This window comes from Bacillus smithii, assembly GCF_001050115.1.
GTDB classification, from domain to species: Bacteria; Bacillota; Bacilli; order Bacillales; family DSM-4216; genus Bacillus_O; species Bacillus_O smithii.
This window is the reverse complement of the sequence record NZ_CP012024.1, coordinates 1,306,275-1,536,960: the sequence shown is the minus strand read 5'-3', so window position 1 is coordinate 1,536,960 and position 230,686 is coordinate 1,306,275. Positions and strand designations below refer to the sequence as shown.

213 protein-coding genes and 2 pseudogenes (1 of these 215 running past the window's edge) are annotated in these 230,686 nt (G+C 41.4%); 29 read left to right on the top strand and 186 right to left on the bottom strand.

Features of this window, described 5'->3' with window-relative positions:
* Positions 1-147: 147 nt before the first annotated feature.
* Positions 148-774 carry a LysE/ArgO family amino acid transporter gene (locus BSM4216_RS07265; RefSeq protein WP_048623265.1) on the bottom strand — a complete coding sequence of 209 codons (627 nt, stop codon included), beginning with the start codon at positions 772-774 and terminating at the stop codon, positions 148-150.
* 131 nt (positions 775-905) lie between these two features.
* On the opposite strand from BSM4216_RS07265, the gene BSM4216_RS07260 reads away from it, so the two are divergent.
* Positions 906-1,691 carry a PhzF family phenazine biosynthesis protein gene (locus BSM4216_RS07260; protein ID WP_048623264.1) on the top strand — a complete coding sequence of 262 codons (786 nt, stop codon included), beginning with the start codon at positions 906-908 and terminating at the stop codon, positions 1,689-1,691.
* A 70-nt stretch (positions 1,692-1,761) separates the two neighbouring features.
* Positions 1,762-3,213 (top strand): MocR-like pyridoxine biosynthesis transcription factor PdxR, encoded by a 1,452-nt coding sequence (pdxR, locus tag BSM4216_RS07255; RefSeq protein WP_048623263.1) that lies wholly within the window; start codon positions 1,762-1,764, stop codon positions 3,211-3,213.
* Between the two features lie 114 nt (positions 3,214-3,327).
* Here the strand turns inward: pdxR and BSM4216_RS07250 are convergent, their stop codons facing one another.
* From BSM4216_RS07250 to glsA, 9 genes are all read right to left on the bottom strand, one after another.
* Positions 3,328-3,810: a GyrI-like domain-containing protein gene (locus BSM4216_RS07250; RefSeq protein WP_048624434.1), complete on the bottom strand. Its 483-nt coding sequence runs from the start codon at positions 3,808-3,810 to the stop codon at positions 3,328-3,330.
* A gap of 296 nt (positions 3,811-4,106) precedes the next feature.
* The gene (arsC, locus tag BSM4216_RS07245) at positions 4,107-4,526 is read right to left on the bottom strand and encodes an arsenate reductase (thioredoxin) (protein ID WP_048623262.1); all 420 of its coding nucleotides are present in this window, start codon (positions 4,524-4,526) and stop codon (positions 4,107-4,109) included.
* A gap of 17 nt (positions 4,527-4,543) precedes the next feature.
* Entirely contained in the window at positions 4,544-5,839 is a 1,296-nt protein-coding gene (locus tag BSM4216_RS07240) for an arsenical efflux pump membrane protein ArsB (protein WP_048623261.1), read from the bottom strand.
* 16 nt (positions 5,840-5,855) lie between these two features.
* The gene (locus BSM4216_RS07235; protein WP_003352816.1) at positions 5,856-6,200 is read right to left on the bottom strand and encodes an ArsR/SmtB family transcription factor; all 345 of its coding nucleotides are present in this window, start codon (positions 6,198-6,200) and stop codon (positions 5,856-5,858) included.
* A gap of 198 nt (positions 6,201-6,398) precedes the next feature.
* Positions 6,399-7,307, bottom strand: a complete 909-nt coding sequence (locus BSM4216_RS07230; RefSeq protein WP_048623260.1) for a cation diffusion facilitator family transporter — start codon at positions 7,305-7,307, stop codon at positions 6,399-6,401.
* 1,044 nt (positions 7,308-8,351) lie between these two features.
* Complete coding sequence (locus BSM4216_RS07225) at positions 8,352-9,230, bottom strand: energy-coupling factor ABC transporter ATP-binding protein (protein ID WP_048623259.1); 879 nt, start codon at positions 9,228-9,230, stop codon at positions 8,352-8,354.
* Positions 9,230-9,790: an energy-coupling factor transporter transmembrane component T family protein gene (locus tag BSM4216_RS15900; RefSeq protein ID WP_053083231.1), complete on the bottom strand. Its 561-nt coding sequence runs from the start codon at positions 9,788-9,790 to the stop codon at positions 9,230-9,232. Before BSM4216_RS15900 ends, BSM4216_RS07225 begins: the two co-directional genes overlap by 1 nt.
* Before the next feature lie 55 nt (positions 9,791-9,845).
* The gene (locus BSM4216_RS07215; RefSeq protein ID WP_174521038.1) at positions 9,846-10,943 is read right to left on the bottom strand and encodes an NAD(P)H-dependent flavin oxidoreductase; all 1,098 of its coding nucleotides are present in this window, start codon (positions 10,941-10,943) and stop codon (positions 9,846-9,848) included.
* An 895-nt stretch (positions 10,944-11,838) separates the two neighbouring features.
* Complete coding sequence (glsA, locus tag BSM4216_RS07210) at positions 11,839-12,768, bottom strand: glutaminase A (RefSeq protein ID WP_048623257.1); 930 nt, start codon at positions 12,766-12,768, stop codon at positions 11,839-11,841.
* A gap of 284 nt (positions 12,769-13,052) precedes the next feature.
* Here glsA and BSM4216_RS07205 point away from each other — a divergent pair, with 284 nt between their 5' ends.
* A complete protein-coding gene (locus tag BSM4216_RS07205) occupies positions 13,053-13,349 on the top strand; it encodes a hypothetical protein (RefSeq protein ID WP_082142278.1) in 297 nt (98 codons plus the stop codon).
* A gap of 186 nt (positions 13,350-13,535) precedes the next feature.
* Here the strand turns inward: BSM4216_RS07205 and BSM4216_RS07200 are convergent, their stop codons facing one another.
* Positions 13,536-14,369: a pirin family protein gene (locus BSM4216_RS07200; protein ID WP_048623255.1), complete on the bottom strand. Its 834-nt coding sequence runs from the start codon at positions 14,367-14,369 to the stop codon at positions 13,536-13,538.
* A 205-nt stretch (positions 14,370-14,574) separates the two neighbouring features.
* Positions 14,575-15,339, bottom strand: a complete 765-nt coding sequence (locus BSM4216_RS07195) for an exodeoxyribonuclease III (RefSeq protein ID WP_048623254.1) — start codon at positions 15,337-15,339, stop codon at positions 14,575-14,577.
* Positions 15,340-15,695: 356 nt separating this feature from the next.
* On the opposite strand from BSM4216_RS07195, the gene BSM4216_RS07190 reads away from it, so the two are divergent.
* Entirely contained in the window at positions 15,696-17,057 is a 1,362-nt protein-coding gene (locus tag BSM4216_RS07190; protein WP_048622333.1) for an IS1182 family transposase, read from the top strand.
* Positions 17,058-17,212: 155 nt separating this feature from the next.
* On the opposite strand, the gene BSM4216_RS07185 is transcribed toward BSM4216_RS07190, so the two are convergent.
* The 4 genes from BSM4216_RS07185 to BSM4216_RS07165 all read right to left on the bottom strand — a co-directional run bounded on the left by BSM4216_RS07185 (position 17,213) and on the right by BSM4216_RS07165 (position 20,346).
* Positions 17,213-17,641: a cell wall hydrolase gene (locus BSM4216_RS07185; protein ID WP_048623253.1), complete on the bottom strand. Its 429-nt coding sequence runs from the start codon at positions 17,639-17,641 to the stop codon at positions 17,213-17,215.
* A gap of 439 nt (positions 17,642-18,080) precedes the next feature.
* On the bottom strand, positions 18,081-18,890 hold the full coding sequence (locus BSM4216_RS07175; protein ID WP_048623251.1) for a formate/nitrite transporter family protein: 810 nt from the start codon (positions 18,888-18,890) through the stop codon (positions 18,081-18,083).
* Positions 18,891-19,182: 292 nt separating this feature from the next.
* Positions 19,183-19,983 carry a formate dehydrogenase accessory sulfurtransferase FdhD gene (gene fdhD, locus BSM4216_RS07170; protein ID WP_048623250.1) on the bottom strand — a complete coding sequence of 267 codons (801 nt, stop codon included), beginning with the start codon at positions 19,981-19,983 and terminating at the stop codon, positions 19,183-19,185.
* 18 nt (positions 19,984-20,001) lie between these two features.
* Complete coding sequence (locus BSM4216_RS07165; RefSeq protein WP_048623249.1) at positions 20,002-20,346, bottom strand: Na-translocating system protein MpsC family protein; 345 nt, start codon at positions 20,344-20,346, stop codon at positions 20,002-20,004.
* A gap of 329 nt (positions 20,347-20,675) precedes the next feature.
* Between BSM4216_RS07165 and fdhF the strand changes: the two genes are divergently transcribed.
* The 3 genes from fdhF (at position 20,676) to BSM4216_RS07150 (ending at position 26,091) form a co-directional block, all read left to right on the top strand.
* Complete coding sequence (fdhF, locus tag BSM4216_RS07160; protein ID WP_048623248.1) at positions 20,676-23,612, top strand: formate dehydrogenase subunit alpha; 2,937 nt, start codon at positions 20,676-20,678, stop codon at positions 23,610-23,612.
* Between the two features lie 21 nt (positions 23,613-23,633).
* Complete coding sequence (locus tag BSM4216_RS07155) at positions 23,634-24,119, top strand: helical membrane plugin domain-containing protein (RefSeq protein WP_048623247.1); 486 nt, start codon at positions 23,634-23,636, stop codon at positions 24,117-24,119.
* A 277-nt stretch (positions 24,120-24,396) separates the two neighbouring features.
* Positions 24,397-26,091, top strand: coding sequence for a methyl-accepting chemotaxis protein (locus BSM4216_RS07150; RefSeq protein ID WP_048623246.1), 1,695 nt, complete (start codon positions 24,397-24,399; stop codon positions 26,089-26,091).
* A gap of 312 nt (positions 26,092-26,403) precedes the next feature.
* Here BSM4216_RS07150 and BSM4216_RS07145 read toward each other — a convergent pair whose 3' ends face one another.
* From BSM4216_RS07145 to BSM4216_RS07100, 11 genes are all read right to left on the bottom strand, one after another.
* Positions 26,404-27,054 (bottom strand): NUDIX hydrolase, encoded by a 651-nt coding sequence (locus BSM4216_RS07145; protein ID WP_048623245.1) that lies wholly within the window; start codon positions 27,052-27,054, stop codon positions 26,404-26,406.
* A gap of 196 nt (positions 27,055-27,250) precedes the next feature.
* Positions 27,251-27,388, bottom strand: coding sequence for a hypothetical protein (locus tag BSM4216_RS16690; protein WP_155814569.1), 138 nt, complete (start codon positions 27,386-27,388; stop codon positions 27,251-27,253).
* Between the two features lie 269 nt (positions 27,389-27,657).
* Entirely contained in the window at positions 27,658-29,001 is a 1,344-nt protein-coding gene (locus tag BSM4216_RS07140; RefSeq protein ID WP_048623244.1) for an MATE family efflux transporter, read from the bottom strand.
* Positions 29,002-29,256: 255 nt separating this feature from the next.
* Entirely contained in the window at positions 29,257-29,481 is a 225-nt protein-coding gene (locus BSM4216_RS07135) for a hypothetical protein (protein ID WP_048623243.1), read from the bottom strand.
* 90 nt (positions 29,482-29,571) lie between these two features.
* Positions 29,572-30,879: an MFS transporter gene (locus BSM4216_RS07130; RefSeq protein ID WP_048623242.1), complete on the bottom strand. Its 1,308-nt coding sequence runs from the start codon at positions 30,877-30,879 to the stop codon at positions 29,572-29,574.
* Between the two features lie 265 nt (positions 30,880-31,144).
* Complete coding sequence (locus BSM4216_RS07125) at positions 31,145-32,311, bottom strand: IS256 family transposase (RefSeq protein ID WP_048622577.1); 1,167 nt, start codon at positions 32,309-32,311, stop codon at positions 31,145-31,147.
* A 594-nt stretch (positions 32,312-32,905) separates the two neighbouring features.
* Positions 32,906-33,223 carry an iron-sulfur cluster assembly accessory protein gene (locus BSM4216_RS07120; RefSeq protein ID WP_048623241.1) on the bottom strand — a complete coding sequence of 106 codons (318 nt, stop codon included), beginning with the start codon at positions 33,221-33,223 and terminating at the stop codon, positions 32,906-32,908.
* A 205-nt stretch (positions 33,224-33,428) separates the two neighbouring features.
* A complete protein-coding gene (locus BSM4216_RS07115) occupies positions 33,429-34,265 on the bottom strand; it encodes a uroporphyrinogen-III synthase (RefSeq protein ID WP_048623240.1) in 837 nt (278 codons plus the stop codon).
* Positions 34,266-34,299: 34 nt separating this feature from the next.
* A complete protein-coding gene (locus BSM4216_RS07110; protein WP_048624432.1) occupies positions 34,300-35,265 on the bottom strand; it encodes an MBL fold metallo-hydrolase in 966 nt (321 codons plus the stop codon).
* Positions 35,266-35,526: 261 nt separating this feature from the next.
* A complete protein-coding gene (locus tag BSM4216_RS07105) occupies positions 35,527-37,533 on the bottom strand; it encodes a molybdopterin-containing oxidoreductase family protein (RefSeq protein WP_048624431.1) in 2,007 nt (668 codons plus the stop codon).
* A gap of 323 nt (positions 37,534-37,856) precedes the next feature.
* Positions 37,857-38,063, bottom strand: coding sequence for a hypothetical protein (locus tag BSM4216_RS07100; RefSeq protein WP_048623239.1), 207 nt, complete (start codon positions 38,061-38,063; stop codon positions 37,857-37,859).
* Positions 38,064-38,476: 413 nt separating this feature from the next.
* Here BSM4216_RS07100 and BSM4216_RS07095 point away from each other — a divergent pair, with 413 nt between their 5' ends.
* Positions 38,477-39,112: a LysE family transporter gene (locus BSM4216_RS07095; RefSeq protein WP_048623238.1), complete on the top strand. Its 636-nt coding sequence runs from the start codon at positions 38,477-38,479 to the stop codon at positions 39,110-39,112.
* Here BSM4216_RS07095 and BSM4216_RS07090 read toward each other — a convergent pair.
* Entirely contained in the window at positions 39,109-40,452 is a 1,344-nt protein-coding gene (locus tag BSM4216_RS07090; RefSeq protein ID WP_048623237.1) for an amino acid permease, read from the bottom strand. The genes BSM4216_RS07095 and BSM4216_RS07090 overlap by 4 nt on opposite strands.
* Before the next feature lie 216 nt (positions 40,453-40,668).
* Here BSM4216_RS07090 and BSM4216_RS07085 point away from each other — a divergent pair, with 216 nt between their 5' ends.
* Positions 40,669-41,385, top strand: coding sequence for a metallophosphoesterase family protein (locus BSM4216_RS07085; protein WP_048623236.1), 717 nt, complete (start codon positions 40,669-40,671; stop codon positions 41,383-41,385).
* Between the two features lie 165 nt (positions 41,386-41,550).
* Here the strand turns inward: BSM4216_RS07085 and BSM4216_RS07080 are convergent, their stop codons facing one another.
* Positions 41,551-41,757 carry a YbxH family protein gene (locus BSM4216_RS07080; RefSeq protein WP_003352780.1) on the bottom strand — a complete coding sequence of 69 codons (207 nt, stop codon included), beginning with the start codon at positions 41,755-41,757 and terminating at the stop codon, positions 41,551-41,553.
* Positions 41,758-41,985: 228 nt separating this feature from the next.
* On the bottom strand, positions 41,986-42,120 hold the full coding sequence (locus BSM4216_RS17230) for a hypothetical protein (RefSeq protein ID WP_255287995.1): 135 nt from the start codon (positions 42,118-42,120) through the stop codon (positions 41,986-41,988).
* 411 nt (positions 42,121-42,531) lie between these two features.
* Between BSM4216_RS17230 and BSM4216_RS07070 the strand changes: the two genes are divergently transcribed.
* The 3 genes from BSM4216_RS07070 (at position 42,532) to msrA (ending at position 45,993) form a co-directional block, all read left to right on the top strand.
* The gene (locus BSM4216_RS07070) at positions 42,532-44,418 is read left to right on the top strand and encodes an electron transport protein (protein WP_156179227.1); all 1,887 of its coding nucleotides are present in this window, start codon (positions 42,532-42,534) and stop codon (positions 44,416-44,418) included.
* Between the two features lie 273 nt (positions 44,419-44,691).
* The gene (locus BSM4216_RS07065; RefSeq protein ID WP_048623234.1) at positions 44,692-45,024 is read left to right on the top strand and encodes a winged helix-turn-helix transcriptional regulator; all 333 of its coding nucleotides are present in this window, start codon (positions 44,692-44,694) and stop codon (positions 45,022-45,024) included.
* Between the two features lie 438 nt (positions 45,025-45,462).
* Positions 45,463-45,993, top strand: coding sequence for a peptide-methionine (S)-S-oxide reductase MsrA (gene msrA, locus BSM4216_RS07060; RefSeq protein WP_048623233.1), 531 nt, complete (start codon positions 45,463-45,465; stop codon positions 45,991-45,993).
* Positions 45,994-46,417: 424 nt separating this feature from the next.
* Here the strand turns inward: msrA and BSM4216_RS07055 are convergent, their stop codons facing one another.
* From BSM4216_RS07055 to BSM4216_RS07045, 3 genes are all read right to left on the bottom strand, one after another.
* The gene (locus BSM4216_RS07055; protein ID WP_048623232.1) at positions 46,418-47,086 is read right to left on the bottom strand and encodes a hypothetical protein; all 669 of its coding nucleotides are present in this window, start codon (positions 47,084-47,086) and stop codon (positions 46,418-46,420) included.
* Positions 47,087-47,322: 236 nt separating this feature from the next.
* Positions 47,323-48,213, bottom strand: coding sequence for a DUF2642 domain-containing protein (locus BSM4216_RS07050; protein ID WP_048623231.1), 891 nt, complete (start codon positions 48,211-48,213; stop codon positions 47,323-47,325).
* A gap of 109 nt (positions 48,214-48,322) precedes the next feature.
* Positions 48,323-49,411, bottom strand: a complete 1,089-nt coding sequence (locus BSM4216_RS07045) for a CotH kinase family protein (protein WP_048623230.1) — start codon at positions 49,409-49,411, stop codon at positions 48,323-48,325.
* A gap of 205 nt (positions 49,412-49,616) precedes the next feature.
* Here BSM4216_RS07045 and BSM4216_RS17310 point away from each other — a divergent pair, with 205 nt between their 5' ends.
* Positions 49,617-50,279 carry a CotG/ExsB N-terminal domain-containing protein gene (locus tag BSM4216_RS17310; RefSeq protein ID WP_082142277.1) on the top strand — a complete coding sequence of 221 codons (663 nt, stop codon included), beginning with the start codon at positions 49,617-49,619 and terminating at the stop codon, positions 50,277-50,279.
* Positions 50,280-50,602: 323 nt separating this feature from the next.
* Here the strand turns inward: BSM4216_RS17310 and BSM4216_RS07040 are convergent, their stop codons facing one another.
* Both BSM4216_RS07040 and BSM4216_RS07035 read right to left on the bottom strand, forming a co-directional pair.
* Positions 50,603-50,896 (bottom strand): YxcD family protein, encoded by a 294-nt coding sequence (locus BSM4216_RS07040; RefSeq protein WP_003352768.1) that lies wholly within the window; start codon positions 50,894-50,896, stop codon positions 50,603-50,605.
* Entirely contained in the window at positions 50,884-51,324 is a 441-nt protein-coding gene (locus tag BSM4216_RS07035) for a hypothetical protein (RefSeq protein WP_048623229.1), read from the bottom strand. The genes BSM4216_RS07040 and BSM4216_RS07035 overlap by 13 nt, the downstream gene beginning before the upstream one ends.
* Positions 51,325-51,557: 233 nt before the next feature.
* Between BSM4216_RS07035 and BSM4216_RS07030 the strand changes: the two genes are divergently transcribed.
* Positions 51,558-52,325, top strand: coding sequence for a DUF1836 domain-containing protein (locus tag BSM4216_RS07030; protein ID WP_003352766.1), 768 nt, complete (start codon positions 51,558-51,560; stop codon positions 52,323-52,325).
* A gap of 442 nt (positions 52,326-52,767) precedes the next feature.
* Here BSM4216_RS07030 and yhfH (BSM4216_RS16255) read toward each other — a convergent pair whose 3' ends face one another.
* Together yhfH (BSM4216_RS16255) and yhfH (BSM4216_RS16250) are read right to left on the bottom strand one after the other, a co-directional pair.
* Complete coding sequence (yhfH, locus tag BSM4216_RS16255; RefSeq protein ID WP_003352759.1) at positions 52,768-52,902, bottom strand: protein YhfH; 135 nt, start codon at positions 52,900-52,902, stop codon at positions 52,768-52,770.
* Positions 52,903-53,002: 100 nt separating this feature from the next.
* Positions 53,003-53,137 (bottom strand): protein YhfH, encoded by a 135-nt coding sequence (gene yhfH / locus BSM4216_RS16250; RefSeq protein ID WP_082142276.1) that lies wholly within the window; start codon positions 53,135-53,137, stop codon positions 53,003-53,005.
* A 528-nt stretch (positions 53,138-53,665) separates the two neighbouring features.
* Here yhfH (BSM4216_RS16250) and BSM4216_RS07020 point away from each other — a divergent pair.
* The 3 genes from BSM4216_RS07020 to BSM4216_RS07010 all read left to right on the top strand — a co-directional run bounded on the left by BSM4216_RS07020 (position 53,666) and on the right by BSM4216_RS07010 (position 56,213).
* Positions 53,666-54,847 (top strand): NupC/NupG family nucleoside CNT transporter, encoded by a 1,182-nt coding sequence (locus BSM4216_RS07020; RefSeq protein WP_048623227.1) that lies wholly within the window; start codon positions 53,666-53,668, stop codon positions 54,845-54,847.
* A gap of 228 nt (positions 54,848-55,075) precedes the next feature.
* Positions 55,076-55,732, top strand: coding sequence for a deoxyribose-phosphate aldolase (gene deoC, locus BSM4216_RS07015; RefSeq protein WP_048623226.1), 657 nt, complete (start codon positions 55,076-55,078; stop codon positions 55,730-55,732).
* 85 nt (positions 55,733-55,817) lie between these two features.
* A complete protein-coding gene (locus tag BSM4216_RS07010; RefSeq protein ID WP_048623225.1) occupies positions 55,818-56,213 on the top strand; it encodes a cytidine deaminase in 396 nt (131 codons plus the stop codon).
* A gap of 756 nt (positions 56,214-56,969) precedes the next feature.
* On the opposite strand, the gene BSM4216_RS07005 is transcribed toward BSM4216_RS07010, so the two are convergent.
* On the bottom strand, positions 56,970-57,296 hold the full coding sequence (locus BSM4216_RS07005; protein WP_003352756.1) for an AzlD domain-containing protein: 327 nt from the start codon (positions 57,294-57,296) through the stop codon (positions 56,970-56,972).
* Positions 57,287-58,018, bottom strand: a complete 732-nt coding sequence (locus BSM4216_RS07000) for an AzlC family ABC transporter permease (RefSeq protein WP_048623224.1) — start codon at positions 58,016-58,018, stop codon at positions 57,287-57,289. Before BSM4216_RS07000 ends, BSM4216_RS07005 begins: the two co-directional genes overlap by 10 nt.
* Positions 58,019-58,347: 329 nt before the next feature.
* Between BSM4216_RS07000 and BSM4216_RS06995 the strand changes: the two genes are divergently transcribed.
* Both BSM4216_RS06995 and BSM4216_RS06990 read left to right on the top strand, forming a co-directional pair.
* Positions 58,348-59,352: a transposase gene (locus tag BSM4216_RS06995; protein WP_156179197.1), complete on the top strand. Its 1,005-nt coding sequence runs from the start codon at positions 58,348-58,350 to the stop codon at positions 59,350-59,352.
* A gap of 97 nt (positions 59,353-59,449) precedes the next feature.
* Positions 59,450-59,932 (top strand): hypothetical protein, encoded by a 483-nt coding sequence (locus tag BSM4216_RS06990; RefSeq protein ID WP_156179199.1) that lies wholly within the window; start codon positions 59,450-59,452, stop codon positions 59,930-59,932.
* A gap of 252 nt (positions 59,933-60,184) precedes the next feature.
* Here the strand turns inward: BSM4216_RS06990 and BSM4216_RS06985 are convergent, their stop codons facing one another.
* The 3 genes from BSM4216_RS06985 to BSM4216_RS06975 form a co-directional block, all read right to left on the bottom strand.
* Entirely contained in the window at positions 60,185-61,720 is a 1,536-nt protein-coding gene (locus BSM4216_RS06985) for an FAD-dependent oxidoreductase (RefSeq protein WP_082142275.1), read from the bottom strand.
* 164 nt (positions 61,721-61,884) lie between these two features.
* Positions 61,885-62,070 (bottom strand): cold-inducible protein YdjO-related protein, encoded by a 186-nt coding sequence (locus BSM4216_RS06980; protein ID WP_040340877.1) that lies wholly within the window; start codon positions 62,068-62,070, stop codon positions 61,885-61,887.
* Between the two features lie 343 nt (positions 62,071-62,413).
* Entirely contained in the window at positions 62,414-63,781 is a 1,368-nt protein-coding gene (locus BSM4216_RS06975) for an ISLre2 family transposase (RefSeq protein ID WP_003355652.1), read from the bottom strand.
* A 724-nt stretch (positions 63,782-64,505) separates the two neighbouring features.
* On the opposite strand from BSM4216_RS06975, the gene BSM4216_RS06970 reads away from it, so the two are divergent.
* From BSM4216_RS06970 to BSM4216_RS17080, 3 genes are all read left to right on the top strand, one after another.
* Positions 64,506-66,068, top strand: coding sequence for an amino acid permease (locus BSM4216_RS06970; RefSeq protein WP_244878051.1), 1,563 nt, complete (start codon positions 64,506-64,508; stop codon positions 66,066-66,068).
* A gap of 225 nt (positions 66,069-66,293) precedes the next feature.
* The gene (locus tag BSM4216_RS17085; protein ID WP_244878050.1) at positions 66,294-66,998 is read left to right on the top strand and encodes an MFS transporter; all 705 of its coding nucleotides are present in this window, start codon (positions 66,294-66,296) and stop codon (positions 66,996-66,998) included.
* Complete coding sequence (locus BSM4216_RS17080) at positions 66,961-67,509, top strand: MFS transporter (protein WP_244878049.1); 549 nt, start codon at positions 66,961-66,963, stop codon at positions 67,507-67,509. Before BSM4216_RS17085 ends, BSM4216_RS17080 begins: the two co-directional genes overlap by 38 nt.
* 687 nt (positions 67,510-68,196) lie before the next feature.
* On the opposite strand, the gene map is transcribed toward BSM4216_RS17080, so the two are convergent.
* Together map and BSM4216_RS06955 are read right to left on the bottom strand one after the other, a co-directional pair.
* Entirely contained in the window at positions 68,197-68,940 is a 744-nt protein-coding gene (gene map, locus BSM4216_RS06960; RefSeq protein ID WP_003352749.1) for a type I methionyl aminopeptidase, read from the bottom strand.
* A gap of 399 nt (positions 68,941-69,339) precedes the next feature.
* On the bottom strand, positions 69,340-71,787 hold the full coding sequence (locus BSM4216_RS06955) for an S-layer homology domain-containing protein (protein WP_048623223.1): 2,448 nt from the start codon (positions 71,785-71,787) through the stop codon (positions 69,340-69,342).
* A gap of 264 nt (positions 71,788-72,051) precedes the next feature.
* Between BSM4216_RS06955 and trhA the strand changes: the two genes are divergently transcribed.
* Positions 72,052-72,693 carry a PAQR family membrane homeostasis protein TrhA gene (trhA, locus tag BSM4216_RS06950; RefSeq protein ID WP_048623222.1) on the top strand — a complete coding sequence of 214 codons (642 nt, stop codon included), beginning with the start codon at positions 72,052-72,054 and terminating at the stop codon, positions 72,691-72,693.
* A gap of 704 nt (positions 72,694-73,397) precedes the next feature.
* Here the strand turns inward: trhA and BSM4216_RS06945 are convergent.
* The 6 genes from BSM4216_RS06945 to BSM4216_RS06920 all read right to left on the bottom strand — a co-directional run bounded on the left by BSM4216_RS06945 (position 73,398) and on the right by BSM4216_RS06920 (position 79,341).
* Entirely contained in the window at positions 73,398-74,654 is a 1,257-nt protein-coding gene (locus tag BSM4216_RS06945) for an MFS transporter (protein WP_048623221.1), read from the bottom strand.
* A 341-nt stretch (positions 74,655-74,995) separates the two neighbouring features.
* Positions 74,996-75,481, bottom strand: a complete 486-nt coding sequence (locus BSM4216_RS06940) for a DUF6884 domain-containing protein (protein ID WP_003354669.1) — start codon at positions 75,479-75,481, stop codon at positions 74,996-74,998.
* Between the two features lie 90 nt (positions 75,482-75,571).
* Positions 75,572-76,018 (bottom strand): YkvA family protein, encoded by a 447-nt coding sequence (locus BSM4216_RS06935; protein WP_244878067.1) that lies wholly within the window; start codon positions 76,016-76,018, stop codon positions 75,572-75,574.
* A 234-nt stretch (positions 76,019-76,252) separates the two neighbouring features.
* Positions 76,253-77,479 carry a YeeE/YedE family protein gene (locus BSM4216_RS06930; RefSeq protein ID WP_048623219.1) on the bottom strand — a complete coding sequence of 409 codons (1,227 nt, stop codon included), beginning with the start codon at positions 77,477-77,479 and terminating at the stop codon, positions 76,253-76,255.
* Between the two features lie 233 nt (positions 77,480-77,712).
* Positions 77,713-78,960, bottom strand: coding sequence for an MFS transporter (locus BSM4216_RS06925; protein WP_048623218.1), 1,248 nt, complete (start codon positions 78,958-78,960; stop codon positions 77,713-77,715).
* A gap of 156 nt (positions 78,961-79,116) precedes the next feature.
* Positions 79,117-79,341 carry a hypothetical protein gene (locus tag BSM4216_RS06920; RefSeq protein ID WP_048623217.1) on the bottom strand — a complete coding sequence of 75 codons (225 nt, stop codon included), beginning with the start codon at positions 79,339-79,341 and terminating at the stop codon, positions 79,117-79,119.
* A 390-nt stretch (positions 79,342-79,731) separates the two neighbouring features.
* Between BSM4216_RS06920 and BSM4216_RS06915 the strand changes: the two genes are divergently transcribed.
* Together BSM4216_RS06915 and BSM4216_RS06910 are read left to right on the top strand one after the other, a co-directional pair.
* Positions 79,732-80,604, top strand: a complete 873-nt coding sequence (locus BSM4216_RS06915; protein WP_048623216.1) for a cation diffusion facilitator family transporter — start codon at positions 79,732-79,734, stop codon at positions 80,602-80,604.
* 436 nt (positions 80,605-81,040) lie between these two features.
* The gene (locus BSM4216_RS06910) at positions 81,041-81,478 is read left to right on the top strand and encodes an Hsp20/alpha crystallin family protein (RefSeq protein ID WP_234395484.1); all 438 of its coding nucleotides are present in this window, start codon (positions 81,041-81,043) and stop codon (positions 81,476-81,478) included.
* Between the two features lie 112 nt (positions 81,479-81,590).
* On the opposite strand, the gene BSM4216_RS06905 is transcribed toward BSM4216_RS06910, so the two are convergent.
* Both BSM4216_RS06905 and BSM4216_RS06900 read right to left on the bottom strand, forming a co-directional pair.
* On the bottom strand, positions 81,591-82,739 hold the full coding sequence (locus tag BSM4216_RS06905; RefSeq protein ID WP_048623215.1) for an acyl-CoA dehydrogenase family protein: 1,149 nt from the start codon (positions 82,737-82,739) through the stop codon (positions 81,591-81,593).
* A 456-nt stretch (positions 82,740-83,195) separates the two neighbouring features.
* Positions 83,196-84,638, bottom strand: a complete 1,443-nt coding sequence (locus BSM4216_RS06900; RefSeq protein WP_053083229.1) for a PAS domain-containing sensor histidine kinase — start codon at positions 84,636-84,638, stop codon at positions 83,196-83,198.
* Between the two features lie 348 nt (positions 84,639-84,986).
* Between BSM4216_RS06900 and BSM4216_RS06895 the strand changes: the two genes are divergently transcribed.
* Complete coding sequence (locus BSM4216_RS06895) at positions 84,987-86,471, top strand: aldehyde dehydrogenase family protein (RefSeq protein WP_048623214.1); 1,485 nt, start codon at positions 84,987-84,989, stop codon at positions 86,469-86,471.
* 419 nt (positions 86,472-86,890) lie between these two features.
* Here the strand turns inward: BSM4216_RS06895 and BSM4216_RS06885 are convergent, their stop codons facing one another.
* The 14 genes and pseudogenes from BSM4216_RS06885 to BSM4216_RS06825 all read right to left on the bottom strand — a co-directional run bounded on the left by BSM4216_RS06885 (position 86,891) and on the right by BSM4216_RS06825 (position 99,569).
* Positions 86,891-88,570, bottom strand: coding sequence for a long-chain fatty acid--CoA ligase (locus tag BSM4216_RS06885; RefSeq protein ID WP_048623212.1), 1,680 nt, complete (start codon positions 88,568-88,570; stop codon positions 86,891-86,893).
* Positions 88,571-88,786: 216 nt separating this feature from the next.
* On the bottom strand, positions 88,787-89,563 hold the full coding sequence (locus BSM4216_RS06880) for an enoyl-CoA hydratase/isomerase family protein (RefSeq protein WP_048623211.1): 777 nt from the start codon (positions 89,561-89,563) through the stop codon (positions 88,787-88,789).
* A 211-nt stretch (positions 89,564-89,774) separates the two neighbouring features.
* Positions 89,775-90,527: a 2-phosphosulfolactate phosphatase gene (locus BSM4216_RS06875; RefSeq protein WP_048623210.1), complete on the bottom strand. Its 753-nt coding sequence runs from the start codon at positions 90,525-90,527 to the stop codon at positions 89,775-89,777.
* Entirely contained in the window at positions 90,524-91,594 is a 1,071-nt protein-coding gene (locus BSM4216_RS06870; protein WP_048623209.1) for a phosphotransferase family protein, read from the bottom strand. Before BSM4216_RS06870 ends, BSM4216_RS06875 begins: the two co-directional genes overlap by 4 nt.
* A 6-nt stretch (positions 91,595-91,600) precedes the next feature.
* Positions 91,601-92,005: an acyl-CoA thioesterase gene (locus BSM4216_RS06865; RefSeq protein ID WP_003354652.1), complete on the bottom strand. Its 405-nt coding sequence runs from the start codon at positions 92,003-92,005 to the stop codon at positions 91,601-91,603.
* A 13-nt stretch (positions 92,006-92,018) separates the two neighbouring features.
* Positions 92,019-92,794: pseudogene (locus tag BSM4216_RS06860) on the bottom strand (enoyl-CoA hydratase).
* A 2-nt stretch (positions 92,795-92,796) separates the two neighbouring features.
* Positions 92,797-93,678: a 3-hydroxyacyl-CoA dehydrogenase family protein gene (locus tag BSM4216_RS06855; RefSeq protein WP_048623208.1), complete on the bottom strand. Its 882-nt coding sequence runs from the start codon at positions 93,676-93,678 to the stop codon at positions 92,797-92,799.
* A 54-nt stretch (positions 93,679-93,732) separates the two neighbouring features.
* Entirely contained in the window at positions 93,733-94,302 is a 570-nt protein-coding gene (locus BSM4216_RS06850; protein ID WP_048623207.1) for a TetR/AcrR family transcriptional regulator, read from the bottom strand.
* 68 nt (positions 94,303-94,370) lie between these two features.
* Entirely contained in the window at positions 94,371-95,981 is a 1,611-nt protein-coding gene (locus BSM4216_RS06845) for a long-chain-fatty-acid--CoA ligase (RefSeq protein WP_048623206.1), read from the bottom strand.
* 38 nt (positions 95,982-96,019) lie between these two features.
* Positions 96,020-96,802, bottom strand: a complete 783-nt coding sequence (locus BSM4216_RS06840; RefSeq protein ID WP_048623205.1) for an SDR family oxidoreductase — start codon at positions 96,800-96,802, stop codon at positions 96,020-96,022.
* Entirely contained in the window at positions 96,790-98,025 is a 1,236-nt protein-coding gene (locus BSM4216_RS06835; RefSeq protein ID WP_048623204.1) for an acyl-CoA dehydrogenase family protein, read from the bottom strand. The genes BSM4216_RS06840 and BSM4216_RS06835 overlap by 13 nt, the downstream gene beginning before the upstream one ends.
* Positions 98,026-98,267: 242 nt before the next feature.
* On the bottom strand, positions 98,268-98,405 hold the full coding sequence (locus tag BSM4216_RS16680; protein ID WP_147542796.1) for a YuzL family protein: 138 nt from the start codon (positions 98,403-98,405) through the stop codon (positions 98,268-98,270).
* Positions 98,406-98,515: 110 nt separating this feature from the next.
* Entirely contained in the window at positions 98,516-99,202 is a 687-nt protein-coding gene (locus tag BSM4216_RS06830) for an LrgB family protein (RefSeq protein ID WP_048623203.1), read from the bottom strand.
* A complete protein-coding gene (locus BSM4216_RS06825) occupies positions 99,177-99,569 on the bottom strand; it encodes a CidA/LrgA family protein (RefSeq protein ID WP_003354647.1) in 393 nt (130 codons plus the stop codon). Before BSM4216_RS06825 ends, BSM4216_RS06830 begins: the two co-directional genes overlap by 26 nt.
* A gap of 172 nt (positions 99,570-99,741) precedes the next feature.
* On the opposite strand from BSM4216_RS06825, the pseudogene BSM4216_RS06820 reads away from it, so the two are divergent.
* A pseudogene (locus BSM4216_RS06820) lies at positions 99,742-99,981 on the top strand (YkuS family protein); the annotation flags it as partial.
* Between the two features lie 936 nt (positions 99,982-100,917).
* Here the strand turns inward: BSM4216_RS06820 and mobB are convergent.
* From mobB to BSM4216_RS06340, 95 genes are all read right to left on the bottom strand, one after another.
* Entirely contained in the window at positions 100,918-101,418 is a 501-nt protein-coding gene (mobB, locus tag BSM4216_RS06815; protein ID WP_048623202.1) for a molybdopterin-guanine dinucleotide biosynthesis protein B, read from the bottom strand.
* Complete coding sequence (locus BSM4216_RS06810) at positions 101,388-102,680, bottom strand: molybdopterin molybdotransferase MoeA (RefSeq protein ID WP_048623201.1); 1,293 nt, start codon at positions 102,678-102,680, stop codon at positions 101,388-101,390. Before BSM4216_RS06810 ends, mobB begins: the two co-directional genes overlap by 31 nt.
* A gap of 434 nt (positions 102,681-103,114) precedes the next feature.
* Complete coding sequence (moaA, locus tag BSM4216_RS06805; RefSeq protein ID WP_048623200.1) at positions 103,115-104,128, bottom strand: GTP 3',8-cyclase MoaA; 1,014 nt, start codon at positions 104,126-104,128, stop codon at positions 103,115-103,117.
* A 324-nt stretch (positions 104,129-104,452) separates the two neighbouring features.
* The gene (locus BSM4216_RS06800; protein WP_048623199.1) at positions 104,453-106,045 is read right to left on the bottom strand and encodes a long-chain-fatty-acid--CoA ligase; all 1,593 of its coding nucleotides are present in this window, start codon (positions 106,043-106,045) and stop codon (positions 104,453-104,455) included.
* A gap of 243 nt (positions 106,046-106,288) precedes the next feature.
* Positions 106,289-106,459 (bottom strand): type II toxin-antitoxin system antitoxin, encoded by a 171-nt coding sequence (locus BSM4216_RS16220; protein ID WP_003354639.1) that lies wholly within the window; start codon positions 106,457-106,459, stop codon positions 106,289-106,291.
* A 15-nt stretch (positions 106,460-106,474) separates the two neighbouring features.
* Positions 106,475-107,317 carry an SPFH domain-containing protein gene (locus BSM4216_RS06790; protein ID WP_048623198.1) on the bottom strand — a complete coding sequence of 281 codons (843 nt, stop codon included), beginning with the start codon at positions 107,315-107,317 and terminating at the stop codon, positions 106,475-106,477.
* Between the two features lie 324 nt (positions 107,318-107,641).
* A complete protein-coding gene (gene bioB / locus BSM4216_RS06785; RefSeq protein WP_048623197.1) occupies positions 107,642-108,637 on the bottom strand; it encodes a biotin synthase BioB in 996 nt (331 codons plus the stop codon).
* A gap of 14 nt (positions 108,638-108,651) precedes the next feature.
* The gene (locus BSM4216_RS06780; protein WP_371836612.1) at positions 108,652-109,245 is read right to left on the bottom strand and encodes a biotin transporter BioY; all 594 of its coding nucleotides are present in this window, start codon (positions 109,243-109,245) and stop codon (positions 108,652-108,654) included.
* Between the two features lie 485 nt (positions 109,246-109,730).
* On the bottom strand, positions 109,731-110,969 hold the full coding sequence (locus tag BSM4216_RS06770) for a M16 family metallopeptidase (protein ID WP_048623195.1): 1,239 nt from the start codon (positions 110,967-110,969) through the stop codon (positions 109,731-109,733).
* Positions 110,970-111,000: 31 nt separating this feature from the next.
* Complete coding sequence (locus BSM4216_RS06765; protein ID WP_003354634.1) at positions 111,001-111,981, bottom strand: polysaccharide deacetylase family protein; 981 nt, start codon at positions 111,979-111,981, stop codon at positions 111,001-111,003.
* A 159-nt stretch (positions 111,982-112,140) separates the two neighbouring features.
* Entirely contained in the window at positions 112,141-114,258 is a 2,118-nt protein-coding gene (pnp, locus tag BSM4216_RS06760) for a polyribonucleotide nucleotidyltransferase (RefSeq protein WP_003354633.1), read from the bottom strand.
* 325 nt (positions 114,259-114,583) lie between these two features.
* Positions 114,584-114,853, bottom strand: coding sequence for a 30S ribosomal protein S15 (rpsO, locus tag BSM4216_RS06755; RefSeq protein WP_003354630.1), 270 nt, complete (start codon positions 114,851-114,853; stop codon positions 114,584-114,586).
* 125 nt (positions 114,854-114,978) lie between these two features.
* Entirely contained in the window at positions 114,979-115,929 is a 951-nt protein-coding gene (gene ribF / locus BSM4216_RS06750) for a bifunctional riboflavin kinase/FAD synthetase (RefSeq protein WP_048623194.1), read from the bottom strand.
* Positions 115,930-116,039: 110 nt separating this feature from the next.
* Complete coding sequence (gene truB, locus BSM4216_RS06745; RefSeq protein ID WP_048623193.1) at positions 116,040-116,948, bottom strand: tRNA pseudouridine(55) synthase TruB; 909 nt, start codon at positions 116,946-116,948, stop codon at positions 116,040-116,042.
* Positions 116,949-117,168: 220 nt separating this feature from the next.
* Positions 117,169-117,528, bottom strand: coding sequence for a 30S ribosome-binding factor RbfA (gene rbfA, locus BSM4216_RS06740; RefSeq protein ID WP_048623192.1), 360 nt, complete (start codon positions 117,526-117,528; stop codon positions 117,169-117,171).
* A 17-nt stretch (positions 117,529-117,545) separates the two neighbouring features.
* Complete coding sequence (locus BSM4216_RS06735; protein ID WP_003354626.1) at positions 117,546-117,827, bottom strand: DUF503 domain-containing protein; 282 nt, start codon at positions 117,825-117,827, stop codon at positions 117,546-117,548.
* Entirely contained in the window at positions 117,827-120,052 is a 2,226-nt protein-coding gene (gene infB / locus BSM4216_RS06730; RefSeq protein ID WP_048623191.1) for a translation initiation factor IF-2, read from the bottom strand. Before infB ends, BSM4216_RS06735 begins: the two co-directional genes overlap by 1 nt.
* Positions 120,053-120,056: 4 nt before the next feature.
* A complete protein-coding gene (locus BSM4216_RS06725; protein WP_048623190.1) occupies positions 120,057-120,374 on the bottom strand; it encodes a YlxQ family RNA-binding protein in 318 nt (105 codons plus the stop codon).
* The gene (gene rnpM, locus BSM4216_RS06720) at positions 120,375-120,650 is read right to left on the bottom strand and encodes an RNase P modulator RnpM (RefSeq protein WP_003354622.1); all 276 of its coding nucleotides are present in this window, start codon (positions 120,648-120,650) and stop codon (positions 120,375-120,377) included.
* A 12-nt stretch (positions 120,651-120,662) separates the two neighbouring features.
* The gene (gene nusA, locus BSM4216_RS06715; RefSeq protein WP_048623189.1) at positions 120,663-121,856 is read right to left on the bottom strand and encodes a transcription termination factor NusA; all 1,194 of its coding nucleotides are present in this window, start codon (positions 121,854-121,856) and stop codon (positions 120,663-120,665) included.
* A gap of 124 nt (positions 121,857-121,980) precedes the next feature.
* Positions 121,981-122,451, bottom strand: coding sequence for a ribosome maturation factor RimP (gene rimP, locus BSM4216_RS06710; protein ID WP_003354620.1), 471 nt, complete (start codon positions 122,449-122,451; stop codon positions 121,981-121,983).
* 160 nt (positions 122,452-122,611) lie between these two features.
* Positions 122,612-126,943: a PolC-type DNA polymerase III gene (locus tag BSM4216_RS06705; RefSeq protein WP_048623188.1), complete on the bottom strand. Its 4,332-nt coding sequence runs from the start codon at positions 126,941-126,943 to the stop codon at positions 122,612-122,614.
* Between the two features lie 182 nt (positions 126,944-127,125).
* Positions 127,126-128,832 (bottom strand): proline--tRNA ligase, encoded by a 1,707-nt coding sequence (locus tag BSM4216_RS06700; protein ID WP_048623187.1) that lies wholly within the window; start codon positions 128,830-128,832, stop codon positions 127,126-127,128.
* 205 nt (positions 128,833-129,037) lie between these two features.
* Positions 129,038-130,294, bottom strand: a complete 1,257-nt coding sequence (rseP, locus tag BSM4216_RS06695) for an RIP metalloprotease RseP (protein WP_048623186.1) — start codon at positions 130,292-130,294, stop codon at positions 129,038-129,040.
* 16 nt (positions 130,295-130,310) lie between these two features.
* The gene (gene dxr / locus BSM4216_RS06690; RefSeq protein WP_040341512.1) at positions 130,311-131,453 is read right to left on the bottom strand and encodes a 1-deoxy-D-xylulose-5-phosphate reductoisomerase; all 1,143 of its coding nucleotides are present in this window, start codon (positions 131,451-131,453) and stop codon (positions 130,311-130,313) included.
* A 33-nt stretch (positions 131,454-131,486) separates the two neighbouring features.
* The gene (locus BSM4216_RS06685; RefSeq protein WP_048623185.1) at positions 131,487-132,275 is read right to left on the bottom strand and encodes a phosphatidate cytidylyltransferase; all 789 of its coding nucleotides are present in this window, start codon (positions 132,273-132,275) and stop codon (positions 131,487-131,489) included.
* Positions 132,276-132,497: 222 nt separating this feature from the next.
* Complete coding sequence (locus BSM4216_RS06680) at positions 132,498-133,274, bottom strand: undecaprenyl pyrophosphate synthase (RefSeq protein ID WP_048623184.1); 777 nt, start codon at positions 133,272-133,274, stop codon at positions 132,498-132,500.
* Between the two features lie 242 nt (positions 133,275-133,516).
* On the bottom strand, positions 133,517-134,074 hold the full coding sequence (frr, locus tag BSM4216_RS06675; RefSeq protein WP_003354612.1) for a ribosome recycling factor: 558 nt from the start codon (positions 134,072-134,074) through the stop codon (positions 133,517-133,519).
* Positions 134,071-134,799, bottom strand: coding sequence for a UMP kinase (gene pyrH, locus BSM4216_RS06670; RefSeq protein ID WP_048623183.1), 729 nt, complete (start codon positions 134,797-134,799; stop codon positions 134,071-134,073). The genes frr and pyrH overlap by 4 nt, the downstream gene beginning before the upstream one ends.
* A 201-nt stretch (positions 134,800-135,000) precedes the next feature.
* Entirely contained in the window at positions 135,001-135,882 is an 882-nt protein-coding gene (tsf, locus tag BSM4216_RS06665; protein ID WP_003354610.1) for a translation elongation factor Ts, read from the bottom strand.
* Between the two features lie 151 nt (positions 135,883-136,033).
* Entirely contained in the window at positions 136,034-136,762 is a 729-nt protein-coding gene (rpsB, locus tag BSM4216_RS06660) for a 30S ribosomal protein S2 (RefSeq protein ID WP_003354609.1), read from the bottom strand.
* Positions 136,763-136,912: 150 nt separating this feature from the next.
* Complete coding sequence (locus BSM4216_RS06655; protein ID WP_048623182.1) at positions 136,913-137,446, bottom strand: hypothetical protein; 534 nt, start codon at positions 137,444-137,446, stop codon at positions 136,913-136,915.
* Between the two features lie 25 nt (positions 137,447-137,471).
* The gene (locus tag BSM4216_RS06650; protein ID WP_048623181.1) at positions 137,472-138,254 is read right to left on the bottom strand and encodes a FliA/WhiG family RNA polymerase sigma factor; all 783 of its coding nucleotides are present in this window, start codon (positions 138,252-138,254) and stop codon (positions 137,472-137,474) included.
* A gap of 355 nt (positions 138,255-138,609) precedes the next feature.
* Complete coding sequence (locus BSM4216_RS06645) at positions 138,610-139,107, bottom strand: chemotaxis protein CheD (RefSeq protein ID WP_003354605.1); 498 nt, start codon at positions 139,105-139,107, stop codon at positions 138,610-138,612.
* Positions 139,100-139,741 (bottom strand): chemotaxis protein CheC, encoded by a 642-nt coding sequence (locus BSM4216_RS06640; protein ID WP_048623180.1) that lies wholly within the window; start codon positions 139,739-139,741, stop codon positions 139,100-139,102. Before BSM4216_RS06640 ends, BSM4216_RS06645 begins: the two co-directional genes overlap by 8 nt.
* A gap of 12 nt (positions 139,742-139,753) precedes the next feature.
* The gene (locus BSM4216_RS06635; protein ID WP_048623179.1) at positions 139,754-140,194 is read right to left on the bottom strand and encodes a chemotaxis protein CheW; all 441 of its coding nucleotides are present in this window, start codon (positions 140,192-140,194) and stop codon (positions 139,754-139,756) included.
* 17 nt (positions 140,195-140,211) lie between these two features.
* Positions 140,212-142,251: a chemotaxis protein CheA gene (locus tag BSM4216_RS06630; RefSeq protein WP_048623178.1), complete on the bottom strand. Its 2,040-nt coding sequence runs from the start codon at positions 142,249-142,251 to the stop codon at positions 140,212-140,214.
* 15 nt (positions 142,252-142,266) lie between these two features.
* Positions 142,267-143,346, bottom strand: a complete 1,080-nt coding sequence (locus BSM4216_RS06625; RefSeq protein ID WP_048623177.1) for a protein-glutamate methylesterase/protein-glutamine glutaminase — start codon at positions 143,344-143,346, stop codon at positions 142,267-142,269.
* A complete protein-coding gene (locus tag BSM4216_RS06620; protein ID WP_048623176.1) occupies positions 143,339-144,214 on the bottom strand; it encodes a MinD/ParA family protein in 876 nt (291 codons plus the stop codon). Before BSM4216_RS06620 ends, BSM4216_RS06625 begins: the two co-directional genes overlap by 8 nt.
* Positions 144,215-144,218: 4 nt before the next feature.
* Positions 144,219-145,340, bottom strand: coding sequence for a flagellar biosynthesis GTPase FlhF (flhF, locus tag BSM4216_RS06615; protein ID WP_048623175.1), 1,122 nt, complete (start codon positions 145,338-145,340; stop codon positions 144,219-144,221).
* Positions 145,337-147,625 carry a flagellar biosynthesis protein FlhA gene (gene flhA / locus BSM4216_RS06610; RefSeq protein ID WP_048623174.1) on the bottom strand — a complete coding sequence of 763 codons (2,289 nt, stop codon included), beginning with the start codon at positions 147,623-147,625 and terminating at the stop codon, positions 145,337-145,339. Before flhA ends, flhF begins: the two co-directional genes overlap by 4 nt.
* 28 nt (positions 147,626-147,653) lie before the next feature.
* A complete protein-coding gene (gene flhB / locus BSM4216_RS06605) occupies positions 147,654-148,736 on the bottom strand; it encodes a flagellar biosynthesis protein FlhB (protein WP_048623173.1) in 1,083 nt (360 codons plus the stop codon).
* A gap of 1 nt (position 148,737) precedes the next feature.
* Complete coding sequence (fliR, locus tag BSM4216_RS06600) at positions 148,738-149,514, bottom strand: flagellar biosynthetic protein FliR (protein WP_048623172.1); 777 nt, start codon at positions 149,512-149,514, stop codon at positions 148,738-148,740.
* Positions 149,515-149,518: 4 nt separating this feature from the next.
* Positions 149,519-149,788 carry a flagellar biosynthesis protein FliQ gene (gene fliQ / locus BSM4216_RS06595; RefSeq protein WP_003354594.1) on the bottom strand — a complete coding sequence of 90 codons (270 nt, stop codon included), beginning with the start codon at positions 149,786-149,788 and terminating at the stop codon, positions 149,519-149,521.
* 11 nt (positions 149,789-149,799) lie between these two features.
* On the bottom strand, positions 149,800-150,468 hold the full coding sequence (fliP, locus tag BSM4216_RS06590) for a flagellar type III secretion system pore protein FliP (protein ID WP_003354593.1): 669 nt from the start codon (positions 150,466-150,468) through the stop codon (positions 149,800-149,802).
* On the bottom strand, positions 150,461-151,135 hold the full coding sequence (locus tag BSM4216_RS06585; RefSeq protein WP_048623171.1) for a flagellar biosynthetic protein FliO: 675 nt from the start codon (positions 151,133-151,135) through the stop codon (positions 150,461-150,463). The genes fliP and BSM4216_RS06585 overlap by 8 nt, the downstream gene beginning before the upstream one ends.
* Before the next feature lie 20 nt (positions 151,136-151,155).
* A complete protein-coding gene (locus tag BSM4216_RS06580) occupies positions 151,156-151,518 on the bottom strand; it encodes a response regulator (RefSeq protein ID WP_048623170.1) in 363 nt (120 codons plus the stop codon).
* Between the two features lie 20 nt (positions 151,519-151,538).
* Positions 151,539-152,765 (bottom strand): flagellar motor switch phosphatase FliY, encoded by a 1,227-nt coding sequence (gene fliY, locus BSM4216_RS06575; protein ID WP_048623169.1) that lies wholly within the window; start codon positions 152,763-152,765, stop codon positions 151,539-151,541.
* On the bottom strand, positions 152,755-153,756 hold the full coding sequence (gene fliM, locus BSM4216_RS06570) for a flagellar motor switch protein FliM (RefSeq protein ID WP_003354587.1): 1,002 nt from the start codon (positions 153,754-153,756) through the stop codon (positions 152,755-152,757). The genes fliY and fliM overlap by 11 nt, the downstream gene beginning before the upstream one ends.
* Before the next feature lie 25 nt (positions 153,757-153,781).
* A complete protein-coding gene (fliL, locus tag BSM4216_RS06565; protein ID WP_048623168.1) occupies positions 153,782-154,237 on the bottom strand; it encodes a flagellar basal body-associated protein FliL in 456 nt (151 codons plus the stop codon).
* Complete coding sequence (locus tag BSM4216_RS06560; RefSeq protein WP_040341507.1) at positions 154,227-154,448, bottom strand: flagellar FlbD family protein; 222 nt, start codon at positions 154,446-154,448, stop codon at positions 154,227-154,229. The genes fliL and BSM4216_RS06560 overlap by 11 nt, the downstream gene beginning before the upstream one ends.
* 60 nt (positions 154,449-154,508) lie before the next feature.
* Positions 154,509-155,303 carry a flagellar basal body rod protein FlgG gene (flgG, locus tag BSM4216_RS06555; protein WP_048623167.1) on the bottom strand — a complete coding sequence of 265 codons (795 nt, stop codon included), beginning with the start codon at positions 155,301-155,303 and terminating at the stop codon, positions 154,509-154,511.
* A 146-nt stretch (positions 155,304-155,449) separates the two neighbouring features.
* Positions 155,450-155,938 carry a flagellar hook capping FlgD N-terminal domain-containing protein gene (locus BSM4216_RS06550; protein ID WP_048623166.1) on the bottom strand — a complete coding sequence of 163 codons (489 nt, stop codon included), beginning with the start codon at positions 155,936-155,938 and terminating at the stop codon, positions 155,450-155,452.
* An 8-nt stretch (positions 155,939-155,946) separates the two neighbouring features.
* Positions 155,947-157,311: a flagellar hook-length control protein FliK gene (locus BSM4216_RS06545; protein ID WP_048623165.1), complete on the bottom strand. Its 1,365-nt coding sequence runs from the start codon at positions 157,309-157,311 to the stop codon at positions 155,947-155,949.
* Between the two features lie 45 nt (positions 157,312-157,356).
* Positions 157,357-157,965 (bottom strand): MotE family protein, encoded by a 609-nt coding sequence (locus tag BSM4216_RS06540; protein WP_048623164.1) that lies wholly within the window; start codon positions 157,963-157,965, stop codon positions 157,357-157,359.
* A 5-nt stretch (positions 157,966-157,970) separates the two neighbouring features.
* On the bottom strand, positions 157,971-158,417 hold the full coding sequence (fliJ, locus tag BSM4216_RS06535) for a flagellar export protein FliJ (RefSeq protein WP_048623163.1): 447 nt from the start codon (positions 158,415-158,417) through the stop codon (positions 157,971-157,973).
* Positions 158,417-159,742 (bottom strand): flagellar protein export ATPase FliI, encoded by a 1,326-nt coding sequence (gene fliI / locus BSM4216_RS06530; protein ID WP_048623162.1) that lies wholly within the window; start codon positions 159,740-159,742, stop codon positions 158,417-158,419. The genes fliJ and fliI overlap by 1 nt, the downstream gene beginning before the upstream one ends.
* On the bottom strand, positions 159,739-160,500 hold the full coding sequence (gene fliH, locus BSM4216_RS06525) for a flagellar assembly protein FliH (protein ID WP_048623161.1): 762 nt from the start codon (positions 160,498-160,500) through the stop codon (positions 159,739-159,741). The genes fliI and fliH overlap by 4 nt, the downstream gene beginning before the upstream one ends.
* A complete protein-coding gene (fliG, locus tag BSM4216_RS06520; protein WP_048623160.1) occupies positions 160,493-161,506 on the bottom strand; it encodes a flagellar motor switch protein FliG in 1,014 nt (337 codons plus the stop codon). The genes fliH and fliG overlap by 8 nt, the downstream gene beginning before the upstream one ends.
* Positions 161,507-161,517: 11 nt before the next feature.
* Positions 161,518-163,110 carry a flagellar basal-body MS-ring/collar protein FliF gene (gene fliF, locus BSM4216_RS06515; protein WP_048623159.1) on the bottom strand — a complete coding sequence of 531 codons (1,593 nt, stop codon included), beginning with the start codon at positions 163,108-163,110 and terminating at the stop codon, positions 161,518-161,520.
* Between the two features lie 47 nt (positions 163,111-163,157).
* Positions 163,158-163,469 (bottom strand): flagellar hook-basal body complex protein FliE, encoded by a 312-nt coding sequence (fliE, locus tag BSM4216_RS06510; RefSeq protein ID WP_048623158.1) that lies wholly within the window; start codon positions 163,467-163,469, stop codon positions 163,158-163,160.
* Between the two features lie 41 nt (positions 163,470-163,510).
* Positions 163,511-163,972 (bottom strand): flagellar basal body rod protein FlgC, encoded by a 462-nt coding sequence (flgC, locus tag BSM4216_RS06505; protein ID WP_048623157.1) that lies wholly within the window; start codon positions 163,970-163,972, stop codon positions 163,511-163,513.
* 2 nt (positions 163,973-163,974) lie between these two features.
* Complete coding sequence (gene flgB / locus BSM4216_RS06500; RefSeq protein ID WP_048623156.1) at positions 163,975-164,367, bottom strand: flagellar basal body rod protein FlgB; 393 nt, start codon at positions 164,365-164,367, stop codon at positions 163,975-163,977.
* A gap of 594 nt (positions 164,368-164,961) precedes the next feature.
* Positions 164,962-165,741: a GTP-sensing pleiotropic transcriptional regulator CodY gene (gene codY, locus BSM4216_RS06495; protein ID WP_048623155.1), complete on the bottom strand. Its 780-nt coding sequence runs from the start codon at positions 165,739-165,741 to the stop codon at positions 164,962-164,964.
* Positions 165,742-165,829: 88 nt separating this feature from the next.
* The gene (gene hslU / locus BSM4216_RS06490) at positions 165,830-167,242 is read right to left on the bottom strand and encodes an ATP-dependent protease ATPase subunit HslU (RefSeq protein ID WP_003354570.1); all 1,413 of its coding nucleotides are present in this window, start codon (positions 167,240-167,242) and stop codon (positions 165,830-165,832) included.
* Positions 167,243-167,256: 14 nt separating this feature from the next.
* Positions 167,257-167,799 carry an ATP-dependent protease subunit HslV gene (gene hslV, locus BSM4216_RS06485; RefSeq protein WP_003354569.1) on the bottom strand — a complete coding sequence of 181 codons (543 nt, stop codon included), beginning with the start codon at positions 167,797-167,799 and terminating at the stop codon, positions 167,257-167,259.
* A gap of 21 nt (positions 167,800-167,820) precedes the next feature.
* On the bottom strand, positions 167,821-168,714 hold the full coding sequence (xerC, locus tag BSM4216_RS06480) for a tyrosine recombinase XerC (protein WP_003354568.1): 894 nt from the start codon (positions 168,712-168,714) through the stop codon (positions 167,821-167,823).
* 59 nt (positions 168,715-168,773) lie between these two features.
* Positions 168,774-170,078 carry an FADH(2)-oxidizing methylenetetrahydrofolate--tRNA-(uracil(54)-C(5))-methyltransferase TrmFO gene (trmFO, locus tag BSM4216_RS06475; protein ID WP_048623154.1) on the bottom strand — a complete coding sequence of 435 codons (1,305 nt, stop codon included), beginning with the start codon at positions 170,076-170,078 and terminating at the stop codon, positions 168,774-168,776.
* Between the two features lie 264 nt (positions 170,079-170,342).
* Positions 170,343-172,418 (bottom strand): type I DNA topoisomerase, encoded by a 2,076-nt coding sequence (gene topA, locus BSM4216_RS06470; protein ID WP_048623153.1) that lies wholly within the window; start codon positions 172,416-172,418, stop codon positions 170,343-170,345.
* A 274-nt stretch (positions 172,419-172,692) separates the two neighbouring features.
* The gene (dprA, locus tag BSM4216_RS06465) at positions 172,693-173,562 is read right to left on the bottom strand and encodes a DNA-processing protein DprA (protein WP_048623152.1); all 870 of its coding nucleotides are present in this window, start codon (positions 173,560-173,562) and stop codon (positions 172,693-172,695) included.
* A gap of 414 nt (positions 173,563-173,976) precedes the next feature.
* Positions 173,977-174,879 (bottom strand): succinate--CoA ligase subunit alpha, encoded by a 903-nt coding sequence (gene sucD, locus BSM4216_RS06460; RefSeq protein WP_048623151.1) that lies wholly within the window; start codon positions 174,877-174,879, stop codon positions 173,977-173,979.
* A gap of 16 nt (positions 174,880-174,895) precedes the next feature.
* Positions 174,896-176,056 (bottom strand): ADP-forming succinate--CoA ligase subunit beta, encoded by a 1,161-nt coding sequence (gene sucC / locus BSM4216_RS06455; protein ID WP_048623150.1) that lies wholly within the window; start codon positions 176,054-176,056, stop codon positions 174,896-174,898.
* A gap of 183 nt (positions 176,057-176,239) precedes the next feature.
* Positions 176,240-176,533: an EscU/YscU/HrcU family type III secretion system export apparatus switch protein gene (locus BSM4216_RS06450; protein WP_048623149.1), complete on the bottom strand. Its 294-nt coding sequence runs from the start codon at positions 176,531-176,533 to the stop codon at positions 176,240-176,242.
* Positions 176,530-178,344 carry a hypothetical protein gene (locus BSM4216_RS06445; RefSeq protein WP_048623148.1) on the bottom strand — a complete coding sequence of 605 codons (1,815 nt, stop codon included), beginning with the start codon at positions 178,342-178,344 and terminating at the stop codon, positions 176,530-176,532. The genes BSM4216_RS06450 and BSM4216_RS06445 overlap by 4 nt, the downstream gene beginning before the upstream one ends.
* The gene (locus tag BSM4216_RS06440; protein ID WP_048623147.1) at positions 178,341-179,129 is read right to left on the bottom strand and encodes a ribonuclease HII; all 789 of its coding nucleotides are present in this window, start codon (positions 179,127-179,129) and stop codon (positions 178,341-178,343) included. The genes BSM4216_RS06445 and BSM4216_RS06440 overlap by 4 nt, the downstream gene beginning before the upstream one ends.
* A 370-nt stretch (positions 179,130-179,499) precedes the next feature.
* Complete coding sequence (gene ylqF / locus BSM4216_RS06435) at positions 179,500-180,354, bottom strand: ribosome biogenesis GTPase YlqF (protein ID WP_048623146.1); 855 nt, start codon at positions 180,352-180,354, stop codon at positions 179,500-179,502.
* A 166-nt stretch (positions 180,355-180,520) separates the two neighbouring features.
* Entirely contained in the window at positions 180,521-181,060 is a 540-nt protein-coding gene (lepB, locus tag BSM4216_RS06430) for a signal peptidase I (protein WP_040341500.1), read from the bottom strand.
* A gap of 361 nt (positions 181,061-181,421) precedes the next feature.
* A complete protein-coding gene (rplS, locus tag BSM4216_RS06425; protein ID WP_003354556.1) occupies positions 181,422-181,766 on the bottom strand; it encodes a 50S ribosomal protein L19 in 345 nt (114 codons plus the stop codon).
* A gap of 164 nt (positions 181,767-181,930) precedes the next feature.
* Entirely contained in the window at positions 181,931-182,683 is a 753-nt protein-coding gene (gene trmD, locus BSM4216_RS06420) for a tRNA (guanosine(37)-N1)-methyltransferase TrmD (RefSeq protein ID WP_048623145.1), read from the bottom strand.
* Positions 182,680-183,198, bottom strand: a complete 519-nt coding sequence (gene rimM / locus BSM4216_RS06415) for a ribosome maturation factor RimM (RefSeq protein WP_048623144.1) — start codon at positions 183,196-183,198, stop codon at positions 182,680-182,682. Before rimM ends, trmD begins: the two co-directional genes overlap by 4 nt.
* A gap of 4 nt (positions 183,199-183,202) precedes the next feature.
* Positions 183,203-183,595, bottom strand: coding sequence for a YlqD family protein (locus BSM4216_RS06410; protein ID WP_048623143.1), 393 nt, complete (start codon positions 183,593-183,595; stop codon positions 183,203-183,205).
* A gap of 293 nt (positions 183,596-183,888) precedes the next feature.
* Positions 183,889-184,161 (bottom strand): 30S ribosomal protein S16, encoded by a 273-nt coding sequence (gene rpsP, locus BSM4216_RS06405; protein WP_003354551.1) that lies wholly within the window; start codon positions 184,159-184,161, stop codon positions 183,889-183,891.
* 200 nt (positions 184,162-184,361) lie between these two features.
* Positions 184,362-185,702: a signal recognition particle protein gene (gene ffh, locus BSM4216_RS06400; RefSeq protein WP_003354550.1), complete on the bottom strand. Its 1,341-nt coding sequence runs from the start codon at positions 185,700-185,702 to the stop codon at positions 184,362-184,364.
* Positions 185,703-185,731: 29 nt separating this feature from the next.
* Positions 185,732-186,064, bottom strand: coding sequence for a putative DNA-binding protein (locus BSM4216_RS06395; RefSeq protein WP_003354549.1), 333 nt, complete (start codon positions 186,062-186,064; stop codon positions 185,732-185,734).
* Positions 186,065-186,344: 280 nt separating this feature from the next.
* Positions 186,345-187,337 carry a signal recognition particle-docking protein FtsY gene (gene ftsY, locus BSM4216_RS06390; protein ID WP_048623142.1) on the bottom strand — a complete coding sequence of 331 codons (993 nt, stop codon included), beginning with the start codon at positions 187,335-187,337 and terminating at the stop codon, positions 186,345-186,347.
* Positions 187,338-187,499: 162 nt separating this feature from the next.
* Complete coding sequence (gene smc / locus BSM4216_RS06385) at positions 187,500-191,066, bottom strand: chromosome segregation protein SMC (RefSeq protein WP_048623141.1); 3,567 nt, start codon at positions 191,064-191,066, stop codon at positions 187,500-187,502.
* A gap of 14 nt (positions 191,067-191,080) precedes the next feature.
* Entirely contained in the window at positions 191,081-191,812 is a 732-nt protein-coding gene (rnc, locus tag BSM4216_RS06380; protein ID WP_048623140.1) for a ribonuclease III, read from the bottom strand.
* A gap of 458 nt (positions 191,813-192,270) precedes the next feature.
* Positions 192,271-192,504 carry an acyl carrier protein gene (gene acpP, locus BSM4216_RS06375; protein ID WP_003354545.1) on the bottom strand — a complete coding sequence of 78 codons (234 nt, stop codon included), beginning with the start codon at positions 192,502-192,504 and terminating at the stop codon, positions 192,271-192,273.
* 41 nt (positions 192,505-192,545) lie between these two features.
* The gene (fabG, locus tag BSM4216_RS06370; protein WP_048623139.1) at positions 192,546-193,289 is read right to left on the bottom strand and encodes a 3-oxoacyl-[acyl-carrier-protein] reductase; all 744 of its coding nucleotides are present in this window, start codon (positions 193,287-193,289) and stop codon (positions 192,546-192,548) included.
* Positions 193,286-194,233, bottom strand: coding sequence for an ACP S-malonyltransferase (gene fabD / locus BSM4216_RS06365; RefSeq protein ID WP_003354542.1), 948 nt, complete (start codon positions 194,231-194,233; stop codon positions 193,286-193,288). The genes fabG and fabD overlap by 4 nt, the downstream gene beginning before the upstream one ends.
* 12 nt (positions 194,234-194,245) lie before the next feature.
* A complete protein-coding gene (gene plsX / locus BSM4216_RS06360) occupies positions 194,246-195,244 on the bottom strand; it encodes a phosphate acyltransferase PlsX (RefSeq protein ID WP_048623138.1) in 999 nt (332 codons plus the stop codon).
* Positions 195,241-195,825 carry a transcription factor FapR gene (gene fapR / locus BSM4216_RS06355; protein WP_048623137.1) on the bottom strand — a complete coding sequence of 195 codons (585 nt, stop codon included), beginning with the start codon at positions 195,823-195,825 and terminating at the stop codon, positions 195,241-195,243. Before fapR ends, plsX begins: the two co-directional genes overlap by 4 nt.
* Before the next feature lie 194 nt (positions 195,826-196,019).
* Positions 196,020-198,068 carry an ATP-dependent DNA helicase RecG gene (recG, locus tag BSM4216_RS06350; RefSeq protein WP_048623136.1) on the bottom strand — a complete coding sequence of 683 codons (2,049 nt, stop codon included), beginning with the start codon at positions 198,066-198,068 and terminating at the stop codon, positions 196,020-196,022.
* A 328-nt stretch (positions 198,069-198,396) separates the two neighbouring features.
* A complete protein-coding gene (locus BSM4216_RS06345) occupies positions 198,397-200,070 on the bottom strand; it encodes a DAK2 domain-containing protein (protein ID WP_048623135.1) in 1,674 nt (557 codons plus the stop codon).
* Positions 200,071-200,087: 17 nt separating this feature from the next.
* Positions 200,088-200,450 carry an Asp23/Gls24 family envelope stress response protein gene (locus tag BSM4216_RS06340; RefSeq protein WP_003354537.1) on the bottom strand — a complete coding sequence of 121 codons (363 nt, stop codon included), beginning with the start codon at positions 200,448-200,450 and terminating at the stop codon, positions 200,088-200,090.
* A 597-nt stretch (positions 200,451-201,047) separates the two neighbouring features.
* Here BSM4216_RS06340 and rpmB point away from each other — a divergent pair.
* A complete protein-coding gene (gene rpmB, locus BSM4216_RS06335) occupies positions 201,048-201,236 on the top strand; it encodes a 50S ribosomal protein L28 (RefSeq protein ID WP_003354536.1) in 189 nt (62 codons plus the stop codon).
* Positions 201,237-201,532: 296 nt separating this feature from the next.
* On the opposite strand, the gene spoVM is transcribed toward rpmB, so the two are convergent.
* From spoVM to BSM4216_RS06250, 17 genes are all read right to left on the bottom strand, one after another.
* The gene (gene spoVM, locus BSM4216_RS06330; RefSeq protein ID WP_040341495.1) at positions 201,533-201,613 is read right to left on the bottom strand and encodes a stage V sporulation protein SpoVM; all 81 of its coding nucleotides are present in this window, start codon (positions 201,611-201,613) and stop codon (positions 201,533-201,535) included.
* 86 nt (positions 201,614-201,699) lie between these two features.
* A complete protein-coding gene (locus BSM4216_RS06325; protein ID WP_048623134.1) occupies positions 201,700-202,371 on the bottom strand; it encodes a thiamine diphosphokinase in 672 nt (223 codons plus the stop codon).
* Positions 202,372-202,583: 212 nt separating this feature from the next.
* The gene (rpe, locus tag BSM4216_RS06320) at positions 202,584-203,240 is read right to left on the bottom strand and encodes a ribulose-phosphate 3-epimerase (RefSeq protein WP_048623133.1); all 657 of its coding nucleotides are present in this window, start codon (positions 203,238-203,240) and stop codon (positions 202,584-202,586) included.
* Positions 203,241-203,246: 6 nt separating this feature from the next.
* Positions 203,247-204,128, bottom strand: coding sequence for a ribosome small subunit-dependent GTPase A (gene rsgA / locus BSM4216_RS06315; RefSeq protein WP_003354533.1), 882 nt, complete (start codon positions 204,126-204,128; stop codon positions 203,247-203,249).
* Between the two features lie 99 nt (positions 204,129-204,227).
* Positions 204,228-206,180, bottom strand: a complete 1,953-nt coding sequence (pknB, locus tag BSM4216_RS06310; RefSeq protein ID WP_048624423.1) for a Stk1 family PASTA domain-containing Ser/Thr kinase — start codon at positions 206,178-206,180, stop codon at positions 204,228-204,230.
* Positions 206,181-206,185: 5 nt separating this feature from the next.
* Complete coding sequence (locus BSM4216_RS06305) at positions 206,186-206,935, bottom strand: Stp1/IreP family PP2C-type Ser/Thr phosphatase (RefSeq protein WP_003354530.1); 750 nt, start codon at positions 206,933-206,935, stop codon at positions 206,186-206,188.
* 6 nt (positions 206,936-206,941) lie between these two features.
* On the bottom strand, positions 206,942-208,021 hold the full coding sequence (gene rlmN / locus BSM4216_RS06300) for a dual-specificity RNA methyltransferase RlmN (protein ID WP_371836613.1): 1,080 nt from the start codon (positions 208,019-208,021) through the stop codon (positions 206,942-206,944).
* Positions 208,022-208,041: 20 nt separating this feature from the next.
* Positions 208,042-209,382 carry a 16S rRNA (cytosine(967)-C(5))-methyltransferase RsmB gene (gene rsmB / locus BSM4216_RS06295; protein WP_048623132.1) on the bottom strand — a complete coding sequence of 447 codons (1,341 nt, stop codon included), beginning with the start codon at positions 209,380-209,382 and terminating at the stop codon, positions 208,042-208,044.
* A gap of 1 nt (position 209,383) precedes the next feature.
* The gene (fmt, locus tag BSM4216_RS06290; protein ID WP_048623131.1) at positions 209,384-210,325 is read right to left on the bottom strand and encodes a methionyl-tRNA formyltransferase; all 942 of its coding nucleotides are present in this window, start codon (positions 210,323-210,325) and stop codon (positions 209,384-209,386) included.
* Positions 210,322-210,807, bottom strand: coding sequence for a peptide deformylase (gene def / locus BSM4216_RS06285; protein WP_048623130.1), 486 nt, complete (start codon positions 210,805-210,807; stop codon positions 210,322-210,324). The genes fmt and def overlap by 4 nt, the downstream gene beginning before the upstream one ends.
* Before the next feature lie 16 nt (positions 210,808-210,823).
* A complete protein-coding gene (gene priA, locus BSM4216_RS06280) occupies positions 210,824-213,235 on the bottom strand; it encodes a primosomal protein N' (protein ID WP_048623129.1) in 2,412 nt (803 codons plus the stop codon).
* Positions 213,232-214,446 carry a bifunctional phosphopantothenoylcysteine decarboxylase/phosphopantothenate--cysteine ligase CoaBC gene (gene coaBC / locus BSM4216_RS06275; protein ID WP_048623128.1) on the bottom strand — a complete coding sequence of 405 codons (1,215 nt, stop codon included), beginning with the start codon at positions 214,444-214,446 and terminating at the stop codon, positions 213,232-213,234. Before coaBC ends, priA begins: the two co-directional genes overlap by 4 nt.
* Before the next feature lie 287 nt (positions 214,447-214,733).
* Complete coding sequence (rpoZ, locus tag BSM4216_RS06270) at positions 214,734-214,961, bottom strand: DNA-directed RNA polymerase subunit omega (RefSeq protein ID WP_003354523.1); 228 nt, start codon at positions 214,959-214,961, stop codon at positions 214,734-214,736.
* Between the two features lies 1 nt (position 214,962).
* Complete coding sequence (gene gmk, locus BSM4216_RS06265; RefSeq protein ID WP_048623127.1) at positions 214,963-215,580, bottom strand: guanylate kinase; 618 nt, start codon at positions 215,578-215,580, stop codon at positions 214,963-214,965.
* 4 nt (positions 215,581-215,584) lie between these two features.
* Positions 215,585-215,845 carry an extracellular matrix/biofilm regulator RemA gene (remA, locus tag BSM4216_RS06260; protein WP_003354521.1) on the bottom strand — a complete coding sequence of 87 codons (261 nt, stop codon included), beginning with the start codon at positions 215,843-215,845 and terminating at the stop codon, positions 215,585-215,587.
* 49 nt (positions 215,846-215,894) lie between these two features.
* The gene (locus tag BSM4216_RS06255) at positions 215,895-216,773 is read right to left on the bottom strand and encodes a YicC/YloC family endoribonuclease (RefSeq protein ID WP_048623126.1); all 879 of its coding nucleotides are present in this window, start codon (positions 216,771-216,773) and stop codon (positions 215,895-215,897) included.
* Between the two features lie 290 nt (positions 216,774-217,063).
* Positions 217,064-219,745 carry a calcium-translocating P-type ATPase, SERCA-type gene (locus tag BSM4216_RS06250; protein WP_048623125.1) on the bottom strand — a complete coding sequence of 894 codons (2,682 nt, stop codon included), beginning with the start codon at positions 219,743-219,745 and terminating at the stop codon, positions 217,064-217,066.
* Positions 219,746-220,029: 284 nt separating this feature from the next.
* Here BSM4216_RS06250 and BSM4216_RS06245 point away from each other — a divergent pair, with 284 nt between their 5' ends.
* Positions 220,030-221,736 carry an Rqc2 family fibronectin-binding protein gene (locus BSM4216_RS06245; RefSeq protein ID WP_048623124.1) on the top strand — a complete coding sequence of 569 codons (1,707 nt, stop codon included), beginning with the start codon at positions 220,030-220,032 and terminating at the stop codon, positions 221,734-221,736.
* 38 nt (positions 221,737-221,774) lie between these two features.
* Here BSM4216_RS06245 and pyrE read toward each other — a convergent pair whose 3' ends face one another.
* The 8 genes in view from pyrE to BSM4216_RS06205 are tightly spaced (at most 51 nt apart) and all read right to left on the bottom strand, a layout consistent with a single transcriptional unit that may run on beyond the window.
* Entirely contained in the window at positions 221,775-222,425 is a 651-nt protein-coding gene (gene pyrE / locus BSM4216_RS06240; RefSeq protein ID WP_048623123.1) for an orotate phosphoribosyltransferase, read from the bottom strand.
* A gap of 51 nt (positions 222,426-222,476) precedes the next feature.
* A complete protein-coding gene (gene pyrF / locus BSM4216_RS06235) occupies positions 222,477-223,217 on the bottom strand; it encodes an orotidine-5'-phosphate decarboxylase (RefSeq protein WP_048623122.1) in 741 nt (246 codons plus the stop codon).
* Positions 223,189-224,130, bottom strand: coding sequence for a dihydroorotate dehydrogenase (locus tag BSM4216_RS06230; RefSeq protein WP_048623121.1), 942 nt, complete (start codon positions 224,128-224,130; stop codon positions 223,189-223,191). The genes pyrF and BSM4216_RS06230 overlap by 29 nt, the downstream gene beginning before the upstream one ends.
* Positions 224,127-224,906 (bottom strand): dihydroorotate dehydrogenase electron transfer subunit, encoded by a 780-nt coding sequence (locus BSM4216_RS06225; RefSeq protein WP_048623120.1) that lies wholly within the window; start codon positions 224,904-224,906, stop codon positions 224,127-224,129. Before BSM4216_RS06225 ends, BSM4216_RS06230 begins: the two co-directional genes overlap by 4 nt.
* A complete protein-coding gene (gene carB / locus BSM4216_RS06220) occupies positions 224,903-228,121 on the bottom strand; it encodes a carbamoyl-phosphate synthase large subunit (RefSeq protein ID WP_048623119.1) in 3,219 nt (1,072 codons plus the stop codon). Before carB ends, BSM4216_RS06225 begins: the two co-directional genes overlap by 4 nt.
* The gene (locus BSM4216_RS06215) at positions 228,114-229,211 is read right to left on the bottom strand and encodes a carbamoyl phosphate synthase small subunit (RefSeq protein ID WP_048623118.1); all 1,098 of its coding nucleotides are present in this window, start codon (positions 229,209-229,211) and stop codon (positions 228,114-228,116) included. Before BSM4216_RS06215 ends, carB begins: the two co-directional genes overlap by 8 nt.
* Positions 229,208-230,494, bottom strand: a complete 1,287-nt coding sequence (locus BSM4216_RS06210) for a dihydroorotase (RefSeq protein WP_048623117.1) — start codon at positions 230,492-230,494, stop codon at positions 229,208-229,210. Before BSM4216_RS06210 ends, BSM4216_RS06215 begins: the two co-directional genes overlap by 4 nt.
* Positions 230,457-230,686: the end of an aspartate carbamoyltransferase catalytic subunit gene (locus BSM4216_RS06205; RefSeq protein WP_048623116.1), read on the bottom strand. It continues 703 nt past the right edge of the window; only the last 230 of its 933 coding nucleotides appear in the window; its start codon lies off the right edge, out of view; the stop codon is at positions 230,457-230,459. The genes BSM4216_RS06210 and BSM4216_RS06205 overlap by 38 nt, the downstream gene beginning before the upstream one ends.

The following is a 230,686-nucleotide window of genomic DNA, read 5'->3' as shown; positions in this document are numbered from 1 at the left end:
CAGTAACTGGATTCACTTTTAGACTATTACTATGTTTAATAGACTTACAAGAGTTTTTAATCTTAGTATTGATAGTTCAATCATTGGCGAGGAAAATGAAACCTCGTTACGAATGATTTCCACCACTGTGATCCAGAAACCCGGCTTTTATATTATCAGCGTGAATCCAATATATATGGCTGCTCCCCACATTACCAATGCTGAAATTTTGTTGAAAATCCTCATCAAGCGTCCAGATTTATCTATCTCCCCTGTTATCCGGCCAGCCACTGCCAGTCCCGCAAACCAGATCCAAGAAACCAGAATACAAGCAAGTGAGAAGGCCATTTTTTCAGACCCATTGTATTGAAGTGAACTCGTTCCGATCACTCCAACCGTATCCATGATCGCATGAGGATTCAGCAACGAGACCGATGCCGAAAACACAACTTGTTTTAAAGGAGTAAAAGTTTCTTTGGCAGTATTTTCGTTCTTTCCTTTTTCAGCAGCAGGAGTGCTTTTCCAAGTACTCCACCCCATATAGAACAAAAACACCATTCCAGTGGTTAATAGGATCGTTTTGATCCAAAAAGAACCCAAAACCATAAGAGATACACCCAAAACAGCAAGGGTGATTAAAAGTGTATCGCATATTGAAGCCGTTAAAACGACCGGGAAAGCATGGATAAAGCGTTTCTGAAGGGCCCCCTGATTAAAAACAAAAACGTTTTGGACGCCAAGAGGAAGGATTAGTCCAAATGCGAGAATAAGTCCGTGAATGAAGGCTTCTGTCATTCAAATCCCCCCTATTGCTATCGTATGAATACCATTTTACTCGAATATCAATCGTTGTCTCCAACCAATTGGTTGGATTCGATACCAACTAAGTTGTATAATCAAAACAAGCATTATGGGGAGAGGACGAAATGAACATTTTTCTAATAAATGCGTTTACGGATCAACCATTTGCGGGAAACGCTGCTGCTGTTTGTTTTTTACCGGAATCAAAAGATGCGGGATGGATGCAAAAGGTAGCGAAGGAGATCCATTTGCCAACAACTGCTTTTATCAAACATACAAATGGCAAATTCAGCTTGCGTTGGTTTACTCCGTCTATGGAAATCCCCCTCTGTGGTCATGGAACTTTGGCTAGCGCCTACGTTTTATGGGAGATGGGATACATAAAAGCGGAAAATCCAGTAAGTTTTAGCACAAAAAGCGGAGTACTGACTGCCACCGTAAAGAATGGCTGGATTGAACTTGATTTTCCATCCGCTCCGGACCACGAAATCAATGCTCCGGACAGACTGATTCAAGCATTGGGAGTTGTACCAAAATACGTAGGAAAAAATCAGCTTGATTATATCGTCGAAGTCGAGTCAGACGATGTAGTAAAAAATCTCATACCTGATATCGATTCCATTGCCCAACTCCCAATTCGTGGAGTCATCGTGACAAGCCGATCAAGTTCCGGAAGGTTTGATTTCATTTCTCGGTTATTTTCTCCCGCACAAGGGATTGTCGAAGACGCCGTTACCGGTTCGGCACATTGTTGTTTGGGCCCTTATTGGAAGCGCCGATTAAACAAAGACGAGTTTATTGCCTATCAAGCCTCAGCCAGAGGAGGAATGATAAAGGTCAAAATGGCAAACAACCGTGTCCTATTATCCGGTAAAGCTGTCACAGTTATAAAAGGAGAGCTTTTTGTTTAATGCCCTATCTTCTCTAAAGACTCATCCAAATAGATGAATTCAAAAATTTTTTATGGGAGAGAATTTTTTCATGATCGAATTGGATTGGAAACCCGACAAATCATCTCCAACTCCCCTCTACATCCAAATCAAAGAGTATATAAAAGAAAAAATTGAAACAGGAGAATGGACTGTAGGGATGAAAATCCCTCCTCAACGTACATTAGCCCAAGCATGGGAAGTGAACCGCAGTACGATCGTGGCGGCTGTGGAAGAATTGATTGCTGATGGATTGCTGGAAGGAAAAAGCGGGAGCGGTACCAAGATTATTAATAATACATGGTCCTTGATGGACTCTGCCCCGCCCCCAGATTGGAATTCCTATGTGCAAGCAGGGAGCCATTATCCTAATTTGCCTACGATACAGGAAATCAATCAAGCAGAATTTGCTCCAAATATCATCCGGCTGGGAACAGGAGAGCTTTCGCCTGATTTATTTCCTCGTGAGATGATGAAAGAAGTCTTTAAACGACTGCCGGACCGCATCAATTCACTAGGCTACGAAGAGCCTAAAGGGCTGCTGTTTCTTAGGGAACAGCTTAGCGGATATTTAAAAACCATAGGAATTGAGGCTTCCCCTTCTTCCATTTTGATTGTGTCCGGAGCTTTACAAGCATTGCAATTGATTTCAATGGGCCTCTTGCAGCGAGGGTCTACGATCTTTCTAGAAAAACCATCATACCTGTATTCCCTGCATGTGTTTCAATCTGCCGGGATGCGATTATTTGGACTTCCTATAGATGAAGATGGAGTTCAAATAAAAAAGATTACGGAACAAAAAAAGCGGCAAAACGCTGCGTTGCTTTATACGATCCCGTCCTTCCATAATCCAACAGGAATTTTGATGTCTGAAGAAAGACGAAGAGAATTGATGGATGTATGTGAACAGGAGCGACTGCCGATTATTGAAGATGACGTATATAGGGAACTTTGGCTCGATTCTCCGCCTCCCCCGCCTTTGAAAGCCATCGATAAAAATGGACTTGTTCTGTATCTCGGGAGCATGTCGAAAACATTGAGTCCCGGCTTGAGAATCGGCTGGGTAGTTGGGCCGATCCCTGTCATTGAGCGATTGGCGGATATTAAAATGCAAACCGATTACGGATCCAGTTCCTTGTCCCAGTGGGCGGTTGCGGAATGGCTTTCAAGCGGATTATACCATCGCCATTTGGATGAGGTCAGAAAAGCATTGAAGGTGCGAAGAGAGGTCATGAATGATTCATTGCAAAGGTATTTTTCCGACATTGCGACCTGGTCTGTTCCAAAAGGCGGTTTTTATATATGGCTTCGCTTATTACCTTCACTCTCTATACGTGAACTTTTTGAAAAAGCATTAGAACACGGAATTCTATTGAATCCAGGAAATGTCTACGATCAACATGCGACTCAGTATCTTCGACTTTCTTATTCCTATGCTTCTATAGCTGATTTGAATAGAGGAATGGTTCTTCTTTCGAAAGTGATCCGTGAGCTAACCACTTAACTCTCGATTGAGCCAAAAAAGTCACTGAAGTTCACAACGGCTTTTTTGGCTATAGGGAGTGTTCAAAAACTTGAAGACTAGCGACAGTTGGCAGGGCAGAAAATGACGAGCAGGTCAATTGACTGGCACCCAAATTTTCGAATAAAAATCAGGGCTGGCGGGATCTTCATTTGTATACACTTCTAACGCTGGTGTTCCTGCGTGCTTATAGCCACTAGATGGGAACCATTCTGAAAAAATTTGTACCCATGCTTTCTGAATAGCTTCAGGCATCGGTCCGTGAACTTCAAATACAGCCCATTTTGATGCAGGTATTTTCAAATTACATAGTCCGTCAGGTGTTTTGCCATCATATTCAGTTGCTACCCAATAATCCATTACTTGCTTCGATTGAGTATGACTGTTAGCGGCACATACACCTAATACACCTTTTATTTCACCATTGTTCAACTTAAATAATAAATCAACTGCCCCATCCTTCTTCCATTGATCCCATAATTTTGGAATACTCTCAAAATTCTCATTATTGACAAACGAAATTTCTCTCTTTATTCCAACTACTTGAAAATGATCTCTTTCAACTAGTGTGTATTTCATTAGTGCTACTCCTTTCAGACCCATGTGTGAATTTAGTCGGGATAAGATTTGTGAACTTCCAAGTTCCTTAAGACTGTCTTGTTGTCCCTTTTTCACTTCATCGCGGTTTTTGTTAATGAAGATTGATGTTTTGAACCCATTTACTCGTAGGTTCACACATTGCTTGGTTGATCTTTTTCACACAATATACCTTCCTTACTGTAGAATAGTAGCCGAGAGAACACTCTCTCGGCTGCAAGTGACGGCTATAAATTGATGTTAATAATATTGATTTTTCTGTATAGACAATAATACTTTTATTCACCCGTCTCTGCAAATCGCTTAATTCTTTCCCCGATCTCATCGCGAACACGCTGGAATACAGCCCAATTTTCTTCTTCTGTCCCTTCCGCTTTTGCAGGATCGTCAAATCCCCAGTGTACGCGCTTCACATGCGGCGATGTTACTGGACAGTTATCAGCAGCATGCCCGCATAATGTTACCACCATATCCGCATTGTTTAACAAGTCAGGATCAATGACATCCGATGTTTGGTTCGCAATGTCAATCCCCACTTCTTTCATGGCTTTTACTGCATTCGGATTTAATCCGTGGGCCTCAATGCCGGCACTATATATTTCCCACTCATCACCAAGATATTTTTTGGCCCAACCTTCTGCCATCTGACTGCGGCAAGAGTTTCCGGTGCATAAAAAGTAAATGGTTTTCTTCTTCATTTTCACATGCTCCTTTATTAGATGATAAGCAACCATAAATAAAGTCCAATCAGTGTAATGAGTATGGTTGGTACGGTTAAAATAATCCCGTTTTTAAAGTAGGTTCCCCAAGTAATTTTGACTCCTTTCGTCGATAATACATGCAGCCAAAGGAGGGTGGCCAAAGAACCGATTGGGGTAATTTTAGGCCCTAAATCAGAACCAATCACATTCGCATAAATGAGTCCTTCACGAATGATTCCGGTTGTGTTTGTATTAGCTATGGCTAAAGCATCAATCATTACGGTCGGCATGTTATTCATAATCGATGAAAGAATCGCTGCGATAAACCCCATTGAAATGGTTCCTACAAGTAAACCTTTATTTGCCGCGGCTTGAATCACATCAGATAATACATTCGTCAATCCTACGTTTCTTAATCCGTAGACGACGACATACATACCAATAGAGAAAAAGACAATTTCCCATGGTGCACCTTTTAGTATTTGTTTAACGTGAACAGCTGGGGTTCTTCTACCAATGGACAAGAAAACAAGTGCGACCACTCCCGCAATGATAGACACAGGAATTTTAGTAAATTGACTGATAAAATAGCCTACTAATAAAATACTTAATACACTCCAAGCTATCTTAAACATTTTTTGATCCTTAATGGCTTCAATTGGTTTCTTTAAATGAGACACATCATATTGTTTTGGTATATTTTTTTGAAAATACAAATATAAAACCAAAATACTGGCTCCAAACGAGAAAACGGTAGGAATGATCATGCGCGTTGCATACTCAACAAACTTAATATGAAAATAATCGGCGGAAACAATGTTTACTAGGTTACTAACCACAAACGGTAATGAGGTTGTATCTGCGATAAAACCACTTGCCAGAATAAAAGGCAGTACTTTCTTTTCATCAAATTGTAAAGCTCGTACCATGGCAAGAACAATGGGAGTTAAAATGAGGGCTGCCCCATCATTCGCAAAAAAGGCGGCTACTATGGCTCCTAAAATAGAAACAAAGATAAACATCTTTACTCCGTTTCCTTTTGCCGCTTTTGCCATATGTAATGCGGCCCATTCAAAAAATCCAATTTCATCTAAAATCATTGATATGATAATAATAAAAATAAAAGCAAGAGTCGCATTCCACACAATTCCTGTCACAGTTAGGACATCTTGAAAATCTACTACACCTACCATAATAGAAAGCAGAGCGCCCCCGCATGCAGACCATCCAATAGATAAGTTTTTGGGTTGCCAAATCACAAATATTAAAGTTGCGAGGAAAATCAATGATGCTAGTAGGACGGAAAGCAAAAAATCACCTCTATCGTTATTCACATAAAATTCTTGTGCCTTTTTCTTCAAGTTCTTTTAATTTTTCTTGCTGGTCAGGAACATGAGCCAATATATCTTGAATGAGCGAATACATTTCATGTTCCTTATTGACAGAATAAAAAACCCATTGGGCTTTCTTGGTTTCATTTAGTAAACCTGCATCTTTTAACTTCCTGAGATGTTGGCTAATGGCGGGTTGACTCATCTGAAAAAATTCAACCAACTCACATACGCAACAATTTTTATTGTCTAATAACGCCATCATGGTAAGTCTAGTTTTATCGCCTAATAACTTTAATATTGTCGCGACGTCGTCTATATTCGTAACCACTCGATTCATTTTACCACTCCTCCATTCATATATCATAATATAACAATATGCTTATATAAGCAAATAAAAATAGGATGATATAGTATCGCTTCAAATGTCTTAATAGCCATAAAAAAAGTCGTATTCTAGCCGTATATTTGATCTTTTTACGACTATAATTGTTGCTGTAAAAAATAAAATGAAAAATCTCCCTCGTTTAAAGGGAGATTAATTGCAAATATCTACTTCCGTGCATTTTTTCGTTTCTTCTATTTGTATAGTGGAATGATGAATGCCAAACTGCTTCTGCAGCTTTTCTCTTGCCTCATATAATACTTGATCCCGATCAATTTGAGAATGAACGACAAGATGACAGCTTAAAGCCGGAAAATCTGAAGTAATGGACCAAACATGTAAATCATGAACATTGGTGACTCCTGCCAAAGACAATAATTGATTTTTTACTTCTTGCAAATCAATATTCGATGGTCTCCCTTCCATCAGAATATGGATAGAATCCTTCACTATGCGCCAACCACTGATCATAATTAAAACAGAAACCAATACACTGGCTATCGGATCGGCAATATTCCAACCAAAAAGCCATATCAGCAAGCCGGCAACAATGGCCCCGATGGATCCAAGCAAATCGCCCAGCACGTGTAAAAAGGCGCTTTTTATGTTGAGATTGTCGTTCTTATCCCCTTTCATCAAAATCCAAGCGGCTAAAATATTGACGATCAGCCCGATTCCTGCGACTGTCAACATTCCCGAACTCATTACTTTAGGTGGATAATAAAAACGTTGGTATGCTTCATAGAAAATCAAGACCGAAATAAGCAATAGTGTCAGTCCATTCAACAATGCGGCTAAAATTTCAAATCGTTTATATCCGTATGTTTTCGTTTCACTTGCTTGCTTTTCCCCTATTTTCAAAGCTAATAGGCTGAAACCTAATGCCGCTGCATCACTTAACATATGCCCAGTATCAGATAGCAACGCAAGGCTGTTCGCCATGATTCCACCGATCAGTTCCACTATTAGAAAAGATAAAATTAGACAAAAGCTATATAGCAATGCTCTTCGATTTGCATGATGTGCATGTGAATGACTTCCATGACTGTGATGATGTCCCATACCGAAGACTCCTTTAAGCCATAATTCTGTTTATCAAATTTATTTCTTTAAATGTCTACTTAATTCATTATATACGAGTTTCCCCTTTAAGTTGATTCCATCGGAAAAAACAATCCCAATGAATAAATAGACACTTCACTCGAAAGATGAAAAGTGTTGGCCATCTACAAATGATCCCCATTTATCAAGTTCATTTTACCACACTTATTCAGTAAATTGTGGTACGTTTCACCTTGTATTCGTCATTATTTGATACTTATCTAAACAAGCATGGAAAATCTTTACTTTCCCGTTAAAATCCTTTAATAGATCAATTTCTTTCTAAAACGGTAAAAAGGTTGGAACCTATAAGCACATTGCGAAAGGATATTACACGGGTGCATAAGTTTACAGATTGTTATGGTCTTGTTTAATAAACTGACCAGGAGAATGAACGGGTAGAAGCACTTTATGAGAAGGATTTTGATTCGTCTTCAATATTTTTGAGGAAATGGAAGTTTCTTTTTCTTGCAAGATAAATGATGTCTGTCGACTCCTTTGTCCAATATGAACACCTATTTCATACGAAGCCGTTCTTCGTTAGAGTTTCTGACGGTTGTTGCGCCTTCTCATTAATCATGATGGTTTGATACCTTCTTTCATTTATACTCATAAAAAGTGGCAGTGGTTTAACTTGCTTTGGATCAAATGATCAACCGTATTCCGCTCAATCGATGTTCGTTGATATGGTATCTAGCATAATCGAGATTGTTTCCGGGAACCATTATCGCTTGTACAAACATATCGACCTTTTTTGATCGATATTCTAAACCAACTTGAGACGTTTTGCGATCTGTCATCAATAGTTATAAACACACTTCGTTTCTTTCCCGCACTAGGGACAACAATGATGTTTTATCCTATTTCAACATAATTGAAAACGCCTCCCGATCTCACCCTCTTCTCTGAACAGTTTTTACTCCGGATTCTTCGCAGTACTTTTCAAAGTAAACATAAGCCATTCGTTGATTCTGACTAATTCCCATATAAAGGGCGTGAGTTTTTTCATCCGGAAATTTTGCCTGAATTCCAACTTTTTATAGAGCTTTTTATAGAGCTAATCTTTTGAAACAATTCTTCTTTGATTTGAGGGATCGCTTCATTTGCAGAAAAAAATTTTTCTTGTACGAGAAATTGGAAGGTTTCCATAACCCATGGTGCATCTAAATGAGCTTTTCTTATCAAATGAGCTTGTTCAAATACGGTGACCGGATCGCCATAACACAAGATTTCTCCATCATGCATGATGATAATTTCATCAGCCCACTGGTAGGCTAGATTCACATCATGGGTAGACAAAATAATGGTTTTTCCCTGTTTTTGGATGTGATCTAATACCTTCATGATTTGTTTTGAAAAATAAGAATCGAGTCCTGCTGTAGGTTCATCTAGAATGATGATTTCAGGATCCATGGCGAGCACCCCTGCTATGGCGACACGTTTTTTTTGTCCTAAGCTTAAAAAATGGGTCGGCTTATCGCTAAATTCTGTCGTTTCTGTCTGCTCCATGGCCCATTCCACTTTTCGCGACACTTCTTCCTTTGGCAGACCCAAATTTTGCGGGCCAAAAGCAATATCTTGAATGACATTAGCCGAGAACAATTGAGAATCCGGATCTTGAAAGACAATTCCCACATGCTTGCGTAATGAAAGAAGCGATTTTCGATCATATTTCACTTCTTTGCCTTTAAAACGAATGGTTCCGTTTGTCGGCTGCAGAATACCATTCAAATGCAGCAGCAATGTAGATTTCCCGGCTCCGTTATTGCCTAATATGGCTATTTTCTTTCCCTGCTTAACCGTAATGGAGAGGTTTCTTAAAGCGATAGTGCCATCCGCATAACAATGAGTTAAATTTTCGATGTCAAAAAGAATTGGCTGCATTATAAAATTCCTCCAAACTGTACATAGATAAAGGCCATTCCTGCCAATATAAGTAAAATGATAAACCAATTGACAAGGGAATAACGATAAGATGGATCAAAAAACAAAATTTCATCCCCGTAGCCTCTGGAATTCATGGCAATGGATAATTGTTTCGTCCGTTCAAACACTTTTAAAAACAGGACAGAAATCAACAGTACAAGAGATTTCATCCCTTGTCGTATCGTGATATATCCTAGCCGGGAAGACTGTGATTGATAAATATTGATCGATTCTTCCATGATGACGAAAATGAATCGATACGTTAAGGTAATCAACTCAATAAATATAGAATGGATTGGATGGCATACAGGAAAGAGAAAGTCATCGAACCGTGCGTGACTTGGGGCAGGTATTTCCTTCATTGCTACTGAGGTTGCACAAGCTTCATCATCCGCTCTCTCGTCATCCTCTTTGCGGTGAAAGTTTGAGGCAAGCTTGTGCAACATGTAGTCATGATAATCTCGGATATAACGAATCAAACAACCGGCTTCATAACGTAATAACGCCAATTTCACCATCAGGCCTATTCATCACATATTGGATTCAGATGCTTTGAAAACAAAAATACGAAAACTATTTTTCACTGTTTACTTTTTGGAACTCTATTGATTTAAGGCTTTTTTCTACTTGATCGACCACCGAATGGATCAATTCTGCTGCCGTTACATGTTGGCTAAGACGTGGATTTTGTCCACACCAGAGTGACATCCATTCTCTTTTTCCTTGCTTGGCTGCTTCTTTACGAATGGTTTGGGTGAGGTTATTTTGAATAGGATACGGCGGCAATTCCCTCTCATAGTCTTTCATCATCCTTATAAATTCATTGTTCACTCCTCTTGCCGGCTTGCCACTGAAGGCCGACGTGATCGCTGTTTGCTCTTCGCTGCTGTTTAAAATCGCTTTTTTGTGCAGTTCATGAGCTCCGCTTTCCTTGCAGGTCACAAAAGCTGTTCCCATCTGAACGGCTTGCGCTCCTAATATTAGCGATGCCAGCACACCTCTCCCGTCCATAATCCCGCCGGCCGCGATCACCGGAATCTTCACCCGATCGGATACTTGCGGTATTAACGCTATGGTTCCAATCATCGCTTGGTCAAATGATTCCGCAAAACTTCCTCTATGTCCACCCGCTTCACTTCCTTGGACGACAATCATATCCATCCCGGCGTCTTCATTTTGTATGGCTTCGTTTACGGTTGTAGCCGTTCCGATTACCACAATATCGTTTTGTTTTAATTGCTCGATCACATTTCTCGGCGGGATGCCAAATGTAAAGCTTGCGACGGGAATTTTGTTTTTTATAACAATTTGAATCTGTTCTTCAAAAGTGGAGTTGTTCAGTATCGGATCTTCTTTTTTCTTTTCGATCCCCAACTTTTGGCGAATGGGTTCCAACAATTGATTTGCTCTTTCTATTTCCTCTTGAACAACAACCGGATTTTCAGGGACGAACAAATTCACCCCAAATGGTTGGTCAGTCCACTCCTTTACTTTTTGAATGGATAATTCCAAATCTTTCGGAGTCATATAACCGGCCCCGATCATCCCCAAACCTCCTGCATTCGATACAGCCGCAACCAGTTCAGGCGTGGTAATTCCGCCAGCCATCCCGGCTTGAATGATGGGATACTTTAACGATAATCTTTTCGTCACTTCCGTTTCATGCCACATCATGATAAACCTTCTTTCTTTAGGAATATACTGACTTTTCTTTATATTAAGTTTATTATTTGCCATCCCCAATGTAAATACAAAATCCATCGGCTGAAAATCGTAAACAAACAGGAAGAGTTTCGACAGAAATAAATGATTTCAAAATGTCAACGGCTTGAATCTTTTCTGGCAAATCTTTTACCCATAATGGAACTGAAGACCGACAAAATTGTTTCAATTTGATGGATTTTGCAACATAGTGATTGTGAAAATACGAAAGTCTTATATAATAATAGTAGCAAGATGTTTTGACTAATTGTTTTTCAAAACAAAAAACAGCGGGAATAATAAAAGTCCCCCTGCTTATTAAGTATGGGTGATGATCTTTAACGATTCAAAGCAACGAATTTTAGATGGATAACAGCCACACGTGAGAAAAGGAATCATACATTTACAAATCAATAGCGCAGTTCTTCATTTTTCTTTGAATGGCTGCTCCTTTCAACCTTCATTCGTTGCCCTTATCATTGGAATTCGAGGAAAGGAGAGAATGACCGTGTATTTTGCTCTTATGACTTTGTTGTATATTGCCTCGGTTGTAATACTATTTGTCGGGGGATATCAAATTATCAAACATGAAGAAAAATAAAAACGCCACCATTGCGTTTGAGTTTTCCCCTCTTCTTTTTTCTCTTTCTGTTTGACGGAAGAGGGGGAATTGCTTTAAGAACCGAACCTTCTTTTATCTTTTCATTTCATTTATAACCATCTTTCGGTCGAAAAACTTATCACAGGTGAAATGTTGCTGTTTCTAAATAATTCGCCGTTTTGCGATCACAAAAGAAAAGCGGGTTGTTTGACCGTTTCTCTCCTTTTTTGAGTATCTGCTCGAAATGACGCGAATAGGAGAGTGTTAAAACATACTCCAAGAATACTTCTTAGACAGCATTTCCAACAATTTCACTCCCGCGATGCTGTTTCCTTTACGATCTAAAGCCGGGCCGAATACTCCGATTCCCAATCGATTAGGCACCGCTCCCAAAATTCCGCCCGAAACCCCGCTTTTTGCCGGAATCCCTACTTTAGAAGCAAATTCACCGGAAGCGTTATACATACCGCATGTTACCATAAACGTTTTGCAAAGTCTCGCTATATCGGCCGGCAGGAGTCTTTTTCCAGTCATTGGTTCTACCCCGTCCATCGCGAAAACAACCCCTATTCTGGCCAAGTCAAAACAATCTAATTCAATAGCGCACTGTTTTGTATAAAGACAGATCAGTTCTTCCACATCTTCTGTGATAATTCCATCCTGCTTCATGTAATAGCAAAGAGAACGATTGATAAAAGAAGTTTCAAACTCCGATTTCGCCACTTCTTGAGAATAAGTAATTTTTGAATTTCCGGTTAATTCATGTACAAAGTGCAAAATGCGTTGAAATCGTTCTTCGATGTTTTTTCCTTTAATCATATGAGTCACAGCTAAAGCCCCGGCATTAATCATCGGATTTAAAGGTTTGGATGGGTTGTTTATTTCCAATTTTAAAATAGAATGGAAAGGATCTCCTGTTGGTTCATATCCGACCTTATGAAACACGGATTCTTCCCCGCAATCCATCAGTGCCAATGCAAGAGTGAGTACTTTCGAAATGCTTTGCAATGTCATTTTTTGTTGTATGTCCCCTGCCGATAGGCACGTTCCGTCGGGGTAGTATATAGTGGCTGATAAGTCATGAGGATTCGCTTTTTTTAAAGCGGGAATATAATCAGCTACCGTACCGTATTTTGTATAATGTTTCGCTTCCAATAATAATTCATTTAACTCCTCGCTTGATTGACAAGACAATGTTCGTCACCCGCTTTATCATTTGAATCTTAAAGAAGAGACACATCAGTTCTAGTATAGGTCAAAAGGAGAATCTCTAATCTTGTATCTTCAAACCGTTTTTTATCAATGCATCAGATCTTGTTGCAATCTTTTTGCCATCTAATACATACGACGCCATTCCGAAACTTCTTTTATATGATAACGGAAAGATCTATATGGAGAAGGGGATAAGTTCCGCATGGTTAATTGTTCTTTGGATATACTTCTAAAGAGGCATTTTTAGTGAAAAGGGAGGAATTCAGTTGGCAAAAGAAAATTTTTCAACGAATACGACAACTCCTCATTTTGTCCAAAAAACGATGGAAGAGATTTGGAGTTCGACATGCGGATCGTGGCAAAATTGTAATAACGCGAACATTTCGTCTTTCTTATCTCAATGCTTGGAACACAACATCGATCCACAGTTCTGCTTCGATTGGATTTCCCAACACAGCGACGAAATCCCCAACTGGTCTACTATTTCGAATACCGCTCGTGAATGGGTCAATCAACATACTTCTACTGGTTCACCCCTCTCTTCTGAGAACAGCATTTCTTAAAGGCCGTCACCTGTTGAAGTAGGGATCATCGAATAAGAATAAAAAAAGGAAAGGGCAATATGAAAAACCTCTTTCCTCTTGTGAACACTCATCCAAGTTCATTTTTTCATCTGCTTTATAAGGCCATGGGGTGAGGAAATGATGCAACCATTCCCTCACTCTTTCAATGCCGGATGACGGAAAAAATCACTGTTGATGAAATTTTCCGTTTTGGAAATCCAATATTGCTTGGCGAATCTCTTCTTGTGTTGTCATCACAAACGGTCCGTACGCCACCACCGGTTCATTGATCGGTTCACCGGCATACAATAACACCCGCATCTTTTCTTTCGCTGTTATTTTAATGATACTATCTGAATCTTCGTTATCCCTAGTTAAAAAGAGCACTTGTCCGGCACGGCCTTCCGTTTCATCCACGCCAAAAAATCCGCTTCCTTCCAAAACATAAAGAAATCCGTTATAGCTGCCCGGAAGATCCTGAACTATGCTAGCTTTCGGTTCCAAGTCGATCTCTACCATCGTGATAGGCACATGGTTCAGGGTTTTTGCTTTTACACCTTGAGAAGAGCCTGAAAAAACACGTATGACGGCCCCCTCCTCTTTCCGTACCGGTACGCTTTCTCTTTTCAAGTTTTGATAACGCGGTTCAGTCATTTTCTTTGTTTTTGGCAAATTAATCCATAGCTGCAAGCTGTGAACGGTGGAACCAGGCGCCGGATCTTCTTTATGAATAACCCCTCTTCCTGCCGTCATCCATTGAACATCTCCTGCTTCCAATTTTCCTTTACCCGCTTGATTGTCTTCATGTTCTAATGTTCCGTCGATCACATATGTCACTGTTTCAATGCCGCGGTGAGGATGAAAATCAAAAGCTCCTTTTTGGAAAACATCTTCCATCAACATCAAAAATGGATCATATTCTTTCCAATTTCCTGGTTCTAATACATATCCATTTTGATGGATGGGACTGTTTTGTTTTAAGTTTACTGATTGAATACGGCGAATGCCTCGTTCATTCATCTTTGACCCCTCCTAATGTCAAAATTGAATCTAACCGATATTGAACGGTTTGAATAAATCTATCCACCTAGGATATTTTTTTGGCGAATTTCAAAACGCATGAATACACGGGACAAATCATCAAGCTCCGAATCGCCGCGATTTATCATTCTCTCTACGGTTCTTTTATTTCCTTTGCAAAATGCAGTACTTGCATTGCATCCTTTTATAATCTCGAGAAATCAATCTCCAAGACAATCGGACAATGATCGCTCCCCATCACATGAGAGTGAATATCAGCCGTTTTTAAAAAACTGGATAATCTGTTGGATGCAATAAAATAGTCGATTCGCCAGCCAATATTGCGCTCTCTTGCTTTATTGATATAGGACCACCATGTATAAGCCCCTTCTTTTTCGGGATAAAAATATCGAAACGTATCGATAAAGCCCGCATTCAGCAATTCCGACATTTTCGCCCTTTCTTCTTTTGTAAAACCTGAATTTCCTTGATTGGATTTCGGATTCCTTAAATCGATTTCTTGGTGAGCGACATTGAGATCCCCGCATAAAAGAACAGGCTTGTCCTTATCTAAATCGATGAGATAACTTCGGATTCGATCTTCCCATTCCAAACGATAAGGAAGCCTTGCCAGATCCCTTTGTGAATTAGGGGTGTACACATTCACCAAATAAAACTTTGGAAACTCCAATGTTATTATTCTTCCTTCGGGCTCGTTTTCAACGTCGCCCAGTCCGTAATGAACGGATAAGGGCTCTTCTTTCGTGAATACAGCGGTACCGGAATACCCCTTCTTCTCTGCATAATTCCAATATTGATGGTAGCCTTTTAAATCCAATTCAATTTGTCCGGATTGCAATTTCGTCTCTTGAACACAAAAGATATCTGCATCCACTTCTTGAAAATAATCGAGAAATCCCTTGCGTACACAAGCCCGAAGGCCGTTGACATTCCACGATACAAGTCTCATTTGCTGATCCTCTTCTCCTTACTTGTAAATGCATCGTTTCTTATACTATACTACGAAAATAGTTGATAAACACCCAATAAGACTTTGCTGGCCTGAATTCATCTTAAATGTTTCACTATGCGGAAAAAACAAGTTACTTTCATTCGTTTCATACAAATAGACCAAATCCATTAAATCAATGCCATTTGAAAGAATATTGTGTTTCAACCAAAGATTCTCCATTTTTGTCCATCACAACGAAAAAAGCCGTCCTAAGAAAGGACGGTTTCAGACTGTCGACAAATCCGAAAAAACCGGATTTGCCGACAGTCTTTTTTTGTATAATTAAGATACCGTAATGAATTGAGGTGGATGAAGTGCTAACAAAAAATACACAGATGAATCGTGATCAAATAGAAATGATAGCTTTAGACCAACTTGTACCTGCAGATCATTTGGTTCGTAAAATCGACGCTGCTATTGATTTTTCATTTATCTATTCGCTTGTTCAAGACATGTATTCATCGGAAAGAGGTCGACCAAGTATTGATCCAGTTGTATTGATTAAAATGGCTTTCATCCAATATACCTTCGGTATTCGTTCCATGCGAAAAACTATAGAGGAAATCGAAACGAATCTGGCTTACCGTTGGTTTCTTGGATTTGGTTTTTATGATAAGGTACCTCACTTTTCAACGTTTGGGAAAAACTACGAGCGACGCTTTAAGGATACAGACTTATTTGAACAGATATTCTATCGCATTTTGAAAGAAGCTGCAGATAAGAAGCTGATAAGCAGTGAGCATGTCTTTATTGATTCTACTCATGTCAAAGCGAGTGCGAATAAGCATAAATTTGAGAAGAAAGTGGTTCGAAAAGAAACGAAAGCCTATCAAGCACGTCTACAAGATGAGATAAATGCTGATCGAGAAGCACATGGAAAAAAGCCATTTCCTCCAGATAAATTTGGGAAAGAAGAATATAAAGAAATAAAAGAAAGTACCACTGATCCGGAAAGTGGTTACTACGTAAAAGACGAGCGAACAAAACAGTTTGCTTACTCATTCCATGCTGCTGCGGATCGAAATGGCTTTGTTTTGGGGGCTATTGTAACGCCAGGGAATATTCATGACAGTTCCGTATTGGAGCCACTTCTTGAAAAAGTCATAGAAAAACATGGAAAACCGGTTGTAGTTGCTGCTGACGCTGGATATAAAACTCCCGCCGTTGCCCAATACATATTTGAAAATGATATGACCCCTGCTTTACCTTATACTCGCCCTCGTACAAAGGATGGTTATTTCAAAAAACATGAGTATGTTTACGATGAATACTACGATTGTTATCTTTGTCCGCAAGGACAAGTGTTAAAATATGCAACTACGACGAAGGAAGGCTATCGTCAATATTTTTCTGATCCAGTCCAGTGTAAAGATTGTCCATTCCTTTCGAAGTGCACCCAAAGTAAGGAGCATAAAAAACTGATTCAGCGACATGTATGGGAATTTTATTTAGAGGAAGCTGATCATCTTCGGCATACACAAGAGAATAAGAGCATTTATGCAAGACGGAAAGAAACCATTGAACGTGTTTTTGCTGATGCAAAGGAAAAGCATGGTATGCGTTGGACAACCTTAAGAGGTCTAAAAAAATTGTCCATGCAGGCGATGCTAACTTTTGCTGCAATGAATTTGAAAAAGATGGCTTGCTGGACATGGAAAAGTCCAGCAATAACATAAAATAGACCCCTGGAGGGGTCTATTCCAAACATTTGAAAGCATAAAAGTGACAAAAGGCATCCGAAAGCGCACATTCGGATGCCTTTTGTCTACACTCTGAAGCCGTCCTAAGAAAGGACGGTTTTTTCAATGAGAAGTTTTTTCTCCCAGACGAATTAAAAGGTTGTATAAACATTGACGCATGTTTCTGCTGTTGGTTCATAAAAACAGTGTAGTTTGTACCGACCTACAAAAGGCTGATTGTACCAACGATCAGGGCAGTCTCCCTGTGGCCTAAAATACCATAAACTGTATTTGGCCGGCCAATACCGTTCGCCATTTACCACTCTTCTCGCTAATCGTTTTTCATTTTCTCTTGCTCTTTGATAAAAATATCCATATAACACGGCTTCAAATGCATGTGGTTGAAATATCATTTGCGGAATGGTTCGGATCCCTACAAAATCTGAACAATTGGCCCTGACGCGATTAATGCCGACATTCCCAACGAGCAGCATACCAAGTGTCCCTTCTCCTTCAGCCTCGGCTCTCATCAATCTTGCTAAAAGGGCGATGTCTGATTCTCTCGCTTTCACTACGGCCATATGACCACCTCCGTTTCTTCCTCTTTATCATATTGCTTGATTGGGTGAATGATGACGACTTAGGCGGGAAAATGTTTGAACAAACAGCAAGAAATGCCTCATACCATATTTTTCGCAAATACATACATCTTCTGAAAGAATTATTTGACTATCTCCTTTTGAATGGTCCAAAAGTTGACGATTCAAAAATGGAGCACAAAAGATTATGTCGCCTTTTGACCAATTTCAAAAAAACGTCCAATGTCTTTTAAGGCGAGGAACGATGATCTTTCGCTAATTTTTATGAACACCAATAGCGAGAAACATCGCAGTGAAAATTTCGCATGAAGAATAAAGTATGAAGAAGAAAATTGGCAGTCAAAGTACGAGAAAGAAGTCGTTTGGAAGGTAAAAGAAGAATTTTCCATCACTTGTGTTGAAGAAAGCAAAAAGGGCATGACTATGAAGCCTGCCCTTTTGAATCATTCTTCTCCCACAGCTGGCTTTGTTTATGATAGGCAAGAAAATAAGCAAGTCCTACAAAAACCGCTCCTCCAATCACATTGCCGATAAAAGTGGGAATAACATTACTAATAAAATCAGCCCATGAAAAATGTCCCGCAAAAATGGCAGCAGGAATCACAAACATATTGGCCACAACGTGTTGAAAGCCAATAGCAACAAAGCCCATAATCGGGAACCAAATGCCGATGATTTTTCCGATAAAATCGTCAGCTCCGTAAGAAAGCCAAACGGCTAAACAAACAAGCCAATTACAGCCAATTCCAGATACGAGTGTTTGCCAGAACGATTCGTCGAGTTTTCCTTGTGCAATGGCTACCGTTTTAGTCAAAAACGATCCCGTTTCTGTAAGTCCTACAACATGGCCAAAGAAATATGCAACAAAAATGGCTCCAATAAAATTGGTAATGGTAATGACAATCCAGTTGACCAACAGTTTTGACAAGGTGACTTTTCCTGCATAAAAAGCCATGGCTACTGACATGATATTACCTGTCACTAATTCTGAACCAGCCAATAATACTAAAATCAGTCCCAACGGGAAAACCGCAGCCCCCAGCAAATTGCCAAAACTTCCCCATTCCGGCGGCAGATTCCCGCTCACTCGAATATCAAGCAAAAAACCAAGCGCAATAAAGGCTCCTCCAAAAAACCCCAAAATGAGAATTGAGGATAGAGGCAGCTGTGTTTTTTTCACCCCTGCATCGATCGCGATACTTGCAATTTTGTCCGGCTTGTAAAACGCCATCCCCATCATCCCTTTCTTCAAAAAATATCAACAACCACACAACCCTTCACCCCATGCAAAGGGCAAGATGGCTGCTTCCTTTACCATACCAAGACAAGATATTTTCTATGAATTTGATAATCTACAAAACATGTACACCATATCCATATTTACCTATATTTTTATGGTTCATGAAAACGATGGTAATTATAACAAAACAGATGGCAGCATGCAAACTCTTTTGAAAATGAGAGTCAAAAGCCGACCTCCCCGTCCTGTCTCTCGAAACTTACACGGAATGAAATCGATATGCCTATTTTTCCAGATCGATGATGCGTTCCGGATGGGTATAGACATTAAGCGAACGATTGCGAATAAAACCGACTGCCGTAATTCCCAAATCCTCCGCTAGCTGAAGAGCCAATTCCGTAGGTGCTGATTTGGATAAAATGACTTCGCAGCCAATTTTCGCTACTTTAAGCAAGATTTCCGAAGAAATCCGTCCGCTAAATACGATAATTTTATCTCCTATTGGAATACTATGTTTTAGGCAATAGCCATATATTTTATCCAACGCATTGTGGCGCCCGATGTCCATTCGACTTAATATTATTTGATGAACATCACATAGCGCCGCATTATGAACGCCGCCGGTTTCGCGAAACGTTTCAGCTGATTCCTGCATGGTATTCATCAATCGAAAACAATCGTCTATGGACACTTTGACTCGAATATCCTTCATTTTTTTGGCCGTTAAAGCATCGTTGACGAATACGAAACCTTGTCTGCTCACTCCGCAGCATGAAGTGATATATCGCTTGTTTTGAAAATTCCGGTAATAAGGGTTGATATTCTCCGTCTGGACATGGACAAATCCTTCTTTCTCCTGCACCCATATATCTTGGATATCCTCATATCGACGTATCACCCCTTCTGAAGCTAAAAATCCTATAACCATATCTTCTATAAATTCCGGAGTGCATACCATCGTCACGAATTCTTGTCCGTTTACTTTCACTGTCACCGGGAATTCTGTTACGACTTTGTCTTCTTTTTCTTCTACACAACCGTTCTCAAAACGAAAAATGTTTCGGCTCACTTCGATCGGCTTCATGATCCGAGCCTCCTTTTTTCAAGTAATGTTTTGATCAAAAATAAAAACCGAAACTGCTATATCCTCTTCCACTTTGATATCAGAAAATAAGTACAAAAGCTTAGCTCCTATCACTTCTTCCATACCATCAGGAGGATGAATCGAATATAATTCCTGAATCATTCTTGTCCTCGCCGTATGGACCATTTCTTTTCCTTCCTGCGTGTTGGCGATAAATTTTTCCGTTGGCGTCAAATTGCCGTACAATGTGGAGACCGCCATATTCTCCACAAACACCGTATGAATTCTCTCCGGCCCTTTCCCAAACAGCTCTTTACGAAGTTTGCGGATAATATCATTGAATTCGTGTATCTTTTTAGACATCCCTTCCCCTTCTTTCATGAAATTCCATAAATTTTACATGTCCTATCATAAAACATCCCTTTTAAAAAGAAAAGCTAGCTTGGAAAAAGAATTAGAAAATGGAAGTTTCATTGTAAAGTATTGTCTATTTTTCAATTTAGCACTATAATAACAGTTGAATTTAAAGATGGAATCATAACAAGGTCTGTTATGATTCTATCGACTCACATATCAATGGATGGTTTGTTAGCAAGTTCTGCTAATAAACTAATCCACCATGAAAGCGGCCTGTCAGTAGGCGTTGCTTTTCATGGTGGATTTTTTTGTGTTTGAAAAAAGGAGGTAACAAGATGGATAATCAAATGATCCACGTCACGATTAACGGTCAGATATTTGAGGCCGATCCGGGATCAACCATATTAGAAATCATCAATGCCAACGGGATTGAACATCCTCAAATATGCTATGTACCGGAAGTGGATCCTATTCAAACGTGCGACACATGTATCGTCGAAGCGGATGGAAAGCTTGTACGTTCTTGCTCGACACCTGCTGTGGACGGCATGAATATTGAACTATCATCCAATCGTGCCAAAGAGGCGCAAACTGAAGCAATGGACCGTCTTTTAGAAAATCACTTGTTATACTGCACAGTTTGTGATAACAATAACGGAAACTGCAAACTGCATAATACGGCCGAACTAATGGGAATTGAGCATCAAAAATATCCGTACCGACCAAAAGTGGATAAATCCGAAGTAGATATGTCCCACCCGTTTTATCGTTATGACCCTAATCAATGTATTGCTTGCGGTCAATGCGTAGAGGTCTGTCAAAACCTTCAAGTGAATGAAACACTCTCCATCGACTGGGAAGCTGAACGTCCACGAGTCATTTGGGATGACGGCGTACCGATCAATGAATCATCGTGCGTCGGCTGCGGCCAATGTGTTACCATCTGCCCTTGCAACGCCTTAATGGAAAAATCCATGCTGGGCGAAGCTGGATTTATGACGGGGTTGAAAGAAGACATGTTGGAGCCCATGATCGATCTTGTGAAAGAAGTGGAACCTGGATACAGTGGTATTTTCGCTATTTCTGAAGTAGAAGCCGCTATGCGGGAAACCCGAACGAAAAAAACGAAAACGGTTTGTACTTTCTGCGGTGTCGGTTGTACGTTTGAAGTCTGGACGAAAGGACGCAAAATTTTAAAAGTACAGCCTAGTCACAATGCTCCTGTCAACGCCATTTCTACATGTGTAAAAGGAAAATTCGGCTGGGATTTTGTCAACTCCGAAGATCGGTTGACCAAACCATTAATCCGTAAAAACGGTGAATTTGTGGAATCCACTTGGGAAGAAGCTCTTGATTTAGTAGCAAGCCGACTGGGATCGATCAAACAACAATATGGTTCAGGAGCTTTAGGTTTCATCTCATCTTCCAAAACCACTAATGAAGAAAACTATCTCATGCAAAAATTGGCCCGGCAAGTATTTGAAACAAACAATGTGGATAACTGTTCCCGCTACTGTCAATCCCCTGCAACAGACGGTTTGTTCAAAACTGTTGGGATGGGAGGCGACTCTGGAACGATTAAAGACATTGCAAAAGCAGGACTTGTTATTATTGTCGGAGCCAACCCAGCAGAAGGGCATCCGGTGCTTGCGACTCGCGTAAAACGTGCTCATAAGCTCCACGGACAAAAGCTGATTGTAGCTGATCTCCGTAAAAATGAAATGGCAGAACGCGCAGACATTTTTATCAGTCCAAAACAAGGCACAGACCAAGTATGGTTGATGGCCGTTACGAAATATATCATTGATCAAGGTTGGCATGACCAAGCGTTTATTGATGAAAACGTTAAATATTTTGATGAATTTAAAGAACTGCTTGAAAAATATACGCTTGAATACGCAGAAGAAATCACAGGCATTTCAAAAGAAACGCTCATTCAAGTGGCACAAATGATTCATGAAGCGGACGGTACTTGTATTTTATGGGGTATGGGAGTTACCCAAAACGTAGGAGGTTCTGAAACGTCTGCAGCCATCTCCAATTTGTTGCTCGCCACCGGAAACTACCGCCGTCCTGGTGCCGGCGCCTATCCTCTCCGCGGTCATAACAATGTTCAAGGAGCTTGCGATATGGGAAGCCTTCCTGGCTGGCTGCCTGGATATCAACATATTACCGATGATGTGGCTCGTGCAAAGTTTGAAAAAGCGTACGGCGTTAAAATTGATGGTAAACCAGGACTTGACAATATCCAAATGCTTCATGCAATCGAAGAAGGCAAATTGAAAGGCATGTACATTGTTGGCGAAGACATGGCTCTTGTCGACTCCAACGCCAATTATGTTCATGAAATGCTTTCAAAGCTTGATTTCTTAGTTGTTCAAGATATCTTTCTTTCAAGAACGGCTCAATATGCGGACGTTGTTTTGCCGGGAGCTCCTTCTCTTGAAAAAGATGGAACGTTTACCAATACTGAACGTCGTGTTCAAAGATTATATCAAGCACTTCCTACACTGGGAGACTCCAAACCGGATTGGTGGATTATTCAAGAAATTGCCAATCGTCTAGGAGCCGGTTGGAATTACAGTCACCCAAGCGAAATTTTTGCAGAAATGGCTAGTTTGTCTCCGCTCTTCTCCGGTGCAAGCTATGAAGTTCTGGAAGGCTGGAACAGCTTTTTATGGGGAAGCCTTGACGGCAAAAATACTCCGCTTCTTTACGTTGACGGTTTTAACTTTCCTGATAAAAAAGCGCGTTTTGCCTTGTCTGATTGGGTTCCTCCCGTTGAGTTTCCTGAAGAATACGATCTTCACATCAACAACGGTCGGCTTTTAGAACATTTCCATGAAGGAAACTTGACCAATCGATCCAAAGGTATCCGTTCTAAAGTGCCGGATGTCTTCGTGGAAGTATCGCCTGAATTAGCAAAAGAGCGAGGAATTAAGGACGGATCAATAGTTCGTTTAGTTTCTCCATTTGGAGCGTTGAAATTGCCTGCACTGGTTACCGACCGAGTAAAAGGCAATGAGCTCTTCTTGCCTATGAACTCAACGTCAAAAGAGTCAGCCATTAACTTTTTAACAGGGACAGCGGTCGACGGTCGTACCCATACACCAGCATATAAACAAGCGAAAGTACGGTTGGAAGTATTGGATGTAGATGGGAAGAGTCCGCTACCGAAAACCAATCCACGCAACAAAAAGCGCCATCCACAAAATGGTGTAGAGGTATATCGCAAGTGGAAGCGGCGTGATTTCGTTCAATTAACAGATTAATAGAAAGGAGGAATTCTAAAAATGGCGGAACCCATTACCTTTATTCGCAAAAAGGAAATGACGAAAGAAGAGCAAATCCAGCAAAAGTTGGATGAACTGAAATCCCTTCTGGCAGATCATGATGATGATTTGACGAATTTGCTTAAGATAATCGGCGAATTGAATCAAGCAGGATTGCTGGAAGCCGCAAATGCTATGCTTCAAGCGCGGGAAAAAATCGCCAAAATTGCTCTTGGTCAGGTGTCACGTGAACCGGTAACCAATTTGATCAACAACTTAATGGGTGCAGCAGGTGCCGTTTCCAATATAGATCCCGACTTCACCGCAAAACTAATGAATAGCATCACGAACGGTATAAAGGAAGGAAATCATCATCTGCAAAACGGCGATAAAGTAAAATTCCGAGATTTATTGAAAGTCCTGAACGATCCGGATATTAATCGTGCGATTGGCTTTGGGCTCCACTTTCTAAAAGGAATGGGGCAAGGATTAAAAGAAAATGGATGACATCCATCCCTCTTATTTATAAAAAGAGGCTGAGCGGAATAGCCCCTATTTTCTGCTCAGCCTTTTTTCGATTTGGTGCGGAGAAAGGACGTTCCATTCGCCTTTGTGCTGTTCTATTCTTTTTTCGTTTTTGCCCGAATTTTTGAACTGATTTTCCGATCGCTTTCATCGCTGTGAACGTCCCCTCCCATCCTTACATACATGCCAGCCATTATTCGGCAGAAATATCGTTGCTTAAAAATATAATCAAAAGATAACAGGAATATGAAGGTGAAGAATGTTGAAGTTAAATGCAAAAATTAATGTACTAGTCATAAGCATTATTCTTTTTATTTCGTTTACCGTTTGTATTGCAGCTATGGAAAAAGTTTCTACCAGCATTAAAGATTTTGCGATTCATAAAGCCAAAAGTGATTTACGTTTAAGCTATCACTATATTGATTCTAAATACGAAGGCGATTGGGCCATTAAAAATGGAAAATTGTACAAAGGGTCCACTTTAATGAATAATAATGAAAAAATCGTGGATCAAATAGGAAAGGACACAAATGATACCATTACCATTTTCCAGGGAGATACCCGGGTTGCCACAAATGTTTGGAAACAAGGACAACGAGTCATCGGAACAAAAGTTTCGCCCGTTGTAGAACGGACCGTTCTTAAAGAAGGACGAAATTACTACGGGGAAGCAAACGTTGCAGGGAAAATGCACCAAACCGCTTATATGCCGCTGCATGATAAAAATGGAAAGATTATCGGCATTTTATATGTAGGAGCTGATCAAAGCATCATCGATCGCACCATTCATTCATTTCTTATCGTCTTTTCCGTTGTTTTAATCGTTGCCGTTCTCCTATCTCTGACGGTTGCGTTCTGGTTTACAAACTCACTGAAAAAACGTTTGCATGTTTTAGCGGAAGCACTGGAGCATTCAGGAAAAGGAGACTTTACGGTTTCAGTCCACGATTCTTCCCGTGATGAATTAGGACAATTGTCCAAAAGCTATAATGATATGAAAGAAAATTTACGAATCATGATCCAACATGTACTGGAAACGTCTGAACAAGTAGCTGCCTCCTCTCAACAGTTAACAGCCAGTGCAGAACAAACCAGCAGCACCGCTGAACAAATCACGGAAACCATACAGGAAGTATCCCAGGCAGTCGAAAATCAAACCATGAGTGTGGAAAAAAGCGAAAAAGCCATTGAGACAATGTCGAAAGCCATCCAAAACGTATCAATGAACTCGGAAAAAATGGCGGAAAAAGGAATAGACGCAAAAGAAAAAGCAAGACAAGGCGGGTTATACGTACAGCAGACTTCTAAACAAATGAATGAAATCCATAAATCCGTTCAAGAAAGTGGCGAAGCTATTAAAATGCTTGGTCATAAATCACGGGAAATCGACATGATCACAAAGGTTATTTCGGATATAGCGGATCAAACCAATTTGTTGGCGCTAAATGCCGCAATTGAAGCAGCCAGAGCGGGAGAACACGGGAAAGGTTTTGCGGTTGTAGCGGAGGAAGTAAGAAAACTCGCAGTACAATCTCAAGAATCTTCTAAGCAAATTGCGGGTCTCATAAAAGAAATCCAAGAGGAAATGGCTCGTTCCACTGATTCCATTGAACGAGTCAAGGACGATGTTCAAAACGGATTAGGCATCGTAAAAAATACGAAGGAAAACTTTGAAGAAATTGTCCATTCGGTTACGGATATCGAATCCGAACTTCAATCGCTGTCTGCAAATATCCAAGAAATGTCTGGAAAAATCCAAATGATTTCAGACGCGATGTTTGAACTAGCTTCCGCCTCTAAACAGACATCCAGCCATTCACAAACAGTCGTGGCTTCAACGGAAGAACAACTGGCCTCAATGGAAGAAATTTCAGCAGCAGCCGCTTCTCTATCCGAACTAGCACTCAGTCTGCAAGAGCGTATGGCAACATTTAAAATCACTCAGGAACAATAACGATAATATAAAACTTCATACTGCAATGGAGTGTTTTTGTCTTACGGATCTGCTGTTCAACCGGTATGGTATCATGAATCGATTATCCATATTGTATTTGAGTATATTTATATGATTTTCCCCTGCCTGATCACAAAGGCAGGGGTTTTAAAATCCTGATTACAAAAAATATTCATAACGAAATAATCGTGATGATAAAATGAAAAGCTTTCCTGAAATAAGAACCCTTAAGTTTCCGCTTCTTTAATCTGTAATATCCAATAGTAATGTAAGGAGCAACAAACGAATTGTTCCCCTTGTCTTGATTGGCGACTATTCTGTAAAACGATCTTGTTCTTTGGCTGATTTCGCAGTCAAATCCAAAAAATGTTTCAATATACTGGCTGTCAATCCCCAAATCACATAGTCTTTGTAGTAGTAAAAGTACTCATCCATTTGTTTGATTTGCCAATTATAATTTTTTCCGCCGGGGATCAAATGTAATGGGAAATTTTTTTCAGGAGCTATTTTAAAATTGATTTTATAACACTCAGGCTCCACAGATTGAAGATACGAGAGCGGTACTGTAAATATAGTTTCAACTTCTTGAGGATTTGGCCGGATTTCCGTGCCCTGTTCAATAAGACCCACATACGGATATATGATCCTTTTCCCAAAACCGGGTATAACGTAATCCAAGGGATACACTTCCGATAAGGAAGTGATGGGTATTCCCAACTCTTCTGACGTTTCTCTCATAGCCGTCTCTTTCGCCGTTCGATCATCAGGCTCCATTCTTCCTCCCGGAAAACAAATTTCGCCCGGCTGATGCCTCAGCTGCATGGAGCGCACTTCAAATAAAAGATGATATTCATTATTCATTTTAAGCAGCGGTAAAAAAACAGCAAATTTTGAAAAATGTTCGCTACCCATTATGGCAGGTTTCCGATCGCCCAATCCTTTTAAAAATCGTTTCACGTCCATACGTTTCACCTTCCACTAAATCCTGTTAAACAAAACAAGAGGTTAAGCTAATTTATGTCCCCCCTACCCTCTATTTCGAAACAACACGTACCCGGAAACACCAAGCTTTTGGTCCTATATTATCACTCATGCTTTCGACCACAACGTACCAGTGACAAACTTGCAATATATATCGGGTTAACAAACTCCCTTTTTCTTAGGTGCGAAGAGCCGCTGAATCAACAGTTTCAGAACGCTGAATCCCAAAATCAAAATGCCGCTTTTCATCATTTTCTTTCGACGTTTTATTAAGTTGAACGGTTTCATCATCATTCGAACATCCATTTGCCGGCACAAAAAACCCTCCTGATCCAATGATGGATAGGAGGCAGCGCTTCTCATGCAATGAAACCGAGAATCTCCTCAATAAGCCTATTCCACAAATAGAACTATGACGTTTTTAAATGATGTCGTTTTCACGAAATAGGTTTCCGATCACTTTAAAGTATTGCATTTCTCCGAATGATTTTCATTACTTTCATCATATCGTGTTTCAAGCAATCGTTCAAGATATTGATTCAAAATCACTTAGGAATCGTGATTCTGCTTCTGTATTACTCCATTTTATTCTCTTTCCGTAAATAATTGTTTTTTCCTCCATGTTCCATAACGATAATAAAGGAAAGCGATGATGCTGCTTATAACAAAACTGGCTCCCATTCCAAAAGCAATTCCCTTTTCGCCTATGTAAGAAGCCGACAATTCTGTTAAAGGATATCGGAGAATCCATAAAGATACGATATTGAGAACCAGCACTTGAAACATCGCACCTGAAGCCCGCACAATTCCGTTTAAAATAAAATTAATTCCCAAAAACGGATAGAAAAATGCGATGATTCCTAAATATTCAGCTCCAAACGAGACGGATGATTCAGGCTGCTGGATGAATAGCTTGACGATTCTGTCTGCAAGCAAAGCAACGAAAAACGCGATGACCAACATAATGGAAATATTATAGAGGACTCCGTTTACAGCGATTTGACGAACGCGAGTCCATTGATTGGCTCCAATGTTTTGTCCGGCCATGCTGTTGACAGCCGTTCCCAGCGCCTGTGCCGGCAGCATCAAAAGACTGTCAATCCGTTGAGCAGCGCCGAACCCAGCGACAACATGTCCCCCAAAGGAAGTGACGACACTCATAATAGCAGCCGTTCCTGCTGAAATCACCATCATTTGCAGCCCGGCCGGTATCCCGAGTTTTAAAATCATGGAAACTTCTTTTCTATGAGGCCATCTCGGAACTGAAAAGGGAATCAGATGTTTCCGTAAACTGTAGTACAATCCGTATAGAAATGAAACTCCTTGGGAAAGAATCGTTGCATAAGCCGCTCCATTTAAACCAAGTCCCCACACTTCAATAAAAAGTGGATCTAACACAGCGTTCAGCACTACGGCAAAGAAAACAAATCGAATCGGCGTCCGGCTGTCGCCTAGAGCACGAAACACTGTTCCGATAAAATTATAACCAAATAAAAACAAAATTCCGGCAAAATTGATTTCTAAATAGCTTTTCGCTTCAGGAACCATCGTCGACGGAGTTCCAAGAAACTTCAAAATGGGAACGGCTAACATCATTCCCATCGCCCCGAGTGTAAGAGAAATAAACGTTAATATCACAACAAAAGCATTCACATATCGTTTTAGGCCGATCTCGTCATTTTTCCCTTTCAGCTGGGATAATATGGTTAATGTAGCATTATTAATACCGATAATAAATGACAAGACGGTAAAAATCACCGTTCCAGAAACGGCAACAGCTCCTAAAGCGTTAGAACCGAGCAAATTGCCAACCCATAAGCTATCGATTAATTGAAAAGAGGTTTGCAGAAAATTAGTCAGCAGAATCGGTGTCGAAAACATCACCAGCTGCTTCATAATATTTCCACTTGTAAAATCATACTGCTTCATATGCTAACTCCTTTTTTCGGATCGAGTCTTTGTTAACCCCATTTAGATAAGAAGGAATGACGTTTTCGGAAGTAGAGTATTCGATTCTGGAATATCAAAACTAGTCGATTCTTATTTTACCGAAACGATAGAAAATTGCCTATTCCCATCTCTTCAAATATAGCAAACATCTTCTATTTTGGATATTTCTACGATTTCATCAAACTTCCTTGTATTGGGTATTGGAATGACCTTGCCGTTTGCAATCTTCATCTTTCATGCCATCCCGGACACCCTTGCGTTAATCGAGCCGTTACTTCTGTCTTCATACTTGACGATTGTCATCTTTATCAAGTCCACATAAAAAGGCAGGCCGTTTAACGACCTGTGCCGTTTAACGACCTGTCCTTTCCCATGTTCGCTTTGTTCATTTTGTTGTACAACAGGCATCATCATATCGATGTCTGTTCTTTCCATTCTCGTTCTATAATCATCAAGCAATCTATAAAGGCTCCAGCAAATCGTGTAGACCGTGATAGCTAACCCACAGCTTGTCGCTTACCCTATTTCAGAGTACCAGACGACGATGATCTAGCTTGCATCCTGTTCAGCTTCAATGCGGGAAGACTTCGAAGACTCACCCATACGCCAATAGACGATCAAACTCACCGCAATGCAGAGAGCCACGTAGAAGAAAAAGAGCGACTCTTCTCCGATGCTCTTCAGCCATAATGCAACGAATTCCGCTGTTCCTCCGAACACCGCAACGGTAAGGCCGTAGGGAAATCCTACTCCTAGGGCGCGGATTTCGGTCGGGAATAGTTCCGCTTTCACGATGGCATTAATGGAAGTGTAACCGGTGACAATAATGAGTCCAACCATCATAAGAAAGAAGGCAGCGAAAGGGTTCTTCGTCTGCTCCATCAAAAGGAACAGCGGCACTGTCAGCAATGTTCCCAGAATACCGAAACCCATCAATAGCGTGCGACGACCGATCCGGTCAGATAGCATCCCGGCGAGCGGTTGAAGTATGACAAATATTAACAAAGCAATAAAATTAATCCAACTGACGATCTCCTTTTGAATGCCCACCGTGTTCACCATAAACTTTTGTAAGTACGTCGTGTAAGTATAAAAGGCGACGGTTCCGCCGAGTGTTAGCCCGACCACTGTCAGCACTGCCTTGGGATATTTCATCAGCGCTCGAATGGTTCCGGCACTTGCCCTGCTTTCAGAATCCAATTTTGAAAACTGTTCCGATTCGTCCATCGTTCGTCGCAGCCACAACACGGCCAAAGCTCCCAATGCACCGATGACGAAAGGAATACGCCAGCCCCAGGACTTCATTTCGGGTTCGCTGATGATTTGTTGAAGAATAATCTGAACACCCAGTGCCACTAACTGTCCGGAAACGAGTGTGACATACTGGAAGCTCGAGTAGAACCCGCGTCGACCGCTTTTTGCCATCTCGGACAAGTACGTGGCCGATGTTCCATACTCCCCGCCTACCGATATCCCTTGGAGCAGACGTGCGAGAACTAGAATAATAGGCGCCAACACGCCAATCGTGCTGTAGCTCGGAGTAACGGCAATGATCAGGGAACCACCGGCCATGAGGCTGATGGAAAGCGTCAGCGCTGCACGTCGGCCGTGACGATCAGCGTATCGACCCATCAATAGGCTTCCGATTGGGCGCATCAGAAAGCCGACGGCGAAGATAGCAGCCGTATTGAGCAGTTGGCTGGTGGAATCCCCCTCAGGAAAGAACTCCGCAGAGAAATATACAGCGAAAGCAGAATAGACGTACCAGTCGTACCATTCAATCAGATTGCCGACGGATCCTTTAAAGATGTTGCTTGTGATGCGTCGCGTTTTTGCCGAATCAAATGATTGAGTCATCGTCATAACCTCCTTGTCCATATTCCCATTTTACATACCGATTTACAAATATTTTTAGAATAGTATATCGATTGTACAAGTTTTATATTTTCTTCAAACAAATTCGGTACCGTCAAGAATTTTGTGTTATGTAAGATAGATAGGGTATCTCTGAAATGGATTTGGAATGGATAGGGGTTCGATTTCCTCCACACAGGAGACTGAATATTCAGTCTCCTGTGTGGAAAGGGAGAATCCCTTTATTTTGTTCGTTTACAATATTTGGTTAGTTATAACGTTTTTCAAACATTTGTTGAAGGGTTTCATAGGCTTCAGCAAATCCTCGTAATTTTCGTCCTGCCCATTTCTCATTAAAATCTTGGATGGTCAAATACACGACTTTTTCAGCGGCTTCTAAACTACTCAAACTGTTCATCGGCTTTAGACGTTTCCGAATCTCTTTGATCGTTCGTTCAATGGCATTGGTCGTGTAAATCACACTTCGAATACTGCTTGGATAATCCATAAATGTAAGGAGGACATCCAACTCATTGGCCCAAGATTGAACTTCTCTCGGATACTTGTTCGACCATTTCGACTCAAACTGTTGAAACATCTGTAACGCAATCTCCTTATTCGGTGCGCGATAAATCAGTTTGAGATCCTCTGCCACTTCAAATTGATCTTTTTTCCGAACACGATTTAAGGTATTACGTACTTTGTGAACGACACAGCGCTGCACATCGGCTTTCGGATAAACAGCCTTAAAGGCTTCCTCTAGCCCCGGAAGGCCATCAAATACGCCCAGAAGCACTTCCTGTACGCCTCTTTTGTAGAGCTGTTGAAGAATCTCTTGCCATCCATAGGCACTCTCCTGTCCTCCTACGAAAAAATCAAGAATTTCGCGATATCCTTCTTCGTTGACCCCCAACACCACATAAATCACTTCTTTCTCCACGGTATCGCGACGAAGTTTTACATACAATCCGTCTAAATATAAGACAGAATAACGTTTGTTCAGGGGACGTTTGTGCCATTTCTCAATGTCTTCTTTCACGATATCGGTCATACGACTGATCGTTGAAGGAGAATAGGCCTTGCCTAAAATTCGTTCAATAAACTTGCCAATTTCACGCGTACTCATACCACTTTGATACATCTTGATGATGGCTTCCTCGAGCCAGCCCGTATGGCGTTGGTAAGGGGTGAACAGCTGCGTTTGAAATTCCCCCTTTCGGTCTCTTGGAACAGAAAGTCCTTCGATACGACCATACTGCGTGTCTAGGTTTCGATGGTAATAGCCGTTTCTTCTATTCGACGTTCCCTCTTGTTCCATTTCGAGGAAAGTCTGGATTTCTTCCTTCATGATCAGCTCTAATTTTTCCTTTACAAACTCACGAATAACGTTTTCCAGTTGATTCATCCAATCTATATTCGATATACTCTTAGACATAGGTAGGGTACTCCTTTCTCTAGATGATTGGTCAAATCAGAGAATACCCTACCTTTTTCTTTTGGTCTAACTAAATGCTTGACACAAAATTTTATACATCATCACAAATTCATACATTACACTTTTTGAAAGCGCTATTAAAATTTATTATTTGAACTTATAAGAAGGATCATATAATGAAATTATACAATTACAATAAATATAATTCAATATATTAAAAAAATTAATAATATTATATCAATAAACAATATAATGATAAAAATATTTCCCGGACGTTAAGCAGAACGGAACTGGATCGGTCTTTTCCGCGCGAAAAAACGGCATATAAAAAATGAAGATAATATCTGTTCACGGTTTTAGCCAAGTTGCCATATTTCCTGCTTCATACTTTACGATGTCACACTCCTCATAAAATAAAACCTTTGTTCAATCATTTCTTTTGCAGTCACATAGAACAATAAAAAAGCAAGATTTAGCATTTTTCAACACCAGCCAGAATATGTTTAAAATGGACAGAAAAAGAGCTGATCCTTTTGCCTTTTGAACAAAAGACAAGCGCTAAAGGATGGCTTGTCTTTTGTGAATGATTAATTATTAATGATGATGGTGATGCTGGTGAGCTTCTTTCTCTTTCCATGGGTTTGTAATGACGAATTCTTCCTGAGGTACGTAGAAATATTGGACCCAAACTCCGTCTAAAAACTCTTCGCGTCGATCTAATAAGATATCGATATCTTTATCCGTATTCACGATTTCATCATGTTCTGTTGGAGTATCAAGCTTAATTCCATAATGAGCATGATCACCGTGAATTTCCGTAATATATACTCGAATCATTTTTCCTTCCGCTTCCGGGCTTTCCAGCATTTTTTTTAATACTTTCGCTGCATTACGATTTAGTTTGCATTTCATCAAAATCACTCCTCTTTCAAACAAATACCTTACCATTATCCCCTTTTTTTGATAAAAATGAAACTAATGTGCTTAATGTTTGAAAAAGAAATTGATTCAATCCTCGATGAAAGAAAAGACAAGGCGGATCACTTGATTGTTCGTTTAGGGAAAACGCCAAAAAGCTGGCAAACGCAGAGGAAAAAACCGCTTCGTGAAAGCGACTTCAAACATTGTCTTCGACTTTTTCTGATTGTTGCTGATAATAACGGGATAGTTCTATAATCATCGCTCCCATACGTTCGTTTTCCGGAACGAGATAACGGTCAATCCCTTCCTCTTGCAAAGCTTCTGCCGTTACTTTCCCCACGGCGACAGGCAAAACTGTATTACGAAATGCCCTGACCAGTTCTTCATCCAATCTTTGTGATTTAGCAAACGAAAATAAAGAGTGAACTTGTATCGCGCTCGTGAAACAAACGGCATCCACGTCATGCTGCAAAATTTCCTGACATAATGTATCCACTGTTTCCCGTTTCGGCGGAATATGCTGATAAGGAAGAATCTCTAAAATATCCGAAACGCCTTGATCTTGAAAAAATTGCTTCAATCGAGGAGCTTTTTCTCCATGCAGCTGTATCGTAACCTTCTTTCCTGAAAAATCGGTTCCTTGTAGCGCTCGTATCAGTCCTCTTGTCGTACCATCTTCATCAACGACGACCGGTTGAATTCCGATCTTTTTAAGAGCAGCGATCGTCTTATAGCCTCTTGCGGCAACACTCGTGGTTCGGATCCTATGTAAAAATTTTTCTTGTATTCCGATCTTTTCTGCCAAGTCCAAAAGCGTTTGTACTCCCGCTCCGGTTGTAAACACGGTCCAGTCCGATCCTTCATCAACAAATTTCCGCAAATCCGGCTCCACTTCCTTTTCTGCTTTGAAAACGGTTCCTTGAAGTGGACGGACGATCGGTGTTCCGCCTTGTTTTTCGATTAATGTGCTCATCTCTTCTGTTTTTCGCGAACCGCCAATCACGATTCGCTTACCTGATAGACCTTTACTCAATGTGACCCCTCCTTGTTGAAAGCCGCTCGAACGATTATTTCTCAGATTCAGCCATTCTTTTTTGAAAATAATCAACAATTCCCATCGAGCAGATCGTTAAATCTAAATCGAGTATTTCATAAACGTTTGAAGTGCGTGGCACCTTTCGTTCATCCAAATATCGAGTAACTTTTTTCTTTAATGTTTGATAAACGGCCTCCGTCTTTTTTTCAAAAGAAAGGTTGCTGTCGGCCACTTGCTGTCCTGCTTCTACAAATATAGGAAGCCAAAATCGTAATTGCCGGAAAGCAGCGGATGGATCTTCACTCATTCCAAAATGGCCAAAATAAATCCGGCTAATCCCTAGTTTCTCAATTCGATCAGCAGATTGGAGCATTGCTTCCGGATTAAAATGATTCGGAGAAGTTGTAGGCAAATAAAAATCCAGTCCATTTTCCAAAAGCGGAGTATAGATAATCCCAACTGTATCTCCCGTAAAGATACCGTTGCTTTTCGGGTCATAAATAGAAAAATGATGATAAGCATGGCCTGGTGTATCCAAAAACGTAAGTATACGGTCATGACCAATTTCCAGCGTTTCCCCATCCCGTTTCACGATTAAACGATCTTCCGGAACAGGCACAACAGGTTCAAAAAACTCTTCGAATTTTTCGCCATATACAGCCTTTGCCCCTTGGATCAATCTCGATGGATCGATAAGATGTCGTTTCCCCTTTGGATGTACAATCACTTTTGCTTTCGGGCATTTTTCCAAAAGCAGTCCTGCTCCTCCAGCGTGATCGAGATGAATATGTGTCACAATGATGTATTGAATGTCAGCAGCCTTTAGCCCCAACTGTTCCAATCCCTGCAGAATATAAGGGATAGATGGACTTCCACTTGTTTCAATAATCGTCAATTTTTCTTCTTGAATTACATATGTTCCCGTTCTTTTTTCACGTCCTAAATCCCGTACGTCCAATAACGAAATCCCGTGGCCCAAATATTGCGCACTTGGCATTGTATCCCCTCTTTCCAAATGATTCTCCCTCCCTAATACTACTAGTTTAACAGTTTGCGGAAGTAATGGAAAGTTCGGAAAAATGTTTCATTTTATTTGCATGAAAAAAATCCGTTTTGAATATATAAGTCGCAAAGGCTGACACTCCAGCATACATTTAGGCTTGCAGCAACCTTTTCAAACGTATTTGCTCTAAAATACTTTGCATTTCCTTTTTTTACAAGCGAAAAAACTGACGATCCTTTCATCGTCAGCTAAAACTTACTGGCTCTCTTTTTGAACTTCTACAAAAGTAGAAAAAAAGCAAGCTCCTCCTCCCATGTCTGCCAATTGCTGCGACGTTAAAACATTGACGGATTGGAATCCGGATTGTTCGTCATCCCACCAAAGTCCTTGAATTACGGCGGTTCCTTTTAAACAATCTTCTGTGACGTTTGCGAACAAACGGCAGCGCCCCCTCTGATTGTAAACAATGACCATATCGTCTGTTTTGATTCCGCGTTGTATAGCATCTTTTGGATGGATTTGCAGCCGAGGTTTTCCTTCAAATTTTTTTAATGCAGCTATATTTCCAAAAGTAGAATTTAAGAATTGATGATTGGGTCCAGAAATCAACATGAGAGGGAATTTTTTCTCCATTGGTTGAATAGGAGTAAATACAGGGACAGGCGGCAACCCCTCTTTTTTCATCCTTTCCGAGTAAAATTCCACTTTTTTGGATGGAGTGGGAAAGTACTGCGGAAAAGTATTGTTTGCAGCGCCTATTTTGACATAGCCCTTTTTCTTTAATTCGTCATAATCGATGCCGATATCCTCTACAATTTCTTTTATCATCTCTTCTTCAGTAACACGAAATGCCACATCATCAAATCCCATACGCTCCGCTAGTTCCTTAAACAAGGTAAAATTCGATTTTGCTTCTCCTTGAGGAGGAATGACCGGCTCGTGAAGCTGCAAATACAGATGCCAGTATGATTTATACAGGTCCCAATTTTCGAAATGAGTGGTTGCAGGAAGAACGATATCTGCATAACGGCAAGTATCCGTAAGAAACTGATCATGAACAACGGTAAATAAATCGTCCCGCAACAATCCGGCTCTTACCTTTTGTTGATCAGGTGCTACTTGCGCCGGATTACTGTTATACACAAACAACACTTTAATCGGGCGAGACCGATCAAGCAGAGCATTTCCGAGCTGATTCATGTTAATGGTGTAGGCGCGAGGATTTTGATGGAGATCAGGACGTTGGATTTTATAATGATGAAAAGGAAAAAAACCACTGTTTCCTTTTAAAGCACCTCCACCACGAATTCCCCACTGTCCGGTTAAAGCCGGCAAACATGCGATGGCACGGACGGCCATCCCGCCATTTTCATGATGCTGCAAGCCATTTCCAATTCTAATAAAAGAAGGAGTGGTTTGACCGTATAATCTCGCCAATGAAAGAATCTCTTCCTCAGAAAGGCCTGTCCATTTTGCCGTGATGGAAGGAGTATAAGCTAAAGCCTCCTTTTTTAATTCTTCAAAGCCGATTGTATATTTTTGAATAAAATCTGTATCAATCAAGTTTTCTTGAATCAGTACATGCATCAAGCCAATCGCTAACGCTGCATCCGTTCCGGGTCGGATCTGCAAAAAACAATCAGCCCATTTTGCAGTACGGTTGCGATGCGTATCGATGACAACAATTTTCGCTCCACGTTTTTTGGCTTCATTGGCATAGAGTACTTGATGCAAATTAGTGCTCACGGCATTGCAGCCCCAAATCAAAATGAGCTTAGAATAAATCGTTTCTTCTGGATCAATGCCTTTGTTTGCCCCCATCGTGTATCGAAATCCTTGCGCTCCGGCCGAATTGCAAATCGTCCGATCCAAAAAACTGGCGCCTAATTTATGAAAAAATCTCCGATCCATCCCTTCGCTGTTTAATATCCCCATATTTCCATAAAAGCTGTAAGGCAAAATGGCTTCACTGCCATAAGTTTGGATCACCCGCTGAAATCGTGTAACGATTTCATCATAAGCTTCCTCCCAAGATATCCTTTGAAAAGTCATCGTCCCCTTTTTTCCCGTTCTTTTTAACGGATAAAGAACACGCTCTTTGTGATAGGTTCTTTCCGGGAATTTTCGAACTTTATGGCAAATGACCCCTTTTGTCACGGGATGATCTTTGTTCCCCTCCACTTTTACAATTCTTCCATTTCGTTTTTCCACCATTAAACTGCAAGCATCCGGACAATCCAGCGGACAAACAGATCGGACCATTGTCACCTTGTCTTCCAACAGTATCTCCCTCCCACGATGAAAGCTTACTAGTGATTATAACAAATGTGGCATGTATGTTCACTTTCATTATATAAAAGTTTACTTATCAAATATCATGATGAAAAATCACCTTACATCAAAAAAACAAACATGATTTAAAGAATTTTCACTGATCGCTTTTCAATCAAAAAACTGCTCGTCCCAAATTTCAAAAACAATTGCTTCCTTGAACTCTAATGAACGAATCCATTCTTTTTTAGTACATACTTTTTAAAATTCTCCATTAAAAAAGACCCTTGGATTCATCCAAGGGCCAGCGACTTCTAAAAATTGACGGGTCGTTTTTTTCTCTTCCGAACAGAGAGTTTGTATTTTTCCATCTGTTCATTCCATTTGTCCCATTTCTCTTGCTCTTCCAATTGCTTAAAATATTTGGCCAAATAAAACGGGACTATCAAAAACACGATGTAAACGCTTCCAATCAAAAATTTAATAATGGATAGCATATGCTCACCCAAAAATGCCCACATCCTTTACGCCTCCCTTTCTATTGGTATCTTATGAAATTTTTGTCTATTTTATGAATTTTATTTGTCTATTTCGTGGCAAAATAAAAAAATCCTGCATAAGCACCATATTTTTATTGAAAATTCAGAATATTTTCATGATATTCCTTCCAGCCTTATTGCTTCGATATGGATCGTCTCCAATAATTTTTTTACACAAAAGAGACTTTTCGTTTTCATGCTTACGGTCATTATCCATCCGCATCCGCCTTTTTCTATTTTGGGTTGATCTTTTGTCAAACTCCCTCCACGCATTTACATCACATTTCATCATTTTTCTATTAACTGGATATTATCTTTTTTCCAAAAGCTTGAGTTATACAAGTCTTTCTTTTGGAATAGAATCTTACGAGCAAAGAACGTGGAGGGTAGACTCAATGAGCGTCAGTTTATTTGTCAGTTATCTTCTTTTAGGATTATCGTTGGCGGCACCGATCGGACCGATTAATGCCGCTCAATTGGACAAAGGAATCAAAAACGGTTTTATGCACGCCTGGCTTGTCGGCGTCGGCGCTCTCATTGCAGACGCGTTTTATATGATGCTTGTTTATCTTGGTTTTGTCCGTTTTCTTGACGCTCCTTTCATCCAAGCCTTTCTTTGGTTGTTCGGATTTTTTGTACTTGTTTACACTGGCGTTGAAAGTCTTTTAACGGCCGGAAAAATTTCTGCAAATGTTCACCGAAGCAGCCAACCGCTTTTTAAAACGTTTATTTCCGGTTTTTTTATGTCTTTGTCCAATCCGTTAACCATTTTATTTTGGTTGGGGATTTACGGTTCGGTGCTGGCTAAAACAGCCACTACTTACGGAAAAGAGCAATTGTTCTTTTTGAGCGGAACCATCTTCGCGGGTATTTTTTTATGGGATCTAACGATGGCATTTATCGCTAGCAGTTTTCGCAAACTTTTGTCCACCAACTTTTTGTATTTGACTTCTTTTCTATCCGGTCTGTCGCTCGTCGGTTTTGGCTTTTATTTCGGTTTTCAAGGTATTATGACTCTCATCGCCCATTAAACAGGAGCCGGTTTTTGCTCCTTTTTCCAATTGGATCGTATTTTCAGCACTACAATGGCAACGATTCCGACAAACAATAAGCTGCCGAAAAAACCAAATCGACTCGTTTTTTCCAATAAAGTACCGCTAACCGCCAAAATGATGAGCACCATCCCTGACCATCTCTTTGTTTTGCCCCATGCGTTTAATTCGATCAGCCGCCTTGAATAGAGAAGAATAAAAAACCAATTATACAAAAGCATTAAACCGGCGGCAGTTGTAATATATTCATACACTTTATCCGGCATCGCGAGCGCCAATATAACGGAAGCGGCCATTCCTGCCGCCGTCAAACCCAGAGCTTTTACAGGAACTTTTAATTTCCATTTCCCATTTTTTGCTAACGCAGCAGGGGCATCTCCATCTTGCGCTAACATCACAAGCATAGATGTAATCGAAAACAAGGAAGCGCACATCGTGGAAAAACCGGCGATAATGAACGCTCCGTTAAAAATATGCGGGAAAAACGGCAGGTGATAGTCATTTAAAGCGATGACAAAAGGACTTTCCTTCGAATAAAAGGCCTTCCAAGAATCCATCATCACCGCCAAACCGAGAGAGAGGCAGTAAATGAGTGCCAGCAAAAAAAGCATGAAGCTTCCGGATTTTGGGTCATCTTCTTTTTTCCGCAAGCGAATCGCCAGTATTCCCATGATTTCAATCCCGCCAAATGAATAAAAGGCGTAGATGAGTGAAGCCCAAACTCCTATGACTCCATTCGGAAATAGTTGTTGGATAGTAGTTGGTACTCGAAAGCCATTTCCTCCGTCTAAAACTCCACATAATGCAAGCAAAGCGATCACAATAAACATCAAAATGGCGGAAACTTTCATAACGGCAAAAACATTTTCTAGCCTGTCAAAACCTTTCGTACCCGTTAATACAACCATAATCCCCAAAACGGCATAACCGGCTGCAAAGACCCATAATGGGACATTTGGAAACCAGAAACGCGAAAATATCGATAACGCAGTCATTTGGCTTCCCATAATTAACATTTCCGAACACCAATAAACCCACCCTGTGGAAAATCCAGCCCATCGTCCATAAGCTTTTTTGGCATAAGATCTAAAAGAGCCTTTTTGCGGGTCATTTTTTGTCATTTTTGCTAACGCATCAAAAACGATGTAAGTGGAAATTGCCGCAAGAATATAAGAAAGGATGACGGATGGCCCAGCATTGCGGATGGCAAGACCGGATCCAAGGAAATAGCCGGTGCCGATTATGCAGCCGACCCCGATTAAGGATAACTGCCACCATTCAAGCTGCCCCTCCTTAGAAGAACTTTTGTTTCTGTCCATGTCCATGCACTCCCTTTACTTCTTTTCCTACTATATTGTTCGTTAACGAAAGCGATTTATTCTGTCATTTCTAGTCTTGATTCATCTTCATCCATGCCTTTTCAAATTGGTCGGAACCCACCAAATGTGGTATAAAAAGAATGGAATTGCCTTTACTGACTGGCAACTTAAAGTTGATTCCAATATCCTTTTCAAGGAAAAAGAGGTGCATAATGAATGAAAGCTGCTTTTATCTCTGATATTCATGGAAATGCATTCGCACTCGAAGCCGTTTTGGACGATATCGCCAAAAAACAGATCGATCAAATTTATGTACTGGGTGATCTTTGCTTTCGAGGGCCGAATCCAAAACAAGCTTTAGACCTGATTCGTTCATTGAATGCCAATGTGATCAAAGGAAATGCCGACGAATGGGTGGTACGCGGCATTCAAAAAGGAGAAGTACCGGATAAGGCGCTGGATGTAATGAAAAAGGAACGAGAATGGACAGTCGCTCATCTAGATTCAGCGGATATCGATTATTTACAAAACCTTCCGCAAACTCTCCAAATCGACTTGAACGGTAAGGCAATCCTAGCGTTTCACGCAACTCCAAACAGCTTATTTGACATCATCCGTCCCGACACCGATGATGTTCATTTGGAAAAAAGGCTAATGGCCGAAAACATGGCTGATTTTTATATTTATGGTCATATTCATTTACCTTATATCCGTTTCTTGAACGGCAAAACAGTATTGAATATTGGCAGCGTCGGATTACCGTTCGACGGCCAAGCGATGGCTTCTTATGGTATCGTGGAAGCAGAAGATGGAAATGTACGCGTTTCTATTGAACGAGTAAACTATGATATTGAAAAAACAGTACAGCAATATATGGAAAACGATTATCCTAATAAAGCCATGGTTGATGTTGTGCGAAACGGTCGGCTGTAATATCCAACATGGTTCAAACGTGTCCTTCCCAAGAATGAAGGTTAGACATATACGGAGTATGTTTTGGTATTCTTCTTCAATGCGTTTCATCATAAGGAATGCCAAAGAAAAGGGCTGATCTTTAAATCAAGCCCTTTTCAATCAGTTTTGCCATATCACATGACTCTAATTTGAAGATGGCGTAATCCGATTGTTTTTACAATATTGTTCTACTAACTCCTCAATTTGATCAACATCCGGATATTTTCCCGAAAAATCAAATGTAATTTCATCCAGATATTTTCCATTTCGATACACATGGACAGCACCTTTTTGATAAGTCACACTGAACTCCGGCACAAACCGATATCCGTTCCGTTCAATCGCTCCCATTCGATCCCCCCTTTTTATTTTGCTCTTTTAGAAATCCAACGCTCCCTGCACTAAGCAAAAGGACAAATGGATCAATTCTCCCATTGTTCTTTATTGCTTCCTTATAGTCATGTCTTTTGCTCTTTGCTATCGAATTCTCACTATCCAATATTTGGTGAGAAGGATCATGGAGCGATAAGAAGTAGTCAAAACGATAACCACGGACTCTTCCCGTTTTTGTTACTGTTTTCAATTGATTTTCTTTTTCTCTTCCCTTTTTGATGCGCTTTTGATTAACTTTCCATCGAAACGATCGGGGGCTTTTCCCTCTTCAGGGGCTATGTTGGAAATTGGCAACTGTTCTAATTCTTTTCCGCTCGGCAAATGATTCACCTCCTTACTACATTGCAAGTTTTTTTAGTATACCCTTTGCCGTTTTAATTTACTGGTCGAGTGACCCCCATTTTGCGTCCATTCAAAATCTACATTTGTTTCTTTATGAACTCATTTTCTAATCGATTTTCTTTTTACAATACACAAGCTACATCCAACCATAAATATCAACCATCATACGGAAATAAAGTTCCACTGAACCGCCTTCACTTGTCGGAATAAACGCTGTGTTTTCTAGAAACAATAAAAAACGTTGGCTGCCCACTGTATCTTAAATTCGATACGTTGTTTCAAAACATCTTCTTTCCAAAATCTTTATTTCCAAAACATTCATCATCTAAGTCATTCATCTGGTTTCCAACATTCCATCATAAAAGAGCAACAGGACGACGGGGGATCGCTTTGATAAACAAGTCTTGGTTTATAGCCATCATAGGATTCATCATTTTTATCGCAGCCATTGTTTATTTTATAGATCTTGATTATGCCTATGTCCCTGATAAAGAGGACATCATCAGTTCTTATCGAAATGTAAACAGCTATGATTGGTACGGACAAACACTCAGTCTCTCTGAAGGAAATGCAAAAAAACTTTCAGAAAAGAATGGTGCGGTGAAAGTGGACCATGATTTGTTTGAAAAAGGAAGAGACGCTTTCTATAAAGAAACATTTGGAAACGAAGTATTCCTTACAGATATAATCGGCATTTTGGATGGGCCGTTAACGGCACCTAATTTGATGAAAGCCATCCTTGCTCTAAAAGGGGAAGGTACAACCAATTTAAAAGTAGAACTGGCAAAAGACGTTAAGATCGGCGGGCAATCATTCAAAAAAGGTCAGATGATTTCAACAGGACTTGATGTTCCAAAAGGTTCTTTTGCTCCTTTAGGTATGCCTGTTTCATTTTCTAAAGGAGAGTTAAAAGCTGGCATTAGCTGCGCGGCTTGCCACGCGACGGTCGATCAAGAAACGAAGCGTGTAGTGGAAGGCGCCCCCAACTCAGATTTAAATGCAGGTCTGCTCCTTGCTTTAGCACCCAATACAGCCGCCTATTTCACTCACGCGAATATTTCTAATTTTTCTCAATTCCTTCAAAAACAGGGGAATCTTAAACTTCCCAATAAAGAAAAATTAGAAGAGTCGGTAGACAAGACATTGCTCCTGTGGCCACCAGGGAATTTTGACTCCACGATTGATTTAAAAGGAAATCCAGCTCAAATCCCTTCCTCTTTTACCTTTCAAAATTTCCCTTATAGTTGGAGTGGATTTGGCATGGCTGGTTCATTCCACGGATTAACCGTTTTTAACAATAATGTTCATGCTCAAAATTCCGATTCCCTTTCACAAGCAGATATTGCCAAACCGCTCTTTGACATTGAGAAAGAAACCTATATTGGAACCATTTTGCAAAATGCGGCTAATCCAAAATTTCGGTTCGATCCAAGCAAAGGAAAAAGCCCTTCCGCTTTTTTCGCTGAAGTGGATCCGACGCCTGCAGCCCCAGGAATAAACGAAATGGTCAAACCTCCGACATTTCCAAACGTATCTCCGGTTGCCCCGGATGGTTTAATCGTCAGCAGCCCTGGGTTTCATTTTAATGAACAAAACAATGCAATGTCTGCTTTTCAAAATGCGCTCGTTCCACCTAAACCGAACATAACCATTAGCAAATCGGAAACCGATGATGGGTATAACGTTTTTTCGAAAGCAGGATGCATTAAATGTCATGCCGGCTCTTATTTTACTAACCATCAAATCGTTTCAGCGGACGAAATTGGGACAGAACCGTCAAGAGCAAAAGCTCTGGCCAAAACGGCTAAAATTTTTGCAGAGCCTCTTCTCTATTCACCGACTGAGAATGTGCCGATCAGAAAAAATGCACGTGTGCTGAAAATCCCGATGGACAACATTGACGAACAACAGCTGCGATTAGGTTTTGCACACGATGGAAAAGGCGGTTATAAAACGCCCAGCTTGATCGGCCTTTATTGGCAAGCACCTTATCTTCATGACGGTGGCGTTGCAGTAGGGTATGAACAAAACTACGGCCTTACCGGCACACTTCTCAAAGGAAAACCGGTCGATCCATACAGAAGCATCATCGCGCTTGTGGATCGAAAAGAACGCCAAAAAGTCATAAAAGCGAATGCCCCTCTCCATTCCGTCCATATAACCGGCGCAGGCCATTCGTTCTGGGTCGATCAAGAGAGCGGCTTTACGAAGAAAGAACAGATAGCTTTGGCGAAATATTTGCTATCGTTAAACAAAGGCCGGACGGATCAAAAATAAACGTGCTAAAAAGGATCTAATGATTTTATTCATCAGATCCTTTTAAATTGGTTTTGTGAATCATTATCCAAAATTCACCATTAATGTATTTGATTAAATTTTTCTCTTAGCTGAGAAACGCTATTAAAAATTTTTTCTTAAAAATTTTTTAAATTGATTCCAATTCCGATTCTTGTCAATTTCAAAACTAGAAACTTTTCCTCATCTGCTATTGACTATGAAAGATTACAAGCATATGAATTTAGGTTATAATGGGTTCCAGAGGTGATCATATTGAGCCAATCAACCTTATGTCCCAAATTTGAAAAAGCAATGAACATTTTCAGCAAACGTTGGACAGGTTTTATCATACATCAACTGCTTTCGGGTCCACAGCGTTTCTGCACCATTGAATCTTCTATTCCGATCAGTGGTCGACTGTTATCCGAAAGACTAAAGGAATTGGAGCAAGAAGGAATTGTCAATCGAAAAGTATATCCAGAAACACCGGTAAGAATCGAGTACTCTTTGACGGAAAAAGGGAAAGCATTGGAACCCTTCATACGGGAGCTGGAAAATTGGGCAAACGAATGGGTGGTCATTGAAGATCACTGTGAACATGAGTAAGCCAAAGCTTCATTCATTGCTTTGCCGCCGCAACGAATCCCCTGCTTCCTGTGATATGAAGATGATCTGCTCCTGAAAATGTAAGTCATTATGATCTGTTTATCGATGAAAGAACGACTCCTATTCGTTGTATTGTGAGCCATCAAAACTTTGTTGTATTCTTCATTTTAAAAAATCTTTGAAATGAGTTTGTTTTCGCTTTTATTCAAGGTCATCACCGAAAGATGATTGGCCTCACACGAATCACAACCCGACACCACTATTTCCCTTTTCAATTTATTCTGAATGCCGATGCGATTCTCGATCTCCTGCTCCTTCCTTTCAACTTTTTTTCTACATATTTAGAATGGCTGTTTCATCTCTTTTATTGCCGTTTTATTTCTTTTAGTGATAAAATGAGCATTGTATCGTGAAACCAACGTTTTGAGGTGTTTAAAAATGAAAAAGCAATTAGAAAAAGCAACGTTCGCCGGTGGATGTTTTTGGTGCATGGTGAAACCTTTTGATCAATGGGATGGCATTCATAAGGTAACTTCCGGTTATACAGGAGGACATGTGGAAAATCCAACCTATGAACAAGTCAAATCTGGCAAAACAGGTCATTATGAAGCAGTGGAAATTCTTTATGATCCAACTGTTTTTCCTTACAGCAAAATTTTAGAAATTTATTGGCAGCAAATTGATCCGACAGATGATGGCGGACAATTCCATGACCGAGGAGACAACTACCGAACGGCCATTTTTTATCATACAGAAGAGCAACGAAAATTGGCAGAGGAGTCAAAAGAACGCCTCGAAAAAAGCGGTAAATTCAAAAAACCGATTGTAACCAAAATTTTGCCTGCTTCTACTTTCTACCCTGCAGAAGACTATCACCAAGATTTTTATAAAAAAAATCCAGAAGAATACAAGAAAGACAGAGAAAAATCTGGACGGGATCTTTTTATCAAGGAACATTGGGGTAAATAGACAGTTTGACTTTCTATTTGGTCGTTTTTCCTTCAAACGCTCTTTTTGTTAGTGAGCATAAAATCATGAAATCAAAAAAACAAGCAGACGGAAAAATGTGTCTGCTTGTTTATTTTTTGGATAGGGAATTGGTTTTTTAGTATACCCAGTTCCTTTCTTAGCCTCATATGCATACAATGCCAATGATCAATCGATGTCGAAACGATATTTTTAGGGAGCGAAATGACCGTCATAACTCTTTTCCTTCTTCTATGCGACCTTGATTGATACAGCTTGGTCGTCATTCGAGCGACTGCCGGTTATGCTCTAGTCAGTTCGGATTCCCTTTATTTTTCAATTTTTAAGTTCATTGAAGTTGTCCATTTTTAAAGTTTCAGCGTGTCTATTATTCTTCAAAGCCAATGAGTCGTTATTCATTGGTATTTCAAGGGAGATGAAACATTTTCAAATGAGAGAGCTTCCAAAAAACCGTTCGACTATCTGCCGCGGCAAGTTTGACCATATTGTTCTCTACGTTTTTCAACAGTCCGATTTTGTCTGCTTCCTCTCCCAAATCAAAAACCACTAACGTTTCTTTGTATTTTTTTAATTGTTCTTCAAAAGATCTTGCCAATGGAATGTTTAGGGGAACGACCGGGAGTTCTTTACTGCTTAACGAATATGGAGTTGTTTCGTAAGAGTATGGCGTAAGCCACTTTAAATGGTGCATGGATATAAAAACATTTTTATATACAGGAGAGTAAAATACAATATAATCATTTAATACACTCGTAATATAACCATGAAGCGATTTGTTTTTGGCAGCGAATAATTCAAGAAAATGTCCTTTTGCTTTTAACAGTGTTTTTCGGTAAGAAAGTTCATGATCGTCATCTTTAAAGCCGACGGTCACAGGCGGCTGAACGCCTGTCAATTCGTTTTCGCTCCGTTCTTTAATGTTATGGACATGCAAAAAAGGAATATAAAAATCTTTGCGTCCATCAAACAGGACTAATATATCAGAGCCAATATCCATTAAAATTCCATAAAGCTTAGTCTTATCGGATATCTCCAATTCAATTTCCGTGCCGATATATTTTTTTAATTGTTCCATCTTATTCTCCTTCCTATCCTATAATAATACCAGGTGCACCAGTGTCGCATACTCATGCACCCAGCACGATGGCAATGATTGTGGATATCGGTTTTCCGTTCCCAATAATCGTTTTCTTTCACTACCTCATCCTTTTGTTCCGCTATGATGGATCACTATTTTTAATTCTGGCTGTGGAGTGAGAGGTGCTATATCTTATTTTGGATTCTATCCGATCTTATGGAAGTTCTTCTTAACTATGCAGATCTAGAATGGGATCGTTTTTCAGATCGTCTTCCGGATCGTCTTTCGAGGGATGGTTTTTTTTCTTTGTGGAGTGATCTTAGTGGATGATCTTCCTCGGCTTCAATTTGGTCGTTTTCTTCTTTTTTATCCGTTTTTGGACCTATACTTATGCATTTAATATGAAACGGATTGATTCGTATAATTTCATGGTTATTCGTAATGGTGAAATATCCTCCAGCATTTTCCACTAAAATGCCTTCCAAAGCATCGGGACCTCGGCGATTGATCAATACCCATTTATGCATCAATTGATCAAAAAGATCAGCAAAATATTCGGCTTTTAATATCTCGTGGCTTATAGAAGTCGAAGGTTTGGATGACACTGAAACCATTGTTTGATCAGAATCTTTCGTTTCGGTTAAATGATTAGATTTTATTCCCTTAGATAGTTTCAATGCACTTTTCACATGATCAAGATTAAAATACACGATCTCGTTGTTTTCCAATGCCAAGATAATATAATCGTTGCTTGTTTCCAGTAATGTTCCGACAACCAAATCAGGCCCGCCTTGATTGATTTGAATATATTCGTTTTTTAAGTGGCGGAATAGATCACTAAAGCTCTCCTCTTTAATAAAATCCAACTCCTCGTCCAGTTCCTTTACTGGTTGATTGGCTTTGGAATCTTCACTTACGCTTTTGACATGATGAATTTGATAATAAACGATCGTATTATGTTCAAGCTCTAAAACAATATAATCTGACTGAACGTCCAACAAACGTCCCGTTTTTGCTTCGGGATCGTTGCGATATATAGTAACCATCCGTCCTTTTAAGGATTCTAAAAAGGATTGAAATCGCTCCTTGTTGCACTGATGGTTCAAATTCGATTTCTTATTCATTCATATCCTCCTTGTTCGTGATCCATATGGTATAACTACAGTGCATGTATACTCATCACAAGGAAGAGATGAACCTTGTAGTTGCCTATTCACAAAAATTTCCACCTTACTAATCCAATACTTGTAAATGATTTCGAATATAATTTCCTCTTTTTTCAATAAAACGCAAGATGAGTTCAGGTTCATTTTCAAATTGCATCTGACGGTCTCTTATATAGGGATCTTTTTGTACATACGGTTTAATTTGTTTGTAGAGCTGTTCCACTTTCGGCTGCAAGTTTGCAACGGTATATTTTTCTTCCAATATTTCTTGCAAAATCAATTGATACTTTTTTCGAAACGAGGGAACGTCCAGAAGTCGAGCTGTAAGAGTATTATATCCTTGAATTCTCACATAATCTTCCGACATTTCCTTTCCATTGATGTCCCTTCCCCATGTTGCATCATAATCCCAAGGGATAATTTCAAATAAACCCGTTTCCCTGTTCAGATATAACGCGTAATTATGAACAAATCCATCGTAATTTTGAGTGCAGACGATTCCGGAAAGCCAGTATAGATATTGCTCGACATGAAAATATTTTTGAATCTCTTTTTCAAATTCCGCCCGCGGAGTAGTATTCAATTTAAGAATCATCTCTTGCAAGTAAAATATGTCTTGTTCATTCCCCCATTTCATTTCATATCCTAAATCCAACGAACGTTTCACTTCCTTGTCTAGATCACTCATTAATGAAAAATTGGCATCACCATCCACCGCATAAAAAATGGCCCCTTCTGGCAAGCTCCTTTTCTTAAGAAAACATTCATCTACAGATTCCAATTCTAAATAGATCCCTTCGTTTCGGCCATTTATGGACAAAAAAATATGCTGGGAACGCGGCGACAATACGCCTATTTCGTTGAAGAAATCAAATGATAATTTATTTCGGATGACGGCCGGATCTTTAAACTCTGCATTCAGATGAATTTCTTTCGCTCCCCTGTATATTTGGGGTTTATAAAAAGCGATATGATAAGATTTTTTTTTAAATTTTCTGATATGCGAACCACGATAAGCGATATCAATTTCAAGCTTCTTGTTGCCTATTTTTAATTTTGCCGGTAGTGGTTCATCGTTCCAAATATCTCTTCTCAGCTCTTGGTAATCTTTAGGATGGATATAAAGTTCATATTGAGTCAAGTTGTTTTTATCCATCTCTCTCCTCCTCGCTCCATATAAAGAAATCTCGCATGATTACTATAATCATATGAAAAAAATAAGAGGGTGACACCTGAAGACACCTTCATAATTTTTTTACAAAAACTACATATTTGTCTCAGGCAATTCCTCATTGTCCTCATACTATGAATCGTGAAAAGAAATTTACATTTTTTATATAATTTTTAAAGGAGGTTTTCACATGGGACAGATCACCCATGATGATATTAAAGAGGCCGTTGAAAAAGCAACTGATGCTGGGTTAGAGGATTTTATGTATCAAGATCCAAGCGTCGTTAAGGAAGTAAAAGGCGGTCCATCAACGTCCCGCAGGTCGAGCACCTCTTCTAGGCGTTCTTCCAGACGCTCTTCTAGACGTTCTTCCAGACAGACTTCCAGACGTTCTTCCAGACAGACTTCCAGACGCTCTTCCAGATGCTCTTCCAGACAGACTTCCAGACGTTCTTCCAGACGGACTTCTAGACGTTCTTCCAGACGGACTTCTAGGCGTTCTTCCAGATGCTCTTCCAGACGCTCTTCCAGACGGACTTCTAGGCGCTCTTCCAGACAGACTTCCAGACGCTCTTCCAGACGCTCTTCCAGACAGACTTCCAGACGCTCTTCCAGACGGACTTCTAGACGTTCTTCCAGATGCTCTTCCAGACGCTCTTCCAGACGGACTTCTAGACGTTCTTCCAGACGGACTTCTAGGCGTTCTTCCAGATGCTCTTCCAGACGCTCTTCCAGACGCAGTACTTCTAGAAGTTTTTTTCAATATTCAAGTGAGACGGCCAGAAACCGCTTTGTAACCAAAAAAAGATTCTGGAAAAACGGAAATATGTGGGAACTAAGATTGGCTAAATAATTAGGCTAAAGGATGAATGGTTTTTCCTTTCATCCTTTGTTTCATTTCCATTGGAAAATTTCCACTTAGAAAATTCTCGTTGTTCCAACATTTTTTATTGTGTTTAAACCCCGTTTTCCTCTACGTTGAAACATGTATGATTTCTTCTATTATTTCATTAATCCCCATTCTTAGATGTTATTTATTTCATCATTTTCAAACTTTTCATCTTTTGGTGGGTATAAGTCTACAAATATACGCAATGATTTCATGATAAAATAAAATCTCCTCGGGTTTTACCCAAGGAGACTTCAAACGCCACAATATTAAAATTTTGGATGTCTTTATTCGTTTATCATAGCGATAATTCCTTCATGATCATCTAATTTCAGTTGAATTCCAGCCGCATACGGATCAATTTGATACTCGCTCTTAATCCAACCTCTGATCGCCTCAATAAGTTGTGGTTCTGTCAATGGATGCAATACGCCTGCAATTTCTCCTTCTGCTCCAAATCCAGTGTCATCATCGTACAGTAATTCAGTAATGACATCTTCTGGGCGAACATTTGCTTTCGCCGCTACATAAACACAGACGGCATTTATGATTTCTTGTTCAGAAAGTTTTAACGTCTCCATGAGTCATACTCCCTTTGATGTCTGCGATTAAAGATCAATCTTATAGCGCTCACCACCAGCATGACAACGGCATATAGAAGAAATAAATTGATGACAAATCCCAGCATGGAGCTGATTGGTCCGAGACCATGAAACAAACTTCCTGCTAAAAATCCGCCTAGACCACCCAATAAAAGCCCTTTGGCAAAACTGCCTTTGCTGCTTTTTTGTGGAACCGTATGAGTGTATGGGGTAGTGTTCGATTTTGACGAATTGAAGATGCTAGAATTTTGATTTTTGTTCGGAACAACTTGCTGGCTGTGACTCGGCTGATAAAATCCTTTTCCAGATCTGTATCCTTTTGCCGATGCGCTGTCTACCATACCTAGTCCAACAAGGGAAAAAACAAGAGCCAATGAAGAAAGCCATTTAACCCATTTTTTGAACATCGATGAATTCGACTCCTTTTCTATAATTTTTCATTTTAGTTTAAAGAACCGTCATGTTCAGGTTCTTATGAACTTATTATATGATCTTATTCAAAAATATTCAAGTAGAATTTCTTTCATTTTGAAAAGAAAATGTAACGACATGAAGTTCATTTAGTAACAAAGTCATTTGACTTTCTTAATATCAAAGCGTAAGATAAGTTCAAAAGAACTTGTAAATAGGAGGAAACTTCGTGAATACCTTTCAATTAACAAGAAAGGAAATGGCGTTCCTTCTCCTTTCATTAAAAGGTTGGAGCAAAAAACCACCGCTTTCGGTACTGCAAGAAGCATGGATTCACTCTGAAGAACATGGTTCTCTCTCCGAACTCGATCCAAATGCTGCGAACGTTGGAACGCTTCCGCCCATTTTTGAAAAAATCATAAAAACGAATAAACTCGATAGAGGTTTTTCTTTAAACGAAATAGCAGCACTTGGCAATCAAATCGAGTACACTAATTTTTCTGTCACGGCGTTACAAAACTGGATTAAACGGGATATTAAAGAAATGATCGGCTCTCCCCAAAAAGGAAAAAAATATTCACTTGAGCAAACCGCGCTTTTATTCATTGTAGAGGATTTAAAAACAGCCCTTGACTTTGAATCCATTCGTCAACTATTAAAGTTGATTATCAACGATCCTGATGACCAAAAAGATGATCTCATCAATCCTATTCATCTGTATGCATGTTACTCTACTCTGTTTGAAGAAATCAATGATCATTCTTTGAGCGAAAACCGCTTACCGAATGAAGGAACGATCGAAACGATCGAAAGAATTATTAAATATAAGGCAGAGGAAATGGTTCAGGAGCATTTCCAGCTGGATGAAGAAAAGCGAAAAGCGATTAAAAACATTATCATCATTGCCGTTTTATCCGTTCATACGGCTTATTTTCATATGCTTGCTAAACGTTCTTTGTCCGCTGCTTTATTTTTGCAGAATTTACCTTTTTCTTAAGAGTAAAATCGAGTAGGAGGGAGCGATTAACTCCCGTCCTCTCACACCACCGTACGTACGGTGGTGTGAGAGGACGGGAGTTAATCGCTCCCTCCTACTCGATTTTACTCTTAAGAAAAAGGTAAACTGGAAATGGAAAAAAGAAGCTCTTACGGTTTTTCATCTATTAGGACGGTTAAAAAATGGGAAGGAAAATGATTCCTTCCCGTTTTCTTTATGTGCGCCCGGCATGTACATGCCGGGCGCACATAAAGAAAACGGGAAGGAATCATTTTCCTTCCCATTTTTTAACCGTCCTAATAGATGAAAAACCGTAAGAGCTTCTTTTTTCCATTTCCAGTTTACCTTTTTGGTTGACACCAACTGCTCCTTTAATACCGATCCGTACATCCATCCACCGATCAACTGGACTTTCAAAGGTCTAAGCAATGTTTTAAGAAGCTTATTCTTCTTTGTTGGCTAAGCAGCGGTCGCATTCCATCATATACGATTCAGCCTGTTCTTCAATATATTCACCGCATTCCGGACAAACTTTTTTAGGAAGATCACGGAACATTTCAACAGGACTTGGAACCATTTTTATTCCTCCTTATCAAATTTTTCCATTTTTGTTCTAATGAAGCCGAATATTGTCTCAATGAAAAAATAATGAACTTATGAAGTGGATGAAACGGATGTTATTCTTCTGATTGCGCAAGGCAGCGATCGCACTCCATCATATAAGATTCCGCTTGCTCATCCATATGCTTGCCGCATACAGAACAAACTTTAGTGGATATGCTTTGGAAAAATTCAACCGGACTTTGAACCATTTCAGGCACCTCCTTTTTATAATACAGATTATAAAATCTTGTTTCTGTTATAATACAGTATACACGACATTTCTCTTGTTGTGTACCCCATTTTTTAAAAAATTTAAAAAAATAAAATATAAATGAATATTCGCTGAAAAGAATGGATCTAATTTTCATGCAATAGAATTTTTATTTATTTCCATATGAAAGGAAAAAGGGTCGTAAAAGAATTTTTACTATGATAAAAGTATGAACAAAATGGTTCCGCTTAATCCAAAAAAGAGAAACAGGTTTTCTGTCGCTTCACTTGCAAAAACAAAAGACGGCCCGTTATAAAGGAATGAATTTTGGCATTTCGCTTGATCCAATCTGCTTTTCGACGTGAGTTTTAGCTGTTTTATTTCGTTGTTTACAATAGATTGATATCTTGGTATAGTATTTCCGAGAATGGTTAGATCGTCTATTCATTTGGGCAGCGGTTCTAATTATTTCTTTTAGTTTGGATTGAAACCGCTGCCATTAACATGTTATTGGAGGAGAGCTGCTGTGAGAGTTGTTTTTTTTCTAACTGGTTTGCTGTTAGTGTATGGGCTTGCCATGTTGGTCAGCTATGATCGAAAACATGTGCGCTATAAGGCAATTTTTACTATGCTGATTGCCCAATTAGTACTTGCTTTTATTATGTTTAATACAAAAGCAGGCATTTCGGTCATTGGATTTGTGTCGAAAATGTTCAGTAAATTGCTTGAGATGGGCAGTAAAGGGGTCGACTTTGTTTTTGGAGGGTTGGAAAACAAAGGGATATCCAATTTTTTTCTTGATGTGTTAATGCCTATTATTTTTATTTCGGTTTTGATCGGTATTTTGAACTATTTCAAAATTTTGCCTGTGATTATTAAATATGTTGGCCTTGTTTTAAGCAAACTAAACGGGATGGGGAAACTAGAAAATTACATTGCGGTTTCTTCTGCTGTCTTAGGACAATCAGAAGTGTTTTTGACGACGAAAAAGCAAATTGGACACATTTCCCGGAAGCGTTTGTACACACTATGTACGTCGGCTATGAGCGCTGTCAGCATATCGATTGTCGGTGCTTATATGACCATGCTGGAGCCGAAATACGTCGTGATTGCGATAATACTCAATATATTTTCCGCTTTGATTGTCGGAAATATCATTAATCCTTATGAAATTTCAGAGGAAGAGGACTTGCTTGTCGTTGAAGAAACAAAAAAATTGAGCTTTTTTCAAATGATCAGCGAAAGTATCTTGGATGGGCTGAAAGTAGCTATTATTGTAGCAGCGATGTTAATTGGATTTATTGCATTGATCAACTTAATTGATTATCTCTTTACGCTGGTCTTCCATATATCATTCCAAACAATACTCGGCTATGTCTTTTCTCCTATCGCCTTTTTAATGGGTGTTCCTTGGGGAGAAGCAGTCAAAGCCGGCAGCATCATGGCTACAAAATTAGTGACAAATGAATTTGTGGCGATGGCTAATTTTACAAAAATATCCCACTCGCTGTCCGAAAAAACAGTTGGAATTGTCTCCGTGTTCCTGATCAGTTTCGCGAATTTTAGTTCGATCGGAATTGTCACTGGCGCCGTGAAAGCGTTAAATGACAAACAAGGAGACGCAGTGGCGAATTTTGGCTTAAAATTATTGTATGGTTCAACTTTGGCGTCCATTTTATCCGGGACGATTATCGGTTTATTTTTGTAATAGGGAATGGTGGTTGAATAAAAAGGATCCGTCTTCATGTTGTGGTTTAACAAAATGAAAGTAGAGTGATACCATGGATGCCAGCAGTGGTCAGTAAGGGTGAAATTCAAAATTCATGGCAATTTCACATCTTTCGGCTTTGAAAATAAGACAAGATCCTGTTTTCCTTTAAAAGGAAATAGCAGCTGCTGCCGATAGAAAAATATACGGTTAAGGAGATGTACTTCGATGTTGTTGGAAAAAGCAAACATGATTGATCATACATTATTAAAAGCCGATGCTACGAAGGATGATATCGTCCGGTTGGCGGAAGAAGCCAAAAAATACGGTTTTGCTTCGGTATGCGTAAACCCGTTTTGGGTGAAAACCGCTTATGAAATTTTAAAAGATACCGATGTGAAAGTATGTACCGTCATCGGTTTTCCACTCGGCGCAACCACGCCTGAAGTTAAAGCTTTTGAAACGACCAATGCCATTCAAAATGGAGCCGAAGAAGTGGATATGGTGATCAATATCGGGGCTCTTAAAAGTCGTGATCTGGAATTGGTGGAAAATGATATTCGAGCCGTCGTGGAAGCAGCAAAGGGAAAAGCGCTGGTGAAAGTGATTATTGAAGCCTGCTTGCTGACAGAAGAGGAAAAAGTGCTCGCTTGTCAATTAGCAGTCAAAGCCGGAGCAGATTTTGTCAAAACATCTACCGGTTTTTCGACAGGAGGAGCAACAGTGGAAGATGTTGCATTAATGCGTAAAACGGTTGGACCGGATTTTGGGGTGAAAGCTTCTGGAGGAATTCGAACGGCAGAAGACTTGCTGGCGATGGAAAAAGCAGGGGCAAATCGTATCGGAGCCAGTGCGGGCGTAAAAATTGTGACAGGTCAAGCTTAAAAAGTTAGAAATGTAAAGAGGACAACAAATCCGCACATTTTCAGCCCGCTCCCGTTTTACAAAATTTCTCTAAGGGGGAAGGGACTTGATTAGCGAAACGTTGATTCAAGCAGCTGTCGCGGGGAGAGAAAAAGCATATGCCCCTTACTCTCATTTTAAGGTGGGCGCTGCCATAGCGACTAAAAGCGGAGACATTTATTCAGGATGCAATATTGAGAATGCATCCTATGGTCTATGTAACTGTGCAGAGAGAACGGCCATCTTTAAAGCGATTTCGGAAGGACAAACTGATTTTGCGATGTTGGCGGTGGTCGGGGATACAGATGGTCCTATTTCGCCTTGTGGAGCTTGCCGCCAAGTGATTGCAGAATTTTGCCCTCCGGATATGCCGGTTATTTTAACGAATTTAAAAGGAGAAAGAAAAGAGACAACCGTTAAGGAACTGTTGCCGTATGCTTTTTCACCAAGTCATTTAGATTAATGAAAGGAGATCAAGGAGATGTCCTTGATCCCAAATTGCAGGAAGAAATAATCACTCATTTCAGTTTTGAGTCGAGCTGGCTTTTTCATCGGTTAAGCCAGCTTTTTTATGTGCGCCCGGCATGTACATGAACTATAGGGTGTAAGTCCCGAACCCCGAAGACAGAAGTAGAGGTTAGCCAAGAGCAAGGGTGTCCGTGGTGACGCGGAATCTGAAGGAAGCTGGAGGCAAAACACCGGTCCGAGGAACACGAACCTCATATAAGGCTAGGTATGATTGAGTGAGTTTGCATAACAAAACAAAGCTCTTTCTGTCGAAGGTCATATCGAGTAAATGAGGCGGATAGATGGTGTGAAAGTGCATGTACTTACCCGGGGAGGTCTGGCGGATATGTGAAGTACTCTTCATAACCTACTTAGTGATAAGTAGCTGAACCGTCAGAAGTCAGCAGAGGTCATAGTATTAGTTGGTCTAGAACAACTAAGAAGGACCGAACAATTAAGAGAGAATAGCCCTTGGTATTCAGTGAGTCATGATGAACACAGAAAACGTAGTACCTCACTTGAGGGAGGAAGCGGTGAATCCCGTGGGAGACCTCTTGGAGGGTGGAGTGACCACTGGCATAAAGAGAACAGCTATTCACGGAAGTTATAAAGACTTGCGTCAATTATCTTAATTGAACCGCCGTATACGGAACCGTACGTACGGTGGTGTGAGAGGACGGGAGTTAATCGCTCCCTCCTACTCGATTCTAACCTAAATAAAAAAGCGCGCAGCCATCATCGCGACAATTCCTATCACAACCGTCCCTAATAAACTACGGGTCGCAAGCGCCACCACAAATGCCGGTATAGCTGCCAACAACTCCAGTCGATTTTCCATGATCGAAAATTTTCCGTTTGAAAGCAGCAGCTCTTGCGCCAACAGGGCCGTCATGACCGCAACAGGCACATGGCTTAACCAACGTTCAGCCCATTGGGGCAATTGAAATCGGCTTAAAATCATCAGCGGAAGAATTCGCGGTATGATCGTGACAATCCCCGATCCAATAATAACCGCCAAAACATATGATCTTATTTCCATTTTTCAATAAACACCCCCGCTGTTGCCGCCACGATGGCTGCGGTAATCACTCCCGTGCTGCCCGAAACAAAAAAGCTTAAGATCACGATCGATGATGCACTGCATATAGCCACTGCTAAATCGACCATCCATTTTTTTCTGCTAGTAATCTGTAAAACAAGCAATCCAATAAACATCGCTGGCAGGGCAAAATCAAGTCCAAATGCATTCGGATCTGAAATCCATTCTCCAAAAAATCCCCCTGCTACATTGCCAATTAGCCAGTTGACATAAGCAGTGACATTCAAACCGAGCATCCATTTAAAACTTCCGGCTGCTCGATTAGATAAATGATTCATCGCAACGCCAAATGTTTCATCCGTTAACAACGAACCGGTCAACACATTTTTCCACAAAGGAAGATGACGAAAATAAGGGGATATCGCTGCACTCATGAGAAGATGACGAAGATTAATAAAAAAGATCGTAAAAATAATAGCGGAAACAGGATTTGCGGCCGCGATCATTCCTGATGCAATAAATTGCCCCGATCCGGCATAAAGAATAAGGGAAATCAGCACAATTTCCGCGATGGTAAGCCCCGCTGTTTTTTCCACCACACCGGCTGCAAAACCGATGCTCCAATAGCCCAATAATGTGGGCACGCAGTCTTTCGCCCCTTGCCAAAACCCCTCTTCCGAATATGGATATGAAATAGTATTTATTCGAGCATTCTCTGCCATTATGTAGATCCACCCTTTACATACAGTGAATTTTCATTTTTTTCGTCTACTTCCACTATAAATTGAATTAAAATTTTGTCAATTCCATGGCCAACCATTTATCATGAAAAGCAAAGCTTAAGGGGAGGCTATAAAGAGGGAGGTGGAAAAAGTGAACAACGTTCCAACAAATCAGTTAATTTATTATGGCATACCGACAGCCGCATATGTATTGCTCGGCATTTTAACCACCCTTTAAAAAAGGAAAAAAAACTTAGACGGAATAAATAACACTAACATTAAATTTAGGTTATAATAGACCTGAATTTTATTTAAGTTGGTGATTATTTATGCGTACCAAAAATAGATTAAATCCAATCGAATCAAAATACTTTAGACCCGAGATAACTAATTGTCCAGAATGTGGTAATAAATTAGTATACTGTCACCCTGTTTGGAGAAAAACAATTTCTACCCTAAAAGGTGAATTTAAAATCATAAATCTAGGATACCGATGTGAGAATAACTCCTGTTCTAATGACACCGTATATCGTTCAGCTGAAGCCGAACAATTAAGTATGAAGCACATTACTTATGGAATGGATGTCATCGCATATATCGGATATTTACGGTTTAAAGAACATAAGACTCGATCTGAGATAGCTACTATCTTATCGGAAAAAGAAGTAAAAATTTCTGAGAGGCAAGTACAGAAACTTTATGAAAGATATGCGTTATTACTGCGGGCAAGCGTTAAAGAAAATATGAAAGAGACATTAGAAAATATTGTGAAAGAACATGGAGGACTTGTCTTATCTATTGATGGTGTCCAACCCGAAAAAGGTAACGAAACATTGTATGTCATCCGTGAAGTTCTTAGTGGTACTATTTTAGCTGCACATAATTTAAAAAGCAGTGCTTCTCAAGAACTGATAGGTATTATTCAACCCATTTTAGACTGGGGTTATCCAATCCAAGGTTTTATCAGTGATGGGCAACAATCCATTCGTTTAGCAATTGAACAAATAGTTCCAGATATTCCGTATCAATATTGTCAGTTTCATTACTTTAAAGACATAGCCAAACCATTAGTTGAAAAAGATAGAAAACTAAAAACGAATATCAAAAAGAAGCTAAGGGGAATAAGGGAAGTTGAAAGAAAAATTGAAAATTCTCCATCTAAAAACATAGAAGAAGAGGTAGCAAGTGACTATATTGCGGCTATTCGATCCGTTCTTCTAGAAGATGGTAAGCCACCATTCGAATTACCAGGCACTTGTGTTTTTGAACGAACGAATGCGATTAAAGATTCGATTGAAAAATGCCTGGATAAAAAAGGGGACTCCTCTACTTGAAAATTTGTTCAGAATAGTCAGAAATGTGGATAACTATAAGGAAGATTATCAACTCGTAAAACGTTGGGATACACGATTTAAAAGGATTGCCACCATTATGGAACCTTCTGAGAATAAAACAAGTTTTTGGGTCGAAAACAGATTGAAGCAATATTTAAACCAAATGGAAAAAGAGCTTAATCGGAAAGAAGATCAACCGTTTGTAGAGAACCTATTAAAGTATAGTAAAGGATTTTGGAAAGGACTTTTCACCTTTTATGATTATCCACTTATACCGAGAACGAATAATGATTTAGAACTCTTTTTTAGAAGAATAAAGCAAAAACACCGAAGAATCACAGGTAGTCGGACTTGGAATCGATATATTATCCGACACGGTGAAAACATTGTATTTGTAGAAAATGTCTCTAATGAACAGGAAGGGCTACAAATGATAAAAAATGTTAATTATTCAGCATATAAAACTGAAGCGAATAAATGGGAACAACGTATTGGCGAGCATATAAAACAAAGAAGATTCAAAAAAGAACCAAATGAATATTTAAACACTATTGAAGAGAAATGGAAAAGGCACAACTAATTTATTGTGTTGGTTGTGCCGTCTAAGAAAAAAAACGGAAATAAACGTCCATCGCCTCTCCCATCCTTTTGAATTCGAAAGCCTTCAAAAAATATCATCTCCGCCAACGTCCTCATTAAGGCCATGATGGACAAAAACAATTTGGCGCCAGGCTACCGCCTAAAAATTCGATTCGTTCAGCCAACCATCAGCGGGGACACTGCCCCTGCTGATGGAAGTTTCCCTTATCCTTACCATCGAAACCAAATTTTTTCATTCTTCCACCTTATTGAGCGGCTGTTTCGCCGGTCCTTCCAATACTTCTCCTGTCACTGAATAACGTGACCCGTGGCACGGGCAATCCCAAGTACGATCACCACTGTTCCATTCCACTTCACACCCCATATGCCGGCAAGTGGTATCCACCATATATACGTTTTGATTTTTATCTTTATAGGCCCCCGCTCTTTTTCCGTTCACACGAATGACAGAGCCTTCATCCGTTTGTAAATCATCCACCGTTTTTAACGGGGATTCCCATTTCCCTTTTAATAAATGCCCCGCGACATTGGTATTTTCTCTAATCAATGTTTTCACTGATGGATCCACGTTGAAACGAGAAGGAGTAAACAACTCTTCATAAGGATTGGGCTTTTCTAAAATTAAATCACTGATTAATTGGGCTGCCGCTGTTCCATTTGTCATTCCCCACTTTCGAAAACCCGTTGCAACATAAATATTCGGTTTTTCGGAAGTGATTCGCCCAATAAAAGGCACTTTATCTAATGTCGTCCAATCTTGCGCCGACCAGCGGTACAAAAATTCGTTGATTCCAAATGTTTCTTCTGCGTATTTTTGCAGTGCTTCATAATGATGTATCGTAGAAATCCCTTGTCCAGTCTTATGACGTTCCCCGCCTACAAGCAATATTTTTTCATTGTCGCACAGCGTATACCGCAACGATCGTGTTGGTTCTTCAACCATAAGATACATGCCGCCAGAAAATGTTTTTTGAGGTTTGACGGCAAGAAGATAAGATCGTTCTGGATACATTCTGGCAAAATAAAATCCTGCCCCATCGTAAAACGGATAATGGGACGCAATGACTACTTGCTTACATGAAATCGTGCAGCCATTTCTAGCAACAACTTTTATCTCATTCCCTTGCTCTATATCCACTGCGGTCGTATTTTCAAATATTTCTGCTCCTTGATGTTCGGTCTCTTCCAATAGTTTTTTTAAATATTTTAACGGATGGAATTGGCCTTGCGTATTCATCCTAACAGCTGCTTTTACGGGTATATCAATGGGAATAGAGTTGCGATAGTCTCCCTCTATCCCCAGTTTTTCATAGGCCTCCATCTCCTTTTCAAGTTTGCTGATATAAGAATCCGTATTCGTGTAGAGATAAGCATCTTCTTCGGTAAAATCGCATTCGATTTGATGACGTAAAACGGTGTCGCGGATAAAATGTAAGGCAGACATATTCGCTTCATAATAACCACGTGCTTTCTCAAATCCAAAATGTTCCATCAATTCGTGGTAGATTAAACCATGCTGAGCGGTAATTTTGGCAGTTGTGTGCCCCGTTGTGCCAGTGAGAATTTTGCCAGCGTCGATCAGAGCGACTTTCATTCCTGCTTTTCCTAATAAGTTGGCAGAAGTGATTCCGACAATTCCGCCACCAACAATGGAAATGTCCACCTCTATATCTTTCTCCAGTTTCGGAAAAGACGGTAATTCCAAATTGGATCTCCAAAAAGACTCGGGAAATGGAGGCATGTGTTGGCTTGCATTTTCCGAAAACATCCAATTCCTCCTTCATGGGGTTAGTATCTAAAGGAAATCTTCCCCAAAAAAGAGGACTTTATTCTTTTTCTAAGCGTTTGTGGGAACGCCTTAAAATAAAGCGAGAACATAAACTCGTCATAAAAAAAGAAAAGCTGCCACTTATAGGCAGCTGCCATCATACATTAGTTCTTTTTGATTGGATATAACTCCCGTATCTCTTCTTTCATTTCACTTCCGCAAATTGGGCAATGCAAATTGGGTGTCGCAAATTCTTTTCTCATCCAAACATTGCAATCAGGCGATTGGCAAGCGTAGACACTCGTTTCGACCATTTCAACTTCTTCTTGATTCCGTTTGTTATAATACACAAATAAAGACCCCTTTATTATAATTGATGATGTTTCTGCAAAACACAAAAAGCCCGATCTCAAGTAGAATGAGGAACAACTTCATAACAGTATACGACCAATTTTGGGATGAGGGCCCTGACTTTACTGATAAAGCAACAAGTCGTACTTCTATCTTACCACTTAATTGACAGAAAGCCAATCTCGCTCAAATTTCGAGTCAGTCAAGACTTTGTGGGAATTTTTTTGGTTCGCTGAAAATAGATGTAAGTCATAGGTTAGCGAACCATTTTTTTGAATTTCATCCGTAAGCGCTTTCGGACTCTCATCCCTTGCCATGACAGACGAATATGTATACCTTTTTTTACCATCCCTTGAATTCAGACAGGGCATGATAGATCGGAGTCCCGGACGATTGCTGTAAATATGGCACGTTATTCCGCGTTACCTCTGGAAGAAGACGGCGGATGCGTTGTTTCGCCTTGTTCACGATCGTCTGTTTGGTAGATGCCGTTTCCTCCGCCGGATGCGACGATTCTTCTCCTAAACGATGTCCGAAAAGACGAATCCCATCCATCCGGGCAATCATTGCCTTGAAAAACGCCCTGAGTCCCTTGTCTGTCCAACTGCGGCGGTATTTCACCCGATACGCCAGCTGGCTCATCACGCTTTCAGCCCTCCCCATCGGATACATGCCCGTTGTGTCCACTCCTTGCTCCTTCAGCCATTCCCGGTAATCACGGATGCATCCCGGCATCGATTCGATCCGGTGGATCAAGGCAGCCAGCTGTTGTTCTTTCGCTTCGTCCCCCAGCGTGCCGAGGGCGCTGTTCAGTTCCACAAGCAGCTTCTCTTCATCCTGCTTCGCCAGCTTTTGCCGAATCGCCTGCCACCGTGGATGGCCCGAGAGGCATTGGCGCAACTCACGCGCCACGTGGAATCGATCCAATTGGAAGCAGACCCGTCCTTTGAAATACTCCCGGCACGCGGTAATCCATGGAGCGCCGTCCCCGTTGATGACAAGAAGATCCCGACACGGATCATAGGCATATTCGTTCATCAAAAATTCCTCGAAGCCTTCCCACACCTCCCCCTTGCCTTCATGGACGTAATGGCGCTGATTCACGAATTCGATCCGTGAGCCGTTGCGCTTCCATCCTTCGTGAACGGTCAGGATTTTGTCTTCCTTGGCCCGTTTTCCCTTCCCTTGGAGAGAGACAAACAGTCCATCGGCCTCCACAAACAGCACCCGTCCATATCGCTGGTCAACCGGGCAGTGCAGCGGAACTTCAGCCTCGAGCACCAACTGGCGGATCGTCTCATGGCTCATCACCGGATACCCGACCATCTGGGCAAGCGTATGAGCCGCTTTGCGATAGGAAGAGCACTCCACAGCCAATCCCATCGCCGTTTCTTCTAGACAAGGGCTGATTGACTGCGATCCATCAAACGCTAAAAAGGAATCAAGCAAAAACGTGTAACGGTTTTGTTCTCGGTCTAAATAGTAGTTTCGCTCAAAGGTAACTTCGCCAAACAAGGTTTGAATCGTGGTGCGTCGTTTGTCTTTCAAGTGGTACCGGCGCTTGTCCCGGGTTTCCGCCAATTGTCGGTCGATGTCCTCCAACAGAGCCGTAAACAGCTCGGTGAAGGCGTTTTGCAAGGCTCGAAACAAATCAAGTTCGATCTCTTTCCATGTCAACGAATTTGTGGTAAGATGTTGTTGAATATTCATGGGACTCTCTCCTCCTGTTTGATGGTGTGAACAATGATCATCTTACCAGGGAGAGAGTCCTTTTTTCATGTTTCCTGCTTGGGATCCTACCGCACTTTGCTTGGTGGCCCCGATGAGGGGGATTGCGAACCTACGTTCCCAACCCCCTCATCGGGGAATTCTAAGAATTTCTCCCACAAACATTTTACTCACACCAAATTTCTAGTCCTCCCATTCGTTCTATTGAATGGCTACTACGTATTAAGATTATGCCTCGAGAAGACAGATTATAACCTTAAAAGACCGATTTTAGTGAGAACGACTTCAAAATACCATTCGCTTCCTTTTTTCCTTTAAGATATCGTGAAACTTACAGCAAAAGGATTTTTCTGCGGATAAAAATAACAATAGACGAATTGTGTCGATTGTTGTATATTTATTTTGCGTTCTAAATAATCATACCATCACAATGAAGAATGATAGTCATTTCTGCAAAAATATACAAATAATGATCGATTGACTGATCGGGCTGTTTTCAACGTACTTGAATACTATTTTGAAGGCATATGCGAAAATTTCAAACGAGACGGCGGTAAACGTTACCGGATGAAGGATGCATAAAAAACATACCTGCCTGGTTGCGAATAAATAACCACATTCTCATTACATTTTCGCAAATGTCAATCCCCGTTTTACATTTGCAGCACCGTTTCGTCATCCAAGTAGAAAGGGGTTCATTGATTCAATGGAACAAAAACGATTAGGGTTTTGGCTTTTGACCGCACTGGTCGTTGGAAATATGGTAGGATCCGGAATATTCATGTTGCCACGAACGCTTTCTGAAGCCGCCAATCCAGCTGCTGTGTTATTGGGATGGTCTTTAACTGGTTTCGGTGTCCTCACAACGGCTCTTGTCTTCGGTAATTTATCCATCCGAAAACCAGAACTGAACGGCGGACCACAAATTTACGCAAAAGAACTGTTTAAAGAGGGATCAACACTTTCCACATTGTCAGGATTTATGTCTTCTTGGGGGTATTGGATCGGAAACTTCGCTGGAAATGTTGCTATTATCACTACTTTTACAAGCTATTTAGCAACCTTTTTTCCCATTTTAAACAGCAAAGCCCCGTTATTCACAATCGGAACCGTTGCTTTCAAAACAGGCAACGTTCTAACCTTTATTATATGCACCGCCATGCTTTGGTTTACACATTTTTTAATTTTAAGAGGAATTGAAGGAGCCGGAAAAATCAATTTTTTGGCCACGAGCGCAAAAGTGATCGGTTTCTTTTTATTTATTGTCCTAAGCCTGTTTGCGTTTCAAAAAAGTAATTTGCTTCCATTTACGGCTCCACGCTTAGATGATAGCGGACATCCATTAGGAATTTTAACACAAATAAACCACGCAGCTGTCTCAACACTTTGGGCTTTCGTAGGTGTTGAATCGGCTATTGTATTTGCCTCCAGAGCCAAAAAACAAAGTGATATAAAACGGGCCACTATTATTGGGCTAATGATTGCATTGGCGATTTATATCGGTATTTCCTTGCTGGTGATGGGCGTTCTGCCACAGGAAACTCTAATACATTCCGAAAAACCACTCGTGGATGCTATTGAAACCATAATCGGACCAATCGGAGCTTATTTAATCGCTGGATTGGGCTTGATTAGTTTAGCCGGCTCCACAATAGGTTGGGTGTTAATGAGCGCCGAGGTTCCTTATCAAGCGGCTAAGCAAGGATTGTTTTTAGCTTCTTTTCTAAAAGAAAACAAAAGAGGCGTTCCATCCTTTTCCTTATGGCTGTCAAACGTTCTTGGACAACTCTTTATTTTTTCAACCATATCCAATTCAATGGCCCATGCATTTGACTTTGTCATTTATATCGCCACATTGGCTTATCTCATGCCTTATCTTATTGCATCCTTGTTCCAGCTTAAGCTCGTTTGTACCGGTGAAACGTATCAGCTTAACAAAAGCCGGTACACCGATGGTCTTATTGCTTTATTGTCCACTATTTATTCCATTTGGGTCATTTATGCAGGTACTTCTGATTTAAAAACATTTTTGTTCGGAGCCGCTTTATTGGCTAGTGGACTGATCTTCTATCCTTCTTTGCGCAAACAAACTCAAGCCACACCTTTCACGAAAAACGGCAGGCTTTTAGCTAATCAAGAGGAGACCCCCTTAAGGTCTCCTTTTTTTATTGTTCTACTATCATTCTTTGCCCTGGCGACTGAAGAAAGTTCGCAATGTAATTTAGGATATGTCATGGCACATTTACGGCTGTCATGTTTTGAAATATGATATACTGGGATTCGAGTCTTTTTTCATTTAAGCCAATGGCCTTTTAAACGATCCGTTCAACCGACTGTATGAACTCCCTAAATGTTGATACACTCATCAACAGTTTGTGGATGGCGGATGAGTCTTAATGGATTGAGACGTTAAAATGGGAGGCCGTACCGTCATTTTGCAATCATTTTCCTTAAATTATTGACTGGATGCATGTGAATGAAAGGTGGTTTTGTCATGAAAGAAACGGCTGCGTTCAAACATTTTGATAAAAAATGGGTCTTCTTAGTAATAGTAATTTTATTCGTAGCAGCCAATTTACGCCCTTCTCTGACCGCAGTGGGGCCGGTGCTCGGTTTTATCAGAGAAGATTTAGGTTTGTCCCATTCCGTGGCCGGGTTGCTTTCCACACTCCCGCTTATGGCATTTTTCGTTTTTTCCCCACTGGTTCCTCAACTTTCTGGGAAGTTAGGAATGGAACGCACGCTCTTTTTCAGCTTGCTGTTATTGACGGCGGGCATATTCATACGTTCCTGTTCCTCTATTTTTACGTTATTTTTAGGAACAATTATGATAGGAACGGCGATTGCTGCTGGCAATGTTCTTTTGCCGGGGCTGATCAAAAGGGATTTCCCTCATCAAGTAGGGCTGATGACAGGCGGATATTCTCTTTCGATGAACACTTTTGCCGCACTTGGATCCGGCCTCAGTGTTCCATTGACTCATGCTCTTGGCTATGGATGGCAAGGCTCCCTTATGTTTTGGGCTTTGTTGTCGCTTGTGGCGCTGTTCATTTGGCAGCCTCAGCTTCGCCATACAACGATGAACCACTTGCCAACGTATAAAAACAAGGAAAAAAAACCGGCTCTGGAGATCCAAGCTTGCTTGGAAAGTGACGATTTTTATGGGATTCCAGTCTTTTGTTTTTTATATATCCATTAATTGGTTTCCCAACGTTTTTCAAGATCGTGGAATGAGCGCTGAGGCATCGGGTTGGATGGTCTCCATCATGCAGTTTGTTGGTATGCCGGCGACCTTTATAGTTCCGATCCTTGCAGAGCGCTGGAGTAGTCAGCGGCTTTTATCCACCATCGTCTGCTTGATCGGGATTATCGGCTATGCAGGACTTCTAATGGAAAATCCCGATTATACGATTTGGTGGGTTTTGCTCATAGGCATCTCGCAAGGAGCGACGTTCGGTTTAGCTTTGACTTTTATTTCTTTGCGGGCAAAAACGGATTATACGGCGGCAAGACTTTCGGGTATGGCTCAATCAATCGGATATTTGTTCGCAGCATTTGGCCCTTTTCTGTTTGGACTTTTGCATGACTTGACAGGCCACTGGTTCGTTCCCCTCTTTCTTCTGGTGGCAGCCACAACCGTTCAATTGGTTTCTGGACTAGGTGCAGGACGAAATTCGTACGTCTTAGAGGAAGAAACAGTGATTTCATAAATCGAGTAGGAGGGAGCGATTAACTCCCGTCCTCTCACACCACCGTACGTACGGTTCCGTATACGGCGGTTCAATTAAGATAATTGACGCAAGTCTTTATAACTTCCGTGAATAGCTGTTCTCTTTATGCCAGTGGTCACTCCACCCTCCAAGAGGTCTCCCACGGGATTCACCGCTTCCTCCCTCAAGTGAGGTACTACGTTTTCTGTGTTCATCATGACTCACTGAATACCAAGGGCTATTCTCTCTTAATTGTTCGGTCCTTCTTAGTTGTTCTAGACCAACTAATACTATGACCTCTGCTGACTTCTGACGGTTCAGCTACTTATCACTAAGTAGGTTATGAAGAGTACTTCACATATCCGCCAGACCTCCCCGGGTAAGTACATGCACTTTCACACCATCTATCCGCCTCATTTACTCGATATGACCTTCGACAGAAAGAGCTTTGTTTTGTTATGCAAACTCACTCAATCATACCTAGCCTTATATGAGGTTCGTGTTCCTCGGACCGGTGTTTTGCCTCCAGCTTCCTTCAGATTCCGCGTCACCACGGACACCCTTGCTCTTGGCTAACCTCTACTTCTGTCTTCGGGGTTCGGGACTTACACCCTATAGTTCATGTACATGCCGGGCGCACATAGGAAAAAATCGACAGCCTCCCAGCTGTCGATTTCTTTTCTCCTTCTACAAAGTCAAAATAATCGGCTTATCTTTTGTTACGATAATAGTATGCTCCACTTGAGCCACCAGGCTGCCGTCAGGAGTTTTGTAAGTCCATCCATCTCCTGCTTCTTCAATCATATCAGCCCCTGTAGAGATAAACGGCTCAACCGCAATGACAAGACCCTCTTTTAATAATTCATTATCCCACGGGTCGTAATAATTCAATATATGATCGGGCTTTTCATGGAGTGATCGGCCAACTCCATGGCCGGTTAAATTCAGGATGACAGAAAAGCCATTGCGCTTTGCTTCTTTCATCACTGCTTTACCAATTTGATTTTGTTTAGACCCCGCTTTTGCTTTTAATATTCCTTGTTGAAAAGCTTTCTCCGCCGTTTCACATAATCGATACAGTTCTGGATCCCCATTGCCGACAACAAATGAAATTCCCGTATCTGTAAAAAAACCGTCGAAAGACCCGGAGACATCAATATTTACAAGATCCCCTTCTTGAATGACCTTGTCGCCGGGTATTCCGTGTGCTACTTCATCATTCACGCTTATACAAGTATAGCCGGGAAAATTGTATTCTTTTTTCGGTCCTGATTCTGCACCGTATTCTGCAAATAATTTTCCGGCTAATTCATCTAATTCCTTTGTTGTGATGCCGGGCTTTGTATGGATTTTTAATTGGTCGCGAATCGCGGCCATCACTTTACCGCTTTGCTTTAACCCTTCTAGTTCTTGTTCCGTTTTTACAATCATATCTCTCTTCCTTCTTATTTTGTAAATATTCGTTTCCTATACTATCTTACTTTTTTCTTTTTTTCAAAACAATTCATTCTGAAAGTGTGCAGTAACGAATTCCAGCATCGCTTTTTCATCATGTTTTTTAGCATTCTTTAACGGCATCTGCTCTCTCTTATTCATACACATTTAATTAAAAAAGCAAGCCTTTGAAAACTATCATACCTCCCATTGTCAAAAAAAGACTGACTCAAAACATCGCGTTGGAGCGATATTGAGCCAGCCTTTTCCTATTTTAACAACCATCCTTATGTTCGAATAAGCCACTGTATAAACATCAGAGTTACTCACAGTCTTTACAAACAAGCAACGATGATCAGCAAAGATACTCATCGGCATAACGGATCAACCGTTTGTCTATGATTCCACATTTTTTAAAAATAAATCAACGAGTTTGGCCGCTTGAGCACGAGTTAAGTTTTTATTAGGAGCAAAGGTACCATCTCGATAGCCACTAAGGAAGCCTTTTTCGTAGGCCGCATTGACATAGGGCAAAAATTCTGCTGAAATCGCAGATGTATCTTTAAAAATGGTTTTATGTGTGGTCGCAATACGTTGTCCCGTTTTCACTTCATAGGCCTTCATTAAGATTTTCGCTGTTTGCTCGCGAGTAATTGTGTCGTTCGGAGCAAATTTATCCTTTGTTTTTCCATCAATGATTCCTGCTTCATAGGCTGCGGCAATATCTTGAGAAAGTTCCAAACCTTTAATATCCTTAAATGGCGGTTTTCCCTTTGCTTCTAATCCTAAAGCACGGACGATAAGGGAAGTAAACTGGCCGCGAGTCACATTTTGGTTCGGCACAAAAGATTTTTCTGTCATGCCTTTTGCGATTCCTCTTAATTGTAAATCCGAGACATATTCATAAGCCCAATGACTTTTGTCTACATCTTTGAATTTATAAGGCTTCGGCAATTTTGTGAGTGAAGGCAGTCCGGTTATATACCCAACACCGCCTGTTTTATCGATTCCAATCTTTTCTTCCATCGCTTTTTTTAACTCTGATTTGTCAACAGCCGTAATGCTGTTTTGATCTAATTCATCTCCAGGATGCTGGAAATTGCTCAAAATATAAGAGAAACCGTTCATATTATCTACCGCTGACAAACCGGTTGCTTCTGCCCCGGCCGGAACAGATAAAATACGGGACAATTTTTTTGTATCGACATTGTACGCCCACACAAAGTTGTTCGTATGTTTTCCGCTGTCTTCGCCTATGAATAATGTTCTAAGCGGCTCGGAATAGCTTAAATTATCCGTATTGGCTACTTTGTCCACATTAGCCGTATTGCCGTATGAATCCGCTGTTGTTAAATCTTCACCGGCAATTAAACCAGACATGGTCGCGGCAACATAGTCGCTATCAATGGCATTTCCATCCTTATCTTTTTGCCCGCCGGTTAAATCCAATTGGTACGTGACACCCGATTTAATGACTGGTAATTGAATATCGTCAACAGGATCTGTTCCTTTTGTATCTTTTGCCATTCCGCTGCTTTGGTCTGAAATGGCTATATAAACTTTTTTATCTTTTGCATTAAGTGCAACACCTTCCATTTTATTAAATTCAGATGTCGCTCCAAGCATGGCTGCATAACGTCGTGATTCTAAAAAGGCAGCTGCTTTTTCCATTCCTGGTTTTAATTTTAAATATTCTGTTTTGCCGTAGGAATATTGCTTGATGGCAGTAAAGCCTTCTTTGGGCGCATCTGAAGTTTCGAAAATATCACTAAATTGAATGCCACTGTCAATGATATCTTTTATCTCTTTATCTGTAGCATGACCTAGCTTAATCCATTCTAATTTCCCGCTACCGCCATTTTCAGTACCGGTTTGATGAAATTTAGCAGCATAAAGTGTACCTGCTGATAAATCCGCAGGCTTATCCGCTACGTACATGAATAAAGTAGTATAAGAGCCATCATCACCAAAAAAGGCTGTACGTTTATCAGGCATCACCTTCATTAATTCATGTGAAAAGCGCCCAACGCTATAATGTTTTTCCACCTTTGTTGAACCGTCTTCCTTCACCGTAATCTCCGGAATAAATCCGTAGTAATAAGGATTTGCTTTCGATTCATCACCAAAATAAAGCTTAGCAAAACTTTCTGTCCAGGTTCTTGCAGAAGATTGTGGATTGAATTCAAAACTGCGTGCATCCGGCTCATATTCTTCTGATCCGAGATGAGTGTTCCAAGGCGATACACTGCCATTACATGGAATCCAAAGACCATTTACGGAAGAAAAATCAATTTTTTTCACTTCTACTGCTTTCAGCTCCCCAGTTTTCTTATCCTGCGCTAATTTCGTCAAAGTCATAGAGGCTGGAACTAATCCATAAGCTGAATGACCGGCCGCATCAAATGTGTCGTATTCATAATGGGTCACCATATAAAGTTGACCTTTTATATTTAATAAGCTATTTGAGTCAGGTGCATCCGATATAAAATAAGTTGGTTTACCTTCAACACTGTGATCCATAATGGGATTCCCATGTACATCAATCGGTGTACCCGCCGGAATTTTTTCGCCTTTGTTCGCGGCTACTTGATCTTCCGATTTAAACAATGTTTTATAGGCAAGCGGAAACTTTCGAACTCTGCCATCGCTGTATTTTACCTCAACTGATGCATCGGTATAAGTATTCACCATTTGATCAATCGTGGAAGGTGGATTCATTCCGTTAAATTGGATGGAATCAATGCTCACTTTCTCGTTACTCGCCGCAGCAACCGGTGTTACAGCAGGAATGGTTAAAGCTAGTGCGAATGCGAATGTGGCTCCTTTTTTCGTAATCAGCTTCATCTACTTTTCATCTCCTAGTTCAAGATCGTTTCTTTTCTCTGTAATCTATTAAACTATTAAACTGTTAATGCTGAATGAAAAATTTGTTAATTTATCATTAATTTTACATTTGTTTCCATAACTTTTTGAGATTTAACCTGTACAATTTTACATGCTCGAAAGACTTTATGGTAAAATGAATAGGAAGCTTCATTATGGATAACAAAGTTTTTCAAATGTCTTTCAATAAGTTGAACGATCCTAATGGATGGAAAGGACTGACTAATGGCCAATACGCATTCTTATTCAAAAAATGAGGAAATTGCCAACTCGATTACTCACGGCATTGGAGCGCTGTTTAGCATTGCGGCATTAGTGATGTTGATTGTGTACTCTGCATCGTATGGCGGACCCCTTCATATCGTTTGTTTTACGTTGTTCGGCGCCACCATGCTTCTTTTATACTTATCCTCCACGATTGTGCATAGCCTTCCGCCTGGGAAAGCAAAAAAATTATTTGAAATTTTCGATCACTCGTCGATCTATTTTTTTATCGCTGGTACTTATACTCCCTTTGCTTTACTGGCGATAAAAGGCTGGCTTGGATGGACGCTTTTTGGCATCGTGTGGGGGATAGCTGTGGGCGGAACCATTTTTAAATGTTTTTTTGTGAATAAATTTCTTTACACCTCCACTCTTTTGTATGTAGCGATGGGCTGGCTTGTGGTTGTTGCATGGGGTCCTCTGACAGAAACGGTGGCTCCAAACGGAATTTTACTGTTAGTCATCGGCGGCATATTCTATACAGTGGGAACAGTTTTTTACGTGTGGAGGGGATTTCATTACCATCATGCGGTTTGGCATCTGTTTGTTTTAGGTGGATCATTTGCCCATTTCTTTGCTGTTTTGTTTTATTTGCTGCCTTAGTTTGATGATAAATCAATGCAAACATCGAGTAGGAGGGAGCGATTAACTCCCGTCCTCTCACACCACCGTACGTACGGTTCCGTATACGGCGGTTCAATTAAGATAATTGACGCAAGTCTTTATAACTTCCGTGAATAGCTGTTCTCTTTATGCCAGTGGTCACTCCACCCTCCAAGAGGTCTCCCACGGGATTCACCGCTTCCTCCCTCAAGTGAGGTACTACGTTTTCTGTGTTCATCATGACTCACTGAATACCAAGGGCTATTCTCTCTTAATTGTTCGGTCCTTCTTAGTTGTTCTAGACCAACTAATACTATGACCTCTGCTGACTTCTGACGGTTCAGCTACTTATCACTAAGTAGGTTATGAAGAGTACTTCACATATCCGCCAGACCTCCCCGGGTAAGTACATGCACTTTCACACCATCTATCCGCCTCATTTACTCGATATGACCTTCGACAGAAAGAGCTTTGTTTTGTTATGCAAACTCACTCAATCATACCTAGCCTTATATGAGGTTCGTGTTCCTCGGACCGGTGTTTTGCCTCCAGCTTCCTTCAGATTCCGCGTCACCACGGACACCCTTGCTCTTGGCTAACCTCTACTTCTGTCTTCGGGGTTCGGGACTTACACCCTATAGTTCATGTACATGCCGGGCGCACATAAAGAACGAGCAGGAAAAGTTCCTTCTCGTTCTTTTTCATTAAGAATTTGGCTTTATTGCTTTCATCGAAAAAAAAGCGGATACGAGGCATAAAAAGGCCAAAATAAAGAACATCACAAATTCCGAATTTTTCATGAGAATGGAGCTGACAGGAGGCCCCGCTGCTACACCGGCAAAACGCATAGCACTGTAAATAGAAGTAATCGTCCCTCGCTCTTCCTTTTCAATGCTGCTTGTGATCATGGCATCCATACAAGGCAAGCCGGCGCCAATGCCGATCCCGCAGATCACAAAAATGGCTAATATATACCACAATCGATCTGAAAAAAGGATCATACACAATGATATAGCAGTGACAACAAGCCCGATCGTTGTAATCCATTTCATCGTCTTTTTATTCCCTTTAATATATTTCCCGGTTAAAAAAGAAGCGAAGCATAAAGCTGCGAGCGGGATCGCAAGCAAAAATCCTTTCATAATTCCAACAGTATGAAATTGATCTTCCAAGATGCTCGATAAATAAAATTGAAATCCAAACAAAACAAACATTAATATAGTCCCAATAGCAAAAACGGCATAAAGCCATCTGCCTTCCCTCTGAAAAATTTCCTTCACCTTTTGGATAAATTCACGAATCGATTCTTTATTCTCTTCTTCTCTTTTTGGGCTTTTAACGAAAAGAAGCAAAAGGAAAATAGAAACTAAACAAAATAACGGAAAAGAAAAAAAAGGCATAAACCAAATCCAACCCGCCAACAAAGCTCCCAAGATGGGACTGAGTACTTTTCCAAGCGTGTTCGACGTTTCAATGACACCAAGCGTCGCGCTTACTTCCTCTTCTTGTCGGAACAAATCTCCGACTAGGGGCAGTACAATAGGAAAAGCTCCAGATGCCCCCACTCCTTGCAGCATCCTGCCGATCAGGATCATATAGTATGGGTTCGACATCTTCCAAGAGGCCCATCCCGCCAAAAGCCCACCTATTCCCGAAATGATCAAACTCGGAATCATGACCATTTTACGTCCCAGTCTGTCCGAAAGATAACCGGCAATGGGAATAAGCAATATCGGAACAACTGAATAAACCGTAATAATCAAGCTCGATTGCAAATTCGAAATCCCCAATTGCTTTTCTATAACTGGAAGAACCGGTATAAGCATAGAATTCCCAAGTGTCATAATAAGAGGAACCGTTGAGATTGATAATACGGCCGCCGGTTTACGATGTTTTTTTTCTTGTTGAGAGGCGGATCTTTTTTTGCTGTAGCCTTCAGCTGGATATTCAATATGCTCCATGAATGAATCCTTTCCTTCCTTTTCAATCTTACTTATTATTATGTACACTTATTTGAATTCCTACTTAGTCGAATAGCTGTTTCCAAACATTTCTTTTTGATAAACACGTTAAAATGGAAATGGACTCATATTGAAAACATCATGCAACAAACATAGTGATGGATTGAACATCCATCAAGAGAAGTCGGTTCTTATATACCCGAAATCACCCAGCTGAATCATCTGATAAAAGAAAAAAAGGCTACCGATTTTTGATTTATTCATCAGTGAGCACATTACCATTACATAATATAGAAATTCGTTGCGGACCACTTGTTAACATAACATTATTATAATAAATTTTAATCGAAATCAATTTTATGAATGGGGTTCCTGTTTTCTATTGCGTCTTTTAATCGTTTTTGCATGTCGCCGATCCCTCTGCTTCCTTGGAGCGGAAACTGAATATCGTGGCATTCCGGGAACATTTCCCGCAAAATGGGTTGAAATTTTTTTCCACCCAACATGACAACCACGTCAACCGCAGCGGCTCCTTTTACCTCCGCTTGTTCTCTCAGTTGGCTTATTTCGATCATTTCCGATTTTCGATGATGATCTGAAAAAGATAAATCATAATTACCAGGGACAATATCATCCGGAAGCAATAACCCATGCTTAGCCGACAAAATGCCCCAATGATCAAAAAACAGGCGAGCGTAGTTTTGACAAAGGCGATGAAATATTCCGATATAGGCCGCATCAGCCCGCACCGGTCCGAACTCTGGATGTTGATCCCAAATTTTCCGTTTGCCACACGGAATGATGCAAAAGAATTTCTTTTGTCTCATTCGTTTTTTCCCCTCCCCCTTTTTTAAACATGAACATTTCTTTTTCAGTATGAACTCCTATTTTAAAGCTCTTTTCAATGGATTATAAAATTATTCTTTTGTATCAATCATTTGGGGACTGTTCTTTTTTTCTTTCCACTGTTTAAATCGCTCTAAGTCTTTTTCCACTAATTTTAATGTAAAACCAATGACGGCCGAGTCATCGATCAGTCCAAATCCTAGCAAGACATCAGGAATCGCATCCGTTGGGACAGCAAAATAGACGATGGCCGCAAAAATGGACAGCATCGAACGATAAGGAATTTGGCGGTATTCCCCTTTCGACCAAGCTTTAGCCAGTTCTAATAATAATTGCAAATTGTTCCAAACATCACGAAGGCGCCTTCTGTTTTTTCCTGCTTTTATTGTCGCCCGCCGAATAAGTTTCATCGCTTTTCTCTTATCTTTTAAATATTCTTTTGCTCTTCCAACGAAAACGTTCGAGTTTTTGCTTTCTTCGTCTCCACGATTGTGTCGTAAGCTATTCAATGGAATCATCCCCGTTCTTATTTTCATGCCGGCGATTCCTTCAGCACATTCATCGCCCTGCTTGTTTCCTATACATTCCCCATTTTACAAGGATTTATGATGATTTTGGCCTTTTTTTCTTACTATATCCTTTATCAAGCCATATTGCTCATTAAACCGATTTGCTTTCCCAAACCTAGATGATTTTAACTATTTTCTCCCAAACACAAAAGGACTGGAAATACAATCCAGTCCCTCTTTTCTCTATTGTTCATAAGCACAATATGGGCGCAATTTGACTCCAATCATACTTCCTATATAAGCGGAAGCAAACCACAACCAACCATGAACGCTGAAAGATGCGATTCCATCAAAATAAGATCCGATGTTGCAGCCAAAGGAAATCCGAGCTCCATAACCCATAATCACTCCGCCGCATAGGGCAGCAATGGTCATTCTTGTCGGGCGTTTCCAATGAATAGGTTTCTTAAATCGACCGGCAACTGCCGCAGCCAATAAAGCTCCAACCATCACACTAATATCCATCACTGTTGTAATATCCATATATAATGGATTGTGGAGAGAAGCTGCTCTCGCCGGATCAGTCCAATACGACCAATGTTCCGGATGGCCTCCGAACAGCTGCACAATTTTGGCTCCCCATAAGGCAAACGCCGAAGTGATTCCCCAAGGCTTTCCTTGAATAATCAGGACGAGCGTGTTCACAATAGCCAATAATAATCCGCCAATGACAAGAGACCAAGGTCCGGTAAACACCGATTTCCAACCATTTCCCTGTTTAAGTGTCGGCGCAACCCAATGGCCATTTCGGCGTTTCTCTAACATAATCGTGATAACAAACACAACGGCTATTATAATCAGTTGAAAGATGTATCCTCCCAGCGGCCCGAAGGTTTGGATAAAGGAAATGGGTTCAAAATGAGGCGTATTCATCCACCAATTGAAATGAGTTGTCGCGATTACAGATCCTATAATAAATCCGATTAACGTCACAATCCCGTTAACATCTCCGCCGCCTATATGATAAAGCGTTCCAGAAGCACAACCGTCTCCAAGCTGCATTCCAATGCCAAACAAAAAGGCTCCGATCAAAACAGACATTCCGACGGGTGATACATATCCTTCAACTGGATGACCGAATATGGATCCTTTTATTAGAAAAGGTAAAAATAAAAGACTTGCTGTTGCTAACATAATCATGTGGGCACGCAAACCTTCCCCTTTTCGGTAAAGAATGAACTTACGCCAAGCAGAAGTGAAGCCAAAGTGCGCTTGATAAAGAGTAAAACCACCCAAGCCACCAAGAAGATATAATAAAGCTTGACTGACGGAAACCCGCTCGTATAAAAAGATGGCACCTCCTAAAAGAACGGCCGCTGATATGATTTTCAGCATAATATCAAAATAGTACGGTTTACCTGATATTGGTTTTTTCATTTGTTCTGTACGATTTTGAGCTGCTAATTCCAATATCATTCCCTCCTTTTCATATTCATTAATATAATACAAAATCGATCAAAATGGTAGGAATATCTCCGAAAAAAGATGGCCTATCCGCAAGATAGGCCATTTAATGACTTCTATTTGCATTGACATCCGCAAACTCATAAGTGCACCAAATTAAGGCTTCTAACGAACGATGATTTTCAATCGAACAAGTCCATATTGATATGAAGGAACACTCATGCCAATTCACAACGAAACTATTGACCTGTTATCTCGCGAACTTTTTCATCTCTCGGAAGCAGCCAAGAAACCAATCCAAAAAGAGGCAATAAACTACAAAAAATCATGACAAAGCGAATGCTGAACAAATCGGCAAGCGAACCAAATAAAACGGATCCAACTCCTCCCATTCCAAAAGCCAATCCGACGATTAGCCCCGAAGCCATACCTACTTTCTTCGGCATCAGCTCTTGAGCATATACGACTGTGACACTGAAACTCGTCATCAAAATAAAACCAATAAGTGCTATCATTGGAATTACCAGCCATAACGGAACATGCGGCAATAGGACAGCCAACGGAGCGGAGCCAAGCATGGAAACAGCGATGATATTTCTTCGTCCGAAACGGTCTGCAAGCGGGCCGCCAAAAAATGTTCCTAGCACTCCAGCAACTAAAAAAACAAATAAATAAATTTGCGCTTCTTGAATCGATAAGCCATAATCATCCAACAAATAAAATTGATAAAAATTGGAGATCCCGGCATAATACCAAGAACGAGCAAACACGAAGAAAACCAACACGACCATCGCCCATTTGATTTTGCCAGAAATCGATTGCTGAATTTTCGTATTTTGACTTGCCGGTTTTGCACCTTGTCTTCTTTTTTTCTCTATAATGACAGGCTGCCTGCTGTACCATCTCGAAACCATAAATAATAAAATAATGCCCATAACCGTAACGAATGTAAACCATAATCCTCCTCTTTGACCTAAAGGAACAAAAATCAAAGCTGTGAAAAGAGGAGCTAGCGATTGGCCGGCATTCCCCCCTACTTGGTAAATGGATTGTGCCAGTCCTCTTTTGCTCCCTGCCGCCATATACGCTACCCGCGAGCCTTCAGGATGAAAAACCGCTGAACCAAGGCCGATGAAAATGACCGATGCCAACAGCGCCCAAAATTCATTGGATATGGAAAATCCGATCAGGCCTAATGTACTCATGAACATCCCAAAAGGAAGCAAAAAAGGGGTTGGTCTTCTATCCGCAAATACACCAAACACCGGCTGCATCACAGAGGACGTCATGTTTAACATAAAAGCAATCAACCCAATTTGGGCATAAGTAATATGTAATGAATGTTCTAAAATCGGGTACATAGCCGGGACGACCGACTGGATGGAATCGTTCACAAGATGACCGGTGCTTATGGCCAAAAGGATGCCGTATACGGTGGCCATTGCGCCTTTTGGCATGGGTTGTTTTTCTTTTGCAATACTTGTCATTTCCCTTCACTCTTTCAATTTAGTTTAGATTGTCAATATTATATATAATTATTGGAAAATTAGAAACAAAAAAGTTTTCTCCTTATAAAAATCCTCGGATTTTCGCAAGCCAAAACCCGAGGAATTCCAATTAATACAAGAAAATTCATTTGATTTTTATATCCAACGGAAACGGGGCTGTTCCTCCCCTTTTGTCTCGTTGGTTGCTTCTTCTTCATGGGGTCGGATCCGCCAAAAATTGTCCCAAACTGATGGAGATCGTTCAGGAGACTGCTCTTTGGTCTTTTCCTCGATCTTTTTCTCGATCTTCTCCTCAGTCTTTTTCTCGGTCTTTTCCTTGATTTTTTCTTTTTTCGGCTGTTTCTTTTTTTTCTCTGCCATTGCTCTGCCCTCCTCCCGCATTTTTGACATTATAGTTTATTCAAAAAAAATGGCCGCGTATAGGCGAATGATTTGCTTTGATATGGTGTGTTAACAGAATACGCAATTTTTCTATCTAATGTGCTCTCATCTAAGAAGCGATCAGGCACTGCCGCTTAATAAATGACATATTCTTTTCTAAACGACTTTGTGCTGTTTTTTATTGAATGAAACAAAGCAGTTAGTAAAAAATAGAAAAGCCGATCGATACAACGTTTGTTTTTCCATAGAGAAACTTTTTTTACACCTTCCTATATTCATGAACGTTCCTAAAAAGGTTGCTATAGACTCAAACGCCATCCATTTGGTAACATGTTCTAGTAGCATAAGTTGGTAAGGAGATAGTCGCATATGGATGAAAAAAAATTTCAAGATCTGAAGGCAGGAGAAAGAGGCGCTGTCATCAGCATTTTTTCTTATCTCTTTTTATCGGTTTTCAAACTGTTGATCGGAATTACGAGCCACTCGGAAGCCCTTAAAGCGGATGGTTTGAATAACACCACTGATATCATCGCCTCTGTCGCGGTACTCATTGGATTGAGATTGGCGCGTAAACCTGCCGATGAAGATCATCCATATGGCCATTGGCGCGCAGAAACGGTCGCATCTCTTATGGCTTCATTCATTATGATGATGGTAGGTTTGCAAGTGCTTTTCAACGCTGTTTCCTCCATCTTTCATCATAAGGAACAAATTCCTGATTGGATATCTGCATGGGCCGCTCTTTTCGGCTCTTTTGTCATGTTTCTTGTTTATCTTTATAATCGTCGTCTCGCCAAACGCATTAACAGCCAATCGGTTATGGCTGCCGCTAAAGACAATTTGTCTGATGCCTTAGTCGGGGTCGGGACAGCAATTGGAATCATCGGCTCCCAATTTCACCTAGCCTGGCTCGATCCTTTGGCCGCTGTCATCATTGGATTATTAATTTGCCGTACCGCATGGGAAATTTTCCGAGATGCTTCTCATGACTTGACAGATGGTTTTGATGAAGGGCAATTACAGAAATTTAAAGAAACTGTTCTTACCGTTCCCGGCGTGATTAAAGTAAAAAGCGTCAAAGCACGAAAATACGGAAACAATGTCATAGTGGATATCGTGATCCTCGTTGACCCTACTCTTGATGTCCGTTCCAGCCATGGAATTTCCGACAAAGTGGAAAATATTTTAACGGAAAAATATGACGTATTTGGGGCCCACGTCCATATTGAACCAAAGGATTGAACGAACGCAATCTCAAGGAGAGCCCCAAACGCTCCTTGAAGATTCTTTCCCCAAAATGTAGTCCACACAGAAAATCAAGATTCAACGTTTTCTAACAGAAATCAAAATTGATTTCAGTCCATTCCGTATATCCATTTCCTTCCCCCTGTCAGTTTGCCTTTGATGTTCTGTTCTTTTTATTTTTTACTTCAAACCATTTTGCTGAAAAATTCTTCTGAATCAATGGCGAATCCTTTTTTTGACGCAATATGGCTCCTTCTGTCTGTTTTATAAATCAACTTTTCCAAAGCCCCTTTCATTCAAAAGGAAACAATTGATAAAAAAGGGATAATCCATCGTCCTCACCGGAACCATTTTTCAACGCACCATGAATGTTTTTTTCAGAAGGTGGAATCTTATTTAAAGGATCCATCATTTTATAAAGGAGGTTATCACGGTGATTCAATGGCCAAGCAATGATGCTTTCCAACCTTTGGGCCAGTTTCGAAAAGACATGGAACGTTTCTTTAATACAAATTTTCCTTCATTTTTCCAAAATAATTTCAACTTTCCAAGAATGGATGTGCGTGAAACGGATAATGAAGTTATTGTTACTTGTGAAATTCCAGGATTGGAGAAAAAAGAAGACCTGTTTATTCATTTAGATGGCACAGAACTTCAAATTTCCGGAAAAATAGAAAAAACCGAAAAAAGGGAATCAGAGCAGATTCATCATGAAGAACGATATTATGGAAGCTTCCAAAGAAAAATAACTTTGCCTGCAAAAGTGGATGAAAACAGCGTTCGAGCCACTTATAAGAACGGTATTCTTGAAATAAGAGCCAACAAATTGCAGACTTCCAATCGTAAAACGATCGACATTGAGTTTCAATAACACCGCCACTCTCATACATCCCGGTCATACTAAAGACGAGCGAAAAAACCTCCGAGCAAAAGACTCGGAGGCATTTACAAATGTCTATCCACATAATGGAATTCCATTTTGTTCAATTTTGAATCCCATCAAGAGCTTTTTGGGCCAGCATGGCAATGACAGCGTCATCCATCGGAGGATTATGCAATCCGGCTCGAACATCTCTGTAATAGCGCTGCAAAGGATTTTCGAAAAATAAACTTTTGGAGCCGGCAATCCGCATGGCCGCATCCACAACGCGTATACTTGCATTCACAGCCACATGTTTTACGGCTCCTAGAGCTGCCTGAAGTTCCACTTTGGATTCCGAACGATCCCATTTTTCTGCGATTGCATACATAAACGTACGAGCTTGCAAGAGTTCCAGTTCCATTTGCCCAATCAGCTGGCGAATATTCGGTAAATCACTGATCGTGCCTTCTATGCTGTTGGGAGAATATTCAGTCGAAAATCGGAGGGCATAATTACGGGCAGCACCGGCAATTCCAAGGTAGCAGGCCGGGATATGGAGCAGCCATCCCGCTGATTGATTGTTCACAGGATCGACGGTCTCCACAAAATATTTTTCATCTATACGAACATCTTTTAATAATAAGTCATGGCTTCCGGTTCCTCTCATCGAAATGGTATTCCAAGTTTCTTCAACGGAAACCCCTTTCGTTTCTTTCGGTATGAGAAAAATACCGACCTTTTTTCGTTGAGGAATATAAGCCTTTACCAATATGAAATCGAGAACGGGGGATAAAGTCGTATGCGTTTTTCGGCCATTGATCACCCACTGTCCGTTTTCGAATACAGCCGTAGTTTGCGGCAAGCCACCTCGAGTTGGACTTCCCGTTTGCGGCTCAGTAGCTGCAGTGTTGATTAAAGCCCCTTTTTTTACTTTCTTCACTACTTCGTTCCAAACATCTTGATTCCATGGCCGCCTTGCGGATAAATCCATCATCGTGCCCATGTGCCAGCCGATTGCCAAAGCAGTAGAGCCGTCTCCTTCGGCAATTTTTTCTTGATAAAGAAGAAATTCATATAAAGAAATTCCTTTTCCGCCAAATTCTTTGTCTAAAGTCCACGTCGTATAGCCTGCCTCTTTTAAATCTTCCATATTCTCATATGGAAAATCTCCCGTTTCGTCTATTTTACCCACTCTTTCAGAAAAACGAACAGCCAATTTCCCAATTCGTTCCAAACGTTCTTGTTCTTCCTTTGTTCTCGCAAAATTCATTTCTGACCAGCTCTCTTTCTTTTCCTGCTTCTGCTTTCTTTATACTATTCTAGTTTTTATTTTAATGCGACTTTTTAGTCGTTCCGTCCTCTGGAACAGGGGGTTCTCGAGTCTCTCGATCCTTATATTAAACTTGTATTTTCTCCCTCAATTATTCGCCAAAAAATAAAAAAGAAAGCGATAAGGAGTTTGAAAGCCCTATCATCTTTTCGTTTTTTACGATCAACAACGAAATATAAGAAGGAGAGATTCTATAAAAAAAGAAAGGATTTTCATTCGATGTGTGCGACTTTTTCTAAAACCGAATTTCGACGATCCCGAACCGTTCAGCAAAGCACATAAAAGATCTTTATCCTTGGAGTGAAACGCAACAACAATTAACATTCGGAAAACCATTTCGTTTCTCTCCGTTTAGAAGATTAAGAAGGCGGACGTTTTTAAACGCGATCGGCGCTTTTATATTGTTCCATCCGGATTTATTTTCTGCCTATCGTTTTTTTTGCTGATTTTTCTAGGCAATCGAATCGTAAAAGTGGTGCCTTTATTTACTTCACTATCAATTTCCAAAGACCCTTTATGATTTTTTATGATTCTCTGGCATATCATTAATCCAAGACCCGTTCCTTTTTCTTTTGTGCTAAAAAACGGTTCCCCCAATCTTGAAATCAGCTCTCTTGGAATTCCAATTCCTTCGTCGATCACACGTATCACCACATGATCTTCGGAATGATCCATTTCGGCTTCAATCGTGACGGTCCCGCCTTCCGGCATCGCTTCAATCGCATTTTTAATAAGATTAATTAACACTTGTTTAATTTGATCCGCTTCCGCTTCAATCACAGGACAATCCTTCAAGCGAATATCAGAAATAATATCAATATTATACATAATAGCTTGAGTCCTTAGGAGCGTGACAACACGATCAATTAACTCGACTAAATTGATTTCTTCAAGATGGGAAATCTGCGGTTTGGCAAGCACAAGCAAATCGCTGACAATTTTATCAATACGGTCGAGTTCTGTCAAAATCACATCCGTATAATCCCGATAACCCATATTGCTTAATAATTGGGTAAACCCTTTGATCGCCGTTAACGGATTTCGTATTTCATGGGCGATACCCGCGGCCAACTGTCCGACAATGGTCAGCTTTTCAGCTTTCTGAAGCATTTTTTCCGTTTCTTTTTTGTTGGTGATATCTTTTAAAATGATTTGATATGTATGCCGATTTTTATAAAACAGAGGTATTAATTTGAATTCTACGCATTTAACAATTTGATCCACTCTTCTAATGCAAACTTCCAGCGAATCTTGCTGGTGAGGATGTTGAAGATATGTTTTAACAAGCGGGATATATTCCTCAAGGAGATAGTCGAAAAGGGAACGGCCAATAATTTCCTCCTTTCTTGCTGAACCGAGTAGTTGTTTGCCGGCTTGGTTAATATCGACAAAAAAGCCTTCCTCCGTGACGATTCCTATTGTATCGACCGTATTTTCCAACAAAAGGCGGTACTTTTCTTTTTCTTCTTGAATTTGTTCTTCAAACACTTTTCGTTCAGACACATCATGGGAGATACAAAAATATTCCATTTCATTTGTCATAGCAATGCAGCTCGTTTCAAGCCAAACATAATCGCCGCACTTTCTTCGTGCACGGTACTCAATCTTATCCCAGCCATGATCGGAAAGTTGCAACTTATACCGATCTTCCGGATGGATGTAGGAATAGATAAACGTCCCCAGCAATTCGTAAGCTTCATAGCCAAGGATGAGAGCTGAGGCTGGTGATACGTACGTCAATCTGCCGTTGGAAGAAATACACATGATCAGATGTCTGGAATCTTTGATCAACGATTGGAATTTATTCACAATAAATGAAATGTTTTTTTTGTTCACCATAAAATTAAACCCCTTAGCAATGAAGAAAAATGTCATTATTTTCTATTATACACAAAATTCAGGTTATTTGAGGCAATTTTACTTTTGAAGATCCTTTTATTGTCTCTGTTTCGCTCCTTTTGTTTGACATTTTCATTCCTCCAAAATTGCTGCTCTAAAGAAGAATTTCAATATAAAATTCTATTCAATGCCCTATATCATGGCAAGATATTTATAGATTGCGAAGAAAAAACAAGATTGTTGTCGAAAAATAAATTAAATATTTTTAATATTTATAATTGAAAGTCATTTATTTTCATGTTAGATTGATAGTTGTAACTCCCAAACTAAAATGTAAGGAGGAATTCGATGAGCTCAGTTGCAACTCCATTAAAGGAAAAAGTTGAACAATTTTTGTCTGGTGTCAAAAAATTGTACATTAACGGAGAATTTGTAAAAAGCGCCTCTGAAAAAACCTTTGATACTCCCAACCCTGCGACGGGTGAAGTGTTGGCTACAGTTTATGAAGCGCAAGAAGAAGATATTGACCGTGCTGTAAAAGCAGCAAGAGAAGCATTTGACAATGGTCCGTGGTCTAAACTAACCCCCGCGGAAAGAAGCCGATTAATGTACAAACTCGCAGATTTAATGGAAGAAAATAAAGAAGAACTGGCTCAACTAGAAACCCTCGATAATGGTAAGCCGATCAGGGAAACTTTGAATGCCGATGTTCCGTTGGCCATTGAACATTTGCGCTATTATGCCGGTTGGACAACGAAGATCGTTGGCCAAACCATCCCTGTGAACGGTCCGTTCTTTAACTACACCCGCCATGAACCGGTTGGAGTAGTCGGCCAAATTATCCCTTGGAACTTCCCGCTTTTAATGGCGTTGTGGAAATTAGGGGCCGCACTTGCTACCGGCTGCACCGTCGTATTAAAACCAGCAGAACAAACGCCTTTATCCGCTTTGTATTTAGCTGAGCTGATCGATGAAGCCGGTTTTCCTAAAGGAGTAGTGAACGTCGTACCAGGATTTGGTGAAACAGCCGGGCAACCGCTTGTAGACCATCCTCTTGTCGATAAAATTGCCTTTACAGGTTCAACAGAAGTCGGAAAATTAATTATGAAGCGAGCATCCAATTCGATCAAACGGATCACGCTTGAATTGGGTGGTAAATCACCGAACATCATCCTTCCGGACGCAGATTTTTCAAAAGCCATCCCGGGAGCTTTAAACGGGGTTATGTTCAATCAAGGTCAAGTATGCTGTGCCGGCTCACGCGTCTTTGTACCGAAAAAGCAATATGATAATATCGTTTCCGATATGGCGGATTATGCGAAAAACATTAAGCAAGGTTTCGGACTTCATTCCGATACAGAAATGGGTCCGCTTGTATCCGATGAGCAGCAAAATCGCGTTCTTGGATATATTGAAAAAGGATTGGAAGAAGGCGCTGAATTAGTCACCGGAGGAAAGAAACCGTTTGAGGAAGGTTATTTCGTCACTCCTACCATTTTCGCCAATGTGGAAGACGATATGACGATTGCAAAAGAAGAAATTTTTGGTCCGGTCATTTCTGCCCTGCCGTATGAAGATTTAGATGACTTAATCAATCGCGCGAACGATTCCATCTATGGATTGGCTGCTGGAGTTTGGACACAAGATGTGAAAAAAGCACATTACATCGCCAATAATCTCCGTGCCGGAACCGTTTGGGTCAACTGTTACAACATATTTGACGCTGCAAGTCCTTTCGGTGGATACAAACAGTCCGGTATCGGCCGGGAAATGGGCTCCTACGCTTTGCAAAACTATACGGAAGTAAAAAGCGTGTGGATCTCTTTGAACTAATAGCGGTAAAATAGTAAGGGCTTACAAGAGCTGGATCCTCTATTGATTTTCCTCTAAATTCAGCGAATCGCTTGAATTTAGAGAAGCTGGGAGGAATCTGGCTCTTTTGCCTTTTGCCTTGCCTTATTTTTCTTTGCTGTGATAAATTCGATTTTTACTTTTTTGAAGATGGTTCATTCTGAAAGTTTCACCTTCCCCCGATTTATGAATTCTTCTTCTTCCTTCAAAAACGGCCAAATGCTTATGAGAATTCCGTGTTTCACTTTTTTACTTTGAACAAAATCAAACCTCAACAGTAAAAGTACAATCGAAATGAATCCTTCACAAACGTGATCGGTTTTCGGTCCAAAAAATGTCCGATTACAGAAAAAGACCGTGCAAATGTTGAAACGCACGGTCTTTTTGACCTTTTTCAGGAATTATTTATTCATTTCAAATTTTTTCTTCTCTTCTTCCGCGAGTTTTCTCCACAAAAGCTTTCCACTGGACGTAGTGGGCAAGGAATCGCGGAATTCAATAAATCTTGGATATTTATAAGCTGCCATGTGTTCTTTAGACCAACGAATCAATTCTTCTTCCGTAATTTTTCCTTTGTAGTCTTCATTCAAAATGATGAAAGCCTTTACATTCTCACCTCTTTTTGGATCTGGAATTCCGACCACACAAGCTTGCTGCACGGCTGGATGTTTGTAAAGATAACTTTCGACTTCAGTCGGCCAAACTTTAAATCCCGAAGCATTGATCATTCTTTTTAAACGGTCCACAATGAAATAATATCCTTCTTCATCGCGAACCCCAATATCGCCAGTCCGGAAGAATTTTTTACCATCTATTTCAAGGAAAGCCTTTTCGTTATCCTCTTTGCGGTTATAATATCCGACAAATACTTGAGGACCGTGTACCACAATTTCCCCTTCTTGACCGTCGTCCAATTCTTCTAAAGTTTGTGGGTTTATGATTCTAGCATCAACATCGAACGATGGAACCCCTAAACATTGCAATTTTGGGCGATCCGGCGGATTGAAATGTGTATGAGAAATCGTTTCGGATAATCCATATCCTTCTACATAGCGAAGGCCCGTTAATTTGTACAGCTTCTCCCCAACGGCCGCCGGCAGCGAAGCTCCTCCCCCCGCAATTAATTCCAGCGAGGCGACATCTTCTTTTTTCAGCAGGGGATTGGCAAGAAAATCAATAAGCATGGTGCTGATGACCACCCAATGAGAAATCTGTTTCTTTTTTATGATTTTTCTGGCATATTCGCGGTCCCAGCGCGTTAATACGATCATTTCCGCTCCTACAAAAATAGGCATATGCATGCTGTGAATCATTCCGGTCACATGGAACAGCGGCAATGTTGTGAAACAAACTGAATTGGGCGTTAAAATATCCCAATATGCTCCACCTATCGTGTTTGCCTGGACACTGCTATGTTTATGCAAGCATCCTTTTGGCAAACCCGTTGTACCGGATGTGTACGGCATGACGGCAAGATCGTCCGCATCTCCCAGCGTACACTCCGGTTTTTCTCCAGCTTCTAACACATCTTTCCATAAATAATGATTTTGTTTTGAAAACAGACGGCGACTTTCTGCCACTACCGGAGGAATTGGATCATCCACTTCTTCGGGCAAATAATCATGATAACAAGCGATCACTAACTGTTCTAGAGGAGTTTGTTCCAAGAGCGGGGCAACATAATCATAAATTTCTTGTGAAACGATACCGGTTTTGATTTGTGCGTCTTGAATATAAAATCTAAGTTCTTCGGTTGTATTCATCGGATTGATCGGAACGACAATCGCATTAATCCTGGATATAGCGTAATAAGAAATGATAAATTGAGGCGAGTTTTGCATATACAGCATGACACGGTCCCCTTTTTGGACGTGCAGCCTTTTTTCCAAAAAACCCGCGATTCTCTCTGCTTCTTCCAAAATTTGTTGATAAGAATACGTGGCGCCATAATAATAAATGGCATTTTTTTGAGGAAATCGTTTGGCGGAAACAACTAAATTATCGAAAATATTGGTTTTTGGAACCGTTAGCGTTTTGGGGACTCTTGTTGGCCAGAATGAAAAATGGGCAGTATTTTTCATTTTTCTCCTCACCTCATGAATTCATAATATTTTCCTTTTATCAAAACAGCCGGGTGTCTAAAAGGGAGATTTCTAATATTCCAGTTTTAGTGTGTCAACTTGTTATACGGTCTTTACCACAGGCATCTGAACGTTATTCATAATCAGAAACAATCTTTATCGTTCTTTCTATCATGATCCATAGTCGAGCTTCATCGTGTATTTCAGTGCAGCCGTTTATTTTCCTCGAAAAATCGGTGTTCTTTTTTCATTAAAAGCGGTAACACCTTCTTTATGGTCCTCTGTTTCCGCCATCAGCATCTGTGTGAGCCTTTCTCTTTCAAGCACTTGTTCTAAAGTCAGCTGATAAGATTCATTGATCAACTTTTTCATTTTTCCATACGCTTTAAGAGGTCCTTGCGATAAGCGCGCAGCAAAAATGATGACTTCATCCTGCAGCTCTTCGATAGGCACCACGCGGTTGATGATTCCTAACGCAAGCGCTTCTTTTGCTGTGATAGGCTCTGCTAAGAAGAACAATTCTTTCACTTTATGGGGACCTAAAATTTTAGGTAAAAAATGGAGGCCTCCGCCATCGGAAATAAGCCCTACTTGAGCAAAACTTAAGATAAATTTACTTTCATCCGATGCAAGAATAAAATCGCAAGCTAGAGCCAAATTAAATCCCGCTCCTGCCGCATATCCATGAACAGCTGCCACAATCGGTTTTTCCACTTCTTGCATCGTCAAGATACATTGATTGAGATGACCTACATGCTCATACAAGGATGTGATGTCAGTTCGGCTGGCCATGCTTTTCACATCACCCCCCGCAGAGAAAGCTCTGCCTGAACCTCTTATGACGATTGCCTTCACTGAATCATCCTCACCCGCTTGTTGCAGTTGTTCTCTCAAACCAATGAGCATATCCTCGCTAAAAGCGTTTAAACTTTCCGGACGATTTAACGTCAAAATCAAAATTTTTCCTTGTTTCTCCACTAATACATCACTCATTCTTTTCCATCTCCTTTTCCCATTTTTTTGATCAACTTACCGAATCTACTAATAAATTAGTGGCGACGTTGATCCGTGTATTTGAACAACTGTTCCGCTGGAATCACAGAACAAAAGTAAACGCTTTCTAAATGGATTGTTGGACGCTTCTCCTTTTTTTAATGAGTATATACCCACTCATATTGTAGATCTGATTGGATTCAGACTTCCCTTAAAAATGGGGTTGACCATCCTGCTCATTTTCCACATGGATTAACTTTCCGTCTTTCCAGCGCGGAACGACAGTGAAGGCACTTTTTTGGGAAATAAAGTCCAATTCATCATCATACGAATAGCGCGAAAGTATTTTTCCGATTCTTGTTAAGCACAAAAGTTCATAAGGATGATCCTTTTGGGATCGATAAAACAATTGCGCCGTTTTCGCAGCATCCGTCAACTGAAAAGAATGAAGCGAAAGCAAGCAGTCGACCATGTAGCCGGCCCCATAAAAATCTTCCATACTGAAGCTGCCGCGCGACCCTCCGCAAATAAGGAGGATGGTTTCATTTTGATAATGTTTCACAATGTCGGCTGCGACAGCTTCTGTATTTAATAGGCTGGCTGCGTATAATTTTTTGGCCGACTCCGCTTTCTTCAGTGCCACTGTACCATTTGTCGTCGATAAAATGAGCGTTTTTTCTTTAATCCTTTTTCCCAGCTCTTTTGGATAAGGATCCAGAAACCCTTCCATTGATTTCCCGTTATATTCTCCGGCAAGCACAGCAGACGATGACGGAAATGCAGAGGATACTTCGACTGCTTCTTCCCTGTCGTATACAGGAATCACGGCTTCGGCCCCTTGTTCCAGCGCAGCCGTAATGGTGGATGTGGCCAGTATAATATCAAATACAACGGCGATTTTTCCTGCCAATCTTTCCATCACTAAATCTTCTTTTTTCAATACTACGTGGATCTTCCTTGTCATAGCTCACCTCTTTCACTATGAAAAGCCGTCAGCCAGGAATATCGAACTAATGATTTGGCAAATTCTCCGTAGCGGGCAAAGCGATGATCATTTGTCTGGCCGTTTTTGTAACGATAATAAATCTGCTGGCAAATACCAGCTAATTTAAAATATCCGAACGATAAATAAAATGGAAAATGTTCCACGTCCCTTCCGCTTTTCCTGCTGTAGCTTTTCACAAATTCCTTTCTTGTGTAAAATCCAGCCAACGTTGTGACAGAGGGCTTCCCAAATCCTGCTTTCAACTCGGGCGGATCATCTGGTTCCTGCCAATAGCTCATAGCTGCTCCCAAATCAGCCAATGGATCTCCTACTGTTGCCATTTCCCAGTCAAGCAACCCTGTCATCTTCGACAAATCTTCAGAAAATAGAGCATTGTTCAGCTTGTAATCATAATGGATAATGGCCGGTTCAGGTGAAGTTGGAATATGGTGGACAAGCCATGTTTTCAACCGTTCCAACTCGGGAAGATCTTCCGTTTTCACTCGTTCAAAACGAGCGATCCAGCCATGCACTTGCCGTTGTAAAAATCCTTCCGGCTTCGTCATTTTCTCTAGTATTGTTCCTTTATATGGAACAGAGTGAAGATTCACAAGCATATCGACCATCATCTCAGAAATGCGCTTCCCTAATGCCGGCGTTGGTTCAATCTCTTCCGGAAAATCGGTATCGATCAAAATCCCTTCTTTTTTTTCCATCAAAATAAATGGCTTTCCCACAATAGAATCATCTTCGCAAAATAGAAATGGCCGCGGCGCCAAAGGGAAATGTTCCGCTAATACTGACAGAAATTGATGCTCCCGTTTCATATCATGAGCTTTCGGAGCAACAGGCCCCATAGGCGCACGCCTTAATACCGCCTCCCAATTTCCTATGTTTAATGCATATGTGAGGTTCGAGGCTCCCGTACCGAATTGCCGGATCTCTAACGGCGAATCCGGTAAATCCTTAAAATTCTTGCGTAAATACGCTTCCAATTTTTCTTTATTTATTTCCTCTCCTTTTCGGACAGGTATGATATGGGACAATCGGTATCACTTCCTTTTCAGAAATTCCGTTTCTTCCAAGTGTTGATGTAAATAATTTCTCAGTTCTGTCGGCAAAGGTTCGCTTTCTTGGGTATCAAAGTTAAAATAGACGATCACGGCTTCGGCACAAGCGACAGTTTTGCCAGTATGTTTGTCTATAATTTCGTGACCCAATGTAAAACTTTTCGTTCCGATTTTTTTGATCGATGTCGTGACAACAAGCCTTTGATTATAATAGGCTTGAGCAACAAAATCACAGCGTGTGGAAGCCAATATAAAACAATGATCCATATTCGTTTCTTCCAAAAAATCGAGACGCGCTTCCTCTAAATAAGCAAAATAACTAGTATTATTCACATGCCCAAAAGCATCCGTTTCACAAAAACGGACACGGATTTCAGTTGAATGCAACGAATTTCCTCCTTTACCGATGGGAAAAAGATGCTTCCCTTTTTTCTATAAACGCTTGCACACCTTCTTTGATATCTTCTGTTTGAAAAACTTCTTCAAAGAGCTGTGCTTCCAGCTGAATTCCTTCCCACAATGGAGCTTGAAGACCTTCATTGATGGCTTTTTTAATTCTGATTAAAGCTGGCAAGGAAAAGCGGTTGATTTTTTCCGCCAGTTTTTTTGCATAGTTTAAACCTTCTCCTTTCGGGACAACATGATCCACGAGCCCAATTTGAAGTGCTTTTTCTGCCGATATGGGATCACCTGTGAACATCAATTCCTTCGCTTTGCTTGCCCCAATTAGGCGTGGAAGCCGTTGAGTCCCTCCCCCCTGGGAATAGGCCTAGCTTGATTTCCGGCAAACCGATTTGGACGTGATCTTCTGCTATCCGGAGATCAGCTGTCAGTGCTAATTCGCAGCCGCCTCCCAATGCCAATCCATTTAACACAGCTATCGTAGGTTTTTTAATATTCTGAATTTTAAAGAAAAAATTATCCGTTTTCATGAATTCTTCTTGAAGCCCCTTTTTCCCAATCCATCGTGGGAAATCTTTTATATCCGCTCCCGCCATAAAAGCCCGTTCTCCTGCACCAGTTAGAAGAATAGCAGTAATCGTTTTCGTCCTCTTCCAGTTGATCGAAAATTTCCGAAATTTCATTTGTCACTTGTCGGCTTAACACATTGAGAGGAGGATTGTTTATCGTCACAATCGCTGTCCTTCCTTCTTTTTCAAGGCTTATTAATGTCATTCTTATTTCACCTCTTCTTTTTCATACGTATAGAAACCCTTGCCTGTTTTTCGTCCAAGCTCTCCCTTTTCCACTTTCTCTTGCAAACATTTCGCCGGTCGTTCCAGAGGGTTTCCTGATTCTTGATATTGCTGATTTTGAACGAAATAGACAACATCTAGACCAGAGAAATCCATTAACTCAAACGGCCCCATCGGATGACCTAATGCTTTCTTAACGATCAAATCAATATCTTGATAGTCGGCATAGCCATTTTCATATAGATAAATAGCTTCCTTATTTAGTGCACCTAAAATCCGGTTTGCAATAAATCCGGAAATTTCTTTTTTTAACAGGACAGCTGTTCGATTCATCCGTTCGCAGACTTCCATCGTCACCTTTGCCGTTTCTTCGCTTGTTTGGCTGCTCATGACGACTTCCACACAATCCATGACAAGCGGTGGGAAGAAAAAGTGCATATTAATCATTTTTTCCGGCCGTTCCGTTACTTCTGCTATGAGAGAATTCACGATCGTAGAACTGTTGGTGGCTAATATAGCGTGTTTTGGCGCCCATGTATCAAGCTCCTTAAATACGCTCCGCTTCACTTCCAGTTTCTCGACAACCGCTTCAATGACAAAATCGGCATCTTGAACCGCTTCCTTTAAATTCGTGGAAAAAACGAGCCGGGCAAAAGCGGCATTTACGGCATCCTCTGTGATTTTCCCTTTGGAAACCCATTTATTCATAATTCCATTCAAAGATTTTTCAGCTTTCGTTAGCGCGCTTTCGCTTATGTCTTGGATAGCGGTTTCAAAACCGCCCAATGCAGCCAACATCGCAATTTGGTGCCCCATTTGTCCTGATCCGATCACTGCTATTTTCTTCACATCATTAATGTTCATGACAGTACCCCCTTATGGACTCATTACATCGCAATCAAGAGTTGATACTGAATATCAATTATTATGTTGGATCCCATGAATGAGCATTTCATAAAAAATTTCGGCCACACGCTTGTCGCTCACTTTTCCTGTTGGCTTAAACCAAAAATAGCTCCAATTGGCAATGCCTAAAATGCCGAATGAAACAATATCAGGCGGCAAGTCTGTGCGGAATTCTCCGTTTTTTATTCCCTCTTCAATCAATAATTGAACATTTTCTCGAAATTGATCTCTTTTCGGCAGAACGATATCAAGATATTGATCGCTTAAATGATTGATTTCCCTTATGAATACTTTTGCTCGCTGTCCTTCTTTTTCGATATCTTGAATTAATTTATAAATGATCGCAAATAATTTTTCTTGACACGTTTTGCTTGGATCCGAGATGATTTTTTTCTGATTCTCTAAAAGACGTTCGATATATTGCAAATGGATATCCTTTAGCAATTCTTCTTTGCTTTTGAAATAATAATAAAAGGTTCCTTTCGTTACATGCAGTTCATCCATGATGTCCTGTATAGAGGTTTCTTTAAAGCCTTTTTCAGCAAATAGCTCGATGCTCTTGTCCATGATTGTTTCTTTCATTGTACAATCCTCACCGTTATCAGTTTTTTGTGATTATACTATAAGAACGAGAGCATCAATACAAGTCTTCATTGTTTTTTCATTGACTCTTCTCGGATGGCTCTTCTCAAAATTTTCCCTATATTGGTTTTGGGCAATTCGTTTCTAAATTCAATGATTTTTGGTACTTTATATGCGGATAGATGCTGTTTGCAGTGATCGATCAATTCTTTCTCGCTTGTTGTTGCCCCTTCCTTTAAGACGATAACAGCTTTAACCGTCTCCCCTCTGTAGGCATCTGGAACGCCAATCACCACTGCTTCCTGAACGGCTGGATGCTCGTATAAAACTTCTTCTACGTCGCGCGGATAAATATTATAGCCACTTGCGATAATCATATCTTTTTTGCGATCGATAATGGATACGTATCCTTCCATATCCATTTTGGCGATATCTCCCGTATACAGCCAGCCGTTGCGTAACGTCATCGCCGTTTCTTCCGGTTGGTTCCAGTATCCTTTCATCACTTGCGGGCCTTTGATGACCAATTCTCCTGGCTCACCAGGCGGCATTTCTTTCGTTCCAGATTCCAAATCGACTATTTTATAAGCTGTCCGAGGGAACCCGATCCCAACCGTTCCCGCTTTTCTTGCTGCAAACGGAGGATTGCAATGGGTTGTAGGTGACGCTTCTGAAAGACCGTACCCCTCTACTATTTTCGCTCCTGTTTTTCTTTCAAATTCTTTCATGACTTCTATTGGCATAGGCGCACTTCCGGAATTGCATAATTTCATAGAATCCAATTGGTACTCGTGGGCGCGTGGGTGATTGGTAATCGCTACATACATGGTTGGAACACCTGGAAATACCGTCGGCTGTTCTTTCTTAATGGTCTCCAACACTTCTTGAAGATCAAATTTTGGGAGAAGGATCATTTCATTCCCACAAAAAATGGAAAAGTTCATGCATGATGTCATCCCAAATACATGAAATAGTGGAATAACCGTTAAACATTTTTCATTGCCTGGATTTAATTCACTTTTAAAAAACTCGTAAGTTTGAACAATGTTAGCCACCAAATTAAAATGAGTCAGCATAGCCCCTTTTGATCTGCCTGTAGTACCGCCCGTATACTGCAAAACCGCAATATCGTTTTTTGGATCTATCTTCACAGGCAAAAAATCGTTTTTTACTGAAAGAACAGATTGAAGCGCCAAATCGGGAAGCTTAGGATGAAAAAGATCTCCTAAACTGACAGTCATCACGGTTTCAATTGCCGTATATTTCTGTACTGATTTTATTTTTGGGTAAAGAGCATCTATCAGAATGATGATTTTCGCCTGACAATCTTTTAAAATATACTCCAGTTCTTTCTCCGATAGCATCGGGTTTAGCTGGGTGACGATTCCGCCAGCGGCAAGGATCCCATAATAACTGATCAAATATTGTGGGCAATTTGGCAATTGTATGGCGACCCGGTCACCTTTTTGAACACCTAGTTTCTGCAAATGGGCGGCAAATATTTGAACTGCTTCCCAAAGTTGTTCATATGTCAGTTTACGGCCATAAAAACTGGCGACATATGCTTGAGGGAATTTTTCCACCGACTGTTCTAACATTTCAGGCAATGTCATTTCCGGAATCGTTATATCATGGGAACAGTTTCCCTGATAGGGAGCAAAGTATTGAACTTCCTCCATTGGAAAATCCCCCTTTTGATCCAATCAGTCCGGAAATTTTATGTCAAAGCGTGCGACCCACCATCCACAAAGAGGACATCCCCGGTTATATAATCCGAAGCTTTTGAGGCCAAAAAAACGGCCGCTCCCTTTAAATCATCGTCACTACCGAATCTTCTTAACGGCGTATGTGACAGCCAATAATCTTTCCCTTTCTCAATAACGACATTCGACATTTTCGTCGGGAAGAACCCCGGCGCAATCGCATTCACATGAATATGATACGGCCCCCATTTCACCGCCAAATCTTTTGTAAAAGTAATGATGGCACCTTTGCTGGTATTGTAGCCGATGGCATCCAAATAATCGGGATCCGTTCCGCCAAGCCCGGCAATCGAAGCCATATTTATAATCTTTCCCGACTGCTGCTCTATCATTTTTTTCCCAACCGCTTGCGACATTAAAAACGTGCCGGTAACATTCACATCGATTACTTTTTTCCAAGCATCAATCGGCATTTCCGCCGCTGGCGCCCCCCATGAAACCCCGCTGTTATTCACTAAAATATCAATGCGTCCCAACTTGCGAATCGTTTGATCCACTACCGTCTGAACATCCTCCGGTTTTGTGACATCGCATTCCAGAGCTAACGTTTTTATCCCGTACACGGACTGTAAACGTTCAGCTGTTTCTTGACAATTCTCTACTTTACGCGAACAAAGGACAACGTTCACTCCTGATTCAGCGTACGCTTCTGCGATCTGCTCTCCTAATCCTCGCCCTCCTCCAGTGATAATCGCCGTTTTTCCGGTTAAGTCAAACAGTTCCTTTACTGTTGCCATTGAAATCTCTCCCTTTCCGGTGAATGCTCACGCAATTCCAGCTTCGCAATTTGCTGTTTATGAACTTCATCCGGACCATCAGCTAGTCTTAGTGTTCTTATATTGGCCCAATGAGCGGCAAGAGTCGTATCATTGCTGACGCCTTTCGCACCGAATGCTTGTATGGCGCGGTCTATTACTTTTAAGGCCATATTCGGAGCAATCACTTTAATCATCGCAATCTCTTTTTTGGCCGCTTTATTGCCGACCGTATCCATCATATAGGCCGCTTTTAAAGTCAACAGCCTTGCCTGTTCAATTTCGATCCGCGATTGAGCAATCCAATCTTGGATCACTCCTTTCTTCGATAAAGATTCGCCAAAAGCCTCCCTTTCTTGTACGCGCTTACACATTTCGTCCAGCGCTCTTTCTGCAGCGCCAATAATTCTCATGCAATGATGAATTCGTCCAGGTCCCAACCTACCTTGGGCGATGGCGAATCCTTTGCCTTCTTCCCAAATGATATTTTCCGCCGGTACCCTCACGTCGTGAAAAAGAATTTCCGCATGCCCATGTGGAGCGTGATCATATCCAAAAACGGGGAGCATGCGTTTAATCTCCACACCCTTTGTATCAAGAGGAACGATAATCATGGATTGCTGTTCGTGTTTTGGAGCATCGGGGTTCGATTTGCCCATGACGATGGCAAATTTGCAACGCGGATCCCCTGCTCCGGAAGACCACCATTTCAAACCGTTTATCACATATTCGTCTCCATCCCGCACGATGCTGGCCGAAATATTGGTGGCGTCGCTGCTCGCAACATCCGGTTCCGTCATCGAAAAACAAGAACGAATGTCGCCGTTCAGAAGAGGTTTCAGCCACTTTTCTTTTTGCTGCTCGCTTCCATAACGGACGAGAACTTCCATATTCCCGGTATCAGGTGCATTGCAGTTAAATATTTCCGGAGCGATCATGCTTCTTCCCATAATTTCGCAGAGCGGGGCATATTCCAAATTGGTCAATCCGGCGCCATATTCGCTGTCAGACAAAAACAAATTCCATAATCCTTCTTTCTTTGCCTTCTGCTTCAGCTCTTCTAAAATGGGTGGAATGGACCAGCGAGTTTCTTGATCGTTCAACTGTTCCTCGAATGTTTTTTCATTCGGATAAATGTATTCTTCCATAAAGGCTGTCAACCGCTTTTGAAGATTGATCACTTTTTCGGAAAACGAAAAATCCATAGAAGTTTGGCCTCCTTTTTTAACTAACCGGTCGGTATGTGCCGTTAATTGTATGTTATATCAATTAGAGTATTCCTGTCAATAATATTTTATAAAATTCTGAAAATTTTATTCGACATAAAAATAGGAAAATCCTATTTTGGTCCATCCGTTATTCACAAACTTTTGCGCTCAATAAAAAAATCAGTTTCCTCCGGGCCAAGTCAGGATGACCAATGGAAACCGGAGGAAACCAACAAAAATCAATACTTTTTCTGTTTTTTCTCTGCTGATGAGCGGCTCACACCGCCGGCTGTTTCTCGTTCCGTTGTTCCTTGCCCTTCCGTTTGAGAAGAGCCTAAACCAATAGTGGAAGGATCTTTTTTTACTCGTTTGCTCAATTTCCATCACCTCTGTCTTACTTTACCTTGACAGCCGCTTTTTATGTATCATACCAGCTGCTTTTTTTAGGATGGAAATCCACGTCCGTGACTTAAATCTTGTTTGTCCGTCAGAACAAGAGCGGAAACAACCACGGAAGAACGGCTGATGTCAAAATGGACGCAAACCCCATGGCAGCCCCGGATACTCCTCCCGGCAACGACCCTTCTGACAGTATTTGCGCTGTGCCGATACCGTGAGAAACCGTACCAATGGATAGTCCTCTGGAAAACGGATCTGATATCCTCGTCACATTCAATAGCCACGGTCCAAACATCGCTCCAAAGATGCCGGCGACCATGACAAAAATCGCCGATAGCGCAGGATCTCCCCCTATAATCTTCGCTTCTTCTATGGCAACCGGCGTTGTAACCGATTTCGTCGCTACTGAGGCTGCAATGGTTCCCGAAAAATCAAATAGTTTGGCAAGCAAAACAGCAGAAATGATGGTTGAAAAGGTACCCAAGACGAGTCCGGCAAGTGCAGGCATCCATTTTTTTAACAGCAAATCTTTATTATGATAAAGCGGAACAGCAAGCGCCACTGTCGCTGGTCCAAGCAGATAAGTCATAATATCCTTTGCCGGCCCATAGTCTTTGTAATCCATTCTACATACCGTAAGCACGATGATGATGAGTACTGTACTCAAAAAAACAGGTGTGGTCAAGGGGGATGGGTATTTCCGGGCCAAAATGCGAGAAATCCAATAAGCCGCTATCGTCACGACAATACTAAACACTGTAATGGCGATCTTCATCCATATTCCCTTCTTTCTCTTTTCCCAGCCATTGACTTGTATACCCCGTAATCAACAGACCGATAATGGAGCTGCCCAGTAAAATAATGATCAATGCAAATCCATTTTTGACAAAAAAATTCCCATAGCTCATGAAACCTACTGAAATGGGAATGAAGAAAAACGCTAAATGCTTATTTAGAAAAGAAGCTCCCCTCTCCACCCAATGAATTTTCACAATTCCAGTTAGAAGCAGTATAAATAAAATCACCATTCCCAGCACGTTTCCCGGAATGGGGATATGAAAAAACTCGACGATACTATAGCTAATCTCATTGATAAGCCATAAAAAAGCGATTTGCAACACAAAAATAAATCCCTGCTTCATCACTCACACCTCCATTTTACCGAAAATTCAAATAACAATTAATTTTATTGTAACTCATTCGTCCAATGAATGGAGAAAAAAATCCATCTTTCATCGTTTTCGAAAAAAACAGACGCCATATTGTGTATAAATCCTTTCATCCTAGAAAACGATAGGAAGGGAGGTGTTAGGAATGGCAAAAATCGGAGTAGAAGAATCATTGCACAATGTATCCGAAGCCTTAAAAGAAAGAGGATATCAAGTGGTGGAATTGAAGAAGGAGTCTGACGCCCGCGGCTGCGATTGTTGTGTGGTCACCGGATTGGACTCCGATATGTTAGGCATTCAAAATACGGTCATAAAAGGACCAGTCATCAACGCCGACGGCTTAAGCGCCGATGAAGTTTGTCGTGAAGTTGAAAACCGACTTCAATCGAGTAGGAGGGAGCGATTAACTCCCGTCCTCTCACACCACCGTACGTACGGTTCCGTATACGGCGGTTCAATTAAGATAATTGACGCAAGTCTTTATAACTTCCGTGAATAGCTGTTCTCTTTATGCCAGTGGTCACTCCACCCTCCAAGAGGTCTCCCACGGGATTCACCGCTTCCTCCCTCAAGTGAGGTACTACGTTTTCTGTGTTCATCATGACTCACTGAATACCAAGGGCTATTCTCTCTTAATTGTTCGGTCCTTCTTAGTTGTTCTAGACCAACTAATACTATGACCTCTGCTGACTTCTGACGGTTCAGCTACTTATCACTAAGTAGGTTATGAAGAGTACTTCACATATCCGCCAGACCTCCCCGGGTAAGTACATGCACTTTCACACCATCTATCCGCCTCATTTACTCGATATGACCTTCGACAGAAAGAGCTTTGTTTTGTTATGCAAACTCACTCAATCATACCTAGCCTTATATGAGGTTCGTGTTCCTCGGACCGGTGTTTTGCCTCCAGCTTCCTTCAGATTCCGCGTCACCACGGACACCCTTGCTCTTGGCTAACCTCTACTTCTGTCTTCGGGGTTCGGGACTTACACCCTATAGTTCATGTACATGCCGGGCGCACATAGAGACACTCAGCGGGAAAACCCGCTGAGTGTTTTTTCCGGCTTTCATATGCTCTCTCAAGTGAAGTGCTTACTGTTGAAAACTTTCCCATCCAGTCTCAATTGCTTACTAGAACGTCAGAAAAGACAAAAGTCCTTATCTGTTGTTTGAAGTTTGACACCGACAAAAAAGCAGACAATGGAAAAGACTTGGCTTTTCGTCATTTACCATTTAACAAGACGGTTCATCTCAGAGAAATCTTATTATGAGCTGCTTGTATTTTTCATGCTGAAATGATTTTTTCGTGTTTTTCCGCCTAAAACAAGAAATAGTTCCATAGCCATTCTGCCATTGATTTTTTATCCTCAACGTGAAAAGCAGGAATTTGTTTAAATTGATGCGGGAAAGGCGTGATGACGGCTTGTACATTTTCCAATTTCAATAAATTCTTGTCCTCTTCTCGGTGAATTATAACCGCTTTAGGAAACGAAGCTTTTTTATAGCCTTCTATCAAAATGAAATCAAGAGGAAGCGATTGATACAGTTTCAATATGTCTTCTAAGCCATAGTAACCGTTGATCGTGACAACGGCTGTGTTTCCGCCTTCTACCGTAACAGCATAAGCGCCCTTTTTCCGGTACCTTTCTGTATCTTTTCCTTTATCTCCGATGACAGGTCGTCCACCATGTCCATGATGTTTCACTACGCCCACCGTTTTTCCGTGAAAAGAAGCATATTCAAGCAAATATTCGATCCAAGTTGTTTTCCCGCTATTTTGATACCCTACTATTTGGAAGATCTTTTGCTCTCTTCCCAACACGACTCACTCCCCGTGTTATCTTCGAGAAAGAGAACATCTACAAGATCTCCGCTTCCAAACCCTCTTGTTCCTCCCGGAAGAACCATTAAGCAGTCTGACCACGCCAGGGACGTTACGACGTTTGATTTATCCAATCCCACCGGTTTTACATGCAGCTTTCCGTCCTCGCCATAAAAGACTCTGCTGCGCACAAACCTGGAAAAAGGATTGGCTTTCGGGAATTCTGATTGTAAAAAAGCTTTTCCTTGGCGCAAGTATGGTTTAGAAGAATGAAGCCAGTAACGTATAAGGGGGCGAACATACAATTCAAATCCAACATAACAAGCAGAAGGATTTCCGGACAATCCAAACAGCATTTTGCCATTCAAAACGGCGGCCGTTGTCACACTACCAGGACGCATAGCGATTTTATTAAAAAGCACTTCAGCCTTCATTTGGCGATAAATTTCCGGCAAATAGTCAAAATCTCCTACAGAAACTCCGCCCGTCGTAATGACTATATCGCATTCTTTGTACGCAGTTTTGACAGCATTTAATACCGAATCGACATCATCGGCGCATTGCCCGTATGTTTTGACTTTTCCCCCTGCTCTTTCAATTTGCGAAGCAATCATGTACAGATTGGAATTGCGGATTTTTCCCGGCACCAATTCTTCATCTACATTTAATAGCTCAGATCCCGTAGCAAGTACACCGACAACGGGAGGTTTCACAACGGGAACTTTGGCATAACCGAAAGTTGCAAGCAACGCTTTTACACCAGGATTAATTTGAATTCCTTCTTCTATCAAAGGCTGACCTTTCTTGGCATCTTCTCCTTTAAAGGAAATATTATCATGTTTTTGGAACGGCCGTTTGATCGCAATAAATGTTTTGCCATCCCGTTTTTCCTCATGAACCAATTCAAGCATGACGACACAGTCCGCCCCTTCCGGAATAGCCGCTCCTGTCATAATGCGGATTGCCTCCATTTTCCCAACTCGAAAAGGACTTACTTGCCCGGCGCCAATTTCATCGATAACTTCAAGAAAAACCGGGCTGTCGCTAGTCGCATCTGCAGTATCTTCGCAGCGGACGGCAAACCCATCATAAGGAGAGCGGTCAAAGGGCGGTACATCGTGGTCCGCTACTAACGGTTTTCCTAAAAAGCGGCGATCGCACGCATCAATATCCACATATTCTATTTCTCCAAGCTGCTTCCACTCCATGACTCTCCGAACGGCTTCACCAACTTTGATCGGGCTTCTCCGTTCCACCATGATCCTCATCCTTTCTCTTACCACCATCATTCTTCGACGTCGGCAACTTTGAGCCAGTTCCAGTCAACGTTCTTGATCCGGTTGGACCCATACTCTTTCCATTCATCCATATATAGAGCGATCGAGTGATTTTTTCGTTCCGATCCATTTTATAAAAGGGAAATTAACAAAATTTCGAATGATGTTCTTCTCTTTTATCCTTCATTCTTTGTAGATTATACCACATTTTCCCTGGCGTCGTTTTGAAGTTCAGCAAATACCAATGGGAGAAATGGATTCCCCATATCTTCCGTCCGGTCACTTTTGCTCCTTTTTTCCATATGTCAGGCTTTGATCAACTTTCAGCCCTTGTATGGAAGATTTCCTTCAATTTTTTCTGATTATATCTTGTTCGTTTTGACAATACGCGCATTTGTTTTTTTCTTATTGGACGGTTATCCACCGATATAGGACATTTCAATTTTTTTACGGGGATGATGAGTATTAGCCAAACGTTCATCTGAATAACGATCTGTTCGGTGGTTCCAAATGTCTGCTACTTTTTGTGCAATTTCTTCATCCTTCGCCCCGCTTCGCAGAAGAGCTCTCAAGTCGTAGCCTTCACTTGCAAACAGGCAAGTATACAGTTTTCCTTCGGCCGAAATTCTGGCTCTTGTGCAGCTTGAGCAAAAAGATTCTGTAACAGAGGTGATAAAACCGACTTCCGTTTGTTCACCTTGATAACGATACCGTTTAGCCACTTCGCCAAAATACGCCGGTTCCACTGGCTCTAATTGAAAACGGCTCTTTAATTTTTCGTATATTTCTTTTTTGGTTACCACTTGATCTAATTTCCATCCATTTGAATTTCCGACATCCATAAATTCAATAAAACGGAGAGAAAGTCCTTTTTTCCGACAAAATTCTGCCATCGGCAAAATCTCGTCTTCATTCATACCTCTTTGTACAACCATGTTTATTTTCACCTTAAGGCCATGGGCAAGAGCAGCGTCAATCCCCTTTATGACTGCCTTGGAACGGACTCCTCGGCCGTTCATTTTCATAAAAATTTCATCATTCAGAGCGTCAAGGCTGACATTCACCCGTTTTAAACCAGCTTCTTTCAATTCTTTTGCATATTTAGGCAAATATACTCCATTTGTTGTAAGACCAATATCTTGAATGCTGGGAATTTTCAACAATCGCTGAATGAGGGAGGGGAGTTCTTTTCTCATGAGCGGTTCCCCGCCTGTAACTCGGATTTTCCTGACCCCCAATTTGCTAAAGATCATTGCCAATCTTTCTATTTCCTCAAACGAAAGCACTTCCTCTTTCGGCAAAAAAGCAAAATCCGGGCCAAATATTTCGGCGGGCATACAATATTGACAGCGGAAATTACAGCGGTCAGTCACACTTATACGCAAATCTCGCAAAGGTCGATTCAACGTATCAAGAATTGGAATTTTCATTGTTTTCATCTCCCAAAAAGGAATGTTCCTTTTTAAGCTCATTTCTTTTTTTGTGAAACGTGTCTCATTTCCATAACGATAGAAAAAGGGAGCAGAGTACGCTCCCTTTTTTCTATTGTAAAGGAAAATTCATTGTACGTACACCGTTTTTTTCCTGATGCCATTTTCGATTCTCCTTATTGAATACTGTACAGATCAAAAAAGAAAATCAGACCTGATTTAGGAGAAAAAGGTGCGGCTAATATTCGTAAACAACGTTATGAAGGGTATGAGAGGAACCAAATGTATGAAAAAGACGGCAAAAAAAACTTGCCGCCCATTTCATTAATTGACCAATCGTCCCGTTATTCCTTTTGATTCCCAATAATTTTTTCTTAATAACACCTTTTGAATCTTTCCCGATGCCGTTTTCGGCAGTTCCTCCACAAACGTTACTCCTGTAATCGCTTTAAAATGAGCTAACTTTGAACGGGAAAATTCGATTAATTCTTCTTCTGTTACGGTTTCGTTCGGTTTCTTGACTACAAAAGCATGCGGAGTTTCTCCCCACTTTTCATGCGGCACGGCGATGACAGCGGCTTCTAATACAGCCGGATGCTCGTAGAGAACGCCCTCGACTTCAATAGAGGAAATATTTTCTCCGCCGCTAATGATAATATCTTTTTTTCTGTCCACAATGTCGATATACCCGTACTCATCAATCGTCCCCATATCGCCGGTATGAAGCCAACCGTTTCGGATCGTCTCCATTGTCGCTTCTTCATTTTTCCAATAACCTTTCATCACGGCGTTGCTTCGAATAACCAGTTCTCCTATTTCCTTTCCGTTTCGTGCTACTTCCTCCCCATGTTCATTAACAACCTTAACACGACAACCAATCATCGAATAACCGGCTTTGGCTCTCACACGCCATTGCTCTTCCAAAGGTAAATGGCTCAAATGGGAACGAACGGTGGAAACCAAATGCAGCGGCGTACTTTCCGTCATTCCGTAAACTTGGATAAACTCCCAACCCAATTCATTCTCTACTCTTTTCACAAAGGAAGGCGGAGGAGCTGATCCGGCAATGACGACACGCACATCTTGTTCAATGATCGGATGATGCTTTTCATTATATTGAAGCAAGGAATTTAATACTGTTGGGGCCATTTCCATGATGGTGACACGATGCTTTTGCACTAAATCAAATATGGTTTTTGCATCCACTTTTCGCAAAGCTACTTGTGTCGCACCATTCGCGGTGAAATAAAAAGGGGATCCCCAGCCGTTAACGTGGAACATAGGCAGTACATGAAGCAGCGTGTCTCGATCCGAAACGCGCAAATGATGCATCGACCAAAGTGCATGAAGATAATTATTGCGATGCGTCAACATAACCCCTTTTGGGTTTCCGGTCGTCCCGCTCGTATACAATAAACTACATACATCTTCTTCATGGATTTCGGGTCGTTCTACTTCGCTAGTTGGAAACATGCCCAACCAACGGTCATAATCCAATTCTTCATTGTCGCTGTCTTTATAATGAACAATAATATGTTCAACAGTCGCTAAGCGGTCTTTCACCGGTTGGATCAAATGGTAAAGACCTTGGTCGACAAACAGTACTTTCGATTCACTGTGATTTAGCATAAACAAATAATCTTCCGGTTTCAGACGAATATTCAAAGGAACCATAATGGCTCCGATCTGAAAAATTCCGTAAAAACCTTCAAGCATTTCCAACGTGTTGGGCGCTAAATATGCCACGCGGTCTCCCTTGCGGATGCCCAGTGAATACAGCCCATGAGACAACTGATTCACTCTTTCTTTTAATTGTCGATAAGTGATATAGCGATCATCGTTAATCATTCCAATTTTGTCTGCATATAATTCGGCAGCGCGATCTAAAAAATCTGTCAGTACTAACGGAACGTGCATAACTCATCTCCTCCATTGTTCAGAAAATTATAATATATTAGAATATTAACATATTTTAATAGGAATAAACAATGATTTCCCTGCTGCCTTTTTTCCTAGTCTAAAAGAATGGTAGAAAATTCAGCCAATCCCTTTCATCGATCCGTCCCCCCGTATACGTCTATAAAAAAAGAGGATATATGTTCTTGAACGAACATCATATCCCCTTATCATTTATGAATCAAAAGCAAGTGTTTGAAAAAATTATTCATCCTCTTTTTTTCTCTTTGGCAATCTCTTTTCACGCCGAGCAGCCTCTCTTAATAAAAATTCAATATGGGCATTCACACTACGGAATTCTTCTTGCGCCCATCGTTCAATGATTGCATACAATTCAGGATCTATTCTCAACGGAAAATGTTTCTTGTTGGCCATGTTGATCCACAACCATTAGTACAAGCTGCCGGTATTAATGACCGGCTGAGCGCCACGGTCAGATATGATCGCAATCATTAAATTATTCACCATGTTCACTTTTCTTTTCTCATCCAGTTCAATCGTTCCATCGTTCGAAAGCTGTTCGACGGCCATTTGAGCCATGCTGACAGCACCTTCTACAATCATTTTTCTGGCAGATAGAACGGCGGCGGCCTGTTGACGCTGAAGCATGGCGCTCGCAATTTCTGTCGAATAAGCCAAATGGGTCAGCCTCGCTTCGATTACTTGAACTCCCGCAACGTTTAACCGTTCTTGCAATTCATCGGCCAATTCTTTGGAAACAATATCCGCATTGCCTCTTAATGTAATATGGTGGTCATCCAACGTATCATAAGGATACTTTGTTGCGACGTGGCGAATGGCAGCCTCGCTTTGGATTTCTACGAATTCTTCATAATCATCTACATCAAAAGTTGCTTTCGCTGAATCAATGACTTTAAAGACGATGACGGAAGCAATTTCAATCGGATTTCCTTCCACATCATTTACTTTCAGTTTTTTGCTGTTAAAATTTCGCACGCGAAGAGACACTTTTTTCTTATTCGTAAAGGGAACAGTTAAAGCTATACCGCTTTTTCGAATGGTTCCTACATAACGCCCGAAAAAAACGACAACATTGGCTTGGTTAGGCTGTACAATAGTCAGACCGCTCCCGATCAGTATGGCAATGATCACCAACAAAATAGAACGAAAAAAATGATCTCGAGACATGGCTAAAAAAGCCACAGCCAACAGAGCGATAATTAACAAAATTCCGATAAATCCGTTCATGTGCCATGCATTTTTCTCTTTCAATTTTCGCTTCCCCTTCCTATTGGAATTTATATCAAAATGATATCATAATTTGAAATATATGTAAATCATAACAAATTTTCCGTAGAATGATTGAAATGAAAAAAAGTCCTTATTTTATCAACGCCTTAAACTTTTTATCACGATAGGATGTCCACACCGCACCCGTTCATGATTGTGCGGTCTCATCCTTTTATTGTCACTGTCCTAACCATCCTGAGCAAGACAAACCATCTTCCATGAACAAAACACAAAAAATCGCCGCTTCATGGAAGCGGCGGCCTGTACGACGGCTGAATCAGCCTTTCTTTGTGATTGCATTTTTATTTAAATCACCTGTTCTTTTTCTTGCACGAATTCGATTTCAAAACCTAAATCGTTAATCATTTGATGGTCTGCGGTTGTTTCCTGGCCTTCCGTTGTCAAATAGTCTCCGATAAAAATCGAATTGGCCGGATAGAGTCCAAATGGCTGCAAACTGCGCAAGTTCACTTCTCTTCCGCCGGCGATGCGAATTTCCTTTGACGGATTGATATAACGGAATAAACATAGAACTTTTAAACAATAGAGCGGGTTCAACTCCCTTACTCCTTCGAGCGGCGTTCCCTCTATCGGATTTAAAAAGTTCACCGGTATCGAGTCTGCATCTAAAATATGCAAACTGCGGGCCATATGGATGACATCTTCTTTCGTTTCCTTCATTCCGACTATGACACCCGAACAAGGGGAAATTCCGCTTTCTTTCACCGTTTCAATGGTTTCTACGCGATCCTCGTACGTATGCGTTGTCGTGATGTTTTCATAGTGGCGCTCCGATGTATTGATATTATGGTTGTAACGGTCTACCCCCGCTTCTTTCAACCGCTTGGCTTGTTCCGGCTTCAATATCCCCAAGCAAGCACATATTTTCATTTGATATCGCTCTTTAATTTCTTCCACGGCGGCAGCAATGTGTTCCACTTCTTTATTGCTAGGTCCTCTTCCGCTCGCCACGATGCAGAATGTTCCGGCATTTAATTGCCGCGCCCTTTCTGCTCCTTTTAAAATCGTTTCTTTATCCATCATCCGATATTTTTCAATCGGTGCTGTGGATATGACGGATTGAGAGCAGTAGCTGCAGTTTTCTGGACAGAGTCCTGATTTTGTATTTAAAATCATATTTAATTTTACCTTGTTGCCGTAATAGTGGTGCCGTATCCGATAGGCTCCCTGAAGCAGTTCAAGCAATTCTGCATCGGGGCAATTCAAAATATTCATCGCTTCCAAATCGCTTATTTCATAACCATTTAAAACGCTTTCAGCCAGTTCGATCCATCTAGACATTTTTTCCCTTCTTTCTATACATTTTGATTACGCAATTTGCTTTTGGAAAGTACAGTACGTTCTAACCGATAAGCAAGAAATCCGGCAAAAACAGATAAAAGGATATCTTTCGGAAGCGGGACTAACATCGTCAGCCAAGCGGCTTTATAAGAAAAAGCCGGCGGGGCATCTGCCCACAATTTCATCGCCATATACATCCAGTTCGTTCCGAAAAGATAATTGGCTGCCATACCGGCTAATGAGGCTATTACGTAGGCAGTCTGCGTTTTCTTTTTTTCGATTATCCATCCTGTTATGTACGCAGCCAAAATAAAAGACAATATAAACCCAAATGTCGGGCTAAAAATCGTTTCGAAACCTCCTTTAAATTGGGCAAAAACCGGTACACCGATTATTCCGATAAGGGCATAAACAGTCATGGAGATAGCCCCTAGCCGTTTGCCGAGAACCGCACCAGCCAGAACGGCAAAGACTGTCTGCAACGTAATGGGCACCCCGTTAATGACCATAAAAGGTGCAAAAGAAGTAATATTTGCCCCGATCATCATCAATGCAGCAAACAACGCCATCATCGTCAAATCAATCGCCTTTATATTTCTTGGTTTCAACACCCTCTCCCCTTTCTGTCTCTACCAAATAGCATAATCTTTCCATTTTTGATTGTCAACCTATCAAATAAATAGTTGACATAAAAAACAGGATATTTCTTTGAATTTAACCTATTTGTTCCTTTCAAAAAAATTTTAGCTTGCAATCCATATGTTTTATTGATCTAATTTGGATGAACATGGGCAGCCTTTTTTCGTCTAAAACTCACTCATACTTTGCACAAGATCAAAAGGTGAACCACTCATTTCTAGCCAAACAAAAACCCCTTATAGCAGATTTTATCTACTATAAGGGGATCAGATTCCTTTTTTATGCATCAAAAAATCCGTTCAATGTGAAAATCCAAAAATCTTTTTTAAAAATTAAAGATCCAGTGCATCAACTTTTTCATTAAAATAAACGTAGAGAACTGGTTCTGTGTGGCTACAGCTCTTCTTTTTAATCAGCGTCTTCCACCCGCGGCCAACCGCTGGAATGGAGATGATTATATAAGGGATGACGGCAGTTTCCCATCAGGGCTGATCAACGAAAGGGCATATGGTTTCGAAAAAAGTTCTTGCGCCATTTCATTGACGGACTGAATATTCACTTGATCGATTAATTGAATCATTTCATCCAAAGTGCGATGTCTTTTCAGCAATAATTCGTTTTTGCCGTTTCGGCTCATACGACTGTTTGTGCTTTCCAGCCCTAGCATTAAATTGCCCTTTAGTTGTTCTTTACTGTTATGTAGCTCTTTCTCCGTGATACCCTGTTGCTTTAAGTGTTCCAGCGTTTGAAAAATCGTTTCAGAAAGTTGATCCAGCTGATCGGCCCCTGTACCGCCGTAGATGGCGATCATCCCGTTGTCACGGTAGGATGAATGATACGAAAAGACGGAATAAGCAAGCCCTCTTTGCTCTCTGACTTCTTGGAACAGTCTTGAAGACATGCTGCCGCCCAGCACATTGTTTAAAATGATGAGATTATAACTATCTTCATGTCCAACTTCCAATCCTTTGAAACCGATACATAAATGGGCTTGTTCGGTGTCTTTTGTTTTTGAAATCCGGTCAGCATGGAATGTGGGTTGAATGGATCCCCGATCACGTTTTCCACCTTCATAAGAGCCAAATCGTTTTTCCACTTCTTTTATAAACGTTTCATCGACGTTTCCTGCGATAGAGATCACAACACGATCCGGAGTATACATTTGATGCATATATTCTTTTAATTTTTGGCTAGTAAAGCTCTCCAAAGTCTCTTCCGTTCCAAGGATAGGATATCCTAAAGGATGCCGTCCGTATGCTGCTTTGCTTAACAAGTCGTGTACAAGATCGTCAGGAGTGTCTTCATACATTTTAATTTCTTCTAAAACGACATTTTTTTCTTTTTTTAATTCCTCTTCCTCAAATGTGGAATGGAAAAACATATCGGCTAACAGTTCTAATGCATATGAGGCATGATTATCAAGAACTTTTGCATAATAGCACGTGTATTCTTTCGATGTGAACGCATTGACTTGTCCGCCTATGCTATCAAAACTCTCAGCAATTTCCTTTGCATTCTTGGATTCTGTCCCTTTAAAAAACATATGCTCTAAAAAGTGGGAAATGCCATTGTTTTCAGGGGATTCATCCCTCGAACCGGTTCCTACCCATATTCCGATGGCAACGGAGCGGACCGTAGGAATAGTTTCTAATACGATTCTTACTCCATTCTGACAAGTATAAGTTTTGATCAAATTGCATCCTCCTATCTTGCTGCTTCCATTATTAGTCATTTTTCTCATCTTCTATTGGAAAAATGCGTTCTTCGTTTAATAACTGCGACACCGTGTTGATCTTCAAATTCTTTTTTTGAATTTTTGTGATTAATCGTTCCAAAGAAGCTGCGGTGCTTTTTGTCGGATGCATGAGAACAATCGACCCCGGTCCGACATTGGAAATGACCCTATTAACCAATTCATCTGGGGCAGGATTTCTCCAATCAATGGTATCAACCGTCCACATGATTGTTTCCATCCCTAGACTGTCCGCAATTTTGACAACTTCATCGCGATAGCTTCCGCTTGGAGGCGCAAAGAGCGAAACGTTTTTTCCTGTCGTCGCCTCTATCACTTGATTCGTTTTGATCATCTCTTCCCTGATTCGGTCGGACGAGAGGGTTTTCATGTCAGGATGTGTGAAGGAATGATTTCCCACTTCATGTCCACCGTCCACAATCATTTTGGCTAAATCCGGATTTTTCTTTACCCATCGCCCCTCCAGAAAAAAAGTGGCATGAATATGATGCTTTTTTAAGACAGAAAGGATTTTGGGCAAATACTCATTTCCCCACGCCACGTTCACCGCAAAACTAACCATCGGCTTATCGGGATGACCGCGGTATATGGGAGCGGGAGGAAGATTATGTAAATGAACTTGGGGTTTCGTTTGATGAAAAACAAGTTTATCCTCATTAAACTTTCCGTCTTTTTTCATTCTTTCGTAAGAACGTTTCACATCCACTTTTATCCCATTATAACCGGGGATTTTCTTCCAAACCCGATCAATCACGGCATCTTGAGCTTTTCGGGAATATTTATGATCAGCTTCTTTAATTTGGTTATACAAAGATGGCTCAACTTTGGCATCTGCAGAAAGCGATTCTGTTTTCAAAGAAGATAAATATTGGGTCGTCATCGGGTTATCCACAATGAAAAAGGATAGCATACACAAAAACAGAATACCAAAGATTCGTCTTAACTTAGCCACGGTTTTCCCTCCCCCTACATTACCATATGAAAAAAGGGGGACAGTTAGAACAGCGTTTCTTGAAAGCGTTCATGCAACAAAAAAGCCAGGGAACCCCTGACCTCTTTACTCATTATTTATAACATAGGATGAAAATCCGTTTCAATGGCTGGATGAAAATTATGCTTGTTCATTTTTATTCTTTTGATCTCTTAACACCGCTTTTCGCGATAAATTGATCCGACCATGTTCATCAATATTGATGACTTTCACTAATATTTGGTCTCCTATCGACACGACATCTTCTACTTTTCGAATTCTTTCTTCCGCCAATTCAGAAATGTGGACTAAGCCGTCTTTTCCGTTGAAAATTTCCACGAAAGCACCGAATTTTTCAATCCGTTTAACAGTCCCAAGATAGATTTGCCCTGGTTCAACTTCTCGAACGATATCTTCAATGATCTTTTTGGCTTTATTATTCATTTCTTCATCTACTGAAGAAATAAAGATCGTTCCATCTTGTTCAATATCGATTTTAACTCCTGTTTCTTCGATGATTTTATTGATTTGTTTTCCGCTTGGTCCGATGACATCGCGGATTTTATCCGGATTAATGGTCATCGACAAAATTTTAGGAGCATACATCGATAAATGGGTGCGTGGTTTTGAAATGGTGCTCATCATATGTTCAAGGATTTTCAATCTTCCCCGTCTAGCTTGTTGGAGTGCTTCTTCCAAGATTTCACGATTTAGTCCTTTTATTTTAATATCCATTTGCAGAGCGGTAACGCCTTTTTCTGTACCGGCAACTTTAAAGTCCATATCGCCAAGATGATCTTCCATTCCTTGAATGTCTGTTAAGACCGTATAATGTTCTCCGGATTTCACTAATCCCATTGCAATTCCCGCAACCGGCGCTTTAATGGGCACACCGGCGTCCATCATCGCCAGCGTACTAGCACAAATACTAGCCTGAGATGTCGATCCGTTTGATTCCAAAACTTCAGAAACAAGACGAATGGTATAAGGGAATTCTTTCTCATTCGGAACAACAGGTTCCAGAGCTCTTTCTCCCAATGCACCATGCCCAATTTCCCGGCGTCCCGGTCCTCTCATTGGTCCAGTTTCCCCTACACTAAAAGGAGGGAAATTATAATGATGCATAAAACGTTTTGATTCTTCAATTCCGAGACCGTCCAAGATTTGAACATCACCAAGCGCTCCTAATGTACATACGCTTAAAGCCTGTGTTTGTCCACGAGTAAACAATGCGGAACCATGTGTACGCGGCAATAAGCCAACAGCAGAAGAAAGCGGACGAATTTCATCGATTTTTCGTCCGTCCGGGCGAATTTTTTCGACTGTAATCAAACGACGGACTTCCTCTTTCACGATTTTATCCAGTATTTCTTTTACTTGTTTAATCGTTTCTTCCTCAATATCTTCTTTCTCTTCAAATTCCGCAACTACTCGGTCTTTTATCTCTTGGATGGCGTCATCCCTGGCATGCTTTTCTTTTACTTGAATGGCAGCCAACATTTCTTGTTCGCACATGGAACGAACTTGTTTTTCCAATTCAGGATCAATTTCATACAGCTGAACTTCCATTTTTTCTTTGCCAACTAATTTGACGATTTCTTCTTGGAAAGCGATCAACCGTTTGATTTCTTCATGACCGAACATTATCGCTTCTAACATGGTTTCTTCTGGTACTTCATTCGCTCCAGCTTCCACCATATTAATGGCATCTTTTGTACCGGCAACGGTTAAATGAATATCGCTTTTTTCCATTTGTTCCACTGTCGGGTTAATGACAAATTCACCGTCAACGCGCCCGACAATGACCCCAGCAATCGGTCCTTCAAAAGGAATATCCGAAATGCTGAGCGCAAGTGATGAACCAAGCATCGCTGCCATTTCCGATGAACAGTTTTGGTCAACGCTCATCACCATACTTACGACTTGAACTTCATTTCGAAATCCTTCCGCAAATAACGGACGGATCGGGCGGTCTATTAAACGACTTGCAAGAATGGCTTTTTCGCTGGGCCGGCCTTCCCTTTTAATAAATCCGCCTGGGATTTTACCAACCGCATACAATCTTTCTTCATAATTGACGGTAAGCGGAAAAAAGTCTACTGACTTTGGTTCTTTTGAAGCGGTTGCCGTACTTAAAACTACCGTATCACCATAATACACGAGCGCAGCGCCGTTCGCTTGTTTGGCAACCTGTCCAATTTCCACCGTCAGTTTGCGTCCAGCCCAATCTATAGAAAATGTTTGTTTCTCTTGCTCCATAAATGAACTCCTCTCTATTCAATCACATAGTTCCTAATGACGCACTCTTGCCTTCAAGAATATCATTGCTTTCAGGAAAAGTATAGACAAAAAATAATCTCCATGCTTTTCCATCGAGCCATGAAACACGAAACGGACAAACCTAAGGGTGTCGTAAATGGAAAACCCATTAGAACAAAACTCTGTATTATGTATTTTTACCGAATTTAACATCTGTCATCCTGGAACATACAGGCTCAGTGCGGTCGACTTGCTTATATCACGCACTAAAAGCCACTTATTTTTCTGCTAACAAAAAAGCGGGAAAAATCCCGCTTTTTGCTGATTATCGGCGCAAACCAAGTTTTTGAATCAATTCACGGTAACGTTGCACGTCTTTTTTGCGTAGGTACGTCAATAAGTTGCGGCGTTTCCCTACCATTTTCATAAGACCGCGACGTGAATGGTGGTCTTTTTTATGAACACGTAAATGATCATTCAATACATTGATTTGTTCAGTCAGGACAGCGATTTGAACTTCTGGAGAACCAGTGTCATTCTCGTGTGTTTTGAATTGATTGATGATCTCGTTTTTGCGTTCTTGTGATAAAGCCATCCTTTTCACCTCCATTTTCTTTTCGATCCCCAATTACTGAGCAAGCGCCGGAGCAACGTCATGCCAAGTAATGGTTCTTTTTCATACGATAATTAGAATACTATGTTTTCAAACAAAAAGCAAGTCTATTCGGCTTCATTTTGAAAATATTTGATGGCCGATTGTTTATCTTTTTCAATTTGAGCGACCAATTCTTGAACGCCGTTGAATTTGCGTTCTTGTCGAATGTGCTTGTACCATTCTACTGTCACTTCTTCGCCATAGATGGAGTGGTCAAATTCAAACAAATGAACCTCAATCGACATGAAACGTTCATCCGGTTGTTTAAAAGTAGGTCTATACCCAATATTGCATACACCATTCACCCATTTGTCTTTCACTTTCATTTTCACCGCATATACTCCCGTTTTCGGCAGATAATAGTCGTCATCACATTCCACATTAGCTGTCGGGAATCCAATTTTTCTTCCCCGTTGGTCACCGTGGACCACCGTCCCGGTAATTCGATAAGGCCGCCCTAAAAGACGATTGGCTTCTTCGATTTGCCCTTCCGTTAGTAAGCATCGAATTTTGGTGGAGCTGACTTTTTCCCCGTCGTATGCAAGCTTATCCACTTTTGTGATGGCAAATAAATGACGAGAATGCATTGGAAGCGTGTCCATCGTTCCATTTCCGCACCGGCCGTATGTAAAATCGTAGCCTGCCACAACATGCTGGACATTTAAACCAATAATATATTGATCTACGAATTGCTGCGGTTCCAAGTTGGCAAAATCAGACGTAAATCGAATAACAAACAAATGATCGATTCCTAGATGTTCTATCATTCGAATCTTTTCCTCAAGGGGAGTGATATACTGAATCTTTTCATGTTTTTTCCCCAACACGACGGAAGGATGGGGATCAAACGTCATCACTGCACTTTTCCAGTTTCGTTCGGCCGCAATGTTCTTCGCTGTCTCAATCACTTGCTGGTGACCCGCATGCACCCCGTCAAAAAATCCTAATGCCATTGCCATCGGGGGCAGTTCCTCTTTTTGGATGGAGTGCGGGTGATTCAACATCGTTATTTTCATTATCCTCACCTATCCCTCTTTCTTCCGCATTTCTCTTCGCGGAATTGAACAGACGCGAAACAGTCTGTCCAGCCCTTGCCGACAATAGAGTCTGACATCTGTCCGTTATCTCATTCAGTCAAAACTTTCACTGGTTTTATGTATAGCTGTTTCGTAGGATGTGTTTGATAGATGGCCATCAGACGATTTTTGTAAAAAACCGCCACTTTTCCGTCATTTTCCGGCCAATCAATAGGTTTTTCCAATATTGCTCCGTTTTTTACTTTCTCCGCTACTTTATCACTAATATTCCATTTCGGCAAATGGGACACACCTTGTTCCAATGGAAAAAGGATTGTTTCCAGCTGATTTTTTTCAGCCAGCTTGGATAAATCTGAAAGCGTGACACAATCTGTTTTGGAAAAACCACCCGACGCTGTTCTCGTTAATTTGGACATATAGGCAGGATATCCAAGCTCTTGACCAATCATGACAGCAAGAGTACGAATGTATGTTCCTTTGCTGCAAACGACTCTAAATGGAATGGAGACAAATTCTCCAGAGAACCATTCACGGTCATCCAATAACTCCAGTTCATAAATGGTGACCGTTCTTTTAGGTCTTTCCACTTCCAACCCTTGTCTTGCATATTCGTATAGTCGCTTTCCATTCACTTTCACTGCCGAAAACATGGGCGGCGTTTGTTCAATGGTACCCGTCAACCGCTCGAACACATCCAAAATTTCTTTCCGAGAAAAGGTTTTATCTACCGTTTTTACTTCTACGGTTTCTCCGTCGGCGTCCTCCGTTGTCGTGGAAAGTCCGATCGTTACCTCTCCTTCATATGTCTTTCCTGCATTCGTCATGTATTCGGCGATTTTAGTCGCTTTGCCTATACAGATAGGTAAAACACCAGACACATTCGGATCCAGCGTACCTGTATGGCCGACTCGTTTTGTTTTAAACAATTTTCGGATTTGAAAAACGCAGTCATGCGATGTCATTCCTCGTTCTTTCCAAAGTGCTACAATACCGTCCATCGATTCACATCCTTTTTTTCTGTCACTAGACGGTTTCATTATCATTATGAAAATGATTTTTTACGAAAAGCTCTATATAGAAAAAGGGCTGATTACAGACCAATACAATAGAAATATCGATTTCCTTCGTTTGAATGGTCATTACATAACATGAACCTTTTTTAAGATCGTACAGAACCCTTAAAGAAAAAGGATAGACTTGTGGGTCTATCCCCTTCCTTTAATTCTCCTGATTGGATTCATTGCTGCTGATTTCTTTCAGCAGCGTTTCAATGCGATTGCCATAATCAATGGATTCATCAAATTCAAAAAGAAGATCGGGCGTTTTCCGCAGGCGAATTCGTTGGCCGATTTCAGAACGAATGAATCCTTTCGCTTTGGCAAGAGCTTTTAATGTATCCTTTTTTTGTTTTTCATCGCCTAACACGGAAATATATACTTTTGCCTGCTGCAAGTCGCCTGTCAATTGCACATCCGTCACAGTGACAAAACCAATACGCGGATCTTTAATTTTTCTGCCGATGATATCCGACAGCTCTTTTTTCATTTGTTCTCCGACTCGGTTTGCACGAAGGTTCACATTTATCACCTCTATCTCTATAACCATTCATAAGATGCGCTTAACCTTTCCCACTCAGGAAATGAATCCAAATAACGGAGGGCATTCTCCAATTGGCGTTCACAAGCTTGTCGTGACGATGCTACCGTCACAACCGCAATTCTTGTTCGTTGCCAGACATCTTGATGGTCGATTTCAGCCACGGAAACATTCATTTTTTGCTTCAAACGTGTTAACACACGCTGAAGTACAGCCCGTTTTTCTTTTAATGACCGGGCATCCTGGATGAAAAATTCAACTTCCAGGCTGCCGATCGTCATTAACGTTCCACTTCTTTCATGACAAATGCTTCAATGACATCTCCTTCTTTAATGTCATTAAAGTTTTTAATGGTAATTCCGCATTCATATCCTTGATGGACTTCTTTTACATCGTCTTTAAAACGTTTCAAAGTATCAATCTCGCCTTCAAAGATGACGATGCCGTCACGAATGAGCCGAACTCCGCTATCACGGGTAATTTTTCCTTCCGTTACATAAGAACCGGCAATGGTACCAATTTTAGAAACTTTAAACGTTTGTCGAACCTCTGCTTGACCAATAATTTTTTCTTCGTATTCCGGATCAAGCATTCCTTTCATTGCGGATTCAATTTCTTCAATCGCTTTGTAAATAATACGGTGCAGACGGATATCGACTTTTTCCGTCTCAGCCGCACGTTTAGCATTTACATCCGGACGAACATTAAAACCTATAACGATGGCATTGGAAGCACTTGCTAAAATAATATCTGATTCCGTAATCGCTCCAACACCCGTATGAATAATTTTTACATTTACGCCCTCTACATCAATTTTTTGTAAAGCAGCAGCCAGTGCCTCAACCGATCCTTGCACGTCGGCTTTTAAAATGATATTTAACTCTTTCATTTCCCCTTGTTTCATATGTTCAAACAAATTGTCGAGGCTGATCTTGGCTTTTTCGCTTCGTTGTGCCGCCAGTGCTTGTTGAGCCCTTGCCTCGCCAATTTGACGGGCTTTTTTCTCATCTTCAAATACAACAAAACGGTCACCAGCCTGAGGAACGTCGTTTAAACCAGTAATTTCTACCGGAGTAGACGGTCCAGCCGTTTTGACACGACGCCCTAGATCGTTTACCATCGCACGAACCCGACCGTAAGTATTTCCTACTACAATCGGATCTCCCACATGAAGAGTACCGTTTTGAACAAGCAATGTGGCTACAGGGCCACGGCCTTTATCTAGCTGCGCTTCAATCACCGTTCCGAGCGCCAGTCGATTCGGATTCGCTTTTAACTCCTCTACTTCGCTGACCAACAGGATCATTTCCAATAAATTATCGATGCCTTCTCCGGTTAAGGCCGATATTGGAACAAAGATCGTATCGCCGCCCCAATCCTCAGGAACCAATCCGTATTCCGTCAATTCTTGCATGACACGATCCGGATTGGCAGATGGTTTATCAATCTTATTGACCGCTACAATGATCGGTACATTAGCCGCTTTCGCATGATTGATGGCTTCAACCGTTTGCGGCATTACCCCGTCATCGGCAGCAACAACCAGCACAGTGATGTCCGTCACTTGTGCCCCACGGGCCCGCATCGTTGTAAAAGCAGCATGGCCCGGCGTATCCAAAAACGTGATTTTCTTTCCGTTCACTTCGACTTGGTAAGCACCAATATGTTGGGTAATTCCTCCTGCTTCTCCTTCCGTCACTTTTGTATGACGGATCGAATCCAGCAATGTCGTTTTCCCGTGGTCAACATGCCCCATAATCGTCACAACAGATGGCCGCTCTACTAAATCTTCCGGTTGATCTTCCGTAAAGTACACTTCCAGATCGGTTTCATCAATTTGGACTTCTTCTTCTACTGCCACACCGTATTCGTCCGCAATCAACTCAATGGCATCTTTATCTAATTCTTGGTTGATCGTGGCCATAATTCCTAGCATAAATAATTTTTTAATGATTTCGGACGGCTCAACATGCAATTTTTTGGCAAATTCAGCAACTGTCATAGATCCTGAGAATGTTATTTTTTCAGGAAGTTCTCTTTTCTTGGCAGAAGGCTGTTGAGCATTGGATGGTTGATGCGCTTTCTTTCCTTTTTGATTTCTATGCTTGTTGTTTTTTGGCTTGTTTCCTTTACGGTCGAAGGCAGCAGTTTCTTTCGGACGGTGATCATGATGATCATGTTTTTTGCCTTCTCCGCCTTTTGATCCCGATCTTGGCTGTGATTTCACACGATTTTCTTTTGCGTTTTCCTCATTCGACTGCTTGAACTGAGGAGAAGCTTTCGATTGCGGCTTGTTTGACCTTTCCGGATTCTTCTCATGGCGATGGCCATGTTCTTTTTCTTTGTGTAATTGATCGAACGCTTTGTCCAGTTTTTGAATGGTTTCATCATTGATGGTCGTCATATGGTTGGAAACATCAATATCTAATTCCTGAAGCTTAGAAATCACCTCTTTACTAGACACATGCTTGGTCTTGGCATACTCATATATTCTCATTTTACTCATATGTTCACCCCCGTATAGTTTCGTCGAGCAGAAAATGCAGCTTTTTCGCAAAGCCTTCGTCCAGCACAGCCACCACGACTCTTTCCTTTTTTCCGATCGATTGTCCCAACAAATACCGGTTGGAAACTTCTTTTACAGGAACTTGGTAATAAAGGCATTTATCTTTTATTTTTTTTATGGTGTTTTCCGAGGCGTCTTTCGACAAAAGGACGAGCTTTGCTCGACCCGTTCGAATTTCTTTCACTGCCAATTCTTCTCCGGAAATAATTTTCCCCGCTCTATTGGCCAATCCAAGAAGTGAAACCCACTTTTCCTGTTTCACTTACTTTTTCTCCTTTTCGATATACTCGATTAGTTCTGAGTATAAAGAATCGTCGATCTGAACATTTAAATGTCTGGAAAGCGCATTGGTTTTTTTGGCCAGAAGGACCGCTTCTTTATCTTTTGACAAATAGGCTCCTCTTCCGGATTTTTTGCCGGTTGGATCAATCGAAACCGTTCCTTCTTTCGAACGGACGATGCGAATCATTTCTTTTTTAGGTTTCATTTCACCCGTTGCAACACATTTACGCAATGGTATTTTTTTCTGAACAGCCATGATTCTCCACCCCTATTCGATTTTTTCAGATGAAAAATCAGTTGCTTCTGTACCCGTTTCTTGTGAATTCTCCACTTCCTCAAGCTGTATCATTTCTTCTGTCGTTTCAGATTCATCACTCTCGTTTATTTCTTCTTCCAAGTTTGCGGCAGCCGGAGGATAGATTCCAAGTTTTCTCGCTTCCGATTCACTTTTAATATCAATTTTCCATCCGGTTAGTTTAGCCGCAAGCCGTGCATTTTGACCTCTTTTGCCAATGGCCAGCGAAAGTTGATAATCCGGAACAACGACAGTCGTCGCTTTTCCTTCCTCATTCACCTGAACATCCAACACTTTGGAAGGGCTTAACGCATTGGCCACGAACACTACAGGATCGTCGGACCATTTGACAATATCGATTTTTTCTCCTTTTAGTTCGTTTACAACCGCCTGAACACGGGCGCCTTTAGGACCGACGCAAGCACCGACAGGATCGACATCCGGATTTTCCGCATACACCGAAATTTTTGAACGATCTCCCGCTTCACGAGCGACCGACTTAATTTCAACGGTGCCATCAAAAATTTCAGGAACTTCAATTTCAAATAGTCTTTTCAGCAAGCCAGGATGAGTACGCGATACATAGATTTGCGGTCCTTTTGTCGTTTTTTCTACTTTCGTAATATAGACTTTAATGCGATCATGCGGCTTGTACGTTTCATTCGGCATTTGCTCGTTTTGCGGAAGGAGCGCTTCAATCTTCCCTAGACTGACATAGATAAAACGAGAATCTTGCCGCTGCACAATCCCCGTCATGATATCTTCTTCACGGTCAATAAACTCGGAATAAATAATTCCTCTTTCCGCTTCCCGAACTCTCTGCGTCACTACTTGCTTCGCGGTTTGTGCCGCAATTCTTCCAAAGTTTTTCGGTGTAACTTCCAATTCTACAATATCGCCGATTTCATAGGACGGGTTTATTTTTTTAGCCTCGTCCAGAGAAATTTCCAAACGAGAATCAAATACTTCTTCCACCACTTCTTTTCTGGCAAAAACTCTCATCGTTCCCGTTTCTACATTTAAGTCGACACGAACGTTTTGGGCTTGGTTAAAGTTCCGTTTATAAGCCGAAACAAGCGCGGCTTCAATGGCATCGACAATCACTTCTCTTGAAATCCCTTTTTCTTTTTCCAAAATAACAAGAGCATCTAAAAACTCTGTGCTCATTGTCGGTTCATCCCCCTTCAAGATCACAATTAAGCTCTATCATTATATGATAACGTTCATTCGAAAGCGGATCCCTTTCCACGGATTGTGAACAGACTGACTCGCTTTGAATAGAATCCTTTCATTAAAAGAAGGAAACGGCTAAACGGGCTTTGGCCACTTTTTGGAACGGAATGATGACTTCTTTTTTCCGTGTTTTCACGCGGATTTCTAACACCAATTCATCATCACGAAACGATATCATTTTCCCTTCAAATTCTTTTTCGCCATCAATAGGTTCAAAAGTTTTAACATGAACGTGCTTTCCAACGGCTTTTTCGAAATCGCTCTTTTTTTTCAGCGGCCTCTCCGCTCCGGGCGATGAAACCTCCAAAAAATAATTATGGGAAATTGGATCCAATTCGTCTAATTTTTCGCTTAAACGTTCGCTGACCGTTCCGCACTCTTCGATGTCCACGCCTTCCTCTTTATCAATATAGACGCGAAGAAACCAATTTTTTCCTTCTTTTACATATTCGACATCGACTAAGTCGAGTTTCATATCGTCCAGTATGGGTTGGACTAGCCGCTCTACTAATTCTGTAATTTTACTCATAGAAACCTCCTGGCCGAAAAAAATTTACCAAGAATGAAAAATAGGATAACAAACACGAAAGAGTGGGGACACCCCACTCTTTCAAAAGAGAGTTATTGTTAGTATTTCCACTAAAAATATACCATAACCATTAAAATTATGCAATAGTGCGGAATAATGGCTAAAACAAGGACAATTGATTTTGTTCAGGAAGAGCATCCAGGCAGCCATGTTGATCCAAATATTCCATGATCGTTTTCGACACTTTTCCTCTTTGCTGCAAGTCCTCTTTTGATAAAAACTCGCCTTCAGATCGTGCTTTCACAATATTTAAGGCCACGCTTGTTCCAAGACCCGGGATGGCATTAAACGGCGGAATGAGCGCATCGCCATCGATGATAAATTCAGAAGCGCTCGACCGTTCGAGATCAACCATTTTAAATTTGTAGCCTCTTTCACACATTTCAAGCGCCATTTCTAAAACCGTCAACAAGCTTTTCTCTTTTGGCGAGGCATCCAAACCTTTGGCATTGATTTCTTCGATTCGAGCACGGATAGCCTGAGAGCCGCGTACCATCGCATCAAGATCGAAGTCCTCCGCTCTTACCGTAAAATAGGCGGCATAGAATAATAGCGGATGATGAACCTTAAAATAAGCAATTCTGACAGCCATTAAAACGTAAGCGGTCGCGTGGGCTTTAGGGAACATATATTTTATTTTTTTGCAAGAATTGATATACCATTCCGGTACATCATGATTCCTCATTTCCGCTTCCATCTCTTCCGTCAACCCTTTACCTTTGCGGACGGATTCCATGATTTTAAAAGCAAAACTTGGCTCTAAGCCTTGATAAATCAAATAAACCATGATGTCGTCACGACAACCGATCACGTCGCTTAATTCGCACGTGCCATTTTGAATTAATTCTTCTGCATTTCCAAGCCATACATCCGTTCCGTGAGACAATCCGGAAATTTGCACAAGCTCCGAAAAAGTGGAAGGCTTTGTGTCTTCCAGCATTTGCCGAACAAATCGAGTACCGAACTCAGGAATGCCAAGCGTTCCTGTTTTACACATGATTTGCTCTTCTGTAACTCCCAACGGTTCAGGGCTTTGAAAAATTTTCATCACTTCCGGATCATCGGTCGGAATCGTCTTCGGATCAATACCGCTCAAATCTTGAAGCATCCGGATAACGGTCGGATCATCGTGGCCGAGAATATCCATTTTCAGCACATTATCATGGATTGAGTGGAAATCAAAATGGGTCGTTCTCCATTCAGAAGATTGATCGTCAGCCGGATATTGGATCGGCGAAAAATCGTAAATATCCATATAATCCGGAACAATGATAATCCCTCCCGGATGTTGCCCCGTTGTCCTTTTTACACCTGTACATCCTTGAGCAAGGCGGTCGATTTCGGCCCCTCTCAATTGCAAATTGTGGTCTTGGGCATATCCCTTCACATAGCCGTATGCCGTTTTATCAGCCACAGTGCCGATCGTTCCAGCTCGATACACATTATCTTCACCGAAAAGCACTTTTGTATAATTGTGGGCTCTAGGCTGATAATCTCCGGAAAAATTCAAATCGATATCCGGTACTTTGTCGCCTTTGAATCCCAAGAAAGTTTCAAATGGAATATCATGTCCATCTTTTTTATATTTGGCTCCGCACTTAGGACAATTTTTGTCAGGCAAATCAAATCCTGATCCGACAGATCCATCGTTAAAAAACTCTGAGTGTTTGCAGTTTGGACAGACATAGTGCGGCGGAAGAGGATTCACTTCTGTAATTTCTGTCATCGTGGCGACAAAGGATGATCCTACAGATCCCCGCGACCCGACAAGATAGCCGTCTTCCAGCGATTTTTTTACAAGTTTATGGGAAATTAAATAAATAACGGCAAATCCGTGCCCGATAATACTTTGCAATTCTTTTTTCAGACGGGCTTCCACTATTTCCGGAAGTGGATCGCCGTATATTTTTTTTGCCCGATCATAGCTCATTCGCCGAATTTCTTCCTCTGCTCCCTCGATTTTCGGTGTGTACAGTTCATCTTTAATCGGCTTCACTTCTTCAATCAAATCAGCAATTTTATTGGTGTTTTCCACTACGATTTCTTTCGCTTTTTCTTCCCCTAAAAATGAAAATTCTTCAAGCATTTCATCCGTCGTCCGAAAATGAACTTCAGGCAACTGATAACGATTCAGTGGATTGGCGCCGCTTTGTGACCGTACCAGTATTTCGCGATATATTTTATCGGTCGGATTCAAATAATGCACATTCCCGGTTGCTACTACAGGGATATGCAATTTTTCTCCAAGTTTCACGATATTGGAAATGATCTCCTCTAAATCTTGTTCGTTCTTGATCAAACCTTGTTCAAGAAGCGGAGCATATACGGGTTTTGGATGAACTTCCAAATAATCATAAAATCGGGCCATCTCCTCTACTTCTTCAGGAGCTTTTTGCATCATTCCCACAAATACCTCGCCTTTATCGCAGCCGGATCCGACAATGATGCCTTCTCGGTATTGTTGCAGCTTTGAGCGCGGAATCCGCGGAACCCGGTAGTAATAGTCGATATGGGCGATCGACACCAGTTTGAATAAGTTTTTTAATCCTTTTTGATTTTGCGCGAGCAGCGTGCAATGGAACGGACGGCTCCGCTTATAGGCCTCTCCTTCCCCCATATGCTCATTAAACTGGTGATGGTATTCAATTCCTTTTTCTTTGGCGTCCTTCAGCATTTTCAACAACAAATAACCGGTTGCTTCCGCGTCATAGATCGCTCTGTGATGCTGCGTCAATTCTACATCAAATCGTTTTGCCAACGTATTTAACCGGTGATTTTTCAACTCCGGATAGAGAAATCTGGCAAGTTCCAGAGTATCGATAACCGGATTTTTTGCTCGTTCCAGCCCAATTTTTTGGAAACCGACATTTAAAAATCCCATGTCAAATGTAGCATTGTGGGCTACTAAAATCGAATCTCCTGCCCATTCAAAAAATTCTTTTAGAACGACCTCATCATCCGGTGCATTTTCCAGCATTTCATCCGTAATTCCCGTCAATTCGATCGTTTCCGCTGATAACGGGTGATGCGGATTGGCAAACCGTTCAAATCGATCAATAATTTCCCCATCACGAATTTTTACGGCAGCCAGTTCAATTATGGTGTCGTATACAGCTGAGAGTCCCGTCGTTTCCACGTCAAAGACAACAAATGTATCATCGGCAAGCAGGCGGTTTGCGTCGTTGTACGCGATGGGAACACCGTCATCCACTAAGTTTGCTTCCAATCCGTACAGCACTTTGATGCCATGCTTTTTGCTGGCGCTGTATGCTTCCGGAAAAGCCTGTACGACGGCATGGTCTGTGACCGCAATCGCTTTATGACCCCATTTTTTTGCCTGAGCAATTAGGTCGGAAACACTGGTGACAGCGTCCATCTGACTCATTGGAGTATGAAGATGAAGTTCCACTCTCTTTTCATTTTCAGGAGCTTTGTCTTCCCGCACTACCGCTTTCACTTCATTAATATCATTGGCGATCATCACAAGGTCGCGGACAAACGTATCGTTTTGTACAGAACCGCGAACCCTGAGCCACATCCCTTTTTTCACCTTGTTTAACAGAGCAGCATCTTCTTTATCTCTTGAAAACATTTTGACTAAGATCGAACTAGTGTAGTCGGTGATTTTAAAAGTAAGAAGTGTTCTGCCGCTTCTTAACTCTTTTGTTTCCGCATCAAACACATAACCTTCGATCGTAACTCGACGTTCCTCATCTACGATATCTTCCAGCTTCCGGAAATCAGCATCATCTTTTATGGCATATCCGATCATTAGCGGACCATCATCTTCTGCACTTCCATTGGCCTCTTCATTCTTACGTTCTTCTCGTTTCCGCATTTCCGCAATGGCTTGCTTCGCTCTCTCTTCATCTTCTTTTTGTTTTTCCTGCAAAAATTGCGCATATTCTTGCATGTCTTGCTGCTGACTGATCTCGACATCCACCTGCAAAAGGGGGAATCCATAGTTTTGATAGTTTGCTTGAATGAAAGAACCATATTTTCTTTTGATCGTCAAAGCTTCCATTTCGCCGGGGGCTTGAATCAACAGTTTGTTTCCTTGGAGAACCGGTTCCTGGGTTTCAAGAATTTTTCTCACCGGCGGAGAAATTCCATCCAAATTTCGAATACAATCTTGCCAGTAACCTCTTATCAAATCTTCTGTGAACGAAGGATCGAGCACTTTTGCAGAAAAGGTGACATCCGCGATTTCCCGAAAAGCAATGGATAGCTGCTGCTGCAGTTGTCTCCAAATGGCCGCCGGGATGATTCGCTCAAACGTAAAATGAAAATGCCACTTTTTTTCTTTCCGCAATACGGTTAATTTATCGATTTCAGCGTTGCAAAAATAGGTTTCAAGCTCTTGGTTTTTCAAATTCAACTGCTCAAGAAGCAGCTGAAACCGTTGCTTTTTCCCTTCGGCCTTTTCATTCATTTGTGACCTCTCCCAATTCGTTTAAATTTCTTCATACTACTATCATCTTAAAAAAAGACCACTAGTCTTTCAATAGAAGGAAACTTTCCTTTCTATAAATCCCCCAATTCATTCCATTCAAAAGAGAAAAAGGCGCCTTTCAGGCACCTTATAAGCATCGACCGGCTTGTCCAAAAGATTTTTTACAAGCGCTCAAAAATAGATGCAAGTTGAGAAACAATGTCAGATGCAGGGACTTCAAACGTTTCTTGTGTTTTACGCACTTTTACTTCGACAATGCCTTCAGAAGCTTTTTTTCCGACGGTTACACGAACAGGAAGCCCGATTAAATCAGCATCGGCGAATTTCACACCGGCACGTTCCGGACGATCATCAAACAACACTTCGTACCGCTCTTTTTGAAGCGATTGATAAAGTTGTTCCGCCAGTTCTCTTTGAACTTCATCTTTTGTATTGACCGCAATTAAATGTACATCGAACGGAGCAATTTGTTTAGGCCAAATAAAACCTTTTTCATCATTAAATTGTTCTGCCACAGCTGAAACCGTTCTGGAAACTCCTATTCCATAGCATCCCATAATCATCGGTTGAGATTTTCCGTTTTCATCTAAATAGTAAGCCCCCATCGCTTCGCTATATCGCGTGCCAAGCTTAAACACGTGGCCGACTTCAATTCCTTTCGCAAATCGAATCGTTCCTTTTCCATCCGGAGAAGGGTCGCCTTCTTGAATAAAACGTAAATCTGTATAGGCTGTCACTTGAAAATCTCTTTCCGGATTCACATTGACAAAATGCCATCCATCTTCATTCGCGCCGCAAACTCCGTTGACAATAGCTTGGACTGCATGATCGGCAATCACTTGAATACCTTCTTTTACTTCTACAGGTCCGAGTGAACCAATAGGACAGCCTAAAACGGATTTCACTTCTTCGGGACTAGCCAATTCCACTACACTTGCCTGAAAATAATTTTTTACCTTGACGTCATTTACTTCGTGGTCTCCACGTACAAGCACAAGTACGTACTTATCATCCACTTTGAAAAGAAGCGTTTTAATGCAGCGTGTTTCTTCTACGTTTAATAACTTTGAAACTTCTTCAATCGTTTTGGCATTTGGTGTGGAAACTTTCTGCCTTTCTTTTAACGGTTCATCCGGTTTTTCGTATGTAGACACTACCGGCGCCATTTCTATGTTTGCTGCATAATCAGACGAGTCGGAGTAAGCAATGGTATCTTCACCGATTTCAGAGAGCACCATAAATTCGTGCGTATCTTTTCCACCCATGGCCCCAGAATCGGCAATAACAGCACGAAAGTTCAATCCTAATCTCCTGAAAATATTAGAATAAGCTTGAAAAATACGATCATAGACTTCGTCTAAACTTTGTGTATTAGAATGAAAAGAATAAGCGTCTTTCATGATAAATTCCCTGCCGCGAAGCAGTCCAAAACGAGGACGCTTTTCATCACGAAATTTTGTTTGAATTTGATAAACGATGAGCGGCAAGCGTTTATATGATTTGATTTCATCACGAACAATGCTCGTAACGACTTCTTCATGAGTCGGTCCTAGTGCGAATTCGCGGTCATGTCGATCTTTTAAACGCATAAGCTCCGGGCCGTATGTATACCATCTTCCGGATTCTTGCCATAATTCAGCTTGTTGCAAGCTGGGCATCAACATTTCGACTGCTCCGGCTGCATCCATTTCTTGACGTACAATTTCTTCTACTTTCTTTAAAACTCTCTTCCCTAAAGGCAAAAAAGTATAAATTCCACTTGCTGTTTGGCGGATAAATCCCGCTCTAAGTAAAAGCTGATGGCTTTTTGTTTCCGCATCAGCAGGAATTTCTCTCATAGTTGGTATAAGCGTTTGACTTTGTCTCATCTTTAGCACCCCATCATTTCTAATACTTCTATCTTGTTTCAAATATCGCTGCTTCGCAGGGAGTCTCCTCATCAGGCAACAAACGATCGATCATTTTTTCATACATACATCCATGATTTTTCTATTGGTCGTGAATAAACTTTCAAACTTATCTTTCGTTTCATCGCCTTTTGAGGAATTTTCATTTCGATTATGAAGCATTGATTTATAAAAAGAATCTTTGGATGTCATTCCATGTTACCACAATCATCAGCAGCATTAATAGAGCAAATCCGATAAAATGAACAAGTCCTTCTTTCTGTTGATCGATCGGTTTTCCTCTAACTGCTTCAATGGCAAAAAACATCAAACGGCCTCCATCCAACGCCGGAATGGGAAGCAAGTTCATAATGCCAATGTTAATACTTAGCACTCCCGCCCATTTGATTAAATAAATAATTCCTGATTTGGCGACGGTCTCGGTGGATGCGTAAATACCAACAGGTCCTGACAACATGTTAATGGAAAAACCGCCCGTGATAAGTTTCCCTAACAAGTGAAAAATCTCAACGGTCCAAGAATACGTTTCTTCAGCCGCATAAGTAATAGTGCCGAACACTGACTTCTCAACAGGGTTATAAACGCCAATAATCCCAATCGTTTTCCCATCGATTTTCTTTGCTTCGGGAGTTACAGGAACTTCCAGCGTTTTCTTGCCTCGTTCTATACTGAAACGAAGTTCTTGTTCCGGATGTTTTTGAATAATGGACACAATATCGTTCCAGCTGTTCGTTTCTTTTCCATTTATGCTCAGTACAACATCGCCTTCTTTTAATCCAGCTTGTTTTGCAGCGCCATTATCCGTTAATTTCCCCAATTCAGGTTGATTGGTTGGAACTCCTTGCAAGGCGGCAATTAACAAAAAGGCAATAAACGCTAAAACAAAATTCATCATAGGTCCGGCAAAAATCGTCATCGCTCTTTTGCCAAGAGACTTGGAAGCAAATTGACGGTCTAAAGGCGCAATTTGCGTTTCAATGCCATTTTCAACGATAACTGCTTCTCGATGGACAGGAAAAGTTTTTAACTCTTCTTCGCCATCTTCATAGCCACGGATCAACAACTCTTTTTCCAAGTCAGCGTACTCTACTTCCACTACTTTTGCATTCGAATAGCGGTCTTTTCGATTTAATATGATTTTCACCGCTTCTCCTTTGTCATTAAGGATGAGACCGGCGCGATAACCAGGTTTTAATTCAACCGTTTCCGCATCTTCGCCGGCCATTCTGACATATCCGCCGATCGGCAATAAACGAATCGTATAGACGGTTTCCCCTTTTTTGTGTGCAAAAATCTTCGGACCAAATCCAATGGCGAACTCACGGCAAAGGATCCCTGCTCTTTTAGCAAAAATAAAATGGCCAAATTCATGGAAAAACACGAGAGCTCCAAAAATCACAACAAAGGCTAAAATTGTACTCAAATGAATAACCACCTTTTTATAATAGTGAGTCGATAAATCGGCGTGTTTCTCGATCGATGCATTGAATGGATTCTAAATCCGGGTCTTTTATTAGTGTATGCCATTCTAGCGCTTTTCCGATTAATTCTTCAATTTTGAGGAAAGAAATTTTTCCATCCAAAAAGGCTTTTACTGCCACTTCGTTTGCCGCATTCAACACAGTAGGCATGCTGCCTCCTGCTTTTCCTGCTTCATAAGCAAATGCAAGACAACGAAAACGGTCAAAATCTACTTCTTCAAAATGAAGAGACCCAATGGCTGCTAAATTGAGCCGCTTTGTAACAGGTAATGGAAGCCTTTCAGGATAAGTTAAAGCATATTGAATTGGAACACGCATATCAGGAGTTCCGAGCTGAGCAATGACAGAATGGTCCTGATATTCTACCATAGAATGAATAATACTTTCACGATGAAGTATAACATCGATTTGTTCATATGGCATTTGAAAAAGCCAGTGCGCTTCGATGACTTCCAATCCTTTATTCATCATGGTAGCCGAATCAATGGTGATCTTGGCACCCATCGACCAATTCGGATGGTTCAAAGCTTCTTCACGAGTAACGTGTCGCAGCTCTTCTCTCGTTCGATCACGAAAACTTCCTCCTGAAGCCGTTAATATGAGCCTAGCAACATTTTGGCTGTTTTCACCTTGAAGACATTGGAAAATAGCCGAATGTTCGCTGTCCACAGGCAAAATATCGACATGATATTTTTGGGCAGCTCTCATCACCAAATGGCCAGCTGTAACGAGTGTTTCCTTATTGGCCAATGCAATTGTTTTCCCCGCTTTGATCGCTTCCAACGTTGGAATCAGTCCAACGCTCCCCATGACTGCATTGACAACCGTATCCGATTCAGAAAAAAGGGCTGTCTCCGTTAAACCTTTTTCTCCATATACGAATTGAACGAAAGGAAATTCTCCTTTCAGCCTTAAAGCATCATCTTTTTCCAATACGGACACAAGCTTTGGAGAAAATTCTTTAATAATTTTTCGCGTTTCCTCTATATTTCGTCCGGCTGAAAAAGACGATAATCGGAAATAGTCTGAATGCTGCCGGATAATATCCAATGTTTGCCTTCCGATAGAACCGGTTGCCCCCAATAGACTGATGTTCTTCAAAAAACTCATCTCCTCCATATTGGTTCCGCCGTCTTATATGATGTGAAAAATATGTATCAACGGCAGAACAAACAGCCAGCTGTCACAGCGATCTAAAATTCCGCCATGTCCAGGCAAAATATTCCCAGAATCTTTAATATTATAATGCCGCTTCAGTGCGGATTCAACCAAATCGCCAATTTGTCCAAAAACAGCCATCACGAGAGCCGCTATCAAGAGCTTCGCTAAAGGCACCTCCAAATGGATCGAGAACGCAAAGACAAATGCGACTACACAGGCGGAAAGAATGCCGCCAAAAAAACCTTCGACTGTTTTTTTAGGACTGATTTCAGGCCACAATTTTTTCTTTCCAAACGATCTTCCTATTAAATAGGCGCCGATGTCAGTCGCCCAAATGATAAACAACGCCAAAAATACATAAGCCACTCCCGCATTTCTCGTTTCGATTAAATAATAGAACCCGAACCCTACATACAGTGCGGAAAGAACTCCAAACGCCGCATCATCAAATGTAAAACGATTTTTGGTGACGACTGTATACATTAAATAAATCAACACCAAGAAAAGCAAAAGTTCAAGCTTATGATACCCCCATTTTTCTATGAGGTTCTCATACCGATTCGGAATGAGCAATAGCCATAACATAATGAAAGGGATCACGCTTTCAAGCGACAATAGCCGAATTTTCTTCATTTTCAGTGCTTCATAAAGCCCCACGGACGCCATTAAATACGTTAATATTAGAAACGGCCATCCTCCATAAAGAACAATAGGCAAAAAGATGGCTGCCGCTATGACACCAGTTATAAATCGCTGTTTCATACGATTGACTCCTCACTTTTCTCCATACCAACTTTGATTACATACGCTACTATTCCATATTAAATCCCTCGATCACCGAATTCATCTTTCTACGTTATCTCAGACAATGCCATTTGATTTCAAATAATTTTTTCAAGCTCTTCTATGATCTTCATTCCTTGATCGATGATAACGGATCTTTACAAACCGCTTTGCTTGATCATCCTCTTTCGTGAATGGACATTAGCCTAATCCACCAAAGCGGCGTGACCGTTTTTGATAAGATTCCACCGCTTCAAGAAAATGGTGTTCTGAAAAATCCGGCCAAAGAGTATCTGTAAACCATAGTTCCGTGTAGGCCAGCTGCCAAAGCATAAAGTTGCTTAAACGGATTTCCCCGCTTGTACGTATCAACAAATCCGGATCAGGCAGCTGTTTCGTCATTAAATAGCGGGAGAAAGTTTCCTCATTTAAGAGCTTTTCGTTCATTACGCCGTTTTTAATGTCTTCCAGTACATGATGGACGGCTTCCATAATTTCTGCTCTGCTTCCATAATTCAAGGCGAAATTAAGAATAAGCCCGTTATTCTGTTTTGTATCATTGATCGCTTTTTTAATGGCATCTACCGTATAGGAAGGCAATTGCTGTTGGTTGCCCATCATTTGCACTTTTACATTTTCTTCAACCAGTTCTGGCAAAAACGTTCCAAGAAACTCTTGGGGAAGCTTCATTAAATAGTCCACTTCCTTTTTGGGACGTTTCCAATTTTCGGTTGAGAAAGCGTAAAGGGTCAATGCTTTCACGCCTAAACGATTGGCGAGCCGAGTGATTTTGCGAACGGTTTTCATTCCCTCGTGATGACCGGCAATTCTCGGTAAGGCGCGTTTTCTCGCCCATCTTCCATTTCCATCCATAATGATGGCGACGTGGCTCGGAATGGGGCCTTTTTTAACAATCTCCATTCGTTCTTCCAGTGAGAGATTGTTATGGGTTTTCCAAAGCTTGTTTTTATTAATCATATAACATCCTCCACTTCGCATCCTTACCAATCATTTATCGCGATAAGCGCTCATTGGTGTTTATTTTTCACACGGTGCAAATCTATAATACCAAAAACTTGAGACAGTATCTCTATTAATTACCGATCTTCCTCATTTTTTCGATGGAATTTCACAATCCATCCCAGCGATAGACACATCAATAAAAACGAAGTATGTATATAACGGAAAAACCCCCTTTTGGCAAGAGGGTTTTCACACGATCAAACTTCCATAATTTCTTTTTCTTTCTTTTTCGCCATGTCGTCAATCTTTTTCACATGTTCATCGGTAATCTTTTGGACATCTTCTGTATAGCCGCGTAAATCGTCCTCTGTAATTTCCCCGTTCTTCTCTAATTTTTTCAAATCTTCGTTTGCATCCCTGCGAACATTCCGTACTGCTACTTTCGCTTCTTCCGCTTCTTTTCGCACTAATTTTACTAATTCTTTGCGGCGTTCTTCGGTAAGCGGCGGAATCGTGATGCGAATGACGCTGCCATCGCTCGTAGGCGTCAATCCAAGATCCGATTTTAAAATCGCTTTTTCCACTTCTCCGACAACGGATTTGTCATAAGGCTGAATGACAAGCAATCTAGCCTCCGGAACTGAAATCGATGCCAGTTGATTCACCGGTGTAGGCGCTCCATAGTAATCCACTACTACTTTATCAAGCAGCGATGCGTTTGCACGCCCTGCCCGAATCGTCGCCAATTCCCTGGATAAAGCTTGAATCGCTTTTGACATTTTGTCTTTCGCTTGCTCAATCACTTGTTTTGTCATTCGGCTTTCCCCCTTATCATCGTTCCAATGGATTCTCCTAAAACAGCCTTTTTAATATTGCCTTTTTCCATAATAGAGAATACAATGAGCGGTATATCATTGTCCATACATAACGAGGAAGCAGTGGAGTCCATTACGGCCAGACCTTCTTTTAACATATCCAGATAGGAAATCTGATCGTATTTCACAGCCGATTTATCCACTTTTGGATCTGCAGAGTAAACACCATCTACATTATTTTTGGCCATTAAGATGACTTCTGCTTCAATTTCCGCCGCACGCAACGCAGCCGTCGTATCCGTAGAGAAATAAGGGTTTCCGGTGCCGGCGGCAAAAATCACAACCCGTTTCTTTTCCAGATGGCGAATGGCCCTTCTTCTTATATAAGGTTCCGCCACCTGTCTCATTTCAATGGAAGTTTGTACACGAGTTTCAATTCCAAGCTGCTCTAAGCTGTCTTGAAGCGCCATTGAATTCATGACCGTTGCCAACATTCCCATATAATCAGCGGTGGCACGATCCATTCCCATTTCGCTTCCGGTTTTCCCGCGCCAAATATTTCCTCCCCCAACGACTACTGCCACTTCGACACCAAGTTCAGCAATTTCTTTCACTTGTTCCGCAATGGATTTCACGACTTCCGGGTGAATGCCAAAGCCCCGATCCCCAGCCAGCGCTTCACCGCTTAATTTTAATACAACACGTTTATATTTTGGAACGCTCATAAGAACCTCCGTATGTAAATCACTAGTTTTTATCGTTTAGCTGTGTACCTTCTTAATTTAATGTCATGTCATTCTGAAAAAAAGGGAACACATTGTGTTCCCTCTATTCCCTCGATTTCCGAGAACAAAAAACGTTCATCTTGTTTTCAAATAAGGCATAGTGAGTATCTTCTCACTCAGATATTCTTGGAAAGGTCGAAATTATTTTTTCATTTGATTCATTACTTCTTCAGCGAAGTTTTCTTGGCGTTTTTCAATTCCTTCTCCTACTTCGAAACGCACAAAATCTTTGACAGTTGCACCTTTAGATTCAACGAATTGGCGAACTTTTTGATCAGGGTTTTTAACAAAGGATTGTTCAAGCAGACAAATTTCTTCAAAGAATTTGTTAAGACGTCCTTCAACCATTTTTTCAACAATTTTTTCAGGTTTTCCTTCATTGAGAGCTTGCTGTTTCAAAACTTGACGTTCGTGCTCTACTTCTTCTTGCGGCACTTGGTCGCGAGAAACGTATTTTGGATTCAAGGCAGCAGCATGCATAGCTACATCTTTTGCTACACTTTCATCCGTTGTTCCACTTAAGAGGGCAAGAACGCCGATTCGTCCACCCATATGCAAATATTCACCAAAAACTTCATTTTCGCCTTTCGTCTTCACTTCGAAACGGCGAAGAGTTAATTTTTCACCGATTTTAGCGATGGCTTCATTGATGTATTCACTTACTTTTGCGCCATTTTCCATCGTTTGGTCAAGAGCTTCTTCGACTGTTTTTGGTTCATTTTTCAAAATATGTTGAGCCAATTCTTTTACGAGATTTTGGAAGCTTTCGTTTTTAGCCACGAAATCTGTTTCGGAGTTGACTTCCAAAATAACGGCTTTATTTCCTTCGCTTAACAGATAAGTTGTTCCTTCAGCTGCTACGCGGTCAGCTTTTTTGGCAGCTTTGGCCATTCCTTTTTCACGAAGAAAATCGATCGCTTTTTCCATATCGCCATTCGTTTCTGTCAGCGCTTTTTTGCAATCCATCATGCCGGCGCCCGTTTTTTCACGTAGTTCTTTTACCATTTGCGCAGTAATTGCCATCTTTTTTTCCTCCTTAAGAATATATGTACTAAGCCGCAATAGCCGAAACAGCCATCCAGCTTTTGATTTCACCGTAAAATTTCTTAAAAAAAGGTGATAAGGGCCTTCCCTCTTATCACCTTTTCATTTTTATCTTGATTGGCGCTGGAGCTTATTCAGCAGCAACTTCTGCCGTTTCAGAAACTTCAGCTGTTTCTTCACCTTGTTTAGCTTCTAAAATAGCATCCGCCATTTTTGAAGTCAGAAGTTTAACAGCGCGAATCGCATCGTCATTCGCAGGAATGACATAATCAATTTCATCCGGATCACAGTTCGTATCAACAATACCGATAATCGGAATATTCAATTTCCGTGCTTCTGCTACTGCGATACGTTCTTTGCGTGGATCGATCACAAACAAAGCGTCAGGAAGTTCTTTCATATCTTTAATGCCGCCAAGAAATTTCACAAGGCGTTCATGTTCTTTTTTCAGCTGAACGACTTCTTTTTTAGGCAATACATCGAATGTGCCGTCTTCTTCCATTCTTTCGATGTCTTTCAGACGTTGAACACGTTTTTGAATCGTTTGGAAGTTAGTTAACGTTCCACCGAGCCAACGATGATTTACATAATACATTCCGGAACGCTCTGCTTCTTCTTTTACGGATTCTTGTGCTTGTTTTTTCGTACCAACAAAAAGAACTTTTCCGCCGTTAGCAGCCAATTCTTTAACGAATTGGTAAGCTTCTTCTACTTTCTTCACGGTTTTTTGAAGATCGATAATATAGATGCCGTTGCGTTCTTGGAAAATGTATTTTTTCATTTTCGGATTCCAACGGCGTGTTTGGTGTCCAAAATGCACACCTGCTTCTAATAATTGTTTCATAGAAATAACAGACATTTTTTCTTTCCTCCTATGGGTTATTATCCTCCGTCCTCTTCATATTTAAACAGAGACTGACAAAAATCAGCACCCTCTGATTAAATCCGAGAACGTGTGTATTCACACCAAAAGTTACTATATCATAATCAAATCTAACTATCAAGCTTATCATTGCCCATTTGCTCGAAATTTTAAAAGCAGTTGTATTTCTGTTGTACCTTTATTTAATTTATGCGCAATTTCTTCAATCGTTAAACCCTTTTTTTGTAAAAACAATACATTTTCATATAAGTCGTCTTCCGTCCAATCCAATATGTCCATCTCCGTTTTGGATTCTTTAGGCCCAACGACCGACGGTTCTTGCTGGTATTTTTTCAACGCTTCTTTTTTCGAAACGATAGGCTGTTTGGACTGGGTCCATTTCCGTTCATCCTGTTTCGACTGAATCTCGAAACTTTCCTTTTTATGCTTATGATGCGGCTGTTTGGCCTCTATGGACGATATTTTTTTCAGAAATGCTTCATTTTCATCTTTCATTTGAAGAAGATAGGTTGATAACATTTCTTCCGTATCTTGAATCATTTTTTCTTGCTCCTCTTTTAATCCGAAAAGGCGGTTTTGTCTCATGTAAAGGAGCACAACAGCAAACAGTGTGATGACATTAAAAATAATGGATATGAAAAACAAAAAAGTTGACACCATGATTCCCACCTGAATTTCAATTCTTTTAGCAGCGAAAAGGGATGCCGCTGACTTTTTTTAGCTTGTTCCGCAATTTAAAAAGAGCTTTCGAATGGATCTGTGAAATTCGTGAAGTGGAAAGATTCAGAATCTCTCCAATTTCAGTCAATGTTAACTCCTCCTGATAAAATAGGCTCAGCACTAATTTTTCTTTCTCAGACAATCCCGCTATTTCACGGGATAACTCTTGGATTAACTCCTCTTTGACAACCTCTTCTTCAGGAGTAGAGATTCGGTCATCTTTGATATCGTAGCCTTTTCCATCCATTTCCTCTTGATCTTTTATTTGATCGTCCATCGATAATATGTTGGCCGTATAATATTCAGCCATGATTTGTTGAAGTTCCTCTACGCTCATGTCTAGTTCGTTTGCGACTTCTTCCGCCGTGACATGTCTTAAAAATTGCTGCTCTAATTCTTCGATTTTGGCTTCGATTTTTTTCGCTTTTTCCCTCGTCCCTCTTGGAAGCCAGTCCTCTTTTCTGAGCCCATCTAATATTGCTCCTCTAATACGAAAAGAAGCGTATGTATCAAACTTTAAATCTCTGGACGGATCAAATTTTGTCAACGCATCCACCAAGCCTAAAAATCCGAGGCTTTTGAGTTCATCCCGGCTTACATTTTTCGGCATGTGAACAGAGAGGCGCTGAACATGATAACTGACAAGCGGAGTATATCGTTTGACAAGCAAATCCCCGGCGTCCGGATCTCTTGATGTAAGCCATAAATCCCACCATTTTTTCTCCTCTACAAGTTGTACATCTATCATGATTCTCCTCCTCGAATGTTTCCCAGGGAAGTTTGTGATTCATAGCGAGGCCGATATTCGGTTTTCGTACAACCATTTTTTGTTTGCCTGAATGAATGCGGTAAAAATAGCAGAAAATAGATGATCTTTATTGCGACGGATGTGATTTCGAAACAAACAACAGTCGAGCGAAGCGAATGAAAAATCGTCTATTGCTCTTTGAGACAGTATCCGAGTATACGAAATGATAATACATCTAGTATTCTACTATTTTTTCGATCAGAAGTTTCCTTTTCCCGTCACACACATCTAAAATAACAAACCCTTTCGTCGCCCCTACACTTCGCTTAAAGACGGGCTTCTTTCGAAAAAAATGTTAAATGATGGACACGCCTTTATTCACGGTTCTGATTTCCAAAAGGCCAGTGGAAGGATCAAACTCAATGGTTCTTCCACTGTTACCGCCAACGTCCTCGGCTACGATGGGAATATGTTCTCTGTTCAATTGTTTTTTCACTGCCTCGACATTTCTCGGTCCGATTCTCATTATTTCATTTTTGGACGAGAATTGGAACATTTGTGCTCCTCCGGCAATTTTTGCTTTTAATCGTTTACGCAGCGCACCTTCGTTGATTAACATATCCGTTAATTGGGGAATAGCTGTATCAGCAAATTTGGCTTTATTAAATGTTTCCGTCTTGGCTAGCGAAGAATCCGGCAGCATAATATGAGCCAACCCGCCAATTTTTGTTTTTTCATCAAATATGACAATTCCAACGCAAGAACCTAAACCAGCCGTTCGAATTCGATCGGGTGGGCGCACCACATTTAAATCAGCGATACCTACTTTAATGACTTTTACCGTCTCATTCATCTAGCGGCACTCCCAATGCATCCAAAACTTTCCAAAAGGAATTCGGGTCAGGCAAGAGAAAAAAATGTCCTTTCACGGAATCAGAGGCTTTTCCATCTGCTTCTTTCAAAGTCGTGTCAATAAAAATGGCATAATCGCTGTATTGGGATATTTCAAACAATCCATCACTCATTACGGCTCCCACCATATCAATGGCCAAGGCGGGTACGGACGGAAAAACATGCAGACCCGTAAAATCTCCCAAAGCAGACAAATACGAACCGGACAAAATATTTCCTAATTCTTGAAGCGCCGATAAAGCCATTTCCGAATAGGGCGGATGGTCAAAAGAAAAAGATTGGTCGCCAGTCAGCTTTTGTATAAAAAGTGCTGCCTGTTCCAGCTGGAGGACGAAAAACATGCTTCCTTCAATATCTCCTTCAATCCGCAAAAAAACGCTTGCTACAATGTTGTCCGGTCCGCCCGCCATTTCCATCACGTCATCAAAGTGAAGAATTTGTACAGTGGGAACCACCATATTTATTTTTTTATTCATCAAAGTGGACAAAGCAGTGGCTGCATGGCCCGCCCCGATATTTCCAATTTCCTTGAACGTGTCTAAATGAGCGTTTTGTATCCGATCTAAGTAACTCATCAGCTTTCATCCTTATTTTTCTAGAATTTTTTCAAGACTTAATAAAATAAGAAGCCTTTTTTCCCATTTGACAACACCCGTGATATATTCTGCTTCAATTTCCCCTACCATTTCAGGCTGGGGTTCGATGAACTCTTCGGAAATATCTAACACATCATTCGCTCCGTCCACAATGAACCCTACTTCCATTTCATTAAGCGTCGCAACAATAATTCTTGTACCATCATCAAACTCTTTTTCGGGAAGCCCAAATCGTGTTCTTAAATCAATGATCGGGGTGACCACTCCCCTTAAATTGATCACACCTTTGATAAACGGGACCGTCTTAGGTACTCGAGTAATAGGCATCAATCTTTCGATGGATTGGACTTGATGGATTGGCAGCGCATATTCGTTGTCGCCTAATTGAAAGGCAATAACCTTCAGAACAGAAGGTGCTGATATTTTGCTCATTTTTTCTCTCCCCTTCCCTATTTGATTAGTGCGTTACAATCAATGATTAATGCTACTTGACCGTCTCCTAAAATAGTCGCTCCGGATATGGCAAATACGTTCGTTAGATAATTCCCGAGACTTTTCAATACCACTTCTTGCTGCCCAATAAAAGAATCCACGACCAATGCCGCCATTTTGTCGCCTTTTCGGACGATGACAACTGACAAGTAATCATCTTCCGCCTCTTCTTTCGGTACCTCGAAGAGCTTTTCCAAAAAGAGAAGAGGCACGACTTTCCCTCTAAAATCAATGACTTTTTTACTATGCGCACTTAAGATGTCTTCTTTTTTGATAATGGCTGTTTCGATTATGGAGGATAACGGTATGGCATATTTTTCATTTCCTACTTCGATCAGCATGACTGAAATAATAGAGAGTGTCAGCGGCAGCTGAATAGAAAAGACGGAACCTTTGCCTTCAACTGAGTTGATATTGATGGATCCGCCAATCGATTCAATCGTCGTCTTGACTACATCAAGTCCCACACCTCTTCCGGAAATATCCGTAATACGGTCGGCTGTCGAAAAACCGGATTCCATAATGAGGCCAAATACTTCACTGTCCGTTAATTTCTCCGCTTCCTCTTGAGATACAATTCCTTTATCAATGGCTTTTTTTAATACTTTCTCACGGTTGATTCCCGCTCCATCATCCTCCACTTCAATGAAAACATGGTTTCCGCTTGTATAGGCTTTTAACTTTACTGTACCTTCTATCGGTTTCCCCTTCGCTTTTCTTTCTTCTTTCGTTTCAATTCCATGATCGACAGCATTTCTGAGCAAGTGGACAAGCGGATCACCGATTTCATCTATAACCGTCCGGTCCAGCTCCGTTTCCGCCCCGATGATTTCTAAATTAATTTGTTTATCTAATTCGCGGGCTAGTTTACGAACCATCCGCGGGAAACGATTAAATACCGTTTCAACCGGAATCATCCGCATATTTAAAATAATATTTTGCAAGTCTCCGGAAATTCTGGACATCCGTTCCACTGTTTCAGTCAATTCAGGGTGATTTAACTCACGGGAGATTTGCTCAAGTCGTCCGCGGTCAATCACCAGTTCTTCAAATAAATTCATCAAGCTGTCCAAACGTTCGATGTTGACACGAATCGTTTTATTGGAAACATTTTTGGATTTTCTTTGTTTGCCTCCATCTGCTTGATGATCTTTCGCGTTTTTTTCTGCAGAGGCCTTTTTCTTTTCCTCCTTGTCGGAATGATCTGTTTCTTTTGAATGGTCGCTGGCTTGTTTTGGAGAATCTGCAAAAGGCTGAACGACCACTTTTTCTACTTCTGAAACTTTCATCACTTTCTTTTCAATCTCAGAAGCTTCGTCTTTCGTCACAATCGTTACCGTAAATCGATGATCAAAATGCTCTTCTTCCAACTCTTCTACTGCAGGAACAGATTTAATGATTTCTCCGCATTTTTCAAGAACTTCAAAAATCATATAAACCCGTGCCGCTTTTAACAGACAGTCTTCCTTTAATGTAACGATCACTTCGTAACAGGAAAATCCTTGTTCTTTTGACTGCTGAATAACGGTTGTTTCAAATTCGTCATATTGCACAGAATTCCCTTCACTTGAATGGCTTGGCTCCCGGACTTCACTTTTCTCCTTCTTTTCGACGTTCGATCCGCTTTCAATCGCTTTAAGCCGTGCCACTATCTCCTCTACATTTCTTTTGCCATCTCCACCAGAAGCAATATCTTGAATCATGGCCTCCAAATCATCCACCGAAGCAAAGACAACATCTAATACGTCTGTTGTAACTTTTATTTTATGGTTGCGGATGGCATCCAGAACATTTTCCATTTTATGAGTGAGGTTTGCTAAATCTTCAAATCCCATTGTGGCGGACATTCCCTTTAAAGTATGGGCAGACCGGAATACCTCATTGACGATCTCCATATCTTCCGGGTTTTTTTCAAGCTCAAGAAGATTTTCATTAATAGCTTGCAAATGCTCTTTGCTTTCTTCTATGAATATTTCAAGATATTGAGTCGTTTCCATCTGTTCCACCTCTTCCTAAGACAAATATTTTAAGATTGATTGAGCGATATCTTGAATCGGTTTCACTTCATCAATGACATTCGCTTCAATTGCAGATTTTGGCATTCCAAATACAACGCATGAGTCTTTAGACTCAGCGATGGTATGTACATTGCCTTTTTCTTTTAATTTTATCAGACCATAAGTCCCATCTGAACCCATTCCAGTTAAAATAACGGCAATTTTTTTATAAAATTCCAATTTGCTAGCTGACTCAAAAAGAACATCTACAGAAGGCTTGTGACCATTCATTCGGGGAGATTGATCAAGCGAGATGGCAAGAGACCTTCCTACCTCCTTGATTTTCATATGAAAATTCCCGGGGGCAATATAGGCAACTCCTTTTTTCAACAGCTCACCGTCTTCCGCTTCTTTAACGTAGATGCGTGACAGTTGATTCAAACGATCAGCCAAGGATTTTGTAAATCCTGGAGGCATGTGTTGAACGATTAGAATAGGCGCTCCAATTTCCTTTGGCAGTTGCGGCAGCACTTCTTGAAGCGCTCTCGGTCCACCGGTGGAAGTGCCAATTAGCACTAAACTTTTTGCATATTCTTTCGTACTCCAATGGTTTAACTCCGACTCCCTATTGGACGTCATTAGGCCGCGATCCATCTCGTCTGTATGGACCCGCACGTTGCTTTTCGTTCCTTTTTTTACCTTTGAAGCCAGCAAAAGTTTCGAGATCAATTCATTTTTTACCTTATCCAGATCCAGCGAAATCGGTCCGGACGGCTTTGCCACAAAATCAAAAGCTCCATTTTCAAGGGCTTTAATCGCATTTTCTGTTCCTTCCTTCATCGTACTCGACAGCATTACAACCGGCAGCTGATAATGGCTGATGATCCATTTTAGCGCTTCAAGTCCGTTCATGACTGGCATTTCGATGTCCATCGTGACGACATCCGGACATAACGTCTTCACTTTTTCTATGGCATCTTTTCCGTTTCTAGCTGTCCCGACCACTTCCAATTCAGGATGTTCGGAAACAAAGTCCGAGATCAATTTTCTCATGAATGCGGAATCATCTACTATGAGTACTTTCTTTTTATCCATCTCCAACACTGCCTTTCAGAAAAAACTGGCGAAGCTTCCCAATAAAACGACCCTTTTGGATGGTTCCCATTGCGTTCGATTGGGACAAATAAATTTCCACGATCGATTTTAATGAGCGGGAAATACTGGAATAAGGATTGTATAAAAAGAAAGGTGTCTGGCTTGCGACTGCATTCTTTACGATTTTATCTTCAGGCAATATTCCAAGTTTTGAAACCTCTTTATGCAAAAATTTCTCCATGGCCATCGATATACGTTCGAGCGTGACTTGTCCTTCTTGATTGGATTCAGCACGATTGCAAATCAAATAAAAATGTTTGTCTTGATCTCTTATTTGAATATATTTCATCATGGAATACGCGTCTGTCACAGCAGTCGGTTCAGGGGTCGTGATCACCAATAAATCATCAACAGACATCAACAGCTCCAAGCTTTCTTTTGATGCTCCGGCCCCCATATCAAACAAAATATAATCATATTCCCACTGCAATTTTGCTACGGACTCGATCCAACGTTGAAAATCATTCTCAGACCATTCAAGAAGACGCCCAAGACCAGAACCGCCGAATATGTAGGAAAAGCCCCCCGGACCGGAAATGATCAGATCCTTCAATTCGTATCCGTTTTCTATAAAATCTACAATCGAGCGATCCGCACTAATACCTGATAAAATATGAATATTCGCCATGCCAATATCCAAATCAAACAATAAAACTTTTTTTCCTAACTGCGCCAAAATGACAGCTATGTTCACAGAAATATTGGACTTTCCCACGCCCCCTTTACCGCTGATCACGGCAGCCGTTTTAGCGGGTGACTGATGCAACTCTCTCAATTTCAGCCTTAATCCTTCTGCTTGGTCTTTCATATGCTTACTCCCTCAATATTTCTTTCAAAATGATTTCAGGATTGCCAGTCAATAAATCGTCCGGGACGTTTTGTCCATTCGCCAGGAATCCTACTTTTTTCCTGTACTTGCAAACAAGATTGAACAATGAGCCTTTTCGCTTTGTTTCATCTAATTTCGTAAAAATAAATTGATCAAATGGAAGGTCTTGAAATTTTTCTATTACTTCTTCCAAATCTTCTGCTTTGGACGTAAGAGCCAGCACAAGATATGTCTCCATCTCTTCACGGACCGGAATGATTTCTTTTAATTGGTCGATATACTGATTTTCCCGATAATTACGTCCCGCCGTGTCAATCAAAACGAGGTCATAATCCAAAAATTTTTGCGTCGCCTTTTCAAAATCAGCAGAATTATAAACAACCTCTACAGGCACGTTCAGCAAATTGGCATAAGTTTTTAATTGTTCAATCGCGGCAATTCGGAAAGTATCCGTGGTGATAAAAGCAATTTTTTTCTTGTATTCCAGCACTGCTTTTGCCGCCAATTTCGCCAACGTAGTCGTTTTTCCCACGCCGGTCGGCCCGACAACATTGATATATTTTTTAGCAAATAGCGGGTTGTCGGTTTGAACGGATTGAAGTTTTCTTTTTAAGTAATCAATGGCTCGTTTGCGTATTTCTGTTTCGCTCACTTCGCCCTTGGATTCAATATAAAACGCATATAGCTCGTCCCCGATGGTTCGCACATGGTCGGATCCGATTTCTTTTTGCTCCAATTCTGACAGAATGGAATGAATCATTTCCGGGTATTTGGAACGATCCTCTTTTGATGTCAAAAGAGCGATCATCGACTTTAATTCTTCTAATTCCTGTTTGAGCTGTTGATTTTCGCCGTGGTCAGCTTGCTTTTGCCGTTCTGAAACATGGAGAGGCATTTTCGGCTGTTCCGCTTCCATCCTTTCCATCATTTCCAGTTCAGGATCCACAGCGGCAATCACTTCAAATTGTTTCTTTTTAAAAAAACCGAGAAAGCCTCCACCGTACGTAATCTTGGAATTCAGAATAACAGCGTGCTCGCCTAACTCCTTTCTAATTTTTTTCATGGCTTCCGGCATGGAAGGGGCTATAAATTTCTTCACTTTCATTCGATGGTCACCACCCCGACGCTTTGTACTTCCACATTTGGTTCAAGTTCGTTGAAAGATAGGATCGGTAATCGTGGAAAATATCTTTCCAACAGCTGCCTTACAAACATTCGAATTGCCGGAGAACATAAAATGACCGGCATTTGCTGCATGATAGAAACTTCTTCTACTTTTTTTGAAACGGCTTCTATTAATTTTTGCGAATTGACCGGGTCGATCGACAAATAATTTCCATGCTCAGTTTGTTGTACACTATCAGCGATCAATTTTTCCACCTGCGCTGACAAAGTGATCACTTTGATGGTTCCTTCATCGGCATATTGATTGGTAATTTGTCGTGATAAAGCTTGACGAACATACTCGGTTAACAAATCGGTGTCGGATGTTAATTTGCCGTAATCGGCTAGCGTTTCAAAAATGATCGGCAGATTGCGTATCGAAATATTTTCTTTTAACAGTTTTGCCAACACTTTTTGTATGTCTCCAACGGATAAAGGATTCGGTGTTACTTCTTCAACAAGAACAGGATACGTTTCTTTCATATGGTCAATCAATTGCTGCGTTTCTTGTCTTCCGAGCAAATCATGGGCATTTGCTTTCAATACTTCCGTTAAATGATCGGTTAACAAATCGGTGTCGGATGTTAATTTGCCGTAATCGGCTAGCGTTTCAAAAATGATCGGCAGATTGCGTATCGAAATATTTTCTTTTAACAGTTTTGCCAACACTTTTTGTATGTCTCCAACGGATAAAGGATTCGGTGTTACTTCTTCAACAAGAACAGGATACGTTTCTTTCATATGGTCAATCAATTGCTGCGTTTCTTGTCTTCCGAGCAAATCATGGGCATTTGCTTTCAATACTTCCGTTAAATGAGTGGAAACAACACTCGGTGGGTCGACGACAGTATAGCCCAGCATTTCTGCTTGATCTTTTACTTCTTCCGTAATCCATTTGGCAGGAAGACCGAATGAAGGCTCAATCGTATCAATTCCTTCAATCGAATCCTCTTCTTCGCCGGAATTCATGGCCAAATAGTGATCAAGAAACAACTCTCCTTTGGCCACTTCATTTCCTTTAATTTTAATTCTGTATTCATTCGGGGCTAATTGAATATTATCTCTGATGCGCACAACCGGAAGAATAATCCCCAATTCCATGGCCAGCTGTCTTCGGATCATCACAATCCGATCAAGCAAGTCGCCGCCTTGGTTTGCATCGGCAAGAGGGATAAGTCCATAGCCAAATTCAAATTCAATCGGGTCAATATTTAATAAATTGACGACATTTTCGGGCCGCCGCAATTCTTCTGCTTCGTTCTCTTCTTGAACCTCTTCCGTTTCCACCGGCTCATCCGGAACTTTTTGAAGCCTGTATCCTCCGATCGCAAGCAGCGCCGCAACCGGAATCGTCAGCAAATCATTAATAGGCGTGGCAATTCCAAGCAAAAAAATGGTACCGGCCGTAACATATAACATTTTAGGATAGGATAACAATTGAGACATTACATCTTCGCCAAGATTGCTGTTTGAAGCGGTTCGAGTGACAATGATGCCAGTAGCGGTGGAAATTAATAATGCCGGTATCTGGCTGACAATTCCGTCCCCCACTGTCAACAATGAATAATGATTGGCTGCATCTTGAAACCCCATACCTTGCTGGACCATGCCAATGACCATTCCAAAAATCAAGTTAATGATGACGATAATAATACCGGCGATCGCATCGCCTTTTACAAATTTAGTCGCACCATCCATCGCTCCGTAAAAATCTGCTTCCCGTGAAATATTTTCACGTCGTTCCCGCGCTTCCTGCTCCGATATCATTCCTGCATTTAAATCCGCGTCAATGGCCATCTGTTTACCCGGCATAGCATCTAAAGTAAAACGTGCTGCCACTTCAGAAACGCGTTCTGCTCCTCTCGTGATGACAACAAACTGAATAATGATTAATATGAGGAACACGACTAAACCAACAACCAAATTTCCGCCGACAACAAACGTTCCAAACGTTTCGACAACGCCTCCTGCCTCCCCTTTGCTCAAAATAGAACGCGTTGTCGACACGTTTAAACCTAATCGAAATAAGGTTAATAGAAGCAGCAAAGACGGAAATACGGAAAATTGGAGCGCTTCATTCATATTCATGGTTGTTAACAGCACCAATAACGCAAGAGATATGTTCAGGATAATCAAAATGCTTAATAGCCATGAAGGAAAAGGAATAATAAGCATTGCGACGATTAAAATGACTCCCAGTAACACCGAAAAATCTCTTACCTTCATGATGTTCTCTCCCAACTTTCAATAAGACCTACACTTTATTTTTTAATCGGTACACATACGCCAAAATTTCAGCGACCGCTTTGAAAAATTCTTCCGGTATCCTCTCTCCAATTTCCACCTGGGTGTACAGAGCCCTTGCCAACGGACGGTTTTCAACCGTTTCAACATGATTCTCTTTGGCGATGGCCTTAATCTTTTGCGCCAAATAATCTGCCCCTTTAGCGACTACAACCGGCGCATCCATTTTCTCCTCTTCATATTTCAGCGCAACGGCAAAATGAGTTGGATTGGTGATTACGACGTCTGCGTTAGGCACTTCTTGCATCATTCTTCTCATCGCCATTTCCCGTTGTCTTTGCTTAATCCGTGATTTGATTTGCGGGTCGCCTTCTGAGTTTTTATATTCATCTTTAATGTCTTGCTTTGACATTCGAATGCTTTTTTCAAAATCGTATTTCTGATAAAGATAATCAAACAAGGCCAAAAACAACAGAGCGATCGAAGCAGAAATTCCCATTTGCACCGTTAACGTTCCTACCGTTTTCAATGAATCGGACAATGACTCAAAAGACAGGCCAAGTACTCTGTCCATATTCATCCACAAAATCACAAAGGTCACGGTTCCGACAATGGAAATTTTTAAAATGGACTTCAGTAACTCTACTAGTGCCTTAATCGAAAAAATCCTTTGAAATCCTTTCATAGGATCGATTTTTTCCAGCTTGGGAACCAACGTCTCCGTCGTAAACAAAAACCCAACTTGCAGATAATTGGCGGCTAAACTTCCCACTAATGCGACAAGCAGAAAAGGGCCGACCATATATGCAAAATCTTTCAATACATCTAAAACGATGGATTTTAAGTTTCCTTCCGTAATAGGCATGAGCATATAATCTTGAAAAGAACGTGAAAAGAGCCGCCTCACAATATCGCCAAGAAAAGAAGAAGCAAAATAGAGCGAGGAAAAAACAGCCAACAGATTGATTGCCGTAACGACCTCTTGGCTTTTTGCCACTTGACCTTTCTTCTTCGCTTCTTCCCTTCTTTTGGGTGTGGCTTTTTCCGTTTTCTCCCCCGCAAAAAACTGCAAATCAACGGTCAATAATCTCACTTTACGTCCCTCCGATGATTTTCATCACATCTCTCATCGCGTATAGCATCATTTCAAATAAATGTTGCACCACCGCGAAAATGGCACTCATCACCACGATCATGACAATAAAAGCCACGGCAATCTTCACAGGAAATCCGACAACAAAAATATTCATCTGCGGAACGGTGCGGGCAATAATCCCCAACGCGACGTCGACTAGAAATAGGGATGCAACCACCGGAACGGCCATTTGAAAGGCGATGACAAACATGGATTGGAAAGCATGAATCATATACTGCGCAAAAGAGCTGCTGCCAAGCGAAAACTTCCCTTGTTCCAGCGGTATGAGCTGATAACTGTAATAAATTCCGTCCAAGAGAAGATGATGCCCGTTTACAGAAAGCAAAAAAAGCAGAGCAAACATGTAAAAATATTGTCCCATGATCGGACTTTGCATTCCTGTGTGAGGATCAATGACATTGGCAATGGTAAACCCCATCTGAAAATCAATGAGAGCTCCGGCTACTTGAACCGCCGCCATCACCAACGCAGCTGTAAATCCAATCAACAGACCGACAAGCATCTCTTTTAATATTAATAAAAAGTAGGCGCCATCTATCGCAATCGGCGCAGTATTCATGGTATAGTACATCATCCAAGAAAGAGCGAAAGAAACGCCCACCCGATGTATGGCCGGAATGGTCCGATACGAAAAAAGCGGCACGGTCACAAAAAAAGACGCTACCCGGACAAAAATGAGAAGAAACACGGAGAATTTCGGAACTAGCTGATCCATGCCATCATCCCACAAACTGTGTTAAATTCGATAAAATTTGCGAAGTATAAGAAATCATATGAGTCAGCATCCAAGGACCAAAAAATACCAATCCAACCAGCATCGCCACAATTTTAGGAATGAAAGCGAGTGTTTGTTCTTGAATTTGAGTCATTGCTTGAAAAATACTCACGACAAGTCCGACAATGAGCCCAATCAGCATGATCGGACCGGATAGAATCAAAATCATATAAACTCCTTTTTCTGCGAGAGAAATGACCATTTCGGGATTCATGTACTCTTCACCTACTTATAACTTTGTAAAAGCGACTCAATCACTAAATGCCAGCCATCGACAAGAACGAATAATAATATTTTAAATGGCAATGAAATCATAATCGGAGGAAGCATCATCATCCCCATAGACATGAGTACACTGGACACCACCATATCGATGACAAGAAAAGGAATAAAAAGCATAAATCCCATTTGAAACGCCGTTTTCAACTCGCTGATCGCAAACGCCGGCACAAGCGCAGTTAACGGTATATCCTCTATGCTTTTTGGCCGTTTCGCATTCGAATATTGCAAAAATAAGTCCAAATCCTTTTCTCTCGTGTATCGACTCATAAAGTCTTTAAAAGGGACGCTCGCCCGATCATAAGCTTCTTCCAGATTGATTTCATTTTTAAAAAGAGGAGTCAAAGCTTCTTTATTGACCTGTTGAAACACCGGCGTCATGATAAAAAAAGTCAAAAACAAAGCAAGGCCCACCAATACTTGGTTCGGCGGCATCTGTTGCGTTCCCAAGGCAGTACGGACAAAAGACAGCACAATGATGATGCGCGTAAAACAAGTCATTAAAATCAAAATACTCGGCGCCAGCGATAAAACGGTCAAAAGAAGAAGCAGTTTTACCGACAATGACACATTTTCCGGGGAGCTGTTATTAAAATAATGCATAAATTCATTCATCAGACTTCTTCTCCTTGGTTTCCAGCTGCTGGAGCGCTTGCTCCCTTGAAGTTTTTATTTCGTTTAACTGCTTTTCAAGCACACTTTTAAAAGGCGCTGAACCACCTTTTTTGACCGCTTTTTGTTTTCTCTCCTGCCATTTTCTCAAAGCGACCGTAAAAATATCTTTCGTATCCAGCAATAGATCCTTTTGTTGATTGTAAACTTGCAAAAGCTGTTTATATTCTTCTTGGTCGTTGATTTCTTTCAGCAGTTCTATGTTTTCACCAACTCCCAGAATAAAAATGCGTTCTCCCACCTTTACCAATTGGATGGAGCGGTTTCCTCCAAGAGGAGAACCGCCCAAATGCTGGATCAGCTTCGAATCTTGATAAGTTTGGCTTTTTTTATTGATAAATTTGATTAAAAAGTAGATTAATACAATCACAAAAAGGAGCGCGAACAGCATTCTTGCATAATCCCAAGCACTGACTCCGGAAATATCGTCCGTCGCAGTGCTTTTTTCTTTTTTAGATGTTCCTGAATCCTGACATTTATCAGGATGTTCGATACAATCTTTTACGTTTCCGCTCAAAGTTCCCGCGGCAGTGACAGATGTTCCGCCAATACCCAAGAGAAACAGGCTAATGAATATGATCAAACACTTTTTGACTCGTTCCAGATTCAATCGAAAGCACCTTCTTAACATTAACCAAGCGTCTTTTTAATTGCTTCTATCACCCGATCCGCTTGGAAAGGCTTGACGATAAAGTCTTTTGCTCCGGCTTGAATCGCATCAATGACCATAGCCTGCTGTCCCATGGCCGAACACATAATGACTTTCGCATTGGCATCAATCGCTTTTATCGCTTTTAACGCTTCAATTCCATCCATGTCAGGCATCGTAATATCCATCGTTACAAGATCCGGCTGCAACTCTTTATATTTTTCCACGGCTTGATTTCCATCGGCCGCTTCTCCAACCACTTCATAACCGTTTTTCGTTAAAATATCTTTGATCATCATTCTCATAAAAGCTGCATCATCTACAACTAAAATACGATTTCCCATTTTCATTCCTCCTCAAATGATTATTTTAATTGATGAATGCGTTCACTTTGGCTTTGTATTTCCGTTATACGAACACCGAAATTTTCATCTATAACCACAACTTCGCCCTTTGCTATCAACCTATTATTGACCAATATATCCACCGGTTCCCCTGCCAGTTTATCGAGCTCAATGATAGAGCCGGAGGAAAGTTCCAGAATATCCTTTACCGTGCGCACGGTTCTTCCAAGCTCGACAGTCACATTTAAAGGAATATCAAGCAATAAATCTAAATTTCTTGTTTCAACAGAAGGTGCGGTTGTCGGCTGAAATTCCGCAAAAGCGGCAGGCTCCACATGAACCATCGGTTCCGTTTTCCTGCTTTTTCCTACATTCTCTTCTTTCTGAACATCGGGTTGTGGTCGGTCGGTTTTCGACGCAGTCTCTTTCCTTCCCTCAGCGATTGTTCCTTTTTGAACAGAATTTTTATCTGATGCGTTTTCTTCATTTGCCATTTGCGGCTCTTCCCCATCGGTTGAAGGGTTCACCAATTCTTCTACAAGACTTTTGGCAAATGAAATCGGCAATAATTGCATGATATTGGAATCAATTAAGTTTCCAATCGTTAAACGGAAGGAGACTTTGACGAACAGTTCGTGATCAGGTATAGCGTCAGATCCTTCTCCGTTTTTTAAGTCCATTAAGACGAGCGAAGGCGGGGAAATATCTACACGCTTTTGGAAGATGGTCGACATGGACGTGGCCGCCGAACCCATCATTTGGTTCATTGCTTCCTGGACGGCGCTTAGTTTGATGTCATCCAAAGTTTCGCTTGGATTCTCACCAGTTCCCCCTAGCATGAGATCCGCAATGATCGCGGCGTCTTGCTGTTTTATCACTAAAAGATTCACTCCGGCAAACCCATCGCGATATTCTACCAATATCGCAACATACGGATGAGGAAATTCATCCTGAATTTTGCTCCGAGGGATAATCGAAACAGAAGGTGTGGTAATATCTACTTTTTGGTTTAATAGACTGGACAAGGCTGTTGCCGAGCTACCGAACGAGATATTGCCGATTTCACCCAAGGCATCTTCTTCAACCGGCGTTAAATAATCTTCCGTATGTATCATTTCCTGTTGTTCTTGTTTTTCTTGTTGCGTTTCCACATCGTCTATCTCTTGATTCGGAGCTTCTGCGTCATTCACAGTTCCTTTCAGCAAAGCGTCAATCTCATCCTGCGAGAGCATGTCATCATTTTTCATCGTTTTCTCCCCCCTCAATGGAATCTATAATTTGCACAGCCAGTTGTTTGTTGACTCTTCCCGGTTGGCCGATAAATTTAGGAACATCCCCTGTTTTGATTATCAATGGCTCATCGATTTTTCTATCCAGTCTGATGACATCTCCCACATCCAACGTTAAAAATTCCTCAATCGTAATCTCAGAAGTTCCCAGTTCTGCCGTCACCGGAATTTGCGCATTTCGTAGATTCTTTTCTAAAATCTCCAATTCCCCGGGCTTGCGCTCTTTTTTTTCAGATGTTTGCATCCAATAGTGTACGGATAATTTCGGAAGAATAGGTTCCAACACTACATGAGGGATACAAATATTGATCATGCCCATCACTTCGCCAATGACCGTGTTCAAAGAAATGACCACGACGGTTTCATTGGGCGAAATCATTTGTAAAAACTGTGGATTTACTTCAAATTCAGTCAAGGACGGATTGATTTCAACAATGTTTTCCCATGCTTCCCGATAATGATAAAAAGCTCGTTCAAACATGTTTGACATAATATTTGTTTCGATTTCCGTCAATTTTTCAATTTTACTTTCTCCTGATCCTCTTCCTCCCAGCAAACGATCAACCAGCGCATAGGCGATATTCGGATTAATTTCCATAATAATCCTTCCATCTAACGGCGGAACCTCAAATACGTTTAAGATCGTCAAATTAGGGATTGATCGTATAAATTCTTCATAAGGAATTTGGTCCGCTGAAGCAACAGATATTTGTACATAAGTTCGCAGCTGAGCAGAAAAAAACGTCGTCAATAACCGTGAAAAGTTTTCATGAACCCGAGTTAAACTGCGGATTTGATCTTTTGAAAACCGCAGCGCTCGTTTAAAGTCGTATACTTTAACCTTTTTTTCTTCTTCTTCTTTTTTTAATTCATCCGCATTCATTTCCCCGGCAGATAGAGCCGACAAAAGAGCATCAATTTCACTTTGGGATAATACTTCCTCCGACAAAGAGCTTCACCTCCTTACGGTTCCATCAAGATTGTTGGATGATATAGGAGGTAATGTACACTTTGACGATTTTTCCTTCCTGCATCACCTCGTTTAATCTTGATTTCAACATTTCCGCCAGCTTTTCTTTTCCGGCTGCTCCTTTCAAATCTTCCGCTCTCATCCCGGATAATAATTCTATAATGATGTCCTTTGTTTGAAAATCACGTTTTTCGAGTTCTTCTTTTGCTTTTTTGCTGTCGGTTTGAATTTTAAAGGAAATGCGGATGAAGTCGTTCGAAGCCAAATTGGTTGTAATTTCCGGTACATCGACGGAACATTCCAGAACTTGATCAATATCCGGTTCTTTTCCTTGATGCCCGCTGTTCGACTTTAACATGATCACCAGCGCAACAGCCCCGGCCAATGTGATGACGGTTAAAATAATGAGCATAATGGTCAGCATTTTATTTCGACCTTGGCTAACCGCTTCATTCCCCATCGCCAGACACCTCCTTATCCAATTTTCCGAACAGCTGAATGCTCCGATAAAAATCCAGCACCAGCTTTTGCACCTGATCTTTGGATTCTTTCACTACATATTTGCGCCCATTCGTTAACGTAATCGTCGTATCCGGAAAAGCTTCGATCGTTTCTATGTAAAGTGCGTTTAACTGAAAGGGCCTTCCATTTAAGCGCGTTAATGTAATCATACTGTCAGAGGGCCGCTAAGAGCCTGCGGCCCCTCCCTCCCTTGCTAAAAAACTCGTATTCTATCGTTTTAGATTGACCAACTCTTCCAAAATTTGGTCCGAAGTCGTAATAATTCTTGAATTGGCTTGAAAGCCGCGTTGGGCCACAATCATTTCCGTGAATTCCTCAGATAAATCGACATTGGACATTTCCAAAGCACCGGGAACAATTTTTCCTGCTCCCTTTGTTCCTGGTGCATTACTATTCATATTGCCTGAATTCGTTGTGACCTGATAAAGGTTATTTCCAACCTTTTCTAAACCTTCGGGGTTGGGCAACTTAGCCAATGCGATTTGCCCTGCCGTTTTTAGAGTGTCCGAATCATCTACATAAGTAACTGTTCCATCAGCACCTATACTAATCGATTTAGCTGAAGTGGGAATATTAATTTTTTTGTCACCCATACCCATTACATATAGCCCATCTTCATTCACAAGATCTCCATTTTTATCGAGATAAAAGTTTCCGGCTCTAGTTAAGTAATCATTCGTTCCATCACGTACAATAAAAAATCCATCACCGGAAATGGCCAAATCAAGCGTCCTGCCGGTAGTCTGCAAGCTTCCTTGCGTTTGCACTGTATCGATAGCACCAAGTGTAGAGCCCAAACCGACTTGTTTCGGATTTGTTCCTCCTACTGCCCCAGCCACTGGAGCACTTGCCCCGGAAATTTCCTGGCTGACGAGGTCTTTAAAAATCGTACGTCCTTTTTTAAAGCCATAAGTGTTGACGTTGGCAATATTGTTCCCGATGACATCGAGTTTCGTTTGGAAATTTTTCATTCCGCCGATTCCCGAGTACATGGATCGAAGCATATCACATTTCCCCTTTCCGATTTTCTGCGACAGTTCATCGCTTGTCTCAAGCATTCCATAACAAGAGGTCGTTCTATCATCATTCATTTAGTTTCTAGCTTCAAATGATGATAGTTTCCATATTATTGAGCCATGCACAGACTTTTTCAGGTTTCATCCGTACTAGGAGTTTCAGACGATGCTTGAATTTCTGAAATATTGGCAGGCTCCAATACTGTGCCATCCGTTAACACAAACTCAACGCTATCTCCTGTAAATCGTACGGATGATACCACTCCATGTCCTTCTTTTACCACCGGGTCTCCATTTGGATCATCGCTGTCTTCCAGTTTGTGATAAGTGACGTTTTTCCCGACAAAAGAACTGTAAGCAATATATTGATTTTGCTGCTCCATGTTCAAAAGTTTCTCAAAAGAAGCAGCCAAATTCGTGATTTGTTCCAACGTCGAAAATTGCGCCATTTGGCCGATCATCTCATTATTGTCCATCGGACTCAAAGGATCTTGATTTTGCATCTCGGCCATTAACAGTTTTAAGAAATCATCTTTTCCTAAAATCGAATTGTCTTTTCCATTCGTATTGGATTGATTATTAGTCGTCGGTAAATAAAGGCTTGGATCAATGGTATTTCCCATATTCTCACCTAAACTTCCATATTAATGAGTAGTTCTTCAAAGGAACGGTCGGATTCTTTTTCATCGTCCTTTTGTTTTTGCGGCTGCTGCCGCTGTTCTTGGCGCCCGCCTTCAGATGAATCGCGATGATATGTGTCTAATTCAGGCGGATGAAACACGATCTCCACTTTATCTACGGAAATATTTTGTTGAGTGAATGCCTGTTTTAAAGAAGCTATATTAGAATCAATCAATTCTTTAACGGTTTGAGCGGAAGCCAAAATTCGCGCTGTTACAACGCCATCTTTTTGCTGCAGCTCAATCCGCAGCGTCCCCAAATTCTCTGGATACAATTTAATCATTAAAGTATTCGCATTCGGTTGTTTAGCAAATTGCGACTTTTCTAAGATCTGTCTAAATTTATCAATAAACTGCTGCAAGTTCATCAGTTTCGGATTTGATTGCAACGGAACTGAAATCGTTTCCCCGGCCTTAGCCGTATTGGACTGCAATGAAGAATTAAAAGACGCTTCATGTTCATTCAACGGCTGAATTTCCTTTGCACTCTCTCCCCATTTAGCGACCGATTCAAGTCCTGACAGTTCCTTTTCTCCATCTGTCGTTTGCGTTTGCGGTTGAACATAATGGGAATAAGCCTTTTTCAAAATGGCCAGCTGCTGGTTATCGGCTTCAACCGTTTCCGTCTCCGCTTTTTGGCTGATTTCACTTAAAAGCTTTTGAATCCAGTGCACAGACTCTGATACATTCGGTGATAACTGTGCTTTACTGTCGAGGTTCGTTAGCTGTTTTGCCGCTGCGAACAGTGGCACCATTACATTTGGATCTAGTTTTTTCCACTGATCGATGGGTAAAGCGACTAGCCCTTCTAACACTGCGATCAATTGTTCAACAGAATCCTTTTGTATCTTTGAATCGTTTTGTTCGATGTCAGGCGCTCCTGATCCCAGCCATTTGTGGAGGGCATCTGAAACCACAGCTTGAGCCTTTTGTAATAATTCAGACGGCAACACTAGATCTTTTAACGATTCGCCTTGCCACTCGATGGACGATTTTTCCAAACCCTCACCCGAGCCTTGACTGCCCTCAAGAATCTGCAAAACACGAGCGATCCAGTCTTGCGAAGACGCATTGTTTTGCTGCGGTGTGATAACGGACTTTGATCCCTTTCCGCTTTCTTCCATAACTTGGCTGAACAAAGCAGCAAACGGTGAGCCTTCAGCCATTTGGAAATCAGGCAACTCTAATGCAGCCGTTGATTGGACCGCACCCAACAATGGCATTTTCATCATTTCTGCATTTAAACTGACCCCGTTTTTGTTCGAAAAGGGGATCATGCTCCCCAACAAGGGCATTTGTTTCATCCCTGCATTCAAACCCTCACCTCCTTTCCAGTTCCCATCGATACAGAAGAAATGTCATTACGGATTGGCCAACAATCTTGTGTATTTGGCGGCTGTATCTGGCGGGAGTTTTTCCAACACTTGAGCTTGTTGGTCCGTATTCAGCTGTGACAAAATGCTGACCGCTTGTTCATCCGTCATTTTCATTAATATGGCCGCTACATTTTGAGGCGACATCGTTTCGTATGTTTTCGCAACGTTTTTGCTCATTTGAGCTTTATTGGCTGCTTGTTTTTGCTTCGAGAGATTTTCCATTTCAATATTTAGTCGATCATTTTCTACTTGCAGATCCTCCATTTTTGAATTGGCAGAATCCAGCTGGTTTTGCAATTGATCAATTTTCGATTGCTTTTTTTTCACTTCTTTTTCTAAGGAAGCAATTTTGTGCACATATTCATTCATCTTTTGCTTCTGCTCATGGGAAGCGGCCATTTGATCTAAAAACGGAATTTTGCCACCCGCTTTTTTGATAGCGTCAGCAACCGATACACCGGACACTGACATAACAAAATAAGCAATCACAGCAGCAAACACAAGCGGTATAATGCCAACAAATAATATCCATTGAAAAGCGCTATACTCTTTCTCTTCTTGATCTGGTTTGCCGGATATCTTGTTTTTTGCCATTTGACTCACCTGTTTCTCCGATTCATAAACTGAATAACGGAAAGTTCATCCATTTCTCTGTTTTCCATCTGCCCTAACAACTTTTGATATTTCTGCCATTCTTTTTCTTTAATTTTTTCGTATTTTTTCACTTCTATGTTCTTTTCTTTCAGCTTGTTTTCAAACCAGAACATTCTATTTCGTGCGTTCATCACCAGTTGCTGCTGATAGTCAATCATCTTTTCCAAATTACTGATGAACAACTGATAATGCTGGATTTCATACACCGGAAAGCCGGATGCCAATTGGGTCTCTTGAAAAGCCAGTAAATCTTCCTTTTTCTTTAATAACTCGTATAATTTCTCGGCGACTTGTTCAAATTGCCTTTTGGCGCGGTGATATCCCGATTGAATTTCTTCTTTTTCGCGTTCTTTTATTTGCAGGATTTTTTCGAACTTAAAATAGTATCCCATTACTGCCAGTCTCCTTTTTCACTTAAATGAATAAGCGAACGGATACTTTCTTCCATCGTCGACTTTTCATTCACATCTTGTTTCAAAAAGGAAACAATTTTTGGATAATAAGCAATCGCTTTGTCAATATCCTCGGATGAGCCTTTTTTGTAGGCGCCGATATTAATTAAATCTTCGGCGTTTAAATATGTACTCATCATTTCTCTTATTTTTGCAGCAGCATGTTTGTGGTCTTCTTCCGCCAACGTGTTCATCAGACGGCTGATGCTTTTCAGTACATGAATGGCCGGGAATTGACCTTTATTCGCAAGGTTTCGGTCCAGGACAATATGTCCGTCTAAAATTCCGCGAACGGTGTCTGCAATCGGTTCGTTCATGTCATCACCGTCTACCAGCACCGTGTAAAAAGCGGTGATGGTTCCTTTTTCGCTAGTACCGGTTCTCTCCAGCAATTTAGGCAAAATGGCAAAGACGCTAGGCGTATAACCCTTTGTCGCCGGCGGCTCTCCGGTAGCAAGCCCGATTTCCCGCTGAGCCATCGCTACGCGGGTGACAGAATCCATCAGCAACATGACATTGAATCCTTTATCACGAAAATATTCTGCAATGCTTGTCGCCGTATAGGCCCCCTTGATCCTCATGAGGGCAGGCTGATCGGAAGTGGCGGCCACTACAATGGAACGAGATAAACCTTCAGGCCCCAAATCTCGCTCAACAAATTCCCGCACTTCTCTTCCTCTTTCTCCGATGAGACCGATCACGTTGAGATCCGCTTTCGTATTGCGGGCAATCATGCCAAGCAATGTGCTTTTACCGACGCCGCTGCCTGCAAAAATGCCGACACGCTGACCTTTTCCTACAGTAAGCAGGCTGTCAATTGCACGAACCCCTACTTCCAAACGCTCCGATATAGGAGGGCGCTTTAAAGGATTGGGCGGTTCCTGATCGGTTGCGATAGACGAGAGACCTCTAGGCAAAACCGAACCGTCCATCGGCATACCGAGTGGATCGACAATTTTACCGATCAAAGCGGAACCCACTTTAATTTCCAACGGTTTTCCCTCAGATTCTACTAAACTTCCCGGCGCAATTTCACTCAAATGAGTATATGGCATTAAAATGACCATTTCATCACGAAAACCGACAACTTCCGCCAGAATCTTCTTATCTGATTGTTTTTGCGAAGGGTAAATATAGCATATATCGCCTACCGAACAATCGGGGCCTTGAGATTCGATCATAAGTCCGACGACCCGCTTGACTCGTCCATATTGCTGATAGGACGCTATATTGGCGATTTTATGAATAAGATCAGCCGCTTTCAAGCAAGATCACCTTCAAACATTTCCATGAGCGTCTGCCTGATTTTGAACAATTGACTGTCAACGCTGGCGTCCAACCTTCCATGTATAGTTTCGATAATGCAATCATTTATGTCTAAGTCTTCATCCGGATACAGATAAAGTTCAACGACAGCCGGAAAAATGGCCTCCAATTCTTCCTTTTGCGAAAGCAAAAACTCATAACGAGACGGATGAACGTGGACTTCAACTTCCCGTGAATCCTTAATTTCCTTAAAACTCCTTTTAACAAGAGACGAGAACAGTTCCTCATCTTTTTCTAAAACCGTCCCTAAAATCTTTTCCGCGGTTTTCATCGCTAGCTCTAAAATGACTTTTTCCGACTGAATAATATTCTTTTGAGCTTCCATTTTTGATTGTTCGACAACATTTTTCGCGGATTGAAGCAAAGTTTTATATTCCTTGTAGCCATCCTGCCGTCCTTGTTCTATCCCTCGTTCATATCCTTCCTGATAAGCTTGCTCCATTAAAGATTCCTTTTCTTGTTTCCACGACAATTTTTCTTGTTCTAGTTGTTCCTTTAGCTTTTTTGCTTCGTATTCCGCTTTCTCCATGATTTCATCTGCTTCTTGCCTTGCCTTTACAAGTAGTTGCCCCTTGTCTAAGTCTGTGCCGGCAGCAGACTCTTCATTTAATTCGGTGGTGGAGACTTCTCTAATGGTGATCACTCTCGCGGATCGTTTTTGCTGGTAGCCCCACGAAGATTTCAATATTTTAGACAATAATATCATCTCCTCCGCCCCGGGCAATAATAATTTCTCCAGCATCTTCCAATCTCCGAATGACGCCGACAATTCGCGACTGAGCCTCTTCGACATCACGAAGACGGACAGGGCCCATGTATTGCATTTCTTCTTTAAACGTTTCTGCCATTCTGGACGACATATTTCGAAAGACTACTTCTTTCACTTCCTCGCTCGCGACTTTTAACGCAAGCAGCAAATCTTCATTTTCGCAATCGCGGATAACACGCTGGATCGAACGGTTATCTAATGTCACGATATCTTCAAATACAAACATCCGCTTTTTAATTTCTTCTGCCAGTTCCGGATCTTGAACTTCTAAAGTATCTAAAATCGTTTTTTCCGTCGAACGATCCACACCGTTTAACACTTCAACAACTGCTTCAATTCCTCCAGTTTGCGTGTAGTCTTGTGTAACGGTGGCACTTAATTTTCTTTCTAAAATCGCCTCAACTTCACTGATGATTTCCGGCGAAGTCCGGTCCATAATCGCTATTCTACGCGCCACATCCGCTTGAACATCTTGAGGCAATTCTGACAGAATTTGCCCTGCTTGCTGCGGATCCAAATAAGAAAGTATTAACGCAATCGTTTGCGGATGCTCATTTTGGATAAAATTTAAAATTTGACTCGGGTCCGCTCGCCGTGCGAAATCGAACGGACGGACTTGCAAGGAAGAAGTAAGCCGATTGATGATGTCCTGAGCTTGTTCTTTGCCAAGCGCTTTTTCAAGGATCGTTTTCGCATAACCGATCCCTCCTTGAGAAATATAGTCTTGGGCCATGGCAAGTTGCTGAAATTCTTCCATCACTTCATCTTTTGCCTTTGAATCTACTTTTTTCACATTGGAAATCTCCAATGTTAACCGCTCAATCTCTTCTTCGGTCAAATGTTTGTAGACGGACGCCGAAACATCCGGCCCCATCGAAATAAGGAGAATGGCTGCTTTTTGTTTGCCTGTTAACTTGTTTTTCGTTCCGGCCAACCTTCACCCTCCTATTCCTCAGACAACCAAGTTCTGATTAGTTTTGCAAACTCTTCTGGCTTTTCTTTCGCCATTTTTTCTATCTGCTTCCTGCGCTCCAATTGCTCATTATTTTTTTCTTCTTCTTGTTGAATTTTTTCAGCTGCAAGTTCAGACTCCAACAGTTCTTCCTCTAATTCGTCCTCTCTTGCCATCCGCGAACGGATTAAGAAGAAAACAAGCAAGCCAATGATTAATAATAAGATCGCTCCGATCAAATAAGCCCACCACGGAAGGAGCGGCTGCTTTTGATCCTGAAACTTGATTTTGCCGTTAAACGGTTGAACAGAAACGGCAATTTTGTTTTGAATGTCATTATCCGTCAACTGTGTTCCTGTACTCTTGTCAATGGACGTGCTAACAACAGTTGACAATATTTTTTTTATGTCGTCCACCCGGCTTTGCGGAAGAGACGCCGGATCATTCGCTTTTGGCGGCTCAACTAACACTTGAATACCTAAATCGCGAATTTTATAAGGGCTTTCTACAATTTGTCTATGAATGCGGTTGATCTCATAGTTAATCGTTTCTTCTTTATGTTCGGAATTTCCGCTGCCGGTTTGACCTTGAACATAAGTGGATCCTACTGTATCCGCTTGGTTTTGGGATTGAGGGGTTCCTCCTTGAGCTGCGTTTGTCCCAGTATATGTATCGGATATTCGTTGGGCGCTGATCTCAATTCCCTTCATATTTTCTTTATCAACAGGTTCTACTAATTTTTCATCCCGTTTTTCTTTTGTAAAGTCGATATCGGCCGTAACAGATACGACTACTTTGTCTTGTCCCATCAAAGTACCGAGCATGGTTTGGACTTGCTGTTGGATGTCCCGTTCCACTTGCTTTCTCACATTCAATTGCTGTGCGAACTCATCGCCGGTTGTATCGTCATTATTTTGCAAATCATAGTACTCAAAATTTTGGTTCATAATGACAATATTATCTTCCGGCAAATTCGGAACGCTTTTGGAAACCAAATGATAAAGGGCTTTGATTTGCTTGTTATCAAATTGATATCCCGGCTCGGTTTGCAAAACGACAGACGCTGATGCTTCTTCGTTTTTATCACTGACAAACACACTTTTTTCTGGAAGATTGATCATGACTTTTGCATCTTTGACACCATCAATGCTTTTAATTAAGTTCGCAAGTTCGGTTTGCATGGCATCCAACTTCAACACGTTGAATTCGTTGTCTGTCATTCCGAATTTTGCATTTTGGCTAAAAAAGCTGTAGTCAATCTGCCCCGTTTTAGGCAATCCTTCAGCCGCCAGGTCCACTTTCAGCGAATCCACCGAATCTGAAGGCACCATGATGGTGGTTCCCCCGTCGGTAATTTCATACTTGACGCCGCGGGAATCCAAATCTTGCTTGATTGAACCGACTTCTTCCGGCGATAAATTGCTGTACAAAGGCTCCATTTTCGTTCGCGTTGCAAAAAAGGTGATAACACTCGCCAGTAGCACAATTAACGCTAAGCTGCTTAGAAAAATCGTTTTTTGTTTCTTTGAACGACTTTTCCAGAAATTAGATGCATTGGCAAAATACTGTTTTAATTTTTCGTTCATTATGATCCCCCGGTTATTTCTCTTAATCTCTCAACATAACCGTTTTATTAGACTTGCATTCTCATGATTTCCTGGTAAGCTTCGACCGCTTTATTTCTAACTTCTACCGCTAAATTCAGCGCTACTTGTGCTTTTTGGGAAGCAATCATGACTTCATGAAGATCTACATCATCACCGAGAGCCAGTTTTTGGCTAAGTTGGTCGGCCTGCAATTGGCTGTCATTCAAGCTGTTTATGGAATTTTTTAATATATCACGAAAACTGGAGTCTTTTTGCTGGTTTGTATCAGCAGCTTTTGTGAGTGTAGGAGCGGACGGCTTAAAAACGGACTCAACCGCACCTATTGATTGAATCGCCATATTTGCATAACTCCTTTCAGTGTGATTATAAGTTTATGAGCTTATTTTCCGATTTCCAAAGCTTTCATTAACATCCCCTTTGTGGCATTCAGTACGGTGACATTTGCTTCATACGAACGGGTTGATGACATTAAATCCACCATTTCTCTTAAAGGATCGACATTGGGCATTTGTACGTATCCGGCCGCATTGGCATCTGGATTTTCCGGATCATAAACAAGTTGAAAAGGTGTCGTCTGGTCTTCTACAATTTTCGTCACTTTTACGCCGCCGCCGGCAGTGGGGGCATTGCCGCCATTTATCGCTGCCTGCATGTAGGATGAAAAATTGGTCTGTTGCGGCTCCAAAACAACCGTTTTTCTCCGATAAGGCTCCCAATGTCCGTTGACCATTTTCGCCCTTGTCGTATCCATATTCGCCATATTAGACGATATGACGTCCATTCTTACTCTGTCAGCAGTTAACGCGGAAGAGCTTATATTCAAGCTTTGAAAAATCGACATGACTATTTCCCACCTTTAATAACCGTATTTAAGGAAGAAAATTTTCCACTAATCAACTCGGCCATCGCATTATAATAAATTTGATTACTTGCAAGATCCGACATTTCTTTATCCATATCGACACTATTTCCATTCTCGTTATAGGATGATGGACGGCTGAAAATGGCACTAGACAATGTATCTTCGTTTGGAAACGGGAAATGTCTCCGATCCGTTCGATAGGCGGTTAATTGGTTGGACTTGGACGATTCCAGCAGTTTTTGAAAACTGACATCCTGGGCTTTGTAGTTGGGCGTGTCAACATTGGCGATATTATTGGCTATGACCTTTTGTTTTAATGCCGAATAGTTTAGCGCCTGTTCTAGCGTTGTGATTGAATTTGAAAAGAAATCCATTTTTTCACCCCCCATCCCTTGAATTCTTTGTCTTAAAAACCGTCAAAATCTTTCTTTTTCGATAATTGATCATGTTTTTTTAGAATGATGGTGTCGCGGCCAATTCCAATCATGATGGACAAGACAAAAATCTCAACATCCCTTTACCAATAATAACCTATGGGACATATTTGCACCATGACCTATTAACTAAAAAATCCTACAATGTAAAATATATCATATTTTTCCTTGTCGAAACACTGGGACTTTTTGCTCTTAATACACTTGTAATAATTCTGAATAGAAGGATAATTGTTATTATTAGTATAACGTTCTTTTGCTTTCAAAAAAATGCTATTCTCTTGTCTTTTTCTATCATGGATTTGTTTATACCACTTTATACGAAATGGTTGTTTCTTGTCATTTTTTGTCAATTATACGAATATAGCTGGTTCCTTTATCACATGCCCGTTATCATATGAAAGGGGTGCTGTATTTTCCCGTACTTTCCCATATGATTAAGATCCCTTTGTTCATTCAATTGAAAAAATTCACATTCGTCTTTTGTATTTATACTCATAAAAAAACCGCCGAAAAATCGGCGGTTGAACATGATTAATGAGATTTTAATTTTTCAAGTTCCACTAAAAATTTATCGTTTAATACTTTAATATAAGTACCTTTCATTCCAAGAGAGCGTGATTCGATCACTCCGGCACTTTCCAGTTTGCGAAGGGCGTTGACAATAACAGAACGGGTAATGCCGACACGGTCAGCGATTTTCGAAGCCACTAACAGCCCTTCTTTGCCGTCCAGTTCCTCAAATATATGTTCGATCGCTTCCAATTCACTGTAAGAGAGCGAACTGATAGCCATTTGAACAACCGCTTTGCTACGGGCTTCTTCTTCAATTTCTTCCGTTTTTTCACGTAAAATTTCCATTCCGACTACAGTAGCTCCATATTCCGCCAAGATCAAGTCATCGTCTGAAAATTGTTCATTCAAGCGGGCAAGTATGAGAGTTCCAAGACGCTCTCCTCCGCCCACGATTGGCACGATTGTTGTTAAGCCATTTCTGAACAAGTCTTTGTTCTCAACCGGAAAAGCAGTATATTCACTGTCGATATCCAAGTTTGGAGAAGTTTCTTTAATGTTGAACAAATTATTCGTATATTCTTCCGGAAAACGGCGTTCTTCCAGCATTTTTTTCATACGCTCATTTTCAATTTGCTGATGAACGGCAAATCCGAGCAATTTTCCTCGACGGCTTACCACAAACACGTTGGCTCCAATCACTTTGGCCATCGTGATCGCCATTTCTTTAAAATTCACAGGTTTTCCTGCAGCTTTTTGTAGCATCGCATTAATTTTTCTAGTTTTTGTTAATAGATCCATTACTGTTCCTCCTAATACTATTCAATTTTTATTTATGGTATGAACGTTGCATTTTCCCTATTTTATAACTCTGTCAAGAAGATTCAAACTAGAGTATAAACTGGCTTAAATCCTTATCCTTTGAAATAGCTGCTAATTTTTCATCCACATATTGAGGAGTGATTTGGATCGTTTCCAAATTGATATCCGGTGCTTCAAAGGATAAGTCTTCCAACAATTTTTCCATGATGGTTTGAAGTCTTCTGGCTCCAATATTATCAGTATTTTGATTAACCTTAAATGCAAGTTCAGCGATTCTTTTTATAGCATCGTCAGAAAATTCTATTTTTATACCTTCCGTTTCCAATAATGCTTGATATTGTTTAATCAAAGCATTATCAGGTTCAACAAGAATGCGTTGAAAATCTTCTACAGACAACTTTTGCAGTTCTACCCTGATCGGAAAGCGGCCCTGAAGTTCCGGTATGAGATCAGACGGTTTTGCCATATGGAAAGCACCCGCCGCAATGAACAAAATATAATCCGTTTTAATTGAACCATATTTGGTCGTCACAGTCGAGCCTTCTACGATTGGCAAAATATCTCTTTGAACACCTTCTCTCGATACATCGGCAGAAGAAGAGGTTCCATTTTTATTGGCGATTTTATCAATTTCATCGATGAAAATAATGCCAGTCTGTTCAGCACGATAGATGGCTTCTTGAACGACTTCGTCCATATCAATTAATTTTTGAGCTTCCTCATTGGTGAGTACTTTCCGCGCTTCTTTCACCGGCATTTTTCGTTTTTTCTTTTTCTTTGGCATAAGGCTGCCAAGGGCCTCTTGGAAGTTTTGCCCCATTTGTTCAATTCCGGACCCTTGCAGAAGGTCGAACATGGAAGGTTGTTGTTCTTCAATTTCAATGGTGACCAGTTCGTCTTCCAATTCCCCTTTTGCCAACCTTTCGGCAATTCTCTTGCGCTTTTCGTGGATATTTTGATCATTATCCGTGTCGCCCGCTTGATTTGATTCCATTTCTGTGCTGCTGCCGAATATCATTTCAAAAGGATTTTTATAGTGATGGGAATTGTTTTTGCCGGGAACGAGCAGTTCAACAAGCCGCCTGTTTGCCGCTTCTTCTGCACGTTCTTTTACCCCCAGCATTTTTTCTTCTTTTACCATACGGACCGAAACTTCCGCCAGATCACGGACCATTGATTCAACATCACGTCCCACATATCCGACTTCCGTGAATTTTGTCGCTTCTACTTTGACAAATGGAGCTCCGACTATTCGGGCAATTCGTCGAGCGATTTCCGTTTTACCGACTCCTGTCGGTCCAATCATCAAAATATTTTTCGGAATAATTTCATCCCGAACATGATCCGGAAGCAAACTGCGGCGATATCGATTTCTCAGTGCCACCGCCACTGCTTTCTTCGCTTCCTTTTGCCCGATGATATATTGATCAAGCCGATCGACAATTTGTTTTGGCGTTAATTCCAGAGCGCTTTTTTTCATGGAAACTCACCCCTTTACAGCTCTTCCACTATAATATGGTCATTCGTATAGACGCAAATTTCACCGGCAATTTCAAGAGCCGCTCTCGCAATTTCTTTCGCCGAAAGCTCATTTCCAGAAAATCTTTTTAAGGCACGGCCTGCAGCCAGTGCATAATTCCCTCCGGAACCAATCGCCAAAACACCGTCATCCGGTTCAATGACTTCCCCTGTTCCAGAGATGAGTAGAAGATCTTTTTGATCCATGACAATCAACATGGCCTCCAATTTTCGAAGCACTTTATCGCTTCGCCATTCTTTGGCAAGCTCCACAGCAGCCCTTTGCAGATTTCCATTATACTCTTGAAGCTTTCCTTCAAACATGTCGAATAAAGTAAAGGCATCCGCTACGCTTCCGGCAAAACCAGCAAGCACACGTCCGTTGAAAATTTTTCTGACTTTTCGAGCCGTGTGTTTCATGATTACGGCTTCGCCAAACGTGACTTGGCCATCCCCCGCCATTGCACATTGACCATTATGCTGTATGGCAAAAATGGTTGTCGCATGAAAATTGCTCACTGTCCTTCCTCCTTATCCGGACTAAGCCCGAGGATGATGATTTAAGTAACTCTTTCGCAAATGCTCATTCGTCACATGTGTGTACAACTGAGTAGACGATAAATGAGAATGGCCCAACAATTCCTGAACCGCTCGCAAATCCGCCCCATTATTCAACATATGCGTTGCAAAGGTGTGCCTTAACATATGAGGGTGAATTTTTCCAGACAATGATGCTTTTTTTATGATTTGATTTAAAATATGCCGTATGCCCCTGGGCGTTAATGGTCCACCGCGGGCATTCACAAATAAGGCGGAATGTTGATGGTCATTTTTTTGTATAAGTATGCTTCTAGATTTTTGTATGTAACGCTTGATGGCTTCTTCGGCAAAACTGCCAAAAGGGACATATCTTTCTTTTTTTCCCTTTCCTTTCACTAAAAGTGTACACAATTCGAAATCAATATCATTCATTTGAATATTAGCACACTCGCTTACGCGAATTCCGGTGGCGTATAATAGTTCCAGCAACGCTTTATTTCGGATGGCAAGGGGTTCCTCGCCTTCACAAGCAGCAAATAAAGCTTGCATTTCTTCATCATAAAAAAAGTCAGGCAGCCTTTTTCCTTTTTTAGGCTGGGACACAAGTAAAAATGGATTTCCAGTAATCTTATTTTCTCTTTCTAAAAAGCGATAAAAACTTCTTAAACTGGATATTTTTCTAGAAACGGTCGTTCTAGCCATTTGCTCTTCATATAACTTCGTCAAAAAAAGCCGGGCATCTATATACTCCACATCCTCGACCTTTTTGATACTTTGCTCAATCATGAACTTATAAAACTGCTCGATATCACGGCGATAATTGTCAATTGTATATTCGGAGTAGTTTTTTTCTATTTGCAAATACTGCAAAAAGAACTTCAACTCATCTTCCATGTTGGACACCTCACAGGGCTACTAAATAGTAACATATATCAGCAGCCCTTGCAATGTTTCTACAAACTTTTCACAAAGTTATGAATTGTTTCTAATGCTCGGCGTGCGTATTCCATATTTCTTTCTTTTTTATCACGAATTTTCTTCGGAAGTACAGGAAACAATCCAAAGTTCGCATTCATCGGTTGAAAATGGTCCGGATTAGCAGTCGTAATATAATGTGCCATACTGCCAATCGCCGTAACAGCAGGAAATTCCACAGGGTCTAAGCCTTTCGCCAGTCTTGCAGCGTTTAATCCTGCCACTAATCCGCTGGCAGCTGATTCTACATAACCTTCGACCCCCGTCATTTGTCCCGCAAAAAATAGAGTGTCCCGTTTACGAAATTGATAGGTCGCTTTTAACACCTTCGGAGAATTAATAAATGTATTTCGATGCATCACACCATAGCGGACAATTTCCGCATTTTCTAATCCAGGAATCAAACGGATGACTTCTTTTTGCGGTCCCCATTTCATATGAGTTTGGAATCCAACAATATTATACAATGTTCCAGCAGCATCATCCTGTCTCAATTGCACAACGGCAAACGGGCGTTTATTCGTTCGAGGATCTTCCAATCCAACTGGTTTTAAAGGTCCAAACAGCAGCGTCTTTTTCCCTCTTCGCGCCATCACTTCCACCGGCATGCAGCCTTCAAAATATTTTTCTTCTTCAAACTCTCTGAGAGGAACGGTTTCCGCCGCCAAAAGCGCTTCGTAAAAACGATTAAATTCTTCTTCCGTCATCGGACAGTTTAAGTAGGCCGCTTCCCCTTTATCATAGCGCGATTTTAAATATACTTTGTCCATATCGATGCTTTCTTTCTCAATGATCGGCGCCGCGGCATCATAAAAATAAAGATAATCTTCGCCAGTCAGCTCTTTTAATTTTTCTGACAACGAGGGGCTGGTCAGAGGACCGGTCGCAATAACCGTGATGCCTTCTGGTATTTCAGTCACTTCTTCCGTAAAAACTGTCACGTTCGAGTGGTTTTTGACTCGTTCTGTCACGTTGGCCGCAAATTCATGGCGGTCAACCGCAAGCGCTCCGCCTGCAGGTACCTGGCAATCATCAGCAGAACGAATGATAACGGAATTGAGTGCCCTCATTTCTTCTTTTAGTACGCCTACCGCATTGGTAAGCGTATTGGCCCGCAAAGAGTTGGAACATACCAGTTCCGCAAATTTATCGGTATGATGAGCCGGTGTTTGTTTGACCGGCCTCATTTCATAAAGATTGACCTTTAATCCCCGTTCTGCGATTTGGAACGCGGCTTCGCTTCCGGCAAGACCGGCTCCTACTACATTTACTGTTTGTGTCATATTTATATTGCCTCCTGATAGATGAACCTTATCGTTTTACTGTCTCTTCTTTATCCCGTATGGATTTTACAACAGCTGAATCGTCAAAAAAAGCGTTTTGCTTACCACGAAGAAAGAGTGAGCGATTTTGCCCACCCTTCCGTGATCTTATTGGAATCTTAACATTCCTCACACGAGGCTGTTTTACGGACTGCTTTTGCTGCAGGCATTTTCGGAACGAAAGGACAAAGAACGCCCACATTCAATCATGCAGCCAAATTCCATTTATTGTTGCGGTTGTTCTTTATATTCACACTGTGTACATTGAACTTGCACGCCTTTTTTTAATTTTTTTTCTACTAACAGTCCTTCGCATTTCGGGCATTTACGATCAATCGGTTTATCCCATGAAAGAAAATCGCATTCCGGATAACGGTCGCAGCCGTAAAAAATCCGGCTTTTTTTGCTTTTTCTTTCTATTATATTTCCTTTATGGCATTTCGGGCATTTCACTCCGATTTCTTTCACTATCGGCTTAGTGTTTCGGCATTCCGGAAAATTGCTGCAGGCCATAAACTTTCCGTATCTGCCCATTTTAAATACCATCGGGCTTCCGCATCGTTCGCAATCTTCCCCGGCATACTCATCTTTTATTTCTACTTTTTCCATTTCTTGTTCTGCTTTATCCAAATGTTTTTCAAAGCCTTTGTAAAAATCATCTATGACTTTGATCCACTCTACTTTTCCTTCTTCGATTTCATCCAATTCCTTTTCCATATTGGCCGTAAATTCCACATCTACAATTTCCGAGAAAAACTCAAGCAATAATTCATAGACAATTTCGCCAAGCTCTGTGGGAACAAAGCGTTTATTATCTAAAGACACATAGCCTCGTTTTTGTATCGTATCAAGAGTAGGAGCATAGGTGGATGGCCGTCCAATTCCAAGCTCCTCCAGCGTTTTCACTAAACGAGCTTCCGTATATCTTGGCGGTGGTTGTGTAAAATGCTGTACAGGTTCAATTTTTTCCGAATTTACTCTATCACCTTTTTGTAAATCAGGCAACCAATTTTCCTTTTCTTCTTTGTTATCGTCCGTTCCTTCCACATAAACTTTCATAAATCCCGGAAATTTTATTTTCGAACCATTTGCCCGAAACATGACCCCATTTTGCAGAAGATCCACACTGATGGTATCCATGATCGCAGGAGCCATTTGACTAGCTACAAAACGCTCCCAAATCAGTTTATACAGTTTAAATTGATCTCTGGTTAAATATTCTTTTATTTTCGCCGGCTCTCTAAATGTGCTGGTAGGCCGAATCGCTTCATGGGCATCTTGGGCATTTGTTTGCTTTCTTTCTTTTCGCTTTTCCGTTGGAGTATAGTTTTTTCCAAAATGTTCTTCTATATACTGTAAAGATTCTTTCTGAGCCACTTCCGATATACGTGTCGAATCGGTTCTCATGTACGTAATCAAACCGACCGTGCCTTCTTTTCCCAGATCAATCCCTTCATAAAGCTGCTGGGCGATCATCATTGTTTTCTTCGCACGGAAATTAAGCTTTCTGGCAGCTTCTTGCTGTAAAGAAGATGTGGTAAAAGGCGGAGCAGGGTTTCGTTTTCGTTCTTTTTTCGTAACGCTATCAACCGTGAATTCTTCTCCGTTAAGTTTGGCTAAAATTTCCTTTACTTGCTCCTCTGATTTCACATCCTGTTTTTTTCCATCGATCCCGTAAAACGAAGCTTGAAAACGATCGCTATTTTTTCGAAAGACTGCTTCGATCGTCCAATATTCCTCCGGCTTAAAATTCTGAATTTCTTTTTCTCGATCGATGATAAGCCGAAGTGCAACCGATTGAACTCGGCCTGCGCTCAATCCTTTTTTTACTTTCTTCCAAAGCAGCGGGCTTATTTTATACCCTACGAGACGATCCAGCACCCTGCGCGCCTGCTGGGCATCGACCAAATCCATATTGATCGGCCGTGGATGTTTGAAAGATTCTTTAATGGCATCTTTTGTGATTTCATTAAAAACTACACGGCAATCAGAGTCTATATCAAGGTTTAAGCTGTGAGCCAGATGCCATGCAATGGCTTCTCCTTCACGGTCCGGGTCGGCGGCAAGATAAACTTTTTTCGCCTTTTTGGCTGCTGATTTCAGCTCTTTTAAGATGGCGCCTTTTCCGCGAATAGTAATATATTTTGGTTCAAAACGATTTTTTATATCAACTCCCATTTGGCTTTTAGGCAAATCGCGGACATGCCCCATGGAAGCCTTCACTTTATATTTTTTCCCCAAATATTTTTCAATGGTTTTTGCTTTTGCTGGGGATTCCACTATTACGAGATAATCTGACATGTGTAAACCTCCCCTAACGGGTAAAAATGGAAACATTTATACGAAAGATATACCCACTGATTAGAGGCATCTTCCGTTTGTAATGTTTTCTCTCGTTTTTCAGTTTTCATAATTTTGGAAACTTGTTTGCGAGTATTCTGTTGCACAATGTATAACAGAATGAAAAGAAATGCAACCTTTTTACATAAAAAATCTGTTTTTCATTCATAATCCGTTGTGGATGAAAAAATTCCTATTTTCATTTTTATGTTGAAATTTTTTTCTTTGCCTCCATTTAAAAAGCCTTTATAATATCTTCGGCGTTTCTAACGAGATGAGCTCCATCCGCAATTAAATCATGTGTGCCTTCGGAAAGGGGATCAAAAATGGCGCCGGGGACTGCAAACACTTCTTTTCCTTGCTCCAAAGCATGCTGAACGGTGATCAAAGATCCGCTCCGCTTTCCTGCCTGTATGACCACCGTACCAATCGTCATACCGCTAATAATTCGATTTCGTTCCGGAAAATGCCACTTTTTCGGTTTCCTATTTGGCGGATATTCTGAAATTAAAAGCCCTTTTTCCGCAATAAGTTTCGCTAAAGGAGCGTTTTCTTTCGGATAAAGATGAAAAAAGCCGCCGCCAAGTACAGCAATGGTTTTCCCGCCAGCTTGTAAGGCCGCTTGGTGGCTGAAGGAATCAATACCGGAAGCCAAACCGCTGACAATAATAAATTTTTCCTCTACCAACGGCGGTATAAACTCGGAGATGACTTTTTTTCCATAATCATTTCCTTTTCTGGATCCAACAAACGCAATCTTTTTCTCATCAGATAAAAGCCGGGAATCTCCTGCTGCATAAAGACCCCAAGGCGGAGTGGGGATTTGCTTTAACAAGCGAGGATAATTAGAATCATATATGGGAAAAAACTTAATTTGATAAAGATTATATATATTCAACGATCGATGAATGTCAAAGGAATGGATTTCGTGATAAATCTGAAGAGATTTTTCCAAGGGGATGGACAAAACTTCACTGAAATGGCGGGCAGAATAAGAGTAGATATGTTTCAACGAAGGATCGGCCTTTAACAGGCGAAAGATTCTGTTCCAAGTCATCGACGGGCAATGAGATAAATGAAACAGTTTTTGCGACAATTCATCCATAAAAGTCCTCCTTTTTTGGTTCAACTAACCATCACCGGTCTCTTGACGGAAGTTTCCTTTATCGCACATGAACGGGCAGGAAGCCCCTTCTTCAATATTGGCAAGTCTAATATTGGTTCAATGGGGAAACTCTTCCGAATGTCTGATTGGTTCTTAATACAGCGTCCTTTTTACAAATTGGGGTCAATACATTGAGGCATCTAAAGGAACGGAACGGTAGAAAACGAACTTTTTACTAAATTAAGCACCGAAACAATCTTGTACTAAGAAATATTCTTACTCCTAGTTAAGCTTGATAAGCCGTTGGGACTTTTCAGCAATGGTTGGTTGCAGAACCACCGATTGCTTTTCCCAACGGCCGACTATTACAAGTATTTTGACAAAAAAAGATTGTCTGTTTAAACTTCATTTTGGTCAATGGGTCTTACATTGTTCGTACAGTCCTGCCTCTTTAATGGCTTCAATCAATGTTTCGCCTATTTTCGCCGGCGTATCCGCTATTTTAATGCCGCATTCTTTCATCACGCGGATTTTTTCATCCGCCGTCCCTTTGCCGCCTGAAATAATCGCGCCGGCATGACCCATACGTTTACCCGGAGGGGCCGTCCTTCCACCGATAAATCCGACAACCGGCTTTTTCATATTGGCTTTTATCCAGCGGGCCGCGTCTTCCTCTGCGGTACCACCGATTTCTCCAATCAGAATGACGGCATAAGTGTCGGGATCATGATTAAACTCTTTTAAAACATCAATAAAATTCGTTCCGTTGACAGGATCTCCTCCGATCCCGACGGCTGAAGATTGGCCAATACCGGCTTGTGACAATTGGTGCACAGCTTCATACGTTAAAGTTCCAGACCGGGAAACGACGCCGACATGGCCTTTTTTATGAATATATCCGGGCATAATGCCAATTTTGCATTCTTCCGGTGTAATAACGCCTGGACAGTTGGGACCAATTAACCGTGTTTTCTTTCCTTCCATAAAGCGTTTTACTTGAACCATATCCAAAACGGGAATATGCTCTGTGATGCAGACGACCAATTCCAGTTCGGCATCTACTGCTTCCATAATCGCGTCGGCAGCAAAAGGCGCAGGTACATAAATAACCGATGCGTTTGCCCCGGTGGTTTCCACGGCTTCTTTCACAGTATTAAATACGGGCACCCCTTCTATTTCCGTGCCACCTTTACCAGGTGAAGTACCGCCCACAATTTTCGTACCATATTCCAGCATTTGTTTTGTATGAAATCGAGCAGTAGATCCGGTAATTCCTTGAACAATGACTTTTGTTTCTTTATTCACATATACACTCATTTTTTCCCCGCCTTTCTTAACCTACTTGTTCCACTATTTTTTGTGCTCCATCCGCCATGGATTCTGCGGCTATAATATGAAGACCAGATTCATTTAAAATTTTCTTGCCTAGATCCACGTTGGTTCCTTCTAGACGTACCACAAGCGGAACTTGCAAGCCAAGTTCTTTAGCGGCTTCGACAATACCCGTCGCGATGATGTCGCATTTCATAATGCCTCCAAAAATATTGACAAATATCCCTTTTACATTGGGATCAGATAATATAATCTTAAAGGCTTCCGTTACTTTCTCAGCTGTAGCGCCGCCCCCGACATCGAGGAAATTCGCTGGCTCACCGCCGTAATATTTAATAATATCCATAGTTGCCATCGCAAGACCAGCTCCATTTACCATGCAACCGATATTGCCTTCAAGAGAAATGTAGCTTAAATCATATTTAGAAGCTTCGATTTCTTTTGGATCTTCTTCGTCTAAATCGCGGTATTCAAGGATATCTTTATGGCGATACAGAGCATTTGAGTCAAAGTTAAGCTTTGCATCCAACGCCATGACTTTTCCGTCGCCGGTCACAACAAGCGGATTAATTTCTGCAATGGAACAGTCTTTCTCAACAAATACTTTGTAAAGACCCAGCATGAAATTCGCCGCTTGATTCACCAGTTCATTTGGAATGTTGATATGGAAAGCAATCCTGCGGGCTTGGAAAGGTGTTAATCCCGTTAATGGATCTATCGTCTCTTTGAAAATTTTCTCAGGTGTCTTCGTAGCCACTTCTTCTATTTCCGTACCGCCTTCTTCTGAAGCCATTAATACAACGCGGGAAGCGGCACGGTCCAGCACGATCCCCACATAATATTCTTTCTTTATATCGCAGCCTTCTTCAATAAGTAAGCGCTTTACTTCTTTGCCTTTTGGACCAGTTTGATGTGTGACAAGTGTTTTCCCCAACAATTCCTCCGCATATGTACGAACTTCATCTAAGTTTTTCGCAATTTTGACGCCGCCTGCTTTTCCACGTCCCCCAGCATGAATCTGCGCTTTCACAACCCAAACATCCGTCCCCAGTTCTTTAGCGGCTTCGACTGCTTCTTCCACAGAAAAAGCCGCTTTGCCGTTTGGAACCGCCACCCCATACTTTCTGAGTATTTCTTTTCCTTGGTACTCATGGATATTCATTCATTCCATCCTCCTATTAACAACCAATAATGGACTGCGTATTGTTTATTTTATAAAAACTCTGACTATTTGTCTAGCTCTTCTCTCATTTTATCAGCATTTATGTCTTTTTTTTTGTATTTTATGTCCCTATTCTTCTCTTTTACTTTAATAATTGCGAAAAAGAACCGGCATTCCGCCGGTTCACTCATTATGCCCTTCTTTCTCTGCTTTATCCAACCGATAAATAAAGGCAAAAACTTCTGCAACTGCTTGATACAGTTCTTCCGGTATCGCTGTAGACAATTCCAGTTTGCAAAGCAATTCCACTAAATTACGGTCTTCTTGAATGGGAATATGGTTTTCTTTAGCTTTTTCAATAATCGCCTCAGCCGTTTTGCCCGACCCTTTAGCGATAAGAATTGGAGCTTGATGCTTATGAGGATCATAAGAAAGAGCAGCTGCTTGTTTTCGTTTTATTCCGTTTTCTTTTTTCATATCAAAATATTCACTCCGGTCGAAAATGGATCTTGCATCATTTCCTGAAGGATCATTTTCCCGTTTTTTTCATCTAAAGGTTTAAACTGGACAGAAGATAATTGGTAGCGAATCTGTTGCAATCCTTCTTTTAAGTTGGATAGAAGCGGAGAGGCAATCGTTTTTAGTTCCGGGTTGTCGTTCATTATAAGGAGAGTGACGATACGGTTTTGAACTTGCATATCGACAACAACCTCCTTTAAATTTTTCAAATCCAAATAAAAAAGAATTCGGCAATAGTCCGGGTCAAGCTTTCCGTCTTTGTTCTTTTTTCCAGACCATTTTATCGTCAAATCTGTGTTGAGCCCGAAAAAAGAAAGAGGAAAATTCATGACAATGGTTTGAGCGGCTCCCAGATCGTTTGATAAAATCGGGTATGCATTCAGCCTCGCCAATAGTTTTTCGGCGCTGTCTTTGATCTCTCCGGAAGCCTGGTCTTTTACAAGATCGGCCAGCTGTGGTTTTAAAACTTCTTTCCAATTTTCAGTGAAAGATAAAAGGTTGGATTCGTAATCGGCGCCCAATAATTTCATCATCGTTTTCAAGAGAGCAAAAGCATCCTTGCCTGTTAAATGATTTTCCGTCTCTTGTTTTACTTTTTCCCACAAGCCTTGGAACAGTTTTTCCCCTTCGCTTAAGCTATCTAAGGGAAGCTGTCTCGTACGGTCAGCCTCCTGTTCCACTAGTTTTAGCAGCTGGCCTTCCGAAACTGTCAGCAAAGCAGCCAGTTTCTTTAATGAGATTTCACCGTTTTCCGGAATGGATGCCGCCTCCTTCAGCAATGCCGAATAAACTTTTTCAGCCCATTCCGTTGTCTGCGACTGTTTCGATCCACTCTCACGCAAAATATCACGAACCAATTCTTGCTGGGCGGGATCCAGCCGGGATAAAAAGGATGAAAGCTGTTTTCTTCCAATCTCCCCCGATGAAAAAAGCCGTTGAAAGGAATCATCATCCGTTGAAGAAGAAAATAAAGAATTCAGCCATTTGATCGCCAAATCGGACAGTCGAACACCGTTTTGTTCTTCTTTCGGCAAAAATCCCCACTTTTGAAGCAAATCAGCTGCGGCATCTTGTTCGGATGGACCGCCGCTTTCCAGAAGCGCAAGAAACTTTTGGAAAAACTTCATTGCCAATAATTTTGTGGAAGGATCCTTTATTTGATGAAGCGTGTTCATCAATGGGGGCACAAGATCTCCTTCAGGCGATGAAGACGCCATCTGTTCCCTTAATGCCGACAACAATGAATGGGTGCTGCCCGTCTCCCCCATTACTGACATCAATGAATTAAAGACGCTTTTCGTAAATGGGAGGGAACGATCCATCATCAACTTTAAAATGTCAAGCCCTGCTTTTGTATCCGTCAGCTTCAGCCATTGGGCTGCATTTTCCATTTTTTCTTTTGTCAGCACCCATTGTTCAGCCGCCATTTTTTCTGCAATCGCCTTGATCTCCGGAGAAACGGGAAGAGAAAGTTTTTTCACAAGACTTTCGGCCGCAAGTTTAGGGTCCGTCCCCATTTCTGCTGCATTGGCAAGCACTTTTAAGTGCAAACCATTTTTCACCGTGGCTACTATAAACCAGTACCGTTCTCCGGCTTGGAGCGGAACTTCCATTTTAGCGAACATCTTTTGTCCTTTTATATTGATTTCTGCCATATTTTGCGGAAGCCACCGGACAATTTTGGCCGAAAACATTTCTCCTGTCTGAAAATGGACTTGTCTTTCCTGAGGGATCCCTTTGAGGGAAACAATACTTTGCAAAATATTCAATGAATCTTCTCCCCTTTTAGGCTCTCCACGATTTCTTTCACCGGAGAAAAGGATAGGCGATGGATGTCTGAAGGGCCGTATATTTTCAAACCATCGAGATGCTCCTTCGTTCCGTAGCCCATGTTTTGATCAAATCCGTAATAGGGGTACTTCTTTGCGAACTGTTCCATCATCCTGTCTCTTACCACTTTCGCAACAATCGATGCGGCGGCAATCGAAGCACTTTTAGTGTCTCCTTTTATAATAGATTCTTGAGGAACAGAAAGCGGGAGAGTCATGGCATCGATCAGCAAATAATCCGGAGTTCGAGTGAGCGATTGTACAGCCATCTGCATTGCTTTTTTTGTCGCTTGATAGATGTTCAATTGGTCAATTTCCTTATGGTCCACAATCCCGATTCCTATGTCTGCATGTTGTTTAATATATGTATAATAGGATTCTCGTTTTGCTTTACTCAGTTTTTTAGAATCATTGAGACCCGGCAAATAAAAATCTTCCGACAAAATGACCGCCGCCGCTACAACGGGTCCGGCAAGCGGCCCTCTGCCAACTTCATCGATCCCGGCAATAATCGAATAACCTTTTTTTTTGGCTTTATTTTCATAAGTAAATAGTGATCGAAATTGTTCTTTTTCTCTCTGTTTCTTTTCTTGTTCTTTATACCAAGCCTGAATCAGTTTTTGCACTCCTTTTCGCTCATCACGCAGCCATTCCCGAAATAACGGGTCATCCTCAGACTCGATCTCTTTGATTTTTTCTTTGATTTCCCCAATTGTCAGGCTCATATACCGTCTCCTCCTTTTTGAAATGGAACGGAAATCTTTCAAAACTATTACTTCTATTCTAAGAATCCCTTTTCTTTCTATCTGGATAAAAGGACAGAATAAACATCCAAAACTTCGAATCGTCAGCTGAATTTCATCAGAAAATGCTCGATATTGGATAAGGGGCATGTCCCCTCTTGGTTTTATTATCGGCTTTTCACAATAAAAAATAAAGACCCGCTAAGAGGGTCTTGAGTCTGTCGTGGACATCGTCCGATTCATTTAACTTTGAAGCGTCCATATGGAAAAAATTCAGCTTCTCCCCAAAAAGCTTCGTCTTTATTCCCTCACAGGCAGGTTAAAAAGAAAAGGGGTTACGCCGCAAATATCTTTAAGAAAGGTGATTTTCCGGAAAATCAAATGTCAATTTCCCTAACTTTTCAGAACGGATATCGCGGATGATAATATCAGTAGTTTTATCGTAATCAATTTCTCCGCCTTTTAGCAGGCAGCCTCTCAGTTTTCCAATGGCATCAAACATTTCGATGATTTCCAAATGAGGGTCAATCTGGTATCGCTCTGTCAGACGCTCGGGATAATGCTCCTTTAAAAATCGCAGTCCATAAGCTGCAACATCTTGCAAATTAATGATCGAATCTTTTATGGCCCCCGTTAGCGCCAATTTATATCCTACTTCCTCATCTTCAAATTTAGGCCATAAAATACCTGGGGTATCTAAAAGTTCCAGTTCCTTCCCCACTTTTATCCATTGTTGAGCTTTCGTCACCCCTGGTGTATTGCCTGTCTTGGCAATGTTTCGTTTAGCCAGCCGATTAATCAGAGTGGATTTCCCCACATTTGGAATACCGACAATCATCGCACGAACAGCACGGGGCTTGATCCCCCTTGCTCTCATTCGCTCAAATTTTTCTTTCAACAGGTCTTTTGTCTTATTCATTATTTGGGAAAGTCCCTGACCCTCTTGAGAGTTTATTGCAATGGCGGGCAATTGGCGACTCTTGAAGTAAGCGATCCATTCTTTCGTCCATTCCGAATCAGCCAAATCCGCTTTGTTCAATAAAATGATTCTAGGTTTTTGCTGGATGATTTCATCGATCATCGGATTTCGTGAAGACAGAGGCAAACGAGCATCTACCAGCTCAAAAACGATATCAATAAGTTTAAGTTTCTCGGTCACTTCTCTCCTCGCCTTTGCCATATGGCCAGGAAACCATTGTATCGTCATGATTTCACCTCCTATCTGAATGGTTTCTGATAAGCTTAGCTATGAGATGAAGTGCTTTTGATCAAGCCAAGCTTATCCCAACGAGAAATTCTAAGATGAATCCGCGATTCAGAAAACAGGGTTTAATGGAATGACAAATAAACATCCCTTTGGTACAAAAAACAGGCTATTTGGCTATTCCGAAATCTTTAATCGGCCAATAAATAAACTTTGTCTCTCCTACTATTTTATCCATTTTGATCGTCCCGATATGGCGGCTGTCTTTGCTGAATCGGCGATTGTCCCCTAAGACAAAAATCTCTCCTTTTGGTACTGTATCGCGGCCAATAATTTCTTTCAAAGTAAAATCTTGTGTTAAAGGGCCGTCCGTCACTTCTTTTTTGTATTTGTCTAAATAGGGTTCTTTATAGTATTTTCCATTAATATACAATTTGTCATTCTTATATTCGATTCTATCTCCCGGAAGCCCGATCACTCGTTTAATATAATCTTTTCCTTCCGGTGCGTGAAATACGACAATATCGAATCGTTTGGGTTTCGCAAGTTTATTGACAATCATACGGTCTCCGTTATGTAGTGTCGGCATCATCGAAAGTCCGTCAACCACAATAGGAGCAAAAACGAAGTAACGAATAATCGCCGCGAGAGCCACCGCGATTAAAAGAGCTTTTGTCCATTCCCATAATTCATTTTTCTGTTTTGCCAAATTGTCCACCACCCAATGCCTATATAGAATCAAAATTGCGCCTGCATGCTGTTTCCTCGGACCATTGCCACACAAATTTCGAGGAAAAACGGCGTTTGTTTTTCTATTAATTCAAGCAGAAAAAACGGAAATATGATCTGATCTATACGTTTTCCTGCCGCAACTCTTATTATTTGTTGAAGCGTTATTCACACAGTGTACTTGGTCATCCATAAAACGAAGCTTCGTCTGAAGAATCCATACATGGCATTTATTTTACTTCATTTAAAATATTTTTGCCACCATTTGGAACGGCATGCAGTATGTATTGGGACATAAAAAGGAGCTTGAATACAAGCTCCTTTTTGCAAAGATCGTTCTATTATCGAATTTCTTTAATACGAGCAGCTTTTCCTCGCAAGTTACGCAAATAGTAAAGTTTCGCACGACGAACTTTACCGCGACGCACAACTTCAATCTTCGCAATTTTTGGTGTGTGAAGAGGGAATGTACGTTCAACCCCTACACCGTAAGAAACTTTACGTACAGTAAAAGTTTCGCTGATTCCGCCGCCGCGGCGTTTGATTACAACACCTTCAAAAATTTGGATACGTTCGCGATTTCCTTCTACAACCTTCACGTGTACGCGTACAGTATCCCCTGGACGGAAATCCGGAATATCATTGCGAAGTTGTTCTTTTGTAATTTCATCAATTAAATGGTGCATCGTATTCAACTCCTTCCAACAGATGCTCTTGCAGATCGATCGTTTGCAGCGGAACATCGTTTTCAAACGAAAAGAACGAAATATTTCGTTCAAATCACAAGCTAAATCTTATCATATCGCCAACCGCAAATCAAGCAGCAATTAGAAATTTTGCCAGTACGTTTTTAAGAGTCGTTGGACGAGTAATTCCCCTTTTCCCATTCTTGCAGCCATTCTTTTTGCTCTGGAGTTAATGGATAATTTTCTAACAAGTCAGGCCTTCTTTCCCAAGTTCTTCGCAGCGACTCCTTCATCCGCCATTGCTCAATCAATCGGTGATTTCCGGACAACAGTACGTCTGGAACTTTCAACCCACGAAAGTCGGCGGGGCGTGTATAATGAGGATGTTCCAGCAATCCAGAGGAAAAAGAGTCCATAATCGGTGAATTCTCATTGCCTAAAACTCCGGGAAGCAGTCTTACAACGCTGTCGACAACTGCCAACGCACCGATTTCGCCTCCAGTCAACACAAAATCGCCAATGGAAATTTCATCGGTAACGATCGTCCGAATACGTTCATCATAGCCTTCATAATGTCCGCAAATTAAAATCAAATGGTCTTCTTCGGCCAGCTCTTCCGCTTTTTTCTGCGTATATCTCTCGCCTTGGGGGCACATAAGGATCACTCTTGGCTGAGTGTTTTCGCTTTTTTGTTTCAAATGGGCGACGGCGTCGAAAATGGGCTGTGGTTTTAATACCATCCCGGCGCCGCCCCCGTATGGATAATCATCTACTGATTGATGCTTGTCATTAGAAAATTCTCTGAAATTGACTACATGATAAGTGACAATTTGCTTTTCTGCCGCTTTTTTTAGAATGGAAGATGACAAGACACCGTCAAACATTTCCGGAAACAATGTTAAAATATCAATCTTCATGACAGCAGTCCTTCCATTGGATGGATTATAATGATTTTTTCGTCAATATCTACCTTCTTCACGATGTCCTCAATATACGGAATATAATATTCTTTTCCATTGGAGTCTTTTACCACCCAGACATCATTGGCTCCCGGTGTAAGAATTTCCGTTACGATTCCCACCGGGTCGCCATCTTCCGTCTTTACTTGACAGCCAATGATTTGATGAAAGTAATATTCCCCTTCCTCCAATTCGTGTTGCTGGCTTTCAGGAATCTTTAACATCGCACCTTTAAACTTTTCCACATCGTTGATGCTTTCATAACCTTCAAATGAAAGAAGATCGAATGACTTATGAGTCCTATGACTATTCACCACGAGCGGAATTCCTTCCGTTTGTCCGGGGAGGAATAAATAGAGAGTATTGCCTTTTTTATAGCGTTTTTCCGGGAAGTCGGTACGGGAGAGCACCCGCACTTCTCCCTTGATTCCGTGTGTATTCACGATTTTACCGATATTGAACCATTTCTCCATTCTTTCACCCCTCACGAATGTCAATAATTATTCCGTCTTTCACGACAATCGTTTTCCCTTTTGCCACTTCATCCCAACGGTCTCCAATTTCCACTGTTACAATCGTCTCCAATTCCTGCTCTTTTATTTCGCTTCCAAGCGGCAATAAATCCAATTGTTGAAGTTGAAATTCATATTGCTTGATTTTTTCTCTTCGTTTGTCGATTTCCTTTCCGAAGTAGGCACGAACTTGCGCAAGGGAGAATTTTTTTTCTTTTTCTACCTTTTTTTGCTCAAATTGAAGCTGAGCACATTCCTTTTCCAGCTGCTCGATTTTTTCCGAGTATTTTTGGATTAGCAACTCTTTGCTTTTTTCCGTTAATACTTGCTTAACGACCACTTTTTGGATAATTTCCATCGGGACACCTCCGAGATTGCCCCCAATAGGCTGATCACGACTCCTATACAAAAAGGGAGGTTTCCCCTCCCTTTTTCGGCAATTTCCAAATATACTTTTTCCTTTATATCAGCACTAGCTGCCTAAAGAACAGTCCGGATGGTTTTCACCATACGTCCGTATTTTTCAACCACTTTTCCGGTATCAGCCGGTCCATTGGAAAGGCTAGAAACCTTTCTTCGCGGATCGACACGGAGCTTTTTCCGAGTGGTCCGCGAAAGGTTGGTCAACGGCAAGAATGAATTCAATTATTCTTATTTGCCGTATTTAGCGTTGTGGAATTTTTCCATAATTCCTTTTTGAGAGAAAAGGTTGCGAACTGTGTCAGACGGTTTTGCACCGTTTTGCAACCATTTAAGCGCCAATTCTTCGTTAATTTCGACTTGAGCCGGTTGAGTCAACGGATTGTATGTTCCGATGGTTTCAATAGAACGGCCATCGCGAGGAAAACGAGAATCTGCCACTACAATACGATAGAACGGAGCTTTTTTTGCCCCCATACGTTTTAAACGAATTTTTACTGCCATGATTAATGCACCTCCGAATAGTTTCACACAAGATAGTATGTTATCAAAAAATCCTATTGCTTGTAAAGTGTTTTTTCTTAACACATGAATATTGCCTCAAAAAACTTACAATTTAAAAGTGTTTAGATCAAGACCCGTAAAAGTAAAACATCATAGATCTCACATGAAAAGGGTGAAATAGTTACGGGCCGCTCATCGCGTTACATAAAAGGGAATTTGAAGCCCTTTTTCTTTCCTTTTTGCATGCTGGTCATTTGTTTCATCATTTTTTTCATTTCTTCAAATTGTTTCAACAGCCGATTGACTTCTTGAATGGTTGTACCGCTTCCTTTTGCGATACGTTTTCTTCGACTGGAGTTGATAATTTCCGGATGCTCTTTCTCTTCTTTTGTCATTGAGCGAATAATCGCTTCCACATGGCTGATTTGCTTTTCATCAATTTGAATGTTGTTCAGCCCTTTGATCCTGTTCATTCCGGGGATCATTTTTAATAATTCATCGAGTGGACCCATCGAGCGGACTTGGCCCAATTGGTCAAGAAAATCATCGAGTGTAAATGACATCGTTCGGATTTTTTGTTCAAGCTGTTTTGCTTTCTCTTCGTCAACGGAAGCCTGCGCTTTTTCAATTAATGTCAGCACATCTCCCATTCCGAGAATGCGCGATGCCATTCGTTCCGGATGGAAAGGTTCAAGAGCATCCATTTTCTCGCCCATTCCGGCAAATTTGATGGGCTTGCCGGTTACCGAACGAATCGATAAGGCTGCCCCTCCGCGTGTATCCCCGTCCAGCTTGGTTAAGATGACGCCGGTGATGCCAAGCTGCTCATCAAAGCTTTGAGCGACATTGACAGCATCCTGCCCTGTCATCGCATCAACGACAAGAAAAATTTCCTCAGGCTTGGTCAAAGACTGGATTTGTTTTAATTCTTCCATCAAATTTTCATCAATATGGAGCCGACCGGCGGTATCAATTAAAACATAGTCATAATGCTCTTCTTTTGCTTTTTCAATCGCCTTTTGGGCAATTTCCACCGGGCTGACTTGATCGCCGAGAGAAAAGACAGGCATATTCAGCTGTTTGCCGAGAGTTTCCAACTGCTTGATGGCAGCAGGACGGTAAATATCCGCAGCGACCAGCAACGGCTTGCGGTTGTATTTTTTCCTCAAAAGGTTAGCCAGCTTGCCTGTTGTCGTCGTTTTCCCCGCTCCTTGGAGACCGACCATCATCACAACAGTCGGAGGGCGCTTCGCAACGGCAATTTGGCTCTGTTCACCGCCCATCAGCTCGGTCAATTCTTCCTTAACGACTTTGATGACTTGTTGGCCGGGAGTCAGACTCTTCATCACTTCTTGGCCAACGGCGCGTTCGCTCACTTTTTTTACAAAGTCCTTTACAACTTTAAAGTTGACGTCTGCTTCCAAAAGCGCTAAACGAACTTCTCTCATCATCTCTTTCACATCCGCTTCGGATACTTTTCCTTTGCCGCGGATTTTTTGAATGGTGTTTTGCAAACGCTCGGCCAATCCTTCAAAAGCCAATGCTGCCGCCTCCTTTCTTTATAAAAAATCTACTCCAACCTCTCCAATTGTTCCACCAACTCGAGCAACTGCTCTTTTGAATGGTTGTCAGAAGAGATGGCATTCTTTAATTGTTGAAACAGTTCAGTCCTCATTTGAAACTTTTTGAATAAAGACAATTTTTCTTCATATTCTTCCAGCATGGCTTCTGTCCGTTTAATGTTATCATAAACCGCTTGACGGCTTATACCATATTCTTCTGCTATTTCCCCCAACGAGTAATCATCGAGGTAATAGAGGGCCATATAATTACGCTGCTTTGGAGTCAACAACGATTGATAAAAATCATACAAGAAATTCATTCTCGTTGTTTTTTCCAGCATGCCATTCCCCTCTTTTCGTTGTTAAGTGGAATTCCTTTACACTATTTCAGTGTACTTTGAATGACTTCAAATGTCAAGGAAATTCCCTTGCATGTGCCTGACGACAGAATATAAAGCGCTTTTTGGCGATAAAGGAACTCATGGAGCTCCCATTCCCCTTATTTCAAAAGCGAAAAACCGTTTGAGCCATAGACTGTTTATTTCCATCTGACCGGATAGTCCCAGCTGCGGCTCAAACGGTATTAGAAGAAGCCTTTATTCCTGCCTCTCCCCCAAAACGTCAGTTGGTGGAATCCTCTTTCATAAGGTCGGAAAATAATCCGTATACATACTTTTCAACATCAAACTCCTGCAAATCATCCATTTTTTCACCAAGTCCAACAAATTTTACCGGAATTTGCAATTCATTTCGTATCGCCAGCACGATGCCCCCTTTCGCCGTGCCATCCAGCTTGGTCAACACAATTCCTGTGACTTGGGTAGCTTCTTTAAAGGTTTTTGCTTGGATCAGTGCATTTTGGCCGGTTGTGGCATCTAAAACGAGAAGCACTTCATGAGGAGCCCCGGGCACTTCCCTTTCGATCACGCGTTTCACTTTTTCTAATTCCTTCATCAAGTTCACTTTATTTTGCAGGCGTCCAGCCGTATCGCAAAGGAGAACGTCTACTTTTCTCGCTTTTGCTGCTTTGATGGCGTCAAACATGACAGCAGCTGGGTCCGAACCTTCAGTCTGTTTGATCACATCGACTCCGACCCTTTCCCCCCATACTTCCAATTGTTCAATGGCTCCGGCGCGGAACGTATCACCTGCAGCCAGAAGCACTGATTTTCCTTCATTTTTAAATTTATGGGCCAGCTTCCCTATCGTTGTCGTTTTGCCGACCCCATTCACGCCGACAAATAAAATAACTGTCAGACTGTCTTTCTGGAGATTGAGGTCATGAAGGGTTTCATCTCCCCCTTGATAAATCTCCACGAGTTTTTCCACAATCACATCTTGCAATTCAGCAGAGTCTTGAATTTTACGGCGTTTGGCCTCCATTTTCAGCTCTTCCACCAGTTCCATCACGGTTTGAACACCGACATCGGCACTGATCATAATTTCTTCCAATTCCTCAAAAAACTCCTCGTCCACTTTCCGATAGCGGGCGATCAAATCGTTGATTTTACTCGAAAATCCATTTCTTGTTTTCGACAAACCGCTCTTGAATTTTTCTGTTACAGTATCCGTTGATTTCGTAAATTTTGATTTTAGTTTTTGAAAAAAGCTCATCATTTCACTTCCTTTACTCATACTACCAGAGTCTTTGCGCTTCTTTTTACCTTCAAAACAAACCTTTGTATTCTGAATAAAAATCGAATTTGGACTTAAACAGAAGATTGCTTGATTCTTAAAAGAAAAAGTTCAAAATGAGACATTAAGAAAAAGTGTTTCTTACACTTTTAACAATTCCTTCGTTTCTTCCAACCGGACGGAAACGAGCTTTGATACTCCTGATTCTTGCATTGTGACTCCATACAGCACATCGGCTTCTTCCATTGTACCTTTTCGGTGAGTGATGACAATAAACTGTGTTTCTTCGCTGAATTGCTTTAAATAACGGCTGAAGCGATAGACATTGGCTTCGTCAAGCGCTGCTTCTACTTCGTCCATAATGCAAAATGGAACGGGACGTACTTTTAAAATCGAAAAGAGCAATGCAATGGCCGTAAGCGCCCGTTCTCCGCCGGAGAGAAGCCCCAAATTTTGCAGTTTTTTTCCTGGAGGCTGAGCAATTATTTCAATACCGGTAGTCAACATATGCTCAGGATCTGTTAATTTTAATTCAGCTCTTCCTCCACCAAACAATTGCGAAAAAACCGAGCCAAATTGTTTACGTACAGCAGTGAAGGTCTCTTCGAAACGTCGAGCCATTTCTTCATCCATCTCGGAGATCACACGATAGAGTGTTTCTTTCGCTTCTTGAAGATCATTTTTTTGTTCCAACAAAAAGGAATAACGTTCGGAAATCCGCTTATACTCATCTATCGCTCCCAAATTGACCGTCCCTAATTCCTCAATCGCCAATTTGATTAGTTTTAATTGCTTGCGAGCTTCTTCAATGGGAATCGTAAGCGGATAATGTTCTTTTGCCGCTTCAAATGTCAGCTTGTATTCTTGATTTAAAACGGAAAGACGGTTTTCTAGTTCGACATCCAAACGATTAATCTTTACTTCTTCATCTTGAACAACTTCGACAAGACCTTTGTGAATTCGTTTTAATTCTTTTAATTCAAGTTCTTCATCTTCAATGATTTGCTGAAGCTTGAATCGTTCTTCCCTTCTCAATGAGATGAGACGTGCTGTCTCTTCCTTATCTTGGGATTTTTGCTTAGCAGCTGCTTCCACTTGAACTTCCCCGTCTTCACTGTTCACCATTTCGGACTGCAGATCGTTCAAATCGTTTTCCAATTGCTTTTGTTTGTTGGATGCTACTTCAATCTCCGTTTCTACTCTTTGAAGTTCTTTTTTGCGTGCGTTAAGCTGCTCATTTTTAACCGCCAATAATGCTTTCAAATCGCTGATTTCACTTTGCAGTTTTTCTTTTGATTCTTTCTCATGATATTTCTGCTCTGTCAGACGTTCTAATTCAGCATTGATTTTCTTCAACGCAGATTCTGTATTTTCAAGAGATCGAAGCAAAGACTCTTTTCGCTCTGTCAACGCTTGTTTTTCCCGCTCGTATTCCGATTTTTCCAAATCGTACACGGCCAGTTTTTCATTTAGATTCTCAAAGGCCATTTCGTTTTCACGCCATTTGGCTTTCCATTCTTGCTGCTGCAAACGAAGCTTTTCCCCATCTTTTCGCATTTCTTCCAAATGAGATTCGCGGGATTGGATTTCCGATTTTAATTCCTTTACCTTTTTTTCCGCCTCCGTTGTTTTTTGTTCCATGATTTCGATTTCCTGCTTTAAAGATTCCAGCTCATTTTTGCGACTTAAAATGGAAGCATTCTTTTGTTTAACTGCTCCTCCTGTCATGGAACCTCCGGGGTTGACGACATCGCCATCAAGCGTTACCATCCGCAATCGGTATCCAAGTTTTTTAGCCAGATCATTAGCTGCTTTTAAATCCGTTGTGATCACAACATTTCCTAACAAATTGGAAATGATGTCACGATATTTATCTTCACAACGAATCAATTCTGCCGCAATTCCGACAAAACGGCTATCCGATCGCAGCAATGCAATCAGGTCATTGGAAATCGATTTGCCTTTTATGATATTCAACGGCAAAAAAGTCGCCCTGCCGTAATGATGCTTCTTCAAAAATCCGATAGCTTCACGGGCAGAACGCTCGTCCACCGTCACGATGTGCTGCGTGGCACTGCCGAGAGCTGTCTCGATGGCCTTTTCCAATTCTTTCGGGACTTCAATCAGTTCAGCCACCGCTCCTTCAATTCCATGAAGAACCGAATTTTTAGCTTTCAAAACTTCTTTTACGCCTTGGAAAAAGCCGGCATACTCTTCTTCCATCGTTTCGAGCATTTCTTTACGAGACTTGGCTTGCTGCAGAATTTTATAGGCTTGATATAAATTCGATTCCAATTTCGCATATTTTTGTTTCTGTGCTTCAAGCGTTCGTTTTTCCGTTTGGAAAGAATGAATGTGCTGATTCAACTCAAGTTCAATTCGTTTCAACTCGTTTTCTAAATTTTTTCTTTCGTTTTCAAATTCAGTACGAGAGCTTAAATATTTTTCGTTTTCCTTCGTCAGCCTTTGTTGGCGAGCTTCATATTGCTGCCATTGCTGTTCAATGTACTGCAGCTCATTTTTGATAGACGCTTGATTGTTTAAATGATCGATATAATCGGTTTTTAATGAATCAATCCGTTCGTCTACGTCGTCGGCCAGCTCGTTTAATTGTTTTTGTTTATCAGCGAGTGATTGTTTTAAGGCGAGCGCTTCCTCTTTACAGTTTTCCGTTTCTTGTTTGAGAAGCTCTTTTTCGTTTTGCAAAGATTGAAGACGTTCTGTAAGTTCGATAACATTTTGCCTTAATTGGCTTTCGTTTTGAGCCGCATTTTTCTTTCTTTCTATTAATACCTTTTTTTGCCCTTCCAGTTTCTCCAATTCTTCACTGGCCGCCAACAAAACATTTTGCAAATCACTAATGGATTCATCCAATGCCGTCAGCCGATCCCTCAACTCCGCAAGCCTAGCTTCCTTTTTTTGAATTTCGGCCGATCGAGCCATTTCATCTTTTTTATGACTATCCAGCTCGCTGCTCAATTTTTCCCATCGCTTATGTAATTCTTCAATCTCATAAACGATGCAAGCCACTTCCACCTTTTCTAAATCCTCTTTTTTCTGAAGATAATCTTTGGCGATAGAAGCTTGAATTTTGAGCGGCTCTACTTGGTGTTCCAGTTCGTGCAAAATGTCATTGACCCTGTTCAGATTTTCTTCCGTTTCAGCCAATCTGGCCTCTGCCTTTTTTTTGCGCGTTTTGTATTTCAACACTCCCGCTGCTTCTTCAAAAATGCTTCGTCTGTCTTCCGGCTTGCTGTTCAAAATTTCTTCTACGCGGCCCTGTCCTATCATAGAAAAAGCTTCCCTGCCAAGACCGGAATCCATGAACAACTCGACAATGTCTCTCAATCGGCATGGCTGTTTGTTAATAAAAAACTCGCTTTCACCAGATCGAGTCACCCTTCTAGTGACACTGATTTCATTATATTCCAGCGGCAAAAATTCATCTTCATTATCGAGAACTAACGTAACTTCCGCAAAATTTAAGGCTTTTCGGGTATCACTTCCAGCAAAAATAACATCTTCCATCTTTGATCCGCGGAGCGACTTTGCAGAATGCTCTCCTAATACCCACCTGACGGCATCGGTAATATTGCTTTTCCCCGACCCGTTTGGCCCAACCACTGCTGTTATACCAGGAACAAAATCAATGGTGATTCTGTCAGCAAACGATTTAAAGCCAACGATCTCCAATCGTTTGAGGAACATTTATTTTCCCCCTGTCATTTCTGATTTTGTTTTAGTTTAGACAATGCTTGTTCGGCGGCACGCTGCTCCGCTTCTTTCTTAGACCGCCCTGTCCCTACGCCGAGAACCTGACCGTTTAAGGCAACTTCAGAAACAAATTCCCGATGATGGGCCGGTCCTTTTTCTTGCAGTATACGATACGTTAAAATACCGTTTCCGTCCCTTTGAACCATTTCCTGAAGCTGAGTTTTAAAATCCATCACATGAGAAAAAGCACCGGCATCGATTTTAGGAAACACGATTTTTTCTAAAAACTGGACAACGACCTCTAATCCTTGATCAAGATAAAGAGCCCCTATGAACGCTTCAAACACATCAGCGAGCAAAGCAGGCCGCGTTCGTCCTCCAGTCATCTCTTCTCCTTTTCCCAATCGAATGTATTGACCGAATTGCAGTTCGTTGGAGAATCCGACAAGGGAAGGTTCACATACAACCGCCGCACGCAGCTTTGTTAATTCACCTTCGCTCATGAAAGGATATTTGTTGAATAAATAATTGGATACCGTCAGTTCCAGCACTGCATCTCCTAAAAACTCCAACCTTTCGTTATCATCGTTTGGCTTTTTTCGATGCTCATTCACATAAGATGAATGGGTAAAGGCTTGCATTAAAAGGCTTTGATCATGAAAATCAATTTCAAGCTTCTTTTGCAGCTGCCGAAATCGCTGCTCTTCTATTCTCTTGTCTTCTTTGGATTGTTTCCTCATTACAAAGTTCCTCCACTAGCATAAAATGAAAAACTTCTTAGTCTGAATGCCTCCATCTTCACTCACATAACAAGTTTAGACGAAATATCCTTTCAGCGCAAAATGTTTTCCCAATTTTCTTTTCGGCACAGAGCCTTCTGAAATAATCAGTGTAAAAGTGCAACTTTCATCAGAGTTAATGAAAAAAACTGATGACTAGTTGAACTTTTCGAGCATTATGGTCATGGACATTCAATCATTTGTTTTGGAAAGACGATCATCGTTGATCCTTCGTGTGTTCTGACTAATGGAATGTGAAATGTCATTTCTTCCGTTAAACAATTGCCATTTGCGATATGTATACAGGAGGATTAGAAAAAATCGTATATGGGAATAAATGTGTTTGAAACAAAGATTCTTACAAAAAAAAGCAGCCGCCTCCTTTGGAAGGACGAGCGACCGCTTTAAACTTCTGACGATTATTGTTTACTTTTTATGTAATTAACAGCATCACCGACTGTTACGATTTTTTCAGCTTCTTCGTCAGAAATTTCCATTTCAAATTCATCTTCCAATTCCATGACAAGTTCTACTACGTCAAGAGAATCAGCACCAAGGTCTTCTTTAAAAGAAGCATCAAGCGTCACTTGAGATGCTTCCACTCCTAGGCGGTCCACAACAATTTTAGTTACACGCTCTAAAACGTCGTCCATTCTACTCACCTCCCCTCAAATACTTCGACTTAACTCTTATATCACATGCCCATTCCACCGTCAACCCGCAATATTTGCCCAGTCATATAACTGGAATCAGGCGACGCCAAAAATAAGGCCACTCTTGCAATCTCTTTCGGCTCCCCTATTCGAGCAAGAGGAACTTGTTTGATCATGGCTTCTTTTACTTCTTCTGGCAGGTCTTCTGTCATATCAGTAGATATAAATCCAGGCGCGATCGCATTGACCGTAATTCCCCTCGAAGCAAACTCCTTCGCGGTGGTTTTGGTTAAACCGATTACCCCTGACTTGGCTGCCACATAATTCGCTTGACCTGGATTTCCAGTAATCCCGACAATAGAGGAAATATTGATAATGCGACCACTTCTTTTCTTCATCATGGCCCGTGCTGCTGCCTTTGTACATAAAAAGACACCTTTTAAGTTCGTGTTGATGACAGCATCCCATTCCTCTTCTTTCATTCTCAAAATCAAATTATCTCTCGTAATACCAGCGTTATTGACAAGGATATCTAAACCACCAAAGTAATCGACAACTGATTTTATCATATCTTGAACAGCTTGACTATCCGAAACATCACATTGAACAAGGAGTGCTTTTCTTCCCATTGCTTTAATTTCTTCGGCTACTTCACGGGCTTTTTCTTCACTGCCAGCGTAATTAACAGCTACATCGGCTCCTTCTCTTGCAAACTCAAGTGCTATTTCCCGGCCGATTCCTCTTGAAGCCCCTGTCACAAGGGCCACTTTTCCTTCTAATCTCACACTGTTCCCTCCTTCAGTTCTTGAACGGTGGACCGAATCGATTCTTCGTCCGAAACGGCGAATGTACGAACTCGGCGGTTCACTTTTTTAATCAAACCAGACAGTACTTTTCCCGGCCCAATTTCAATAAAAGTATCAACCCCCAGCTCCAAAAGTGTTTGAATGGTATCTTCCCACAATACAGGAGAATAAAGCTGTTCCAACAGCTTAGCACGAATATCGCTGGCAAGTTGAACCGGACGGGCGTCCACATTGGCGACTACCGGGACTTTGCAGTCATGAATCTCTATTTGATCCAACACTTTTTCCAGTTTTTCTGTAGCAGGCTTCATTAAACTAGAATGGAACGGCCCGCTCACTTGCAGTGGAATGACTCTTTTAGCTCCACGTTCCTTGGCCAGTTCTCCAGCTGTTTCGACGCCTTTTTTTGTCCCCGATATGACAATTTGCCCAGGACAGTTCAAATTGGCTAATTGGACACTATCCCCGCCTTGCGATACTTCTTCCGTCACTTTCAGCAGTTCTTCACGCTCCATGCCCAACACGGCAGCCATTGTCCCTACACCTGCCGGAACTGCTTCTTCCATATAACGTCCACGCATGTGCACAGTATAAACGGCATCTTCGAAACGGAGAGCTCCGGCATAAGTCAACGCAGAATATTCTCCCAGACTGTGTCCAGCGGCATAATCGGCATGAATTCCCTCTTTATTGAGCCTGTTCACTAGCGCCGAACTTACAGTCAATAAAGCCGGCTGAGCATTGTACGTCAGTGTGAGCGTCTCTTGAGGACCATTGAACATAATATCGCTTAACGAGTAACCAAGTTTTTCATCTGCTTTAGCGAAAAGGGCGGCAGCTTCCTGATCTTGTTGTGCCAATTCCTTCCCCATGCCAACTGTTTGTGATCCTTGTCCAGGAAATACAAAGGCTATTTTTCCCATTCTTGTCTCTCCTTACGCTTCTTGATTTTGCAGTTTTTCCGCTTCTTCCTTCACAATTCCGGTTATGTTGTATTTGACCATTTCCTGCGCCTGGCGAAGGGCGTTATAAAAAGCTGTGGCGTTGGAAGATCCATGAGCCTTAATGACTGGTGCTTTCAACCCAAGGAGCCCGGCGCCTCCATATTCCGAATAATCCATTTTCTTTTTCAGCCCTGATAATTCCGATTTCATCAAGCTAGCTCCCAATTTTGTTTTCCATGACGACAGCATGACTTCTTTTGTCATAGAAAAAACAGAAAGAGCCGTTCCTTCGATTGTTTTTAACACCATATTTCCGGTAAATCCGTCTGTCACAACGACATCCGCTGCCCCCTGAAGCAAATCTCTTGCTTCCACATTGCCCGTAAAGTTGAGATTTGTATGGGACAATAGATCAAATGTCGATTTCGTCAGTTCATTTCCTTTTTTCTCTTCGGTTCCAATATTCAAAAGTCCTACCCGCGGACGGGATATTCCCCGAACTTTTTCAGAGTATATCGTCCCCATCAAAGCATATTGAAGCAAGTTCTCCGGTTTTGCTTCAGCATTGGCTCCCAAGTCAAGCATTAAAAAGCCTTTTCCGTCAACTGTCGGCAACGTGATGGCGAGAGCCGGACGGGAAATTCCCGGAATTCTTCCAACCACGAACAGTCCCGTGGCCATTAAAGCCCCTGTGTTTCCGGCAGACACGCACGCATCTGCTTCTCCTGATTTTACCGCTTCAGCCATTAAAACCATGGATGAATTTTTTTTCCTTCTAACTGCTTTTACGGGTTCATCCGTCCCCAGAATGACTTCATCCGTATGTACAATTTTCACTCGATCGCTTGCTTTTAAATACTGTTTAATCTCTTGTTCTTTTCCAAACAAAACAATTTCTAAATCCGGAAACTCTTCTAAAGCCCTGTTTGTTCCCAGCACTATTTCTTTCGGGGCGTTGTCACCGCCCATGGCGTCTACTGCTATTTTCATAGTTCTTCATCCTTTGTTGTTGATTTCGAACGAAACATAGTAAATTCTCCATAAAATACCAGCTCTTGTCCAACATAACTTCTTACTTTCACAATCGCTCTTCCCGTTTCCGTTTGAGGATTTGATACTTTCGCCTTTGCTACTACCCTCTCTCCTTCTTTGACAGAACGGGTAAAGTGAATGTTGGCTTTTTCCGTAAGAGCAAGCTCATCATTGATCACAGCGACTGCAAGCGAATTGGCTTGGGCAAAAAGATGATGGCCTCTGGCAATTTTATTTCTGCTAAAAACATGTTCTTCTTTCACATCAAAAATGGAGATGGCGCTCTTATCAAGTTCTATATCAACAATATCACCGATCACTTCTTCAATCGGGAGAGAACGGACTTCGTTCCGAAATCGCTCTTCTGCCACGTGTTTAATCCGTTCCCGCAACTCCGGGATGGAAAGTTCCATACGATCTAATCGAATGGTTTGCACACTCACACGAAATCGTTCTGCTAATTCTTCGTCGGTGATAAAAGGATTGTCTTCAATTGTCTCCTGGAGCCTTTTTTGCCGTTCTTTTTTGGATAATCTCATATTATACACCATCCGATATTAGTACTAGGTACTAACAGTAGTATATAATCAAAAAATATAGAATGCAAGATCATATTGGCATTCCGTTCGTAATTTGTAAACGTTTTTCTTCCTCAACCGAGACAATCATTCAAATCTTTCCTCCCGACGAGTGAGAGTAAAGGATGCGGAAGGAAACGACCTCTCTTTTTTGGTTAATCCAGCTTTTCGCCAGACAGGACTCCCGACTCTTGTAAATACGTGCGCAGCGGTTCGTATTCTTCGGTGGTCCAAAAAGCATCTGACTGGATAAGCTCGGCCGCATCTTTCCGGGCTGTTTCCAGCGCACGATAATCATGAACGACATCAGCCACTTTAAAATCTGGCAACCCGCTTTGTTTTTTCCCAAATAAATCTCCCGGTCCGCGCAATTCCAAGTCTTTTTCGCTTAAAACGAACCCGTTGTTCGTTTCCGTCATAATTTTCATACGTTCTTTACCTACTTCTGTTTTAGGATCAGCGATTAGAATACAATACGATTGCTCATTCCCTCGTCCAACACGTCCCCTTAATTGATGCAGCTGAGCAAGTCCGAAACGATCAGCATCATAAATCACCATAATGGTAGCATTTGGAACATTCACTCCGACCTCGACAACAGTTGTGGAAACAAGAACATGAATTTCATTGCGACTAAATGCATTCATCACTTGGTCTTTCTCCTCAGCACTTAGTCGTCCGTGCATCAGCCCGATGTTGTAGCGGTTGTGAAAATAATGGGTTAATTGGGCATGAATATCGATGGCATTTTGCACGTCCAGCTTTTCAGATTCCTCAATCAGCGGGCAGATCACATATGCCTGCTTATTTCGACGCAGCTCCTTTTCCATAAAGGCTAGAACACGTTCAAACATATCATGCTTTGCCCAATACGTTTCAATCGCTTTTCGTCCTTTTGGCATTTCATCAATGATGGACACATCCATCTCTCCAAAAGCGGTGATCGCCAGCGTTCTCGGTATCGGCGTCGCCGTCATAAACAACACATCGGGATTTTCTCCTTTTTCCCGCAACACTCTTCTTTGTTCAACTCCGAATCGATGCTGTTCATCCGTAATGACCGTGCCTAATTGTTTGAAATTTACATCCTCTTGTATGAGAGCGTGAGTACCTACCAAAATATCAATGTCTCCGTTTTCCAGCTGTTCCAATACCTGTTTTCTTTTCTTTCCTTTTACAGAACTTGAAAGCAGCTCAACGGTGACGTCAAAAGGTTCAAAAAGTTCACGTAAAGACGCCGTATGCTGTTCCGCCAATATTTCCGTCGGCACCATCAAGGCTCCTTGATTGCCTGCTGTAATCGTTGCATATAAACAAACGGCAGCCACGACAGTTTTTCCCGAACCAACATCTCCTTGAAGCAATCGGTTCATACGGTAAGGCGATTTTAAATCGGCGCAAATTTCATTGATCACACGTTTCTGAGCATTAGTCAGAGGAAATGGCAAATGTTGAATAAATTCTCTAAGTTTTTTCACATCATAATGTTGCTCTTGACCTTTTGAATGCTCTCTCTCAAATTTTCGCAACGCCTGTATTTTTAATTGGAAGTATAGAAATTCCTCGTACACAAAACGACGGCGCGCCTGTTTTAATTCCTGCGCGTTTTTCGGGAAATGTATCGCCCGAATGGCTTCCCGGCGACCCGGTAATTTATAATTTTCAAGAAATGCGGTCGGTAGATTTTCTCGAATATAATCTCCATATTCATTAAGGGCGGTTGCAATAAATTTTTTCAACATATTGGACGTGATGTTTCCCTTTAAAGAATATACCGGTTCAAATTCGCTGCGATATGAGTAGGGACCGAGATGATAGTGTTGCACAGTGATCGTTTGACGGTGGCGATCCCATTTTCCGGTGACTGTGATCGTATCGTTCAGTTTGATTTTTTTCTTTAAAAAGGGCTGATTGAAAAAGACCGCTGTCACTAAATAGCGATCTACAAGAAGTTTAAACGTTAAACGTGATTTTTTCCGACCGTAATACATGACAGAAGGATCACTGTGAACTTTCCCTTCGACCGTTACCCTCTCTTCATGAGGGACATCGGCCAAGTCTCTCAAGCGGTAATCTTCGTACCTGTAAGGAAAATATTCCAATAAGTCCTTAATGGAGTAAATGTTCATTTCCGCAAGCGAATTGGCTGTTTCTTTACCGATCCCTTTTAAAACACCAACGTCTCGAGAAAGCAGATTATTCACGGTTATTTTGCGATGTCTCCCCCTTATTACGGACATCTCCTACAGGAGAGCCACCGCATCCCCCCCTTCTGCTGTGACTATCATTATCGTGAATGGCAAAGATACTTTTGACAGAGGCAGCACCTTTCTATCACTTTTTTACTTTGGCTAAAGCTTTCTGTTTCGTGATTGAATTCAAAAAGGGTTAATAGTCCCGTTTCACACAGCCGCCATATTCCATCTTTCCCAACGAAATCATTTTTTTAATTAAAATGATTTCCATACGAAATAGAAGGGGAATATCCCCTTCTATTCGTCGACTTCCCAATATTCGATTTAGTTCCTTTTCCTATTCAATCGAAATAATAAAAGAATAAAGCGGTTGCTTTCCATTATGAACTTCTATTTCCAAATCCTCATATTTCTCTTCAATGAAAGCAACGAGTTCTTCTGTTTCTTCTTTGGAAACATCTTCACCATAAAAAATGGTGATAATTTCACTATCTTCTTCCACCATATTCTCAATTAAATGTATGGCAGCTTCCATTTTATCTTTGCTGGTCGTTACAATCTTTCCATCTAAAATGCCCATAAAATCATTTTTAGCAATGGAAATGCCGTCAATCGCCGTATCTCGAACGGCATACGTAATTTGTCCCGTCTTAACATGAGCCATCGCTTCCGCCATAGCTGCCTGATTTTTCTCCAAACTTTGGTCTGGACGAAAAGCAAGCAGAGCGGCTATTCCTTGGGGAACCGATTTCGAAGGGACCACCACTACTTCTGCATCAATCATTTCTTTTGCCTGTTCCGTTGCTAAAATAATGTTCTTATTATTTGGGAGAATGATGACTTTTTCAGCGTTAACTTCCTGCGCCGCTTTGACGATGTCCTCCGTACTTGGATTCATCGTTTGTCCGCCCGGAATGACTGCAGAAGCTCCTATGCTCTTGAACATTTCAGCAATTCCTTCTCCCATGGCAACCGTTACAATCCCATACGGCTGTTTCTCTTTCTTCTTTGTATCCGTATGCAGCTGTTGGTGGGTTTCCCCTACAATTTGACTATGCTGTTCACGCATGTTTTCGATTTTTATTTTAATGAAGCTTCCATATTGCTGTCCATATGTAAGCACTTCACCAGGTCGTTCCGAGTGGATATGTACTTTAGCCACTTCGTCATCTGCAACAACAAGCAGAGAATCGCCAAATTGGCTAAGGTCTTCCCGAAATTTTTCTTCTGAAAATGGATGATCTTTGAGTTTCTCTTTTTCCAAACGAACCATAAACTCCGTACAATAGCCATACACAATGTCTTCTGTTTTCATGAAGCTTTGAGCTTTATGATGTTCCGCTTTGACGAGTTCGTCAAGCGTCGGTTCAATCGCAGGAGTTCCGGGCAATTGTTCCCCTTTTAAAGCGGCTAAAAATCCTTCATATACAAGGACAAGCCCTTGTCCCCCGCTGTCGACTACCCCCACTTCCTTTAACACCGGGAGCAATTCTGGGGTTCGTTTCAAAGAGCTTTTCGCTTCTTCCAGCAATGCTTCCGTCACTTTCACAATATCGCGCTCATGCTTAGCCGTTAGAACGGCTTTTTTTGCAGCATCTTTCGCAACCGTTAATATCGTTCCTTCTACCGGCTTCATGACCGCTTTATAAGCTGTATCTACTCCAGCTTCAAAAGCATTAGCGAATTCTTGGCTATTAATCCATTCTTTTTGTTCAATTGCTTTAGCAAACCCACGGAATAATTGGGAAAGAATCACACCTGAGTTGCCGCGCGCTCCCATCAATAATCCTCTTGCAAGGGAAGCCGCAGTCTTACCTACATGATCTGTTAAATGTTCTTGAACTTCCTTAGCTCCGGAAGTCATAGACAAATTCATGTTTGTTCCCGTGTCGCCGTCAGGAACAGGGAATACGTTTAATGCATTGACCATTTGTGCATTGGCAGCCAAGTTATTGGCACCGGCAATGATCATTTCCGCAAAACGCTTACCATCCAAAGATGTTATCGACACGTATTTTTTCCTCCTCACTAAGGGTTCGTCACCCTGACACCTTGTATAAAAATATTGACTGTATCAACTGACAGCCCAACTGTTTGATCAAGTGTATATTTTACTTTCGTTTGAACGTTATGGGCCACTTCGGAAATTTTCGTTCCATAGCTAACGATAATGTACATATCGATATGAATCCGATCGCCTTCTTGCCGAACAATCACGCCACGGGTGAAATTTTCTCGTCTCAAAATTTCCGTTAATCCATCTTTCAGTTGATTTTTGGACGCCATACCCACTATGCCGTAACAATCTACAGCAGCTCCACCGGCAATAGTGGCAATGACTTCATTAGAAATATCTACCGTTCCATACTTCGTTTTTAGCTCAATCGACATGAAAAGAGCCCTCCTTATCGGATTCTTCCTTTGTTACAAACATTTTACTATACATAGGGGCTTTTTAAAAGTGAACCTTCCGTTCTTATCATTCCAAATTAATCGATCAGCGTCAAGGTGTTTTTCTTGAAAGATATTTTGTTCCAGTTTTTGTCTCCTATTCGTAAATTCCTATCATATTAAAAATAAGTCCTCTTCCCTTCTGTCCTTGTGAATCAACCAAACCCAACTTATTTTATTACAAGAAGAGATGAGAAATGACTCTTTCATTCTTGCTTTTCCTTCCTTTTCTATCATACAGATCAATGAACGTACAGCCAGATGGCTTCTATTGAACATCAAATTTTGTGCATGAGTACAACAGACAGCTGTTTAATCCTTCAAAATCCATTTTAACTGTGAACAAAAGCTTTGCCTCCCATGATTTGGTCATTTTTTACATCTTAATAGCTAAAAAGCCAGAGATTCATCGGTGTCTTTTCCCTTCCTGATATTGCATTAACCAATATTCTATGTTAAATTATATTAGTGTCTGTTTGAAGATAAGGAAGTAATGAAATTGAACATTTTCAGCTTCTGCAGTTAGGAGGGAATCAAATGGCAAAACAATGCGTGATTACTGGTCGCAGAACGCGTACCGGAAATAGACGTTCCCACGCTATGAATGCCAACAAGCGTACTTGGGGAGCAAACTTACAAAAAGTGCGCATTCTAGTTAACGGTAAGCCAAAACGGGTTTGGGTTTCTGCAAGAGCTTTAAAATCCGGAAAAGTTGAACGTGTATAATGACAATAAGCACCCACTCTCGGGTGCTTGTTTTTTATCCCGTCATATAATATAATGAATGATCTGCAGCCATTCCATTTTCACTTCAACGGCCATTTCAGGTGACCATTTTCGCTTTCCTCTCGTTTCTCTTTTTTACGCTTTCACCCATTTATGTCTCATGAAAAGGGGGGTGAGTCCAAAGGCCTGACTCACTCAATCACTCAAGACACGCTACGCTGGGCAGTTCATAGCATGCTGAAAAATCTGGCCTTCCGCCCGACGTCAGCCCCTTGGAAACCATTTCTCTTTTCTCTTTATCCTTTTTTAAAGGTACCAAGCATTGCCCGGACAATTCCGCCTAAAAATCTAGGCAATTTAATCGTATAAAATTTCATTCCATGTCCCTCCCCATTCATCTGAAGGATGATAATGGTCTATTCGCCATATTATATTCAAACAAAGGAAATAAGTACGTATCGTCCTAACGTGCCGGACTGATTGGCATTTCATCGGAACTTCTTACCATCATTAATATGCCGCTTGTAAAGGAAAAAGTACCTTTTTCTTCAATCAGTTCATTGCTTATGCATCGAGTCGATCCAAATATTGCCGTATAATTATGTAAAGGATATTTAAACCCTGTAAGCGTTAATCCTTCAACATGGCCGTTCACAGGAAGAAAAGAAACATATGGCTTATCAGGAAGTTTTCGTATTTCATATTTTTTCGGACGATGAACCGAGATGATATTTTGGCGATCGATGATCTTAAAATCTATAGAGCTTTTGCTCCATTTCTCATTCACAAGCAAACTGATATTAGCCAAAAAATGATCCAGCCTCCCGCCGGTGGCGCCAAACAGAGAGATGGTGTTTGGATTTTGCTTTACACCGTATTCGATGGCTAGCTCCATATCGGTTTCATCTTTTTCCGGTCTGTATTTTTTAATATTTCGCACTTTTTCCTTTATTCGCTTCCATTCGCTCTCTCGAATGGAATCAAAATCACCTACAGCGAGATCAGGCACAATTTGTTCATCCAGCAAATATTGCACGCCTTTATCGACCCCGATCCAATACATCTCTTGTCCATCAAACGCTTTTAAATCCGGTATACATATACGGGGACCGCCTGCCACAATGCCCACATTCATCCATATTCCTCCTATCGATTCCCATGAATGCATCTATAGCAATGAGTACTGATTTTAAACTTTTCCAAACGGGAAACGCCTAATGTGCAAATATTTTTTCCCTCTTCTTAGCGAATCAACCATTAAAAAAAGGGAGGGAGGTCCTCCGCCTTTTCTATGAAACTATTGTGTAAGAGTATAAAGATGGAGGATACAACAATATCCTTTATCCATTATTGTTCCAGTCGTTTACGGATCAAGCTGATCGCTTTTTGGCGATCTTCCTGATTAAAAATGGCTGAGCCGGCCACTAACACGTTCGCGCCGGCATCGACGCATAATTTTGCTGTTTCTGCGTTGATACCGCCATCCACTTCAATTTCGACATCAAGACCGTTTTCACTCACTAATTGCCGCACTTGACGAATTTTCGGAAGAACAGTATCGATAAAGGTTTGTCCGCCAAATCCAGGATTGACGGTCATGACGAGAACTAAATCAACGTCATTTAGCACATGACGGATCATTTCTACAGGGGTAGCCGGATTGACCGCTACACCTGCCTTTACTCGCAGCGAACGGATGTGTTGAATCGTGCGATGAAGATGCGGACACGCTTCCACATGGACCGTAATATAATCAGCACCTGCTTTGGCAAATGTGTCAATATAAGCATCCGGGTTTTCAATCATTAAGTGGACATCCAGCGGCAGCTTCGTAACAGGTCGGACGGCTTCGACAATCAACGGTCCCATCGTAATGTTAGGGACAAAATGTCCATCCATCACATCCACATGAATGTAGTCGGCCCCGCCTTTTTCAACTTCTTTCACTTCTTCCCCTAATTTCGAAAAATTGGCGGAAAGGATGGAAGGTGCAATTTTGATCATAGTCCATCAATACCTCGGCTTTCTCTCTTTTATTTCAACTAAAAACTGTTGGTAATGATCATAACGATAAGCGGGAATTTTCTTCATTTCCACCGCTTCTCTCACTGCACATTTTGGTTCATTCAAATGACGACACCCTCGGAACTTGCAATATTGACTTAGTTGATGAATTTCCGGAAAACAAGACGACAATTCATCAAGGTCCAAGTCTCCTAATTCAAGGGAGCTAAAACCAGGAGTATCGGCCACAAGACCATTATCTATTTCAATCAATTCCACATGGCGAGTGGTATGTTTTCCCCTTCCCAGCGAATCGGAAATATCTTTCGTCTCTAATTGTAAGTCTGGACGCAATGCATTCAAAAGCGAAGATTTACCGACACCAGATTGTCCAGCAAACACCGATGTTTTCTCTTGCAAAACAGCACGAATTTGATCTAAGCCGCTCCCGTTTTTAACAGATGTGGTAATGACTTGATAGCCGATTTCCCTGTAATCCTCACAGTATGAGTGGATTTTTTGTTCGTCTTCCGGCGAAAGCAAATCCATTTTTGTGAGGCATATGATCGGTGTGATCGCTTTAGATTCGATTAACACAAGGAAACGGTCCAAAAGCCCGAGATGAAAATTGGGACGCGCCACTGAAAAAACCAAAATGGCTTGGTCTACGTTCGCAATGGGCGGACGGATCAGCTCATTTTTGCGCTTCTCTATGCTTAAAATATATCCTTCCTGATTGCTTTCCAACTGATATTCCACATAATCACCGACAAGAGGGGAAATTTTTTGTTTTCGAAACACCCCTCTTCCTCGGCATCGAACCACTTTTTCTCCATCTAATACATAATAAAATCCGCTCAGCGCTTTAATAATTTTTCCATTAGCCATTGCATTCCTCCTTACTCAAAATGATTTTCTTACAGGTAAGACTTTTAAAGCCAACGGATCGCTCAAGAAAAATAGTTGGTCAAAGTTGTCGTTATGGACTTACTCGTCATCCGGAAAAGGGACCATTTCGTCAATGATGACTTTTTTATCTCTAACCACTTTATATCCTGCTTTTTTGCCACTGGCAATCGTCAATGAAATCGTTTTTCTCGTGTCTTCATGAATGAAAAAAGTCTCATATGGTACAGTCATGCTGTTGTTTGCGTCTTCGATGTAAATGACCACTTCTTGAGGCTTTCCTTCTTCATCCGGTTCATATGGAATGAACAATTCTTTTGTAACGGTTTTAGGCGGAATTTCTTTTTTGCCTTTTGACAGCACAACTTCCACTCTATCCCCTTTGTTTAACAGCGTACCGGCTGAAGGATTTTGAGAGATTACCAGCCCTTCCGGCACACTGTCAGAATAATCTCTTCTGACAATGTCCACTTTTAAACCGCTTGTGGCCGCATAATCTTTCAAACTTTTCTCGTTGTAATCAGTCAAATCAATCAGCGATACCTTTTCCGGACCCCTGCTTACCGTAAATGTCATCTCTGTTTCTTCCGGAACGACTTTTTCATTTGGCCCCGGATCTTGGTCTATGATGGTTCCCGGCGGGTGATCGTCATATATCTCTACTTTACGGATCCTTTTAAAATGTTCTTTTTCCAACATGTCGGCGATTTCATTATAATCCCGATCACGATAATCATCCAGTTTAAATGTTTTTTTCCCGGAGCTTACATACAGATCAACAGAAGATCCCTCTTTTACTGTTTGATTAGCACCAGGTTTGGTATAGATGACCTTTCCTGCCGGTACATGATCGCTAAACCTTTCGATCGTGTCTCCAACTTTCAATCCATCCGTCACCAATTTCGAAACGGCGTCATCCACCGTTTTCCCATGAACATCCGGCACCTTGATTTCTTTCGGTCCCAATAAATCCGGGATCACAAAGACGCTCCCCGCTGCCAACAACAAGAGCAAGAAAATTCCGATTACAATCCAAGGCCATTTTTTTCTTTTCTTTTTTTCCGGCTTGTCCGACCCACTGTTCGTTTCTTCTTTTAATGGGTAAACAGCCGTCGATTCTAAATCATCTACCGGAAGTGGACCTTTAATGGCAGGTATGACTTTTGTTTCTTCTTCGTCCACCAAAATGGTAAATTTCGGTTCATTCAGTCGGCTCGGTTCAAGAGCAGTCCTTATATCTTCTTCCATTTCTTCCACGCTGTTATAACGGTAAAAAGGGTCTTTGCAAGTAGCTTTCAGCACAATATTTTCCACACTTTGCGGAATTTCCGGAAATTTTTCCCGCAAAGAGGGGGTATTGGATTGCAAATGTTTTAAGGCGATGGAAATAGCTGTTTCTCCTGAAAATGGCAAATTTCCTGTCAGCAGTTCGTACATTACAATACCAAGAGAGTAAATGTCTGATTTTTTTGTTGCTACTCCTCCTCGAGCTTGTTCAGGAGAGATGTAATGCACAGATCCGAGAAAAGAGTTGGTTTGGGTAATCGACGTCGCACTTAAAGCCATCGCAATGCCAAAATCGGTAATTTTGACATGACCATTGTGATCGATCAAAATATTCTGCGGTTTAATATCACGGTGAATAATCGAATTGCGGTGTGCATGGGCGATAGCAGAAGTCAGCTGACTCATGATGTCTAGCACTTTCTCCACCGGGATAGGGGAATGCTGCATTATGTATTGTTTTAAAGTCATTCCATCCACATATTCCATCACAATGTAAAAAATATTGTCTTCTTCTCCCACATCATAAATATTCACGATATTCGGGTGAACAAGACTGGTTGCCGATTGAGCTTCTCTTTGAAAACGGCGTATAAATTCTTCTTCTTCGGCAAAATCCATTCTCAATACTTTTAGAGCCACATCTCGGTCCAATATGATATCTCGTGCTAAATAGACATGCGCCATCCCGCCTCCGCCAATCATTTCGATTACTTTGTATCTTCCGCTGATTCTCCTGCCGGCAAGCATTCCGATCACCCGCTTTCACTCCCGGCTGTCTGGTGTAAAATCACAATGGTGATATTATCCTCTCCGCCTTCTTGATTGGCTAAGTCAATGAGCGTTTGAGCTTTTTCCGCCAACGGAAGTTCCCCTTTAATCACTTCTTCCATTTTCGCTTCCGAAACTTTATTGGAAAGGCCATCCGAGCAGAGCAGCAAATAATCGCCATCTTCAAAGGTGATGCTTAGCACATCGGCAGCTACTTCCTCCTCTGTCCCAAGGGCTTTCGTCAAAACATTTTTGCGGGGGTGATGTTCAGCATCCTCTTTGGTGATTTGTCCTGTTCTTACAAGTTCGTTCACTAAAGAATGATCTTCCGTCAGCTTTTGAAAGCCGTTTTCATTCAAAATATAACAACGGCTATCCCCGATATTGGCAATCGTGCAGAAGCGGCTTGTGCAAACCGCAGCCACAATGGTCGTGCCCATACCCGAACATTCAATATTTTCCCTTGAGTGGGATAAAATCTTCTCATTCACTTTGACAATGGCCGTCTTTAGCCATTCTTCCGCCTTGTCAGGGGTGGAAATCATCTCTGTTTGCTGCCACTCTTTTTGCAATTCTTTGATCGTCATTTCACTGGCGACATCTCCAGCATTGTGGCCGCCCATTCCATCGGCCACAATGGCCAAGAGGTCACCGGATGAGTTGCGAAAAATTCCGCCGCTGTCTTCGTTATGCTGGCGGACTAATCCTTTATCAGTCTTAAACACTGACTCCATAAGCGGTCACCTCGTTTCTTCTTTCCGCTCCTTAGCGCGGAGTTGCCCGCAAGCAGCGTCAATATCATGCCCGTGTTCACGGCGAATCGTTACATTGATTCCGTGTTTTTTCAACGTTTTCTCAAATTTAAAGATTTGGCTTCTCGGCGTCCGAACATAATTTCGTTCCGGAACATAGTTCACTGGAATTAAATTGACATGACACTTTAGATCTTTGATCAGCTCGGCCAATTCTTCGGCGTGTTCAACCGAATCATTTACTCCGCCGAACAATCCGTATTCAAAGCTGACTCTTCTGCCTGTTTTTTCAATATAATACTTTACGGCTTCGATTAAATCCGGCAATTTGTATGCGCGGTTAATTGGCATTAATTTGCTGCGAAGCTCATTATTAGGAGCATGGAGGGAAATGGCGAAATTAATTTGCAAATTTTCATCGGCAAATTGATAGATTTTCGGTATGATTCCGCTTGTAGAAACCGTAATATGGCGAGCGCCGATATTGAGTCCTTTTTCATGGTTGATAATTTTTAAAAACGAAAGCATTTGATCATAATTATCAAACGGTTCTCCAATTCCCATAATGACGACGGAACTGACCCGTTCTCCCATTTCATCGAGCGCTTTTTGCACATGCACCGCTTGCGCCACGATTTCCCCCGCCTCTAAATTTCTTTTTAATCCTCCTAAAGTTGAGGCACAAAATGTGCATCCAATCCGGCATCCAACTTGTGTGGTCACGCAAACCGAATTTCCGTATCGATGACGCATTAGCACCGTTTCAATAGAAAATCCATCATGCAATTCAAATAAAAATTTAATGGTGCCATCTTGAGAAGTTTGTTGAACAATCGTTTTCAATGTGGTGATAGTAAAGTGTTCCGCCAGTTTATCCCGAAGGCTTTTCGGCAAATTCGTCATTTCTTCAAACGACGTGACCCGTTTCTTATAGAGCCAATCATAAATTTGTTCTGCTCTGAAAGGTTTTTCGCCATGATGGCGGATCCATTCTTTCAACTCAGGCAGTTCCATTGAGTAGATAGAAGGCGGCCTGTCTTCTATCATTTTCTTAGATTTTTTCGTCATCGTGATTGTCTGTTCCATTTTCATTCATCCTTCTTTCTAAAACAGCTGATAAAAAATCCATCTCCGCCAAAATCTTGAGGAAAAATTTGAAGAAAATGTCCCGTTACAAACGGCTGCACCGCTTCCGGCAGATGATCCAACGGCTCGGGTTCAAATTCAGGATGGCGATCAAGAAATCGATTGGCGGTACCTTCATTTTCTTCTTGGTCCACCGTACAAGTACTGTAGATCAAAAGGCCGCCGGATTTCAAAAGAGGTGCCTGGGCGTCCAATATTTCCAATTGTATTTTCTGCAAAGACTGAAGATCTTCCTGTTTTTTGACATATTTTATATCCGGCTTCCGTCTTAAAACGCCTAGTCCAGAGCAGGGGGCATCGACTAAAATACGGTCGAAAGATTGCGGCGGGAACTTTTCTCCTCCTTTACGGCTATCAAGAGGGAGGGAGGAAATATTTTCAAGACCTAATCGAACTGCATTTTCTTCAATCAATTTGATTTTATGAGGATGTAAATCAAGAGCATACACTTTTCCTGTTCCCTGCATTTTTTCCGCCATATGGGTCGTTTTCCCGCCGGGAGCAGCGCAGGCGTCAAGGACAACCATTCCGGGTTCCAGTTTCATGGCGTGCGCTACCAGCATAGAACTTTCATCTTGAATGGTCATCAACCCTTTCTGAAAAGCGGACGATTGGGCTGCGTTCCCTTTCAAAACTCGAATGGCTTCCGGCAAAATCGGACTTTCTTCTGCTGAAAATCCTTCTTGGCGCAAGCTGATTAAAACTTCCGCCCTATCTGCTTTCGTTTCATTCACGCGCACCGTTTGAACAGGAACGGACAAATTGGTTTCACACATCGCTATTGTTTTTTCCAATCCGAATTGACGAATCCAGCGCTTGACAAGCCACTCCGGATGACTTGTCTCAATCGAAATTCGCTTGACTGGATCCGTGATCGCATCTAATGCTGGCAATCCCTTTCGTTGTATGGAGCGAAGCACGCCATTGACCATGCCGGCAATTCCTTTATGGCCCCGTTTTTTGGCTATTTCCACCGCTTCGAATATAACAGCACGGTCAGGAACTTTGTCTAAATACACCATTTGGTACAAAGATAATCGCAATAAATTTCGTACCCATGATTTTAGCTTGTGTTTCAAAAACGGTGCCAAAAAATAATCCAGCGTAAATTTTCTTTGTATCGTCCCATATGTTAATTCTGTCAATAAACCGGCATCCGGACCTGTTAAATCGTATTTTTGAATAGCTGAATTCAGCAATAAATTACTGTATGACTGATTTTGTTCGACTGCTTCCAACAGTTCAAGCGCAGCCTCGCGAACATTTTTCTTTTTTTTCTCCATTTCAATCTCCCAATTTCATTCCAATTTGCAGAGATCCGGCTCCTCTCAAAAACTGTTCTGCTTTCATCCTCTTTTTTCCGGCTGGCTGGAGCTCCGTAATCTTGATGCCTGTTTCATTTCCGGAAGCGACGAGAATTCCGTCATTTTCTATCGCCATGATGGTTCCGGGTTCTTGTTTTTCAGGGAGCGTTTGTTTTTCTCCCCACCAAATTTTCACTATATTCCCATCAAGTGTAGTATAGGCAACCGGCCAAGGATGCAAACCACGTATATGATTGTAAATATCCTCACCCGGCTTGGTCCAATCAATTTTTTCCTGCTCTCGCTTAATATTGTGAGCAAATGTCGCCCGACTCTCGTCTTGCTTAATCGGCGTGATTTCGCCATTTATAATTTTTGGAAGCGTTTTGGAAAGCAATTCGGCCCCTTCCCTGCTTAATTTGTCATGCAAGATGCCGACATGATCCGTTTCTTCGATCGGCACTTCCACTTGGCTGATAATATCTCCGGCATCCAATTTTTCTGCCATATACATGATGGTGATGCCTGTTTTCTTTTTGCCTTGTATGATCGCGTAGTGGATCGGCGCTCCGCCGCGAAGTTCCGGCAAAAGAGAAGCATGAACATTTATACAGCCGTATTTGGGTGCTTCAAGCAGTTCCTTTGGCAAAATTTGTCCGTAGGCTGCGGTCACGACGATATCCGGCTTGAAACTCAATATCGTTCGCAATTCGTCTGAGTTTCTCAATTTTTCTGGCTGGAGAACGGGAATGCCATGTTTTTCTGCTTCTACTTTAACAGGAGGCGGAGTGAGTATTTTTTTGCGGCCAACAGGGCGGTCAGGCTGTGTCACAACCGCTTGAATTTCATAGCCGTCTTCTATTAGCCTTCTTAGAATAGGAACAGAAAAATCGGGTGTTCCCATAAATACAATCTTGATCATTCAGCCTCATACCCTTCCAACGATTCTTTTTCTATATATTTATCTACTTTAGTAGTAAACAAAATACCGTGAAGATGATCAATTTCATGTTGAATCGCCCTTGCCAAAAAACCATTGGCTTCGATGATGAAAGTTCGACCTTTCCAATCTTTTGCCCTTACCTTCACGTAATAGGGCCTTGTCACTTCCCCGTATAGACCGGGAATACTTAAACAGCCTTCTATATCTGTTTGGGTCCCTTTTGTTTCCAAAATTTCCGGATTGACAAGTGCGATCATTCCATTTTCGTCTCCGATATCCACAACTGCTACTTGGAGATCGATCCCGACTTGAGGAGCGGCCAGACCAACCCCGTCCGCCTCTAACATTGTTTCGTGCATATCTTTAATCAATTTTTTTAAATGTTTATCAAAAGATGTCACTCGCTTGCATTCTTTTTCTAATATTTCTGCCGGATAAGTGACAATAGGTAATATCGCCAAAACTTTTCCTCCTAACTTACATCATCACAAACGGATTGATATCCACTGCTATTTGCAAATGAGAATAGGATCCTTGTCCGTTATACTGTTCCAATATCGATTTCAACGTATCGGAAAGCATTGGTTCATGCTTGTATTTTATCAAACATTGATAGCGATATCTATCATTGATCCGAGGAATGGGAGAAACAGTCGGTCCGAGAACAACCGTTTTATTGGAGAGCCGGCTGCGGATGAATTTCGTAATTTTTTCTGTTACGGAGGCTGCCACGAGCGGATCCTCATGGCTGACATTGACAAGGGCCAAATAATAAAACGGAGGATAACTTCCCAATTTTCTCATGATCATCTCCCGCTGATAAAAACGCTCAAAATTTTGTTGACCGGCAAGCTGTATGCTGTAATGTTCAGGGGTATAGGTTTGAACAACCACTTCTCCTTGCAATTCATGCCTGCCGGCTCGTCCGCTCACCTGGGTTAATAGCTGAAACGTTTTTTCTGACGAGCGGAAATCGGGAAGATGCAGCATCGTATCCGCACTTAACACCCCGACAAGTGTAATATTCGGAAAATCCAGCCCTTTCGCAATCATTTGCGTTCCTAGTAAAATATCGGCTTTTCCTTCTGAAAACTGGCGCAGAAGAGTTTCGTGAGCGCCTTTTTTTCGTGTCGTATCCACATCCATTCTAATGACTCTGGCCTCAGGCAGCAGCTTTCCCAATTCTTCCTCTACTTTTTGTGTTCCGGTCCCAAAATAGCGAATATATGGGCTGCCGCATTCCGGGCAAACAGACGGCGCTATTGTTTCATAGCCGCAATAATGGCATTTCATTTCATTTGAAAAATGGTGATATGTTAATGAAATGTCGCAATGCGGACATTGAACGACATAGCCGCAGTCTCGGCACATGACAAAGGAGGAATGTCCTCTTCGGTTTAAAAGCAGCACGGTTTGTTCGCCCTTTTCCACTCTATCTTTTAACTTTTCAAATAGAGACCTTGAAAATATCGAACGATTGCCAGCCCGCAGCTCTTCTCTCATATCGACAATTTCCACTTCAGGAAGATCGCGGTGATTCATACGGTTTTTCAGCGTTAATAAATGGTATACACCTTTTTGCGCCCTCGCGAAACTTTCCAACGAAGGAGTGGCGCTTCCTAAAATGACGGGACAATTAAAATGCTGTGCTCTTTTGATCGCGACGTCCCTAGCATGATATCGCGGAGTTTCTTCTTGTTTATAGCTTGTCTCATGTTCCTCATCAATGATGATGATCCCGATGTTTTCAAACGGCGCAAAAATAGCCGAACGAGCTCCCACCACTACTTTCGCTTCTTTTTTTAAAATTTTCCGCCATTCATCATACTTTTCGCCAATGGACAATCCGCTGTGCAAAACGGCTACATCATCACCAAATCGGCTTTTAAAGCGATGAACCATTTGCGGTGTCAGAGAAATTTCCGGTACGAGCACAATGGCTTCTTTTCCTTTTTCCAGTACCTTTTGGATCGATTGCAAATAAATCTCTGTTTTTCCGCTGCCTGTCACTCCGTATAATAAAAAAGTTTCATGCTTTTCTTCTTCCAAAGCTTCAATAATGGGGGAAATGGCTTTTCTTTGCTCATCTGTCAAAGGAAAGGGACTTGTTTTTTCAAAATCCGTTTGAGCATAAGGATCGCGATATACTTCTTTTTGCTCTTCATACAAAATCCCTTTTTGGATCAGCGCCTGCAAACTGGATGACGTACTGTTTGCATTCTCCAGCAGTTCTTTTGCAGATATCATTTCTCCTGGATGTTGTTTAAACACATCGATCAGCCGTTTTTGTTTGACGGCATTCCCCTTTAAACGGGAAGCGGCTTCTGACAGTTCCTCGGCCGATAATCTCGTGCCAATCATCCGTACTGTCTTTTTGTTTCCTTTGCTTTTCACCTTATAAATCAATTCAACCGTTCCAGCTTTCACCTCTTTTTGTATAGAGGTTAAAAGTCCCGCCTTTTCCCCTTCTTCCCAAGTGATTTCCTTTTTATTCTTAAACAGCTCGGCTACCTTCTCATCCGCTATCTTCTCTTCGTTGACTGCCGCGAATCGCTTTTCGTATTTTGCTTTCATGGCAGCTGGAAGCATCGCTTGATAGGCCGAAACTTTAAAACAAAGCGTCGTTTTCGTCAACCAGTCAGCTAGATCCATCAACTCTTGATTCAGTACCGGAACAACGTCCATTGGCTCTCGAATGGCTTTTAACTGAGGAAAAGACGAATGGTCTTTTACTTTCACTACATACCCTTGCACATTTCTTGACCCGAAAGGCACGATCACTCTCATGCCTGGCTGGATCATTTGACTCCATTTTTCAGGAATCAAGTAATCAAACGGCCGGTCGGTTTGCATGGTTGGTACATCCACAATCACGCTTGCTACGTTCATTTTGATCTTTCCTCTTGAAGCGTTTTGACGATTTCACGAAAGATTTCTTTTGCCAATTCTTTTTTGGACATAAGCCCTAATCGTTTGTTTGAACCGTCTTTTTTATAGATTGTCACAATATTGGTATCTTCCTCAAAGCCGGCGCCTTTTTCGTTCACATTATTGGCAATGATCATATCTGCGTTTTTCCGCTTCAATTTACTCATTGCATATTCATCGAGATTGGAAGTCTCAGCGGCAAAACCAACGAGGAACTGATGATCTTTTCTTTCGCCGAGCGTTTTTAAAATATCTTTCGTCCGTTCCATTTGGATGATCAAATCTCCATCCTGTTTTTTCATCTTTTCATTGGATACTTGTTTTGGACGATAATCGGCAACAGCCGCACTTTTAATGACAATGTCTGCGGACGGAAACTCCTCCAGTACGGCGTCGTACATTTCTTCTGCGTTTTCTATATATTTTACGTTCACACCGATCGGCGGATTTAACGAAACCGGGCCGGAAATAAGCGTTACATCAGCTCCTAATTGATGGGCCTCTTCCGCCAAGGCGTATCCCATTTTTCCGCTAGAACGGTTGGAAAAAAAGCGGACAGGATCTAAAATTTCGCGTGTCGGCCCCGCTGTTATGACGATTTTCTTTCCTTTCAAAGGCTGATTTTTTTCTTTTTCCCAATACGAGCTAATCAACTTGACAATGTTCTCCGGTTCCTCCATCCTTCCTTTTCCTACATATCCGCAAGCCAAATAACCTTCATTTGGTTCTACAAATTGATAACCGTAAGATTGCAGACGTTCAATATTCCGCTTCACCGCAGGATGGTCGTACATATGGACGTTCATTGCCGGCGCTATCCAAACCGGAGCAGTAGCAGCAAGCAAAGTCGTCGAAATCATATCATCCGCTATGCCGTTGGCAAGTTTTCCGATTATATTCGCTGTAGCCGGCGCCACGAGAACGAGATCGGCCCAATCTGCCAGGTCAATATGGGCGATCGATTCGGGATGCTTTTCATCAAATGTATCTGTATAAACATCGTTTCTAGACAGCGCTTGAAACGTTAAGGGCGTGACAAATTTTTGAGCTCCGTTGGACATAATGACTTTTACAGAAGCCCCCGCCTGCGTTAATTTACTGGTCAATGCCGCTGCTTTGTAAACGGCAATGCCACCTGTAACGCATAGTAAGATGTTTTTTCCTTTCAACATTATGAAACCCCCTTCTCTATACCATTGTACCGCTATTGGACAGAAAAGCTTTGTTTTTTCACTCGACTTTGTAAACGAAACATTCCGGATCAAGAAGCAAAACAAAAAACCTCACGGAAATAAAATCGGTTAATGGGCGCCTACAGGTTAAAAGCATCTCTTCCTATTTCAAAATTCCTTCTTCGTATAAACGACTGACTTGTCTATGCTTTTATGTCACACGAATGAAAACCGCTGACATGATTCGACTTTTTTGATTAAGAAAAAATAACAACCTAATAAGGTTGTTATCCTTCATCGGAGTAAGTTGTACCTTCTGTTTTTTCTTTTAAGGTTAAATACTCGGCATCTATTTCTTCCAATGCTTTACCGACATATTTCTGTGAAACATAGGAATCTAAAAGTTCGTCTTCAGGATGATCTTGTAATTGACGCGCTCTTTTGGCGGCAATGCTGACAAGTGAGTATTTGGAATCAATTTTCTTTAATAAAGAGTCAATCGATGGATAAAGCATACTATTCTACCTCCAACATTTTTTTATAATGATGCTGAACTCTTTCACGTCGGCAATGCTCGGCAATAACGATGGCTTTAATGCGTTCGCATGCCTTTTCCACTTCATCATTTTCCACTACATAGTCGTATAAATCCATCATTTCGATTTCTTTGCGAGCCTTTTCCATTCGTCCGCGAATTCGTTCATCATCTTCTGTTCCTCTATTCACGATGCGATTATACAGTTCGGAAAGGCTTGGCGGCGCAAGGAAAATAAATAAGCCATCGGGAATTTTTTCACGTACTTGTTTGGCTCCTTGCACTTCGATTTCCAGAAAGATGTCTTTTCCCGCTTCCAATGTTTCTTTCACATAATCAAGCGGAGTTCCGTAATAATTCCCCACATACTCCGCATATTCAAGCAACTTTCCTTCCTTTATAAGCTGTTCGAATTGTTCGCGGGTTTTAAAAAAATAATCTACACCGTCTACTTCACCTTCCCGAGGCTGTCTGGTCGTCATGGAAATCGAGTATTCGAAATCAACATTTGGGTCTGAAAAAATCGCCTTGCGCACCGTTCCCTTTCCTACACCGGACGGCCCGGACAAGACAATCAACAATCCTTTTTCTTTCCTCATGAAATTATCCTTCCTCCAATTCTTCTTTTGAAACAATTCGATGCGCGACCGTTTCGGGCTGAACGGCTGAGAGTATAATATGACCGCTGTCCATAATAATGACAGCTCTAGTCCTTCTCCCGTATGTAGCGTCAATTAATGAACCTCTTTCGCGCGCTTCCTGAACCAACCGCTTAATCGGGGCGGATTCAGGACTGACTATGGAAATGATTCGATTGACAGAAACAATATTTCCAAACCCAATATTAATCAGCCTGATGGACATGCGGCTCCTCCAATCAATGTTTGATTTTGAACGTAGAAGTTCTGACCTATTACTCAATATTTTGTACTTGTTCTTTCATTTTTTCTAAACAGCTTTTTAATTCAATGACATTTGCCGCGATCTCTGAGTCATTCGCTTTGGAACCAATCGTATTGACTTCTCTGTTCATTTCTTGAATGATGAAATCAAGCCTTCTGCCGATCGGTTCATCTTTCTCCAAAAGCTGTGAAAATTGCTTTATATGGCTGGCTAATCTTACACATTCCTCATTAATATCCGCTTTATCAGCCAAAATAGCCACTTCCGATAAAATTCTGGCTTCATCCACCTCGTTATTGGACACAGCTTCTTTTACTTTCTTTTCAAGGCGTTCTTGATAATGCTTGGACACTTTCGGTGCAAGAGATTGAATTTTTTTAATGACCGTCTGAATTTTATTTAATTGAATCAGCAAATCTTTTTCAAGCTGTTCCCCTTCTAATCTACGCATTTCCAACAAATTTCGAACAGCTTCTTCTATCGTTTGGAAAACAAGTTTTTCAAGTTCCTCGTTTTCTTCCTCTCTTTCTTCTATCGTAATTAATTCTTCTTTACGAAGAAAGTCGCTGATTTGGATTTCGCCATTTAACTGATATTTTTCTTTTATTTTTTTTATGAATTGATAATAATCCTCAATCAAATTCCAGTCAACATGTATTGAACGTTTAAGAGCCCCCGCTCCTTCGATGATCACAAAAATTTCAACACGCCCACGTTTTATGTATTGTCCGAGATATTTTTTGATTTTATCTTCCAGCTTTAATAACTGTCGGGGCATGCGTATCGTAAACTCGCAAAAGCGGTGGTTCACTGATTTCATTTCAACCGTAACCGCATGCTGAGCAGACTCTGCTTTGCTTCTTCCAAAGCCTGTCATGCTAACAACCATCGGTTTCACATCCTATCCAGCTATGAATTTCTCTTTTACGAACAACGTCTATCGAGGAGAGCATTTCACCCTCCCAAATGTCCTTCATCCACAAGGTAATCTTCCGGATTGCTGTCATTCAAGCTTTATGCATTTTTGGGACAGCTGACAATCGGACGCAACCTTCTTATTGATTCAGTCAATTACATATATTGACATGATGAAAAAAGGGTCCATTATGATAAATGTCTTTCTGCAAAAAGAAAAGGTATAGAGGAAATCCTCTGATACCTTTTGGATTATATCACAAATCATTTTCTTTTTCTTGTATAAAAAGAGCCTGCCAAAAGAAATGTCGGTAATGCACTTAGCCCTAATATAAGCAGCCATTCCCTGGGAGGAAGGGTGACCGTTTGAAAAACCGGCTGCAGCGAAGGAATATAGATCACCGCCAGCAATAGAACGGCCGATGAGAGAACAGCCAGAACGAGCCAACGATTCTCAAACGGATTTCGAGAAAAGATCGAATGTTCGCTTCTACAATCAAATACAAGAATCAATTGACTAACGGTTAAAGTGGCAAAAGCAATCGTTTGAGCATAGGCTAAATTTTCCGGATGCTGTTTTCGAGCAACAATAAAAGCGATGATGGTGACAGCGCCAATTAAAAATCCTCTGGACAAAACCTTCCAACCAAGACCACGAGCAAATACCCCTTCTTTTGGATTTCTCGGTTTGCGCTTCATCACATCTTCTTCCGGATGGTCCAGTCCTAGTGCCATGGCCGGAAGTCCATCCGTCACTAAATTGACCCATAAAATTTGAATGGGGACGAGTGGAAGAGGAAAGGCTAAAATCATGGCAAATAGCATCACTAAAATTTCCCCTACATTGGAAGCTAATAAATAGCGAATAAATTTGCGAATATTTTCATATATATTTCTTCCTTCTTGAATCGCTGACTTAATAGTGGCAAAATTGTCGTCCATGAGCACAAGCGAAGAAGCTTCTTTAGCCACATCTGTACCCGAGATCCCCATGGCAATCCCGATATCAGCAGCTTTGATGGCAGGTGCGTCATTGACTCCATCTCCCGTCATCGCCACAATGTGGCCATTATTTTGGAGAGCCCGAACGATTTTTAATTTATGTTCCGGGGAGACTCTGGCGAATACAGCTGTATCTTGAACTACTTCTTCCAGTTCAGCGATAGACATTTGATTAAGTTCCTGACCACTGACCACTTTGGAACGATTATCTAAAATCCCTAATTGCTTGGCAATGGCTCTTGCTGTCATTACATGGTCTCCTGTAATCATAATGGTCTTAATGCCAGCTTCTCGGCACTCTTTGATGGCTTGTCTGACTTCCGGACGAGGCGGATCAATCATTCCTTCAATGCCAATAAAAATAAGCTCTTTTTCCGCTTCTTCTACATTTTGAATAGCTGATTCCCTCTCCTTAAGCGGTTTGTAAGCAACTGCAATATTGCGAAGAGCCATGCCAGCAAAATCACTGATTACGTTGTCTACGATCTTTTTATGATCCCGGGAAAAGTTTACCTTTTTCTCGTTCCATAGAATCGACGAACACTTTTGGATTAACACGTCCGGTGCTCCTTTGGTGATGACAAAACGCTGCCCGCTTTGATCTTTCACCACAACGGACATCATTTTTCGAATAGAGTCGAACGCGAATTCTTGTTCAATTGTGAATTGTTGCGACAAATTCTCCCTTGTCAGGCCCGCTTTCATCGCCGCCACCAATAAAGCCCCTTCCGTTGGATCGCCGTCAATAAAAAAATCACGCTTGTTTTGTTTTAACTCCGCATGATTACATAAAAGTCCGAATGTCAGCAGCTGGTAAAGACTTTTTTCCCGTTGGGGTATGATCCGGACGCCATCTTCAAAAAATTCTCCATTCGGTGAAAAACCTGTTCCGCTTACGGTCCACGTTTTCCCATTCGACCATAAATGGGTCACGGACATTTTATTTTGCGTCATCGTTCCGGTTTTATCGGAACAAATAACGGATGCGCATCCAAGCGTTTCGACAGCCGGCAATTTGCGGACAACGGCCCTTTTTTTAATCATCCGCTGAACCCCCAATGACAAAGCGACTGTCACAATGGCCGGAAGCCCTTCCGGAATCGCCGCAACCGCCAGCGATACGCCAGCAAAAATCATTTCATAAAAACCATGACCTTGCAAAATCCCAATGCCCACCACTAACGCCGTTAAAAACAAAGCGGCGACAATTAATACTTTTCCCAGCTGTTCCAACCGCATTTGGAGCGGGGTAGAAAGGGTTTCGGCATTTTGAAGCAAATCAGCAATTTTTCCCATTGCCGTATTCATGCCGATTGCCGTAACAACTCCGATTCCGTTTCCCCTCGTAACCATTGTCCCCATGAAAGCCATATTCTCTAAATCCCCGATATTTAAATGTTCCCCGTGAATCGATTCAGCGATTTTAGGTACAGGGACCGATTCTCCTGTTAAAGCGGACTCTTCCAATTCTAAGTTATTCGCTTTTAAAATACGGACGTCGGCACCAATTCGGTCTCCGCTTTCGAATTTCATCACGTCCCCGATCACGAGCTCTTTTGAAGGAATTTTTATCCATTCACCGTTCCGGAGCACGTTTACTTTGGGAGCAGATAATTCCTTTAATGCTTGCAAAGATTGTTCGGCTTTACGTTCCTGAAAAAAGCCAAGAAACCCATTCACGATCACGATGGCAACGATAGCGATCGCGTCCATGTACTCCCCCATCAATCCAGACACTAAGGTAGCTGCCAGTAAAACCAATATCATAAAATCTTTAAACTGAGAAATAAACAATTTAAACGCGGACTGGGATTCCCCTTCTTCCAATTCATTAACGCCGAATTGTTTTCTCCGTTTTTCTACTTCTTTTGAGTTCAATCCCTTTTCCAGATTAACATTCAATTTTTTTTCTATATCCGGCCTTTCCATCTCATAGAATTTCATTTCTCTATCACACTCTCCCCTTAAACGTCGCTCTTATAGCAAGGTTATTCAGACTCGTCCAAAAAAATGATATGATTTATTAGAAAAGAGCACTTTTCACGCTTGGAGTTAGTTGTGATGGCAAAAACAAATGAAGGCTAATGGATTTTAATCCATTCATAATTCCCTTGCACAGATTTCTAACAACAACTCAATGAGAGTTTCCATTATAATAATAAAGATTCATAAAAAAGGACGCTCTTACAAGGAACATTAAAATCATATAAAGAAAAGGATGTTTCATTATGTCGTTTGACGGATTATTTACCCACGCCATGATGATGGAGCTGCAAAAAGTACTCACTGGCGGAAGAATTACGAAAATCCATCAACCTTATAAAAACGAAATTATTCTCATCGTCCGTTCCAAAGGGAAAAATTATAAACTGCTTCTATCTGCCCATCCTACCTATGCCAGGGTGCAGCTGACAAATGAGCCGTACGAAAATCCGAAAGAACCGCCCATGTTCTGCATGCTTTTGCGCAAGCACTTAGAAGGGGCTATTATCGAAGAACTGAAACAGAAAGAATTGGACCGTATACTGATTTTTAAGCTAAAAGGAAAAAACGAAATCGGCGATGTTTCTACTAAACAGTTAATCGTTGAAATTATGGGACGCCACAGCAATATTGTCCTGGTGGATCAGCCGACGCAGAAAATTATTGACAGCATTAAACATATTACGCCTGCCCTTAGCCGGTACCGAACCGTATTGCCAGGAAACGAATATTTATATCCGCCTTCCCAAAACAAGTTGAATCCACTGGAGGCGACCGAAGATGACGTGCTTCGTCTCCTCGATTTTAATGGCGGAAAACTCGACAAACAGCTAGTTCAGCACTTTTCCGGTGTTTCACCGTTGTTCGCGAAGGAAGTGCTTCATGAAGCCGGAATTCCTAACCGTACGACAGTCCCGGCTGCCTTTATTCGCCTGCTGCAGCCGCTAAAAGAAGGGCGTTTTCAGCCAATGCTGTGGAAAGGAGACGAAAAAGAGCATTTTTACTGGCGGGATCTCAATCATCTTAAAGGAACCAAGCAGCCGTTTCATTCCCTAAGTTCTCTACTTGACCGTTTTTATTTCGGCAAAGCGGAGCGGGACCGTGTAAAACAGCTGGGCAGTGATTTAGAACGACTGGTGAAAAATGAATTAGAAAAAAATATATCCAAGCTAAAAAAATTGGAAAAAACGCTTCAGGAAGCGGAAAATGCCGATGAGTACCAAATACTCGGCGAATTGCTGACCGCCAATCTGTACGCCGTTCAAAAAGGAATGACGGAAATTGAAGTCATCAATTATTATGATGAAAACGGAGAAAAGGTCACCATTCCTTTGGACCCGAAAAAAAGTCCGTCGGAAAATGCCCAGTCTTATTTTTCGAAGTATCAAAAAGCAAAACATGCATTGGTCGTTGTAAACGAGCAAATCGATAAAACAAAGCAAGAAATTCAATACTTTGAAAATTTGCTTCAGCAGCTTGAATCCGCATCCCCGAAAGACATTGAAGAAATCCGCGAAGAATTAGAGGAAGAAGGCTATTTGCGGATGAAATCGAAAGCGAAGAGAAAACAAGGAAAAGAGAAACCAATGATCGATACTTACACAGCCAGTGACGGAACGATTATATTAGTGGGCAAAAACAATAAACAAAATGATTATGTCACAACGAAACTCGCTCGACGAGATGATATTTGGCTGCACACAAAAGACATTCCCGGTTCCCATGTTGTGATTCGCCATAATAACCCATCCGAAGAAACGCTGTTGGAAGCCGCCAACCTGGCCGCTTATTTCAGCAAAGCAAAACATTCCAGTTCGGTACCGGTGGATTACACGAAAATTCGTTATGTCAAAAAACCGAACGGTTCAAAACCTGGATTTGTCATCTATGACAATCAGCAAACCATTTATGTTACACCGGATCCTGATTTAGTGGTGAAATTGAAAAAATAAGGAAGAGTCGCTCTCTTCCTTATTTTTTCATCTATGTATTACGATTGTACCATCGGCCAATGCTCAGGATTTTCCCGCCATTGACGAAGAGTCTCTAAATCCGTGGGTTGAATCGCTCCTTTTTCTAAAGCAACTTCCATTAGCGCTGAATAATTGCTTAAACTATAAGCTTTTAAATTGGCTTCATCAAGCAGCTGCTTTCCTATTTCAAGTTCATAAGTAAAAATCGACACGACTCCAAGCACCTCGCATCCTGATTCTCGCAAGACGTTAGCTGCTTGAATAGCGCTTCCTCCTGTCGAAATTAAGTCTTCTACGACCACCGTTTTAACGCCCGGCTGTACTTTTCCCTCTATTTGTTTCCCTTTTCCATGGCTTTTCGCTTTTGAACGAACATAGCACATGGGCAAATCGAGTAGATCGCTTACCCAAGCCGCATGAGGAATGCCCGCTGTCGCAGTCCCGGCAATGCATTGTACTTCTGAAAAATGTTTGTTAATCAAAGAAACGAGTCCTTTCGCAACTTCTTTTCGCACCGCCGGATAAGAGAGGGTAAGACGATTGTCGCAATATATGGGCGATTTTATTCCTGAGGACCATGTAAATGGATCGTTTGGTTGCAAATAGATGGCTTCAATATTGAGAAGCTGTTCTGCTATTCTTTTACTTTGTATATGATCGTTCTGCATGTGACTGTTCTCCTCTCACCATTTTTACAGCTTTTTTTCAGATCTGCTGGTTTATAGACCAGAATTTCTAACAAGAGGCTTTGAATAATCATTCCATAGTTTTTTTACCTGTTGATATGCATGTAGAGGATCTGGAGCTTTAGTAATCGGTCTTCCCACCACGATCATGCTTGCACCAAGTTGTCTGGCGGTTTTCGGATCTGCCACACGACTTTGATCATGAGATTGATCTGTTTGCAAGCGGATTCCCGGTGTCACCTTTAGAAATTCGGCTCCACATGCTTCCGATATTTTTACTGCTTCATGTACAGAGCATACGACTCCGTTGCAACCAGCCGCTTTTGCCAGCTTTGCATAATGGACCACTGATTCCTCCAGCGAGACAGCAACAAGCTGTTCAGACTGCATCTCAAGTTCACTTGTTGACGTAAGCTGGGTGACGGCCAATAACAGTGGGCGCGATTTCCCTGCCGGCGTTCCGGCTTCTAACCCTTCCAAAGCCGCTTCCATCATCCGTCTCCCGCCCGCTGCATGCACGTTGACCATATCCACTCCGAGATTCGCCAAGCCTTTCATCGCTTGTTTGACCGTATTAGGGATATCATGGAGTTTTAAATCCAAAAAAATTCGATGATTCTCTGCTTTTAATGCTTCGATGATGACTGGTCCATTCTGAAAATAAAGTTCCATTCCCACTTTTACATACAATGGCTTCCCGGAAAACGGCGCCAAAAATGCTTTTGTTTGATTCCAATCGGAAAAATCAAGAGCCAATATAGGTTCTGTTTCCATGAGACTTCCAGCTCCTTCCCGTCAATTCGCTGATATGATCAATTCCTTTAGAAGCCACATAGTCTTGCAGCTGATCAATGAGTTTCGGGCAAATAAACGGATCAACAAAATTCGCTGTACCGATGGCCACTGCGCTGGCCCCCGCATAAAAAAATTCGAGAATATCATCGAGCGAGGAAATACCGCCCATTCCAATGATCGGAATATGGACATGCTGGCTCACTTCATAGATCATCCGCACCGCAATCGGTTTGACAGCGGGACCTGACAAACCTCCGGTGCCGTTTGCCAATAGAGCCCTTCCAGTATGGATGTCTATCTTCATGCCTAAAAGCGTATTAATCATCGTAATACCGTCCGCTCCGCCTTCTTCTACTGCTTTTGCTATTTCCACAATATTGGTGACATTAGGAGACAATTTCACATATACCGGAACTTCGGATACTTCTTTCACTTTTTTCGTCAGTTCTTTTGCAATTTCCGGTACCGTCCCAAAAGCAATCCCGCCTGTTTTAACATTCGGACAAGAAATATTCAGTTCCAACGCTTTCACGTTGTCCACTTGTGAGATGGCTTCAGCAACCGTTACATAGTCTTCCATTTCCGATCCGGCGATATTGGCGATAATCGGCACATCAAATTGTGAGAGCCATGGAAGCTCGTCACTGATTACTTTTTTTAATCCCGGATTTTGCAGCCCAATGGCATTCAACATTCCCGAAGGTGTTTCTGCTACTCGCGGAGTCGGATTTCCAAACCTTGGTTCCGGTGTGGTCGCTTTGATCATAATCGCTCCCAACTGATTCAAATCATATAACTGACTGAACTCTCTTCCAAATCCGAAGCAGCCTGAGGCCGGCATCACTGGATTTTTCAACTCTAAACCTGGCAATTGGACATGCAATGGATTCACAATACAACCTCCCCAATCGGGAACACCGGACCATCGCTGCATATTTTTCGATATTCCGTTCCCTTTGGATCATTACTAGGATGGCAAACACAGGCAAAACAGGCTCCGATTCCGCAACCCATCCGCTGTTCAAGGGAAACGAACCCCCGATCGGCCGGATTTTCCTTTTCAAGAGCTTTCAGCATCGGGATCGGACCGCAAGCATATAAAACATCTCCTTTTACAGAAAACTGCTTGATGGCATCTGTGACAAATCCTTTTATTCCAAGCGAACCATCCTCCGTCGCCATATAGGTTTCACCTAAATCACAAAATTTTTCCATATAAAAAGCACTCTCTTGATTTTGAAAACCAAGAACATGGATGACATGAACATTTTTTTCTTTAAGTCGTCGCGACAAATCATAAAGAGGAGGCACTCCGATTCCTCCGCCGACGAGAACGGCGGTTTGACCAGATTCGATCGCTTCCAACGGAAAGCCGTGGCCGAGAGGGCCCAGGACATCGATTCTTTCCCCCGCTTTCTTTTCGGAAAGAAGTCGTGTCCCTTCCCCGCCCGCTCGATAAATAATGGTAAACTGTCCCAAATGTTGATGAACCGCAGCAACACTGATGGGCCGCCTCAAAAGGGGTGCAGTCCCGCCGTTGATACGGAGATGAACAAACCTTCCCGGTTCGTCCATCTCCTGAACCAATTCGCCTTCCATTGTTAATTCATAAATATTCTTGGCAATTTGTTGTTGAGAAACAATGGTCATAAACTCTTGTTTGATCACGCCATCACCGCCTCGATGTGTCCTTTCATTTTTGTTTTCGGCATAGCTTCCATCGAAAAAGTCATCGATTCCAGCACTCTCAATATCGCTTCCGCTGTATCTAGCGACGTTAAACATGGAATGCCGTTTTCCACCGCTTCACGCCGAATTTTAAAGCCGTCGCGCTGCGGCTGCTTTCCTTTTGTCAACGTATTAATGATAAACTGCGCTTGTCCTTGACGAATGACATCCAATATATCCGGCTGTTTCGAGCCTATTTTTCCTACCGTTTCTGCTGAAATGCCTCCCATTTGCAAATATTTGGCTGTACCGCTTGTCGCCAGAAGTTTAAAGCCAATGGCCGCAAATCGTTTGGCTAGTTCCAACGTTTCTTCCTTATCCTTGTCCGCAACGGTCAATAAGATGGAACCTTTTTGCTGAATTTTGATTCCGGAAGCAAGCAGCCCTTTATAGAGCGCTTTTTCCAATGTGACGTCTTTCCCCATCACTTCCCCGGTTGATTTCATTTCCGGTCCAAGTGTTGTATCCACTTGGCGCAGCTTCGCAAAGGAAAAAACAGGAACTTTTACATATACACCCTTTTGTTCTTCAGCTAATCCTGTAGAATAACCCATTTCTTTTAAATTCGTTCCCAAAATGGCTTTTGTCGCCAAGTTTGCCATTGGAATATTCGTGATTTTGCTTAAAAACGGCACTGTGCGGCTTGAACGCGGATTGACTTCCAGAACAAATACATCTTCCTTGGTCACCACATATTGAATATTCAGTAAACCGATAATGTTTAAACCTTTTGCTAATTTAATCGTATAATCGACGATTTTGTCTTTCTGTTCTTTCGTCAACGTTTGCGGCGGGTAGACAGCAATGGAATCACCTGAATGGACGCCGGCACGTTCAATATGCTCCATAATTCCCGGGATGAGCACATCGTTTCCATCCGAAACGGCATCAACCTCGATTTCTTTTCCTGTTAGATAACGATCAATCAGCACCGGATGTTCTGGATTGATTTTGACAGCATTTTTCATGTAATGAAGCAATTCCTCTTCATGATAAACGATTTCCATGGCACGACCACCTAACACATAAGATGGTCTCACAAGAACCGGGTAGCCGATTTCAGCTGCGATTTTCACTGCTTCTTCTGCGGAGAAGGCCGTCTTTCCAAGCGGTTTCGGAATGTTGAATTGATCGAGTGCGATTTCAAACTTGTCGCGATCTTCCGCACGATCAATGTCTTCCAGAGATGTTCCTAAAATGTTGACTCCCCTCTCCACTAATGAATCTGCCAAGTTAATAGCTGTCTGTCCTCCGAATTGGACGATAACTCCTTCCGGTTTTTCCAAATCAATAATATTCATGACATCTTCAATCGTGAGCGGCTCGAAATAAAGTTTATCCGAAATGCTGAAATCAGTGGAAACCGTTTCCGGATTGTTATTAATGATAATCGCTTCATACCCTGCTTCTTGAATGGCCCAGACAGAATGGACCGTCGCATAATCAAATTCCACTCCTTGACCAATTCGGATGGGTCCAGATCCGATTACGACCACCGATTTCCGACGGGTGACAATCGATTCATTTTCCTCTTCATACGTTCCATAATAATAAGGAGTTTCCGACTCAAATTCGGCAGCACACGTATCGACCATTTTATAAACCGGAACAATCCCGTATTGTTTTCTCCAGTCATATACTTCTTTTTCAGTCACGTTCCACAGTTTTGCAATAGTCGCATCGGCAAAGCCCATTTGTTTAGCTTTCTTCGTTTTTTCCACATCAAACGGGTGGGCTTTTAATACAGATTCATAGGATACAATGTTTTGAAGCTTCTTTAAGAAAAAGAGATCGATTTTGCTCCATTCATGGATGGTTTCAATCGAAATCCCCCTGCGAAGAGCTTCGCCAATGCAAAACAATCGTTCATCATCTGCTGTTTTAATTCGGGTCGCCAATGTTTGCTCATCCAGTCCCGCCAACTCTTTCCGTTCTAAATGGAACACATTGTTTTCCAGGGAGCGGACGGCTTTTAAGATGGATTCTTCAAACGTTCTTCCAATCGCCATTACTTCTCCAGTCGCTTTCATCTGCGTTCCGAGAATGCGGTTTGCCGATTCGAATTTATCAAATGGCCAACGCGGAATTTTAGAAACGACATAATCAAGGGCCGGTTCAAAACAAGCGTACGTTTTCCCGGTCACAGGGTTCTTTATTTCATCAAGTGTTAATCCAACAGCGATTTTGGCCGCCAATTTGGCAATGGGATATCCCGTTGCTTTTGAAGCGAGCGCCGACGAGCGGCTAACGCGTGGATTCACTTCGATGATATAGTAATGGAAACTGTTCGGATCAAGCGCCAGCTGGACATTGCATCCGCCTTCGATTTCTAAAGCGCGGATAATTTTTAATGACGTATTGCGAAGCATTTGATATTCGCGGTCGCTAAGTGTTTGGCTTGGCGCTACAACGATGGAATCGCCTGTATGAATGCCGACCGGATCGATGTTCTCCATGTTGCAGACAACGATGGCATTGTCATTGGAATCACGCATGACTTCATATTCGATTTCCTTATACCCGGCGATACTTTTTTCTACCAAGCATTGATGAACCGGGCTTTTTTTCAGTCCTCCTGATACAATTTCAATGAGTTCTTCCTCGTTATGGCAAATTCCGCCGCCGGTCCCGCCAAGTGTATAGGCAGGACGAACAATGACCGGATAACCGATTTTTTCCACAAAGGAATAGGCTTCTTCCAAAGTGTGGACAATCTCGCTTTCCGGAACCGGTTCGCCCAATTCTTTCATCAGATTGCGGAACAATTCCCGATCTTCTGCTTTTTGAATGGCGGATAGCTTCGTCCCTAAAATTTCCACTCCGTACTGTTCTAACACGCCTTCTTTCGCCAGTTCGACAGCTAAGTTCAAGCCGGTTTGACCGCCAAGCGTTGGCAAAATGGCGTCAGGTCGTTCTTTTTGAATCACTCGGGTCACAAACTCTAAAGTTAAAGGCTCCATATACACAACATCGGCAATTTCAGTATCCGTCATAATGGTCGCCGGATTTGAGTTGACTAGAATGACCCGATAGCCTTCCTCTTTCAAAGCCAAACAAGCTTGCGTCCCTGCATAGTCAAATTCTGCTGCTTGACCGATAATAATCGGGCCGGATCCAATTACTAAAATGCTTTCAATATCTGTACGTTTAGGCATGGAGAGTCTCCTTTCCAACATGTTGATAGTTTTCCATCATGCGCATAAAACGATCAAATAACGAATTATCATCTTCCGGACCCGGTGAGGCTTCCGGATGGTACTGAACGGTAAAAGCCGGATAATCTTTGTGCTTCAACCCTTCGATCGTTCCGTCATTCAGAGCAATATGGGTGATTTCCAATCTTGTATTTTCAAGAGAAGCCTCGTTTACGGCAAATCCGTGATTTTGGGAAGTTAAGGCGGTTTTTCCTGTTTCTAAATCTTTTACAGGATGATTGGATCCTCGATGGCCGAATTTTAATTTGAACGTATCTGCACCGCAAGCTAATGCAAATAGCTGATGTCCCAGGCAGATGCCGAAAACAGGCACTTTTCCAAGCAGTTTACCGACGGTTTCAATGGCTTCAGGAACGTTTTTCGGATCTCCCGGGCCATTGGAAAGCATCACACCATCCGGCTTATATCGAAGAATGTCTTCTGCAGTTGTATTGTATGGAACAACGACAACATCACAATTTCGTTTGTTTAGCTCCCTTAAAATGCCGTGTTTCATCCCAAAATCCATCAGCACCACGCGAAATCCTCGACCAGGGCTCGGGAATGGAGCTTTAACCGATACTTGTTTTACTTGATCGGTTGACAGTTTCGTTTCTTTTAAACGAGCAATGACGCGATCAGGAGATTCGTTTTCGGAAACAATCGCCCCTTTTAATGTGCCGTATCGGCGGATAATTCGCGTTAGTTTTCTCGTGTCCACCCCTGATATGCCGGGAATGTCTCTATGTTTCAAGAATTCATCGATCGACCATTCACTCCGCCAATTGGAAGGAAAGTCCGCGGCTTCTTTTACGATCAATCCTTTTACCGCCGGATGGATCGTTTCAAAATCATCTCGGTTTATGCCATAATTTCCAATGAGCGGATAAGTAAATGTGACGATTTGACCGCAATAAGAAGGGTCGGACAGCACTTCTTGGTAACCTGTCATCCCTGTAGTAAATACGACTTCTCCAATCGTTTCTTTTTCGCTTCCAAACCCTTCACCGATCATGATGGTCCCATCTTCTAAAATAAGCTGTTTCTTCACGCGTAAATCCTTCCTTCCTGCCAAACTATTTTTCCGTTTACGATGGTTGCGACTGGCCAACCTTTGCATTTCCACCCTGCAAACGGAGTATTCCGTCCTTTAGAAGCAAAATGCTTTGGCTCAATTTTCTTTTCCAAGTTCAAGTCAATGATCACAAGATCTGCGGGAGCTCCTTCCTCAAGCTTCCCATATGGCAAATGAAACACTTCCGCCGGTTTAATCGTCATCCAATCGACTAGCTGTTTTAACGTAAAAATGCCTGTTTGAACATATCGTGAATAAAGCAGCGGGAAAGCTGTTTCCAGACCGACGATCCCGAAAGGAGCTTTTTCAATCCCTGCTTGTTTTTCCTCCATTGTATGCGGAGCGTGGTCTGTTGCTATACAGTCAATGGTTCCATCTAAAAGCCCTTCGATTAAAGCTTCACGATCTTCTTTGCTGCGAAGAGGAGGATTCATTTTAAAATTAGCGTCAAGCCCCGGAATGTCTTCCTCTGTCAACAGCAAATGATGAGGCGTTACTTCCGCCGTCACACGAACACCCGCTTTTTTGGCATCCCGTACGGCTCTTACCGATTCTTTCGTACTGATATGGCAAACATGGTAGTGGCATCCCGCTGCTTCAGCGAGCAGCACGTCCCTTGCGATATGTACCGCTTCACATACGGAAGGGATTCCTTTCAAATGATGTTTTTTCGCAAACGTGCCGTCGTGGACGACTCCTCCGAAAATTAAAGTATTCTCTTCGCAGTGGGCGACAATCGATGCTTGAACGGCCGCCGCCTTTTTCATTGCCAAAAGCATCATTCCTGCATTTTGAACACCAACCCCGTCATCGGTAAAGGCAAATGCTCCTTCTTTTTGCAAACTTTCAAAATCCGTCAATTCCTTCCCCGCTTCATTGACAGTAATCGAGGCATAAGGGAGAACGCGCACATAAGCTTTTTCCTTAATTCGCTTCTGCAATTCTTGCATCCGTTCCACCGTATCGGGAACCGGCTTTGTGTTAGGCATGGCGCAGACGGTCGTAAATCCTCCTCGTGCCGCGGCGAGCGTACCGGTTTCGATTGTTTCTTTCTGTTCTCCGCCCGGCTCACGTAAATGAACATGGACATCGATAAAGCCAGGCGCAACCAAATTTCCTCCAGCGTCCAAAATGGTTTCATCGAAAGCGGTCAGATGCTCTCCCATTTCGGTTATTTTTCCGGCTTCCACGCGAATATCGACGATTTTCATTTTACCGTTTTTACAAAGAATATTGCCATTTTTGATCAGCAGCTTCATTGGCCATTCTCCCTTCCAACACTTCTTTTAAAACAGCCATGCGGACATAAACTCCATTTTCCATTTGCTTAAATATTCTTGATCTTCTACATTCAACTAAACGATCATCGATTTCAACGCCTCGATTAACGGGAGCGGGATGCATGATGATGCTTCCCGGTTTCATTCTTTTCTCGCGTTCAACGGTCAGGC

Coding starts and splice junctions, on each gene's coding strand:
- BSM4216_RS07265 (WP_048623265.1), bottom strand. CDS start 774: ATGACAGAAGCCTTCATTCACGGACTTATTCTCGCATTTGGACTAATC.
- BSM4216_RS07260 (WP_048623264.1), top strand. CDS start 906: ATGAACATTTTTCTAATAAATGCGTTTACGGATCAACCATTTGCGGGA.
- pdxR (WP_048623263.1), top strand. CDS start 1,762: ATGATCGAATTGGATTGGAAACCCGACAAATCATCTCCAACTCCCCTC.
- BSM4216_RS07250 (WP_048624434.1), bottom strand. CDS start 3,810: ATGAAATACACACTAGTTGAAAGAGATCATTTTCAAGTAGTTGGAATA.
- arsC (WP_048623262.1), bottom strand. CDS start 4,526: ATGAAGAAGAAAACCATTTACTTTTTATGCACCGGAAACTCTTGCCGC.
- BSM4216_RS07235 (WP_003352816.1), bottom strand. CDS start 6,200: ATGAATCGAGTGGTTACGAATATAGACGACGTCGCGACAATATTAAAG.
- BSM4216_RS07230 (WP_048623260.1), bottom strand. CDS start 7,307: ATGGGACATCATCACAGTCATGGAAGTCATTCACATGCACATCATGCA.
- BSM4216_RS07225 (WP_048623259.1), bottom strand. CDS start 9,230: ATGCAGCCAATTCTTTTTGACATCGAAAATTTAACTCATTGTTATGCG.
- BSM4216_RS15900 (WP_053083231.1), bottom strand. CDS start 9,790: ATGGTGAAATTGGCGTTATTACGTTATGAAGCCGGTTGTTTGATTCGT.
- BSM4216_RS07215 (WP_174521038.1), bottom strand. CDS start 10,943: ATGTGGCATGAAACGGAAGTGACGAAAAGATTATCGTTAAAGTATCCC.
- BSM4216_RS07200 (WP_048623255.1), bottom strand. CDS start 14,369: ATGAATGAACGAGGCATTCGCCGTATTCAATCAGTAAACTTAAAACAA.
- BSM4216_RS07195 (WP_048623254.1), bottom strand. CDS start 15,339: ATGAGACTTGTATCGTGGAATGTCAACGGCCTTCGGGCTTGTGTACGC.
- BSM4216_RS07185 (WP_048623253.1), bottom strand. CDS start 17,641: ATGGCCGTAGTGAAAGCGAGAGAATCAGACATCGCCCTTTTAGCAAGA.
- BSM4216_RS07175 (WP_048623251.1), bottom strand. CDS start 18,890: ATGGCGTTTTACAAGCCGGACAAAATTGCAAGTATCGCGATCGATGCA.
- fdhD (WP_048623250.1), bottom strand. CDS start 19,983: ATGAAGCCGATCGAAGTGAGCCGAAACATTTTTCGTTTTGAGAACGGT.
- BSM4216_RS07165 (WP_048623249.1), bottom strand. CDS start 20,346: ATGTCTAAAAAGATACACGAATTCAATGATATTATCCGCAAACTTCGT.
- fdhF (WP_048623248.1), top strand. CDS start 20,676: ATGGATAATCAAATGATCCACGTCACGATTAACGGTCAGATATTTGAG.
- BSM4216_RS07155 (WP_048623247.1), top strand. CDS start 23,634: ATGGCGGAACCCATTACCTTTATTCGCAAAAAGGAAATGACGAAAGAA.
- BSM4216_RS07150 (WP_048623246.1), top strand. CDS start 24,397: ATGTTGAAGTTAAATGCAAAAATTAATGTACTAGTCATAAGCATTATT.
- BSM4216_RS07145 (WP_048623245.1), bottom strand. CDS start 27,054: ATGGACGTGAAACGATTTTTAAAAGGATTGGGCGATCGGAAACCTGCC.
- BSM4216_RS07140 (WP_048623244.1), bottom strand. CDS start 29,001: ATGAAGCAGTATGATTTTACAAGTGGAAATATTATGAAGCAGCTGGTG.
- BSM4216_RS07130 (WP_048623242.1), bottom strand. CDS start 30,879: ATGACTCAATCATTTGATTCGGCAAAAACGCGACGCATCACAAGCAAC.
- BSM4216_RS07125 (WP_048622577.1), bottom strand. CDS start 32,311: ATGTCTAAGAGTATATCGAATATAGATTGGATGAATCAACTGGAAAAC.
- BSM4216_RS07120 (WP_048623241.1), bottom strand. CDS start 33,223: ATGAAATGCAAACTAAATCGTAATGCAGCGAAAGTATTAAAAAAAATG.
- BSM4216_RS07110 (WP_048624432.1), bottom strand. CDS start 35,265: ATGCCAAGTGCGCAATATTTGGGCCACGGGATTTCGTTATTGGACGTA.
- BSM4216_RS07105 (WP_048624431.1), bottom strand. CDS start 37,533: ATGGTCCGATCTGTTTGTCCGCTGGATTGTCCGGATGCTTGCAGTTTA.
- BSM4216_RS07100 (WP_048623239.1), bottom strand. CDS start 38,063: ATGTGGGCATTTTTGGGTGAGCATATGCTATCCATTATTAAATTTTTG.
- BSM4216_RS07095 (WP_048623238.1), top strand. CDS start 38,477: ATGAGCGTCAGTTTATTTGTCAGTTATCTTCTTTTAGGATTATCGTTG.
- BSM4216_RS07090 (WP_048623237.1), bottom strand. CDS start 40,452: ATGGACAGAAACAAAAGTTCTTCTAAGGAGGGGCAGCTTGAATGGTGG.
- BSM4216_RS07085 (WP_048623236.1), top strand. CDS start 40,669: ATGAAAGCTGCTTTTATCTCTGATATTCATGGAAATGCATTCGCACTC.
- BSM4216_RS07080 (WP_003352780.1), bottom strand. CDS start 41,757: ATGGGAGCGATTGAACGGAACGGATATCGGTTTGTGCCGGAGTTCAGT.
- msrA (WP_048623233.1), top strand. CDS start 45,463: ATGAAAAAGCAATTAGAAAAAGCAACGTTCGCCGGTGGATGTTTTTGG.
- BSM4216_RS07055 (WP_048623232.1), bottom strand. CDS start 47,086: ATGGAACAATTAAAAAAATATATCGGCACGGAAATTGAATTGGAGATA.
- BSM4216_RS07050 (WP_048623231.1), bottom strand. CDS start 48,213: ATGAATAAGAAATCGAATTTGAACCATCAGTGCAACAAGGAGCGATTT.
- BSM4216_RS07045 (WP_048623230.1), bottom strand. CDS start 49,411: ATGGATAAAAACAACTTGACTCAATATGAACTTTATATCCATCCTAAA.
- BSM4216_RS17310 (WP_082142277.1), top strand. CDS start 49,617: ATGGGACAGATCACCCATGATGATATTAAAGAGGCCGTTGAAAAAGCA.
- BSM4216_RS07040 (WP_003352768.1), bottom strand. CDS start 50,896: ATGGAGACGTTAAAACTTTCTGAACAAGAAATCATAAATGCCGTCTGT.
- BSM4216_RS07035 (WP_048623229.1), bottom strand. CDS start 51,324: ATGTTCAAAAAATGGGTTAAATGGCTTTCTTCATTGGCTCTTGTTTTT.
- yhfH (WP_003352759.1), bottom strand. CDS start 52,902: ATGGTTCCAAGTCCTGTTGAAATGTTCCGTGATCTTCCTAAAAAAGTT.
- yhfH (WP_082142276.1), bottom strand. CDS start 53,137: ATGGTTCAAAGTCCGGTTGAATTTTTCCAAAGCATATCCACTAAAGTT.
- deoC (WP_048623226.1), top strand. CDS start 55,076: ATGTTGTTGGAAAAAGCAAACATGATTGATCATACATTATTAAAAGCC.
- BSM4216_RS07005 (WP_003352756.1), bottom strand. CDS start 57,296: ATGGAAATAAGATCATATGTTTTGGCGGTTATTATTGGATCGGGGATT.
- BSM4216_RS07000 (WP_048623224.1), bottom strand. CDS start 58,018: ATGGCAGAGAATGCTCGAATAAATACTATTTCATATCCATATTCGGAA.
- BSM4216_RS06995 (WP_156179197.1), top strand. CDS start 58,348: ATGCGTACCAAAAATAGATTAAATCCAATCGAATCAAAATACTTTAGA.
- BSM4216_RS06990 (WP_156179199.1), top strand. CDS start 59,450: ATGGAACCTTCTGAGAATAAAACAAGTTTTTGGGTCGAAAACAGATTG.
- BSM4216_RS06985 (WP_082142275.1), bottom strand. CDS start 61,720: ATGTTTTCGGAAAATGCAAGCCAACACATGCCTCCATTTCCCGAGTCT.
- BSM4216_RS06975 (WP_003355652.1), bottom strand. CDS start 63,781: ATGAATATTCAACAACATCTTACCACAAATTCGTTGACATGGAAAGAG.
- BSM4216_RS06970 (WP_244878051.1), top strand. CDS start 64,506: ATGGAACAAAAACGATTAGGGTTTTGGCTTTTGACCGCACTGGTCGTT.
- BSM4216_RS17085 (WP_244878050.1), top strand. CDS start 66,294: ATGAAAGAAACGGCTGCGTTCAAACATTTTGATAAAAAATGGGTCTTC.
- BSM4216_RS17080 (WP_244878049.1), top strand. CDS start 66,961: ATGGGATTCCAGTCTTTTGTTTTTTATATATCCATTAATTGGTTTCCC.
- map (WP_003352749.1), bottom strand. CDS start 68,940: ATGATTGTAAAAACGGAACAAGAACTAGAAGGGTTAAAGCAAAGCGGT.
- BSM4216_RS06955 (WP_048623223.1), bottom strand. CDS start 71,787: ATGAAGCTGATTACGAAAAAAGGAGCCACATTCGCATTCGCACTAGCT.
- trhA (WP_048623222.1), top strand. CDS start 72,052: ATGGCCAATACGCATTCTTATTCAAAAAATGAGGAAATTGCCAACTCG.
- BSM4216_RS06945 (WP_048623221.1), bottom strand. CDS start 74,654: ATGGAGCATATTGAATATCCAGCTGAAGGCTACAGCAAAAAAAGATCC.
- BSM4216_RS06940 (WP_003354669.1), bottom strand. CDS start 75,481: ATGAGACAAAAGAAATTCTTTTGCATCATTCCGTGTGGCAAACGGAAA.
- BSM4216_RS06935 (WP_244878067.1), bottom strand. CDS start 76,018: ATGATTCCATTGAATAGCTTACGACACAATCGTGGAGACGAAGAAAGC.
- BSM4216_RS06925 (WP_048623218.1), bottom strand. CDS start 78,960: ATGACAAGTATTGCAAAAGAAAAACAACCCATGCCAAAAGGCGCAATG.
- BSM4216_RS06920 (WP_048623217.1), bottom strand. CDS start 79,341: ATGGCAGAGAAAAAAAAGAAACAGCCGAAAAAAGAAAAAATCAAGGAA.
- BSM4216_RS06915 (WP_048623216.1), top strand. CDS start 79,732: ATGGATGAAAAAAAATTTCAAGATCTGAAGGCAGGAGAAAGAGGCGCT.
- BSM4216_RS06905 (WP_048623215.1), bottom strand. CDS start 82,739: ATGAATTTTGCGAGAACAAAGGAAGAACAAGAACGTTTGGAACGAATT.
- BSM4216_RS06900 (WP_053083229.1), bottom strand. CDS start 84,638: ATGGTGAACAAAAAAAACATTTCATTTATTGTGAATAAATTCCAATCG.
- BSM4216_RS06895 (WP_048623214.1), top strand. CDS start 84,987: ATGAGCTCAGTTGCAACTCCATTAAAGGAAAAAGTTGAACAATTTTTG.
- BSM4216_RS06885 (WP_048623212.1), bottom strand. CDS start 88,570: ATGAAAAATACTGCCCATTTTTCATTCTGGCCAACAAGAGTCCCCAAA.
- BSM4216_RS06880 (WP_048623211.1), bottom strand. CDS start 89,563: ATGAGTGATGTATTAGTGGAGAAACAAGGAAAAATTTTGATTTTGACG.
- BSM4216_RS06875 (WP_048623210.1), bottom strand. CDS start 90,527: ATGACAAGGAAGATCCACGTAGTATTGAAAAAAGAAGATTTAGTGATG.
- BSM4216_RS06855 (WP_048623208.1), bottom strand. CDS start 93,678: ATGAACATTAATGATGTGAAGAAAATAGCAGTGATCGGATCAGGACAA.
- BSM4216_RS06850 (WP_048623207.1), bottom strand. CDS start 94,302: ATGAAAGAAACAATCATGGACAAGAGCATCGAGCTATTTGCTGAAAAA.
- BSM4216_RS06845 (WP_048623206.1), bottom strand. CDS start 95,981: ATGGAGGAAGTTCAATACTTTGCTCCCTATCAGGGAAACTGTTCCCAT.
- BSM4216_RS06840 (WP_048623205.1), bottom strand. CDS start 96,802: ATGGCAACAGTAAAGGAACTGTTTGACTTAACCGGAAAAACGGCGATT.
- BSM4216_RS06835 (WP_048623204.1), bottom strand. CDS start 98,025: ATGGATTTTTCGTTTTCCGAAAAAGTGATCAATCTTCAAAAGCGGTTG.
- BSM4216_RS06830 (WP_048623203.1), bottom strand. CDS start 99,202: ATGAAGATCGCCATTACAGTGTTTAGTATTGTCGTGACGATAGCGGCT.
- BSM4216_RS06825 (WP_003354647.1), bottom strand. CDS start 99,569: ATGAAGCAGGGATTTATTTTTGTGTTGCAAATCGCTTTTTTATGGCTT.
- BSM4216_RS06810 (WP_048623201.1), bottom strand. CDS start 102,680: ATGGTGGAACGGAGAAGCCCGATCAAAGTTGGTGAAGCCGTTCGGAGA.
- moaA (WP_048623200.1), bottom strand. CDS start 104,128: ATGAAAATTCCAATTCTTGATACGTTGAATCGACCTTTGCGAGATTTG.
- BSM4216_RS06800 (WP_048623199.1), bottom strand. CDS start 106,045: ATGCACGTTCCGTTAGTACTGACAGATTTTTTAGATCGCGCTGCCGAA.
- BSM4216_RS16220 (WP_003354639.1), bottom strand. CDS start 106,459: ATGGCCAACAAGAAACATTTTCCGTTGAGAATAGATCCTGAATTGTAT.
- bioB (WP_048623197.1), bottom strand. CDS start 108,637: ATGTCTAGATGGATCGAACTGGCTGAAAGCGTTTTAAATGGTTATGAA.
- pnp (WP_003354633.1), bottom strand. CDS start 114,258: ATGGAGCAAGAGAAACAAACATTTTCTATAGATTGGGCTGGACGCAAA.
- rpsO (WP_003354630.1), bottom strand. CDS start 114,853: ATGGCTTTATCACAAGAACGCAAAAACGAGATCATCAATCAATTCAAA.
- ribF (WP_048623194.1), bottom strand. CDS start 115,929: ATGAAAATAACGATGTTGAATCACCCGCACTCCATCCAAAAAGAGGAA.
- truB (WP_048623193.1), bottom strand. CDS start 116,948: ATGGACGGTATTGTAGCACTTTGGAAAGAACGAGGAATGACATCGCAT.
- BSM4216_RS06735 (WP_003354626.1), bottom strand. CDS start 117,827: ATGACGATCGGCAGCCTGGAAGTTGAATTTTTCATCCAGGATGCCCGG.
- infB (WP_048623191.1), bottom strand. CDS start 120,052: ATGAGTAAAATGAGAATATATGAGTATGCCAAGACCAAGCATGTGTCT.
- rnpM (WP_003354622.1), bottom strand. CDS start 120,650: ATGGCTGTTCAGAAAAAAATACCATTGCGTAAATGTGTTGCAACGGGT.
- nusA (WP_048623189.1), bottom strand. CDS start 121,856: ATGAGCACAGAGTTTTTAGATGCTCTTGTTATTTTGGAAAAAGAAAAA.
- rimP (WP_003354620.1), bottom strand. CDS start 122,451: ATGAGTAAAATTACAGAATTAGTAGAGCGGCTAGTCCAACCCATACTG.
- BSM4216_RS06705 (WP_048623188.1), bottom strand. CDS start 126,943: ATGAATGAAAAGGCCGAAGGGAAAAAGCAACGGTTTCAGCTGCTTCTT.
- BSM4216_RS06700 (WP_048623187.1), bottom strand. CDS start 128,832: ATGAGACAAAGTCAAACGCTTATACCAACTATGAGAGAAATTCCTGCT.
- BSM4216_RS06685 (WP_048623185.1), bottom strand. CDS start 132,275: ATGAAACAGCGATTTATAACTGGTGTCATAGCGGCAGCCATCTTTTTG.
- BSM4216_RS06680 (WP_048623184.1), bottom strand. CDS start 133,274: ATGATTAATAAAAACAAGCTTTGGAAAACCCATAACAATCTCTCACTG.
- frr (WP_003354612.1), bottom strand. CDS start 134,074: ATGACAAAACAAGTGATTGAGCAAGCGAAAGACAAAATGTCAAAAGCG.
- pyrH (WP_048623183.1), bottom strand. CDS start 134,799: ATGAGCGTTCCAAAATATAAACGTGTTGTATTAAAATTAAGCGGTGAA.
- tsf (WP_003354610.1), bottom strand. CDS start 135,882: ATGGCAATTACTGCGCAAATGGTAAAAGAACTACGTGAAAAAACGGGC.
- rpsB (WP_003354609.1), bottom strand. CDS start 136,762: ATGTCTGTTATTTCTATGAAACAATTATTAGAAGCAGGTGTGCATTTT.
- BSM4216_RS06655 (WP_048623182.1), bottom strand. CDS start 137,446: ATGGTGTCAACTTTTTTGTTTTTCATATCCATTATTTTTAATGTCATC.
- BSM4216_RS06650 (WP_048623181.1), bottom strand. CDS start 138,254: ATGATAGATGTACAACTTGTAGAGGAGAAAAAATGGTGGGATTTATGG.
- BSM4216_RS06645 (WP_003354605.1), bottom strand. CDS start 139,107: ATGAATGAGACGGTAAAAGTCATTAAAGTAGGTATCGCTGATTTAAAT.
- BSM4216_RS06640 (WP_048623180.1), bottom strand. CDS start 139,741: ATGAGTTACTTAGATCGGATACAAAACGCTCATTTAGACACGTTCAAG.
- BSM4216_RS06635 (WP_048623179.1), bottom strand. CDS start 140,194: ATGAGCAAAATATCAGCACCTTCTGTTCTGAAGGTTATTGCCTTTCAA.
- BSM4216_RS06630 (WP_048623178.1), bottom strand. CDS start 142,251: ATGGAAACGACTCAATATCTTGAAATATTCATAGAAGAAAGCAAAGAG.
- BSM4216_RS06625 (WP_048623177.1), bottom strand. CDS start 143,346: ATGGATAAAAAGAAAGTACTCATAGTAGATGATTCCGCATTCATGAGA.
- BSM4216_RS06620 (WP_048623176.1), bottom strand. CDS start 144,214: ATGAAAGACCAAGCAGAAGGATTAAGGCTGAAATTGAGAGAGTTGCAT.
- flhF (WP_048623175.1), bottom strand. CDS start 145,340: ATGAAAGTGAAGAAATTTATAGCCCCTTCCATGCCGGAAGCCATGAAA.
- flhA (WP_048623174.1), bottom strand. CDS start 147,625: ATGAAGGTAAGAGATTTTTCGGTGTTACTGGGAGTCATTTTAATCGTC.
- fliR (WP_048623172.1), bottom strand. CDS start 149,514: ATGGATCAGCTAGTTCCGAAATTCTCCGTGTTTCTTCTCATTTTTGTC.
- fliQ (WP_003354594.1), bottom strand. CDS start 149,788: ATGAATCCCGAAATGGTCATTTCTCTCGCAGAAAAAGGAGTTTATATG.
- fliP (WP_003354593.1), bottom strand. CDS start 150,468: ATGAATGAATTTATGCATTATTTTAATAACAGCTCCCCGGAAAATGTG.
- BSM4216_RS06580 (WP_048623170.1), bottom strand. CDS start 151,518: ATGGGAAATCGTATTTTAGTTGTAGATGATGCAGCTTTTATGAGAATG.
- fliY (WP_048623169.1), bottom strand. CDS start 152,765: ATGAAAAATGATGACATGCTCTCGCAGGATGAGATTGACGCTTTGCTG.
- fliL (WP_048623168.1), bottom strand. CDS start 154,237: ATGGGGAATGAAGCGGTTAGCCAAGGTCGAAATAAAATGCTGACCATT.
- BSM4216_RS06560 (WP_040341507.1), bottom strand. CDS start 154,448: ATGATTACATTAACGCGCTTAAATGGAAGGCCCTTTCAGTTAAACGCA.
- flgG (WP_048623167.1), bottom strand. CDS start 155,303: ATGCTTCGATCCATGTACTCGGGAATCGGCGGAATGAAAAATTTCCAA.
- BSM4216_RS06550 (WP_048623166.1), bottom strand. CDS start 155,938: ATGGGAAATACCATTGATCCAAGCCTTTATTTACCGACGACTAATAAT.
- BSM4216_RS06540 (WP_048623164.1), bottom strand. CDS start 157,965: ATGGCAAAAAACAAGATATCCGGCAAACCAGATCAAGAAGAGAAAGAG.
- fliJ (WP_048623163.1), bottom strand. CDS start 158,417: ATGGGATACTATTTTAAGTTCGAAAAAATCCTGCAAATAAAAGAACGC.
- fliF (WP_048623159.1), bottom strand. CDS start 163,110: ATGAACGAAAAATTAAAACAGTATTTTGCCAATGCATCTAATTTCTGG.
- fliE (WP_048623158.1), bottom strand. CDS start 163,469: ATGGCGATTCAATCAATAGGTGCGGTTGAGTCCGTTTTTAAGCCGTCC.
- flgC (WP_048623157.1), bottom strand. CDS start 163,972: ATGTCGATTTTTCAAAGCTTGAATATAAGCTCTTCCGCGTTAACTGCT.
- flgB (WP_048623156.1), bottom strand. CDS start 164,367: ATGGATTTCTTTTCAAATTCAATCACAACGCTAGAACAGGCGCTAAAC.
- codY (WP_048623155.1), bottom strand. CDS start 165,741: ATGGATCTATTAACAAAAACTAGAAAAATTAATGCGATGCTACAAAAA.
- hslU (WP_003354570.1), bottom strand. CDS start 167,242: ATGAAAAAAAGCGCTCTGGAATTAACGCCAAAACAAATTGTCGATCGG.
- xerC (WP_003354568.1), bottom strand. CDS start 168,714: ATGGAAGATGAGTTGAAGTTCTTTTTGCAGTATTTGCAAATAGAAAAA.
- trmFO (WP_048623154.1), bottom strand. CDS start 170,078: ATGACACAAACAGTAAATGTAGTAGGAGCCGGTCTTGCCGGAAGCGAA.
- topA (WP_048623153.1), bottom strand. CDS start 172,418: ATGTCAGATTATCTCGTAATAGTGGAATCCCCAGCAAAAGCAAAAACC.
- dprA (WP_048623152.1), bottom strand. CDS start 173,562: ATGGATGAATTGTCGCAAAAACTGTTTCATTTATCTCATTGCCCGTCG.
- sucD (WP_048623151.1), bottom strand. CDS start 174,879: ATGAGTGTATATGTGAATAAAGAAACAAAAGTCATTGTTCAAGGAATT.
- sucC (WP_048623150.1), bottom strand. CDS start 176,056: ATGAATATCCATGAGTACCAAGGAAAAGAAATACTCAGAAAGTATGGG.
- BSM4216_RS06450 (WP_048623149.1), bottom strand. CDS start 176,533: ATGAAAAAAGAAAACGGAATAAAACGAAAACAAGCAGCTGCTCTTTCT.
- BSM4216_RS06440 (WP_048623147.1), bottom strand. CDS start 179,129: ATGAGCCTGACAATTGGGGAAATCAAAGAAAAAATCAAAGAGATCGAG.
- ylqF (WP_048623146.1), bottom strand. CDS start 180,354: ATGACGATACAATGGTTTCCTGGCCATATGGCAAAGGCGAGGAGAGAA.
- rplS (WP_003354556.1), bottom strand. CDS start 181,766: ATGCACCATTTAATTGATGAAATTACAAAAGAACAACTTCGCAATGAT.
- trmD (WP_048623145.1), bottom strand. CDS start 182,683: ATGAAGATTGATATTTTAACATTGTTTCCGGAAATGTTTGACGGTGTC.
- rimM (WP_048623144.1), bottom strand. CDS start 183,198: ATGGAGAAATGGTTCAATATCGGTAAAATCGTGAATACACACGGAATC.
- BSM4216_RS06410 (WP_048623143.1), bottom strand. CDS start 183,595: ATGGAAATTATCCAAAAAGTGGTCGTTAAGCAAGTATTAACGGAAAAA.
- rpsP (WP_003354551.1), bottom strand. CDS start 184,161: ATGGCAGTAAAAATTCGTTTAAAACGTATGGGGGCAAAAAAAGCTCCG.
- BSM4216_RS06395 (WP_003354549.1), bottom strand. CDS start 186,064: ATGCTGGAAAAAACAACGAGAATGAATTTCTTGTATGATTTTTATCAA.
- ftsY (WP_048623142.1), bottom strand. CDS start 187,337: ATGAGCTTTTTTCAAAAACTAAAATCAAAATTTACGAAATCAACGGAT.
- smc (WP_048623141.1), bottom strand. CDS start 191,066: ATGTTCCTCAAACGATTGGAGATCGTTGGCTTTAAATCGTTTGCTGAC.
- rnc (WP_048623140.1), bottom strand. CDS start 191,812: ATGAGGAAACAATCCAAAGAAGACAAGAGAATAGAAGAGCAGCGATTT.
- acpP (WP_003354545.1), bottom strand. CDS start 192,504: ATGGACGACGTTTTAGAGCGTGTAACTAAAATTGTTGTGGACCGCCTA.
- fabD (WP_003354542.1), bottom strand. CDS start 194,233: ATGGGAAAAATAGCCTTTGTATTTCCTGGACAAGGATCACAAACAGTT.
- plsX (WP_048623138.1), bottom strand. CDS start 195,244: ATGAAAATAGCAGTAGACGCCATGGGCGGTGACAACGCCCCGAAAGAA.
- fapR (WP_048623137.1), bottom strand. CDS start 195,825: ATGAGATTATCCAAAAAAGAACGGCAAAAAAGGCTCCAGGAGACAATT.
- BSM4216_RS06340 (WP_003354537.1), bottom strand. CDS start 200,450: ATGTCGATTGAGCTAAAAACGAAGTATGGAACGGTAGATATTTCTAAT.
- rpmB (WP_003354536.1), top strand. CDS start 201,048: ATGGCAAAACAATGCGTGATTACTGGTCGCAGAACGCGTACCGGAAAT.
- spoVM (WP_040341495.1), bottom strand. CDS start 201,613: ATGAAATTTTATACGATTAAATTGCCTAGATTTTTAGGCGGAATTGTC.
- BSM4216_RS06325 (WP_048623134.1), bottom strand. CDS start 202,371: ATGAATGTGGGCATTGTGGCAGGCGGTCCCCGTATATGTATACCGGAT.
- rpe (WP_048623133.1), bottom strand. CDS start 203,240: ATGATCAAAATTGCACCTTCCATCCTTTCCGCCAATTTTTCGAAATTA.
- rsgA (WP_003354533.1), bottom strand. CDS start 204,128: ATGGCTAATGGAAAAATTATTAAAGCGCTGAGCGGATTTTATTATGTA.
- pknB (WP_048624423.1), bottom strand. CDS start 206,180: ATGCTTGCCGGCAGGAGAATCAGCGGAAGATACAAAGTAATCGAAATG.
- BSM4216_RS06305 (WP_003354530.1), bottom strand. CDS start 206,935: ATGGAGTCAGTGTTTAAGACTGATAAAGGATTAGTCCGCCAGCATAAC.
- rlmN (WP_371836613.1), bottom strand. CDS start 208,021: ATGACGAAAAAATCTAAGAAAATGATAGAAGACAGGCCGCCTTCTATC.
- rsmB (WP_048623132.1), bottom strand. CDS start 209,382: ATGGAGAAAAAAAAGAAAAATGTTCGCGAGGCTGCGCTTGAACTGTTG.
- fmt (WP_048623131.1), bottom strand. CDS start 210,325: ATGATCAAGATTGTATTTATGGGAACACCCGATTTTTCTGTTCCTATT.
- priA (WP_048623129.1), bottom strand. CDS start 213,235: ATGAACGTAGCAAGCGTGATTGTGGATGTACCAACCATGCAAACCGAC.
- coaBC (WP_048623128.1), bottom strand. CDS start 214,446: ATGTTGAAAGGAAAAAACATCTTACTATGCGTTACAGGTGGCATTGCC.
- rpoZ (WP_003354523.1), bottom strand. CDS start 214,961: ATGCTTTATCCATCGATTGACTCTTTATTAAAGAAAATTGATTCCAAA.
- gmk (WP_048623127.1), bottom strand. CDS start 215,580: ATGAGGAAAGAAAAAGGATTGTTGATTGTCTTGTCCGGGCCGTCCGGT.
- remA (WP_003354521.1), bottom strand. CDS start 215,845: ATGTCCATCAGGCTGATTAATATTGGGTTTGGAAATATTGTTTCTGTC.
- BSM4216_RS06255 (WP_048623126.1), bottom strand. CDS start 216,773: ATGGTTGTTAGCATGACAGGCTTTGGAAGAAGCAAAGCAGAGTCTGCT.
- BSM4216_RS06250 (WP_048623125.1), bottom strand. CDS start 219,745: ATGAAATTCTATGAGATGGAAAGGCCGGATATAGAAAAAAAATTGAAT.
- BSM4216_RS06245 (WP_048623124.1), top strand. CDS start 220,030: ATGTCGTTTGACGGATTATTTACCCACGCCATGATGATGGAGCTGCAA.
- pyrE (WP_048623123.1), bottom strand. CDS start 222,425: ATGCAGAACGATCATATACAAAGTAAAAGAATAGCAGAACAGCTTCTC.
- pyrF (WP_048623122.1), bottom strand. CDS start 223,217: ATGGAAACAGAACCTATATTGGCTCTTGATTTTTCCGATTGGAATCAA.
- carB (WP_048623119.1), bottom strand. CDS start 228,121: ATGCCTAAACGTACAGATATTGAAAGCATTTTAGTAATTGGATCCGGC.
- BSM4216_RS06210 (WP_048623117.1), bottom strand. CDS start 230,494: ATGAAGCTGCTGATCAAAAATGGCAATATTCTTTGTAAAAACGGTAAA.